The sequence below is a fragment of the Streptomyces sp. BBFR51 genome, from assembly GCF_044591655.1.
Taxonomy (GTDB): Bacteria; Actinomycetota; Actinomycetes; order Streptomycetales; family Streptomycetaceae; genus Streptomyces.
In genome coordinates, this window is record NZ_CP172448.1 from 8008652 (window position 1) to 8230608 (window position 221957).

The following is a 221957-nucleotide window of genomic DNA, read 5'->3' on the forward strand; positions in this document are numbered from 1 at the left end:
GACCACCGCCCTGGCCGCGGCGCTGGCCGCCGTGCTGCTCGCGGGCACCGCCTGCAGCTCCAAGGCGGACGGCGGGAGCACCGACGACGCCGCCGACGGCGTCAAGGCCGGCCCCGGAGTCAGCGACAAGAGCATCAGACTGGGCGCGCTGACCGACCTCACCGGCCCCTACGCCACCCTCGGCAAGAGCATCGTGCAGGCCCAGCAGATGTGGGCCGACGAGACCAACGCCGCCGGGGGGATCTGCGGTCGAAAGGTCGAGATCGTCGTCAAGGACCACGGCTACGACGTGCAGAAGGCAGTCACCGCCTACGCCGACATCTCCCCGGACGTCGTCGCCCTGCCGCAGGTCATCGGCTCCCCGGTGGTCGCGGCCCTGCTGGACGACATCGAGCGCGACCACATGCTGACCTTCCCGCAGGCCTGGGCCGCCTCCCTGCTCGGCCGGGACTCCGTCCAGGTCCTCGGCACCACCTACGACCTCGACATGATCTCCGCCGTCGACTTCCTGACCCGCACCAAGAAGATCGCCAAGGGCGACACCATCGGCCACGTGTACTTCGAGGGCGACTACGGCGCCAACGCGCTCGAGGGCTCCGAATGGGCCGCCGAGCAGGCGGGGATGAAGGTGGCGGGGCAGAAGATCAAGGCCACGGACACCGACCTGACCGCGCAGGTCTCCGCGCTGAGCAAGGCCGGGGTGAAGGCGATCCTGATCAGCGCGGGCCCCGCCCAGACCGCGTCCCTCGCCGGTGTGGCCGCCGCCCGCGGCCTGAACGTGCCGATCGTCAGCAGCGCGCCCGGCTACGCCCCGCAGCTGCTGAAGACGCCCGCGGCGGCGGCGCTGGAGGCCATGGTCCACGTGGTCAGCGCCGCACCGGCGGTCAGCTCCGACCTGCCGGGCGTCAAGAAGATGGTCGCCTCCTACAACAAGGCGTACCCCGGCGAGCCGGTCGACTCCGGTGTGCTCTCCGGCTACAACGCCGCCCAGCTGATGGGCGTCGACCTGAAGAAGGCCTGCGAGGGCGGCAGCCTCACCCGTCAGGACGTGGTCAAGGCGCACCGCTCGCAGAAGAACGCCGACACCGGCCTCGGCACCCCGCAGGACTTCACCCTCGTGACCGCGCCGGCGAGCCGGTCCACGTACGTGCTCAAGCCCGACGCCAAGGCGGTCGGCGGTCTGGTCGGCGTGGAGGAGGCCCACAAGGCGCCCGGAGTGGACGCGTACCTGGCCGCCCGCGGCTGAGGGCGCTGATCGGCCGTCAATTCGGCTGCCACGCAGTCGTCTTGACGGCCGTTCGGTCCAGGGGCTGGTTTCGCCGAACACGGGGTCCCTAGGATGTACTCTCGGTCATGCCAGTGCAGTTGGCGCGGTACGAAGCTGGGGGAACGATGCAAGCCGACAAGCAGTTGTCCACGGAGATCGACGCCAACGTGCCCACGGCCGCACGGATGTACGACTACTACCTGGGCGGCAAGGACAACTACGCGGCCGACCGGACGGCGGTCGGGGAACTCGACAAGGTCGTCCCCAGCACGCGCCGGCTGGCGCTGAACAACCGCCGCTTCCTGCAGCGGGTCGTCCGCACGCTCGCCGAGGACTACGGCATCCGGCAGTTCCTCGACCACGGATCCGGCCTCCCCACGCAGGACAACGTGCACCAGGTCGCCCAGCGCGTCGCACCCGACTCCCGCGTCGTCTACGTCGACAACGACCCGATGGTGCTCGTCCACGGCCGGGCACTGCTCGACCAGAACGACCAGACCGCCGTCATACACGCCGACATGCGTGCCACGGAGGAGATCTTCTCCCACCCGGACACCCGGCGCCTGCTCGACTTCTCGCAGCCGGTCGCCGTGCTGTTCAACTCGGTCTTCCACTGCATCCCGGACAGCGACACCGACGGCCCGATGGCGGTCGTCCGCCGGGTGACCGAGCGGCTCGCGCCCGGGAGCTACGCGGTGATGTGCCAGCTGGTCAGCGAGGACGCCGAGGTACGCAAGTTCGTCACGGACTTCATGGACCAGGCGACGCAGGGACACTGGGGCCGGGTCCGCGAGCCGAAGGACGTCGAGGCGTTCTTCGACGGCATGGACATCCTGGAACCGGGTCTGGTGGAGGTCTCCACCTGGCGCCCGGACACCGAGGTGGCGCCGCGTCAGCTGTCCGACGAGTGGATCGAGTTCGGCGGACTGGGCCGTCTGCGCTGAGCGCCGACGAGCCGGTCACCCGCACAACGCGGAGGGGCCACGCGCGATGCGCGTGGCCCCTCCGCGCTGCCGCTACTTGTCGGCGTAGCGCATGGCCGTCGTCTCGCGGAGCCGGTCCAGCGACTCGCGCGGAGTCAGCGCCTCGTCGGCCAGCCGGTCCAGCGCGACCCGGTACTCCTCGGTCTCGTCCTGGTCCTCGAGGAAGTTGGCGCTCCTGATGTGCTCCAGGTAGACCACGTCCGGCAGATCGGTGCCGCCGAAACGCAGATAGGTGACGGGGATCGCGGGCGCCGACGCGTTCGTCACGTCCAGCGGCACGATCTGCAGCGTCACATGGGGCAGCTTCGCCATCGCGACCAGGTGATCGAGCTGCTCGCGCATGACCTCACGGCTGCCCAGCACGCGCAGCAGCACGGACTCGTCGATGATCGCCCACAGCTGCGGCGCGTCGTCGCGGTCCAGCAACTGAGCCCGGCGCTTGCGCAGTTCGACTCTGCGTCCGACCTCGCCCGCCGGCGCGTTGGGCAGGCCGCGCCTGACCACGGCCTCGGTGTAGGCCCCGGTCTGGAGCAGGCCGGGGACGTACTGGATCTCGAAGGTACGGATGGTGGTCGCGGCCTCCTGGAGACCGACCAGGCGGTCGAACCACTCGGGCATCAGGCGCTTGTCGTACCGCTGCCACCAGCCCGGTTCACCCGCGCGCTGCAACAGCTTGAGCAGGACCGAGCCTTCGTAGGCATCGGTGCCGTACCGCTCGAGGAGCGCACGGACGTCGGTCTCCGTCGGGGGCCTGCGGCCCTTGCCCGACTCGATGCGCGAGAGCTTCGCCGGGCTGAACCCGAGATCGCGTGCGGCCTGGTCCTGGGAGAGGTCGGCGTCCTCGCGGAAACCCGCCAGCTGTACGCCGACGAGCATCTTGAGCAGAGTCGGAGCCGGCTCGGCCCGGTCCAGATAGGGTTCGAGACGGGAGATGCGATGCGACGCGGCGGACATCCTGGCTCCCAGCAGACCGGCAGACTTGAGGGAAAGACTATCTCATCCCCTCGGTGCCCGCCGCATCCGCCTGTAGAAATCGGGTAGTTGGACTCCGCTTACGCGTCCTCGCGCCTACAGCAGGTGGTCGAACTCGCCCTCCTTCGCCCCGGCCAGGAAGGCGGCCACCTCCGCGGAGGTGTAGACGAGGGCGGGGCCGTCCGGGTCACGGGAGTTGCGCATCGCGATGCCCCCGTCCACGAGGGCGACCTCGACGCAGTTGCCCTCGGCGTTGCTGTGCCGACTCTTCTTCCAGCAGGCGTCCAACGAGCTGGCCTGCACTCCGTTGCGCACTGATGGCACCGCGGTCTCCTTGCCGTTCGGGGGAGCGGACCGAGTCCCGTCGGTCCCCGAGCGCCCCCATCCGATTTTTTTCGCGCAATTTCTCGTGCAATTGCACGCGAGCGCTCTAAGCGTGGATAATAGCTGTGGCGTCAACCCCTCGGTCGACGCCTGGTTCTGACGTCGCATCAGGGAGATGCTGTGCCGTCACCTGCGCATTTAACGCTCCTGTCGCCCGGTGAACCCGCGTTGGAGGCGGACGCGACGAGCCGGTCCGCGGGGCTGCCGCGCGAGCGGCCGGCCTCCGCCGCGCTGCGCGTCGCGTGCAGCGCGGAGGGGTTCGCCCGGGCCCGGGTCTTCGCGCGGGAGACACTGCGCGGGTGGTCCCTCGACCACCGCGGCGACGACGCGGTCCTCGTGATCACCGAACTCGTCTCCAACGCCGTGACGCACGCGGTGCCGTCGGCGGGGGCCGGCGCACCGGAGGTCGGGCTGGGACTCGTCCTGGGCCCCGGCCGGCTGACGCTGACCGTCTCCGACCCCGGGGACAACACGCCCGTGTTCCACCCGTCCGACGGCTCCGCACTCCAGGAGCACGGACGCGGCCTGTGCATCGTCGACGCACTCTCGCAGGAGTGGGGCTGGACCCCGCGCCCGCCGGCGGGCAAGACGGTCTGGGCCACGTTGTCGACCCGCCCCCTCATCTGACCCGACTGCCGCGGAAGGGCCCCACACCATGCGCAGCGCTCCGACACCCGAGCCGAGCACCGAGCGCACCGTCCGCCGGACGCAGCCGCCCGGCGTGCCCGGCGCCACCGCACTCCTCGCCGGCCTCGACGGCGTCCCGTGGAGCGAGATCCAGGACTCCAGCGGCTCGGCGGCGGCCATTCCCCGGCTGCTGCGCAAGGTCGCCCGAGGCGACGCCGAAACCGCCCGTGCCGCCCTCGGCGACCTGCGGGGGCGCATCTGCCAGTACGGCTTCGTCGTCGAACAGGCCACCGCCGCGACCGTCCCCTTCCTGTGGGAACTGGCGCAGCGGCCCCAGGTGAGCTGCCGGGCGCAGATCATCCAGCTGCTCAAGAACATCGCCGACGCCCGCCAGTGGGAGACCACCGCCACCGCGTATCCCAAGCTGCTCAACCACCGCGAGAACCCGGTGGCGTGGGAGCGTGCCGCGCGTCAGGCGGTCCGCGACCGGCGGGGCGAACTGGACCGGCTGCTGGCCGAGGACGACAGCGAGATCACGCGGGCCACCACCGAACTCGCCCGCACCCTCGGAGACTGAGACCCGCGCCCTCCACGGGGGAGAAGGCGCGGGTCTCCTTCCAAGGCGCGGAACGGTGTGGCGAACTCCTCGCCGACGGGGTAGGAAAGCGCGGGAAGTAAGCGCTTGCCCCACTCGGTCACCAGGAGGACCACGCCGATGGCGTCGCCCGAAATGCCGCTCGATCACCGCTACCGGGGCGAACACCCGATACGCACACTCGTCTACCTGTTCCGGGCCGACCGCCGCCGACTGGCGGGCGCCGTCGCCGTCTTCACCGTCAAGCACAGCCCCATATGGCTGCTGCCCCTCATCACCGCGTCCATCATCGACACCGTCGTGCAGCACGGCCCCATCGGCAACCTGTGGACCAGCACCGGGATCATCATGTTCATCCTGGTGGTCAACTACCCGCTGCACCTGCTGTACGTCCGCCTCCTGTACGGCAGCGTGCGCCGCATGGGCACCGCCCTGCGCTCCGCGCTGTGCACACGCATGCAGCAGCTCTCGATCGGCTACCACTCGCGCGTCAGCGCGGGTGTACTCCAGGCCAAGGTCGTGCGGGACGTGGAGACGGTGGAACAGATGGTGCAGCAGACCGCCGAGACGGGGCTCGGCGCGTTCACCGTGCTCACCGGCGGCCTGGTCATCATCGCCGTGCGCACCCCGGAGTTCCTGCCCGTCTTCCTCGTCGTCGTCCCCGCCGCCTCCCTCCTCGTGGCCCGGCTCCGGTCCCGGCTGCGCGCCCACAACGAGCACTTCCGCCACGAGGTCGAGACCCTGTCCTCACGGGTCACGGAGATGACCCGGCTCATCCCGGTCACGCGCGCCCACGGCCTGGAGGGCAAGGCGCTGCGCCGCATGGACGGCACCCTGGACCGGCTGCTGACCTCCGGGATGCGCCTGGACCTGGTCAACGGCCGCTTCGGCTCGCTGTCCTGGGTCGTGCTCAACGTGGTCGGCGTGCTGGTGCTCGCGGGCGCCGCGCTGATCTCGTACTACGACGTCTGGGGGGTCACCGCCGGCGACGTCGTCATGCTCAGCGCCTTCCTGACCACCCTCACCAACTCCACGACCACGTTGGCGAACCTGGCCCCGGTCATCACCAAGGGCCTGGAGTCCGTCCGTTCGGTGGGCGAAGTGCTCCAGGCCCCCGAACTGGAGGACAACGAGGGCAAGGCGGAAGTGACCTCGCTGCGCGGAGCCGTCGCCTTCGAGGGCGTCGGGCACCTCTACGAGAGCGACGGGCGGCCCGCGGTGCAGGACTTCACCCTTGCCGTCGAACCCGGCGAGACCGTCGCGCTGGTCGGCGCGTCCGGCGCCGGCAAGTCCACCGTACTCAACCTGGTCATCGGCTTCCTGCGGCCGACCTCGGGCCGGCTGCTGCTCGACGGCACCGACATGAACACCCTCGACCTGCGCACCTACCGGCGTTTCGTCTCGGTGGTGCCGCAGGAGTCCGTCCTCTTCGACGGCACGATCCGGGAGAACGTCGCCTACGGCATGGACGACGCCGACGAGGAGACGGTGCGCAGTGCGCTGCGCGACGCCAACGCGCTGGAGTTCGTCGACCGGTTGCCGCGGGGCCTGGACACGCTGGTCGGAGAGCACGGCGCCCGGCTGTCCGGCGGGCAGCGCCAGCGCCTGGCCATCGCCCGCGCGCTGATCCGGGACCCCCGGGTGCTCATCCTCGACGAGGCCACCTCGGCGCTGGACACCCGCTCGGAGGCGCTGGTCCAGCAGGCGCTGGCCCGGCTGCTGCGCGGGCGCACCACCTTCGTCGTGGCGCACCGGCTGTCCACCGTGCGGGGCGCGGACCGGATCGTGGTCATGGGCGAGGGCCGCGTCCAGGAAATCGGCACCCACGAGGAACTGCTCGCCAGGGGAGGGGCGTACACGGCACTGCACAGCGGCCAGGTGGCCTGACGAGGTCCACGGTGGCGGTCGGACAGGGTGCGACAGTTTTCCGCCATGTGTGAGCGGGGGTGCGCACGGTGTGATTGTTTGGGCCGGGTCCGGGCATACGCAGCGAAAATCGAGAGAGGGGCGCTTCGTGCTCGAACCGGACCCGAAGGTCGTCAGGGAGTTGCTGACGCGGTACGCGTCACTGCGGATCGCTCAGGCGGAGAGGGAGCGGTCCGCGACGGCGCGGGAGCTGGCGGACGTCAGCTACACACTGTGCGTGATGATGGCGACGACCAGCGTCCACGACGCGTTGGCGAAGGCCGACGCGCTGCTGCTCGCCAGGGGGCGGCCGGTGCGGGAGGTCCGCCCGGCGGACGCCGACGGCGAGAGCGGCCTGTCGCTGGCTGTGTGAACCCGTCGGGCCGCAGGTAGCAGCCCGAGTCTCGGGCTGCTACCTGCGGCCCGACGATGACGGGGCCCGCCCCCGGAAGGCAGCGCGGTAGGCGTACGGAGTGGTGCCCACCACCCGGCGAAACCGCTCCCGGAACGCCGTGGGCGAGCCGAACCCGGCCTGCCGGGCGATCCGTTCGATCGAGTGGTCGCCGTTCTCCAGCAGGTACTGGGCCCGCCGCACCCGCGCCCGCAGCAACCACTGCAGCGGAGTGGTGCCCGTCTGCTCGCGGAACCGGCGGCTGAACGTGCGCTCACCCATCCCCGAACGCGCCGCCATCGCAGCGAGGGTGACCTCCCCGGCGAGGTTGTCCTCGATCCACTCCAGCAGCGGCTCCAGATCCGAACCCCGCGGCACCGGCGGATGCTCGTGCACGATGAACTGGGCCTGACCGCCCTCCCGTTCCAGCGGTACGACACACATCCGGGCGGCGTGCGCGGCGACGGCCGACCCCAGGTCCCGGCGGATCATGTGCAGGCACATGTCCAGGCCGGCGGCGGCGCCCGCCGAGGTGAGGATCTGCCCGTTGTCGACGTAGAGCACGTCCGGCTGCACCTCCACCCGCGGGTAGCGGCGGGCCAGTTCCGCCGCGGCGACCCAGTGGGTGGTGGCCCGCAGGCCGTCCAGCAGCCCGGCCCGGGCGAGCACGAAGGCGCCCACGCACACCGACGCGATCCGCGTACCGGCACCGGCCGCCCGGCGCAGCGCCTCCAGGACGCGGTCGGAGGGCGGGCCGGACTCCTCGGAGCGCCCCGGCACGATGATCGTGTCCGCGCTCTCCAGCGCCTCCAGGCCCCGCTCGATCCGGAGGGTGAGGCCCTCGGTGCGCACCTCGGGCGACTCCGCGCACAGACTCACCCGGTAGGGACTGCGCCCGTCGGGCAGCCGCGTCCAGTCGAACGTCTGCATGGGGGCCGCCATGTCGAACGGCACCACGTCGTCCAGGACCAGGATCGCCACCGAGTGCATGGACGCCACCATAGGCGGATTCCCGCCGGACGCAGAAGTCCTCGCCAGGCCCGGTCCCGCCGCGGACACTCCTGGTCGCGGGCCCTGGCGAGAATCCGTTGGAAGCTGTCATTTCAGCCCCTGTGAGCTTACTCGCGGGTTTCCTACCGTGGTTTTCGATCACCGCATCACCCGAACCCGCCTCCCGGAGCCCGACCGATGACCAAGATCCTGCTGTCCCTCCACGTCCTGGCCGCCATCATCGCGGTCGGACCCGTCACCGTCGCGGCCAGCATGTTCCCGGCGGCGGCCCGCCGGGTGCCGGTGGCACTGCCGGTCGGGGGAGAGGCCGGAGACGCGCCGGCTGCCGGGGACGTGGGCACCGTCCGGCTGCTGCACCGGATCTGCCGGGTCTACGCCGCTCTCGGCATCGCGGTCCCGGTCCTCGGCTTCGCCACCGCGTCCGCGATGGGTGTCCTCGGGGACGCCTGGCTCATCACGTCCATCACCCTCACCGCGGCCGCCGCCGGAATCCTGGTCGCCTTCGTCCTGCCCCGCCAGGAGGAACTCCTCGAGCAACTGACCGAGCGGCAGCCCGTCGAACGGTCCCGCACGGCCCGGCTCGCCATGTTCACCGGCCTGTTCAACCTGCTGTGGGCCACGGTGACCATCCTCATGATCGTCCGGCCCGGCTCCACGACCGGCGCCTGAGCGGACGTCACCTCCTGGGCGGAATGTGCACCACCGGGTGGACGGGCGCCTAGACTGCTCAGTCGCGCCTCCGTGCGGGGGCGGACGACACGAAAGGCACGTTGACGGGTGTTCCAGGATTCCCCCATCTACGACCGACTCGTCGCCGAACGCGGTGACGTCCCCGAGCAGGTGCGGCGGGACGCCGAGCGTGTGAGCAGGGAGCTGGAGGTGGTCATGCGTCCGTTGCACGCCCCCGGGCACCTGCCCGGCGCCGAGCGCCGGCCGTCCCCGGGCGCCGGCTGGCAGCGCACCGCCCTGCTGCCCGGCCCGCGCCCGCACTGACGGGCGGCACCGCGAGGGGCGCACCGGAACTCGCCCGAACTCACCCGACGGCCGCCGCGCCCGGACCGTCCGCGTCCACCGGATCCGCGGACCCGGGCCGCGCCAGCCACTCGGCGATGGTGCGGGCGATCGGCTGACCGGTGTCCACCTCGACGAAGCCGAACTGCCCCGACTGATTGCACTCGAGGAACCACCAGGTGCCGTCGCCGTCCTCGGCGAAATCGAGCGCGCCGTAGGCCAGCTGGGCCGCCCGGAGATAGGCGCGGACCCCCTCGGCGACGCGCGGCGGCACCTCTGCGGGCCGCCACGGCTCGCCGGACGCGGCGAAACGGACGTCCACCTCGTCGGGGTCCAGGCCCGCGAGCACCGTCTTCCGGGCGGCCAGCAACGTGTCGCCGACGACGGTCAGCCGGATGTCGGCACGCTTGGTGACCCGGCGTTGCAGCAGCGTCGGGCCGTGGGCGACGGCGGAGAAGTCGGCCTCGGGCGGGACCCGGCTGGTCGGCACCGCCAGCGGCGGATCCTGCGGGTGCGCCCCCGAAACGGGCTTGACCACCAGATCCGGATAGCGCTCGGCGAACTCGCGCGCCGCCCGTGGGAACGTCGTGATCAGCGTGGCGGGCACGGGCAGCCCGCACTGCTGGGCCAGACGCAACTGCCAGGGCTTGTACCTGGCCCGGTGCGCGGCGTCCGGCTGGTTCATCCAGCGTGCGCCCGAGCCGCGGAGCATGCCGTAGAGCGCCTGCCCGGCCTCCTCGGTCAGCCACGGGGACGGTTCGGCGGCCCGCGTGGCCGCGCCGCCGGGCCTGCGCACCCAGACGGACCGCAGCCCGCCGATGCTCACCAGGCGTCCCCCCGAGGACAGATGGCCCCTGAAGGAGCCGTGCACGAACTCGCCGGAGAGCGCGACGGAGTCGGTCAGATCGGCGGGGTCCAGGCGGACCACCGGTACTCCCGACGCGTTCAGGTGCACCACCACCATGTCCGCGGTGACGTCCTCTTCACTGGTCAGGATCAACACGGTCATATCCGACGACCCGTGTTCAGTCGTCGAAGTGAGTCTTCGACCCCGCGGTGGAGGTCGTGGTCCCCAGCTCTCTCAGCAGCGCGTGGTCACCGGCGGCCACCCGCCCGTCGAGGAGCACGTTCAACTGCAGCCCGGAGTCGTAGACGTACGGAGTGGTGGCTTCCAACTCCACTGCGGGCCGTGCGTAGTTGAGCGCGAACGGTTGCATCGTCTCTCCCTAGTCGGTGCTGCGCCGATCAGGCGACGATCCCTTTGCGCCGTCACCTGGTCCGCCGACTTCCTTCGGCTTCCAGTGACTTATACGAATCGAACGGGTGAATGGTTTCCTTACGCTGCGTAGTCACCGGGCGGGCCCGTGGCCCGTCGCCGGTCCGCGGCCCCGCGCCGGCCGCCGAGCGGACCGCGCGCGGAGCGCAGCGCGAGGAGCAGCACACCCACGTCGTCCAGGTAGACCGGATCGGGCAACAGGTCCGCCGGAAGCACCAAGTAGAGGACGGCACCCCAGAACACCCAGCGCGGTCCCGTGGGAAGCCCGGCCCGCCTGAGATCCCGTCGGGTGCGGACCAGCCGCACCAGGACGGCGACCGCCGCCGCGAGGACGAACGCCGCGAGCAGCACCGCCACGACGATCACTGTGGTCGTATCCACGGTCCCCTCCTTGTGGCGCGCGGCACGCGCCTCGTTACCCGGATGCCCGTTCGCGGCGGCGGCAAGACCGGAGCACGGGGTCTCTCATCCCTGTGGCGCACTCGAGTGGCACGGCCGGGTGGACGTGCCTAGTAATGGCAGCACACAGCGCGAGTCGCATGTCGGGGACGCAGGGCGGCCGCACCCCCATCACACGGAGAGATCATGACCACCGGATCTTCCTCACCCCGCTCGCCCGAGTACGCCATATCCGCCCTGGACCTGCCCACCGGGGAGACGACCACGACCACCGGCACGGCGCGACCGCCGGGCGCGGACCCCGATGCCCGGCCCCGTGCCGGCCGGCCCTCGCCCGACCGGGAGGGCGACGTCTGGGACGTCGACCTCGACGACCCCGACCTCCCCGAACTCGAACCCGACCCGGACGTTCCCGACCCCGGCCTCGACAGCCCCGGCCCGCACGAGCCCGGCCCGCGCGAACTCGACGGAGCCGCAGCCGCAGCCGCAGACGCCGGAGCGGCAAACGCGTACGGCGACCCGGTCGGCGACCTGGTGCGCGCCGCGGTCGCCGACCGGCCGCTGGACGACGTCGTCGACCTGATCACGACGCTGGAGCAGTCACCGAGGTACGCGCAGGCCACGATCGACGCGCTGCGCGCGGTCGGCGTGAACCGGTCCGTCGAGGACGTGACCCGGCTGGTCGGCCTGCTGACCCGGCCGCCGCGCCACTCGGACAGCGCGGACGAGGCGATCCGGGCCGCGGCGGAGTGCCGCTCCGTGGAGGACGTGACCCGGCTGATGGCACTGCTGCACCGCACGCCCCTGGAACCGCACTGCGGACAGGAGGCCGTACGGGCCGCCGCCACCGGCCGGCCCGTCGAGGAACTGGTCGAACTGATCGGCCGGCTCGCCGAGGACGGACACGTACGCGCGGAGCGCCCCGACGCACGGCAGGCGCGGGCCGCCCAGGACACGACCGGCGAGGACGAAGGGCGGGAGTCCGCCGACCGACCGGCAGGCCTCGCCGGAGCGTTCACCGGAGCGGACCGCCGCGGTCGCGGCCGCGAGCGCCGCAGGCCGCCCCGCCCCGCCCGCCTGCGGCGCGAGCGCGACAACGACCGGGCCCCGCGCGAGCGCGACCGGGCCCGCGTCGAGCGTGACCGCGACCGTGCCGCACGCCGGGCCGCCCGGGGACCGGCCTGGCCTGCCTGGCTCACCGTCGCGGTCCTGGCCGGGTGCGGCGTCGCCTACTTCCCGCTGCGCCGCGCCGACGCCTCCGCGAGCGCCTACGGGGTGGCCCTCGGCCTGTCGGCGCTCTGCCTGGTGCTGGCCCTGCTGCTGACCGTGCGCCCCGCCGTACCGCTGCTCGCCGCGGCGGTCGTGGGACCCGCGGCACTGGCCGCGGCCAAGCTCTACGGCAGCGCCACCTCCTCGGCCCGGGTGTCCCCGGTCACGGACCTCACCCTGGCCCCCACCTGGATCGCGGTCGCGGTGGCCGTGGCAGCCTCGCTCGTCGCGCTGACGGCCCTGTGCGTGCGGGTGGCGGTGGCGTCGCGGGACTCCGCCCGGCGCCGCCCGGCCCGCCGGGTGGCCGTGGCGCGCACCGCAGCGGACTGAGTGCCGCCCACCCCCGCACACCACGTGGTCCGCGTCGGAAGGACATCCGGCGCGGACCACGCGTCCGGTCTCAGGCCCCCAGCATGCCCGCGGGATGCCCGTGTTCGAGCAGGGCGGTGAGCACCCGGTCCGGAGTGAGCGGCAGTTCCCGGAAGCGGATACCCGTGGCGTGGTGGACGGCGTTGCCCACGGCCGCCGCCGAGCCCACGATCCCGATCTCGCCGATCCCCTTGCTGCCCATGGGATTGAGGCGGTCGTCCTCCTCGTCGACCCAGTGCGCTTCCACGTCCGCCACGTCGGCGTGGGCGGGCACGTGGTAGGACGCCAGGTCGCGCTCGACGAAGTCGCCGAACGCGGGGTCCATCGTGCTGTCCTCGGTCAGTGCCATGCCGAGGCCCATCGTCATGCCCCCGATGAACTGGGAGCGCGCCGTACGGGCGTTGAGGATGCGCCCCGCGGCGAAGACTCCCAGCATCCGGGTCACCCGTACCTCACCGCTGACGGTGTCGACGGTGACCTCGACGAAGTGCGCGCCGAACGCGTGCCGGGCGAAGGGGCTCTCGGCGTCGGCGGTGCCGGAGGTGTCGGCGTCGGCCGTGAGGCCGCCCTCGGGCAGCGGCCCGGAGTGCTCGGCGAGCAGACCGGTGAGCCGCTCGCACGCCGCGTGCACGGCCCACCCCCAGGAGGCGGTGCCGGAGGAACCACCGGCCATGGGGGCGAACCCGATGTCGCTGTCGGCGACTTCGACGCGGACCCGGTCCAGCGGGGCGCCGAGGGCGTCGGCCGCGATCTGCGCGAGTACCGTCCGGGCACCCGTACCGATGTCGGTGGCGTTGACCCGGACGAGGAAGCCGCCGTCGGGCAGCGCCCGCGCCGAGGCGACGCAGGGGGAGACCAGGACCGGATAGGTGGCCGAGGCCACCCCGCTGCCGACCAGCAGGGGCCCGGCACGGCGGGAGCCCGGTCGCGGATCGCGCCCCTGCCACCCGAAGCGGCGGGCGCCCTCGCGCAGACACTCCACCAGATGCCTGCTGCTGTAGGGCTTGCCGCTGTCGGGCTCGGTCTCCGGTTCGTTGCGGATCCTCAGCTCCACCGGGTCGACGCCGGCTTCGGCGGCCAGCTCGTCCATGGCGGACTCGAGGGCGTACATGCCGGGGCACTCGCCCGGGGCGCGCATCCAGGACGGCGTGGGCACGTCCAGCGCCGCCACCCGGTGCAGCGTACGCAGGGCGGGAGTGCCGTACATGACGCGCGCGGGGACCGCCGCCTGCTCCACGAACTCCTTCACCCGGGACGTCTGCGTGGTCACCTCGTGCACGAGGGAGGTGAGCCGGCCGCGGGCGTCGGAGCCCAGGCGCAGCCGGTGCAGGGTCGGCGCGCGGTGTCCGACGACGGCGGGCAGGTAGCGGCGCGGCAGCGCGACGGTGACCGGCCGGCCCGTCTCGCGTGCCGCCAGCGCGGCCAGCACCACGTCAGGACGCGGTGTGCCCTTCGAACCGAAGCCGCCCCCCACGTGCTCGGCGCGCACCTCGATCCGGTCGCCGGGCAGGCCGAACAGCCGGGCCAGTTCCGCGCGCACGGCGCTGGTGCCCTGGCTGGACGAGTACACGGTCAGCCGCTCGCCGTCCCAGTGCGCCGTGCTGCTGTGCGGTTCCATCGGGTGGTTGTGCAGCGGCGGGACCCGGTACTCGACGTCCAGCCGGGTCGCCGAGGCGGCGAAGGCGGTGTCGGGGTCGCCGTGTTCGGTGACCGCCGCAAACCCCCCGTTGGCCGTTTCGGGCACGTACGCCTCGGGATGAGAGGCGGTGAGCGTCACGTCGAAGTGCTCGGTCTCGTAGCCGACCCGGACGGCGGCGGCACCGGCGCGGGCCGCCTCCAGCGTCTCGGCCACCACCAGGCCCACGAACCAGCCCCGGTGCGGGACGTGCGGGCTCTGCAGCACGGCCAGGGTCGGGTCGTCGGGATCGCCGAGCCGGGGCGCGTTCTCGTGCGTGAGCACCGCGAGTACGCCGGGCAGGGCGAGCGCCGGTGCGGTGTCGACGCCGGTCACCCGGCCCCGCGCGACCGTCGCCGGCACGGGCCAGGCCTGGGCGCGGCCCGGAGCGTCGTACTCGGCGGCGTACCGGGCGGTGCCGGTGACCTTCTCCCGCCCCTCCCGGCGCTCGACCGGAGCGCCCAGGACGGCATCGGTGGCGGTCATGGAGTCCTCCTCGTGGACGCCGGGGTTCAGGTCGTGGCGGGCGGGGCGAGCCGGCCCAGTACGTCCAGGGCGAGCCGGCGGGCCAGCGGCACCTTGTAGGCGTTGTCCCGCAGCGGTTCGGCGGCGGCCAGCTCCAGGTCGACGGCGTGTTCGAACGCCGCCGCCGTGGGCGCCGCGCCCACCAGCGCGTCCTCGGCCCGCCGGGCCCGCCAGGGCCGGTGCGCCAGCGCCCCGAAGGCGATCTGCGCCCGGTCCACCACCCCGTCCGTCATGTGCAGCACCGCGGCGACGGAGGCCAGCGCGAAGGCGTACGACGCCCGGTCGCGGGCCTTGCGGTACGCCGAGGGCAGTCCGGCCGTGGCCGCGGGCAGGGTCACGCCGGTGATCAGCTCGCCGGGGTGGATCTCCGTGTCCCGCTCCGGGTGCAGCCCGGGGAGCCGGTGGAAGTCGGCGGCGGGCACGCTCCGGGTGCCGTCGGGGCCGTGCAGCTCCACGCGCGCGTCGAGGGCGGCGAGCGCCACCGCCATGTCGGAGGGGTGCGTCGCGATGCACTGGTCGGAGTGGCCGAGCACCGCGTGGTCGCGGTGCACGCCCTCCATCGCGCCGCAACCGGTGCCGGGCTCCCGCTTGTTGCAGGGCTTGGAGACGTCCTGGAAGTACGGGCAGCGGGTGCGCTGGAGCAGGTTGCCGCCGGTGGTGGCGGCGTTGCGCAGCTGCCCGGAGGCGCCCGCGAGCAGCGCCTGGGACAGCGCGGGGTAGCGGTCGCGCACGGCGGGGTGGGCCGCGAGGTCGCTGTTGCGGACCGTCGCGCCGACCCGGAGCCCGCCCTCGGGCAGCTCGTCCACCCCGTCCAGCGGCAGCCGGGTGACGTCGACGAGCGCGGCGGGCGTCTCCACGCCGAGCTTCATCAGGTCGACGAGGTTGGTGCCGCCGCCGAGGTAGCGGGCGCCGGGGTGGGCCGCGAACGCGTCGGTGGCCTCCTCGACGCTGTCGGCGCGTACGTAGGCGAAGGGCTTCACTCAGATCACGTCCTCAACCGCGTCGGCGATACGCGGGTACGCGCCGCACCGGCACAGGTTGCCGCTGAGCCGCTCCCGGATCTCCTCCCGGCCCAGCGCGACGGGCTCCCCGGAGGGCGTCGCCGGGTCGGTGACGTGGGACGGGTGCCCGGCCGCGGCCTCGGCGAGCACGCCGACCGCGGAGCAGATCTGGCCCGGGGTGCAGTACCCGCACTGGAAGGCGTCGCGTTCCAGGAAGGCCCGCTGCACCGGATGCAGTTCCTCGCCGTCCCCGGCGAGACCCTCGATCGTGGTGATCTCGCAGCCGTCCAGGGCGACCGCGAACAGCAGGCAGCTGTTGACGCGCCGCCCGTCGACCAGGACCGTACAGGCACCGCACTGCCCGTGGTCACAGCCCTTCTTGGCACCCGCGAGCCCGAGATCCTCCCGCAGGAGATCCAGCAGGACACGGCGGTGGTCGACGGTGAGGGTGTGCGGTTTGCCGTTGACGCGAAGCGTGGTCTGTGAACGGGAGGACTCCGGTGGGCGGGAAGCTGGGGCGCTCTGGTGCTGGCTGTCCATGGCGTCGATGACCTTCCGGGACGGGCCGCTGCTGTGCCGTCCGCGTATCCACCTCGCGTCGGATGACACGTGAGGGTGCCCTCAGTGGCATCCTCGGCCCGCGACCCCCGGCACCGGCCCGGACACGGATCGCCGCGTCGGGTCACCGCCGGTCGAAGGCCCCGTCGCAGTCAGTCGCCCTGCTGGTCCGACGGTCCGTGGGCGTCCCGGTCGGCCGGGTCCGGGCGGGACGGCCGGGCGGAGCCCCGGAAGCGGTCGAGGGTGCGGGTCAGACCTCGTCGGGGGGACGCCGGGGGCGCGGCGGGGGGCGGTGGACCGGCCGGGGCTGCCGCGGCGGACTCGCGGTACACGGCGAGGGCCTCGGCGGCGCGTTCGGCCGCCTCCCGGTAGAGGTCCCGGGACCGGGTCATGGCCTCCAGCGCCTCGGCGTACATCGCCACCAGCTTGCGCGCGCGCTCCACTTCCTCCGCCGGCGTCAGCAGCCGCCAGTCCTCCCGCAGCGAGGCGAGGGCCGCCACCGCGTCGTCGGGCAGCGGCCTGGGCAGCGCGGCGTAGGACGTCACCGCCGCGATCAGGCCGGTGGGCTCGGAGCCGTCCAGGAAGACGGTGCGCACGGAGAAGTCCCCGGCGTCGTAGCCGGCCGGGGCCGGGGCCCCGGGCAGCACCACCGCGCCGCCGCGCGGCACCTGGACGCCGAAGTCCTCCAGGGCCCAGTTCACCACCCGCAACTGCTGCGGCGCGGCGCGATGCTCGACCACCCGGTGCCGCAGGGCGGGCGGCAGACGCTGCGCCAGCGGCACCCGGCCCCGGTGGTCGGGGGTCATCGCCTCGTGCACGACGACGTGGATGTTCCACGGGCTGCGCCCGGCCGCCCTGAACAGCCGGCGCACGGCCTTGTCGTCCTCCGGCACGGTGTTGAGGCCCCGCAGCCGCAGCCCCGTGGCGGCGTCCCGGTCCCAGGTGACGTCCGGGTCGTCGGGCCAGAACATGGTGGCGGGGGAGGGCCAGGCGTCCTCCCAGGCCTCCTCGGCCTCCGCCAGCAGCGTCCACTCCTGCCCGCCGGCCGAGCCGGGCTCGAGGATCAGCCTGGCCCGGACGGTCACGGTCCCGGACGCCTTCCAGCGGGCTTCGAAGATGCGGGGCCCGGCGGTCCCGTCGGCCGGCGCCTCGGCCGTCGGCTCGTCGGGCGGCTCCAGGAAGTCGTCGAGGACGTGGCCGTCCTTGAGCCGCTGCAGGGTGTGCCGGACGGTGTCCTCGGCCGCGGAGCCGACGTGACGGCCGCGAGCGGCCCACAGCGTGGGCGGAGTCGTGGGGCGGGCGGTGGGAGAGGTCGGCATGAGTCCATCGGGCAGCAGGGGCAAGGACGTAGGCAAGTATCGTCGCCGCAGGTCAGCGGAGAGCATCCGGGGGGTCCGCCGACCGGGCGTGCCGCGGCGGGGTGCGCGGTGCGGCCGACGCGTTCCCGGGTGCGCCGTGGGCGAGGGTGGGCAGGAGCAACCCGACCGACCGTACGGCACGAGAAGGAGTGACCTGATGAACCTCGACCTCGGCGGACGCACCGCACTGGTGACGGGCTCCTCGCAGGGCATCGGGGCGGCGATCGCCGCGGGGCTGGCCCGGGCCGGCGCCACCGTGGGCGTCAACGGGCGCGACGCCGGCCGCCTGGAGGAGAGCGTCGCGAAACTGCGCGCCGAGGTGCCGGACGGCGTGTTCGTGCCGGTCGCGGCCGACCTCGGCACCGAGGAGGGCGCGGAACGTGCCCTTCGGACGCTGCCCGACGTCGACATCCTCGTGAACAACCTCGGCGTCTTCGGCGCCGTGCCCGCGCTGGAGATCAGCGACGACGAGTGGCGCCGCTACTTCGAGATCAACGTCCTGGCGGGTGTCAGGCTGACGCGCGCCCATCTCCCCCGGATGAGGGAACGCGGCTGGGGACGGGTGCTGTACATCGCGAGTGACTCGGCCGTCGTGATCCCGGCCGAGATGATCCATTACGGGGTCTCCAAGACGGCCCTGCTCGGCGTCGGCCGCGGCTTCGCCAAGGAGGCGGCGGGCAGCGGCGTCACGGTGAACTGCGTCATCGCGGGACCCACGCACACCGAGGGCGTCGAGGACTTCGTGTACCAACTGGTCGACCGCGACCTGCCCTGGGACGAGGCACAGCGCGCCTTCATGCGCGAGCACCGCCCGCAGTCCCTGCTCCAGCGGCTGATCGAGCCGGAGGAGATCGCCAACCTCGTGGTGTACCTCAGCTCGCCCCAGGCCTCCGCCACCACCGGCGCGGCCGTCCGCGTCGACGGCGGGTACGTCGACTCCATCCTCCCGTAGCGCTCCCGGCCCCACCGCTCCACCGCCTCACTCGTCCGCGGCCGCGCGGCGCCGGTCCTTCTCGTCCCAGGCCCGGGTGTCGCGCGGCTCGACGTACGGCTCGTCGTCGGGCGCGTGGCCGCCGTCGATGACCCGCTGCCGGGCCAGCTCGGCGTCGAACTCCAGGCCGAGCAGAATGGCCAGGTTCGTGACCCACAGCCACACCAGGAAGACGATGACACCGGCCAGGGTGCCGTACGTCTTGTTGTACGAGCCGAAGTTGGCCACGTAGAACGCGAACCCGGCGGAGGCGAGCAGCCAGATCAGCAGCGCCACCACGCTGCCCGGTGAGACCCACTTGAAGCCCTTGACCCGGGCGTTCGGGGTGGCCCAGTACAGGATCGCGATCATGAAGGTGACGAGCACGACCAGCACCGGCCACTTGGCGATCGACCACACCGTGAGCGCGGTGTCGCCGACCCCGAGCGCCGTGCCCGCCTGCTGGGCCAGGCTGCCGGTGAACACGACGATGAGCGCGCTGACCACCGCGAGCACGAGCAGCACCACGGTCAGGGCCACCCGCAGCGGCAGCACCTTCCACATCGGGCGCCCCTCGGGCACGTCGTAGACGGCGTTCGCCGAGCGGATGAACGCGGCCACGTAGCCGGACGCCGACCAGACGGCACCCACCAGACCGACCACCGCCAGCACGGAGCCGAGGCCCGCCTTGGCCTGCAGTTGCTCAATGGCGTTCGTGATCACGTCCCGCGCCGAACCGGGCGCGAGTTTCTGTACGTTGTCCAGGACCTCCCGGGTGGCGGACTCCCCGGCGATGCCGAGCAGCGAGACCAGCACCAGCATGGCCGGGAACAGCGACAGGATCCCGTAGTAGGTCAGGGCGGCCGCGCGGTCGGTCAGCTCGTCGTCCTTGAACTCGGCGACCACGCGCCGCAGCAGCGCGGACCACGAGCGTTTGGGCAGTTCGGTGGGGGAGTCGGGGGCGTCCTGTTCGGTGGAGGCGTCCGGGCCGTAGTCCTCGGGCACCGTCTCGTCCGCCGGATCGTCCTTCGTGTGCTTCCCGCGGTGGGGAAGATGCGGTCGGGCCATGCACAGCGGGTTGCCCGTCTCTGCATGCGCATGCCCGCCCCTGCGGGCGGGTGACGACGGGTCCCGGCACGGTCAAAATACCGCAGTATGCCGCAGCGCGGGCACGTTCCTCTGGAAAATGCCAAAGCGCTCACCGGATGCGTGCACTTTCCGTAGTGTCGTCGTCACGTTCGCGGTACTGCCGTGCAGGGGAGGGGATCCGGCGTGCCCGGAATCGACGAGAGTCTGCTGGAAGCCATGCGACTGCCCGGCGCTCGGGGCGCGTCGCTGGTCGACTGGATCAGCGGGCTCGCGCTGGGCGCCGTCGGCGAGGCGCCGGGCGGCGACTGGGAGGCGACGGCGGCGGAGACGGCGGAGCTGGGCAGGCACGTCGCGGAGAGCGGCTCCCTGGCGGCCGGCGGCGCTGCCGACCCGGGCAAGGAACCGCCGGTCGAGGACATGATCGCCACCACCGCCGACGCCTACCACCTGCTCAGGTTCGTCAGCACCCCGTTCGACAGCACCGTCTTCCTCCACCTGTGGCTGGACCGCCACGACGGAAACCTCGCCCTGGCCCGCATCCGGCTGGCCGAGATGGCCGACCGCCTGGTGCTCGGATGACCCGGGTGACGACCACCTGGACCACGCACGAGACGACGTCCGCCGCCCTCGGCGCGCTCGCGACCGAGGGGGCGACCGGTGCCCTGTCGGGCGAGCGGGGCATCGTCTACCTCTCGGCGGGCCGCGTCGTGCACGTGGAGTCGGCCTTCACCCCCGACCTCGGCGCGCTGCTCATCCGCAGCGGCGCCGTCCCGCCCGACGGCTGGTGGGACGCGGTCGACCGGGGCGGGACACAGCACCGGGTCGGCCACCGGCTCGTGGACAGCGGCCGGCTCACCGCCGGGGCGCTGGAGGTCTGCCACCTGGGCGCGCTGTTCGACGCCGCCTACTTCGTCCTCGCCCACGACGCACGCGCGCAGCGCTTCAGGCCCGGTGCGGTGCACTGGCTCGGCGCGGTCCGCTCGGTGGCGGTCGACGTGGTCGTCCGCGAGTCCGGACGGCGGCGGGCGCTGCTGGACCGCATCTGGCCGGACCCCGCCATCGACACCGTCCCCCTCACCCGGGTGCCGGGCACCGACACCGCCGAGCTGCCCGTGCGGCGCGGCCGGACCCTGACGCAGGTCGACGGCGTCCGCACCGCCGCGGAGATCGCCTCGGCGCTCGCCTGCCGCACCTACCACACCCTCGTCGAACTGCGCCGCCTGGCCGCCGACGGCCTCGTCCGGGCCGCACCACCCGCGGTCCCGCCCCCGCACCCGGGCCCGGACCCGAGCGCGGTCGTGTGGGACGACCCCGACACGACCCTGCTGCGACGGCTCCGAGACGCCCTGGAGGCCCTGTGACCCGCGCGCGCCGCCGGCGTGACGAAAGGAGACTGCTCATGGCCGTCGAGAGCGACGTCCTGGACGAACTGCACCGCATGCGCAACCGCGTGCCCCAGCTGACCGGGTCCCTCGCGGCCACCGTGGACGGGCTGGTCCTGGCCCACGACGCGCCGGGCACCGAACCGGAGGGCCTCGCCGCGCTCACCGCGGCCGCCCTCGGCGTGGCGCACCGCATGGCCGAAGCCACCGCGCGCGGCGGATTCCGCGAACTGCTGCTGCGCGGGGCCGACGGCTACGTCGCCACGTACGCCGCCGGTCCGGCCGCCGTGCTCACCCTGCTCGCCGACGGCCGGGTCAACGTGGGCCGGCTGCACCTGGAGGGCCGGCGCAGCGGTGCGCGGATCGGAGAGCTGGTCGCCACCCACGTCGGGCAGGACCGCGGCCGTCCCCCGGCCGCCGAACCCCTCGCCACGCTCGAGTCGGACACGGAACGCCGTATCGGCACCCTGCCGGTGCGCACCCCGCAGCGGCCCGCACACCAGCCCACTCCCCAGGCCGGCGGCCACCGCCGGCCGATCTGACCAACCGATCGCGTACCGATCACGTCCGGAAAGGAAACCACCATGGCCAACCTGGAGACCTCGCTCAAGGAATGCCTCAGCTCCATCGACGGAGCGACCGCCGCCGCGCTGGTCGACTACACCAGCGGGATGGCCCTCGGCACCCTCGGCGGCGGCAAGGACTTCAACCTGGAGGTCGCCGCCGCCGGCAACACCGACGTCGTGCGCTCCAAGCTGCGCACGATGGAGCACCTCGGTCTGAAGGAGGAGATCGAGGACATCCTGATCACCCTGAACACCCAGTACCACATGATCCGCCTGCTCAAGGGCCGCGGCGGCAACGGGCTGTTCCTCTACCTGGTGCTCGACGCGAGCCGCGCCAACCTGGCGATGGCCCGCCACCAACTGCGCCGGATCGAGAACGAACTGGAGGTCTGACCCCGACCGCGCGTTCGCCACTCGCGGGTCCGGCGGGGCACCTCCCCGCCGGACCCGGTCGTCGCGACCCGGGGTGTCGGTGGTGGGCGATACGGTCGCCCCATGAAAGCGACCGGAACGTTCACAGTGAAAGACTTCACCCCGGCGGACGTGACGCCGGGGGCGCCCGTGACCACCGGGCTCCCGGTGGGAGTGGCGACGATGGAGAAACGGTTCGAGGGGGCGGTCGCCGGCCGCTCGGCGACCGTGTTCACCGCCGCCTACGACCAGGAGACAGGCGTCGGCACCTATCTGGCCATGGAGTCCTTCGAGGGCACCTTGGACGGGCGGGACGGCGCGTTCAACTTCGTGCACTCGGCGACGACCACCGGCAGCGACAACACGGCGGAGTTCTTCACCGTCGTACCGGCCAGTGGAACCGGGGACCTGGCCGGCATCTCGGGCTCCGGCGGCCTCACCTCGGACGCCGACGGCACGCACCGGATCTGGTTCGAGTACGAGCTGGGCTGAAGTCCGTCACCGGCCGACCGGCGCCGGGGCCCCGCCAGGAGGCCGCCGGTGCCGGCAGCCGCGGTTCAGGCGCCGCTCTCGCGGAGCATGTCCTCGCGCTCGACGAACTTCACGCGCTCGCGCCCCTGCGGCTCGCCCAGCGCCTTCTCCGCGGCGTCGAGGCGGTACCAGCCGTCCCAGGTGGTGAAGCGGACGTCGCGCTCGGCGAGGAAGGCGTCCACGGCCTCCGGAGCGGGCGAGGCGGGCGTCTGGAGACGGCCGTTCGCGTAGTCGTCCAGCAGATGGGACACCGTCTCGTTGGCGTCGCCCTTGGTGTGGCCGATCAGACCGACCGGGCCGCGCCGGATCCAGCCCGTGACGTACGTCGACTGAAGGTGCTCGCCGGACTCCTGGACGACCCGGCCGCCCGTGTCCGGGACCGTTCCCGAGTCGAGGTCCCAGGGCAGCTTGGGGAGCTGGTCGGACAGGTAGCCGACGGCCCGGTAGACCGCCTGGACGTCCCAGTCCTTGAACTCGCCGGTGCCCTTGACGTTGCCGGTGCCGTCCAGCTCGGTGCGCTCGGTGCGCAGGCCGACGACCTTGCCGTCCTCGCCGAGGATCTCCGAGGGCGACTCGAAGAAGTGCAGGAACAGCTTGTGCGGCCGGTCGCCGACGTCGCGGATCGCCCAGTTCTCCAGGGTCTTGGCGACCATGTCGGCCTGCTTGTTGCCGCGCCGCGTCGCGATCGAGCCCTCGTCGTAGTCGATGTCCTCGGGGTCGACGATGACCTCGATGTTGGGGGAGTGGTCCAGCTCCCGCAGCTCCATCGGGCTGAACTTCGCCTGCGCCGGGCCGCGGCGGCCGAAGACGTGGACCTCCAGCGCCTTGTTGGCCTTCAGGCCCTCGTGGACGTTCGGCGGTATCTCGGTGGGCAGCAGCTCGTCCGCCGTCTTGGCCAGGACGCGGGCCACGTCGAGGGCCACGTTGCCGACGCCGAGGACCGCGACCTTCTCCGCCTCCAGGGGCCAGGTGCGCGGCACGTCGGGGTGGCCGTCGTACCAGGACACGAAGTCGGCCGCGCCGTAGGAGCCGTCCAGGTCGATGCCGGGCACGGACATGGCCCGGTCCGCCGTGGCGCCGGTGGCGAAGATCACACCGTCGTAGAAGGCGCGCAGATCGTCCAGGCTGACGTCGGTCGGGTAGTTCACGTTGCCGAAGAGACGGATCTGCGGCTTGTCGAGTACCTGGTGCAGGGCCGAGATGATGCCCTTGATCCGCGGGTGGTCGGGCGCGACGCCGTACCGGATGAGTCCGAACGGGGCGGGCATGCGCTCGAAGATGTCGATGGACACACCGGGGCCGGCGGCCACCTCGGACTTGAGCAGGGCGTCGGCGGCGTAGATCCCGGCCGGGCCGGATCCGACGATGGCTACCCGCAGAGGGCGGGGCATGTTCAGGTTCCCTTCGAGCGGCAACAGATCGACTCTGGGGGAAGCCTAAGCTAAGGCAAGCCTAAGTCGGTACGCGGGTCCGGTCTATGAGGTCATAAGGACGTCTTATGGGATCCCATGGTTCAGGTTTGGGGCACGGGTGGGCCCGGGTTTGAAGCCCCGGTCACGGGTGACGCAGGCGTGGGGCGCGGTGACGCGTCCCGTGCCGCCTCACGAGGGGAGTCCGCGTGCAGCGCCCCGACGACAGCCCGGATCCGAACCGGTGGCGGGCCCTGTGGGTGACCCTGGTCGCCGGTTTCATGACCCTGCTGGATGTGACCATCGTCGCCGTGGCCCTGCCGTCCATGCAGCGGGGACTGCACGCCTCACCGGCTTCCGTGCAGTGGGTCGTCTCCGGCTACGCGCTCGCGTTCGCCCTGACCCTGGTGACCGCGGGCCGGATCGGTGACGCGTTCGGCAGGCGCCGCGTCTTCCTCCTCGCCCTGGCCGCCTTCGTGCTCTTCAGCGCCGCCGCGGGGGCCGCGCCCGGCATCGAGCTGCTGGTGGCCGCCCGGCTCGCCCAGGGCGTCGCCGCGGGCAGCCTCGCACCGCAGAACTCGGCACTGATCCAGCAGCTGTTCCGGGGCGCGGAACGCGGGCGCGCCTTCGGGCTCTTCGGCGCCACCGTGGGGGTCTCCAGCGCCGTGGGCCCGGTCGTCGGCGGTCTCATCCTGGCGCTGGCCGGCCCCGCGGGCTGGCGGTGGATCTTCTACGTCAACGTGCCGGTCGGCGTGCTCGCGCTCCTGCTCGGCTTCCGCCTGCTGCCCCGGGTGGCGCCCGGCGGCCGCGGGCGGCTGGATCCGGTGGGGGTGGTGCTCCTGGGCGTCGGGATCCTGACCCTGATGACGCCGCTGGTGCTCGCCGAGAGCGGTGGCCTGACCAGGGTGTGGTGGCTGTTCCCGACGGGACTGCTCGTGCTGTTCGGCTTCGCGTGGTGGGAGCGCCGCGTCGCCCGGCGGGGCGGGCAGCCGCTCCTCGAACCGGGACTGCTCACCGAGACCCGTGGCTACGCCACCGGCGCGGGCCTGGCCGCCCTGTACTTCGTCGGATTCAGCGGGGTGTGGCTGGTGTTCGCGCTCTTCTTCCAGAACGGGCTGGGCTACTCACCCCTCATGTCCGGCCTGGCGGTGACCCCGTTCGCCGCGGGCTCGGCCGTCGCCGCGGCCGTGGCGGGCCGGCTGGTGGAACGGCTGGGGCGGCTGCTGACGGTCTGGGGACTGGTCGCCGTCATGGTGGGTCTGGGCACGACCGCGCTGGTGCTCTGGCTCGCGCCCTCCGGCCCGGCCGCCTGGATCGCGGCTCCGGCCCTGCTGCTCGGCGGGCTCGGCAGCGGCTGTGTGATCTCCCCGAACATCACGATGACGCTCCGTGACGTCCCGGTGCGGATGGCGGGCGCCGCCGGGGGTGCCCTGCAGACGGGGCAGCGGCTGGGCGGCGCGGTGGGCACCGCGGCGCTGCCGGGGCTGTTCTACCTGACGCTCGGCGCCACCCACGACGACTACCACGAGGCCGTGGCCGTGTCGGTGGGCACCGGCGTGGCCGCCATGCTGTGCGCGCTCACCGTCGCGGTCCGCGACTGGCGCCGGGACCGCGACGGCGACCGGCCCTGCTCGCCGGAGGTGTCCCACAGCCACACCCACGCCGGTCAGCACTGACCGGCGTGGCTCGCCACCCTGCGCGGCCTCTGTCCGCCCGCGCTCAGCGGCGCTTGCCGAACTTCCGCAGCATCTCCTGCGCCTGCGCGCGGCGACGCGGGTCCGAGGCCGCCCGGCGCACCTGCTCGGTCGCCCTGCGGCCCTGCGGGCTGCGCGCGAACCGCTTGATCCGGTCCAGTACTCCGGCCATGACGTTCCTCCGAGTCGACGACGGACCTGCCTTGTCCGTGCTCGTACCCCGAGGTGTGCCGAACACCCCGCCGGCCGTGCGGGGGTTTGGGCGCGCCGCGGCGGGCGACCCGCAGGGCAGGACATCGCAAGCGAACGCCGAGAGGTGAGCCACTGTGGCCGGCAATCAGAAGTCCAAGTCCAAGATGGAACAGGCCAAGGGGAAGGCCAAGGAAGCGGTCGGCCGCGCCGTCGGCAACGAGAGGATGACGGCCGAGGGTCGCGCCGAGCAGTCCAAGGGCGACGTCCGGCAGGCCAAGGAGAAGGGCAAGGACGCGTTCCGGCACTGACACCGGTACGAGTCCGGCGGCACACGGGCCGCGGAACCCGGCATACGGCCGGTTCCGCGGCCCGCGTCGTGCCCGGCGGCCCCGGGTGCGGGCAGCTGGTCCCGCCGGGGCCCGGGGCCCGGGGTCAGCCGATGTGGTAGCTGTCCCCGTACACGTGCCAGTCCAGCGGCGGGTCGAGGTCCAGGTTGCCCTCGTTCAGGAAGACGCGCTGCGCGGTGTCGACCCGGCTGGTGTCGCTGTGCGCCTCCTCCTGCTTCATGGCCCACACCCGCGCGTCGAGGAACGCGTGCAGGTAGGCCACCTCGTCGCCGCCCTCGGCCGGGGGCCTGGCATTGCCGAGGGCCCGCTCCCGGATGCTGCCGAAGCTCGCGGGGTCGCCGCCGTCGCCGTGCATGACGATCGCGTCGTAGTACGCGAACTGCCCCAGCGTCCGCAGCCCGTCCTCCTTGCCCCGCCGTACGGCCGGGTCGAAGTAGACGCGGTCGCGCTCGTCGTCCTGCGCCCGGCGGAACTCCGGGTCGCCCGCGGCCCGGCGCCAGTCGTCCGGGAAGCCGGGATCGAGGCCCTCGTGCGAGTCGGTGCCGTCGACCTGGCGCAGCGCCGGCAGATAGCGGGCGAGCACGTTGCCGGGGCTGCGGTCGCTGTAGAGCTCCACCAGGTCGAGCATGTCGCCGGTGCCGGAGCAGAAGCCGATGATGCCCGCGGTGTAGCCGCGACCGTCACCTATGTCCTCGATGTACTGGTACTGCGCCTTCCAGTCGAGCGAGGAGTTCTCCGCGCTCGACACCAGCTGCATGGCGATCTCCTTCTTCGCCGGGTCGTCGAGCCCCGTCGCGCGCGCGGGTGTCGCCGCGGCCCGCGAGGGGGTGAGGAGGGGGACTGTCACCAGGGACGCGCATGCCATGGCGAGCACGGTACGGCGCGAGGTGCCTGCGGGGCGCGCCGGGTCGGGGAACGGGTGCCTCACGGAATCTCCAGGTGTCGTGGGGGGATGGGAGTGCCGGGCACTGATAGGAAAGTTTCCTACCAGACAATCGGCGTCCCGGACACCCGTGCGGCACGAAATTGGTACGGACCGAGGACGCCCCCGCCTCCGTCAGGGCACCGGCTGCTCCGCCCAGATGACCTTGCCGGCCGGCGTGTAGCGGGTGCCCCAGCGCTCGGCGAGCTGCGCGACGAGGAAGAGTCCGCGCCCGCCCTCGTCCGTCATCGCCGCGTAGCGCAGATGGGGCGAGGTGCTGCTGCTGTCGAACACCTCGCAGATCAGGCTGCGATCACGCAGCACCCGGACGTGGACGGTCTCGCCCCCGTACCGGATCGCGTTGGTGACCAGCTCGCTCAGGATCAGCTCCGTGGTGAACGCCAGCTCGTCAAGACCCCACTCGGCCAGCCGCCGGGTCACTTGGGAACGCACCTCGGCGACCGCCGCCGGATCGTTGGGGACCTGCCACTCGGCGACCTGGTCCGGGCCGAGCGCCCGGGTGCGGGCGACCAGCAGGGCGATGTCGTCGCCCGGCCGGTCCGGGAGCCGGGCGTCCAGGACGGTCCGGCAGGTCTCCTCGGGTGTCTCGCCGGCCGTCTCCAGCGCCTGGCGCAGCTGTTCCAGACCGACGTCGATGTCGTGTTCCCGGTCCTCGACCAGCCCGTCGGTGTACAGCACGAGGCGGCTGCCCTCCGCCAGCCGCAGCTCCGTCGTCTCGAACGGGAGGCCGCCCAGGCCCAGCGGGGGACCCGCGGGCACCTCGGGGAAGTCGACGGTGCCGTCGGGCCGGATCAGGGCGGGCGGCGGATGGCCCGCCCGGGCGATCACACAGGTGCTGGAGACCGGGTCGTAGATCGCGTAGAGACAGGTCGCGCCGGTGACCGGGGCGGTGCTGTCGTCGGCCGTCTCGTCCTGGTCGATCCGGCCGACCAGCTCGTCCAGCAGCCCGAGCAGTTCGTCGGGCGTCAGGTCGAGGGCGGTGAAGTTGTGCACCGCCGTGCGCAGCCGCCCCATGGTCGCCGCGGCGTGCAGCCCGTGTCCGACGACGTCGCCGACCACGAGCGCGACCCTGGCCCCGGACAGCGGCAGTACGTCGAACCAGTCCCCGCCGACCCCGGCCTGCGCGGGCAGGTAACGGTAGGCGACGTCCAGGGCGTTCTGATCGGGCATCCTGCGGGGCAGCAGGCTGCGCTGGAGCGTCACCGCCATGCTGTGCTCGCGTGTGTAGCGGCGCGCGTTGTCGATGGAGACCGCTGCCCGCGCGACCAGTTCCTCGGCGAGGGCCAGCTCGTCCTCGTCGAACGGCTCGGGCTTCTCGGAACGCCAGAAGCTCACCACCCCGAGCACCAGGGTGCCCGCGCGCAGCGGGACGGTGATCAGCGAGTGGACGCCGTACTCCACCACCTGCGCCGAGCGTTCGAAGTCCTGTGCCTGCCAGCCCGGCGCCTCACCGAGGCGGGGCTCCAGGACGGGCCGGCCGGCGTGCAGGGCGCGGCCCTGCGGCGAGGAGTCCACGTAGCGGATCTGCCGGCCCACCGGGTACAGCGGGACCTCCTCGCGGATACCGCTGAGCGCGGTGCGGCACAGCGGCGTCACACCGCTCGGCTGGCCGCCGGCCAGCACGGTGTCGAACAGGTCCACGCTGACGTAGTCCGCGAACCGGGGCACGGCCAGTTCGCCCAGTTCCTCGGCGGTGCGGGTGACGTCCAGGCTGGTCCCGATGCCCACACCGGCGGCGTACAGGATGTCCAGGCGTTCCCGGGCGGTCTCGGCGCGGCCGGACAGGGCCCGCAGCTCCGTGGAGTCCCGGAGCGTGGCGACGGTGCCCGCCGGACCGCCCCGCACGTCCGTGGGCCGCTGGTTGACCGCCAGCAACCGGTCCTTGACGAGGTGCACCTCGTCGGTGGCGGCCTGTCCGGAGGCCAGCAGCTCCGCCGTGTCGGCCGGCAGCCCGAGGTCGAGGACGTGCCGGCCCTCGGCGTCGGCGGGCAGGTCGAGCAGGCGCCGCGCCTCGTCGTTGGAGAGCAGCAGCCTGCCCTCCCCGCCGACGATGAGCACGCCCTCGCGGACGCTGTGCAGGACCGCGTCGTGGTGTTCGTACATCCGGGTCATCTCGTGCGGTCCCAGGCCGTGCGTCTGCCGCAGCAGCCGGCGGCTCACGAGCGCCGTGCCCCCCGTCGCCAGGGCCAGCCCGACGGCCGCCGCGCTCAGCACCAGCGGCAGCTGCCGGTCGGCGACACCGCCCACGTTCTCCGTGGTGATGCCGGCCGAGACCAGCCCCACGACCGTGCCGTCGGGAGCCTCGACGGGCACGACGGCCTGGACCAGCGGGCCGATGGTCCCCTCGATCTCCTCGGTCACCGTCTTCCCGGCCAGCGCCGGGGCGATGTTCCCGACGAACTTCTTGCCGATGCGGTCCGGCTTGGGGTGGGTGTAGCGGATGCCCTCGGTGTTGGTGACCACCACGAAGTCCACGCCCGTGGCCTTGCGCACCGCCTCGGCCCGGGGCTGGAGCACCGCCGTGGGATCGGGACTGCGCAGCGCCTCGCGGATGCCGGGGGAGTTGGCGAACGTCTCGGCCACGGAGAGGGACCGGTTGCGGGCCTCCACCGTGCTGTCGTGCCGTACTTGGAGCACCAGTGCGACCGCCGCGGCCACCACGAGCAGCAGCACGATGACCACGTTCATGACGAAGACCTGGCCGGCCACGCTGCGTCCGGACAGCGCCGAGCGCAGCGCCGAGGCATGCCGCCCCGCGTCCACTCCCCGCCGTGACCGGTCCGCGTCCTCCCGGTGTCGGGCGTGCGGGCCGCCGGGACGACGGGGTGACCGCTCTCCCGATCGACCCATCAGTCGGACCATGTGCCCATGTCTACACTGCCGGGCTCCAGGAGGCGAGGGGCACCCCCCGGGACGGAGCGGCCCGCCGGACCCGGGCCCCGAGGCGGCCTCACCGGGGGCTGCCGGGGCGTGCGCGGCGGGTGGCGAGCAGCAGGGCGATGTCGTCAAGCCGGTCCGTGGTGTGGCGGGCGGTCACGACGATCCGGTCGGCGACGCCCGCCAGCGAACGGCTCCCCGGCCGCGCGGCGGGCGCGCCGGCCCTGGCCAGCGCGAGACGCAGGGCGGTGATGCCGTCGTCGATGTCGGTGCCTGGCCGCTCCACGAGACCGTCCGTGTAGAGGGCGAGGACGGCACCGGGCTCGACCCGGAACTCGGTCAGCGGGTAGGGCGCGCCCGGGTCCACGCCGAGGACCATCCCGCCGGGCAGGTCGAGTGTCTCGGTGCGTCCGTCCGGGTGGCGCAGCAGCGGTGGCGGGTGCCCCGCACGGGCGGCGCGGGCCCGTCCGGTGGCCGGGTCGAGCCGGATGTAGCAGCAGCTCGCGAACAGGCCCGGGTCCAGATCGGCCAGCAGGTGGTTGACGCCGCTCATCACCTCGTCGGGCGGGCGGTCGCCGAGGGCGAAGGCGCGCACGGCGCTGCGCAGTTGCCCCATGGTGGCCGCGGCCTGCACACCGTGCCCCTGCACATCCCCGATGACCAGGGCCATGCCGTCCCCGGAGGCCACCACGTCGTACCAGTCGCCGCCCACGTCCATGCCCTGGGTTCCGGGCAGGTAGCGGCCCGCGGTCTCCAGCAGCGGGTGCGCGGGCAGCCGCCGGGGCAGCAGCACCTCCTGGAGCCCGCGGGCGAGCGCGGTCTCGGACTCGTAGCGCCGGGCCTTCTCCATGGCGTGCGCGATCAGTCCGGCCAGGGCGGTGAGCACCGTGCGCTCCTCGGTGCTGAAGCCCCGGGAACGTTCGAAGCCGAGAATGCAGGAGCCGACCGGGCGTCCGGAGGCGATCAGCGGCAGGAACGCGCGGGCGCCCTCCGTGGCGTCCAGCGGGATGCCCGGGTACGCGGCGGCCAGTGCCCGCATCGAGTCGAAGAAGAGCGGCCGGCCGCTGGTCAGCGTCTCGACCCCGGGCAGCCGGGCATCCAGGGGCACTCCTTCGAAGGGCGCGAGGAAGCCGGGCGGGAAGCCCGTCTCCCAGGCCAGATGCAGGTGGCGGTCCTGGAGCAGGTAGATGGCGAGCCGACGGCCGCCGAACGCCGACAGCAGTTCCCGTACGACCACGGCGGACACCTGCCGGGCGGTGACGGCCTCCGTCAGGGCCACGGCCAGGACGATGGGGCGGTACTTCGGCGCCGTCGAGGCGATCGGCGGGGCGGGGTCGTCCGCCTCGGGCGCCGCCCGGGGCACGTCGTGCCCGGGGGCCGGGCCGGCGGAGGCGTCGGCCACCCGGTTGGCCGGGCGGAGCGTGGCCGTCAGGAAGTCGGGCCCGGGATACACGTGAACGGCGAGCCAGTCCCCCTCGAAGGGCCGCGGTGCCGTCCGGCGGCTGTCGTCGGGCGGTCGCCGGACGTGGAAGCGGACCGGCTCGGGGGAGAGCAGCGCGCCGCGGAGATGGTCCTCGTAGGCGGCCTGGTCCAGCCACGGCACGGCCTCCCACAAAGAGCGGCCGAGCAGTGCCGCTCGCGGCCGGCCCAGCAGCTGGGCGGCGCGCGGGTTCGCGTAGACGATCGTGCCGAGCCGGTCCACGCAGAAGACGCCCTCCGGCAGCAGGTCGGCGGCGGCGTCCGCCACGGTGGCGGCGAAGGGGTCGCGGACGACACCGCGCACCGGGCCGCCGACGGGCGGTGCGGACCGCGGCCGCCACAGCTCCACCAGGCGCAGCGAACCGTCCGCGGCACGCACGTACAGGGGGAGCTGCGGCGGCCGGCCGGCGGCCGTGTCGCGCAGCGCCGCGGCAAACCGGTGTCCGTCGTCGGGAGCCAGGACGCCGGTGAGCGTCTCGAGCGCGGCGGCGGCTCCGGCGACGTCGGCAGCGATGCCGAGCAGGGCGCACAGCGGCCCGTCGAGGGTGACGGCACCGGTGGCCGGATCCCAGCCGAAACTTCCGGCGCGCTGCGGGCGCCGTCCCGAGGCGGGCGGCCGCACACACAGCGGCTCGCCCTCCCAGGTGACGGGTGGCGCGCCGCGGTCGGCGGCCAGCCGTTCAAGGGCCGCGCCCAGGTCCTGCGCCGACCCCGCCATCCGGTCCGCGCCCTCCAGCATCTCGGCGGCGTCGGAGGCGGGGGGACACAGGACGGTCAGGACGCCGTACGTCCCGCTCGACCCGGCGACGGGCACGTACAGGGACCCGAAGGGGAAGGGCAGGCCCGCCGCGAACTGCGGGTAACGGCGCATGGTCTCCGCGGCGTTGGGCAGCACCACGCGCACGCCCAGCCGATAGGCGTCGGCGACCGGGAACGGGCTGTCGGTGTGCAGGCGCCACCAGGGGCGGAACAGCGGACCCGGCAGTCCGGCGAGGACGGCCAGCCGCAGCAGGCCGGGGGTCGGGGACCGCAGGTACACGCCGCCCACCCGGCCACCGGCGGCGCCGATCGCCCGGGTGGCCGCGTCGATCAGCGGCGCCGTCAGGCGTTCCGGCATCCGGGCGGTGTCCCCGGCGTTCTCGGCGCCTGTACTCATCGGCCCCACCTCGTCCGTGCGCCGCCGCGCGGGCGACACAGCAAGAATGCGCCACCACACCCGGGTCGCGCACGTGGTCGGGCCGCACGGGTGAGCGTGCCGGGCGTTGACCTCGTGGACGGGAGTCCGTAATCTCCTCCCGGCATTCGGAAATCGACCCGAAACTTTCGACGAATCCTCGGTGTTGCTCGTCGGTCCCCGGCGCTCCCGGCACTCCCGGCGCTCTCGGCGTTCCCCGACGGTCCTCGGCGGCGTTCGGCGATTTCCGCCCATCCGAACGGCCTCCGCACACCGATTCAAGGACGGGATGACATGAGCATGACTGTGAGACGCCTGTCGAGAGCGGCCACCGCCGCTCTCGTGGCCGCGGCCGCGCTGACGGCCGCCGCCCACTCCGCCGAAGCCGCCGACACACTCGGGTCCGCGGCGGCCGGCCAGGGCCGCTACTTCGGAACCGCCGTCGCGGCGAGCCACCTGGGCGAGGCGGACTACGTCTCCACGCTGGACCGCGAGTTCACCTCGGCGACGCCCGAGAACGAGATGAAGTGGGACGCCACCGAGCCCAGCCGCGGCAACTTCACCTTCGGCGCCGCCGACCAGGTCGTGAACCACGCGCAGAGCCAGGGCATGGACGTGCGCGGCCACACCCTCGTCTGGCACTCCCAACTGCCCTCCTGGGTGGGCTCCCTGGGCGCCTCGGACCTTCGCACCGCCATGAACAGCCACATCAACGGCCTGATGGGCCACTACAAGGGAGAGATCCACAGCTGGGACGTAGTCAACGAGGCGTTCCAGGACGGCGGGAGCGGCGCCCGGCGCAGCTCGCCCTTCCAGGACAAGCTGGGCGACGGCTTCATCGAGGAGGCGTTCCGCGCCGCCCGCGCCGCCGACCCGGCCGCCAAGCTCTGCTACAACGACTACAACACCGACGGCGTCAACGCGAAGAGCAACGCCGTCTACAACATGGTCAAGGACTTCAAGTCCCGCGGCGTACCCATCGACTGCGTCGGCTTCCAGTCCCACTTCAACAGCGCCTCCCCGGTCCCGTCCGACTACCGGCAGAACCTCCAGCGCTTCGCCGACCTCGGCGTCGACGTGCAGATCACGGAACTCGACATCGAGGGCTCCGGCTCGGCCCAGGCGGCCAACTACACCAAGGTCGTCGAGGCCTGCCTCGCGGTGGACCGCTGCGCCGGCATCACCGTCTGGGGCGTCACCGACAAGTACTCCTGGCGCAGCAGCGGCACCCCGCTGCTGTTCGACGGCAACTACAACGAGAAGCCGGCCTACGACGCCGTCCTGTCCGCCCTCGGCGGCTCCGCGGACCCGGGCGATCCGGGCGACCCCGGGGACCCGGGAGACCCGGGTGACGGTGCGAGCTGCACCGCCACGTACACCAGGACCGCGGACTGGAGCAGCGGCTACAACGGCCAGGTCACCATCACCGCGGGCAGCGAGCCCATCGGCTCCTGGACCGCGACGGTCACCCTGCCCGCGCAGCAGTCCGTCTCGTCCCTCTGGAACGGAACACCCGCCTGGAGCGGCAACGTCATGACGGTGCGGCCGAGTTGGAACGGCACCCTGGCGGCCGGCGCGTCGACCAGTTTCGGGTTCACCGTGGCGAAGAACGGCAGCGACGCCGCGCCCTCGGTCGGAACCTGCACCGCTTCCTGACCGGTCCGTACATCTGGCCGTCCGGAAAAGGGCGCGTCCGGCGGAAGTTGGGGCAAAGGGATCGTGCGAAGGACCCCGGTGCGTATCGTGAGAGCCGGGGACCTTCGCTTCCCCCCACTCGGCCCCGGACCGGACGGTGAGGCTCTGTATGACTCCGGCGCACGGACCCGATACCGCGGATGCCTCCGTCGTGTCCGCGGTGGTGGAGTTCAGGGGCGGATCGGCGATGATCCCGGCCTCCAGGGACGTCGTGCACGGCTTCGTCGCGCGACTCGCCGAGCGGGGCGCGGACCCGGCGGACACCTTCCTGGACGCCGCCCGCCTGGTCGCGAGCGAACTGGTGACCAACGCGCTGCGGCACGCGCCCGGCCCCTGCCGGCTGGAGCTGACGCTGGTGGACGACCAGGTGGAGATCGCGGTCTCGGACACGGGGGACGGCTTTCCGACGTTCCTGCCCCGCGATCCCCTGCGGGTCGGCCGGCACGGCCTGGAGATCGTGACGCGGCTGTGCGACGAGGTCATCACCAGGCCGCACGCGACGGGCAAGACGGTGTACGCGCGCCTGCCGCTGCGCTGACCTCCCTCAGGCGGTCAGAGCCTGCTCAACGCTCGGGTGGCAGTCAATGAGCGCGTCGACACCCACCAGCCGCAGCACCCGCTCGACCGCGTCGCGCGCCGCGGCGATCCGGAACCAGACGCCGCGGGACTCGGCGGCCCGGTGCGCCGAGATGAGCACGTTGATGCCGCTGGAGTCGAGGAAGCCCACCTCCCCGAAGTCGACCACCGTGCCCGGCGCGGACCGCACCGACGACAGCAGGACGTCGCGGAGCTGACTGCTGCCGTCGAGATCGACCTCTCCGGCGAGTATCACGATGCTGACGCCGTCGCCCGTGGTGGTACGGGTGATCAGCAGCCGCTCCGGTACTGCCGCTCCCTCGATGTCCACCACGTTGCCCTCGCTTCTCGCATGTGCCCGGCCGTCGTCGGTGGCTTGATGTTAAGGCTCTTCGCGGTCCACGTGGACCACTTGTGCGGACCCGGCCGACCGGACCCGCGGCGGCGGGCTCGACGCGCGCGACGGCGCTCCTCTGACTACGGTCGATGGTGTGGTGGCTCACACATTCGAGGAGCTCGTGCACAAGCGTCGCGCGGCGGACCTGGCACAGCACAGGGTCGAGCAACTGCGCGACTCGTACGGGCCTCCCACGCAGCATCAGTGGACCCCGCGGCAGTCGAACACGTACGAGACCGCCGTACGGGCCTGGCGCGACCTGGACCGGGACGCGCGGACCGCGATGTCGGAGTACGTCAAGGAGGGAGGCCAGTCCCGGCACAAGATCGAGGCGAAGGTCCGCAAGGCCGTCCAGGACGACGGGCGAGGCACCTGACCGGGTCCGGACCACACTTCGGCCCGGGGCCGGCCCCGCCTGCCAGCGGGGCTGACTCCGCCCGGCCGGCCTGCTGCCCCTGGCCGTTTCACCTCGGCTGCGGGCCGGGGGCATGCGTCCCGGCTCCCGGGCCGGATCGACCGGGCCGGCCGCCGGCCTGCGCCGCCTCTCGGTGCGGCTGCTGCCCCCGCCGGCCGGCGCCGTCTGTCGGCGGGGCTGACTCGCCCGGTCGGCCTGCTGCCCCTGGCCGTTTCACCTCGGCTGCGGGCCGGGGGCATGTGTCCCGGCTCCCGGGCCGGATCGACCGGGCCGGCCTGCGCCGCCTCTCGGCCGGGCCGCTGCCCCGCCGCTTTTACTCCGGCTGCTTTGACCCGGGCCGCTTTGGCCCCAGCCGTCTTCGCCCCGGATGGGGTCAGCCTGCGGGTGCCTTTCAACCCGAGCCGGTTTCAACCACGGCCGGGGTGCAGCCCCGCCGAGGTTCAGTCCCAGCCGGGTTCAGCCCTGCCCCGGCCTCGGTCCCGCCCCAGTCTCGGTCCCGCCCCGGCCTCCGTCGGTCTCAGCCCCGGTCGGCCGTGACCGCGCCGATGAGGTCGCGTACGGCGTCCAGGGCTGTCGCCCGGTCCTCGGGGACCAGGCCGATGCGGGTGCGTCGGTCGAGCAGGTCGGTCTCGTCGAGGGCGCCCTCGTGGCGCAGTGCCCACAGGAGTTCGGCCCCGGTGACGGGGTGGCCCGGCAGGACGCGTTCGGCGAGCCGGGGGTCCCGGGCGGCGAGGGCCTGGACGTCCGGTGCCTCGGTGCCGTAGTGCCGCACCAGGCGGCGCGGCGCCCGCACCTCGGCCAGGGTGTGCGGGGCGGCGGCGCCGACCAGGGGCAGCGCGGCGGTGGGGGACGGGCCCGCGGCCAGGCCGCGGGCGGCGACGGCGGCGTCCACGGCGTCCTCGGCCATGCGCCGGTACGTGGTGAGCTTGCCGCCGACCACGGTGATCACGCCCTGGGACGAGGTGAGCACGGCGTGCCGGCGCGAGACGTCCGCGGTGCGGGGCCCGCCGCCGGGCCGGCCGGCGGACGTGGTGTCCAGGAGGGGACGCAGACCCGCGAAGGTCCCCACCACGTCCTCGCGGTGGACGGGCACCTCCAGGACGGAGCCCAGCACGTCGAGCAGGAAGCCCACGTCGGTCTCCGGCACCTCGGGAACGTCCGGGATGTCCCCGTCCACGGGTTCGTCGGTCAGCCCGACGTAGACACGGCCGTCGCCCTGGGGCAGGACGAGGACGAAGCGGTTGGTCTCGCCGGGGACCGGTACGTGCAGGCCCGCGGGGAGCGGACCGAGGCGCTCGGAGCGCAGGACGAGGTGGGTGCCGCGGGAGGGGCGGACCCGGATGCCGTCCACGAGACCGCCGGCCCACACCCCGGAGGCGTTGATCACCGCGCGGGCCCGGATCACGCCCTCCTCGCCGGTCAGCTCGTCGCGTACCCGGGCGCCCGAGGAGGTCAGTTCCAGCGCCCTGACCCGGGTCAGGATCCGGGCGCCGCGCGCCGCGGCGGTCCGGGCCAGCGCGGTCACCAGACGCGCGTCGTCGGTGAGCCGGCCGTCCCAGGACAGCAGGCCGCCGCGCAGCCGGTCGGAGCGCAGCGCCGGGGCGAGGTGGCGGGTCTCCACCGCGGACAGCCGGCGCGGCGCGGGCAGCGTGGCCCGGGCGGTGCGCGCCGCCAGGCGCAGGGTGTCGCCGGCCCGGAAACCGGCCCACGCCAGCGCACCCTGGCCGCGGGAGACCAGCGGGGTCAGCGGCAGTACGAACGGCTGGGCGCGCACCAGGTGGGGCGCCGTGCGCTCCATCAGCACCCCGCGCTCCACCGCGCTCTCGTGTGCGACGTCGAGCTGCGCGGAGGCGAGGTAGCGCAGGCCGCCGTGGATGAGCTTGGAACTCCAGCGGGAGGTGCCGAAGGCCAGGTCGTGGGCGTCCACCGCGACGACGCTCAAGCCCCGGGCCGCGGCGTCCAGCGCGACGCCGGCGCCGGTCGCGCCGAGCCCGACGACCAGGACGTCCACGACGGGTCCGCCGACGGTGTCGGTCAGCTCGCGCGAGCGCCGGGCGGCGGACAGGGAGGCCCCGGCGGCGGGGCGGCTGGTGGGGCTCATGGCGTGAGGGTCCTCTCCAGGATGGTGCGCAGCTCCGCGAGGAGGGCCGCGGGGGTCAGCTCGGCGTCGTCCTCGTCGGTCATGGTGCGCAGCGACAGGGCGAAGGACTGGACGATCAGCAGCACCGACCGTGCCTGCCGCCCGGTGTGCACCCGGCGCACCGACCCGTCGGCGTGCCCCTCCTGGAGCGCCTCGGCCAGCAGCCCCAGCAGGGCCTCCTGGCTCGCCCCGCGCCGGTCGAGCACATAGGGCAGGAGCAGCTCGGGATCGACATCGACGATCTTGCGGAAGAGCGGGTGGGCCCGGAACGCCTCCACCCCCGCCACGAGGCCCTCGACGACGCGCGACCGGGTGCCCGTGTCCGCCCGGGGCTCGGGGATGGCGCCGGTGGCCACGGCGATCCACTCCCGGGTCATCAGGTCGCCGACCAGGGACCGCACGTCCGGCCAGCGTCGGTACAGGGTCATCCGCGAGACGCCGGCCCGGCGGGCGACGTCGGTCATCGTCGTGCGGCGGACCCCGACCGCCAGCACGCAGTCGCGTACGGCGTCCAGCACCGTGTCGTTGTCCGAGGGGCTCGGCCGGCTCGAGTGGTTGTGACGATTGGGCGTCATGTGTAACAGTGTAACGCCACTGGGGCCGTGCGGACGGCATCGCCCGAAGCGACCGTGAGGACGACAGGCAATGGACATGCTGTGGAACGGCTGGGGCGACCCCGCCAGGGCGACTCCGCTGCCCGACACGGTGACGGGACTGCTGCGCGAACTGCTCGGCGTCACACCCCGCGACGCCGCCCCGCTCCCGCTGGAGGACATCGACGTCCCCGCGTCGCCACTGGACGAGGCCGCCCGCCGCGCCCTGGAGGCAGCCGTCGGCGAACGTGCGGACGACGTGCGCACGGACCCGGAGAGCCGCGTCCGGCACACCCGCGGCAAGTCCACCCCCGACCTGCTGCGGATGCGGACCGGCGACGTCACCGACACCCCGGCCGTCGTCGTCCTCCCGGACAGCCACGACGAGGTGCTCGCCGTACTGGCGGCCTGTGCCGGGCACGGGCTGAGCGTCGTCCCCTTCGGCGGCGGCACCTCCGTCGTCGGCGGCCTCGCCCCGGAACGCCGCGGCTCCTTCGCCGCCCTCGACCTGCGGCGCCTCAACCGTCTGCTCGACCTCGACGAGGTCTCCCGCACCGCCACCCTCCAGCCCGGCCTGCGCGCCCCCGAGGCCGAGGCGCTGCTCGCCGAGCACGGCTACACCCTCGGCCACTTCCCCCAGTCCTACGAGTGGGCCACCATCGGCGGCTTCGCCGCGACCCGCTCCAGCGGACAGGCCTCCGCCGGCTACGGCCGCTTCGACGAGATGGTCCTCGGCCTCACCCTCGCCACCCCCGAGGGCACCCTCGACACGGGCCGCGCCCCGCGCTCGGCGGCCGGGCCCGACCTGCGCCAGCTCGTCCTGGGCTCGGAGGGCGCCTTCGGCGTCATCACGTCGGTCACCGTGCGCGTGCGGCCGGTGCCCCGGGTCCGCCGCTACGAGGGCTGGCGCTTCGCCTCCTTCGAACAGGGCACCGCGGCCCTGCGCCGGCTCGCCCAGGACGGCCCGCGTCCCACGGTGCTCCGGCTGTCCGACGAGACCGAGACCCTGATCGGCCTGGCCCAGCCCGACGCCATCGGCGCCTCCCTCGAACAGCAGGACGCCGGGTGCCTCGCGGTCGTCGGCTTCGAGGGCACCGAGGAGGACACCACGTACCGCCGCGAGGGCGCCGCAGCCGTCCTGCGCGAGAGCGGCGGCACCTTCGCCGGCGAGGACGCGGGGAAGCGCTGGGCCCACGGCCGCTACTCGGCGCCGTACCTGCGCGACTCCCTGCTCGACGCCGGCGCGCTCGCCGAGACCCTGGAGACGGCCGCCTACTGGTCCCGCCTGCCCGCCCTGTACGCCGCCGTCCGCGAGGCGCTCACCGGCACCCTCACCGAGTCCGGCACCCCGCCCCTGGTCATGTGCCACATCTCGCACGTCTACGAGAACGGCGCCTCCCTGTACTTCACGGCCGTCTCCGCCCAGGGCGAGGACGCCGTGGCGCACTGGACCCGGGCCAAGCACGCCGCCAACGAGGCGATCCTCGCCGCCGGCGGCACCATCACCCACCACCACGCGGTGGGCACCGACCACCGCGACTGGTACGTCCGGGAGGCGGGCGCCCTCGGCGTCGAGGCGCTGCGCGCCGTCAAGCGCAGCCTGGACCCCGCCGGACTGCTGAGCCCGGGCGTCCTGCTGCCCGCGGACTGACCCCGCCAGGCAGCGCACTCCCACCCCGTGAGACAACAGTCCGGCACCACACGTCAGCCCGGAGGCACATCGATGCGACAGTTCACCGCCGTCGTCAACCCCACCGCGGGCGGCGCCACCTCGGCCGCCGCGCTCCTCGGGGTGGCCCGGCTGCTGCGGGAGGCGGGGGCCGGACTCGAGACCGAGTACAGCAGCAGCCTCGCGCACGCCCGGGAACTCGCCCGCGCGGCCGGGGAGCGCGGACGGGTGGTGCTCGCCGTCGGCGGCGACGGCATGGCGGGCGGGATCGGCGGCGCCCTCAGCGGCACCGGAACCGTGCTCGGACTCGTCCCGGCCGGGCGCGGCAACGACTTCGCCCGGGCGCTGAAGCTGCCCACCGAACCGGCCGCGCTGGCCCGGGTACTGCTGCACGGTGAACCCCGCGCCGTCGACACCGTCGAGGTCACCTCCGCCGTCCACGACCGCACCGTCGTCCTCGGCAGCGTCTACGCCGGAGTCGACGCGCTCGCCAACCACCACGCCAACAACGCCCGCCTGCTGCGCGGCACCGCCTCCTACTACGCGGGCGCGCTGCGCGCCGTGGCCGCCTGGCGGGCCACCCGCTACCGGGTCACCGTCGACGGCGAGGAGCACACCTTCACCGGCTACACCGCGGTGGCCGCCAACTCCGGCTACTACGGCTCCAACCGGCTCATCGCCCCCTCCGCCCGCGTGGACGACGGACTGCTGGACGTGGTGATGATCCACGAGGCGCCGCGGCTGCTGTTCTTCGCCCTGATGAACGAACTCGCCACGGGCGCCCACATCCACCGGCCCCAGGTACGCGTCCTGCGCGGACGGGAGATCCGCATCGAGGCCGACCGGCCGGTGCCCTACGGCGCCGACGGCGAGGTCGAGGCCGTCCTCCCCGTCACGGCCAGGGTGCTGCCCGGAGCGCTGCGCGTCCTGTGCTGATCAGCCCCGGGGAGTGGTGAAGCGTTCCCACACCCGGTGCGAGCCCATCAGCTCCGTGACCTGCTCCAGGGCCGCGGTGCCGGAGTCGGCGACGATCACCCCGGGAGCGTCGGCGGGCACCCCCGACGCCGCGAGCGCCGGCTCACCGCCCGCCCAGACGCCGATCGCCTTGCCGTGCCGGAACGCCTCCGACAGCAGCAGGCTCACCCGCGGGTCGATCGCCCCCTGCCCCGCGGGCGCCGGAGCGGCCTTGTAGTCCCGCGGGGTGTAGGCGTCGCCGCCCATGTCGGGCGTCCCCGCGAGCAGTACGGCGTCGAACTCGACCGACCGTGCGGTGACATAGCTGCGCTGCACGGTCAGCGCGGCGTCACCGGAGCCCAGGGTTCCGCCGGTCGGCGCCACGACCAGCGGCACCATCCCGGCGTTCAGCACCGCCTCCCGCACGGCCGTCACGCCCTCCAGGTCCGCCCCGCCGGTCACGATGCCGACGACCCGGCCGTCGAGCGGCCAGACGCCGCCGACCTGGGACAGCGCCGGACTGGGCTCGACGTCGGCGAACGGCACGGTGGGCTGCGGTGCGGGCAGGCCGAGGCCCTCGGCGACGCCCGCGCACAGCTCCGGGTCGATGTTGGCCAGCACCTGGAGCGTCCGCTCCCTGACGGCCTGTTCGTAGCACTTGGCCAGCTCGAAGGTGTAGGCGCCGACGATGTGCTCGCGCTCCACCGGGCTCATGCTCAGCCAGAAGCGGCGCGGCTGGCTGAAGTGGTCCGCGAACGACTCCGGGGCCTCGCGGACCTTCGTCGCCTCCGGCACCCGCACCGGCGCCTCGATGAACGCGCCCGTGTCCGCGCCCGCGGTGAACGGGCAGCCACCGTCCAGGGAGTTGGGACGGTAGGGCGCCACGCCTCGGTGCACGGCGCTCTGGTGCATGCCGTCGCGCAGCATGTCGTTGACCGGCGCCTGCGGCCGGTTGATCGGCAGCTGCGGGAAGTTGGGGCCGCCCAGGCGCGTGATCTGCGTGTCCAGGTACGAGAACAGCCGCCCCGCGAGCAGCGGATCGTCGGTGACGTCGATGCCCGGCACGAGGTGGCCCACGTGGAAGGCGACCTGCTCGGTCTCGGCGAAGAAGTTGGACGGGTTGCGATCGAGGGTCAGCAGCCCCACCGGCTGCACCGGTGCCAGCTCCTCGGGCACCAGGTTGGTCGGGTCCAGCAGGTCGATGCCCTCGAAGGTCTGTTCCGGGTTGTCGGGGAAGGTCTGGATGCCCAGTTCCCACTGCGGGTACGCGCCCGCCTCGATGGCGTCGGCGAGGTCCCGGCGGTGGAAGTCCGGGTCGATGCCGTTGATCATCTGCGCCTCGTCCCACACCAGCGAGTGCACGCCCAGCCTGGGCTTCCAGTGGAACTTCACCAGCGTCGTGGCGCCCTCGGCGTTCACCAGCCGGAAGGTGTGGACGCCGAAGCCCTCCATCATCCGGTAGGAACGCGGGATGCCGCGGTCGCCCATGAAGAAGATGGTGTGGTGGGTCGCCTCGGTGTGCAGCGAGACGAAGTCCCAGAAGGTGTCGTGCGCGCTCTGCGCCTGCGGGATCTCCCGGTCGGGGTGCGGTTTCGCGGCGTGCACGACGTCCGGGAACTTGATGGCGTCCTGGATGAAGAAGACCGGGATGTTGTTGCCGACCAGGTCGAAGACGCCCTCGCTGGTGTAGAACTTCGTCGCGAAGCCGCGGGTGTCCCGCACGGTGTCCGCCGAACCGCGCGAGCCGACCACCGTGGAGAACCGGGTGAACACCGGCGTCTCCACGTCCGCGGCCAGGAAGCCGGCCTTGGTCACCGAGGCCGCCGTTCCGTAGCTCTGGAACACCCCGTGCGCGCCCGCGCCCCGGGCGTGCACCACACGCTCCGGAATCCGCTCGTGGTCGAAGTGCATGACCTTCTCGCGCAGATGATGGTCCTGCAGCAGCACGGGCCCGCGCGGCCCGGCCTTCAGCGAGTGGTCGGTGTCGTACAGCCGCGTGCCCTGAGCGTTCGTCAGGTAGCTGCCGGACTGCGCCACCCGGGCCTGGTCGGCGCCCGTGGGCTGACCGGTCGGCGACACGGTGTCCGGGCCGCTCTGGTCCGGCTTCGGGGGCAGCGGCTCCCTGGGCTCGGTGGGCTCGGCGACGGCGGGCGACTCGGGACCCGGCCGGCCGGGGATGCCGTCCGGCGGTCCGCCCGCCTCCCCGTGCAGGCCCTCGGTCACCTTGCGGACCGCTCGCTTGAGGGGGTTGGCGTCGCTCATCGGCCTTGCTCCGTTCTGGGCGGGCCGCTGCACACGCCCGGTCGTGTTCGAATACCGACTGCCGCGGTGGGCCGTGACCGCGTACCCAGCGTTCGGGACTCAAGGCATGGGCGCGGGGAACGGAGGCGGTTGGTTCAGGTGATGGTCTGCCCGTCGTGGGTGCCACCCTGGCAACGCGCTGTGAGGGAGCCCGTGCCCCGCCCGTCCGCCGCGATGACGATCATTCCGCCGCCCTGGAGGCACTCGGTCGCCGTCACGTCGCCCGGAAGGCGCGGGGTGCGGGACACGGCGGCCTGAGCCACGGGGCCGCACACGACCGACACGGCCAGGGCCGCGATCACGGTCCACGACGACTTGCGCATGGAGGGGCTCCTTCTCACCGGTGCGGTACCAGCGTCACCGGCCCGGGTGCGGCACGCCACCGGAGGCGCGCGCACGGGGGAGGACTCGCGCGGCGGGGGGCTCCGTTCGGCGGGTGCCGGCCGGAGCCCTCGAAGGGCCGTGCCGCCTAGCCCGCCGTGTGCGTCACCCGTACCGGCTCGAACGAGACCCGGGTGCGCGCGCCGTCGGCCGCCCAGACCACCTCGACGCCGCCCTCGTCCGCCACGACCTCCGTCACGGTCTCGGTCACGGCCTGCGTGGGCGCACCGGGACCGGGCTCGCCGGTGAGCGCGGCCAGGCAGACGTGCAGGGTGGTGCCGCCCGCCTCGCCGGACAGCCGGGGCAGCTCGGCCCACGGCGCGTACGCGGTGCCCTGCGGTGCGCGGACGGTCTCCGTCCCGGGGTGCCAGCCGCGCAGGCCGTGCAGTGCCGAGACCAGGGGCTCCTCGGGGCCGGTGGCCCAGCCGGTGTGGGTGAGCCGCGCCCCGGTCGGCGCCCCGACCACCCGGTGCACCCGCAGCTCGTACGGCCCCCGGGCCACCGTCACGCTCTCCACCCGCAGCCCCGGCACCATGGGAGGCCCGCCGGTGAAGACGGGCCGGTGCCAGGACGCCGCCCAGCCCCAGCCGTCGCCATGTCCCGCGCCCAGCGGACGGACCCGGCGCCGCACACTGGACCGGCCGTTCACCACGACCGACAGGTGGTTGTCCGCCACGTTCTCCCGCGCGGTGGGACCCGTCCGGGTCGAGTAGGCCTGCCGGCCGTAGTGCGGATCGTCCTCGGCCGCCGACTCGCCCTCGTGCGGCCGGACATGGTCGCTGCCGTGGTTGTGCAGCCGTACGATCCCGTCGCCGCGGGTCGCCTGCACCAGCAGCCCCGGCGCGGTCAGGGCCAGCACGCGGTCACCCTCCTCCACCGGTGCGGGCTCCTCCGGCGCCGTCCACAGCGGGTGGTCCGCCGGCGCCAGGAGCGACACGAACGCCTTCGACGCCCAGTACGGGGAGGCCGGGCCCGAGTACGGCTGCAGGGTCGCCTCGTGCGGGCCGTACCAGCCGAGACCGAGCAGCCCCTCGTCCGTCAGCGCCCCCCGGTCCGCGAAGTACCGCAGACTGCCGCTCACCAGCCGCCGCGAGGCACCCGGCGTCAGCGGGGTGTACCCGGTCAGCGCGCCCAGGCCGACGGCCGCCGACGCGGCGAAACGGTAGGTGAGCGAGCGCCCGAAGTGCAGCGGCGCCCCGTCCGCGCCGAACATCAGCGCGAAGCCCTCGAGGTGCGCGCGCAGCCGGTCCCCGTACCGGGCGAGAGCGTCGGCGTCGCCGCCGAGGTGGGCGTCGAGCACCGGGTACAGGTGCAGCGCCCAGCCGTTGTAGTGGTCGAAGGCGCGTCCGTCGCCGTCGGCGTACCAGCCCTCGCCCCGGTACCAGCCCTCCATCAGCTCCAGCGCCCGCTGCCGGGCCGCGGCCGTCTCGGCGTCACCGCGGCCGACCGACTCCAGGAACCCGGCGACCGTGTACGGGAACAGGTACCAGTTGTTGGGCGCCGGCACGTGCCGCAGCGCCCCGCGCAGCCACTCCTCCACCCGGTCCTGGACGCCGGGGTCGAGGTTCTTCCACAGCCACGGCGCGGTCAGCCGCAGCCCGAGCGCGACCGACGCCGACTCGACCATGGGCTGGCCCTGCACATCGTGGTCCAGGATCAGCGGCCAGGACTCGGTGTCGTCGCGGCCGGGGGTGCGGGTGCCCGAGGCGAGGCCCCGCGCGTAACGGTCCAGCCAGCCGTGCGGATCGGCCCCTTCGGCGCCCGCGACCCGGAAGGCGGCCGCGAGGAACGTCCGCGCGAAGCCCTCGAGACCGTCGGAGCGCACCCCCGAGCGTGAGGGCCGTCCGGGCAGGTCGAGCAGGGCGCACCCCGGGGTGCCCCACTGCCAGGCCGCGGTCAGCAGCCCGTCCGCGACGGCCTCCCAGCGGGCCCGGGTGTAACCGGTGTACGGGCTCGACACACGGTCCTCGGTGGGCAGTTCGAACGGGATGCTCATGCCAGGAACGCCAGCCTTTCGCGTCGTACGGGATGGAGGAAGCCGGCGCCGGACGCCCAGCGGGTCGTCTCGGCGAGCGCGAGGTCGGCCAGGCGGCGCCACTCGTTGCCCTCGGAGCCGGCGAGGTGCGGGGTGATCAGGGCGTGCTCGCTGTCCCACAGCGGGTGGTCCGGCGGGAGCACCTCGGGGTCGGTGACGTCCAGCACGGCCCGGATCCGGCCCGCCAGGACGGCGTCGGTCAGCGCGTCCTGGTCGACGACCGCCCCGCGGGAGGTGTTGATCAGCACTGCGCCGGCCGGCATCGCGTCGATCAGCGAACGGCCGACGAGGTGACGGGTCGTGGGCAGCAGCGGGGTGTGCACGCTGACGGTGTCGCAGCGCGCGAACAGCTCCGGCAGCCCCACGCTCTCGACCCCCAGCTCGGCGGCCTGTGCGGCACCGACGAACGGGTCGTGCAGGAGGACCTCGACGTCGTGCGGCCGCAGCAGCTCGATGACCCGGCGGCCGATCAGCGAGGCCGACAGGATGCCGACCGTACGGCGGTAGTTGCCGACGCCGCGCGAGGTGCGCAGCCAGTTGCCGCGGGTCCGGGACACCCGGAAGTCCCGGGCCCGCTCCAGTACCCGCTTGCCGGTGAGCAGGATCATGCCCAGGGTGTACTCGGCCACCGGCAGCGCGTTGGCCGCGGCAGCCGAGGAGACCTCGACGCCCCGCTCCCAGCACGCGTCCGTGACATGCCCGCGGACACTGCCCGCCGTGTGCACCACGGCCCGCAGCCGGGGCGCCGCCCGCAGCACCTCGGCGTCCAGCGGCGGACAGCCCCAGCCGGTGATCAGCAGCTCCACGTCCGCCAGTACGGATCTCGCGCGCGGCGTGGACAGGTCGTCGAGGACCGGCGGCGGCGCGAGGTCGCAGACCCGGCGGAACGCGCCGAGCGACTGGGGGTCGAGGACGGCCGAGGCGGCGTCCGCGGACATGGCCACGGCGGCACGGGGCCGGTGCCCACGTCCGGGGACGTCGGGGGCGTGCAGGGTCACTTGACGGCTCCGGCGGTCAGGCCGCTGCGCCAGAAACGCTGGAGCAGCACGAAGGCGAGGATGAGCGGCAGTACGGCGAGCAGCGAACCCATGATCACCACGGGGTAGTACTCGGGCGAGACGGACGCCGAACTGTTCCACTGGTACAGGCCGAGACTGACGGGATACAGGTCCTGGTCGGACAGCATCACCATGGGCAGGAAGAAGTTGTTCCAGATCGCGGTCAGCTGGAAGAGGAAGACGGTGATCAGCCCGGGGCCGAGCATCCTGAGCGACACCCGGGCGTACGTGGTCAGTTCGCCCGCACCGTCCACGCGTGCCGCCTCCAGCACCTCGTCGGGCACGTAGCCCCGGCTGAAGATGCGGCCGAGGTAGACACCGAACGGGTTGAACAGCACCGGGATGAACACCGCCCAGAAGGTGTTGACCAGGCCGGCCTCCGAGGCCATCAGGTACAGCGGCAGCGCGAGCACGGTCTGCGGCACCATGACCGCCGCCAGCACCAGACCGAACAGCTTCTCCTTGTGCCGGAAGCGGTACTTGTCGAAGGCGTAGCCGCACGCCACGCTCACCAGCGCGCCGACGGCGGCGCCGATCACGGCGTACAGCAGGCTGTTGACGTACCAGCGGCCGTACAGGCCGCCGTCCATGGCGAACAGGTCCTTGAGGTTCTGCAGGAAGGAGAAGTCGCTCAGGGACAGCAGGTCGCTGCTGAACAGCGCGTCCCGGTCCTTCGCCGAGGCGAGCACCAGCCACAGCACGGGCAGCAGCGTGTACAGGACGGAGACGGCGACGACCACGTTGACCGTGGCGCGGCCCAGCAGCCTCGGGCGGAGCAGGGAGCTGTCGGTGGCGCTCATCGGGCCTCCTCGGCGTCGGCGCGGCTGGTGAAGCGGGTGACGCCGTAGGACAGGGCGATGGTGCACACCAGCAGGACGACCGAGGCGGCAGCCGCGAGGCTGTAGTTGTTGCGGGTGAAGGCCGCGTCGTAGATGTACATGCTGGGCGAGAAGCGGGAGTTGATCATCGGGGAGGACTGGCTGAGCAGCATCGGCTCGGTGAACAGCTGGAGCGCCCAGATCAGGGTGAAGATGGCGACCATGACGATCGAGGCGCGCACCAGCGGCGTCTTGACCTGGAGCGCCGTGCGCACCGGCCCCGCGCCGTCCACGACGGAGGCCTCGATCACCTCGCGGGGCACGGCCTGGAGGGCGGCGTAGAAGACCACCATGTTGTAGCCGAGGTTGCTCCACAGGGCGATGTTCACGATGGACGGGATCACCGTGTGCACGCCCAGGAAGTCGATCGTGATGTCGCCCTTCGCGAACAGCTCGATGACCGGGCTGATGCCGGGCGTGTACAGGTACAGCCAGATCAGCGCGGCGATGATGCCGGGCACCGCGTGCGGCAGGAAGAGGCCGAGCTGGGCGAAGGCGCGCAGCCGGACCACGCCGGAGTCGAGCAGCAGGGCGAGGGCGAGTGCGCCGACGACCATCAGCGGGATGTAGATCAGGCAGTACAGGGCGACCGTGCCGAGCCCGCCGAGGAAGGTGGGGTCGGTCAGCACGGCCGTGTAGGAGCGCAGCCCCACGAAGATCGTGCGCTCGGGGCCGAAGCCGAGACCGGGCTGGTCGTCACTGAAGAAGCTGAGGTAGACGGCCGTGCCGACGGGGATCAGGAAGACGGTGACCAGCAGGGCGAAGAAGGGCGTCATGAGGACGCCGGCGGCGGTCAGTTGACGGCGCTTGGCCGCTCTGCGGGCGCGCAGGCCCGAGGCGGAGGGTGCCGGGGAGGCGGCGCGGGACGCGCCGGTCGGCACCCGTGAGCGGGTCGTCGTGGTCATGGGTGTGTCACCTGCCTTTCGTCGGCTCAGGTGCTGTGCTGGGTGGTGGACAGGCCCAGGGCCTTGAGGTCGGGCATGGTGCCCTCCTGGGCGGTGCGCAGCGACTCGACGAGACTGCCCTGGCCACCGCTGACGCGGGCGAAGGAGTCCTGCATGACCTTCTGGGTGGCGCTCATCCGCGGGCCCCACAGCCACTGGTCGCCGATCTTCTCGGCCTCCTTCTCGAACAGGGTGTAGATGTCCTGTCCGCCGTAGTACGACCGGTCGAAGGCGTCGCGGCCCACGGAGACCAGGCCGGGTGCGGCCGGGTACTGGCTGCTGGCGCCGCTGGAGAGCCGGGCGCGCAGAGCGTCGGGGTGGGAGACCTGCCACTCGATGAACTCCATGGCGGCCTCGGGGTGCCTGCTGTCCTCGGTGACCGCGAAGGTCGAGCCGCCGTGCGTGCCGGTCGAGGGGCTGCCGGTGTCCCACTGCGGCAGCGGCGCGATCCGCCACTGGCCCTTCTGCCCGGGCCGCGCGTTCATCTGCGCGCCGGCGTCCCAGGCCCCGCTGAGCCGGGTGAGGACCAGGCCGTTGCCGATCTGCGCGTCGGACTGCCTGCTCTCCACGGCGTTCATGAAGACGTCGTCCCGGTCGATGAGGCCCTGCCAGTAGTCCGCGACCCGCCGGGAGGGGGCGTCGGCGAAGGAGACGTTCCAGGCACCCTTCGAGGTGTCGAACCACTGGGCGCCCGCCTGCCAGGCGTAGCAGGCGAACTGCGTCATCCCGTCGGTGGGGAAGAGCACCAGTCGGCGGCCCGGCGCCTTGCGGCGCACGGTCGCGGCCTGTTCGGCGAACTCGTCCCAGGTGCGGGCGACTTCGAGCCCGTGGTGGTCGAACAGGTCGGCGCGGTAGTGCATCACCATCGGCTCGACGTCCAGCGGTACGGCGAACACCCGGCGCTCGAAGGTGGTCAGGCCGAGCGCCTGCGGCAGCAGCTTGCGGCGCAGGCCGTCGCTCACCAGGTCGGTGACGTCCCGGGCGACGCCGTCGATGGCGAACCCCGGCACCTGCGGATACTCGAGGGTGGCGACGTCCGGCGCGTTGCCGGCCCGGGCGGCGTTGCTGAGCTTGGCGTAGCCGCCCTGCCCGCCGGAGGGGATCTGCTGGAACTCGACCTGGATGCTGCGGTGCGTGCGGTTGAACGCGTCGACCACCTCCTGGCTGCCGCGCAGGGCGGACCAGAAGGTGATGCGTGTGGTGGTTCCGGTGCGGGCCGACGACGCGCCGTCCCCTCCGCTGCAGGCGCTCACGGCTCCTGTCAGGGGTAGGGCGGCCATCGCGGCGAGCACGGAACGACGGCTGGGTCGTCCGGGCATGGCGCCTCCCGCGGCTCCTGCGGGTCCGCACGGGTGCGGACACGACTGTTCGGGACACGGGAATCCTGAACGCCCTGACTCAAACGGTCAATAGATCGATCAGAAGAAAATGAAACGCTCAAACGCTCATTCGTCGAGTGGTTCGGCCAGGCGGTCCGTCGAACCCCGCACCATCAGCCGCGGCAGCAGCTCGACACGCCGGCCCGGCCGGCTGCCGGGCGCCTCGGCCAGCCGCTGGAGCAGCAACTCCGCCGCCGCGTGCCCGACCTCCGCCTTCGGCGGCGACACCGCCGTCAGCGGAGGCGAACCCAGCCCGGCCACGACGTCGTCGTACGCCACGACCGAGCAGTCCTGCGGCACCCGTACCCCGTCCTCCGCCAGCCGCTGCACCACCATCAGCGCGTCCACGTCGCCGTGCAGCACCATCGCGGTCGCGCCCACCTTGCGCATCAGCGCCGGCAACTCGGCCCTCTCGTCGGCCGAGTACGGCCCGTCGGCCCCGGCCTCCGGCGCGATCAGCGTCCACGCCCACTGCTCCACCAGGGGATGCGCCCCGGCCGTCTCTGCGAAGGCGGCCCGCAGCGAGCGTGCCGTGGGGCTGTCGTGGCGGGTGGCGAACACCATGCGCCGGTGGCCGAGGCCCACCAGGTGCTCCACCGCCAGATGCGCGCCGTACCAGTGGTCCGAGCAGACCGAGTCCAGGGCGTGCAGCGCGCTGCCGCGCCACGGGCGGCGCTCCATCAGCACCGTCGGCACCCCGATCCCGGCCAGCCACTCGTGGTCCGCCTCCTCGTCGGCCCGGCCGCGCCAGCGCGGGGCGATCAGCAGCCCGTCCGCGCCGTCCGCCAGCGCCCGCTCCACCAACGGGCGTTCGGCACCGGAGGCCTGGGGCGACAGGTGCAGGGCCATGCGCACCCCGGCCCGTTCCAGGACCGTGCGTGCCCCGTGCAGGGTCTCGTTGAGGTACGAGTGCCGTACGGGCACGACCACGGCCACCCGGTCCCCGGCCGCCGAAGTCGCGTCGACGTTCGTCTCCTGGGCCGGCACCGTCGACCGTACGACCCCGTGGCCGCGGCGCAGCCTGCCCTCCCGCGTCAGCTCCTCGACGTCCCGGCGCACCGTCACGACGGAGACCTGCAACTCGTCGGCGAGGTCACGCACCCGCGCGGTACCGCGCGCCTGGACCGCCGCCAGTATCCGCTGGCGCCTGAGATCGACCGGCTCCCGCATCAGGTCTCCCCACCCGTGAATGTTCGTTTGAGCGATTCGGTGTCATCATAACGATCGCTCGTGCGGGTGTCCGGGGTTCCCCTACGGCTCGGGGTCCGCGAGGAGTGGGCCCAGCGGGCCCAGGTCGAGGTTCAGGTCGGAGCGGCTCAGGCCGTGCTGCGCGCACAGGTCGTCCATGCGCTCGTCGAGGAGCATGAGCGCCGTGCCGAGCCGGTCCTCCTGCCGGGTGCTCAGCGTGCCCTCGTCGAAGCGGCGCACGGCCTGGCGCTCCATGAGCTGGCGCAGCAGCTCCACGACGGTGAGGACCAGGGCGGCCAGGTCGTTCGTGACCCGCTCGGGGTCCAGGTCGAGGGCATGGGCCCGGGGCGCGGTCACAGCGGTCCACTGTCCGGCCAGGGAGCGGGCACCCGCTCGTTCACCGAGGACAGCAGCGCGTGCAGGGAGATCCGCACCAGCGGCACGTCCGCGATGGCCAGGACCAGATCGCCGCTGACCACGACGCCGGTCGCCAGCACCCGGTCCAGCAGGTCGACCAGGGGCACCCCGATCGGTGCGTACGGCTCCGGTCCGCCCCAGGGCACGGGTGCCGGACCGGGCTTACGGGCGTCCGCGACGGTCATGAACGGACCTCCTGGTCCGGGCCGGCCCGCGGGTCGGGTTCCTCGTCCCAGCGGGCGAAGGAGTACGGGATCCACGGGCCCGAGGCGTCGACCCGCACGGAAGGGTGCAGGCCGTCGGCGGTGAGCCGGGCGAGGGCGCGGGTGAAATCGGTGCGCCGCGCGTTCTCCACCAGGTAGGCGACGTTGAGCAGCTGCGGGGCACGGCGGCCCGTCAGCCGCTCGCTCTGCGGGCGGTGCCGCGTCGCGGCGACGGCGTGGCTCCGCAGCTCCGCGTCGACGGCCTCCGCCTCGGCCAGGGCCTTCCCGTGCGCGTGCTGCCGGTCGCGGCGCCGTGCGCTGGCCCGGCTGAGATAGGCACGTCCACCGGCGCCGGTGGCGGTCTCGGTGGCGGTCTCGGTATCCGCGGGGGTGTCCGGCGAGGGGTCGGCGGCGTGCACCTTCACCGCCCATTCCGTACGGTCCCGCAGGCGCTCGAGCAGCGTGTCCAGCACCTGCTGCCGGGCGGCGACGGCCCGAGCGGCGGTCAGGTCGCCCCGGTACAGCGTCGCCATCGGCAGCGGCACCACGGGACCCCGGCCGGCCGCGGCCTCGACGCCCCGGTGATGGGCGCGCGCGCAGCGTTCCAGGTCGTCGGGCCGGTTGAGGCGCTCCGTCAGCGCCTCCTCGTCGAACAACGCCGCGGGGACGTCCTGGACGACCAGGCACAGGCCGCGGCCCGCGCTCATTACGCGCAGCGGCCCGCCCTCCTCGTGCCCCGTCGCCGCGGCCAGCACCGCGGGGCCCGGCGGGGTGCGGGTGACGGCGAAGGCACAGACGACGCCGGGGGCCGCCGGTGCGCCGGCGTGCGTACTCATCGCACGGCTCCCGTCGGCTCCTCGGCGGCCCCCTCCAGGGCGTCGAGGCGCTCCCGCAACCGCGCGTTCTCCTCGGCGAGCGCGTCCCGCGCGGCCCGGGACGACAACGCGGGATCGGTCTCCCACCAGTCGATGCCCGCCTTCTTCGCGGTGTCCACCGAGGCGATGAACAGCCGCAGCCGGATCGTGAGCAGCTCGATGTCGAGCAGGTCGATCTTGATGTCGCCGGCGATGACGATGCCCTTGTCGAGGACCCGTTCGAGGAGGTCGGCGAGGCTGCCGGTGGCAGGTGCGTAGGGCTCCGTCTCCGGGCCCGCGTACCGGTGGTCGAGGTCCGTCACCTCGCGCTCCCCGCGGTGTCAGCGGTGAGGGCGGGCGCGATCGTCGTCCTCATACGCCTCCTCCTCGTCTTCTTCGTCGTACTCACCGTCCTCGTCGTACTCACCGTCCTCGTACTCGTCCTCCGCGTCCTCCGCCTCGTCCTCGTCTTCCTCGTCGGCGTCGTCGGCGTGCTCCTCTTCCTCCAGCGCCTCCTCGTGGCTCTTGACGACCTCGCCGTCGCGGATCTCGCCGCGCCAGCCCTCGATCTCCTCCTCGTCGCCCACCAGGGTCACGTGCCGCGCGAAGTGCTTGAGGTCCAGGCGCAGTCGGCGGCCCTGCGCCCGCCAGAGGTTGCCGGTCTTCTCGAAGAAGCCCGCCGGGTAGTACTCGACGACCACGACCACCCGGGTCAGCCGGGGCGCCAGTTCGTGGAAACTGACCACCCCGCGGGTGCTGCCCTTGGCGCCCTCGGACGTCCAGACGATCCGCTCGTCCGGGACCTGCTCCTCCACGGTCGCCTTCCAGCTCCGGCTGGAGGGACCGACCTTGACGTTCCAGTTCGAGGTCACCTCGTCCTCGGCGTTGACGCTGCGGACGCCCTTGGTGAAGTCGCTGAATTCCTGGAGCTGGGTCCACTGGTCGTAGACGGTGCGCAGGGGGACGCCGATGTCGACGATCTCCATGATGTGCGTCGCCTTGACGCTGCCACCGCCGCTCTTGGAACTGCCGCCGCTCTTGGAGCCGCCGTCGCCCTTGGAGCCGCCGTTGCCGGAACCGCCGTTCTTGGAACCGCCGCCGTCGGAGCCTCCGCCGCCGGCCGACGTGGTCAGGCTTTCCGTCAGGCCCCCGATGCGCTTGCCCGCCTTGCCGACGAGGCTGTGGCCCGTGGCGGACAGGTACCCGCCGAGAGCGTCCTTGAGGTCGCCGAAGGGGGACGGCGCGCCCTTGTCCTGCCCCTCGGGGGTCATCCGCGCCCACCTCCGAGCCTGGCCGGGGCCGTGGCCTTCTTCGCGGGCACGGTCTTCTTCGCGGCGCGCTTCGCCGGCCTCTTCGCGGTCTTCTTGGCCGGACGGTGGGGCGGTGCGGGGGCGGGCCCGCGGGCTTCCTCCCGGTCCTCCTCGTCGCCGGCGCCTTCCTCCCGGGCCTCGTCGTCCGCGTCGTCCCGCAGGCTCTCCCCGGTGAGCGCCTCGGTGCGGTCGCGGAGGGTGTCCGCGAGGCCGGTGAGCCGGCGGTTCGCGGCGGCGGTGACGGCCGCGCGTCCGGCGGTCAGCAGCTCGCCGCGCACCTGCTCGGTCAGTTCCCGTACCTGCGGCATCCGCTGCAGGTCGCCCAGACCCTGGGACAGCACCTGGCCGGGAGACAGGCCGATGCGGCGCCCCGCGAGGTAGGAGCCGACCGCGAAGGCCAGCTTGGCCTTCTTCGTGCGCCCCAGGAGATATCCGCCCGCCACGGCGGCCGCCAGGGCCGCCTTGCTGTCGTTCATACGTGTCTTCTCCGTACTCGATCCGTGGTTGTCGTCCGGCCGGCGGGCCGGGCCGGGCGTTCGAGGAGGGTGAGCAGACGCTCCTCCTCCCGTTCGAAGGCCGCCTCGTCGATGGCGCCCTCGTCGAGGGCCCGGTTGAGTGCGGCCAGTCGCGCCTGGACGGCGCGTGGGTCGTGGACCTGACGCCGGGCCTCCTGGAGCAGGTGGTCGGCGATCCACGCCGTGCCGCGCACCGGTGCGAGGGGCAGCAGGAGGAGACCGCTCACGATGCCCACGCGCTCACCCGCCGGCCGGCGCGGGGCGCGGGTCGACGAAGCTGTAGCACGGCAGGGGCCCGGTCACGCTGAGCGCCAGCCGGTCCCCGCAGGCTCGTGCCCGGGCGGCCACCGCCTCCCGGAACCGCGTCTCGTCCGCCGAGCGCAGCAGGAACGACGCGCTGAGCACCTGCTCGTCGTCCGTCGCGCCCTGGACCGTACGCACGGCGAGCGGGGCCAGGTGGTCGACGACCTCGCGGGCCGCGCGCCGCGCCTCGCGGCGCACACCGAGGGCGATCGCCTCACCCAGCCGCACGTTGGCCTCGTAGTCCGGCCGGCGTCGGGTGCGCAGGGCCAGGGTCCGCAGATTGTCGTCCCGGCGGACCAGGTCGGCGAAGTGGCCGGGCACCACCGTGCCCTTGACGTTCAGTTCCACGCATCCACGTACGCCGTTCAGCTGCCCCGTCAAGTGGGCGGCATCCGCGCGCAGTTGGTCGGTCAGGATGTCGGTCCGGGGGCTGAGGACCGCGAACCGCATGGGCAGCAGGGGTCCCTGGGCCGCCAGTTCGTCCAGGACGGCCTGGTGGGCCAGCAGGTCACGGCGCCGGGGCCGCAGCCGTGGCGGCGCGGCCGACACCGCGGCGCACAGCCCGGACTCGGTCAGCAGCCGTACCGGGGCGCCGTCGACGCCGGGGGAGCGGGGTGTGCGGACCCCGGCGGGGGTGATGCCGTAGACGTACAGGGCCTTCTGGACGGAGGTGGTGCCGATGCCGGTGCCGGTGCCGGTGCCGGTGGTGGCGGTGGTGGTGGTGACGGGCGCGGTCATTCGTCCTCCGTCTCAGTGCGCCTGCGGGGGCGGGAGCGAGGGCGGTCGCGGTCGTCCTCGTCGCGGAGGCGTGCGGCCGACCGGCCGCGGGGTCGCTGGGCGCTCCTGCCGCGCTCCGGGCGCTCGGGGGGAAGGGGTTCTTCCTCCTCCTCCGCCTCCTGCTCGGGTGTGAGGATGCCGCGGACCTTGTCGGTCAGGGAGCGCGCGGTCCGCTTGGCGCCCGCCCTGCCCACGCTCTTGGCGACCGGACCGCCGAACAGCTCGGGAACGGTCTTGGAGCGCGCGTCGTGCTCGAGGTCCAGGCGGTTGCAGGCCTCGGCGAACCGCAGATACGTGTCGACGCTCGCGACCACGATGCGTGCGTCCACCTTGAGGATCTCGATGCCGACGAGGGAGACGCGCACGAAGACGTCGATCACCATGCCGCGGTCGAGGATGAGTTCGAGGACGTCGTAGAGGGTTCCGGCGCGAGGCGCGCAGACGACCTCGTCGTCGTAGGTGATCATGCGGTGGTCCTTCCGGGTGCGGGCCTCACGGTCCGCTCACTGGTCCTGGGCACCGCGTCGGTAGCGCGCGATCCTGCGGTACTGGATCAGGTCGCCCGCCTGGTCCAGCTCGACCTCGTAGGTGGCCAGCAGACTGGTGGTGTCGGGGATGCGGGCCACCTCCAGCACGTCCACGTTGACGATCCAGCCGTCGTTCTCGCTCCGGCACACCGCGGAGACCCCCTCCAGGTGGTGCAGGATCAGCTCGGACAGGGCGTCAGCGGCACGCCGTGCGGCGTCCTGAGCACCCTGCACGGCACGCTCGCGCGTGATCGTGGACGTCGTGCGGCGCCGTCGCTCGCCAGGTTCTGTCATGCTGCCCACTCTGACCGCGGGGTCCCGGTCCTCGCGTGCGCAGTTACCCCATCCGGGGGGGGCGCTTCGGGCGTACACCGCCCGAGGGGAGGTGGGTCAGGCGTGCGGCGCGGTGGTGGACCGGCGCCGGCAGTGCAGGAAGAGGTGCGGCTCCGGCCGGGCGTCCGGGTGGGCCGGGGTGAACATCGTCGCCTCCTGCGCCAGCACCTCCAGGCCGGTCTCCTCGGCCAGGGCGACGAGCTCCTGCGCGGGGAAGCTGGTCACGCGCACCGGCTGACCCATGAAGGTGGCGTCGACGCCCTCCACGTCCAGCGGCACGGTGGCCAGGACCAGGTAGCCCTCCGGCTTCAGCAACCGCGCCAGACGCCGTACGAGATCCGTCTGCTCCCGCCGGTCCAGCTGGAGCAGCGAGAAGTACACGCAGACGGCGTCGAACGAGGCCTCCGCGAGCGGCACGTCCCGGATGTCGGCGCACTGGAAGTCGGCGGCCGGCACCTGCCGGGCGGCCAGCTCCACCATGACGGGGGAGATGTCGACGCCCAGCACCTGGTGCCCGGCGGCCGCGAGGGCCTCGGCGGTGGGCCGGCCCGTGCCGCTGCCCACGTCCAGCACCCGGCTGCCCGGCGCGAGCCGCGCGAGCAGCCACTCCAGTGAACGGCGGTGCGTCTTCGACCCGGCGAACGCCTTCTCGTAGTCGGCGCCCAGCGCGTCGAACGCGGCGGCGGCCTCCGGCCGGTGCTGGTCGTCCTCGGTCACGGCGGTCCCTTCGTGCGGTGAGCCGGTGCCGTGGTCATCGTTCCACCGGGAGCGAGCGGCCGACAAGGGGCCCTTCGGGCGAGCGGACCCGCAAGGCAAGCGGCGACCCGACCCGGCTGATCCTGCGTCCGCCAGGTGAGGGATCGCTGAGAATTCCTGAGGCGTTTGAACACTCCGGCCCCCGGTTCCGTATGGAGCCGGGGGCATTTCATGTCCGAGTCCGTCACGACACAGGAGCACGCCTTGGGACACAACAGGCGCAGACGCCCGACCGGGGCGCGGCGCGCGACCTTCGGAGCGGTCGCGCTGATACTGGGGGGCAGCGGTCTGGTGGCCGTGAACGTCTTTGCCTCCGCGACCGAATCCGGCAACGATGCCGTCCCCCTGGGCAGTTCCGGAGTCGCGGCCACCGTCGACTGCCCCGATCTGACCGAGCGGCTCACGGCCGTTCCGGAGCAGGCGCGACCGGAAGTCGACACCGAACTCGCCCAGCTCGACGAGCAGATCGCCGCCGCCTACCGCCAACTCCAGGAAGCGGCCCGCACCGCGGACGACGGCACCCTCGACGAGGGCGCCGTCCTCGACCCGCTGCGCAAGGACCGGGCGGGCACGATCGAGCGCATCGCCGCCGCCATCGACAAGGTCGGTGACCGCCCCGAGGGTCTGGACACGCTGGCGCAGTGCACGCTGCGCCGCACCGAGATCGCGACGGCGGACGCGGCAAGCGGCAGCCCGGACCAGCAAAAGGGGCAGCAGGACGGCCAGGGCGAAGAAGCCGGCGACGGCGGGAACGGCGACGACGCCGGGAACGACGGGCAGAACGGTGACGGGCAGCAGCAGCCGGGCAACGGCGGACAGGCCGGCAACGGGCCCGTGGCGGCGGACTACGTCGACATCAAGTCCGTCCAGCCCAACGTGGTCCAGGCGGCCCGGCAGAAGAAGGCCTCGACCGGCTCCTTCGTCACCAGCTGCGGCGTCAACGCCGAGGGCCTGTTCAACTCGGACAACCTGATCGCCGCCCCCGGCGTCAGCAACGGCGCGCACCACTTCCACGACTACGTCGGCAACCAGGACAACGACGCCTTCGCCAGCGACGAGGACCTGGCCGCCGCCGGCACGAGCTGCGCGGACCAGGGCGACAAGTCCTCGTACTACTGGCCCGTGCTCCGGCTGCAGAACGGCACGGTCGAACAGGATGCCCAGGCGCCCGGCGGCGGCATCGAGGGCAACGCCGGCGAGATCGTCACACCGGCCGAGGTGACGCTGACGTTCGAGGGCAACGAACGCGCCAAGGTCACCGAGATGCCGCGGCTGCTGCGCATCATCACCGGCGACGCGAAGGCGTTCGTCAACGGCAACACCAACGCGAACGCCTCCTGGAGCTGCACCGGTTTCGAGGACCGGCAGCTGAAGGACAAGTACCCGCTCTGCCCCTCGGGCAGCGACGTGGTGCGCACCTTCACCTTCCAGAGCTGCTGGGACGGCCGCAACATCGACAGCGCCAACCACCGCACCCACATGGCCTTCGCAGCCGCCGACGGCAGCTGCCCGGAGGGGTTCGGGCCCATTCCCCGACTTGTGCAGCGGGTCGTGTACGACGTGGAGGCGCCCAGTCTCCAGGACGGAGGGACGACCGTTCCGCTGTTCGCCGTCGACTCCTTCCCGGAGCAGTTGCACAAGCCGGTCACGGACCACAGCGACTTCATCAACGTCTTCGACGAGGACCTGATGCGGGACATGGTCGACTGCATCAACTCCGGCCGCGAGTGCGGTCCCGACGCGCCCCCGGGATCGGAGCCGGGTCAGGGCGAGGACCCGCAGGAGCAGCCGTCCGAGGACCCCGGCGCGTCCGAGGCGCCGGACGACGGCAAGGGCGAGGAGCAGCCGGGCGGCAACGGCGACGGCGACGGTCAGACCGCCGAGCCCCCGGCCGAGCAGACCGCCACGGCCTCGGCACCCGCGGACAACGGCCAGGACGACCAGGCCGGCGGAAAGGACGACGGGCAGGCCGGCGGAAAGGACGACCAGGACGACGGGCAGGCCGCCGGTCAGAACGACGGGCAGGACGCCGACGCCTCCGCCAGCGCCGAGCCCAGGGCCGCGACGACGCCCGCCGACGCCCCGGACGACGTGAGCAGCGCCGTGGCCGCACCCCGGGCGACCGGGAACACCGGTGACGGCGGCAACGGCGGCGGCGCCGGGTCGGCGCCCGGACCGCAGGCGCAGGGCGGGCTCGCCGAGACGGGTTCCGGACTCGGTCTGTGGCCCGCGGCGCTCGGCGGCGTCCTCTTCGCCGGCGGCTGCGTGCTGCTGATCCGTTCCAGGCGGCGCGCGCTGTGACACCGGCATGACGAGGGGCGGGCGGGATGGTTCCCCGCCCGCCCCTCGTGTCGAAGTGTCGCAGTGTCGAACGTGTCGAACACGCCAACGCGGGGCGGGAACTGGCTCATTCGAATGTTGCCAATCCGCTCACCCGGGCGCAGCCTGGTCTCCGACGGGACCTTGGGAGCGCTCCCACTGGCAGCCCCACCCGCACCCCGGGTCCCTCGCTCCGTGTTGTCCCCCCACGTGAAAGAAGGACGTCATGACTTGTCATGATCACCTCAAAGTCAGGAGAGCTCGACGAGTGGCGACCCTCGCCCTGAGCACCCTGACCGCGGTCCTGCTCACCCTGATCCCCTGGAGCGGCACCGCCGTCGCCCACGGCTCGGTCGTCGACCCCGCGTCCCGCAACTACGGCTGCTGGGAGCGCTGGGGAGACGACTTCCAGAACCCGGCCATGGCCGACCAGGACCCCATGTGCTGGCAGGCATGGCAGGACGACCCCAACGCCATGTGGAACTGGAACGGCCTCTACCGCAACGGCTCCGCCGGCGACTTCCAGGCCGTCGTCCCCGACGGTCAGCTCTGCAGCGGCGGCCGGACCGAGAGCGGACGCTACAACTCGCTCGACACCGTGGGCGCGTGGCAGACCACGGACATCACCGACGACTTCACCGTCAAGCTCTACGACCAGGCCAGCCACGGAGCCGACTACTTCCTGGTCTACGTCACCCGGCAGGGCTTCGACCCCGCCACGCAGGCCCTGACCTGGGGTGACCTCCAGCAGGTCGCGCGCACCGGCAGCTACGGGCCCAGCCAGAACTACGAGATCCCGGTGAGTACCTCGGGCCTGAGCGGCCGGCACGTCGTCTACACGATCTGGCAGGCCTCGCACATGGACCAGACGTACTTCCTGTGCAGCGACGTCGACTTCGGCTGACCCGCGCCACCCCGTCCCCCCACCCCCGCCGGGCGCGCCGCGTCCGGCGGGGACACCGGCCGGTGCGACCGGCCGCCGAAGTGCTCCGCGACCGTCCCGGGTGCGGTATACGTCCCTTCATGGACTACTACGACCTGGACTACTACGACCTGGGCAGCCACGGCCGCCCGGTGACGACCTCGTCGCCCGAGGCCCAGCGGTGGTTCGACCGTGGGCTGGTGTGGACGTACGCCTTCCACCACGAGGAGGCCGTCGCGTGCTTCGAGGCCGCCGCCGAGGCGGACCCGGAGTGCGCCATGGCCCACTGGGGCATCGCCCACGCCCTGGGCCCCAACTACAACAAGCCGTGGGAGGCCTTCGGCACCGAGGAGCTGACCCGGACCGTCGACCGCACCCACGCCGCCGTCGAACGCGCCCACGACCTGGCCGGCCGGGCCACCCCCCTCGAGCGCGCCCTGATCGGCGCCCTGCGCGCCCGCTACCCGCAGGCGAGCGCCGTCGAGGACTGCTCGGTGTGGAACACGCCGTACGCCGACAGCATGCGCGGCGTGTACGAACTGGCCCCCGACGACCTGGACGTGGCCACCCTCTACGCCGACGCCCTGATGAACCTGACGCCCTGGCAGCTGTGGGACCTGCGCACGGGACGGCCCGCCGAGGGCGCGCGCACCCTGGCGGCTAAGGAGGTGCTGGACCGGGCCCTGACCGCCGACGGCGGCCGCGACCACCCCGGCGTCCTGCACCTCTACATCCACCTGATGGAGATGTCCCCCACTCCCGAGGCGGCCCTCACGGTCGCCGACCGGCTGCGCGGCCTGGTACCCGACGCCGGGCACCTCCTGCACATGCCGTCCCACCTCGAAGTGCTGTGCGGCGACTACCGCCGCGTGGTGTCGGACAACGACGCCGCGATCGCCGCCGACGAGAAGTACCGCGCGCGGTCGGGGGCGATGAACTTCTACACCCTCTACCGCTCGCACAACCACCACTTCAGGATCTACGGCGCGATGTTCCTGGGGCAGTACGAGGTCGCCCTCGATGCCGCGGCCCGGCTCGAGGCGTCCGTTCCCGAGGAACTGCTGCGGGTGGAGAGCCCGCCGATGGCCGACTGGCTCGAGGCCTTCTCGGCCATGCGGGTGCACGTCCTGATCCGGTTCGGCCGCTGGGCGGACATCCTCGCCCTGCCGCTGCCTGCCGACCCGCGCCTGTACTGCGTGACGACCGCGATGCTGCACTACGCCCGCGGCGTCGCCCTCTCGGCCACCGGCCGGGTCGCGGAGGCGGAGGCGGAACGCGGCCTGTTCCGCGAGGCGGTCGCCCGGGTGCCGGAGTCCCGCACCCTCTTCAACAACACCTGCGCCGACATCCTCGCCATCGCGTCCGCCATGCTCGACGGCGAGCTGGAGTACCGCAGGGGCGACCACGCCGCCGCCTTCGCCGCCCTGGAACGCTCGATCGAGCTGGACGACAACCTTCCCTACGACGAACCCTGGGGCTGGATGCAGCCCACCCGGCACGCCTACGGCGCCCTGCTCCTGGAACAGGGCCGGACCGCCGAGGCCGAGGCCGTCTACCGGGCCGACCTGGGCCTCGACGACACCCTGCCCCGCCCGCTCCAGCACCCGAACAACGTCTGGGCCCTGCACGGACTCCACGAGTGCCTGGTGCGGCTGGGCAGGGCGGCGGAGGCGCGGATCGTGGCACAGCAGTTGAAGCTCGCCGCCGCTCTGGCGGACGTACCGGTGGAGGCGTCCTGCTTCTGCCGCCTCGACACCGCCCCGGCCGCCGCCCCCGTCGCCGGTGGCGGGGCCGGCTGCTGTGCCACGGACCACTGACCCTGCCGGGCCCGGTCCGGCCCCGGCAGGGACGCGGGTCAGACGTTGACGCCGAAGTCCGCGGCGATGCCCGCGAGGCCCGAGGCGTACCCCTGGCCGACCGCCCGGAACTTCCACTCTGCGCCGTGACGGTACAGCTCGCCGAAGACCATCGCGGTCTCGGTCGAGGCGTCCTCGGAGAGGTCGTAGCGGGCGAGTTCCTGGTTGTTCGCCTGGTTGACGACCCGGATGAAGGCGTTGCGGACCTGGCCGAAGCTCTGACCGCGGTTCTCCGCGTCGTGGATGGAGACCGGGAAGACGATCCGGTCCACCTCGGCCGGGACCGCGGCGAGGTTCACCTTGACCGCCTCGTCGTCGCCCTCGCCCTCACCGGTGAGGTTGTCGCCGGTGTGCTCGACCGAGCCGTCCGGGCTGGTGAGGTTGTTGTAGAAGACGAAGTGCCCGTCCGAGAGCACCTTGCCCGCCGCGTCCAGGAGCAGCGCGGAGGCGTCGAGGTCGTAGTCGGTGCCGGTCGTGGTGCGCACGTCCCAGCCCAGACCGACCAGCACGGCGGTCAGCCCGGGCGCCTCCTTGCTGAGCGAGACGTTGCCGCCCTTGGCCAGGGAAACTCCCACTGCGTTCTCCTTCGTCGCGTCTTCTGATCACGTCTTCTGATCACGTCCGTGTGCCTGCCAGCCAATCTACAACACTGTAGAAGAAAGCCTTCTATACGATGTCGCCTCGGAAGGTGATGGGCGGCGGAAGGAGGCGGGCCGTGAGGGATGACCGGCGTCCGCGGCGGCGGGGGCAGGGCGAGCTGGAGGCACTGGTGCTGTCCGGGCTGCGCGAGGCGGACGGACCCGCGACGGCCGGCTGGGTGCAGGAGCGCCTCGGCGGCGACCTCGCCTACACCACGGTGATCACGATCCTGACCCGGCTGCTGGAGAAGGGCGCGGTCAGCCGGGAGCGCGCGGGCCGCTCCTTCGCCTGGACCCCCGCCTCGGACCAGGCGGGACTGGCCGCGCGCAAGATGCGCAAGGTCCTGGACGCCGAGAGCGACCGGGAAGCGGTACTGGCCAGCTTCGTCACCGGCCTCGACCCGGACGACGAGCGGCTGCTGCGCGACCTGCTGGGGCACGCGCGTGCCGCGGAGGACGGCTGACACCGCATGGGGGTCTTCGTCTTCCTGCCCCTGGTCCTGCCGCTCACCGCATGGCCGATCGCCAGGCTGGCCGCACAGCATCTGCACCCGCGGACCGCGACGGGGCTGCTCACCGTCGTCGCCGCCGTGATGGCCCTGTGCAGCACACTGTGCCTGGCCCTGGTGATGGTGGTCGGCACCGCGCAGCTGCCGGGCAATCCACTGCCCGACGCCTGGTCCGACCCCGAGGTGCGGGCGGCGGTGCCCTACGACGAGATCGTCGGCAAGGCGGCGATTCCCGCGCTGTGCCTGGTGGTCGCTGCCTCGGTACGAGCCCTGTGGCGGCACGGCAGGGTGCGCCGCCGCGCCCACCGCGCGCTGGCCGGACTGCCGGGCACCGGGGTGGCCGTACTGCCGGACGACGTGCCGTACGCGTACGCGCTGCCCGGCGGGCGCCGGGACCGCGTCGTGGTCAGTACGGCCCTGCTCGACTGCCTCGAACCGGGCGAACGGCGCGCGCTGTTCGCCCACGAGCGCGCCCATCTCGCCGCCCGGCACCACCGCTTCCTGCTCGCCGTTCGGCTCGCCGCGCTGGCCAACCCGTTCCTGCGCCCCCTGCGCACCGCCGTGTCCTTCACGGCGGAGCGCTGGGCCGACGAGACGGCGGCGCGGGCGGTCGGCGACCGCCGTGCGGTGGCGACCGCGATCGGCAAGGCGGCCCTCGTCTCCCGGGACGCCCCCGTCCCCACCCTCGCCGGCCTGGCCGCGCCCGGCCCGGTACCGCGCCGGGTGGCGGCCCTGCTGGGTCCCGCTCCCGCGGTCCGCACCTGGCCGCCGGTGTTCACCTCGGCGGGCCTGGCGGCGTGGGCCGCGGCGGCCGGAACCGCCGTCTCGGCGATGTCGTCCGCCAACGCCGCCGTCACGATGTTCCTCATCCTCCGGGCCGCGACGCCCTTCTGAGCGGCTTTCACCTCCGGGGAAAACCCCAGGTCACAGGAGTGCTGGCAACCGATCCTCACTCGATCGGGTGATCGGCCAATCCGGAGCCCGACCGGCTCCGGATTCCCCGTGTGAGGGAAGAAGCGAGAACACACCGACAGCGGCCCGCCCGCCGACGGTCCCTGCCGTCCATACGCGCAGGGCGGCTCGACCCCCGCACGCCGGGCTGACCCGGAGCCGGATCCGCCGGTCCGCCCCCACGGGCCGGGACCGCGCACCCGGCCGATCACCACTTCACCGTATTCCGCGCCAACGCAGTCTTCGTGCTGCCCTTTTCCCAGGAGATTCCATGAACGCCCGCATCCGCCGCTCCGCCGTCGCCGTCGTCGCGGCCGCCGTCCTGCCCCTGTCCCTGGCCGCCTGTTCCGACGACGGCGACAGCGGCTCCTCGGACTCCGCCCAGGCCGCCTCCTCGGCGCCCGCGGCCGGCGACGAGCAGTCCTCCGACACCTCCGGCGACATGGCGGGAATGGACGAGCCGTTCGGACCGGCCTGCTCCACGGTGCCGAAGGAGGGCGCCGGTTCCTTCGACGGCATGGCCAAGGACCCGGTCGCCACGGCCGCCTCGAACAACCCGGCCCTGTCCACGCTGGTGACGGCGGTGAAGAAGGCCGGCCTGGTCGACACCCTCAACAACGCCGAGAACATCACCGTGTTCGCGCCCACCAACGACGCCTTCGCCAAGATCCCGAAGGCCGACCTGGACAAGGTCCTGAACGACAAGGCGATGCTCACCGACATCCTGACCTACCACGTCGTGGGCCAGAAGCTCGCCCCCAAGGACCTCGAGAACGGTTCCTTCGACACCCTGCAGAAGTCGAAGCTGACCACTTCGGGCTCCGACGAGTCCTACACGGTCAACGACTCCGCCAAGGTCGTCTGCGGCAACGTGAAGACCGCCAACGCCAACGTCTTCATCATCGACACCGTCCTCATGCCCAAGAGCTGACGCGGGACCGGGCGCGCGGGCCGGGGGAGCGGATCGGGCAGTGGCCCGCCCCCCGGCCGCGCGGTGACGGACGCCCCGGAGCACCCCGCGTCAGTCGCCCATCAGGCCGGCGGCGAGCGCGGCCCCCAGCTCCCAGCAGGCCTCCAGGTCGCCCTTGGCGGGCTCACCGGCCACGTTCACCGCGGGTGCCGCGCGCTGCCAGCCGAGGCCGGTCGTGACCGACTCGATGCCGCGCACCGCGCCGGTGGTGTCGCTGCCGCCGTGCACGTAGTAGCCGAAGGGCCGGCCCCGGGTGCCGTCCAGGCAGGGGTAGTAGACCTGGTCGAAGAAGTGCTTGAGCGCCCCGGACATGTAGCCCAGGTTGGCCGGGGTGCCCAGCAGATACCCGTCGGCCTCCAGCACGTCGACCGCGGTAGCCGCCAGCGCCGCCCGCCGGATCACCCGCACCCCTTCGATCTCGGGAGCGGTCGCCCCGGACACGACGGCTTCCAGCATCGCCTGGCAGTTCGGCGACGGCGTGTGATGCACGATCAGCAAAGTGGCCACCCCCGAAGCCTGCCGCCCGGCACCCTCCGACCGCAAACGACACCTCCTACCCGCTCTCGCCGTGAAGGCGGATCTCCCGGCCCTGCCGGTCTCTCCGCAGCCACCGGTCGTGGCCGGCCACGACGATCGCGCCGGGCCCGCTGCCCGGCGCCTCCTCCAGTTCGTCGCACAGCGCGGGGGAGAGGTGGTTGGTGGGCTCGTCGAGCAGCAGCAACTGGGGCGGGCACGCCACCAGCAGCGCCAGGGCGAGGCGCCGTCGCTGTCCGGCCTAGAGACGGCCGACCGGCAGGCCGAGGTCCGCCTCGTGCAGCAGGCCCGGCGACCGCAGCGGAACCGCCTCGGCCCGCTCCACGCCCAGCGTCCCCTCGTAGGTGTCCCGGACCGACTCGCAGATGTCGTTCATGTGCTTTGCTCCGCTTTTCTCCTCACTTCTGATGCGTTGCCGCGAGTCGCCCGGACGGCTTTCGTGTCGGCGCCCGCAAGCCGGTCCAATCCGCGCGGCCCGCGGCTTCGGATTACCCACGCCAGCGTTGATCACAGTGGGCGGAGGAGTAACGAAATGCCGCGAGCGTCAGGGGAGGCCGTACGCCGCACGGCCGTCGTCGGCAGCGGAGTGGCGGGGCTGACCGCCGCGTACGTACTGGGCCACGAGCATCACGTCACCCTGTACGAGGCCGACGACCGCCTCGGCGGACACGCCCACACCCACGACCTGGCGTCGGCCGACGGCCGGGTCCACCGGGTCGACTCCGGGTTCATCGTGCACAACCGCCGCACCTACCCGAACCTGCTGCGCCTCTTCGACGAACTCGGTGTCGCCACACAGGAGTCGGAGATGAGCATGTCGGTACGGTGCGAGGGCTGCGGACTGGAGTACGCCGGCGCCCGCGGCCCCGCCGGACTGCTCGCCCGCCCGCGCAACGTCCTGCACGGCCCCTACCTGCGGATGCTGGCCCAGGTGCCCCGGTTCCACCGCGCGGCACGCCGGCTGCTCACCGGCGGCGCCGACCAGGCCCTGACGCTCGGCGAGTTCCTGGACCGCGAGGGCTTCTCGCCGTACTTCCGGGCCCACTTCATGACGCCCGTGGTCTCCGCGGTCTGGTCCTGCGACGCCGCCACCGCCCTGCGCTACCCGGCCGCCTACCTGTTCCGCTTCCTGCACCACCACGGCATGCTCGCCGTCGGCGGCTCGCCGGTGTGGCGCACGGTCACCGGCGGCTCCCGCTCCTACGTCGACCGGATCGCCGAGGGCTTGCCCGACGTCCGCACCGCCACCCCGGTCCGCTCGGTGGCCCGGCACACCGACGGCGTGGACGTCACCGCCGCCGACGGCACCACCGACACCTACGACCACCTCGTCGTCGCCGTCCACCCCGACCAGGCCCTGGAGTTGCTGGCCGACCCGACACCCGAGGAGAAGGAGGTCCTCGGCGCGTTCCGCTACTCCCGCAACGCCACCCTCCTGCACACCGACACGACCCTGCTGCCCCGCGCCCGGGGAGCCCGCTCCTCCTGGAACTACCTGCTGCCCTCCTGCGACGCGGGCGCCGACCGGGTCCGCGTCAGCTACGACATGAACCGCCTGCAACGCCTCGACGCGCAAGACACCTACGTCGTCACCCTCGGCGGCGAGGACCGCGTCGACCCGGACCGGGTGCTGGCCCGCATGACCTACGAACACCCCGTCTACACCCCCGAGTCGGTCGCGGCCCAGCGGCGGTTGCCCGGCCTGCGCACCCCGGTCACGGCCTACGCCGGCGCCTACCACGGCTGGGGGTTCCACGAGGACGGCTGCCGCTCCGGGGTGGAGGCCGCCGCGGCCCTCGGAGTGGCCTGGTGAACCGCACCCCGGCGGCGCGGCCCGGCCTGTACCCGTGCGAGATCGGCCACGTGCGCACCGACCCGGTCCGCCACACCCTGCGCCACCGCACCTACATGTGGCTCGTCGACGTCGACCGGCCCCCGGCACTGCCGCGCCCGTTGCGTCCCCTCGCCGGGTTCCGCGCCGCCGACCACTTCACCGGCGACGCCCCCTCGCTGCGGGCCGGCCTCGAAGGCTTCCTCGCCACGCACGGCGTCGACCTGGAAGGCGGAAGGGTCCTGGTGCTCACGCACGCCCGCGTCCTCGGGTACGTGTTCAACCCGCTGACCCTGTACTGGTGTCACAGCCCCGACGGCGCCCCGCGCTGCGTCGTCGCCGAGGTGCACAACACCTACGGCGAACGGCACGCCTACCTGCTGCACCCCGACGAGGCGGGCGTCGCGCACGTCGACAAGGACTTCTACGTCTCGCCGTTCTTCCCCGTCGACGGCGCCTACCGCATGCGGCTGCCACTGCCGGCCGACCGCCTCGACCTGACCGTACGACTGGACCGGCCCGGCGCCCGGCCGTTCACCGCGACCGTCCGGGGCACCCGCCGGGAGGCGACCCCCGCCGCCCTCCTGCGGCTCGCCCTGCGGCATCCGTTGTCGACCCTCGCGGTGTCGGCCGGCATCCGCAGGCACGGCATCCGTCTCTACCTGCGCGGACTGCCCGTCCAGCCGCGCCCGAGCCACCGCACCACGGAGAAAGCGACATGACCGCAACCCACTCCCGCCCCGCCACCGCACCCCTGGTCGCGGGAGCCCGCACCACACAGGTCGACCCGGCCCACTGGCCCGACGTGGCCGCCCCGCCCCGGGCCTCGCGGGCCCGCCGCGCCACCGCCGCGGCCGTCGTCCGCCGGGCCCTGAACCGGCTGCCGCTGCGCGTGCGATTCGCCGACGGCGACACCCTCGGCCTGGGCGGACCGCTGGTCGAGGTCCACGACCCCGACGCCTTCCACGGGCGGATCGGCGCCCACGGCCTCATCGGCTTCGGCGAGTCCTACCTGGCCGGCGAGTGGGACGCCCCGGACCTGGTCGGCGCCCTCACCGTGCTCGCCGCCCACGCCGCGGACCTGGTGCCCGCCCCGCTCCAGCGGCTGCGCGGCCTGTGGCACCAGCGGCAGCCCGCCGCCCGGCGCAACACCCCCGAAGGCGCCCGGGACAACATCAGCAGTCACTACGACCTGTCCAACGACCTGTTCGCCCTCTTCCTGGACGAGACCCTCAGTTACTCCTGCGCCGTCTTCCCCGTCTTCCCGGCCCGCCGCGAGTCGTTCGCCGCCGCCCAGCAGCGCAAGATCGACCGGCTGCTCGACCTCGCCGAGGTCGGCGAGGGCACCCGGCTCCTGGAGATCGGCACCGGCTGGGGCGAACTCGCGCTGCGCGCCGCCGCCCGCGGCGCCCACGTCACCTCCCTCACGCTCTCCCGCGAGCAGCGCGAGCGCGCCCTCGAACGCGCCCGCGAGGCCGGCCTCGCCGACCGCGTCCGCGTCGAACTGCGCGACTACCGCGAGGAGCGGGGCACCTACGACGCCGTCGTCAGCGTCGAGATGATCGAGGCCGTCGGCGCCGAGTTCTGGCCGGTCTACTTCCGCACCCTCGACGAGCGCCTCGCCCCGGGCGGCCGAGCCGCCCTCCAGGCCATCACCATGCCGCACAACCGCATGCTGGCCGCCCGCCACACCTACACCTGGATCCAGAAGTACGTCTTCCCCGGCGGTCTGATCCCCTCCACCGACGCGATGGAGGAGACCGCCCGCGACCACACCGGGCTGCGCGTCGAGCGTCGCGACGCCTTCGGCCCGCACTACGCCGAGACGCTGCGCCTGTGGCGGGAGCGGTTCACCGAGCGCGCCGCCGAGGTCGACGCCCTCGGCTTCGACGAGACCTTCCGGCGCCTGTGGACCTTCTACCTCGCCTACTCCGAGGCCGGCTTCCGCGCCGCCTACCTCGACGTCCAGCAGTACCTGTTCACCAAGGAGGGCACCGCCCGATGAGCACCGTCCGCACCACCCGGCCCGGCGCCGCCCACCGGCTCGCCGCGCTCGTCGAGGACGCGCTCGGCGGGCCGCTCCCCGTCCGGCTGCGCGCCTGGGACGGCACCGAGACCGGCCCCGCCGACGGCCCCGTGGTCGTCGTCCGCTCCCGGCGCGCCCTGCGCCGCCTGCTGTGGCAGCCCGGCGAACTGGGCCTCGCGCAGGCCTACGTCACCGGCGAACTGGACGTCGACGGCGACCTGGCCGACGGCCTGCGCCGGATGTGGGCGGCCACCCGTGAACGCCGCCTGCACCCGCCCCGCCCCGGCCTCACCGACCGGGTGCGCGCGGCGGGCACCGCCGTCCGCCTCGGCGCGGTGGGCCCCCGCCCGGCGACCCCCGCCGCCCAGGCCCGGCTGCGCGGCGGCCTGCACACCAGGTCCCGCGACCGGGCCGCCGTCAGCCACCACTACGACCTGTCCAACGACTTCTACCGCCTCCTCCTCGACGAGACCATGGCCTACTCCTGCGGGGTGTGGGCCGACGAGGACACCGACGCGGAGGGCAGTGCCGCCGACGCCCAGCGCGCCAAGCTCGAGCTGATCTGCCGCAAGCTGGGCCTCACCTCCGGTGTCCGCCTCCTCGACGTCGGCTGCGGCTGGGGCTCACTCACCCTGTACGCGGCCGAGCGGCACAAGGCACAGGTCACCGCCGTCACCCTCGCCAAGGAGCAGGCGGCGTACGTCCGCGAACAGGTGCGTGAGCGCGGACTGGAGCACCGGGTGGAGGTGATCTGCCAGGACTACCGCGACATCACGGGAGGGGACTACGACGCCGTCTCCACCGTCGAGATGGGCGAGCACGTCGGAGACGCCGAGTACCCGGCGTTCGCCGCCGCCCTGCACCGGCTGGTCCGGCCCCGGGGCCGCGTCCTCGTGCAGCAGATGTCACGCGGCCGCAACGCGCCCGGCGGCGGCGCCTTCATCGAGGCGTACATCGCCCCCGACATGCACATGCGGCCACTCGGTGAGACGGTCCAGCTCCTGGAGGACGCGGGGCTCGAAGTACGCCACACCGAGTCCCTGCGCGAGCACTACGTCCGCACGGTCACGGCCTGGGAGCACACCCTGGAGCGGCGCCGGGACGAGTTCGTCGCGCTGGTCGGCGAGGAGACGGCACGGGTGTGGCGGCTGTACCTGGTGGGCGGCGCGCTCGCCTTCGAGCAGCGGCGCATGGGCGTCGACCAGATCCTGAGCGTGCGGCCCACCGCCGGGGGCGTGAGCGGCATGCCCGCGACGCCGGGGGAGTGGTACGAGCGGACGGCCCGCCCGTGAACGGCTTCCCGTGGGGAGCGTTCGCCGCGGGTCTCGGCTGGGCGGCGGCGGCCGCGCTCGCCGTCATGCTGGCCACCTTCGCCGTCGCCCTGCGCAAGGGCGTGCACCGTGTCGTGGACGTGGCGTGGGGCCTCGGCTTCGCCGCGGTCGCCGTCGTGACCTGCGTGGGCGCGACTGCGGCCGGGGAGGGCGACCCCGTCCGCCGGGTCCTGGTGGCCGTCCTGACCGTCGGCTGGGGGCTGCGCCTGGCCGCGCACATCGCCCGGCGCGGACGGGGACACGGCGAGGACCCGCGCTACGACGCCATGCTCGCCAAGGCCCGCGGCAACCGGAACCTCTACGCCCTGCGCATGATCTATCTGCTCCAGGGCGCTCTGGTCTGGCTCGTGTCCCTGCCCGTCCAGGCCGCCTCGTACGGGCCGGGGCCGCTGACGGCCCTGGCCTGGACCGGCGCGGCCGTGTGGGCGGTGGGGCTGGCCTTCGAGGCGGTGGGGGACGCCCAGCTGGCCCGGTTCAAGGCGGACCCGGCCAACCGGGGCCGCATCATGGACCGCGGCCTGTGGAGCTGGACCCGGCACCCCAACTACTTCGGCGACTTCTGCGTCTGGTGGGGCCTGTTCCTGATCGCCTGCGACGCCGGACTCCCGGCCGCCGCGGTCTCGGTCGTCTCCCCGCTGGTCATGACGTACCTGCTGATCGGCGGCAGCGGGAAGCGGCTGCTGGAACGGCACATGGCCGACCGCCCGGGATGGGCCGCGTACGCGGCACGCACCAGCGGGTTCCTCCCGCGTCCGCCGCGCGGCTCCGCCTGAGCCGCGCGGAGCCGAGCAGCAGGGGCGAGGGCGGCTGACGGGATGAGGGCCCGATCCGGACCCTCACCCCGTTCAGGCCGGCATGCTCAGCAGGGCGACGGGGTCGGAGGTCGGTTGCTCCGACCCACCGGCCGGCTCGACCGTGATGCCCACCCCCGCCGCGCCGTCGACGGCGCCCTCCATCAGCACCGCCTGACTGGTGCTGCCGGGATCCATCAGTCCCGCCGACCGCATCGTGCCGTGGTCGTCGAACCAGAGCTGGTACACCTTGCCGCGCGGCGGTTCGGTCATGCCCGAGGCCAGAAAGACCGCCCGGTCCTGTCCCTCGGAGACGACCAGTGTCCCGCTCGCCCCGTCCGCCAGCCGCGCGGTACGTGACTCGGCGTCCGGCGCGGCCAGCACCCCCGCCAGGGTCTCGGCCCGCCGCTCGGCCTGCGTGGCCCGCTCGCCGGCGTCCTGCGCGCGTTCGTACTGCCACGCCGCGGTGCCGCCGAGGCCCGCCGCGGCGGCCAGGCAGGCGGCCAGCGCCCAGCGGGCCAGACCGCGCCCACGGGGCACGACACGGCGTGCCTTCTCCACGGTGCCGCCGCCCGGCGGGACCTGGCGCACGGTCGTGATGCGGTGCAGCACCCGGCCCTTGAGGGCCGGACCGGGCACGAGTGTCGCGGCCAGCCCCAGCCGGGCCGTCGCGGCGGCGAACTCCAGAGTCTCCTGCTCGCAGGTGCCGCAGTCCGCCAGATGGCGTTCGAAGGCGTCCCGCTCGTCGTCGGGCAGCGCGTGCAGGGCGTAGGCGCCCGTCAGGCTGTGCAGGTCCTCGGTGCGCATCACGCGCTCACCCCCAGGCAGTCACGGAGCCGGATGAGACCGTCGCGCAGCCGCGTCTTGACCGTGCCGAGCGGCAGCGCGAGCGCCTCGGCCACCTGCCGGTAGGTCAGGCCGCGGTAGTAGGCGAGGGTCACGGACTGTCGCTGGATGTCGGTCAGGGTGCGCAGACAACGCCGCACCTGCTCCCGCTCCAGCCGGGTCTCGACCTGTTCGGTCACCTCGTCGTACTCGGGCGTGCGGTCGAGCAGGGCGGCCTTGTGGTCGCGGGCCGCGGCGGCCTCCACCGACCGCACCCGGTCCACCGCCCGCCGGTGGGCCAGGGTCAGGATCCAGTTGACCACCGTGCCGCGTTCGGGCCGGTAGCGGGGCGCCGTGCGCCACACCTCCACCAGCACCTCCTGCGCGACCTCCTCCGACTGCGCCTGGTCGCGCAGCACCCCCCGGGCGACCCCGAGCACGGGCCCCGCCACCGCGTCGTACACGGCGGCGAAGGAGTCCTGATCACCCAGGGCCACCTCACGAATCAGCTGCTGCAGATCGGGCTGGGCCGATGGATTTCTGCCGATGTGTACGGCTTCCTTCACGACGGTTGCTCCAACGGTTGTTCCAAGAGAATGCGACGGGCGGGGATCTCCCCGCGTAATCCGAGGCCGCGCGGCTCGCGGATTGGTCGGGGCGCCGTCGGCGCTGCGTGTCCCTCACCTGCTGGTGCCCCGGCAGCCCGGGGTTCAGGCTCCTGACGGCGCGGGCAGCTCCACGGTGATGCGGAGCCCGCCGGCCGGGCGTGGGGTCAGCGTGAGGGTTCCGTCGTGTGCCTCGGCGATGGTCTTGACGATGGCCAGGCCCAGGCCGACGCCCGCCTGGTCGGCGTGGGTGCGCTCGGTGCCGCGCTGGAAGGGTTCGGTGAGGGTCGCGACCAACCGGGGGGTGAGCTGCTCACCCGTGTTCTCGACGGTGAGCACCACGGCCCTGGGGCGAACGCCGGTGTGCACCCGGACGGTGCCCTGTCGTGGCAGGTTGTGGACGATCGCGTTGTGGACGAGGTTCGTGACGAGCTGAAGCAGGAGCGCGGGCGAACCGGTCGTGGGGGCGATGTCGCCGCTGGTCTCGAGGGTGACACCGTGCTTGTCCGCGAGCGGGTGGAGCGTTTCGGCCGCTTCCTCCGCGACGAGGGACAGGTCGACGTGCTCTCGGGTGAAGGACCGCTGGTTGGCGCGGCTGAGCAGGAGCAGTGCCTCGGTGAGGTCGATGGCCCGGGTGTTGACGGTGTGGAGACGGTCGACGAGTTCGCCGGTGTCGTGATTCGGATCGGCGCGGGCGACGTCGATGAGCGTCTTCGAGATCGCCAGCGGGGTACGCAGCTCGTGCGAGGCGTTGGCCGCGAATCTCCGCTGTTCCGCGACGTGCGCTTCGAGCTGCGCGAGCATCATGTCGAAGGCGTCGGCGAGTTCGCGGAACTCGTCCTCGCGGCCCGGCAGCCGGATCCGGTGGGAAAGCGATCCGGCCGCGACCGTGCGGGTGGCGTGGGTGATGCGGTCCAGGGGGGCGAGCATGCGTCCGGCGAGGATCCAACCTCCCACGAGGCCGAATACCAGGAGGAACACCATTACCGCGGCTGCCGTTGGGACGAAGGCGCGCACGAATTGGATGACCGGATTTTCTCGCACCGCCCCCGATTCGTTGGTTCGCAACCACCCCGATCGCAGGAGGAAAACTCCCATGGCGACGAGCAGCAGCGTCCCCGCGAGCGTGAGGAATCCGGCGTAGCTGAGGGTGAGTTTGAGGCGGACGCTCAGGCCGGGCCGCCTAACCACGGTCACCACCCGCACGCCCGGTGCCGGACGTCGTGTCGATGCGGTAGCCGACGCCCGGCACGGTGGCGATGATCCAGGGTTCGCCGAGGCGTTTGCGCAGAGCGGAGACCGTGATGCGCACGGCGTTGGTGAACGGATCGGCGTTCTCGTCCCACGCGCGCTCCAGGAGCTGTTCGGCGCTGACGACACCGCCTTCGGCGCCGACGAGGACTTCGAGGACCGCGAACTGTTTGCGGGTGAGCCCGACGTAGCGGTCGTCGCGGTAGACCTCGCGGCGGAACGAGTCCAGACGCAGGCCGGCGATCTCTCGCACGGGAGGCCTGCTGTGGGCCCGTCTGCGGTCGAGGGCTCTGAGGCGGAGCACGAGTTCCTGGAGTGCGAAGGGCTTGGTGAGGTAGTCGTCGGCGCCGAGGTGGAACCCGGATGCCTTGTCGTCGAGACGGTCGGCGGCCGTGAGCATGAGGATCGGCATGCCGCTGCCGGAGGCGACGATGCGTTTGGCGATCTCGTCGCCGGAGGGGCCGGGGATGTCGCGGTCGAGGACGGCGATGTCGTAGGTGTTGATGCCGAGCAGTTCCAGAGCGGTGTCGCCGTCACCCGCGACATCGGCCGCGATCGCTTCCAGGCGCAGGCCGTCACGGATCGCTTCGGCCAGATAAGGCTCATCCTCGACAATCAAGACACGCATATAGGAAGGATAAGGGGCCGCATATATCGTCCGCGTATCGAAAATCGCATACGTGCCGGCAACACCCGGTTGTTTTCACTGGCGGTATGTGTCGAACCCTGCCGTCATTCTCCCTCGGCAGCGGCCGGCGTTCGCCGGAGGAATACCAAACTGAGCTTCGTCGTACGGAGCAGGAGTGAGCGAGAACACACCATGACGCAGCCCGACACGGTGGCGACCGGACAGGTGGGCCAGGCGGCCGGCGGCGAAGGAACTCGGCCCGAGAGCGGCTCCCGGCCGGGCCCCTGGAGGCGCGGGCCTGTACTCACGGCGTGTTCGCTGCTGCTCGGCCTGCTTCTGCTGCTGCACGAGAAGCTCACGGGCCGGGCCGGTCTGGGCAGTCTGGTGGAGACCTTCCTGCCGTGGTTCGGCCTGTTCGTCCCGGTGCTGTTCGCCGCGGCGCTCTGGCGCCGCTCCGCCTCGGCGGTCCTCGCGCTGCTGCTTCCGGCCGTGGCGTGGGTGAGCCTCTTCGGCGGGCTGCTCGGCAGCGAGTCCCCTGCGGGCGGTGACCTCACCGTGGTCAGCCACAACGTCGCCGCCGAGAACCGCGATCCGGCCGGCACCGCCCGTGACCTGGCCGCCTCCGGCGCGGATCTGCTGGCGCTCGAGGAGCTGAGCGACCGGGCCAGGACGACGTACGAGAAGGAGCTGGCGAAGGCGTACCCGCACCACACCGTGCAGGGCACGGTCGGGCTGTGGAGCAGGCTGCCGCTGTCGGACACCCGGCCGGTCGACGTCCTGCGGGGCATGGCCGGGCCACTGGCCGAGAAGCCGGCGCCCGAGGACCTCCCGGTGGACCCGCCCCGGGCGCTGCGCACCACGGTGGCCACCGAGAAGGGGTCGCTGGCGGTGTACGTGGCGCATCTGGGTTCCGTACGGGTGATGCCCCGGGGCGGCTTCTGGACGGACTCGCGGGACACCGGCGCGACGAAGCTCGCCAGGGCCGTCGCCGCCGAGCGCGCCGAGCGGGTGCTGGTGCTCGGTGACTTCAACGGCACCATGGACGACCGTGCGTTCGACGGTCTCACCTCGCAGCTGCGCTCGGTTCAGGACGTGGCCGGGGACGGGTTCGGGTTCAGCTGGCCGGCGAGGTTCCCGGTGGCGCGGATCGACCAGATCCTGGTCCGCGGTGTGGAGCCGGAGAGTGCGTGGCTGTTGCCGGCCACGGGCAGTGACCACCGGCCGGTGGCGGCCGGGATCAGCTGGTGAACGCCGGGTGAGCCGCAGGGTGGTGGCATATCGTCGGCGTATCGAGAACCGCATACGTCCGGGCAACACCCCGCCGCCTTCACTGGTGGCATGTCCTACAGAGAACCAGTACGAGCACCAGCCGGGAATCCGGTCGTCAGGCCGATCAGCGCCGCCGAGCATGCGGCGTTCGTGCGGGCCCAGCGGTCGGTCAGCTTTCTGCAGACCCCGGCGTGGGGCCGCGTCAAGACCGAGTGGCGCAGCGAGTCCCTCGGCTGGTTCGACGGTCGGCGCCTGATTGGTGCGGGGCTCGTCCTGCATCGCCCGGTGCCGCGGCTCGACCGCTTCACGCTGGCGTATCTGCCCGAGGGCCCGGTCATCGACTGGAGCGGCGACATCGGTGCGTGGCTCGATCCGCTGGCCGCGTATCTCAAGGCGCACGGCGCGTTCGCGATCCGGCTCGGCCCGCCCGTGGTCACCGACACCTGGAGCGCCGCCCAGGTCAAGGAGGGCGTCGCCGATCCGGACATCCGGCGGCTGACCGACCTGCCCGGCCAGTGGGGCGACCCGGTCGGCGCCCGCGTGAGCGGCGGGCTCGAGGACGCGGGCTGGCTGCCGCAGAACCCGCGGGACGGGTTCGGCGTCGGGCATCCGCAGTTCAAGTACGAGGTCCCGCTGGCAGGCAGGACCGAGGGCGAGCTGCTCAGGGGCATGAACCAGCAGTGGCGCCGCAACATCAAGAAGGCGGCCAAGGAGGGTGTCGAGGTCACGGCCTGCGACGGGGGTCCGGAAGACCTGAAGGCGTTTCACGACCTCTACGTCCACACCGCCGAGCGCGACCGCTTCACACCCCGGGGGTTGCGCTACTTCGAGACCATGTTCGCGGCGCTGAGGGCCGAGGACCCCCAGCGGATCACGCTCTACCTGGCCCGCCACCAGGGCGACCTGGTCGCCGCCACCGTCCTGGTCCGCGTCGGCGCCCACGCGGTGTACGCCTACGGCGCATCCGCCACCGACAAGCGTGAGGTGCGCGGTTCCAACGCCTGCCAGTGGGCGATGATCCGCGACGCGCTCGCGGCCGGCTGCGACGTGTACGACCTGCGCGGCATCACCCCCACCCTCGACGCCGACGACCCGCACGTCGGCCTGGTCCGGTTCAAGGTCGGCACCGGCGGCCGGGCGGTGCGGTACGTCGGCGAGTGGGACCTGCCGCTGCGGCCGATGGTCTACCGGGCCTTCGACCTCTACATGAGGCGGCGCAGGCGCTGAACTAGAGGAGCGCGGCGGCCACTTCGTCGAGGCGGGCCCCGCGGGACGCCTTGACCAGCACCACGTCGCCGGTCGTGAGGTGGCCGCGCAGCCAGTCGACGGCCGCGTCGTTGTCGGCGAGGACCACCGCCCGCTCTCCCGCGCCGTCGGCGATCGGCCGGGCCGCCTCGCCGACGGCGGCCACCACGTCGGCCCGGGCCGCGGCGTACGCCCCGACGGCGCGGTGCTCGGCCTCGCTGTCGTCGCCGAGTTCGAGCATGTCGCCGAGTACGGCGATGCGGCGCCCGCCCTCGACGGCCGCCAGCGCGTCCAGAGCGGCGCGGGTCGAGTCGGGATTGGCGTTGTAGGAGTCGTTGAGCAGCGCCGCGCCGCAGGCGAGGTCGCGCGGCTCCAGCCGCCACGGCGACAGCGAGGCGGTGGCCAGCGCCGCCGCCGCCGGGCCGAGAGGAACCCCGGCCGCGAGTGCCGCCGTCGCGGCAGCCGAAGCGTTGAGCGCCTGGTGGGCGCCGACGAGCGGCAGCGCGACGGGAGCCGAGGCGTCGGCGGTCCGCAGGGTGAAGGACGGCCGGCCGAGCCGGTCGAGGGCCAGGTCGTGTGCCCGTACGCCGGCGTGCACCGCCCGGCCGAAGGTCAGCACGGGACCGTCGGTGAGCGAGCGCATGGCGACCACCCGGGGATCGTCGGCGTTGAGGACGGCGGTGCCGCCGGGCGCGAGACCCCGCACCAGTTCGCCCTTGGTCCTGGCGATGGCGGCCCGCGACCCGAACTCGCCGAGGTGGGCCAGTCCGACGTTGAGGACGACGGCGATGTCGGGCGCGACCAGGCCGGTGAGCGCGGTGATGTCGCCGACATGGCGGGCTCCCATCTCAAGGACGAGGAACCGGGTGGCCGGCTGGGCGCGCAGCATGGTGAGCGGCACGCCGAGCTCGTTGTTGAGCGAGCCGATCGTGGCAATCGTCGGCGCGGCGCTCGAAAGAACGGCCGTCAGCAGGTCCTTGGTGCCGGTCTTGCCCTGCGAGCCGGTCAACCCGACCACGGTCAGCCCGTCGCGCAGTCGGGCCACGACATGGGCGGCGAGCATCTGCAGCGCGGCCCTGACGTCCTCGACGACAACGGTGGGCAGCGGCGTGGGCCGGGAGCCGAGCACGGCCACCGCACCGGCACGGCCGGCCTGGGCGGCGTAGTCGTGGCCGTCGGCGTGCTCGCCGGCGAAGGCGACGAAGAGGCCCCCGGGACCGGCCTGCCGGCTGTCGAGCACGGCCGGCGCGGTCACGGTCACGGAGCTGTCGCCCTCGGCCGTTCCGCCGACGATCTCGGCGATCTCGCCGAGGCCGAGCGGGATCACGCGGGCCTCCCGGGCGTCATGTCGGGTGTGGTGTCATTCATGCCTCCAGTCAAGGCAGTGGGACGTATCGCGGGCATATCGAAAACCACATACGCTCCGGCAACAGCACGCCACCTTGACTGGAGGCATGACCCACAGCGAATCGATCCGCATCACCATGTACGGGTGCGACCCGGACGAAGTCGCTCTGTTCCGTGAGCTGGCACCGGGCCTCGGTGTGCGGCCCGCCCTCACCGACGCACCGCTCTGCGAAGCCAACACCCAACTGGCCTCCGGCAGCCGGTGCGTCAGCGTCGGACACAAGACGCCCATCACCCATGCCACTCTGCGTGCGCTCGGCCGGACCGGTGTGCGCTACATCTCCACCCGGAGCATCGGCTACAACCACATCGACGTGGATTACGCGGTCAGCGTCGGCATCTTCGTCGAAAACGTCTCCTACTCTCCGGACAGCGTGGCCGACTACACGCTGATGCTCATGCTGATGGCGGTCCGGAACGCGAAAGCCGTCGTCCGGAGCACCGACATGCACGATTACCGGCTGAACGATGTGCGGGGAAAGGAGCTGCGCGATCTGACCGTCGGGGTGATCGGCACCGGCCGTATCGGCGCGGCGGTCATGGACCGGCTGCGGGGTTTCGGCAGCCGAATCGTGGCCCATGACACTCGCCCCGTCGATCGTCCCGGGACCGCTGTCGAGCACGTTCCGCTCGACGAACTGCTGCGGCGGAGCGACCTCGTCACGCTGCACGCGCCGCTCACCGCGCAGACGCACCATCTGCTGAATCGGCGGCGCCTGGCGCAGTTGAGGAACGGCGCGCTGATCGTCAATACCGGACGTGGTGCGCTCATCGACACCGAGGCACTGCTGCAGGAATTGGAAAGCGGCAGGCTGGGCGGTGCGGCGCTGGACGTCGTCGAAGGCGAGGAAGGCGTCTTCTACACCGACTGCCGGGACAGACCCATAGAAAGCAAAGCACTGTTGCGACTGCAGGAGTTGCCGAATGCGCTCATCAGTCCGCACACCGCCTACTACACGGACCACGCCCTGCGCGACGCCGTGGAGAACTCACTCACCAATTGTCTGGCATTCGAAAGCAGGAACCAGCGTGGCTAAGCTGAAGCTCGGCATCATCTTCGGTGGCCGTTCCGAGGAGCACCCCGTCTCCGTCAAGTCGGCGCGCGAGGTGGCCCGGAACCTCGACCCCGAGAAGTACGAACCCTTCTACATCGGGATCACACGGAGCGGAGCCTGGAGGCTCTGCGACGGGCCCGACACGGAGTGGGAAAACGGCCGTGGCCGTCCCGTCGCGCTGTCGCCGGACAGCAACGTGCACGGACTGCTCACTCTGGATCAGGGGCGCTACGCAACGATCCGTCTGGACGTCGTGCTCCCCGTACTGCACGGCACACTCGGCGAGGACGGTGCGATCCAGGGCCTGCTGGAACTCTCCGGCATCCCCTACGTCGGCTGCGACATCCAGAGTTCCGCCCTGTGCATGGACAAGTCCCTTGCGTACGTGGTCGCCAGAAGCGTGGGAATCGCCACGCCGGACTTCTGGACCGTCACGGCGGACGAAACCATCGATCCGGCCCTGCTCACCTATCCGGTCTTCGTGAAGCCGGCCCGTTCGGGATCGTCCTTCGGCGTCACCAAGGTGTCCCGGGAAGAGGAACTGCGGGGCGCAGTCGAAGTGGCACGGCGGTACGACTCGAAGGTGCTGATCGAAGAGGCGGTCGTCGGCAGCGAGATCGGCTGCGCCATCCTCGGAAACGCGTCGGAACCGACCGCGGGCGAGGTGGACCGGATCGCCCTCTCGCACGGGTTCTTCAGGATCCACCAGGAGGACGCCCCCGAGGCCGGTTCCGAGAACGCCACGGCAATCGTTCCCGCCGACATTCCGCAAGAGTCACGGCTCCTCGTTCAGGAGACGGCCAAGGCCGTGTACCGCGCCCTGGGATGCGGCGGCCTCTCGCGGGTGGACATGTTCCTCAAGGAGAACGGAGAAGTCGTCCTCAACGAGGTCAACACCCTCCCCGGCATGACCTCGTACAGCCGTTACCCGAGGATGATGGCGGCCGCGGGAGTGCCGCTTTCCGAGGTGATCGACCGGACCGTGTCCCTCGCCCTGACGGGAAAGATCCGATGAAGGACGACTTCGTCTTTGTGGACGAGTTGGCATCCGGCATCCGCTGGGACGCCAAGTACGCCACGTGGGACAACTTCACCGGCAAACCGGTGGACGGTTACCTGGCCAACCGGGTCGTCGGCACGAGGGCTCTGTGCGCGGCCCTGGAACGGGCGCGGGAGAAGGCCGAAACACGGGGGTTCGGCCTGCTGCTCTGGGACGGCTATCGCCCACAGCACGCCGTCGACTGCTTTCTGCGCTGGTCGCGGCAGCCGGAGGACGACCGGACCAAGTCGCGGCACTATCCGAATATCGGCAGGGCCGAGATGTTCGAGAAGGGATATGTGGCCGCCAGGTCGGGCCACAGCCGGGGCAGCACCGTCGACCTCACGCTCTACGACCTGGCCACCGGTGAACTCGTCCCCATGGGCGGAGACCATGACCTGATGGATTCCGTCTCACATCATGGGGCACGAGGAATCACACCTGCCGAAGCGCGGAACCGGCAGCACCTGCGCTCCCTCATGGAGAGTTGCGGTTTCCGTGCGTACGAGTGCGAGTGGTGGCATTACACGCTCGCCGACGAGCCCTATCCGGACACCTACTTCGATTTCCCCATCACGTAGGACGCCGGTCGTGGGCTCATCAGGTGCCGAAGGCGGAGGTGGTGGTCGGGGCGGCCGGTACCCGTACCCGCACGGGTACACTGGGGCCGCTCGCGCTCGATTCGGAGCGGGAAGACCAGGACCACAGGGAGGTGAGGTTGATGACCGCGCTCGAAGCCGCAGCTCGCGACGCCCGGGTCTCCCTCGCGTCCCGGGCCACGGCCTGACTTCCGCCGCCCCAGTCGAACGCAACCCGGAAACGGATCCTCATCCCGTCATGTCCCACACCTGGAACACCCGCGCCGAGACCGGCGCCGACATCCCGGCCATCCGCGACATCGTCCGCACCGCCTTCCCCACACCGGAGGAGGCCACCCTCGTCGACGCGCTGCGCGCCGACCCCGAGGCGTGGATCGACGGACTCTCCCTCGTCGCGGTGGACGACGACGACCGTCCCGTGGGTCACGCCCTGCTGACCCGCTGCCACATCGGGGACAGCCCCGCGCTGTGCCTGGCACCCGTCGCCGTCCGGCCCGAGCGGCAGAACAGCGGCGCCGGCGCGGCCGCCGTCCGGGCCGCGCTCGTCGCGGCCGAGGGCCTCGGCGAGCACCACGTGGTCGTCCTCGGACACCCGGAGTACTACCCGCGCTTCGGCTTCACCCGGGCCTCCGCCCACGGCATCGGCCTGACCATCGACGTCCCGGACGAGGCCCTGATGGCCCTCACCCTGGACGCCGCCCACCCGCTGCCCGCCGGCACCGTCCGGTACGCGGCGCCCTTCGGCATCTGATCCGCGCCGACCGGTATCCGCTTCGCGGCTGAACCGCCACGCCGTGTGCCGGCGGGAGCCTCTCCCGCCGGCACGCGGCGTTCCCGTGGCCGATTTCCTTGGCCGAAACCCTTGACCTGACGCCCGCGGTCCTTCACATTACTGGTTAATGCGCATTAGGTAATGCGCATTAACAGATCGAGGGGAGCAGGGGTGGCGAACGAAGCCGCAGGGCGGGCGAGGCCGGGGAGGGCCCCCGCGCCGGCCGGCCGGCGGGCCCGGCCGAGGCAGGCGGAGGTGGCCACACTCGCCGGTGTGTCCCAGGCGACGGTGTCCCTGGTGCTGTCCGGACGGGACATCGCGACCGGCCGCCCGATCTCGGCGGAGACCCGCAGAAAGGTCCTCGACGCCGCCCACAGCCTCGGCTACGTCCCCGACCCGGCCGCCAGCCGGCTCGCCGCCGCCCGCAACAACCTGCTCGGCGTCTTCAGCTTCACCGCGACCTTCCCGACCGACGTCCGGCACTCGTACTACCCGTTCCTCGTCGGCGTGGAGCAGGAGGCCGCCTCCCAGGGCTACGACCTGGTGCTGTTCACCGGGTCGAGCAGCGGGGGAGCGGGCGCGACGCACGGGGCCGGCGCACTCAACCGGGTGCGGCTGGCGGACGGCTGCCTCTTCCTGGGACGTCATGCCCCCGCCGACGAGCTGGGCCGGCTGGTGGCCGACGACTTCCCGGTGGTCCACGTCGGCCGGCGCGACGAACCTGAGGGCCTCGCCTGGGTCGGTGCCGACTACGTCAGCGCCAGCCGCGAGGTCGTGACCGCGCTCGCCGGGCTCGGCCACCGGCGCGTCCTCCTCGTCCGCGAGGACGACGACGCGCCCGCCTCCACCGACCGTGAAAGAGGCTTCCTCGACGGACTCGCGAGCAACGGCCTGCCCGCCGGCCCCGGCGCCGTGTTCCGCTCCGGCGACCCGCGCGGCGAGCTGACCGCCGACCGTGTGCGGTCCTGGCTGGACGACGGCTTCACCGCCTTCGTCGCCGAGGAGACCGACACCGGGGCCGCCTGGCGGGCGCTGCGTGCCGCCGTCGACGAGGCGGGCCTGGACTGCCCCGGCCAGGTGTCGCTCGCACTGCTCGGCAGCCCGCCCGCCGACCTGGCGGACGAACCGGCGCCGATGGGCTTCGACATCCCGCGCCCCGCGCTGGGCGCCGAGGCCGTACGACTGCTCGCCGCCCGCATCGCGGGCGGGCCGGCCGTGGGCACGCTCGTCGCCTGCACCTTCAGACCGGGCGCGACCGCGGGCCCACCGGCCACCCCCTGAACCGCACCACCCGACCAGAACCCACCGCACCACCAGAGGAGCAAGCAGCGTGATACCGGAACCCGACATCCTCGTCGTCGGCGGCGGCCTCGGCGGCGTCGCCGCGGCCCTCGCCGCCTGCCGGGCCGGCCGCAGCGTCGTCCTGACCGAGGAGACGGACTGGATCGGCGGCCAGCTCACGAGCCAGGCCGTGCCGCCCGACGAACACCCGTGGGTCGAACAGTTCGGCACCACCGCCACCTACCGGCAACTGCGCGAGGGCATCCGCGGCTACTACCGCCAGTGGTACCCCCTGCGCGCCGAGGCCCTGGCGCTCACCGACCTCAACCCGGGCGCCGGCCGGGTCAGCAAACTCTGCCACGAGCCGCGCGTCGCCCTCGCCGTCCTCGAGGGCATGCTCGCCCCGCACCGGGCGGCCGGACGGCTCACCGTCCTCACCGAGCACCGACCGGTGGCCGCCGAGGCCGACAACGATGTCGTGCGCGCCGTCACCGTCGAGGACCTCCGCGACGGCACCCGGCGCACCATCCCCGCCCGCTACGTCCTGGACGCCACCGAGACCGGCGAACTGCTCCACCTCGCCGGCGTCGAGCACGCCAATGGTGCCGAGTCCCGCGCCGAGTTCGACGAACCGCACGCCCCCGACCAGGCCCAGCCGGAGAACCAGCAGGGCATCACCGTCTGCTTCGCCGTCTCCCACCACGAGGGCGAGGACCACACCATCGAGCGCCCCGCCGACTACGACTTCTGGCGGGACTACAAGCCCGACTTCTGGCCCGGCCCGCTGCTCGGCTTCGAGGCCCCCGACCCACGCACCCTGGAACCGGTGCCGCGCACCTTCGAACCCAACCCCGACCTCGACCCACTCGCCGTCAGCGCCGACCAGAGCGCCGACGCCGGCGACAAGGAACTGTGGGGCTTCCGCCGCATCCTCGCCCGCAAGCTGCACACCGAGGGCGCCTTCGACTCGGACATCACCCTCGCCAACTGGCCGCTGAACGACTACTGGCTCAAGCCCTACATCGGCCAGGAGGCCGAAGCACTGCGCGAGGCACGGCAGTTGTCCCTCTCGGTGCTGTACTGGCTGCAGACCGAGGCGCCGCGCACGGACGGCGGCACCGGATTCCCCGGCCTGCGCCCCCGCCCCGACGTGACGGGCACCCCGGACGGCCTCGCCAAGGCGGCGTACGTCCGTGAATCCCGCCGTATCAAGGCGGTCACCACCGTCACCGAGCACGACGTCGCCATCGACCTGGTCGGCCCCTACGGCCGCACCCGCCACCGCGACTCCGTGGGCGTCGGCAACTACCGCATCGACCTGCACCCCTCCACCGGCGGCGACGGCTACGTCGACATCGGCTCCGTGCCCTTCGAGATACCGCTCGGCGCCCTCGTACCGCGCCGGGTGCGCAACCTGCTGCCGGCCGGCAAGAACCTGGGCACCACCCACATCACCAACGGCTGCTACCGACTGCACCCGGTGGAGTGGAACGTCGGCGAGGTCGCCGGCGCGCTCGCCGCACACTGCCTCGCCGAGGACGTCGAGCCGCATCAGGTGCAGGGCGAGGACAAGAGGTTCGAGGAGTTCGCCAGGGTGCTCGACCGCGACGGCGTACAGCGTCACTGGCCCGACATCAGGGGCTACTGAACGACCCCGCGCGGGACGGGAGTCGGGCGGGGCAGCACCACCTGCCCCGCCCGGTGACCGCCCGCGCGTGGACCGACCCAGCACAAGGAGGTGCCCGGACATGACCACCCACCGCATCCGCGTCGGCATCGACGTGGGCGGAACCTTCACCGACGCCGTGGCGGTCGACGCCACGACGCTCACGCTCGTGGGCCAGGTGAAGGTCCCCACGAGCCACCATCACGAGGACGGTGTCGCGCACGGCATCGTCGAGGCACTCGACCGGCTGCTGAAGCAGACCGGGCACGCACCCGCCGACGTGGCCTTCCTGGCGCACGGCACGACCCAGGCTACCAACGCCCTGCTCGAGGGCGACGTCGCCACCGTCGGCCTGCTCGGCATCGGCACCGGCGCCGGGACGTTCTTCACCCGCAAGCTCGCCTCGCTGGCCAAGCTCGAACTCACCCCCGGCAAGCGGCTGCCGCTGCACTACGCGCACGTGCCCGACCCCGAGGACGCCCCCGCCGTACGGGCCGCCGTCGAACAGCTCACGGCGGCCGGCGCGCAGGCCCTGGTGGCCAGCGAACCCTTCGGTGTCGACCGGCCCGAGGGCGAGGAGGCGGTCGCCGGGGCGGCCCGCGCCACCGGCCTGCCGACCACCGCAGCGCACGAGATCACCTCCCTGTACGGGCTGCGCAAGCGCACCCGCACCGCCGTCGTCAACGCGGCGATCCTGCCCCGGATGCTGGCCACCGCCGACCTCGTCGACGCCTCCATCACCAAGGCCGGCGTCACCTCGCCGCTGATGGTGATGCGCTGCGACGGGGGAGTGATGTCCCTGGACGAGATGCGACGCAGGCCCCTGCTGACCGTGCTGTCCGGTCCGGCCGCCGGCGTCGCCGGCGCGCTGATGCAGGAACGCGTCAGCGAGGGCGTGTTCCTGGAGACGGGCGGCACCTCCACCGACATCAGCGTCGTCAAGCGCGGCAAGGTCGCGGTACGGCACGCCGTCCTGCTCGGCCAGACCTCCTATCTCAACGCCCTGGACGTCCGCACCGTCGGCGTCGGCGGCGGCTCCATGGTGCGCGTCTGCGGAGACCGGGTCACCGGCACCGGGCCGCGCAGCGCGCACATCGCGGGCCTGCCGTACGCGTGTTACGCCGACCCGGCCGACCTGCGGGACGCGAAGCTGGCCACGATCAGCCCGCTGCCCGGCGACCCCGCCGACTACGCGGTCCTGGACGCGGCGGGCGGCCGGTTCGCGCTCACCATGACCTGCGCGGCCAACGCGCTCGGCCGGGTCCCCGAGGGCGACTTCGCCCACGCCGACCCCGAGACCGCCCGCGCCGCGCTGGCCCCGCTCGCCGCGGCCCTCGGCACCGACGTGCCCACCGCCGCCGCCCGGCTCCTGGACGCCGGCACCGACCAGGTCAAGAGCGTCGTGGACGACCTCGTCCGCGAGTACCGCCTCGACACCGACACCGCCGTCCTGGTCGGCGGAGGCGGCGGCGCGGCCTCCGTCACCCCGCACCTGGCCGCCCGTACCGACATGACCGGCCGCATCGCACAGCACAACGAGGTCATCAGCCCCATCGGCGTCGCCCTCGCCCTGGTCCGCGAGCAGGTCGAGCGGATCGTGCCCGGCGCCACGCAGGAGCAGATCCTCGCCGTGCGTGCCGAGGCCGAACGCGCCGTGGTCGAACAGGGTGCCGCCGCCGACGGCGTCGAGGTCGAGGTCACCGTCGACCCGCAGACCAACGTCGTACGCGCCATCGCCACCGGCGCGACCGAACTGCGCACCCAGGACCGGGCCCACCGGACCGACGACGCGGAGCGCCTGCGGCTGGCCGCCACCAGCCTCAAGACCGACCCGTCGAAGGTGCACGTGCTCGCGGCCACCCCCGCGCACACCGTCTACGGCGCGCAGGTCCACCGCCGTTTCAGGCCGGTCCGGCACCCGGTGCGGGTCGTGGACGCCGACGGCGTCGTACGCCACCACGCTCCCGACGCGCGGGTCGAGGCGACCACCGTGGCAGCCGCCCCCGAAGTGCTGGCCAAGCTGGTCACCGAGAACACCTCCTACGGCGACGGAGGCGTGCGCGCCCCCGCCGTGCGGCTGCTGCTCGGCGCCCGCATCGCCGACCTCTCCGGCGTCCTGGACCCGCAGCCGCTGCTCGCCCTGGCCCGCAGCGAGCTGCGCTCCCGCGCCGCCGACGAACCGGTCGTGGCCGTTCTGGAGGTGCGCGAATGACCGTCCAGGAAGCCCCCGCACCGGCGGACCTCGCCGCCACCGACGACATCGGGTGGGCCGTACGGCTGCTGGCCGCCACCCCGACCCACGAGCACCGGGACCCGGAGCTGCTGCGCCGGTGGGCGCGGGCGGCCGACGCGTTCGGCGCCGCCCTCGCGCCCGTCGCGTGCGAGGCGAGGATCGTGGAGAGCGACGGCGGTCTTGAACTCGGGCTGCTCGCGCGGTACACGTCCAGACCGCCCACGGTCGAGTTGTTCACCGACACGATCGAACGCGCCGAGGCGGTCGTCGACGCGCGCGGCTGGCGGGCCTGGTACCCGGCCGGCTCCGTACGGGCCGCCGCCCTCGCCCACGAGGCGGTGCACGTCCACCTCCACCACGGGACCGCGCGGGCCGACCTGAAGCGCGCCCTGGGCCACACCGCCCTGCGCCTGGGCCGGCTGCGCGTACCCGGCCATGTCGCCGGCGCCGAGGAGGTGGCCGCGCACGCCTACGCCCGTACCGTCTGCGGACTCGGGCGCAGCCCCCTGCTGCTGACCGCCGCCCTGGCCGCCGAGACCGAGGCCGAGACCCGGGCCGGGACGGCTCCCCGGACCACCCCACCACCCGCACGTGACGCAAGAAGAGAGAACTGACCCATGGGTGTCGTCATCCTCCTCGTCATGGCGGCCGGCGTCGCCGCGATGCTCACCCGCAAGCTGCCCACCGCCTTCGCGCTGGTGCTGCTGGCCGTGGTCATCGCCTTCCTCTCCGGTGCGCCCCTGACGGGCAAGAACAGCGTCCTGGACACGGTGCTCCAGGAGGGCGCCCCGGCGCTCGCGGCGACGATGGTCGCCATCATCCTCGGCTCCTGGCTCGGCAAGCTGCTCGACGAGACCGGCATCGCCGGCACCCTCGTCCGCAAGATCGTCGAGTTCGGCGGCGACCGGCCCACCGTCGTCGCCCTCGGCGTCCTCGCCGTCTCCGCGCTCGTCGGCACCGTCACCGGCTCCGCGCCGGCCGCGATGCTGGCCGGCATCATCGGCATCCCCGCCATGGTGGCCGTCGGCGTACCGAAGGTGACGGCAGCGGGCACCGTCCTGATGGGCATCGCGGTCGGAGTCCCCTTCGAACTGCCCGTCTGGCAGTTCTTCTCCACCGCGCTCGACCTGCCGATCGACACCGTCCGCGGTTTCATGGTGAAGCTGTTCCCGTTCGCCCTGGTCGCCGCCGTCGCCTACGTGGTGATCGAGAACCGGCGGCGCGGCACCGAGCACGCCTGGTCCCTCAAGTCGGTGGCCGCGCGCCCGGCCTCGCGCCGCGAACGCCTCGGCGACGCACCCTGGTACGCGCTGCTCGCGCCCGTGATCCCGCTGGTCCTGGCCCTCGGCCTGGAAGTGGCGATCATCCCCTCCATGCTGGCCGGCGTGCTCTACGCACTGCTCACCACCACGCGGCCGGGCGAGATGAACAAGCGGCTGCTGCGCACCCTGTACGGCGGATTCGAGGTGGCCGCGCCGCCGCTCGCCCTGTTCGTGGCGATCGGCATCCTGCTCGCGGCCGTCAAACTCCCCGGCGCCGTCGACGCGCTCGAGCCGCTGATGAAGGCGGTCAGCCCGCACAACCCGGTGCTGTTCGTCGTCGTCTTCACGCTGCTGGTGCCACTGTGCCTGTACCGGGGCCCGCTCAACGTGTTCGGTCTCGGCGCCGGCGTCGCGGGCGTCCTCATCGCCACCGGCATCTACCCGGCCGTCGCCGTCCTCGGCATGGCCACCTCGTACAACCAGGTGTTCGGCGTCGCCGACCCGACCAGCACGCAGACCGTGTGGGCCGCGCAGTACGCGGGCGTCAGTCCGCAGCAGGTCATGGTCCGCACCCTGCCCTACGTGTGGCTGGTCGCCCTGGGCGGCATGTGCGTCACCGCCGCCCTGTACCTCTGACACCCCCCCTCTCCCCAGGAGTCGACATGCACGAGCCGCACCTCGACCGCCGTCTGTTCCTGAAGGGCACGGCCGTCACGGGCGCCGCGCTCGCCCTGGGCGCCACCACCGCGCCCACCGCGTCGGCCGCCCCCGGCGGCTTTCCCGACTACACCTACGTCCGCACCCTGCTGACCCCGTCCCAGCTCGCCTACAACCCCACCGGCGAGATCATCTTCCCGACCGTCCGGGGCGTCTACGACCGGCTGCCCGCGAGCGGCCGGCTCGGGCGCTACTACCTGTACTACGCCCCGCACGACGCCCCCGGCGGCATCTGCCTGGCCTACGGGGACTCGCTGGAGGGCCCCTTCACGGAGTACCCGCACAACCCGATCGTGTCGAACAAGTGGTCGCCGCACTACTCCGTCAGCCACGTCTCCTCGCCGCACGTGATGTGGCACGCCGGCAGGAAGGAGATGTGGCTGTACTTCCACGGCGAGAACACCACGACCAGGCTCGCCCGCTCCAGCGACGGCATCCACTTCACGTACGACAAGGTGGTGCTGAACACCTCGATGCTGCCGTCCGGCACCACCGAGACCTCGTACGCGCGGGTCTTCCCGCACGAACTGACCTCGCGCGGCGCCCACTACGTCATGGTGTTCATGATCAACAACAAGAGCAACCACCGGGACATCGGCTGGGGCTGGTCCGCGGACGGCCGCGACTGGACGTTCTCCCAGGAGCCCCTGCTGCGGCACGGCGACGTCGGCGCGGTGAACGTGGGCGGCCCGCACCTGCTGCACCGGAACAACAGCACGTACGTCGTCTACAACAAGGACAAGGAGAGCGGCGGCGACCTGATGATCACCGAGGTCGGCAACGACTTCTCGCTCCGCAGGCACCTGGGCGTCTTCTACGACTCCCGCGGTTCCGCGCCGGAGAACGGCCGCGCCGCCGCGCCGTCCTTCGGCACCGACCACGGCGTCCCCTACATGATCTATGAGGCGGGGGAGCGGCTGGCCGGTTCGATCGCGATGGCCCGCGGCTGACCCCGGGGCCGCCGCACCCACGGCAGCGGGGCCGCGCGTCCGGATCGGACGGGCGGCCCCGCTGTCTTCGCGTCGGGTGCCTCAGGCGGCCGGCGCCGGGTCCTTGTCGGTCGGCGCGGCGGTGCCTTCGCCGGACTCTTCGGCCAGGCGCTCCATGCCGCTGGTGGTCTTCAGCGGCTTTTCCTTGATGAACACGACGGCGACCAGCGCGAGCACCGCGAACGGCGTGGCGACGAGGAACAGGTCGGCCGTGGCGACGGCGTAGGCGTGCTCGATGATCGACCGCAGCGGGCCGGGCAGCGTGGACATGTCCGGGACGCTGCCCTCTGCGGAGCCACCGCCACCGGGGGCGGTGATACCGGCGTTGGTGAGTCCCTTGGCCGTCTCGTCGGCGACCCGGTTGGCGAGGATCGCGCCGAGGACGCTGACGCCGATGGTCCCGCCCATGCTGCGGAAGAAGGACAGCACGGAGGTCGCGGCGCCCAGGTCGGCGGCGGCCACGTCGTTCTGGGCGGCCAGCACCAGGTTCTGCATCAGCATGCCGACGCCGACGCCCAGGATCGCCATGTAGAGGCTGAGCAGGCCGAAGTTGGTCTTCGCGTCGATCGTGGCCAGCAGCGCCAGGCCGACGGCCATGATCACCGCGCCCGCCACCAGGTACCGTTTCCACTTGCCGGTCCGGCTGATCACCTGTCCGGCGACGGTGGAGGACACCAGCAGGCCGAGGATCATCGGCAGGCTCATCAGGCCCGCGACGGTCGGCGACTTGCCCAGGGAGATCTGGAAGTACTGCGAGAGGAAGACGGTCCCGCCGAACATGGCGACACCGACCAGGAGGCTGGCGACGGTGGTCAGGGTGACCGTGCGGTTCCTGAAGATGCCGAGCGGGATGACCGGCTCGGCGGTGCGGGCCTCGACGAACACCGCCGCGACCAGCAGCAGTACGCCGCCGCCGGTGAGGACACCGGTCTGCCAGGACGCCCAGTCGAACTCGTTGCCTGCCAGTGACACCCAGATGAGCAGCGCGCAGACACCGGCCACGATCAGGAAGGCGCCGAGCCAGTCGATGCGCACCTGGCGCTTCACGGTGGGCAGCCGCAGCGTGCGCTGGAGCAGCGCGATGGCGAGCAGGGCGAACGGGACGCCGATGAAGAAGCACCAGCGCCAGCCCAGCCACGAGGTGTCCACCAGGACGCCGCCGACCAGCGGACCGGCCACGGTGCCCACGGCGAAGACGGCGCCGAAGATGCCGGCGTACTTGCCCAGCTGGCGCGGCGGGATGACGGAGGCCATCACGACCTGGGCGAGGGCGGTCAGACCGCCCGCGCCGATGCCCTGCACGACCCGGCTGAAGATCAGCAGCCCGACTCCGTGCGAGAAGCCGGCCAGCAGCGAACCGACCACGAACATGCTCAGCGACAGCTGGAGCAGGAGCTTCTTGTTGAAGAGGTCGGACAGCTTGCCCCACAGGGGCACCGTCGCCGTCATCGCCAGCAGTTCGGAGGTGACGACCCAGGTGTAGGACGACTGGCTGGCGCCCAGGTCGGCGATGATCGTGGGCAGCGCGTTGGCCACGACGGTGCCGGCCAGGATCGCGACGAACATGCCGGCCATCAGGCCGGACATGGCCTGGAGTATCTGCCGGTGGCTCATGGAGGTGGGAGGCGCGTCGGCGGGCGCCTGGGTTGCGGTCACGACATCTCTTTCGGTGGTGGTCTGGTGGGTCGCGAGCCCGGCGCGGAGGCTACGCGGAGGGTGCCGGAAGACCGGCGGCGAGGAGGGTGAACACCTCGTGGAAGACGTCGAGGAAGGCGGCTTCCTCCTGGTGTGCGGACCAGTGGTCCATGCTGGTGCGCACCGCGGCGCCCGCCACCGCGGCCAGCAGTCGCGGGTAGAGCCCCGGCCCGTCCCCGCCCGTCTCGCCGTCCCCGCGCAGGCGCAGGGCGATGGCGTCGGCCAGGTCCGCCTCCGCCGCCATGTGGGCCCCGACGCCGCGCGCCAGGAGATGCGGTGAGGCGTGCAGGACCTCGGCGTGCAGCCGCCACAGCTCGTGCTGCTGTTCCGCCTCGGCCAGCTCCGCCGCCATGGCCTCGCGCAGGGCTGCCAGCGGGGAGAGTTCGGCCGGTGCGTCCAGGACGGCGCGGCGCATACGTGCCCCCGCGTCCGCGTCGATCACGACGAAGGCGTCGTCGCGGGTGTCGAAGTAGTTGAAGAAGGTCCGCACGGACACCCCGGCCGCGGCGCTGATCGCCTCGACGGTGACCTTCTCCGCCCCGTGTTCGGCGGCGAGACGTACCGCGGCCTCGGCCAGAGCGGCACGCGTGGCCCGCTTCTTCCGCTCCCGCAGACCGCCCCCCGCGGCACCCTTCTCCGACATAAGTTGCATGGTATGCAAAGATGCACGGTATGCAAAATTGACGGACCGCGGCGGGCGCCCGCCTGGAGTCGCTCTTCCTCCCCCGTCTGGCCTGATTCGGCAACTCCTGTGTGCCGCGTCGAAGTTGGGGTACACGGTGCACCGGCACGGTCGACACCGGGGTCGGCGCCGGTGACGGCCGTGCTGTTCTCCTCACGTACCGCCGCCCGCCGCCCCGCGGCACCGGCGCTCCGTGACCCGCTCGGAACACCATGTGACCCGAACGGCCCTCTCGGGTACCCGCCCGGTCGGCGCAGGGTTGGGATGTGCACGGGCACCCCGTGCCCGCGCGCCCCGACCGGCTGTCCCGACACGGAAGGACCACCGATGTCCGTCGACCCGCAGCAGGCGCCGTCCGGGCTCACGGACGAGGAGCTCGCCGGCCTGGACGCCCACTGGCGCGCCGCGAACTACCTCTCCGTCGGCCAGATCTACCTCATGGCCAACCCCCTGCTGGCCGAGCCCCTTCGTCCCGAGCACGTCAAGCCGCGCCTGCTCGGCCACTGGGGCACCTCACCCGGCCTCAACCTGGTCCACACCCACCTCAACCGGGTGATCAAGGCGCGCGACCTCGACGCCCTGTGCGTCTGGGGACCCGGCCACGGCGGCCCCGCCGTGCTGGCCAACGCCTGGCTGGAGGGCTCGTACACCGAGACGTATCCCGACATCACCCGGGACGCGAGCGGCATGGCCCGGCTGTTCAAGCAGTTCTCGTTCCCCGGCGGTGTGCCGAGCCACGTCGCGCCCGAGACGCCGGGTTCGATCCACGAGGGCGGCGAGCTGGGCTACGCCCTCTCGCACGCCTACGGCGCCGCCTTCGACCACCCCGGCCTGGTGGTCGCCTGCGTCATCGGCGACGGCGAGGCGGAGACCGGCCCGCTGGCGACGTCGTGGCACTCCAACAAGTTCCTCGACCCGGTGAACGACGGCGCCGTGCTGCCGATCCTGCACCTCAACGGCTACAAGATCGCCAACCCGACGGTGCTCGCCCGCCTCCCCGAGAGCGAACTCGACGAACTCCTGCGCGGCTACGGTCACGACCCGATCCACGTCACCGGCGACGAACCGGCCGCCGTCCACCGCGCGACGGCCCGGGCCATGGACACCGCCCTGGACCGCATCGCCGCGATCCAGCGGGCCGCCCGCGAGGAGGGCGCCACCGACCGCCCCCGCTGGCCGATGATCGTCCTGCGCACTCCCAAGGGCTGGACCGGCCCCGCCGAGGTCGACGGACTGCCCGTGGAGAACACCTGGCGCGCCCACCAGGTCCCCCTGTCCGCCGTACGGACCAATCCGGAGCACCTCGCCCAGCTGGAGCAGTGGCTGCGCTCCTACCGGCCCGAAGAGCTGTTCGACGACGCCGGGGCCCCGCGGCCCGCCGTCCTCGCCGCCGTCCCCGAGGGCCCGCGCCGGCTGGGCGCCACCCCCTTCGCCAACGGCGGACTGCTCCTGCGCGAGCTGCCCCTGCCGCCCCTGGACAAGTACGCCGTCCCCGTCGGCGAACCCGGCGCGAGCATGCACGAACCCACCCGGGTCCTCGGCGACCTGCTCCGGGACGTCATGGACGCCACCGCCGAACGGCGCGACTTCCGGCTCGTCGGCCCCGACGAGACCGCCTCCAACCGCCTCCAGGCCGTCTACGCCGCCAGCGGCAAGGCCTGGCAGGAGAGGACGCTGCCCGTCGACGAGAACCTGGACCGGCACGGCCGCGTCATGGAGATCCTGTCCGAACACACCTGCCAGGGCTGGCTCGAGGGCTACCTCCTCACCGGCCGGCACGGACTGTTCTCCTGCTACGAGGCCTTCGTCCACATCGTCGACTCCATGGTCAACCAGCACGTCAAATGGCTGCGCGTGACCCGCCGGCTGCCCTGGCGCGCGCCCATCGCCTCCCTCAACTACCTGCTCACCTCGCACGTCTGGCGCCAGGACCACAACGGCTTCTCCCACCAGGACCCCGGCTTCGTCGACCACATCCTGAACAAGAGCCCCGAGGCCGTGCGGGTGTATCTGCCGCCGGACGCCAACACCCTGCTCTCGGTGGCCGACCACGCCCTGCGCAGCCGCGACTACGTGAACGTGATCGTCGCCGGCAAACAGCCCTGCTTCGACTGGCTGTCCATGGAGGAGGCCCGGGTGCACTGCGCACGCGGCGCGGGGGTCTGGGACTGGGCCGGCACCGAGGACGGCGCCCGCGAACCCGACGTGGTGCTCGCCTGCGCGGGCGACGTCCCCACCCAGGAGATCCTCGCCGCCGCCCAGCTCGTCCGCCGGCATCTGCCCGGACTCGCCGTACGCGTGGTCAACGTGGTGGACATCGCCCGCCTGCTGCCCAGCGGTGAACACCCGCACGGCATGAGCGACTTCGAGTACGACGGCCTGTTCACCGCCGACAAACCGGTGATCTTCGCCTACCACGGGTACCCCTGGCTGATCCACCGGCTCGCCTACCGGCGCACCGGCCACGCACATCTGCACGTGCGCGGCTACAAGGAGATCGGGACCACCACCACACCCTTCGACATGGTGGTCGGCAACGACATGGACCGCTACCGCCTCGTCATGGACGTCATCGACCGGGTGCCCGGCCTCGCCGTGCGCGCCGCGCCCGTACGGCAGCGGATGGAGGACGCCCGGCTGCGCCACCACGACTGGATCCGCGAACACGGCGTGGACCTGCCCGAGGTCGCCGACTGGACCTGGGACGGTGCGCGATGACCGTGACGCCCTCGACCTGGGACTACGACCATTACGACCCCGCCGAGGAGCGGCTGCGCGAGTCGCTGTGCACCCTCGGCAACGGCTACTTCGCCACCCGCGGCGCCCTGCCCGAGTGCGCCGCGGACGACGTGCACTACCCGGGCACCTACGTGGCCGGCTGCTACAACCGCCTCACCTCCACCGTCGCGGGACGCGAAGTCGAGAACGAGGACATGGTCAACCTCCCCAACTGGCTGCCGCTGCGCTTCAGGCCCGTAGGAGGGGACTGGCTCACGCCGGACACCGCCGAGGTGCTCGACCACCGTCAGACCGTGCACCTGGACACGGGCGTCCTGGAGCGGCGCACCAGCTTCGGGCTCGCGGGGGGACGCGTGCTCTCCGTGCGCCAGCTGCGCCTGGTGCACATGGCCGACCCGCACCTCGCCGCCCTGCGCACGGAGTTCACGATCGACTCCGGCCCCGCCGACCTCGAGGTGGAGGCGGCCCTGGACGGCGGCGTCACCAACTCCGGGGTGCCGCGCTACCGGGACCTGGACGGCCGACACCTGACCCACGTGCACACCGACGGCGCGGACGACGGCACCGTGTGGCTGCGCTGCCGCACCCGCACCTCCGACATCCGGGTCGGCATGGCGGCCCGCACGACCGCCGACGCGCCGGTCACCGCGGCGCGGGAACACCTGTGCGTCACCCAGCGCACGACCCTGCGCGCCGAACCGGGCAGGACCGTCACCGTCGACAAGGTCGTGGCCCTGCACACCTCGCGCGACCCGGCGATCAGCGATCCGCTTCAGGCCGCCGTCGACCGGGTGGCCGACGCCCCCGGATTCGACGAGCTGATGGTGTCCCACCGCAGGGCCTGGGGCCAGCTGTGGCGCCGCGCCGAGCTCGACGTACCCGGCGAGGCGGGCAGCATCCTGCGCCTGCACCTCTTCCACGTGCTCCAGACCCTCTCCCCGCACACCGCCGACCTCGACGTGGGCGTACCGGCGCGCGGGCTGCACGGGGAGGCCTACCGCGGCCACGTCTTCTGGGACGAGCTGTTCGTGCTGCCCTACCTGAACCTGCACTTCCCCGAGGTGTCGCGGGCCCTGCTCCACTACCGGCACCGCCGCCTGGAACGGGCCGTCCACGCCGCCCGCGCGATGGGCAGGCGCGGCGCGCTGTACCCCTGGCAGAGCGGCAGCGACGGCCGCGAGGAGACCCAGCAACTGCACCTCAACCCGCGCTCCGGCCGCTGGCTCCCGGACCACTCGCACCTCCAGCACCATGTGGGCTCGGCGATCGCGTACAACGTGTGGCAGTACTGCGAGGCGAGCGGCGACGCCGAGTTCCTGCACACCAAGGGCGCCGAGATGCTGCTCCAGATCGCGCGCTTCTGGGCGGACTCCGCCACCTGGGACGAGCGACTGGGGCGGTACCGCATCCGGGGCGTCGTCGGCCCCGACGAGTACCACGAGGGCTACCCCGGCGCCGAGCGGCCGGGCCTCGACGACAACGCGTACACCAACGTCACCGCCGCCTGGGTGCTCACCCGCACCCTGGAAGTCATCGGCGACCTGCCCGAACCACGGCGTCGCGAACTCGTCGAGCGCACCGCCCTGGGCGACGACGAACTCGAACAGTGGGACAGCGTCTCCCGCACCCTCCACGTCCCCTTCCACGACGGCGTCGTCAGCCAGTTCGAGGGGTACGGCGACCTCGCCGAACTCGACTGGGAGGGCTACCGCGAGCGGTACGGCGACATCCGGCGCCTCGACCGGGTCCTGGAGGCCGAGAACGACAGCGTCAACAACTACCAGGCGTCCAAGCAGGCCGACGTCCTGATGCTGGGCTACCTGTTCTCCCCGGCCGAGCTCCGCTCGCTCTTCGAGCGGCTGGGGTACCGCCTGGAGGAGAAGACCTGGCAGCGCACCGTCGACTACTACCTGGCCCGCACCAGCCACGGCTCGACCCTCAGCGGACTCGTGCACGGCTGGATCCTGGCCCGCGCCCGCCGCGCCGAGGCCTGGGCCTACTTCCAGGAGGCACTCAAGGGCGACGTCGCCGACCTCCAGGGCGGCACCACGGGCGAGGGCATCCACCTGGGGGCCATGGCGGGCACCCTCGACCTCGTCCAGCGCGGACTGACCGGTCTCGAGACCCGCGCCGGCGCCCTGTGGCTGAACCCGGTGCCGCTGCCGGAGCTGTCCTCGTACGGGTTCGCCATCCGCTACCAGGGCCACTGGGGCGTACGGCTCCGGCTGGAGCACGGGCGACTGGAGATCGCCGTGCCCTCGGCCGGTCCGCTGCCCATCGACGTCCGGCTGCCGGACCGCGAGGTGCGGCTCAGGCCGGGCGACACGTGCCGGCTGGCACTCCCGGACTGAGCGCGGGAACCGTCAGCCCGCCAGGGGATAGGTCACCGTGCGCGAGGCTCCGTCCGGCCTGCCGTCGGTGTAGGTGAGGGTGATCCGGGTGTAGTGCCGCTGTCCCGTGCCCTGCTCCCCGGCCTGCGGCCGGTCGAGCCGGACGGTCACGGGATACGAGTGGAAGGCGCCCGCCGCGCAGTAGGGGTCGCAGTCGTTGACGGCGTTGGTCCCCCGGCCCACCGCGGCGTTCGCGTCCCAGCGGTACCAGTGCATCGAGACCAGGCGGCTGTTGCCGTCCCCGCAGGCCAGTATGTACGCCTCGGGCCGTACCTGCGGCTGCCCGGCGCAGTCGGTCAGCACCGGATCCTGCGTCTGCTGGGTCGGCGCGGCGGTCGGCGCCGACGGTGCGGCGGAGGCCGTGCCCAGGGGTACTGCGAGCGCGGCGGCGGCACAGAGTGTGACCGCTGCCCTCATCGGGTTTCTGCCCATGTCTGCTCCCGGCCGTCTCGGGGTCGCTTGTCTCCGCTTCCCGTTTCCCCGTACCGACCGTACGACCGTGACCACGAACGCACCACTCGTACGGAGCAGTGATCGGCTCGCCGGGGCCCGGACCTGGCCGTACACCCGCTCACCCGGTTCGTGCGACAAGACGCCGATTGCATCCACCGTGTGGTCCTCGCGGCGGTCCGCAACCGCCCTCGCCGCCCCGGTGTCTCATGCCGTCAAGAACGGCGACCCATCAAGTGGAGGACCGCGGTATGCACACGACGACTGCTCCGACCGCCGCCGACCCGACGCGCTCGCGCTCCCGCGACACCCGGGGCGACTTCCTGCTCCAGCCGCCCAACCCCGCCGAGCGCGTCCCGTGCCGCGTCGACCCCGTCGACCTGCGCCGCCTCGACCTGCTCGCCCTGCTGACCGCCGCCGGTATCGCGCCCTCCGCCGGGGACCGCGCCGCCATCGAACGGCTCAGCGAACTCCCCGGCAGCGTCCACACGGCACTCCACCGCTGGCTGGAGCAGGCCTACGGGTTCTGCCGCTGAGATCAGAACTCGACGGGCTCACGCACCAGAGGACACGTCATGCAGTGCCCGCCGCCGCGCCCCCGGCCCAGTTCCGCGCCCACGATGGTGACCACCTCGACCCGGGCCTCGCGCAGCAGCGCGTTGGTGAGGGTGTTGCGGTCGTAGGTGAACACCACGCCGGGTTCCACCGCGACGGCGTTGTTGCCGCTGTCCCACTGCTGGCGTTCGGAGGCGTAGGCGTCACCGCCCGTCTCCACCACCCGCAGCGACGACAGCCCGAGAGCCTTGGCGACGACGTCGACGAAGGGCGTCGTGCCCTCGTCGACGATGTCGAAGCCGGGAGCCCGGTCGCCGGGGCGCAGCGAGAAGGTGTGCACCGCGTCCATGATGCGGGGGTAGAGGGTGACCACGTCGCGGTCGGCGAAGGTGAAGACCGTGTCCAGGTGCATGGCGGACCGAAGCCTCGGCATCCCGGCGACGACGACGTGTTCGGCGGCCCCCTTGCGGAACAGCGCGGCGGCGACCTGGGTGACGGCCTGCCGCGAGGTGCGCTCGCTCATGCCCATGAGGACGACTCCGTTGCCCACCGGCATGACGTCGCCGCCCTCGAGGGTGGCCTGGCCCCAGTCGAGTTCGGGGTCGCCCCACCACACCGTCGAGCCCTTGAAGTCGGGGTGGAAGGTGTAGATCGCCTTCATCAGCAGAGTCTCGTCGTGGCGTGCGGGCCAGTACAGCGGGTTGAGGGTGAGACCGCCGTACAGCCAGGAGGAGGTGTCCCGCGTGTACAGGGTGTTGGGCAGCGGCGGCATCAGGTACTCGCGCGCGCCGGTGGACTCGCGGGCCAGTGCGAAGTGCGGGGAGCGGAAGTCCTCCGGCAGGTCACTGGTGGCGAGCCCGCCGACGAGGTACTCGGCGAGTTCCCTGGGCGAGAGGGTCTCCAGGTAGGCGCGGGTGGCGTCGACGAGGCCGATGCCGACCCGGTTGGCCACGATCTTCCGGTCCAGGAGCCAAGCCTTCGCCTCCGGGACGGCCATGATCCGGGCCAGCAGGTCGTGCAGCTCTACCACCTCCACCCCGCGCCGGCGCAGTTCGCCGACGAAGGCGGCGTGGTCGCGCTGGGCGTTCTCCACCCACATGACGTCGTCGAAGAGCAGGTCGTCGGAGTTGGTCGGGGTCAGCCGCCGGTGTGCGAGTCCGGGCGAACACACCAGCACCTTGCGCAGCCTGCCGACCTCGGAATGGACGCCGAGCGCGGGCCCCACGGTGCTCTCGTTACTGGTCACAAGGCCTCCTTGACGGATGCGGGACGAGGCGGGGAAAGCGGACAGGGAAACGACTCACGGGCATGGCTCACCGGCCCGGCTCACAGGCTGATCCACCCGGCGGCCAGGGCTAGGAGACCGAGCACCGCGCCGACCACGGAGACGGCCAGGACGACGAGTTCCCCGGGCGAGAACAACCGACGGCCCTGTTCCCGGCGGGCCATCACGAACAGGACGGTCGCCGGGGCGTAGAGGATGAAGGACACCAGCACGAACTTCAGGCCCGCCGCGTACAGCAGGAAGGCGGTGTACAGCGTGGCGACCACACCGACGACCAGCTCGCGCCGGGAGGTGCGGCCGCCCTCGGTGCGCGGGTCGTCCCGGCTGCCGATCCGCACCGCGAAGCCCGCCGCCAGCAGATACGGGATCAGGGAGAGGGCGCTGGTCAGGTTGAGCGCGAAGTTGAAGGCGTCGTCCGAGAAACTGGTGGCGATCAGCACCACCTGGGTGAGCAGCGAGGTCATCAACAGCGCGGGCACGGGCACGTCCACGGCGTTGGCGCGGCGCAGGAAGCGCGGCATGTCGTCGTCCTTGGCCGCGACGAAGAGCACCTCCGCCGCCATCAGCGTCCAGGCCAGGTAGGCGCCCAGCACCGACACGATCAGACCGACGCTGATGAACACCCGGCCCCAGGTGCCGACGGCCGCCTCCAGGACGCCCGCCATGGACGGCTGGCGCAGGCCGGCGATCTCGGCCATCGGCATGATGCCGTACGACACGATGGTGACCGACGCGAAGACCGCGAACACGCTGAGGAAGCCGAGCACCGTCGCCCTGCCGACGTCGGACCGTCGCCTGGCGTGCCGGGAGTAGACGCTGGCGCCCTCGACGCCGAGGAACACGAAGACGGTGGCCAGCATGGTGCCGCGCACCTGCGAGAACAGAGAGCCCGCGTAGTCGGCGCCCCTGAAGTTGTCCGCGAAGACACCCGGTTCGAAGTACACCAGGGCCAGGACGACGAAGAAGACGATCGGGACGAGCTTGGCCACCGTGACGACCTTGTTGATGGCCGTCGCCTCCTTCACACCGCGCCGGATCAGCCAGAAGAACGCCCACAGCCCGACGGACGACAGGACCACCGCGAGGGCGGTGTCCCCGTCGCCGAGGTCCGGCCGGATCGACCCGACGGTCGACATGATCAGGACCCAGTAGGTCACGTTGCCCACACAGGTGCTGGCCCAGTAGCCGAAGGCGGCGAAGAAGCCCAGGTACTCGCCGAAGCCCGCCTTGGCGTACGCGTACACACCGGCGTCGAGGTCGGGTCTGCGCACGGCGAGGGACTGGAAGACGAACGCCAGCATCAGCATGCTCGTGCCGGCGATCGCCCAGGCGATCAGCGCGCCCGCGACGCCGGTCTCCTCGGCGAACCGCCCCGGCAGCGAGAACACACCGGCGCCCACCATCGACCCGACGACCATGGCGGTCAGGGTGAACAGCGGCAGCTTCGCGGTGGGCGGTGACGTGCCGTCGGTGTCGGAAGCAGCGGCCTGCGACATGCCGTCCCTCCGGAGGGCTGAGCGATTGTGACCACTGTGCATCACGTGGTGGCCCGGGGCATCTTGTTCGTGTTCACGGTCAGTCACCGGCACGGCCGCCGGCTGACGGTCAGCCGTGCAGGGCGAGGTACGGGGCGAGCGCGAACAGCGTCGAGATCAGGGCGTACTTGAGATGGCGTGTGGGCAGTGCGTGCGCGATCCGCCAGCCCAGCAGCACGCCAACCAGCTCGGGGACGCCGACCAGCACCGCCAGCGGCCAGTCGACGGCCCCCTGGGCCACATAACCCAGCGTTCCCACACCGGCGATGACGACGGACTGCGCCTGGGCCGAGGCGAGGGACTCCAGCACGGGCACGCCCAGAGCCACCAGCAGCGGGACCGTGAGCATCGGTCCGCCGATACCGACGACACCGGCCGCGACGGCCACCGCGAATCCCAGCCCGGCCACCACCCCCGTAGCGGGATGTGCCCGCGGCGTGGCCCCGCCGCGGCGCTCGCGGAACCACACCAGGCCCGCCACTCCCGCCACGAACACCCCGAGGACCAGCCCGAACATCCGCTGGGACACGTACGAGTTGACCATGACGCCGAGCGGGGTACCGGCGACGGCGCTCACGGCCAGGACCAGCGCCGTGCGCCGGGTCCGGGGCTCGCGCAGCTGCCCGGAGCGGGTGTAGGCGGCGGTGGCGAGGGCGCCGGTGGCGACATGGGTGACGATGGCCGTCCCGGCGACCTCCGCCGGTGTCAGGCCGGTGAGGGCGAACAGACCGATCGTGGGCAGGACCCCGCCCGGCCCGACGGCCGTGATGCCGACCCCGCCGACCAGCCCCAGCAGCCCCAGGGCGATCAGCACGGGCACACTCGAACCGGCCATCGCCGGCCTCCTCTCACGTGCCTGGACGAACGGAACGGACCGGACCGGGTCAGGCCGGCTCTCCACGGTGGAGCGTGGAGCGCAGGGTCATCCGGTCCGCGCGGATGCGGATCGACTCCACGTCCACCGGCCGACCGTCCGCCAGCCGTGTCAACCGCTCCAGGGCGAACACCGCCGCCCCCGCCTCGATCCCCAGCAGCTCAGCGGTGCCGGGGTCCGCGTTGACCGCGTGCACGGCCACCTCGGCACGCCCGAGCCGGCTGCCCGCGGCCTCCTCGATCAGGCCGAACACATCCCGGTCCGCCAGGTCGCCGGCGAGCACGGCACGGCCGATGTCCGCGGTCAGATAACTGGTGTCCAGCGACAACGGCAGCCCGTCGAGCCTGCGCAGCCGCTCCACGTACACGCCGCCCGCCTCGGCCGGCACCTCCAGCCGGGCGGCGATCGCGGCGGGCAGGACGGGCACCTCCGCTGCGGCCCGCACCTCGTTGGTCACGGTGCCGCGCCCGGTCAGCTCCTCGGCCAGGCCGGTCAGCCGGTCGAGACCGTGTCCGTACTTCGACAGCGCCACCGTCGTCCCGACCCCGCGTCGCCGGGTGATCAGCCCCTCCCGGCACAGCAGGGCCAGCGCGTCCCGTACGGCGTTGCGCGAAGCGGCGAACCGGCGGCCCAGGAGCCGCTCGTCCGGCAGCACGCCGTCGGCGAAGGCGCCGTCGGTGATCTGCTGCCGCAGCACATCGGCCAGCTGCCGGGCCCGCTCGGCGCGCGGCCGTCCCACGTGGTGGTCCATGCCGCTCACGGTAGCCCGAACCATGTTTCGCCGAAGTTACGCCACCCTCATTGACCTGCGAAAACGACTGACCTGCGGGTTCGCGGGGAGTGACGCGCACTTCGCCACCCGGGCGGCGCGACGCTCACTGCGCGGTGCGCAGATCCGCGCCGCGCCGGGCCAGGTTGAGGACCCCCACGACGATCAGCGCCACACCGAGCAGCTGCGGCACGACCAACCAGCCGCCGCGTACGTCCTCGCGGTACAGCACCACACCGAGCAGGAGGCTCACCGTCGCGTCGCCCAGGGTGAGTGCGGGCTGGGAGGCGACGAGCGGGCCGCCCTGCATGGCGTGCTCCAGCAGGAGCACGGCACACACACCGGCCGCGGCGAAGCCGTAGGTCTGCCAGGCCGTCAGGAAGCCGACCACGCCGTCGGTGGTCAGGACGCGCATGGAGTCCTTCATCAGAGCGGCCGTCAGCGCGTAGCACACCGCGGTGGCCGCGCCGATGCACCCGGCACGGGCCTTGCCGACGGGCCGCCTGAGGCCCGCCGCGGCCAGCAGCACGGCCGCCCCGGCACAGGCCGCCAGCGCGGGCACCCAGCGATCCAGGGGCACCTCCGCCTTGCCGCCTCCTGGCGCGGCGGAGGCCAGCGCGACACCGAGCCCCACGACCACCGCGCCCACGGCGAGCCACATCACCTCCGGCATCCGATTGCCGGTCAGCAGCGAGGCCAGCAGCAGGGCCAGCGGAAGCTCCAGCACGAACAGGGGCTGTACGAGTGACAGCGGCCCCGTCGCCAGCGCCACCGCCTGCCCCACGCCCGCCACGACGACGGCCAGCATGCCGCCGAGCCACACGGGCCGCCGCAGCAGGTCGAGGACGAGCCCCGGGCGGAACCCCTGGGACTGCGGCACGCTCAGCGCGGCACGCCGTTGGAGCACGGTGGCCAGCGCGTTGCTGAACGCGGCGAGGAGTGCGAAGAGCACCGGCAGTACAACACCCATCCACCGATACTCACCCCGTTCGCCCCCGGCCGCGCGCGGTGCCGCGTCCGGGGCGGGGTGTGCTCAGCTGCCGCTCTGCGCGGACGGGGCCTCGGCCGCCGCGGTGTCCTGCTTCTGCTTGGGCGCGGCGGCGTCGGTGGCGGTGTAGTAGACCGAGCTCCCCTGCTTGGTGCGCTGGGCCTGGTTCTTGGCGACGAGTCCCTCGAGCGTGGTGCGCACGACCGTGGTCTTGACGGTGCGTCCGGAGTGGGCCTCGCCCAGCGCGGTGGTGACCTCGGCGGCGGAGCGCGGCTCACTCTGCTCGGTGAGGTGGTTGCGCACCAGCTCGACCAGGGTGGGCTGGGCGGCGGCCTGGGCCGGCGCCTTCTTCGCAGCAGGCTTCTCGGCAGCCTTGGCGGCCGTCTTGGTGACTGTCTTCGCGTCCGTCTTCGCGTCTGTCGTCGCGGCCGTCTTGGCGGCCGTCTTGGCGACGGACTTGGTGGCCGTCTTCGTGGCCGTCTTCGTGGCCTTCTTGGCCGCGGGCTTCGACGCCGGCTTGGCGCCCGGCTTCGGGGCGGTGGCACGCTTGGGCGCGGCGGCGGACTTCTTGCTCCGGGTACGCCTGCCCGTCGCTTCCGCGGGGGCACTGTCGCGCGGCGCGGGCACGGTGGCCGTGTCGGTCGCGGGGGCGCGCTCCGGAGCGGTGACGGACTGGGTCGGCGGCGGGGTGATGCCGAGGGCCTGCTGCATGTTCACCAGCAGGGCGTGGTCGTGCTGGAGCGCGGCCAGCTGCTGCTGGAGCGCTGTGACCTCCGCGCTGACACGTTCCTGCTCCTTGACGTTGCGCTCCAGGTCGTCGGTCACCTGGACGCTGTACTGCGACGCCAGTTCGGTGGCGGACTGCATCGTGCTCTCGGACATGGTGTTGACTCTCCTCGATTCGCGGCCGTGAAGGCAGACGGACAGCCCCAGTTGTTGTCCTGTTCGCTGCCGAGCCGGTATACCACGTATGGCCGCCACCATGGTATGTGCCGCCGCAACCCAGTGCGTGTGTTCGGAGCACGGAGACCCGGCGGTCACCCGCCCGCGGGCACCTCCACGACCTTTCCGTCCTTGTCGACGGTGTGTGTCTGCCAGTAGGTGTCCCACTCGTCACCGACGTGCTCCGGGACCTTGCCCTCGGGGTAGCGGGTGTAACCCTCGGGCGGTTCCTCGCCGTTGGGTACACATGCGCTGCCGGTGCCGCCGATGGTCATGACCGGGTACTCGCCACCGCCGCAGCTGGCCTCCTCCATGGAACAGCCGGCCAGGACCGCCGAGGCGGCCGCACAGGCCAGGACGAGACCGCGGACGGATCGCGTGGTGCGGCCGGCGCGGACGCCCGACGGTCGGTGAACTCGCTTGCTGGTACGCACGGTTGGCTCCCTGTGGGTGGCTGGTACGGCAAGCCTCCCCCGACGGGGGGAAGCGCTTCATGAGTACGGGTACTCAATCGGACGAGCTCTACTGCCCGGCACGGGTGGCCAAACGGTCCGCCTGGCGCGCGGCCGCCCTCGCCTCGCGCTCGGCCCCGGTCACCGCGTCCGCCGTCGCACGTTCCCGCTCCCCGGCCTCCCGCCGTTCCCGCTCGGCCCGGTCGAGGTCCTCATGTGCCGTACGCAGCCGCTCCTCGGCGGCGGCCACCGCCTCACGGACCCGGCCGAGTTCACCGTCGGCCCGCCGGAGCGACTCCTGCGCGTCCGTCTGCTCCGCGTGTGCGTCCCGCAGTCGCCGCGCGGCCTGTTCGGCCTCCTGTTCGGCTCGCGCGAGTTCCTCCCGCCGCCTGCGGCGCCGCTCGGCGAGTTCGTCCTTGCTCCGGGTGCGGGACGCGGGGCGCGGGGACTTCCGGCGTGGTGCCGGCTCGGGCGGTGCCGGCTCGGGCGGTGTTGGCTCGGACGGTCCCGGTCCGGTCGGGGCGGTGCCCGAGGGAAACGCCGAGGGCGGGGTGAGGGAGACCTCCAGGCGGCCCGCGGCCCACTGTTCGGCGGCGCCCGGGTCCGCGAGGACGGCGCGCAGGGTCGACTCGACCTCCCGCTGCGCCGCCTGCGAGAGCCGGTGCCCGGACTCGTCCGCGAGCTGTGCGGCCTGCCGGGACAGGACGGAGACGATGCGCCGGCGTTGCGCCGACAGTTCCTTGAGTCCCGCGGCGTCCAGGGTGCGGTGTGCTTCGCGCAGTGCCTGCCCCAGCTCCAGGAACCCCCGGGTCTCCTCCGGTCGGGCACGCGTCAGCAGGTTCGCCGCCCAGGCCGCGAGCGTGGGCCGGCGGGCGGCGTGGATACGGCGGGCGTCGTCCTGGCGACCGGCTGTTCTGGCGGCCGCGGCCCGTTCCTCGCGGCGGGAGACGAAGCCGGACGGAGGCGTGCTGTAGAGCTCGTCCAGGACCTGCTCGACAGCCCCCTCCTCGTGCCCGCCGGTGCCCCGACGGCGCCCGCCCTTGCGCTGCATGGCATCCGCCTCCGTCCTCACCACGATTCCCACGACGGGCTACGACCGCTATGGCCGCTACGACCGCCCGGACGGCGGTGCGGCCGACTTCGCCGCCGCCGCCTCGTCGTCGTCGTAGACGAGCAGGCCGTCCGTCCGCAGCCGGGCGCCCGGCGTGGGGGAGTGGGCCGTCAGGCGGCCGTCGTGCATCAGGTGGTCCGCGGGGATGTCACGGGCCAGTACGGCGAAGTCGGCGATGAGGCGCCGGTGGCACCGCCACCACACGGCCTCGCCGCACATGACCGCGGTGCGCTCGAGTGCCGCCTGCGCCAGCAGCTCGTCCATGGCGGCGACGAACTCCGGCGAGCGGGTGTGTCCGGCGTACCCCCGAAAGGACGCGTTGCGCCAGACGACGTCGGGCGAGTCCGGCGCCGGCTTGCGGAACCCGCCCAGACGCCGCTCCCACCGGTAGGCGATGCCCTCCTCGGGCAGCCACTCCTGCAGCCGGTCCCGCAGCAGGTCGGGGTCGCGACGGCTGCCGGGGGCGGTCCTGACGTCGACCACGGAGGTGACACCGGCGTTCCGCAGCAGCCCGGCCAGCTCCGCGCGGCCCGCGGTGCCGTGCCCGAACGTGACCAGATGAGGCGGGGACATGTGCTCGGAGTCCCCTCGGTGCCTGCGCTCATGCCTCCGTGCGCCGGATCTGTGAACCGGCTTCCTATCATGATGGGTAATTTGCCTAATGAATTTAGGCTAATGCATAATCGGCAAAGGAAGACGCGACACAGCGAGACGCACCACCGCCGGAGGCGACATGAGCACCGAGGACGACTGGATCACCACCCCCATCACCCAAAACCTCCTGCGGGGCGCCCTCGACCTGGAGCGCACCGAGCACGGCCTGCTGCCCCACCGGCTGCCCGCCCGGGCCCGCGCGCAGAACACCGACGGGCAACTGGCCATGGCCGAGTCCCAGCCCTCCGGCGTACGCCTGGTCCTGCGCACCCGGGCCACCGCCCTCGAACTGGACACCCTGCCCACCAAGCGCCGCTACGTCGGCGCACCGCCGCGCCCGGACGGCGTGTACGACCTGCTCGTCGACGGCCGTCCGGCGGGCCGGGGCAGTGTCACGGGCGGCAACACCCTCACCATCGACATGGCCACCGGCACGGCGGGCGTCGAGCCCGGCCCGTCCGGCACCCTCCGCTTCGCGGACCTGCCCCAGGGCACCAAGGTCCTCGAGATCTGGCTGCCGCACACCGAGACCACCGAACTCGTCGCGCTGCGCACCAACGCCCCCGTCGAGGCCGTCCCGGACCCGGGCCGCAGGGTCTGGCTGCACCACGGCAGCTCGATCAGCCACGGCTCCGACGCGGCGAGCCCCACCACCACCTGGCCCGCGCTCGCCGCCTCCCTCGGCGGCGTCGAACTGGTCAACCTGGGCCTGGGCGGCAGCGCCCTGCTCGACCCGTTCACCGCACGGGCCATGCGCGACACCCCCGCCGACCTGATCAGCGTCAAGATCGGCATCAACGTGGTCAACGCCGACGCCATGCGCCTGCGTGCCTTCGGCCCCGCCGTGCACGGCTTCCTCGACACCATCCGCGAGGGCCACCCCACCGCCCCGCTGCTGGTCGTCTCGTCCATCCTGTGCCCCGTCCACGAGGACACCCCCGGCCCCCTCGCACCGGACTTCGCCGGGCTCGCGCAGGGGCGCGTGCGGTTCGTCGCCACGGGAGACCCGGCACAACGCGCGAGCGGGAAGCTGACCCTGAACATCATCAGGGACGAGCTGTCCCGGATCGTGACCGCGCGGGCCGCCGACGACCCGAACCTGCACTACCTGGACGGCCGCGAGCTCTACGGAGAGGCCGACGCCGCCGAACTGCCCCTGCCCGACGCCGTCCACCCGGACGCCGCGACCCACCGCCTCATGGGCGAGCGCTTCGCCAAGCTCGCCTTCTGCGACCAGGGGGCCTTCAAGGGCTGACCCTCATGCGGCGACGACCGCGGCGAAGCGCCGGGCGACCTCCCGCCAGACCGGCTCCGCCGCCGGCTCGTCGAGTTCCGCCCGGCGGGTGAGCTCCACCGGGTCCAGCCCCCGGGCCCGCATCCGACCGGCGTCCCACGACCTCACCCGGTCCGCGCCCGCCTCGGGGTGGAACTGCACGCCCCACGCCCGCTCGCCGACCCTGAACGCCTGGTACGGGCACCGTTCGCTCGCCATCAGCCAGGCGGCACCGGGCGGCAGGGCGGTGACGGCGTCCACGTGGTGCTCGACCGCCGTCACCCGCTCGGGCAGCCCCCCGAAGAGCGGATCGGTCCCGGCCTCCGACCGCAGGGTCAGCGGGGTGCTGCCGAACTCGGGTTCGCCGTGTTCACCCCGCACCGTGCCACCCGCGACCCGGGCGAGCAGCTGCCCGCCGAGGCAGATCCCGAAGACCGGGGCGCCCCGCTCCACAGCGTCGGCGACCAGAGCCCGGGTGGGCGCCAGCCACGGAGCGCGCGCGTCGTCGTCGGGCAGGTAGCCACCCCCGAGCACCATGACGCCGTCGTGCTCCGAATGCCCCGGAAGCGGCTCCCCGGCGTACGCGTGCACCACGTCCAACGACAGCCCGTCCGCGACCAGCCAGTCACCGAACCGGCCCGCCCCGCCGCCCCGATGGTTCTGCACCACCAACAGCCGCGACATCACCCACCCCCTTACCCGCGCCCCTCAGCGGCGCGACATGTACAGGGCCAGAGCCCTGTGCAGCACCTTGTTCACGGGATAGTCCCACTCGCCGAGGTACTCCACCGCCTCTCCACCCGCCCCCACCTTGAACCGCAGCAGCCCCAGCAGGTGATTGTCCTCGTCCAGGGTGTCGGTGATGCCGCGGAAGTCGTAGATGGCGGCGCCCAGTTCATGGGCGTCGCACATCATCCGCCACTGGAGGGCGTTGTTCGGCTGCACCTCACGCCTGCGGTCGGTGGACGCGCCGTAGGAGTACCAGACGTGGTCCCCGACCGTCAGCATCGTCGCCGCGGCGAGCACCTCCCCGTCGTGATGGGCGAGGTAGAGGCGCATGCGGTCCGGGTCCTCGGCGCTCAGCGCGGTCCACATGCGCCGGAAGTAGGCGAGGGGGCGCGGGACGAACCGGTCCCGTTCCGCGGTCTCCACGTACAGCTCGTAGAAGACGGACAGGTCCTCCTGGTCGCCCCGGACCACCTTGACGCCGGCCTTCTCGGCCTTCTTGATGTTGCGGCGCCACTGCTGGTTGAAGCCGCCGCGGATCTGCTCCAGCGACCTCCCGGCGAGCGGTACCTGGCACACGTGGCGCGGCTGTCCCGCGGCGAAGCCCTCCTCGTCGCCCGGCTCGGTCCGCCGCCAGCCCATCCGGCGCAGCCGCTCGGCGACGTCGTCGGCCCCGGGCTCCCGCACGGTGGCCTCCACGTCCCCCAGGCGCCGGGCCCCCGGGTCGGCGATCGCCGCCTTGACCGCGTCGGCGCTCCAACGCCTTGCCACCACCGGCGGCCCCATCTTCACCGTGAACGCGCCGCGTTCCTTGAGATACGCGAGCATCGGCTGCAGCCGGCCCTCCAGGTCCGCCGCGGACCAGTCGATGACCGGGCCCTCCGGCAGATAGGCCAGGTACCGCCTCAGCCTCGGCAGCGGCCGCAGCAGCACCAGCCCGGCCCCCACTAGCTCCCCGCCCTCGTCGAACCAGCCCAGGCTCTCCGCCCGCCAGTCCGGCTTCACGTCACCCCACGAGGGGACCTGGAGGTGACTGACGGAAGGCCGGGCCGTGACGAAGCGCAGATGCTCCTCGCGGCTGATCGGCTTCAGGTGACAGCTCATGGGGTGCGTCCCTCTGCTCGGCTCGGATCGACGGGGAGACGGCCGAGGCCCGAGGCGTGCGTGCCGTCCCGCACCTCACAGGGAACAACGACGACGGCCGATCCGCGCGCTGTCACCCGGCCGCCCACCCGTGTGCCCCGTCCGGCGCGCGGGGCCGTGGGCCGGGTGGCAGCGTGGCAGGACTGGACGGTGCGGGCAGGACGGACGGAGCGGACGGCCATGGCGCGGGCGATCTGGACAGGTGTGATCACGTTCGGGCTGGTCTCGGTGCCCGTCGGACTGTTCACGGCGACGGCGGACCACACGGTCCACTTCCACCAGTTGCAGCGCGGCACCTCGGACCGGATCCGCAACCGACGGGTCAACCAGCGCACCGGCAAGGAAGTCGACACCGGTGACATCGTCAAGGGGTACGAGGTGGGCGACGGCGAGTACGTCGTCGTGGAGCCGGAGGAACTCGAGGAGATCGCGCCGGGCCGCTCCCGCACCCTCGACATCACCGACTTCGTGGACCTGGACCGGATCGCGCCGGTCTACTTCGACCGCACCTACTACCTCGCCCCGCGCGGCAAGGAGTACCTCAAGGTCTACGAACTGCTGCGCACCGCACTCGCCGAGACCGGCAAGGTCGGTGTCGCCACCTTCGTCATGCGCAACCGGCAGTACCTGACCGCGCTGCGCGCCGAGGACGAGGTCCTGGTGCTCCAGACGCTGCACTGGGCCGACGAGGTGCGCGACCCGGTCGAGGAACTGCCCGAGCTGCCGTCGGGCCGGGTGGGCCGCGGCAAGGAACTGGACATGGCGCTGAGCCTGGTGGACGCCCTCAGCGGCGACTGGGACCCCACCCGCTATCGCGACACGTACCAGGAGAAGGTCCGCGAGCTGGTCCGCGCCAAGGCCGAGGGCGAGGAGGTCGCCGTCGCCGAGGAGGCGCCGCAGGCCACCAACGTCGTCGACCTGATGGAGGTCCTGCGCGGCAGCCTGGAGCAGGCGAAGGGCGGCGGCAAGCAGGGGGCGGCCGGGTCCGGGAGCGCCGACGGCAGTCGGACCCCCGCGTCGCGGAAGAAGGCCACGGAGAAGAAGGCTGCCGAGAAGAAGACCACCGAGAAGAAGGCAACCCGGAAGAAGGCGGCCGAGCCGAGGAAGAAGGCCACGGCCCCCTCGCGGCGGACACCGCCCAAGCGGGGCGAGTTGCGGGAGCTGAGCAAGGCCGAGCTCTACGAGCGGGCCACCGACCAGGACATCCCCGGCCGGTCGAAGATGAGCCGCGAGCAACTCGTCGACGCGCTCAGCGGCACCCGGAGCCGGCCGAAGAAGACGACGGCCGCCTGAACCGACCGCGGCTCAGGCGGCCTGCGGCCCGCGGCTCAGGCCGTGCTGAGCATGCCCTCCCGCAGGCGGGTCAGCAGTCGCGAGATCAGCCGCGACACGTGCATCTGGGAGACACCGAGCCGCTCGCCGATGTCCTTCTGGGTGAGTTCCTCGACGAACCGCCAGTGGATGATCCGACGTTCGCGCTCGTCCAGCTCGGCGATCATCGGGGCCAGGGCCTGGAAGTCGTCCACCAGTCCCAGGGCGGCGTCGTCGGCACCGATGAAGTCCGCCAGGGCCGATTCGCCGTCCTCGCTGCCGTTGATGGCCGCGTCCAGGGAGGCCGAGTTGTAGCCGTTGGCCGCCAGGCGCGCCTCGACGACCTCGTCCTCCGGGAGGCACATCAGCTCCGACAGCTCCTGGGTGGTGGGGTTGCGGCCCAGCCGGCTGCGCAGCTCCTCGGTGGCACGGGCCAGCTGGACACGGGCCTCCTGAAGACGCCGGGGCACGTGCACGGCCCACGAGGTGTCCCGGAAGAACCGCTTGATCTCCCCGACGATGTACGGCACCGCGAAGGAGGTGAACTCGACCTCGCGAGTCAGCTCGAACCGGTCGATGGCCTTGATCAGGCCGATCATGCCGACCTGGACGATGTCCTCCATCTCCTCCGGCCCGCGGCTGCGGAACCGGCCGGCCGCGAAGCGGACCAGGGACATGTTCATCTCGATCAGGGTGTTGCGCGCGTACTGGTACTCGGGCGTGCCCTCCTCCAGCACCGTCAGCTGCTGGAAGAACAGCTTCGACAACTCCCGCGCGTCCTTGGGCGCCACCTTGGACGGGTCCGCGATCTCCGGCATGTCCGTGGTGGCGTGCTCGGTGGTCTGTGCGGTCGTCGTCATGATGTGCCCTCCCGGTCGATCGGTCGTCGTTGTCACCTTGTCGGCCGACGACCGGTCGCCTACCCCGGGTCAGGCCCCGCACACATCCGGAAGCGTCGCGGTGTTCGGCGAAGGTCCCCGACAGAGCCTCAGATGCCCAGGTAGAAGCGGACGGTGGTGCCCTCGTCCGTCGTGTGCACCCGCACCAGATCGGCGACGTAATGGACGAGCAGGAGGCCGCGGCCACCGATCTGCCCGTGCTCCGGGGGCCGGCGGCCGGCCAGCGGATCCGTGAGCCGGCCCGAGTCGCGGATCTCGCACACCACCTGTCCCGCCTCGGCCCAGACCGCCAGCGTTCCGTTGCCGCCGCCGTGGACCACGCTGTTGGTGGTCAGCTCGGCCACCGCCAGTTCCGCGTCCTGCAGCCGCCGCTCGGCCAGCCCGAGCGACGCCGCCCGGCCGACCGCGAAGCGGCGCGCCTCGGGCAGCTCCCCGGCCCCGAAGGCGAGGACGACGGCGTCCGGCGCGGCCCTCAGCGGCTCGTTGTAGCGGGCGACGACCGCACGCCAGTCGTACGCCTCGCTGGCCCGCTCACTTCCCGCGGCGATGACCGTCGGGTGGGTGATCAGGGCGTCGGCCAGGACGTCGGCGTCCAGCCGGGTCTCGTCGTACGGGCACAGGATCGTCGCGGGACGTCCGGCGAAGGCCGCGTTGATCAACGCCTCGTGCTGGGCGCACGCCGGGTACTCGGCGGCGCTCCGCCCGGCCCAGACCGGCTCGCCGATGATCCGCACCCGCTCCCGCACGTGCGCGTCGGCGAACGCCCTGAGCACGCCGGGGATGATCCGCCCCGGATTGCGTCCGGCCTCGGTCATGTCCAGGAAGGTGACGTCCCGCGCCTCCGGGCCCAGCCCCGCCCTGACCAGCTCCAGGTTGGGGCCGGGAACGGCCACGGCCACCGGTTCGCCCGCGGCCAGCCCCTCCCGTACGAAGGTCACCGTTTGGTCCGCGTACTCCTGCCGCGAGCGGTAGAACAGCGCCGGATGGGTGAACGTCTCATCGGTGGTCACCGTGGTCACCGGGGTCATCGGGGCGCCACCTCGATCCGGGGCAGCGCCGGCCAGAACAGGTCCAGCACGCGAGGCAGTTGCGGCGGCGGCCGCTCCACCACGACCCGGCCGCAGGGAAGGTTCATGGCCGTGACGGCGAGCGCCGCCACCCCGGCCACGTCGACGAACCGCACGCCGGACAGCTCCACGTAGGAGACGTCCGTGTGCTGCCGGGACAGTTCAGTGAGAGCGTTCTCCCAGGACAGCCGGGTGGTCACGCCGATCTCTCCGCTGGCACGGATACCGGGACGGCCGGGCAGCGGGCCCACTTCCAGTACGGCACCACCGCGCACGCGGGCCGGGCCGCCCATGGCGCCTGTGCCATCCACACTCGATCCCCTTCGGAACTGTGCCGGGTGTCCGTCCGCGATACGGGCGCCACTTCCGGCCAGGCAGCCTACCGCGCCCGGATCCCGGACGCCGGGGAGGGGACAAACAGGCGACAGGCGGGCGAAGTGGGGAACTAGACAGTGAGCGCGTCCTCGGAAGGGAAGAGTGGGCATGTTTGAAGCCGAAAACATTCGTGACTGGCGCGGCCTCGACGTCGTGGACTACGACGGCCGCAAAATCGGGACACTGGAGTCCATCTACTTCGACACCCTCACCGACCGGCCTGCCTTCGCCACGGTCACGACCGGTCTGCCGACCCGCCGGCGTCTCGTCTTCGTTCCGGTGGACAAGGCCACCGTCGCACCGGCCCACCTGAAGGTGACCTACGACAAGTCGCTGGTCAAGGACGCTCCCGGGATCGACCCGGACGGTGAACTGGCCGCCGAGGACGAGGGCGCGGTCTTCGCCCACTACCACCTGCCCTACGAGCCGGGCAGCCGCGGCGAGCGCCGCCTGGGCCGGCGCTGACCCCGCCGGCGGGCCCCGTCGGGGGCGGGGCCGGGCCGGCCGGGCCGTCAAGGCGTCCGGTCGGCCCCGTGCCCTGTCACGGCGCGCCCCTCAGGCGACTTCCGCGCCGCGTGCCGCCGCCTCGGTCTCGGACGTCGCGCTCCCGGTCGCCAGCGTGCCGCCGGCGCTCTCCAGATGGGCCCGCACGAACCACTGGAACTGCTCCAGGTCCCTGAGCTGGCCGATCAGGAGGTCCTCCGTGGCCGTATCGATCTTGCCGGCCTCCTCGACCGCCGCGCGCATGCCCTCGACGACGCCGGTGTACACCAGGTCGAGCGCACCGAGGTGGGCGATGGCGTCGGCCCGTCCGATGGAGTAGTCGTCCCACTTCCGCTCGGCCACCAGCGCGCCGGGAGTGCCCTGGGCCACCCCGCCGAGGGCGGCGATGCGCTCCGCGACGTCGTCGGCCATCTCGCGCACCTGGTCGACCTGCGGATCGATCATCTCGTGCACGGCGATGAAGTGCGGGCCCACGACGTTCCAGTGCACGTGCTTGAGGGTCAGGTGCAGGTCGTTGAGGGCGTGCAGGCGCAGCCGCAGCACACCGATCAGCCGTCCGGCGGCCTCGCGCTCGATGCCGGGAACCGTGTACTTCGGGGTCAGGTCGTGCGTCATGGCGGACCTCAGCTCCTCATGCGTTGCGTATGTCATTGCTCGTGCACGAATGCCCCGCATCGGCCCCGGCAGACATGCGCGGGCGGCGCCGGGATCAGGACGGCGGGGCCGGCAGCGGCATCGCACCGAGGGCACGCGCCGCGTGCACGAGGTTGGACGCCATGGCCCGGCCGGTGGAGACCGACCAGTCGTGGCCGCGCTCGTCGTCGAGGAAGTCGGGACCCGGCCCGGGGCCGAGGTGCCAGTAGGTCCAGGCCTGGCCGGGGATGGTGTAGCCGATGTCCGCGAGTCCGCCGCTGATCTCGCTGATCACGTGGTGGGCGCCGTCCTCGTTCCCGGTGACCAGGACACCGGCGACGCGGTTGTACGCGACGGGACGGTCCTCGTCGTCGGTCTCACCGAGCATGGCGTCCATGCGCTCGAGAACCCGCTGGGCGACGGAGGAGGGGCGGCCGAGCCAGGTCGGCGACGCGATGATCAGGATCTGCGACGCCAGCAGCCTCTCGTGCACGTCCGGCCAGTCGTCGCCGTCGCCCATGTCGGTCTCGACCCCCGGTTTCAGGTTCAGGTCGACGGCCCGTACGACGTCCACCTCCGCCCCGTGGCCTTTCAGAGCCGCGATGACCGTGGCGGCGAGGGCCTCGGTGTTCGAAGGCTTGGGGGAGGGCTTGAGGGTGCAGTTGATGACGAGTGCGCGCATGCCTACCCGTTTTCCCCGTCAGTCCCGCCGCTATCGTCGGCCGTATGGCTGACGAGTGCTTCCGGCATCCTCGGCTCGCCGCGCTCTACGACGTGTTCGACACCGATCGCGGCGACCTCGACCCGTATCTGCGCATGGCCGAGGAGTTCGGCGCACGGAGCGTGCTGGACATCGGCTGCGGAACCGGGGTGTTCGCCCTGCTGCTGGCCGGTCGCGGCGTGGACGTCGTCGGCGTCGACCCCGCCGGGGCCAGTCTCGGCGTGGCCCGGGGCAGGACGGGCGCCGAGCGGGTGCGCTGGATCGAGGGCGACGCCACCTCGCTTCCCACGCTGAGCGTCGACCTCGCGACCATGACGGCGAACGTCGCCCAGGCGATCACCGACCGGTCCTCCTGGCAGGGGACGCTGCGCGGTGCGTACGAGGCCCTGCGGCCCGGCGGGCACCTGGTCTTCGAGACACGGGACCCGGCCCGGCGCGCCTGGGAGAAGTGGACCCGCGAGCACACGCACCAGGTCGCGGAGTTCCCCGGTACGGGCACCGTCGAGAGCTGGTGCCGGCTGCTGGACGTGAGCGGCCCGCTGGTCACCTTCCGGTGGACCTACGTCTTCCCCGCGGACGGCGAGGTGCTGACCTCCGACTCGACGCTGCGCTTTCGCGAGCGGGAGGAGGTGGAGGCGGACCTGGTCGAACAGGGTTACGCCGTACGGGAGGTGCGCGGCGCCCCCGACCGCGAGGGCCGGGAGTTCGTCTTCGTCGCCTGGCGTCCCCGGGCGTAGCGGCACCGAGGCCTCCGGGCGCCGCGCGACGAAGGACTCCGGAATCCGGCAGCCAACACCGTCCCCTCACTGCCCGGCCGCACCCGTGACCCGGTGCCCTTCGGGCGTCCATCCTGGGCCCATGGCCCGTTTCCAGCACACCGTGACTCTCGCCCCCGTGCCCCGCCGCTGGTTGGAGTCGTGCGTCGCCGCGCTGCACGACCTCGCGGAGGGCACGGACGCCGGGGGAGCGGGTCTCAGGCTGTCCGACGGACGCCCGCTGCCCGGCCTGGTGCTGGCCCAGGGGCGGCATCTGCGGCCGGGCGCGCAGTACCGGCCCGTGAACGGGAAGGACGGGGAAGCGGACGCCGACCAGAGCGTCACCGTCCTCGCCTGGGACCGCCACCGGGAGACGGCGCTGGAGGTCGTCACCCTCGACGACGACCCGGCCCACCGCGGACAACTGGTCTGCGTCCTGCGGCTCACGAGCGCCGCACGGCCACGACAGGCGTCGCTGTCGACGACACTGGGCCCGAGCGGCGGCAAGCGGGCGAAGTACCTCGGCGGCAGCGGGCAACTGCACCTCGACCTCGACAGATGGTGGTCGCGGGCGGCGAGCCACCGTCCGGCCCCTTCCCGCGCGCCCCTGAGCGGCACCCTGACGCACACACTGGCCCGCGTCACCGTGACGGTCGTGCCGCGCCGCGCGCCCGACGGGCGGTGGCAGGTGACGGTGAAGGCACGGGCGAGGGGACGCTCCTTCGCCCGCCCGCTCGTCCCCGTCGCGACGGCGGTCCTGGGGCGCCGGGCCCGGCGCGCCTTCGCCGAGGCCCTGGACCGTGCCGCGGCGGCGTGGAACGCGCAGGTCCCCGCGCTGGTCCGCAAGGAGGGTGAGCAACTGGGCGCCGAACTGGCCGACGCGCTGCTCGGTCCGTGAGACGGCCGCCCGCCGCCCGCCGAGGCCGGCCGCTCTCCCGTTAGGGTCACCGAATGAACCCGATCACCGTGCGCGGCGCCACGATCGACTACGACGACCTCGGCCCCACCACCGGGCTCCCGGTTCTCCTGATCCACGGTCACCCCTTCAACCGCACCCTGTGGGCGCCACAGGCCGCGGCGCTGACGGCGGCCGGTCACCGGGTCGTCGCCCCCGACCTGCGCGGCTACGGCCGCAGCGGCGTGAGCCCGGGCAAGGTGCTGCTCGCCGACTTCGCGGACGACCTCGCCGCGCTCCTGGACCACCTGGGCCTCGAGCGTGCGGTGGTCGGCGGCGTCTCCATGGGCGGGCAGATCGCCATGGAGTTCCAGCGCCGCCACCCCCGGCGGGTCCGCGCACTGGTCCTGTCCGACACCTCCGCGCCCGCCGAGACCGCCGAGGGCAGGGAGTTCCGCAACCGACTGGCCGACAGACTCCTCGCCGAGGGCATGGACGGATACGCGCACGAGGTCATCGACAAGATGCTCGCCGCCTACAACGTCACCGGGATGCCGGATGTGGCCGCCCGCGTGCTCGAGATGATGTGCGCCACCGACCCCCGCGGCGCGGCGGCGGCCCTGCGCGGCCGGGCCGAACGCCCCGACTACCGGGACGTCCTGGCCACCGTGGAAGCCCCCGTCCTGGTCGTCGTCGGCGCGGACGACGTCTATACCTCCGTGGCTGAGGCGGAGTCCATCCACCGCCTGGTCCCGCACTCCACCCTGACCGTCGTCGAGAAGGCAGGTCATCTCCCCGGCGCCGAGCAGACCGACCGCTTCAACGCCGCGCTGCTGGAGTTCCTCGCCGCGCTGGGATGACGGGCCGGGGCACGGTCCGGCGCGCGGAGGGCGCATACGAGAATGGTGTGAGCCCTGTACGCGCCCCCTCCGCGGTACGGACAATCCCAGTGTCCGTGATCACGCGGCGGGAGACGCGGCGTCGTCCGACCGCCGCTTCCCGGGAAGCAGGTCGAGCCATGCTGTTGCGTCTGCCCACGTCCGTGTCCGAAGCACAGGAGTGCATGGCGCAGGGGGCGGTGCCCATCGGCGGGGCCACCCTCGTGTGGGCCACCTGGCAACGCGACGGCTTCCCGGAACTGGCCATGTCGCTGCGCGACCTGCCGGAGGCGACCGCCGTCGAACCCGAGTCGATGGGCGCGGCCGTCGTGCTGCACCGCATAGACGACCGCGTGCCGGTGGTACTGCGCGAGGCCGCGGGCTCGGTGGGGACCGGAGCCGTACGCCGGACGGCCACGGTCGGCGGCAACCTCGTCGGCAGCAGCCTGCGCTGCCTGCTGCCCGCGGCGCTCGTACTGGACGCCCGCGCCACGGTGCTGGGCCCCGACCGGGCCTACGAGACCGACCTGGCCGAGGTGATGGCGAAGCGTCACCTGCTGCTCGGCCTGCGCTGGCACACCCCGTTGGCCAGTGGATACCGCAAGCAGCCCGCGGTGGCCGGCGGGCCACCACCCCTGGTCGTCGCCACCGCCGTACACGCCGACGGCGAGGGCCGGCGTCGGCTGCGCGTCGCCGTCCGCGACGGCTACGAGGTGATCAGCGAGACCACCACGTGCGACGCGGGTGCCGAGGAGGCGCTCGGCACGTTGGAGGGGACGGACATCGGCGCGCTGCCGCCCGGAGCCCGGGACGTGGTGCGTGAGCAGGTCGCCGACGTCCTGGGCCCCCTCGCCGGCCGCTGATCGGGCGGCCGGCGCTCCGCGAGCCCGCGTCAGCCGTTGGCCAGAGCCTTGACGCGGTCCAGTGCCCCGTTGAACTTGTCGTGGTCTCCGACGGTCGGTCCGGTCGAGGTGTACTGCCACATCGTGTGGAAGTCCCAGCCGGCCGGGAGGGGGCCCACCGTCGAGGCGTACCGGGCGATCCACAGCGGGGTGTCCGCGCCGAAACCGCTGTAGTTCCCGGTGCACTGCGTCCACCAGTTGGTGGAGGTGTAGATCGTGGCGTGGCGGCCGGTGCGCTCCTTGTACCGGTTCAGGAAGTTCTTGATCCAGCTCACCATCTGACTCGACGTCCGGCCGTAGCAGGTGTCACCGTACGGGTTGTACTCGATGTCGAGGACGCCCGGCAGCGTCTTGCCGTCCTTCGACCAGGCGCCTCCGTGGTCGACGAAGTAGTCGGCCTGTGCGGCGCCGCCGGCGGTGTCAGGGGTCGCGAAGTGGTACGCGCCGCGGATCATGCCGACGTCGTAGGAACCGCCGTACTGCTGGGCGAAGTAGGGGTTGCGGTAGGAGGTTCCCTCGGTGGCCTTCACATAGGCCCACTTCACTCCGCTTTTCGAGAGGGTCGACCAGGCGACGTTGCCCTGATGGCTGGAGACGTCCACCCCTTCGGTCTGGGCGACCCGGGTGCCGACGGGACGGCCCTGGATCCCTTCGTGGGCGAGAACGCCTCTGCCCATGTAGGCGGAACCGCGGACCGGAGTCCGGGTGTCGTCGGCGGGGCCCGAGGCCGAGGCCGGGACCGCGGACAGGGTCAGGAGGAGTGACTGGGCGGCGAGGAGGACGCCTGACGTGAGCAGGCGTGAGTGGCGTGATGCCACGGCTATGGGTCTGCGCATGGCACCCATATGATCCGGTGTCACGCCCCGCCGCACCTCACAGTGACCCAGACGGTGTTGCCGGTCCTTGCGACCAGAGGGCGAGCAGGCCGGCGACGGGGTCCGCCTGTCCGAAGCACAGCTCCAGGCTCGCCGCGGATCCCTCGGCCATCTCCGCGCTGCGCGGGAACAGATCCTGCTCGTACGCGGCGAGCGCCTTCTCGGTGTCGTCGCCGTGCTCGACGACGGCCCGCGCGAGCTCGGCGCCGTCGAGCATGGCCAGGTTGGCGCCCTCACCGGCGAACGGCGACATCAGGTGTGCGGCGTCGCCGAGCAGGGTCACGCCCGGGACGCGCCGCCAGCGGTGGTCCACCGGGAGGGCGTGCAGCTTCCGGGGGACCAGCGGGCCGTCGGCCTCCCTGACCAGGGCCGTCAGGCTCTCGTCCCACCCCTCGAACTGCCGTACCACGGCCGCCTTGGCCGCCTCGGAGTCGGAGAAGTCGATGGAGTCGAGCCACTCCTCACCGGTCCGCACCGCGATGTAGACGTGCAGGCTGCCATCCGTCTCGCGGTGGCCGAGGAAGCCCCGGCCGTCGCCCAGCGCGAAGAGCATGCCGCCGCCGACGACGGCCGCGCCGGCGGGGTGACGGACGTCCGCGTCCCGCAGGTCCGCCTCGACGAACGAGACACCGGTGTACCCGGGCCCGGCGGGGGAGAGCAGCGGGCGGATCCGCGACCAGGCGCCGTCGGCCCCCACGAGCAGGCCGGTGGTGAACGAGGAGCCGTCGGCCAGGGCCACCTCGTGGCGGCCGCCGTCCAGCGGCCGGGCGCCGGTGACCTTGTGGCCCCAGCGGACGGTGCCCTCGGGCAGGGAGTCGAGCAGCAGGTCGCGCAGCTGGCCCCGGTCGACCTCGGGCCGGCCGCCGGTGCCGTCGTCGGCCTCCTCCCAGCGCACCGTGCCGTGCTTGTCGAGGACCCGGACGGCCTCGCCGCCGGGGTGGACGAGTGCGCGGAACTCCTCGTACAGCCCGGCCGCGCGCAGGGCGGCCTGGCCGCTCTCGGCGTGGATGTCGAGCATGCCGCCCTGGGTGCGGACCCGGCGCGAGGCCTCCGCCTCGTGGACGACGGCCGTGATGCCGTGCGTGTGCAGCACTCGGGCCAGGGTGAGCCCCCCGAGGCCGGCTCCGATGATCGATACGGGCTGGTGGTCCTTCATGACGATCCGCCTCCTGGCGTCGCTTCCGCTCCCGCGCTTGCACCACCAGCGTAACGAACATGTTCGTAACGAACAAGTTCGTCCCTCGGGCCGGCACCTGGGCGGCCTTTGCCCCTGGCCGAACGTGTTCGCTAGCGTGAGCGCATGCCTGCTGCTCGAAACCCCCGGCCCGGTCGCCGGGAACGCCCCGCCAAACCCGCCCTCACCCGGGAGGGCATCGTCGCGACCGCGGTGCGTGTCCTGCGTGCCGAGGGCCTGCAGCGGGTGACCATGCGGCGCCTGGCCCAGGAACTCGACACCGGGCCGGCCTCGCTGTACGTGTACGTCGCCAGCACCGCGGAGCTGCACGCAGCGGTGCTGGACGAGTTCCTCGGCGAGGTCGACCTGGGCCCGGTGCGCGCGGCGGGGGACTGGCGCGAACGCGTCGAGGCTGTCCTCGGCTCCTACGAGGACGTCCTCTACCAGCACCCCGGCCTCGCCCGCAGCGCGGTCTCCGCCCGCCCGTTCGGACCGAACTTCCTCAACCTGCTCGAAGGGCTGCTGTCCCTGCTGAAGGAGGGCGGCGTCCCGGACGACCGGGCGGCCTGGGGCGTGGACGTACTGCTCCTCGTGGCCACGGCCGGCGCGGCGGAGCAGTCCACCCGCGCCCAGTCGCCGCACGCCGACGAGGAGTGGAGCGGGCTGACCGAAGCCCTGCGCGACGCCTCACCGCAGGAGCACCCCAACGTCGCCGCACGGGCCGACCAGTTGCTCTCCGGCACGCCGGAGCTGCGCCGGACCTGGGCCCTGCGCATGCTGCTCGACGGCACCCTGCACACACCGCTGCCGGAAGCGACCGGACCGACGCCCTGACGCCCCCGCAACGGGCCGACGTGCCTACGGGATGGGCACCGCCTGTCCGGTCACCCGGGTGCGCGGGTCCAGCGGGCTCACGTCGATCAGCAGCTCGCTGGGGCGGCCCATGTCCTCACCCTGGCGGATCGCGATCGTGCCCGGGCCGGTGACCAGACCCAGCTCGCGGAGGTACCCGCCGAACGCCGCGGCCGCCGCGCCCGTCGCCGGGTCCTCCACGACGCCACCCACGGGGAACGGGTTGCGGGCGTGGAAGCGCTCCGCCGACTCGCGCCACACCAGGTCCACCGTCGTCCAGCCGTGCCGCCGCATGACCTCGTCGAGTGCGTCGAAGTCGTAGTCGAGGTCCGCCAGCCGCGCCCGGGACGCCGCGGCGAGCACGAGATGGTCGTTGCCGCCGAACGCCACGTGGGCGGGCAGCGCCGGATCCAGATCGGCGGGCGTCCAGCCGAGCGCCCGGAGCGCGGGATCGAGTCCCGAGGCGAGAGCCGGACGCGAACGCGTCGGCACGCTGGTGAGGGTGGCCCGCACCGCTCCGGTCCCGTCGGCCGTCGTGGACACGGGGATCTCGCCGGCGGGCGTGTCGAGGACGATCTCGCCGGGTCCCAGCCGCTCGGCGAGGGCGACGGCCAGCGCGACCGTCGCGTGCCCGCAGAACGCCACCTCGGCGAGCGGACTGAAGTAGCGGACCCCGAACCGCCGACTCTCCACGTCGCCGCCGGTGACGAAGGCGGTCTCGGAGTAGCCCACCTCGGCGGCGATCGCCCGCATCCGCGCGGCGTCGAGTGCGGAGGCGTCCAGGACCACCCCGGCCGGATTCCCGCCCGCGGGGACGTGGGTGAAGGCCGAGTAGCGCAGGATCTCGATGCCGCTCCCGGTCCCGCTCCCGGTCCCGCTCCCGGTTCCGGTCGTCGGCCCGGATCGCTCTTCCCGGTCGTCCACAGGGCTCGTTCCCGTCGCGTCGCTGGTCATGGCGGACACGCTGCCACCCGGTACCGATCGTGTCCAACGATCGATTTCGATGCTGCCCATCGAGTTTACGAATAGGCTGGCCGCGTGGACACCCGACTGCTGACGACCTTCACCGTGCTCGCCCGCACGGGCAGCTTCACCGCCGCCGCGGCCGAACTGCACCTGGCCCAGTCCACGGTCACCGTGCACATCCGCACCCTGGAACGGGACCTCGGCGTCCGGCTCTTCGACCGCCTGCCCACCGGCGCGCTGCTCACCGACACCGGCGGCCGCCTCCTGGAGCAGGCCGAGGAGGTGCTCGACGCCATGGCACGGCTGCGGGCCGGGAGCGACGACACCGGCGTCGTGTCGGGACGGGTGGTGGTCGGCAGCCCGGAATCCCTGTGCGCGAGCCGGCTGCCCGGTGTCGTCGCCGCGCTGCGCGCCGACCACCCCGAGGTGGACGTCCACCTCTACGCGGCCGGGACCGAGGAGTGCGTGGGGGGACTGCGGTCCGGACGCCTCGACCTGGCACTGCTGCTGGAGGAGGAGGCGGAGTTCCCCGACGTGACGGCCGCACCGGTCGGCCGCGAGCCGCTCGCCCTCGTCTCCGCTCCCGAACACCCCCTGGCCGCCCGGGAGCGGGCGGTGAGCTGGCCGGACCTCGCGCCGGAGAGCTTCTTCCTGCTGGAGGAGGGCTGCTCCTACAGCGACGCGCTGGCCCGCCGGCTGCTCGAGGTGCCGGACGGGCGGCCGAGGCTGACCAGGTTCGGCAGCGTGGACGCCGCGCGCAACTGCGTGGCGGCCGGTCTGGGACTGGCCCTGCTGCCGCTGACCACGGTGGCGGAGGAACTGCGGCGGGGCCGACTGGTGAAGCTCGACGGACCCGGCTTCCCCGACGTGCCGGTTCGGCTCGCCCGCCACCGTCGGCGATGGACCGCCCCGGCCGCGCGGGAGGTCGCGCAGACACTCGCGCGGCATCTGGCCGACTGAACCGCCGCCGCACCGGAACACCCGTCTCACCCAGAACGCCCGTACCACATCGGTGCGTTCGAATGGCGAGATGTCGGTGAAGTTCGCTCCTCGGTGGGGTCTGTGGCCGGTCCGGCATGCGCGCCCAACCCGATGACTAGCATGAGCCGCAAGCCCGCCGGAGTGATCACCACGCACTCGGTGGGACGGCTCCGGCCCGTGGCCGACCCAAGTCGACCGGCCTTTTCCCCGCTCTCAAGGACCCGAGGGACCGCGGAATGTCAGTGTCTGCACCCCCCACCCCGCCCAGGACGCAGAAACCCCGCCGCTCCACCCCAGCCATCCCCCTGCTCGTGCTGCCGGCCGCCGCCGCGGCGGTGGGCGCCGCCTGGGCGGCGGCTCCCGAGGCCGCCCGGAGCTGGACCGCGACCCTCGCGGTGACGTCCTGGCTGTGCGTCGCCGTGTCCGTCGTCCTCGGCTCCCACCTGGTCGGGCGGGCACGCCGGACCGCGGCGGACCGGCGCACCGAGATCAGCGCCCTCAAGGCACGGCTCGCGCAGGAGAACGCCGCCCTCGCGCACCTGGTCAACGTCGCACTGCCGGGCATCGCGCAGCAGGTGCGTGACGGCACCGGCGCGGACGAGGCCGTCGCCAACACCGCGCCCGCCTCCGGTCCACACCTGCGTCAGGTCGCACAGGGCTTCGCCCTCCTGGTGGAGGACGCCGTACGGCACGCCGCGGACGCCGAGTCCCGGCGTCGGCAGGTGCTTCAGGAGACCCGCCGCAGCGCCGCCGAACTGGAACACCTGACGGGCAGCACCCTGCCCGCCGCGGTGGAGAAGCTGCGGGACGGAACCTCGGCGGACATCGTCCTCGCCGAGCTGGAATGGCCACGAGAACCGCAACCGCGCGCCTGCGCCGAGCTGTTCGTCCGGGAACTGGCCCACAGCGAACGGCGCACCGCCGCCGCGCAGGCCGCCTCCGCCAAGTCCCTCAGCCGCGTCCAGGCCAAGGCCGTCAGCATGCTCGCCGACCTGAGGGACATGCAGGATCGTCACGGCGAGGACGTCCTGGGCGATCTGCTGCGGCTCGACCACGGCACCTCGCAGCTCGGCCTCATCACCGACCGCCTGGCCCTCCTGATGGGCGGACGCTCCAGCCGGGCCTGGAACAAGCCCATCGTGATGGAAAGCATCCTGCGCGGTGCCGTCGGCCGGATCGCCGCCTACCAGCGGGTCCGGATGCACTGCTCCACCGGCGCCGCGATCTCCGGCCACGCGGCGGAGGGCGTCATGCACCTGCTCGCCGAACTCATGGACAACGCTGCCAACTTCTCGCCGCCCATCGACGAGGTCCACGTCTACGTGGAGGAACGTACCGCCGGAATCGTCATCACGATCGAGGACAGCGGACTGAAGATGGCCGACGCGGCCATGCGCCACGCCGAAGAGGCCGTGTCGGGGCGGACGACCGACCTGGCTTCGCTGCAGGGCACGCGCCTCGGCCTCGCCGTGGTCGGACGGCTGGCCGCCAAGTACGGCGTCGGCGTCAGCTACCGGCCCTCCTCACGCGGCGGGACCGGCGTCGTCGTCCTCGTACCACCCCAACTCCTGGCACAGCAGCGGGAACCCGGACCGGCCCTGACCGGTCGCACGTTCGGCGGAGGCTCCGTCATGCCCGGCCCCGCACCCGCGGCGGAGGCCCCGGCGTCCGCGCGTCGCGTCCCGGACGCGCGACAGGCGGAACGGGCCGAGCCGCCCGAGCAGACGGCGCGGCCGGCACCCGCTGCCGCCACACCGGGCGGCCTGCCCGTGCGCTCTCCGGGCCGCACGATGGCCGAGGCCGAGCGCGAGCGCCGCGACCCGCCCCGGCAGCCCGACGACCGGGCGGCGACCGCGTCCCGGGACGCCGGGGCCAGCTTCGGCGCCTTCCACCGCGGCCGCCGGGCCGGGGCGGGCGGTGGGCCGCAGGCGCCCGAACCGCCCGCCCCGGGCTAGGCCGCCCCCGCACCGCACGGCGCGCAAGGCGCCCCTCGCCCCCATTTGCTCGTGTCGCTCGTGAGATTGGAGGAACGGGCCGGTGACCGCACAACCAGGAACCACCGTCCCCTCACCCATCATGCAGACCACCGACAACAGCCTCACCTGGCTCCTGCAGAACCTCCTGGACCGTACCCCCGGCACCCGCCACGCCCTCGTCCTCTCCCGGGACGGCCTCAAGCTCTGCTGGACCGAACACCTCACCCTGGACCGGGCCGACCAGCTCGCCGCGATCTGCTCGGGCATCCAGGCCCTCGCCCAGGGCGCCTCCGTCGAGTTCGGCAACGGGACCGGCGGCGTGCGGCACTCCATGACCGAGTTCCACGGCGGACTGCTGTTCATCGTGGAGGCCGGCCAGGGCGCGCACCTCGCCGTCGTCGCGGTGGAGGACGCCGACCCGGGCGTGGTCGGCCACCAGATGACCGAGATGGTCGACCAGATCGGTGAGCACCTGCGGGCCGAGCCGCGCCACGCCGTCCCCGGGAGCAGTACGTCGTGACACGCAGGCCCGTGGACACCGGCGCACCCGACCGGCTCTACACGGTCACGGGCGGACGCAGCCGCGCCGACGACTCGTTCGACCTCGTCACCCTGGTGGTCGCCGAGTGCCGGCCGTCGGCCGGCATGCAGTCGGAACACGTCCGCATCCTCGACCTGTGCCGCCACCCCACGGCCGTGGTGGAACTCGCCGCCGAGCTGGCCCTGCCGATCACGGTGGTCCGCATCCTGCTCGGCGACCTGCTCGCCACCGGAACGATCACCGCCCGCCACCCGCGCCTGGGGCAGTCCGCCGCGTCGCACCCCGATACCGCCCTTCTCCAGGAGGTGCTCCATGGGCTCCGCAACCTCTGACCCGACGGCCTCCGAAGCCGCCACGGCCTCCGAGGTCACCACGGCATCCGGCCGCAAGCCCCTGACCGACGCCGCGGAGACCGGGCTGAAGATCGTCGTCGTGGGCGGCTTCGGGGTCGGCAAGACCACCCTCGTCCGCTCCGTCAGCGAGATCCGGCCGCTCAACACCGAAGAGGTGATGACCCAGGCCGGAGTCGGCGTCGACGAGACCGGCGAGGTCACCGCGAAGACCACCACGACCGTGGCCTTCGACTTCGGCCGGATCAGCCTCAACGACCGCATGGTGCTGTACCTGTTCGGCGCCCCCGGACAGGAACGCTTCTGGTTCCTGTGGGACCGGCTGTTCTCCGGCACCCTGGGCGCGGTCGTCCTCGTCGACACCCGCCGGATGGACGACTCCTGGTACGCGATAGACCGGCTGGAACACCACCGGACCCCGTTCGTGGTCGCCGTCAACCGCTTCGACGACGACTCCGCCCGGCACTCCCTGGACGAGATCCGACTGGCACTCGCGCTGCCCGACCGCGTGCCACTGATCGACTGCGACGCGCGGGTGCGGACGTCGGGCAAGAACGTGCTGGTCACCCTCGTGGACCACCTCTACCAACTGGCCCTGGCCCAGGAGAGCGCATCGTGACCGACATCGACCCCGCACCCCACCGCACCGCCGTGCCGGCCTGCCCCGCGCACCCGGACGCCGTACCGCTGGCCGGACTGGAGTACCAGCAGACGCCGTCGGAGCTGTACCGCGGGCTGCGGGGCGAGCACGGTGCCGTCGCGCCCGTACTCCTGGACGGGGGCGTCCCCGCCTGGCTGGTCCTCGGCTACCCCGAGGTCAGCTATGTGACCAGCCACGACGAGCTGTTCGCCCGCGACTCGCGCCGCTGGAACCAGTGGGACCGCATCCCGCCCGACTGGCCACTGATGCCCTACGTCGGCCACCAGCCGTCGGTCCTGTTCACCGAGGGCGAGGAACACCGGCGACGGGCCGGCGTCATCACCCAGGCACTGTCGGGCATCGACCAGTTCGAGCTGGCCCGGGACTGCCGACAGCTCGCCGACCGGCTCATCGCCTCCTTCGCCGGCAGCGGCCGGGCCGAGCTGATGAGCTGCTACGCGCACCCCCTGCCGATGCGTGCCGCCGTGCGCATGTGCGGGATGCCGCACAGCGGCGCCGAGACGCAAGCGCTCGTCGAGGACCTGCGCATCTCCCTCGACGCGGCCGAGGGGGACGACCCGGTCGCGGCGTACACGCGCGTGGGCGAGCGCATCCACCGGCTGGTCCGGCACAAGCGCGAACGGCCGGGACCCGACGTCACCTCACGGATGCTCACCCACCCGGCCGGGCTGAGTGACGAGGAGACCGTCCAGGACCTGATCTCCGTCATCGCCGCCGCCCAGCAGCCCACCGCCAACTGGATCGGCAACACGCTCAGGCTGCTGCTCACCGACGAACGCTTCGCCCTGAACGTCTCGGGCGGCCGGCTCAGCGTGGGCGAGGCACTCAACGAGGTCCTGTGGCTGGACACCCCCACGCAGAACTTCATCGGCCGCTGGGCCGTCAACGACATCCAGCTGGGCGGCCGGCAGATCCGGGCCGGCGACTGCCTCGTCCTCGGCCTGGCCGCGGCCAACACCGACCCGCAGCTGTGGCCCGAGGCGCACGTCGGTGCCGAGAACTCCGCGCACCTGTCCTTCAGCAACGGCGAGCACCGGTGCCCCTACCCCGCCCCGCTGCTCGCCGACGTCGTCGCCCGCACCGCGGTCGAGACCCTGCTGGAACGCCTCCCCGACCTCGTACTCGAGGTCGAACCGGGGGAGTTGACCTGGCGTCCGTCCATCTGGATGCGCGGACTGACAACCCTGCCCGCCCTCTTCACGCCCGTCGTGCCCTGACGGGCCGCGCCGGCCGTCAGGCCGTGGGCGTGAACCGCACCGGCAGCGACTGCGGGCCCCGGGTGAACACGCCCTGCTCCACCACGTCGAATCCGTCGTCCGGCCGCAGGTCGGGCAGGGCGTCCAGGAGCTGTCCCACCCCGGTCTCCACCTCGGCCTTCGCCAGCAGCGCCCCGACACAGAAGTGCCGGCCGAGCGCGAAGGCGAGGTGGTCGGCGGCGGCCGAGAAGGCGGTCGTCGTGGTCAGGTCGTCGCGGAGGATGTCGAAACGGTCCGGGTCGCGGTAGCGGCTCTCGTCCCGGTTGGCCGCGCCTATCAGACACGTGACCGTGGCACCGGACGGTATGGTGCCGCCGCTGAGCGTGACCTCGGTCGCCGTCTGCCGCATGATCATGTGGACGGGCGGGGTGTAGCGGAGCGTCTCCGCGAAGGCACGGGGAATCAGGCTCCGGTCCGCACGGACGGCCGCCAACTGCTCGGGGTGGGCCAGCAGGTTGGCGAAGATGCTCGCGATCGCCTTGTCCGTGGTCTCGCCGCCCGCCGCGAGCAGCAGACTGCAGAACGCCTTGATGTCCTCGTCGCTCATCCGGACCCCGTCGACCTCCGCGGCGCACAGGGTGGACAGCAGGTCCTCGCCCGGGTTCTCGCGGCGCTCCTGGATGATCGGGAACATGTACTCGGCGAACTCCACCCGGGTGCGCGCACCGGCCTCCGCGACCGCGGCGTCACCGGAGAGGTTGCCCAGGAAGGCGATGACCGACGTGTACCAGCCGTGGAACCGGTCGTGGTCGGCCTTGTCCAGGCCCAGCATGTCCGCGATGACGTTGACCGGGAACCGGGTCGCGTAGTCGGCGACCAGGTCGGCGCGGCCGGTGTGCCGGAACGCGTCGATCAGCTCACGGGAGTTGCGTTCGATCACCGGCAGGAACCGGTCCTGGAGATCGGCCCCGCGGAAGGCCGGAGCGACCAGCGCGCGCCGGACCGCGTGCTCGCGGCCGCTCAGCTGAAGGATCGTCCGGCCGTGCACGGGCTCGATCTGCCAGTCGTAGTTCTCGGTGGTGAACTGCCCGCCCCGGTCCTTGAAGACGCGTTCCACGTCCTCGTAGCGCGAGACGATCCAGCTCTGCGTGGCCTCGTGGCGGATGAGGGGTGCGCTGTCCCGCATCATCCGGTAGACGGGATACGGGTTCGCCGCGAACTCGGGTGAGAGGATGTCGGGGACCTGCTGCGCGGTGGACATGGGACTCCTCGGTCGACAACGGCCTTGCACCACCAGGCTATTGAGGAGGTCGCGCCCGCGACAGACCGCGCGACGTCATCGCCGCCCGGAACCGGCGCCGCCGAGGATGCGGGTGATGCCGTCCTCGAAGCGGGCGTCGAAGGTGTGGCTGGTCAGGGTGTCGAGCGTCGCGGCGAGCGCGGGATACGGGCCGGACGCGACCGCCTCGCGCAGGCGGTGCTCCTCCGCTTGGCCCGCGGCCTGCTCCTCCTGGGTGAGGCCCAGGGTGAAGTAGACGAGGGCGTACAGGGTCCAGGCCGCCGTCTCCCCGGTGGCCTCGTGGTCCGCCAGGGTGCCCACGAGGGTGTCGGCGAAGCGCAGCGTGTGCGGATCCGGGGCATAGGTGCCGGCCACGAGCGCGGCGCCGTCGCGGTGGGCGAGCAGGGAGCGGCGGTAGCGGCGCATCAGCTCGCGGGCCCGCTCGCCCGCGTCCTCGGGCAGCCCCTCGTAGCCGATCGTGCCGGCGACGGCGTCGGCCATGAGTTCCAGCAGCCGTGTCTTGGTCTTCACGTGCCACAGCACCGTGTTCATGCGTACGCCGATCCGGTCGGCGACGGCGCGCGTGGTGACGGCCTCCAGACCCGACTCGTCGAGCAGGCGCAGGGCCGCGTCCACGACGGCGGCCGGGGTCAGGCGGGTGCGGGGGGTGGGATGCGTTTGCTTTTTGGTCACTGACCTAGTTTAGTTCGAGGAGTCGCGTTGGTCAGTGACCAAGAAGAGGCGTCGTGGAGGAGAGGGAGAGCATGGACAAGACCGAAGAGGTCGTCGTGGTCGGAGCCGGGCCCACCGGGCTGTGGCTGGCGGCGGAACTGAGGCTGCAGGGCGTCCCGGTGACCGTGCTGGAGGCCCGTACGGAACGCGACCCGCACTCCAAGGCGCTCACCCTCCATCCCCGGACCCTGGAGATCCTGGGCATGCGAGGCCTCGCGGACACCTTCGTCGACGAGGGTGTGCCGGTGCCCACGGGGCACTTCGGCTCCCTGGAATCGCGTATGGACTTCAAGGTCCTGGACACCCCCTACCCCTTCACCCTGTTCCTGCCGCAGGCGCGCACCGAGGCCCTCCTCGAGGGCCACGCGCTGTCCCTGGGCGCCCGCGTCCTGCGCGGGCACCGGGTGACGGACCTGGAGCAGACGCCGGACGCCGTACGGGTGCGGGCGGAGGGGCCGGAGGGGGCGTACGTCCTGCGGGCGCGCTACGTCGTGGGCTGCGACGGCACCCGCAGCCGGGTCCGCCGGGCCGCGGGCATCGACTTCCCCGGCACGGACGCGACCGTCTGGGGCTGGCTCGGCGACGTCGTCCTCGACCGGTCCCCGGCGCTGCCGCTCAGCGCCTCGGGGCCGGACGGGGGAATCATGGCGGTGCCCATGCCGGGCGGGGTCACCCGCTTCGTGGGCCACACCCCGCAGGACCGAGGCGTCGACCACCCGGGAGAGCTGACCCTGGAGGAGCTGCGCGAGCGGACCCGACGCGTCCTGGGCGACGACTTCGGCATGCGCGACCCCCGCTGGCTCTCCCGGTTCGGAAACGCCACGCGCCAGGCCGCCGCCTACCGCAAGGGTCGTGTCCTGCTCGCCGGCGACGCGGCGCACATGCACTTCCCCGCCGGAGGCGTGGGACTCAACGTCGGCTTCCAGGACGCCACCAACCTCGCCTGGAAGCTGGCCGCGACGGTGCTCGGCACCGCCCCCGAAGGGCTGCTGGACACCTACCACGCCGAACGCCACCCCGTCGGCGCGGACCTGCTCGCCTCCACCCGGGCGCAGACCGCCCTCATGACCGGCTACTCACCCGAGGGCCAGGCACTGCGCGACGTCCTGTCCGAACTGATCGGCACCGTCCCGGACTTCTCGCGCGCTCTCGCCGAACGCCTCAGCGCCCTCGCCGTCCACTACCCGCCGGCCGATCCGGGCGCCGCCCACCCGCTGAGCGGCAGCCGGGCTCCGGACCTGGCCTTCGCGGACGGGACCGGTCTCTTCGCACTGCTGCGGGACGGCAGGCACCTGCTGCTCGAACTCGACGGCCACGAAGGCGCCGACGCGGTGCCTGCCGGCCGGCCGCTGCCGCCCGGCACCCGCCGCCACACCGTGCGCCTGGTGGACGCCGGCCCGGGGTGGAGCGCCGTACGCAGGGTGCTGGTGCGCCCCGACGGCCACGTCGCCTGACGCGCGGGGCGCACGGGCCTCAGTCGAACGGGGTGAGGAAGTCCCGGGGTCGCAGCGGCCGGTCGACGATGCGGGTGTCGCCGATCCAGCCGTAGAAGCCCTGTCCGAAGGCCTCGTCGAACTGGGTGCCACCGAGGACGAAGGGTTTGCCGAGCGTGGCGATGCCGGTGGAGGGCGCCGTCGGATTGCGGGCGATCTTCGAGCCGTCCACGTACATGACGGTGCGGCGGCCGTCGTTGACCACGGCGATGTGCATCCAGCGCCCCACCGGCACGGCGTGGCTCCACGAGGTGGGGTCCGCGTCCTGGCGGTGGGGGTAGACGACGAACTGCAGGAACCGCTCCGGGGACAGGTTGAGGCTGCACGTCGGTTCCAGCGGGGACCAGCCGGTGGTCTTGCCCGCGTCCCCGTTGCGCCCCTCCCAGCTGAGGATGCCCATCCAGCTGTGATCGCCCTCGAACGGCTCGGGGAGCCGCACGAAGGTCTCGATGGTGTACCCGCGAGGGAACTTCTCGCTGTTCAGCGGCGCCCTCGCCCCGGTACGCAGGACGGCCCCGCGATCCGGCGCCTTGCCGCCGTCGAAGCGCAGGCCGGCGTGTGCGGGCTGCCCGGGATGGTGATCCGCCGACCAGGTGAGCGCCGCCGGACCGCTGGAGTGCAGGCGGCGGACGGTGAGGTCGTTGCCGTGGCCGGACAGGTCGCGCACGACGGAGCCGTCCGCGACCGGGTCGCCGTCCGGGACGGTCGTCATGCCGGAGGCGTCGAACCGCCAGTAGGCGACCGTGCCGCGCGGCATCACCGCGGAGGCGGGCCGGGGCCTGGGCGGCACGACGGGCGCGAAGCCCGAGAAGCGCTCGTCGAAGTCGATGCCCAGACTGAACCGGTCGGCGGGGCCGGTCAGCTCGACGGTCTCCGCCTCGAGCGGCGTGCGCCGCGCCGGGTCGCGGGCCAGGAACCACGGTGCGAACGTCTCCACGTCGATCACCCCGCGCACGGTGTCGAAACCGTAGGTGCGGATCATTCCGGCGCCGCCGTAGTAGCGGTCCTGGTAGTTGGTGATGTGGATGTGGACATCGTTGTCGGCGTCGTTGGCGAGCACCGTCCGGCCGGGCGGCCAGTAGTGCCCGCCCAGCGCCAGGAAGATCTGGTCGTTGGCCCGGATCAGGCCGTCCCACAGGCGCTGCCCGTTGTCGGAGAGCCGCGCCGAGCCGTCCTCGCCGGCGAAGGCCAGGTCGTGCGTGGTGAGCACGGCGGGCAGGGTCGGGTGGGCGTCGAGCACGCCCTGCGCCCAGTTCAGGCCCTTGTCGGAGGTCCGCCAGTCCAGGGCGAGGACCAGCCAGTCGCGGCCGGCGGCCCGCAGGACGTGGTAGCTGTTGTAGCCGTCGGGCGAGGCACCCCCGAAGGTCGGCATCGAGGCGTAGCGCCGGGGTCCGAACTCCCGCAGGTACGCGGTCTCGCCCCGCTGGTCGTCCGTCGACGACGCGATGTCGTGGTTGCCGGCCAGCACGCTGTAGGGCACCTTGCCGTGCAGCGTGCGGAAGGTCTGGGCGGCCCGCCGGATCTCGTCCTCGGTGCCGTGTTCGGTGACGTCGCCGAGGTGGGTCATGAAGGCGATGTTCGACGCCGACCGGTCGGCCACGAGATGACGGAAGGTCTCCCGCAGTGGAGCCGGGTCGGCGCTGTCGGCGTCGAAGAGGTACTGGGTGTCCGGCAGGACGGCCAGCGTGAAACGCGGGCTGTCGGTGTCGAAGCGCCCGCCGCCCGGCGCGGCGGCCTGTGCGGGTGCCCCCGTCGCGTTCCCGACCGGGGCTCCGACCGCGGCCGTGGCCGCCCCGCCGGCCACGGCCGCTCTCAGCAGCGTGCGTCTGCCCGGGCCGTCGTGCTGTTCCGCCGTGCTCATCTGCCCTCCAGGAGCGGGAAGTCCACCATGCCCGGCTCACGCTGGTCAGCGGCCGTGGCCATGAGACGACGGACAGCTGAACGCGGCATGGTGCGCGGCGGGCGACTGGAGGGGACGGCACGTGCGGAGGGTCGGCGGGGGGCGATGCGGCTCGGGATCAGCCGCGGATGAGGACCCGGCCGTGGCAGGGTGCCGAGCGGGGCCGGGTCCGGCGGGCGTCGCGGGAATGCGCCGGCGGGGGACGGTGTTGAGCCCCATGACTGACATGCGCGGGTCAGAACAGGTGCCGCGCGGGAGGTCGGAAGGAGCACCCATGGCACGCAGTACCGCACGCCCGGTCGTCAGGCTGAAGTCGACGTCCGGGACCGGCGTCACCTACGTGACGCGCAAGAACCGGCTCAACGACCCCGACCGGCTCGTCCTGCGCAAGTACGACCCGGTGGCGGGGGAGCACGTGCCGTTCCGTGAGGAACGCTGAACGGCGCCACGCAGCGAGGAGAGACCCATGAAGACGCGTAATTCCCTGCGCTCACTGAAGGCCAGGCCCGGCGCGCAGGTGGTGCGTCGCCGGGGCGTGACCTACGTGATCAACAAGAAGGACCCGCGCTTCAAGGCCCGCCAGGGCTGAGCGGCGCGCGTCCCCCGCACGGCCCGGCCCCGCGATCGGCGGGGCCGGGCCGTGCCGCGTGCGCGGGGCGGCGGTCAGTCGGCGACGTCGACACCGTAGCCCCGGGCGAGAGCGCCGAGGCCGTGGTCGTAGCCCTGGCCGACGGCCCGCAGCCGCCAGCTCTGTCCGCGCCGGTAGATCTCCGCCAGGAGCATCGTGCGCTCGGTGGTGGCGGCGTCGAGCGTGGCCTGGGCGAGCGCCGCCGCGCTGCTGCCGGGGCCGGAGACGATGTGCAGGGCGCCGACGTCGCCGAACGTGGGGGAGCCGTCGATCGCGGCGGCGACGACGACCTTGCGGGCCGCGGGCGGCAGCCCGGCGAGATCCACGCCGACGGTCTGCTCGGTCGGGCCGTCGCTCAGCAGCCGCACCGTCCCACCCGGGTTCTCCGGGGCGCCGTAGAAGACGAAGTCCTCGTCGAAGGAGACCTGGCCGTCCTCGTCCAGCACGAACGCCACCACGTCGATCTCGCACGCCGTCTGCTGCGCCCACGACGCGGTCACCGTCCAGCGGTGCGCCGGTTCCCGTCCGTCGCGCAGGGGCAGGTCGACGACGCCACCGCGCGGCAGCACATGCGCGGCCGCGCGCCGGTGGCCCGTCCCGGGTGCCTCCGTGACCACCGGGGCGACCAGCCATGCGGCGTCGTACGTCGGCAGGAGCAGCGCGGTGATCCTGGGCAGCCTGCGGTCGGCGTGGCCGCCGTCGAGGACGACCACGTCGGTGACGCCGGCGGACAGGTTGATGGCCGCGGCCCCGCCCAGCTCGACGACGCGGGTACGGGCCGCCACCGCGTCGGGGTGGGTGCCGCCCAGCACGAGGACCCGCCGTCCGGAGAGCGGCCCACGCGGCTTCGCGGGGCGTTTGCCCGGCTTCGGGCCCGGTGCCGCCGGGGCCGGTTCCGCCCGTACGTCAGGGACGGCGGCCTCGGACGCCCCGGGTCCGCGCGGCGTCGGCACGGCCGGCAGCGAGGGGGCGGGGGAGGACGGGGAGGGTGTGGTCGCGGTCGCGGGTGCCGGGGCCGTGCCCTCGTGCGAGGTGCCGGGGCGCACGTCGCCGAGCAGCCGCAGGAAGGCCGATTCGTCGATCACCGCGACGCCTTCGGCGCGGGCCCGGCGCGCCTTGGCCGAGTCCCCGGAGGGGTCGTTGGTGACCAGGGCACTGGTGTGCCCGCTGACCGAGCCCACCATGTTGAGCCCCGCCGCCACGCCCCGCAGCACCAGGTCCGCCCGGGCGGTACGGGTCTCCCCGGTGACGGCGATCTTCATGCCCTGCACCAGGGGCCCGCCTGCGGTGAGCCGTCCCGGGTTTCGGAAGGCGCACGGCGTCTTCGGCGGCTTCGGCGCGAACCGGGGGTCCTGCCGGGGCGGGCACGCCACCAGGGGCAGCGGCAGGTCGAGTTGGGCGGCCTCCCGCAGCGAGGCCCGCAGCACCCCCGCCAGTACCCGCGTGTCGTCCAGCGCGTCGTGCGCCTGCACCTGCGGCACGCCGTAGTGAGCGGCGAGGGTGCCGAGCCTCAGGTCGTCGGTGGGCGGGTCGACGCGGCGGTTCAGCGCCAGGGTGCACAGCCGCCTGGCGACGGGCAGTCGGAGCCGCGCCCGCGCGAACTCGTGGGCGAGGAAGTCGTAGTCGAACTGGGCGTTGTGGGCGACCAGCACCCGGCCCTCCAGCAGGGCGCCGATCCGCTCGGCCACCTGCCCGAAGTCCGGCGCCCCGCGCAGCCGCTCGGCCGTCAGGCCGTGCACATGCACCGGCCCGGGATCGCAGCCCGGGTTCAGCAGGGTCGAGAACTCCCCGGTCTGTCCGCCGTCCGGGCCCAGTGTCACCACGGCCACGGACAGCACCCGGTCGCGGCGCGGTACGAGCCCGGAGGTCTCCACGTCGACCAACGCCCATTCGAAGGCGTAGTCGCGCAGGTCGGACAGATCGGAGGCGGTGGACGCGAGAGACATGGAGAAATAATGGAGGTATATCCACGACTCCTTCAACTCGAATGCCCATTGATCCCGTTTTGTTGTCGTCTCGACCCGCGCCGTGCGACGTCGGAACTTCACGCCGAATCCTCCTGACACACTGCTGAGCGCGCCACCCGCCCCGCCCTCAGGAGGACTTCGCCATGACCGAGCAGCCGCTGAACCGCGTCGCCGGCTACGAGCACCGGTTCAACACCCTCTTCGCGGAGTACTTCGACACGCTGGGTACGACGCTGGACGCCCCGTCCTTCAGCCGCTTCACCCCGGACTGCATCGAGCTGCTGCGCGACCTGTCGCTGCGCGGCGGCAAGCGGATGAGGGTCGTGCTGCTGCACGAGGCCGCGCGGCTGGTGACCCCCGAGCCCGTCGAAGGGCTGGACGCCGCCGCCCTGAGCGTCGAACTCCTGCAGACCCACGGCCTGGTGCACGACGACCTCATCGACGACAGCGCCACCCGCCGCGGCGGCCCCACCACCTACTACGCCTACCGGGAGAGGTTTCCCGGGCACCCTCGGGCGGCACTCGGCCTGACCGTACTCGCGGGCGACCTCGCGCTGGCCCTCTCGCTGCGCGTGCTCCTGGACGCCGCGCTGCCCGTTGAGGTGCGGCAGGCCATGGTCGAGGTCCAGACGCGGGCCGCGGCCGACACGTTCGTGGGTCAGATCGTCGATCTGGAGCGCGATTTCGCCGCCGAGGTTCCGGACGTAGACGTCCTGCACGATGTCGCCGACCACAAGTCGGCCCGCTACTCGGTGCTCGCGCCGATGTGTCTCGGACTCCTGGCGGCCGGCGAACAACCGGCGGCCCACGAGAACGAGTTGCGTCGCTACGCGCGACTGGTGGGTGTCTGCGGGCAGATGCGCGACGACTACCTCGACCTGTTCGGCGACGCGGCCACCATGGGCAAGCCGACGGGTGCGGACATCCGCGAGGGCCGGCGCAGTTACGCCGTCGCCGGGCTGCTGTCCGCCGTGACCGGCTCGGAGCGCAGGACGGTCGAGCGAGCACTCGGGGACCGCTCCTGCACCCCGGACACGATCGCCGCGATCCGCGGCATCGGCGAACGCCACGGTGTGGCCACCCTGATGGAGGCGGACATGCGGCGGTACGCGGAGCAGGCCCGCCTCGTGGCGGAGGGCTGGCACGGGCGCTGGCGTGCGGAGGCGGTCGACTTCTTCGCGGCGGTGCCGTCGTGGAGCGTGCGGCGGGCCGGCTGAACGGGGCCGCGCCGGCGGACGGGGCACACCGGGCGGACCGTACGCGCGGCCGTGCCCCGGGGAGGTTCGTGGCCCGGGGCGCGGCGTCACACTGTCAGGCTGTCACCGTGTCACATCTGTCACGGCGTCCGTACGGGGTCAGGGTACGAGCCTCAGAAGGCGGTTGGCCGAGCCCGTGCCGGGGCTGGTCACCTTGCCGGTGGTCGCGCCGTTCACCAGGGCGGTGGCCACCTGGGCGGGAGTGGCCGAGGAGTGGCCGGCCAGGTAGACCGCCGCCGCCCCGGCCACGTGCGGGGTCGCCATCGACGTGCCGGAGATGGTGTTGGTCGCCGTGTCGCTGGTGTTCCAGCCCGCCGTGATGGAGGAGCCGGGCGCGAAGAGGTCGACCACCGAACCGTAGTTGGAGTAGCTCGCCCTGGCGTCGGTGCTGGTGGTGGCGCCGACGGTGAGGGCCTCGGTGACCCGGGCGGGGGAGTAGGAGGAGGCGTTGGCGCCGCTGTTGCCCGCCGCCACGGCATAGGTCACACCGCTGGCTATCGAGGTGCGCACGGCGTTGTCCAGGGTGGTGGAGGCGCCGCCGCCGAGCGACAGGTTGGCGACCGAGGGACCCGAGTGGTGGGCGGTCACCCAGTCGATGCCGGCGATCACCCCGGCCGTGGTGCCGGACCCGTTGTCGTCCAGCACCCGCACGGCCACGACCTTCGCCTTCTTCGCGACGCCGTAGGTGGTGCCCGCGATCGTGGTGGCCACATGGGTGCCGTGGCCGTTGCCGTCGGAGGCGGTGGTGTCGCCGTCGACGGCGTCGTAGCCGTAGGAGGCGCGGCCGCTGATCTGCTGGTGGGTGATGCGGACGCCGGTGTCGACGACGTAGGCCGTGACGCCGCCGCCCGCGCTGTCCGGGTAGGTGTAGGTGCCGGACAGCGGGAGGGAGGTCTGGTCGATGCGGTCCAGGCCCCAGGGGGCGTTGGACTGGGTGGTGTCGGCGAGGCGGACGCGCTGGTCCTGCTCGACGGAGGCCACGGCGGGGTCGGCGGCCAGCCGCCCGGCCTCGGTGGCGGAGAGTGTGGCGGTGTAGCCGTTCAGCGCGCTGCCGAACGTCCTGCGCACCGTGCCGCCGTACTCCTCGACGAGGTCCCTTCCGGCGATCGAGGACGCCTTGAGCCCGGCATCCTTCCTGAGGGTGACGATGTAGCTGTCCTTGACGGCCATGGGTGAACCGGCGGCCAGGACGGTGCCCTCGGCCTGGGCGGCCTGGGCGGCCTCGGCGGCCTGGGCGGGCAGGGCGGTGAGCGTGCCGGTGAGGGCGAGGGCGGCCGCACCGGTCAGAGCGGCGAACCGGAGTCTTGTGCTACGCAGTCGTGCCATGACGAGCAAGTCCTCCTCCAGGCGGCGCGCGCCCGGGTGGGGGCGCGCGACTGTGGGGGCGTGCGCGGGATCGCGCACCCGGCCGGGAGCGTCGCGTTCCGCTCCCGGTCGTTGATCAGCCTCGGTCGTCCGTCGGTACCGGACAAGCGAGTTGACGGGCTGTCAACAAACATGACATGTACGCGCAATGAGGGGGCGATGGTGGGCCCGGGGCCGTTGTCAGTGGCCCCCTCTACTGTTCAGACAGTGGGAGCCGCGGAAACGCCGCGGGTACCGACCGGGGAGAGGTCTGCCATGTCGAGGACGTACCTGGAGCTGTCGCAGGACGACGGGAGTGCGCACAAGTTCTACGAAGTCACCGTCCAGGGACAGGTCGTGTCGGTGCGCTACGGCAGGATCGGCGCCGCCGGACAGACCCAGACCTCGACCTTCCCGACCGTCCAGAAGGCCGAGGCCGCGGCCGCCAAGAAGATAGGCGAGAAGGTGCGCAAGGGCTACGAGCCCGCCGTGCAGGGGCAGCGCGCGCCCCGCGCGGTCACCCGCCGGCAGGTGGCCTCCGCGCCGTCCACGGCACGCGCCGTCGCACCGGTCCTGTGGCGCTTTCGCACCGGCTCCGCGGCGTTCGGCATCCACATCGACGAGGACCGCTGCTGGGTGGGGAACCAGGCGGGCGACGTCTACACCCTCGCGCACGGCGGCGAGGTCCTCGCCCGCTATCAGCTGCCGGACGGCGTCAAGTGCCTGGTCGCCGACGACTTCTGGATCTACGCCGGCTGCGACGACGGCCGTGTGTACGACCTGTCGTCCAAACTGCCCTTCGCCGCCTACGACATCGCGGCCGACGTCGACATCTTCTGGCTCGACATCCACGAGGGCGTGCTCAACGTCGCGGACCGCGCCGGGCGGCTCACCGTCATCGACCACGAGGACGAGCACCAGTGGGCGCGCGGCGGGCGCGGTGAGCACGCCTGGATGGTGCGCGCCGACGACCGGGCCGTCTACCACGGGCACACGCGCGGCGTGACGGCCCACTCCCCGGACGGCGGCACCGAGTTGTGGCACACGCCCACCCAGGGTGCCGTGCTCTTCGGCTGGCAGGAGGACGACGCGGTGTACGCGGGGACCGCGCGTCACACCGTCCAGCGGCTGTCCAAGGCGACCGGCGCCGTCGAGGCGACGTACCGGTGCGACAGCCCGGTGTACTCGTGCGCCACCTCGCCCGGCGGCCGGTTCGTCTTCGCCGGGGACTCCGCCTCCTCGGTGTACTGCTTCGACCGGGACGGCACCAGGCTGTGGAAGCTGGGCACGGGTGGCGGCTCCGCGCTGTCCATGCAGTACCGCGACGAGCGGCTCTTCCTGGTCACCACCGACGGCTCCCTGGTGTGCGTGGACGCGAGCGACATGGCGGTCACCGCCGCGCAGCAGGGCTCGGTGCCCGTCGCCCGTGACGTCAAGCTCGCGGCCACCCTGCCGACGTACGCGCCGGCCACCGCGGTCGCCGCCGTGACGACCGTGACCGCGGCGCCCGCGGGCTCCGTCGTCGTCGAGTGTGTCCAGGACAACGGCCGCACCCGGATCCACGTGGTGTCGGAAGGGTACGACCACTCGTGGAACGTCCAGTTCCCGAGGGCGATCCGGGAACCCGGCGCGCGGTACGTGGTCGACGCGCTGCACGCCGCGTCGGGCGGCTTCTACCGGGTGCGCGGGGACATCAGGCGCCTGCGGTGACGCGGCGGCGGTGTCAGGCGATGGAGGCCGAGATGACGGCGGAAACCGCGAGATTGCAGGACGCCGTCACCCACACGGCCGGGTGCGGCTCCTGCTCCACCAGCGTCGCGCCCAGCCGCCCCGGGGTGATCAGGTCGACCACCAGGAAGGCCAGAGCCATCATCACGAGCCCGAGCAGCCCGAACACCGCCGTGGACACCAGGCCCTTGCCGAAGTCCTCGTACGTCGTCCATATGGAGGTGAAGACGATGCCGCCGATGCCGAGCAGCGCGGAGCTGAGCACCATGGCGGCGTTGCGATTGCGCTGCTCCCAGATCTGCCGGCCGAGCTTTCCGGGTGTCAGCAGGTCCACGAGGACGATGCCGAGGACCAGGAGGACCAGACCCAGGCCGCCGTAGGCGGCGGCCCGGCCGAGTCCGTTGACGATGTCGCTCATGGCGTTGCCGGCTCCGTAGCGTGAGGGATCGCGGGTGATCGTGGTCAAGGCGCTGCAAAATCTAGCGCACCGGGCCGGGCTCTCAAGAGGCGGTCCGCAGTGCGCGGTTGCGGCGCACGGAGGACCAGAAGGAGGCACCGATCAGGACGACGCCGACGAGGCCGGTGATGATCTCGTTGATCTGGTACTGGATGGTGACCAGCAGGATGACCGACAGGGCGCCGATGGCGTAGTGGGCGCCGTGTTCCAGGTAGACGTAGTCGTCGAGGGTGCCCTGGCGGACCAGGTAGACCGTGAGCGACCGGACGTACATGGCGCCGATGCCGAGGCCGAGGGCCATCAGGACGATGTCGTTGGTGATGGCGAAGGCGCCGATGACACCGTCGAAGGAGAAGGACGCGTCCAGGACCTCCAGGTAGAGGAACATGAAGAACGCGGCCTTGCCCGCCAGTTTGACGGGGGACCCCGGCCTCCCGGCGCGTTCCGCCTCCTGCTCCGCCTCGTGTTCGCGCTCCTCCTCGTTCTCGAGCCGCTGCTCGAAGAAGCCGGAGAGGCCGCCGACGATCATGTAGGTGATCAGACCGGCGATGCCCGCGAGCAGAACGGTTTCCGCCTTGTCGGCGTGCGTGCCGCCGTGCTGGTGGGCGTGGGCGCCGAAGGTGATCGCGGAGACCAGCAGCACGATCAGGGCGATGCAGACCGACAGCATGTCGACGCTGCCGAGCTTGGCCAGCGGGCGCTCCAGCCACCCCAGCCACTTGATCTCCCGGTCTTGGAAGACGAAGTCGAGGAAGATCATCATCAGGAACATGCCACCGAACGCGGCGATCGACGGATGAGCGTCCGTCACCAGCTCCTGATAGCGGTCCTTGTCCGTGAGGGCGAGGTGCACCGCGCTCCAGGGACTCAGCCGGGCACTGACCGCCACGATCACCACCGGGAACACCAGTCGCATCCCGAAGACGGCGATCACGATGCCGACGGTGAGGAAGATCCGCTGCCAGAAGGCGTTCATCTTCTTCAGGATCCCGGCGTTGATCACCGCGTTGTCGAAGGACAGGGAGATCTCCAGGACGGAGAGGATCGCCACGATGCCGAGGGCGGTCCAGCCGTCGTACAGCACGCCCGCGGCGAGGCCGAGGGCGGTGACGGCGAAAGCCCAGCGGAACGTCTTCAGTAGCACCGGTCACTCATTCCTGTCGTCGCACCGTGCGGGGTTCGGCTTCCCGCACCGGCGCCCGCCACGCATGTTGTCTACCACGGCCGTCCGCCCCCACCGGACAGGGCGTGTTCCGCACGGCGGTCAAGAGTGGAAGGGTTCGTTTCCTTGAGTCGTTCGTGCCACAGGGAATAAGGTCGCCGCCATGACGGCATCCCGGAACGTCCGGAACCCGGCCACCGCCGCGGAGCTGCGTCGGGCGGGGCTGCGTGTGACGGCAGCCCGTGTCGCGCTGCTCGAGACCGTCCGGGAGGGCGACCACCTCGACGCGGACGCCCTCGCCTCCGGGGTGCGCCTACGCGTCGGGCACGTCTCCCTCCAGGCCGTGTACGAGGCCCTGCACGCGCTCACCGCGGCACACCTCGTGCGACGGATCGAACCGCCCGGCAGCCCGGCGAGGTTCGAGGGACGGGTGGGGGACAACCACCACCACGTCCTGTGCCGGTCCTGCGGTGCCCTCGCCGACGTCGACTGCTCCGTCGGCGAGGCGCCCTGCCTGACCGCCTCCGACGACCACGGCTTCTCGATAGACGAGGCCGAGGTCATCTACCGGGGCCTGTGCCCCGACTGCTCCACCCCCGGCAGTTCCCCAGCACCTTGATCCGCCCCGTTCGGAAGGATTCCCCTCCCATGTCCGAGAACCACGACGCCATCGTGACCGACGCGAAGACCGAGGAGTCGGGCGGCTGCCCGGTCGCCCACGGACGCGCCCCGCACCCCACGCAGGGCGGCGGAAACCGTCAGTGGTGGCCGGAGCGGCTCAACCTGAAGATCCTCGCCAAGAACCCCGCGGTCGCCAACCCGCTGGGTGAGGAGTTCGACTACGCCGCCGCCTTCGAGGCCCTCGACCTGGCGGCCGTGAAACAGGACATCGCCGAGGTGCTGACCACCTCGCAGGACTGGTGGCCCGCCGACTTCGGCAACTACGGCCCACTCATGATCCGTATGGCCTGGCACAGCGCCGGCACCTACCGCATCAGCGACGGCCGCGGTGGCGCCGGAGCCGGACAGCAGCGCTTCGCCCCCCTCAACAGCTGGCCGGACAACGGCAACCTCGACAAGGCCCGCCGCCTGCTGTGGCCGGTCAAGAAGAAGTACGGCCAGAACATCTCCTGGGCCGACCTGCTGGTCCTCACCGGCAACGTCGCCCTGGAGACCATGGGCTTCGAGACCTTCGGCTTCGCCGGTGGCCGCGCCGACGTCTGGGAGGCCGAGGAGGACGTCTACTGGGGCCCCGAGACCACCTGGCTCGACGACCGGCGCTACACCGGCGACCGCGAGCTGGAGAACCCGCTCGGCGCCGTCCAGATGGGCCTGATCTACGTCAACCCGGAGGGCCCGGGCGGCAACCCGGACCCGATCGCCGCAGCCCGCGACATCCGGGAGACGTTCCGCCGCATGGCGATGAACGACGAGGAGACCGTCGCGCTGATCGCCGGCGGCCACACCTTCGGCAAGACCCACGGCGCGGGCCCCGCCGACGCGGTCGGCGACGACCCCGAGGCCGCCTCCATGGAGCAGCAGGGCCTGGGCTGGAAGAGCACCCACGGCACGGGCAAGGGCGGGGACGCCATCACCTCCGGCCTGGAGGTCACCTGGACCAGCACGCCGACGCAGTGGGGCAACGGGTTCTTCAAGAACCTCTTCGAGTTCGAGTACGAGCTGGAGCAGAGCCCGGCCGGCGCCAACCAGTGGGTGGCCAAGGACGCCCCGGAGATCATCCCCGACGCGCACGACCCGTCGAAGAGGCACCGCCCGAGGATGCTCACCACCGACCTGTCGCTGCGCCTCGACCCGATCTACGGGCCGATCTCCCGCCGGTTCTACGAGAACCCCGAGGAATTCGCCGACGCCTTCGCCCGTGCCTGGTACAAGCTGACCCACCGTGACATGGGCCCGAAGTCCCTGTACCTCGGCCCGGAGGTCCCCGAGGAGACCCTCATCTGGCAGGACCCGCTGCCCGAGGCCGAGGGCGAGGGCATCGACGCCGAGGACGTCGCGACCCTGAAGACCAAGCTCCTCGAGTCCGGCCTGTCCGTCTCGCAGCTGGTCTCCACCGCGTGGGCCTCGGCGTCCACCTTCCGCGGCAGCGACAAGCGCGGCGGCGCCAACGGTGCCCGTATCCGCCTGCAGCCGCAGCGCGGCTGGGAGGTCAACGAGCCCGACGAGCTGGCGCAGGTCCTGCGGGTCCTGGAGGGCGTCCAGCAGGAGTTCAACTCCGGCGCCGGCGCCAAGAAGGTCTCCCTGGCCGACCTGATCGTCCTCGGCGGCTCGGCCGCCGTCGAGAAGGCCGCCAAGGAAGCCAGCTTCCAGGTGCAGGTCCCGTTCGCCGCGGGCCGCGTGGACGCGACGGAGGAGCACACCGACGCCGAGTCGTTCGAGGCGCTGGAGCCGACCGCCGACGGGTTCCGCAACTACCACGGCAAGGGCAACCGGCTGCCGGCCGAGTTCCTGCTGCTCGACCGGGCGAACCTGCTCACCCTGAGCGCACCCGAGACGACCGCCCTGGTCGGCGGCCTGCGGGTGCTGGGCGCGGGACACCAGCAGTCCCAGCTCGGCGTGTTCACCCGGACGCCCGGCGTGCTGACCAACGACTTCTTCGTCAACCTGCTCGACCTGGGCACCACGTGGAAGTCGACGTCCGAGGACCAGACCACGTTCGAGGGCCGCGACGCCGCCACCGGCGAGGTCAAGTGGGCCGGCAGCCGCGCCGACCTGGTCTTCGGCTCCAACTCCGAGCTGCGGGCGCTCGCCGAGGTCTACGCGAGCGACGACGCGAAGGAGAAGTTCGTGCACGACTTCGTCGCCGCCTGGGTCAAGGTCATGAACCTGGACCGCTTCGACCTGGCCTGAGCCGGTGACCTCCGGGCCGGCCGGCACCGGCCGGCCCGGAGGGACGAAATCCGGTGGCCACGCGTGGCGCACGGTGCTGGGATGGCGTGATGCTCAGCGATGTGCCCGCGGTCGTGGACCGGGGCCGCCACCAGGACACGGTGACTCCCTGGGACGAGGCCGCCTGGCGGACCGCCGCCCTCGGCTGGATCGAGGCCGGGCTGGCCGCACGGGGCCTGCGGCCGACGGGGGAGTGGCGGGTGCGGCTGCGGCCGTGGTCCGTCCTGCTGCGGCTGGGCGTCGAGGGCCGCGACCCGGTCTGGTTCAAGGCCAACCCCCCGGCCAGTGCCTTCGAGGGCGCGCTGACCGCGGCGCTGGCCCGCTGGGTCCCCCGGCACGTGCTGGAGCCGCTGGCGGTGGACACCGGCCGGGGCTGGTCCCTGCTGCCCGACGGGGGACCGCTCCTGCGGGACGTACTCGCGCGGAAGACGGTCGGACCCGGTGTGTGGGAAGAGCTCCTGCGCCAGTACGCGGCCATGCAGCACGCCCTGACCGCGCGCGCCCCCGAGATCGCACGGCTGGGCGTTCCCGCCGTGCCCGCCGCCGCGCTGCCCGACGTCTTCGACCGGCTCGACGCCACCCCGCTGCGGCCGGAGGAAAGAAGGAGACTCGGAAGACTCCGCCCCCGTCTCGTGGACTGGTGCGCCGAACTCGCGGCCGTGGGCGTCCCGGACACCCTCGACCACGCGGACCTGCACGACGGCCAGCTGTTCCACCCCGGGCCCGGCAGGTTCACCTTCTTCGACTGGGGCGACGCCGTCGTCTCCCACCCCTTCTGCAGCCTGCCGGTCCCCGCCCGCCGGGCCGTCGAGCGGTACGGAGCCCACGTACTGCCACGTCTGCGCGACGCCTACCTGGAGCCGTGGACGGGCGCCGGCCGGACGACGGCGGAACTGCGGCGCGCGGTGCGCCTCGCCTGGCGGCTCAGCGCCCTGAGCCGGGCCGCCGCCTACGGCAGGCTCTTCCCCACCGCGACCGGCACCGCCGGCGCGGCCACGGCCGCGGCAGGCGCGCGCTGCCTGCTGGAACTGCTGGACGACCCACCGCTGTAGAGGCGGCCCGTCCCCGGCGCACGGGCCGTTGTCAGTGGCGGATGCGAGGCTTCGAGTCATGGATGAGGTGGAATTCATGCGGGGTAGGGTCTACGGCGCAGACCACGACAATCCCGGACCGCGCGCCGGACGCGTCTACGCCCATCTGGTGGGCGGCCCCCTGGACGGCCTGCTCCTGGACGTCACGGACCTCACGGAACACGAACGCGTCCGCGGGGTGTCACTGGCGACGGAGATAGGCCGCTACGGCCCGGGCGGCCGCACCGCCTACGGTCCGAGGCCGGGTGATCCACGCCGCTACGACTGGCGGGGCGACGTGCCCTGATCCCACCCGGTCGCACCCGTCTGCCCGACCAGCGCCGCGAGCAGCCAGTCGTGCGCGGAGCCGGGGGTCGGCTCCGGCCGCCCGCCGGGCACGGTGATCACCTCGGTCACCAGCTCCCAGTAGCCGTCCAGCCGAGGGTCGACGGCGAGCTGCCCGGCCAGCCGGCGGCGGAAGTCCGGGGTGTCCCGGACCCCGTACGCGCCCGTGTACGCGGCCACGAAACCGTCCAGCGCCTCACCCGGGTGGGGATCCCGGTCCCGGCGCAGGTGTACGCCGGCCAGCTCGTACGCCTCCGCCAGCCCGGCGTACAGCACGGCCGCCCCCCGGGCCCCGGCCGCCCGGTGCGCCTCCGGCTGGGGCTGAGCCGTGCCGGGGCGGCACGGGGCGAGTGTCAGGGCGTTCAGCCGGGCGAAGGCGAGGACCTGGGAGGGGGCGGGGTCGTCGGGCGGCTGCGGAACCGCCACGTCCAGGAAGGCCCCGGCCGACCGGGCCGGCATCCGCGCCGGCAGCCAGCCGCGCCAGAACCGGACCAGTGGGGCCGTGCTGGGCGGCAGGGGCACGGCACCGATGAGCCGCAGCCGGCCCGCCCGTTCCCCGGGCGGACACTCCTGCACCAGCCGCAGGGCGGCCTCCCGCCAGCGCAACGCCCGCAGTTCGGAGCCGAGTTCGCGCAGCCGCTCCGCCACCGCCGACTCCAGCACGGCACTCGCTCCGCCCCCGCCCCCGTGGCCGGTCCCGTTCCCGTCATCGGCCTCGTCATCGGCCTCGAGAATCCGCCGTACCTCGGGCACGGACAGGTCGAGAGCGCGCAGGGAGCGGATCAGTCGCAGCCGGCCGAGCGCCTCGGGGCCGTACCTGCGGTGCCCGCCGGCGCTGCGGGAGACCTCCGGCAGCAGACCGCGATCGGAGTAGAAGCGCACGGTCTTGACGGTGACGCCCGCGAGCTCGGCCAGTTCCCCGATGCCGCACAGACCGTCGTACGACGTGAACACTTGAACCTCCCTCAGGGGGAGTTTCTACCGTACCGGCGAGAGCGGGCCGGCGACCGGGCCGGACCACGGACCGAGGAGAGACCATGACCGCGTTCATCCTGGTGTCGGGCATGTTCACCGGCACACACGTGTGGCAGGAGACGGCCGCCCGCCTGACCGCCGCCGGTGCGCGGGCGCACACCGTCGCCCTCACCGGGCTCGACGGACCGCGCGCGGCGACGGGGACCGGCGGCATCGACCTGGAGACACACATCGCGGACGTACTCGCCGCGATCGACGCGCTCGACACGGCGGCCGACGAGAAGATCGTGCTGGTCGGCCACGACTACGGCATCCACCCGGCGGTCGCGGCCGCCGACCGGCGTGCGCGGCGCGTCGAAAGGATCGTCCACCTGGATTCCGGCCTGCCGCGGAACGGCGTCCCGGCCCTGGCCGCCCTGCCCGACCAGTCCCTGCGCGAGAAGTACGCCGGATGGGACGCGACGGGCGGCGACGCAGACGGGGACGGGGACGAGGGCAAGGGCGAGGCGTCCGACGGGGTGCTGCCTCCCCCGGCCCACGACGAGTGGCCGCGCTGGGGCAGCATCGCGGGCGTTCCGGGCGCGGCCCTTGACCGGCTCACCGCCCTCGCCGCCCCGCAGCCGCTGGGCACCCTGCTCCAGCCGCTGCGGCTGACCGGCGCCGTGGACCCGGTGCCCACCACCGGCGTGCTGTGCACGGGCAACGGCTCGAGCATCGAGCTGGTCCAGATGCTGGTGGGCCTCGGCGACCCCGCGCTGCGGGCCCTGACCGACCCCCGGGTGACCTTCTTCGAACTCTCCACCGGACACTGGCCGATGCTGTCCTGCCCCGCCGAACTCACGGACGTGCTGCTGCGTGCCGCGGCCGGGGAGGGACACCGGCTGGAGCCCGTGGACGCCGAGGCGCCGCCCGCACACCTCGGGCCGTTCCTGCTGGACGTCCCCGAAGTCCCCCGGGAGCGGCACGGGAACGTCGATCTGTACCTCCCGGACGCCGAGGAGCCGCGCCCGGCGGTCGTGTTCGTGCACGGCGGCCCGGTGCCCGCCGACGCCCGGCCGACCCCGCGGGACTGGCCGACCCTGACGGGATACGCCCGGTACGCGGCCGGGGACGGGGCGGTGGGCGTGGTCCTCGACCACCGCCTGCACGACCTGGCCGACTACGGGCGCGCCGCCGCCGACGTGGCCGCCGCCGTGGAACTGGTCCGGGCCGACCCCCGGGTGGACGCGGACCGGATCGCGCTGTGGTTCTTCTCGGGCGGCGGCCTGCTCGCGGCCGACTGGCTGGACACGCCCCCGGCGTGGCTGCGCTGCCTGGCGGCGACGTACCCGATCCTCGCCCCACTGCCGAACTGGGGCCTGTCCGGCACCCGGTTCCACCCGGCGCGTGCGCTGGCCCAGGCGGGGGCCCTGCCCGTCGTACTCACCCGGGTGGGGCTGGAGATGCCCGAGATCGCCGCCACCGTCGAGGAGTTCCTGGCCGCTGCCAAGGACTGCGGGGCGAACGTGGAGGTGATCGACGTGCCGCGCGGCCACCACGCCTTCGAGACGGTCGACCGGACCGACGAGTCGCGCGAGGCGGTGCGCCGCGCCATGCGTACGGTGCTCGGCCGCACCGGCCCGGGCCGGGCGCCGTGACGCCGTGCGGCCGGGCGCGCCGGTCACCAATCCGCGCGCCGCCCGGCCCCGGATTACCGACGTGAGCGACGCAGACAAGACCCCACGCAAACCGTCGGCCAGGACATGGACCCGCCTCGCGCTGGGCGCGCTGAGCGGTCTCCTGGCCGGCGGCGCCGCGCTCGCCGTCGCGGAGCTGGTGGCGGCGGCGGTACGTCCGCAGGCCGGACCGGTCGTCGCGGTCGGCGGGGCCGCCATCGACCGCACGCCGACGGGTGTGAAGGACTGGGCGATCCGCTCCTTCGGCACCAACGACAAGCTGGTGCTCCAGCTCGGCATCCTCGCCGTCCTGGCGTTGCTGGCCCTGGCCCTCGGCGTGCTCGCCGCCCGCCACCGGCGCACCGGCGCCGCGGGCGTCCTGGTCTTCGGCGTCGTCGGCGCGGCAGCCGCCCTCGGCAGGCCCGACTCCACCGGCGTCACGGACGCCTTCCCCTCCGTCCTCGGGGCGGTCGCCGGCGCCGTGCTCCTGTACGTCCTCGTCGGCCTCCTCCCGGCACCACGCTGGGACCTGCCACCGGCGGCGACACCGAGCGAGGGCTGGGACCGGCGCCGCTTCGTGATCGCGGCGGGCGCCGCTGCCGCCGCCTCGGCCGGGGCCGGCGTCCTCGGCCGGGCCCTGAACGGTGCGGACGGCCGGGAAGCGGTCGCCTCCCGCAAGAACGTCACCCTGCCACCGCCCGCCTCGCGCGCCCCCGCGGTGCCCCGGCGCGCACAGGTCCGGGTGGACGGGATCAGCTCCTTCGTCACCCCCAACAGCGACTTCTACCGGGTCGACACCGCCCTGGTCGTCCCCAAGGTGGACGCCACCACCTGGCGGCTGCGCCTCCACGGCGAGGGGGTCGCCCGGGAGAAGACCCTGACCTTCGACGACCTGCTGCGGCGGAAGCTGATCGAGCGCGACATCACCCTCACCTGCGTGTCCAACGAGGTCGGCGGCCCCTACGTCGGCAACGCCCGCTGGATCGGCGTCCGGTTGGCCGACCTGCTCGAGGAGTGCGGCGTCCGCCCGCCGTCGGCGGGCGGCCCGGCGGATCAGCTGGTGGCCCGCTCCGTGGACGGCATGACCATCGGCAGCCCCGTCGAGGACGTCATGGACGGCCGTGACGCGATGCTCGCCGTCGGCATGAACGGCCACCCCCTGCCGTTCGACCACGGCTTCCCCGTCCGCATGCTCGTGCCCGGTCTCTACGGCTACGTCTCCGCCTGCAAGTGGATCGAGGACATCGAGCTGACCACGTTCGACGCCTACGACTCCTACTGGGTCAAGCGGGACTGGGCCCGCGAGGCCCCGATCAAGACCCAGTCCCGGATCGACACGCCGAAGCCCTTCGCCCGGCCGACGGCGGGCAACGTGATGATCGCCGGTGTCGCCTGGGCCCAGCACCGCGGCATCGACAAGGTCGAGGTCCGCGTGGACGACGGTCCCTGGCAGGAGGCCACACTGGCGGCCGAGGACTCGCGCGACACCTGGCGCCAGTGGTCCTACGCCTGGCGGGCCACCAAGGGCGGCCACACCCTCACCGTGCGGGCGACCGACCGGACGGGCGAGGTGCAGACCGAGAAGCGGACCCGCACCGTTCCTGACGGTGCGAGTGGTTGGCACTCCGTCGTGGTGACGGTGGACTGACGATCCCGGGGAACGGGAGGCCTCAGTGCGCGAACCGTGTCAGCAGGTCGAGGAACTGGTCGGCTTCGCCGGGCGCAAGTCCGGCGACCAGGCCCTCGGCCGGAGGTTCCGCCGCCGCACAGGCGGCGTGGAAGAGGTCGACGCCCGCAGGCGTGATCTCCACCTGCCGCACCCGCCGGTCGCCGGGAACCGGCTTGCGCACGGCCAGCCCACGGCCCTCCAGGTCGTCCACGACCCGCATGATTGAGGCCTTGTCCACCCCCGTCTCCGTCGCCAGGTCCCGCTGCACCGTGGGTCCGCGATCGACCAGCACGATCAGTACGGCCAGATGCCGAAGCTCGACGCCGAGCGGTCGCAGCGCCTCCGTCATCGCGGTGGCCGCGCGCCAGTGCGCCCGGCGCAGCAACAGGCCGAGGGCGAAGGGATGAGCAGCTTCAGGGGCCATGCGGGCACATTACCTGTCACATGGGCGGGCTCTGTCTTGTCTACCTGCTGACGAAGACGAGAACAGAGGGAACCATGCGTGAGATCCTGATCGTTGGTGGCGGCTACGCGGGCTTCTACACTGCGTGGGGCCTCGAGAAGACGTTGCGGCGGGACGAGGCGAGGGTCACCGTCGTCGACCCGCGTCCGTACATGACCTACCAGCCCTTTCTGCCCGAGGTGACAGCCGGTTCGGTCGAGGCACGCCATGCCGCCGTGTCGCTGCGACGGCACCTGCGGACCACCCGGCTGATCGCGGGAAGCGTCACCGAGATCCGGCACGCGGACCGGAGCGTCACCGTACGTCCGGTGCACGGGCCGGAGTACGAACTCCCCTACGACACCCTCGTGGTCACGGCAGGCGCCGTGACCCGTACCTTTCCCATACCCGGACTTGCGCAGCAGGCCATCGGTCTGAAGCACGTGGAGGAGGCGGTGGCCATCCGTGACCGCCTGCTGACGGCGTTCGACCAGGCGGCCTCGATGCCGCCCGGTGCCGAGCGGCGAAAGCTGCTCACGGTCACCTTCGTGGGCGGCGGCTTCTCCGGGGTCGAGGGCTTCGGCGAGTTGCTGTCGCTGGCCACCGCGATACTCAAGGCCTACCCGGAACTGAGCCCGGACGAGTTGTCCTTCCACCTCGTGGAGGCCCGCGACCGGATTCTGCCCGAGGTGAGCGACAAGCCGGGGGCCTGGGTGGTGCGTTCCCTGGAACGCCGCCGGGCGCACGTCCACCTGAACACCCAGCTGGTCTCCGTCGAGGACGGGCACGTCGTGCTCTCCAGCGGTGCGGAGTTCGACTCGGCCCTGATCGTCTGGACCGCGGGCAACGCCTCGAACCCGGTCGTGCACCGGCACACGGACCTGCCGATCGACGACCGCGGTCTGCTGCGGGTCCGGGCCGACCTGCGCGCGGGCACGGCCGACGAGCCGCTACCACACGTGTGGGCGGCCGGCGACGACGCGGCGGTCCCCGATCTGGCCTCGCCCGTGGCGGGGGCACACACGGTGCCGAACGCCCAGCACGCCGTACGACAGGGCAGGCACCTGGCGAAGAACATCGTGGCCGACCTGCGCGGAGGCAAGGTCCGCGACTACCGCCACAGCAGCCTCGGAGTCGTGGCCACACTGGGACTGGGGCGGGGGATCTTCCAGTACAAGGGCATCGTCGTCAAGGGCTTCCCCGCATGGCTGATGCACCGGGGCTACCACGTACTGGCCGTGCCCACCTGGGAGCGCAAGGTGCGCGTCCTCACCGTCTGGCTCACCGCCGCGCTCTTCGGCCGGGACCTCGTCTCGCTCGCGTCCGTGCAGCACCCGCGGGACGCCTTCGTCGACGGCGGTCGCACCGGCGCGGCACGCTGACCGAGTCCGGAGGGCACACGACAGTGCGATATAGTGTGCACAGTGTTCCCGACACTGTGAGACACGATCCCCGTGGCAGCAGTCCGGAACATGTTTGAGCACCTGCCGTCAGAGCCGGGCAGGTGCGTCGCTCCGGACGCCACTCGATCCCCCGCGAGTGGGCGTCCGGAGCTTGTCGTCAGGGCTGCTGGGCGCGGTAGAGTCCCCGGCCCGCCCGGCGGATGCGGGAGCTGCCGACGAGCCGGTCGAGTGTGCTGCGCACCGCGTTGATGCTTCCGCTGTCGCTGTCGCGGCCCAGTGCCGCCGCGACATCGCGGGCGCGCACGTCCGCGTCGCCGACACCGGCGAAGTACTCCAGGATCTGCTCGGTGAGCCTGCCGTAGTTCCGCTGCTCCTCCTCCGCACGAGGTGCGCGCGAGGTCCGCTTCGCCGCCTGCCGGCGCTTGGGCTGCTCCGCGCGCAACTCCGCCCGCGGGCGGGCACCGGCGGGTTCGGCGGAGGCGTCGACCTGCGCCTTCGAGGGCTCCGGGGACCGGGGCGCGGAGCCCGCGGGGGCGGCGGCAGCCGCTGCCGGGGCCTTGGTGGCAGTGGGGGCGAGCATCAGGACTTCGAGGGCACTGAGGGCCCGCTGGACGGAGCCGAGGTGGGCCACGACCGCCGCCAGTTCCCGCTCCAGGGCCTGCTTCTGGACCTCAAGGCGGGCCAGGTCCTCCTGAAGGCTCTCTGCGGTGATCTCAACATTGTGCGCCGCACGAGTTCCCGAGACCATGTGTTCCTCTCATCCTCAGCCGTTGTGGACATCATAAGCGGGAGCGCACTCCGCACAAAGATGAACCAATTGTTGCCACTGTCCCACAGAGAGTGCAACGGGTTGTCCGACGCGGGTTCGTCCGGGCTCGGGCGAGGAGGGCGACTCGACCGCCGAAGCCGGTGTCACACATACGGACAGCGCTCGGTCTGAGAGGCCAGACACTTCGTCACCGAGGAGGTTCAGCCGTGGACTGGCGTGAACTGGCGAGTTGCCGAGAGGGAGATCCCGACCTCTTCTTCCCCATCGGAAGCGGCAGCAGCGGTCCGTCACTGATACAGATCGACGAGGCGAAGGCCGTGTGCCAACGATGCCCCGTCATGGACAAGTGCCTGAACTGGGCGATCGGGGCCGAACCCGTCGAGGGCATCTGGGGCGGCACCACGGAGAGCGAGCGCCGCGCCATCAGGCGCCGGTCGGCCCGCCGGGCCCGGACCACCGTGGGAGCCGGCGCGTGACGGCTCCCGGAGCGGTCGGGACGCCACCACGACAGCGTTATGTCACATCTTCACACGGTGTTCGGTCTTATGGGAGACGGAACTTCACAAACCCTGCTTCAGGAGTACCACCGTGAATGAGTCGGGTGAAAGGGTCGCCGCATGGGCGGGCGCGCGACTGGGCTACCGCGGCCGGGCGCGGGAAGCACTGCGGAAGGCCTTCCCGGATCACTGGTCGTTCCTGCTGGGGGAGATCTGCCTCTACAGCTTCGTCGTCCTCGTCCTCACGGGCGTGTACCTGACCTTCTACTTCCACCCGTCGTCGGAGTTGGTGACGTACCGGGGGAGCTACGCTCCGCTGCGGGGTCAGTTGGTGTCGGAGGCGTTCGACTCGACCATGCACCTCTCCTTCGACGTCCGAGGCGGCCTCCTCATCCGGCAGGCCCACCACTGGGCGGCGCTGATCTTCGTCGCCGCCCTCTTCGTGCACATGATGCGGATCTTCTTCACCGGTGCGTTCCGCAAGCCGCGCGAGCTGAACTGGGTCCTCGGGTTCTCCCTGCTGGTCCTGGCCATGTTCGGTGGACTCACCGGCTACGACCTGCCGGGCGACCTGCTGTCCGGAACCGGGCTCGCCGTCGTGAACGGAACGATTCTGTCCGTGCCGATCGTCGGCACCTACCTGTCGATGTTCCTCTTCGGCGGGCAGTTCCCGGGGGACGATCTGGTGGCCCGCTTCAACGCCATCCACACGCTGGTGATCCCCGCCCTCATGGCGGCGCTGATCATCGCTCTCGTGGTCCTGTCCCTGCGTCACCGGCCCGCCCAGTACCCCGGGCCGGGACGCACGAACAAGAACGTCGTCGGGATACCCGCCCAGGTGTATCTCGTGAAGTCGGCGGGCTTCTTCTTCCTGGTCTGCGGCGTGATCTTCTTCGTCGCGGCCGTCGCGCAGATCAATCCCGTCTGGGAGTACGGCCCCTACCGGCCCGACCAGGTCTCGGCCGGTTCGCAGCCCGACTGGTACATGGGCGTGGCCGACGGTCTCCTGCGCGTCATGCCCGGCTGGGAGGTCAGTGCCTGGGGTCATACGCTCGCCCTCGACAACCTCGTTCCGCTGCTGGCGGGCGTCGGCCTGTTCCTCGTGATGGGCGCGTACCCGTTCATCGAGGCATGGGTCACCGGCGACGACCGGGAGCAGCACCTGCTCGACCGGCCGCGCAACCGGCCCGTACGCACCGCACTGGGCGCAGCTTGGCTGAGTGTGTACCTCGTGGCGTTGACCGGAGCCGCGAACGACGTGATCGCCATCCGGCTCCATGTCTCCGTGAACGCCGTGACATGGGCCGTCCGCATCGGCCTGTTCGTCGTCCCACTCGTCGTCTACCGCGTCGCGAAACGCTGGGCCCTCGGCCTGCAGCGGCGCGACCGCGACAAGGCGCTCCACGGCCGCGAGACGGGCGTCGTCAAACGCCTGCCCCACGGAGAGTACGTCGAGGTGCACGAACCCCTGGGCCGGGAGAAGCTGTACGCGCTCACCGCGCACGAGCAGTACACGCCCCTCGCCCCGCCGGCCGGCGACGACCACCCCGACGGCAGGCCCACGCGCGCGCAGCGGCTTCGGGTCAGACTCAGCCGGGGTTTCTACGGGGAGAATTCGCAGATTCGGAAGCCAACCGAAGAGGAATACAAGGAAATTACCCGTTCGTAAATGTCACGCCGTGAACGGGTGCCCTGTCCTAAGAGTGAAAGTGCCACACCAATTCATCCCTGAGAGGACCACTCGATGAATGCTCGTACCGTTTACCGCCGTGTCCGCACACCGCTCACCCTGACGGCCACGGCGACCGCCGCCGCCGCTCTCCTCGCCACCTCGGTCGCCCCGGCCAGCGCCGGCAAGGGATCGCCCTCGCACGACCCCAAGCCGACGGTGGTGCTCGTCCACGGCGCGTTCGCCGATTCGACCAGTTGGAACGGCGTCATCAAGAAGCTGCAGCGCGACGGCTACCCGGTCGTGGCCGCGGCCAACCCGCTGCGCGGGCTGAGCAGCGACGCCGCCTACGTCAAGGAACTCCTGGCCGGGATCGACGGGCCCGTCGTGCTCGCCGGACACTCCTACGGCGGATCGGTTATCAGCAACGCGGCCCGCGGCGCCGACAACGTGAAGGCGCTGGTCTACATCGCGGCGTTCCTCCCCGACAAGGGCGAGAGCGCGCTCGAGCTGTCCGGCAAGTTCCCGGGGAGCACCCTCGGCGAGGCCCTCCACCCGGTGCCGATCACCCAGCCCGACGGCTCCCAGGGCACCGACCTCTACATCGAACAGGACAAGTTCCACCACCAGTTCGCCGCGGACGTCCCGAAGGGCACCGCCGACCTCATGGCGGTCACCCAGCGCCCCGTGACCAGCGCGGCGCTGGAGGAAGGGTCCGGCGAGCCGGCCTGGAAGACCATCCCGTCCTGGGTCCTGGTGACCGAGCAGGACCTCAACATCCCCCCGAGGGTCCAGACCTTCATGGCCGAGCGGGCCGAGGCCCACACCAAGGAGATCCGTGCCTCGCACGCGGTGAGCGTCTCCCGGCCGGGCGACGTCTCCCGGATCATCGAGGACGCCGCGCGAACGGTCCGCTGACCGGCCGAGCGCGACAAGGGCGGGGTGGCGATTCGACGCCACCCCGCCCTTCTGTCGTGCCCCGCGCCGGGTCTCGCGGTGGGGCGGAAGCCGTGTCAGGCGGCGGCCTCCGCCGGCTCCTGCCGCACCGCGGAGACGTCGAGTATCAGCGTCACCTTGTCGCCGATGAGAACGCCTCCGGTTTCCAGAGCGGCGTTCCAGGTGAGCCCCCAGTCGGACCGCTGCAGGGTGGCCCTGCCCTCGAAACCGACCCGGTGCTGGCCGTAGGAGTCCTGTCCCGAACCCCCGAACGTGACCTCGATGTCGACGGGCAGCTCGATGTCCTTGATCTTGAGGCCGCCGACCAGGCGGAAGACGTCCTCCCCGACGGGAACGACTCCCGTGGAGCGGAAGGTCATCAGCGGAAAGGTCGCGGAGTCGAAGAACTCGGGGCCCGTGAGATGGGCGTCCCGGTCACGGATGCCCGTGTCCAGGCTCTGCGTCTGGACACTCACGTAGGCCTCGGACCGGTCGGGCCGGGACCCGTCGAGTTTGAGGAGCCCTTCGAACGAGTCGAACTTCCCCCGGACATTCGAAATCATGGCGTGCCGGACGGAGAAGCCGACCGTGCTGTGCACCGGGTCGATGGTGTAGGCGCCGGTCAGTCCCTGGTACGGGCCGGCGGCGGAGAGCGTGTTGCGCGTGCGGTTCCTGAGCATGACGATCCTCTTCCTGCGTGCTGGGGAGGTGGATTTCGGCGTCCGGGTGCCGAAAGACAACGGGGTGGCCCCCGAAACAGGGGCCACCCCGGCTGAACGGTTCAGCGTTGCTGCGCGGACCAGTCGGCGATGCGCGTCTCGGCGAGGTGCGCGCCGGGGCCGGGAAGGAGCGTGGTCTCCTGGAGCTGCGCGCCGAAGTACGGGGCCTTCGGGTCCGCCACGACCTTGCGGGGGTCGTTCTTGGCGGCCAGGGCCCTGCGGACGAGCTCGTCCAGCTGGAACGCCTCGGGCCCGGCCACCTCCACCACGCCGCCCACGGGCGTGCCGACGGCCGTGCGGCCCACCGCGGCGGCCACGTCGTCGGAGTAGACGGGCTGGATCTTGACGGGGGCGAGGTGCACGGTGTCGCCCTCGGTCGCGGAGTCCGTGATGCCCTTCATGAACTCGAAGAACTGCGTCGCGTGGACGATGGAGAACGGGATTCCCGATTCCCTGATCAGCTCCTCCTGCGCCTGCTTGGCACGGAAGTAGCCGCTCTCCTGGAGCCGCTCGGTGCCGACGACGGAGAGCGCGACATGGTGGGTCACCCCGGCCTCCGCCTCCGCCTTGAGGAGGTTGGTGGTCGACGTGCGGAAGAACTCCATCACGGCGTCGTCCGCGAACGAGGGGGAGTTCGAGACGTCGACCACGACGGAGGCGCCCTGCAGAACCTCGGCCAGACCCTCACCCGTCAGCGTGTTGACGCCGGTGTTGGGCGCGGCCGGAACGGCCTCGTGGCCGTGCTCATTGAGCTTGGCGACCAGCTTCGAGCCGATCAGACCGGTCCCGCCGATGACTACGACCTTCATGATTTCGGATCCTCTCCGATATTCTCCGTGCACGGCGGCGGCCGTGAATCACTGAAACGCCGTCCGGCCGTGCCGGTCAATGGGTGCCTTCACTGGGAAAGACAGGGCGGTCACCGCATTTGTGACACGGCTACTCCGCCAGCTTTCCCTCGGTCGAGACCTCTTCCATGAGAGCGGCGATCTCGTCCGGAACGGGGCCGATGCTCTCGTGGGTGATTCCCGTCGTCGGGGACCACACGAGGTTGACCCGCAGTGCCGGATCCATCGCCGGGTAGTCGCTGCGGTTGTGGCAGCCCCGGGTCTCCCGGCGTTCGAGCGCGGCCTCCAGCGTGGCGCGCGCCGAGAGGGCGGCGGACTTGAGATCGAACGCGTGCGCGAGGTCCTGGAAGCCGGCGATGTCGGGGTGGACGCCGACGTCCTCCATCCGCTTCTCGATCGCGGTGAGTTCGACGAGCCCGGCGCTGAGCCCCTCCTCGTCGCGTACGACGCCCGCGTGCTCGGTCATGGTGTTGCGGATCGCGCGCTGGAGGGCCCGCACGTTCTCCGGTCCGTCGGCCGCGAGCAGCGCGTCGATCTCCGCCCGGGCCTCGGCCACCGCCGCCGCCGAGCGCGGCTGCGCGGTGAGGCCCTGGGAGTAGGCGGCGGCCGCCTGCCCCGTGATGCGGCCGAAGACCAGCAGCTCGATCAGGCTGTTGCCCCCCAGACGGTTGGCACCGTGCAGGCCGCTGGACGCCTCGCCGATGGCGTACAGGCCGCGGACGTCGGTGCTGTGGTCCTCGTGCCTGACCCACACCCCGCCCATCGAGTAGTGCGCCGTCGGCGCGATCTCGATCGGCTCGCGGGTGATGTCCAGCATCTGCAGGTCCAGCAGCGTCTGGTAGACGCGGGGCAGCCGGTTCATGATCGTCTGGCGGGGCAGGTGGGACACGTCGAGCCAGACGCCGCCCTTGGGCGTGCCGCGGCCCTCCTTGATCTCCGTGTAGGAGGCCAGGGCCACGCGGTCGCGGGTGGAGAGCTCCATGCGCTCGGGGTCGTAGCGGTTCATGAACCGCTCGCCGAGGGCGTTGCGCAGGATGCCGCCCTCGCCCCGGGCCGCCTCGCTGACGAGGGTGCCGGCCGCGTTCTCCGGCTCGATGATGCCCGAGGGGTGGAACTGCACCAGCTCCGGGTCGCGCAGCCGGGCCCCGGCCTCCACCGCCAGCCGGAAGGAGTCGCCGGTGTTCTCGTCGCGCCGCGAGGAGGTGCGCCGCCAGATGCGGGTGTGACCGCCCGCCGCGAGGATGACGGCGTCCGCGTGGATGACGTAACGCTGTCCGGTGCCCAGGTCGAAGCCGTAGGCCCCGAACACGGCCCCGTCGTGCACCAGGAGCCGGGTGATGTAGACGCTGTCGAGCATGGGGATCTTGAGCTGGTCTGCCCGCCGGATCAGCGTGCGCTGGATCTCCAGACCCGTGTAGTCGCCGGCGAAGGCGGTGCGCCGGAACTTGTGCGCGCCGAAGAAGCGCTGGGAGATACGGCCGTCGTCCTCCCGTGCGAAGGCCATGCCGTAGCGCTCCAGGTCGTCGATGCCCAGGGCGGCGCCCTGGGTGACGATCTCGACGGTGCGCGGATCGGCGAGGAGGTAGCTCTCCTTCAGCGTGTCCGCCGCGTGCTGCTGCCAGCTGTCCTCGGGGTCCATGGTGGCCAGGGCGGCGTTGATGCCGCCGGCCGCGAGAGCCGTGTGGGCGTCCTCCTTGGGACGCTTGCCGACGGCGAGGACGTCCATTCCGGCCTCGGCGAGTTCGATGGAGGCCCGCAGGCCGGCCCCGCCCGTACCGATCACCAGCACCATGGTGGACAGACGTTGTTCGGTGATAGCCACGATTGCTCCGATCGCTTGGGTCGTCAGTGAGTACGACCGGCTGATCCGGCGGTTTGTGACACGGCACGGGAGGTCAGGGCACCAGGCTGTCGAGGGGAACACCGGAATCGGCCAGGAGCGTGTCGTCGACGTCGGCGCGGGACCGGACCAGGGCACGGATCGGATCGACGACGTCCCACACGTTGACGTTCATGCCCGCGAGCACACGGTTGCCCGACATCCAGAAGGCGACGAAGCGCCGCTCGCCCGGGTCGCCGCGGAAGACGACACGGTCGTACCCGCCGGGCTCCGTGTAACCCGTGTACTCCATGCCCAGGTCGTACTGGTCCGTGTAGAAGTACGGCAGCCGGTCGTGGACGGCGTCCTCACCGAGCATGCCCAGCGCGGCCGTCTCCGGCTGGTTCAGGGCGTTGGCCCAGTGCTCGACGCGCACATGGCGTTCCAGGAACGGGTGGTAGGCGTTGGCGACGTCGCCCGCCGCGTAGACGTCGGGCACCGAGGTGCGCAGGTGCTCGTCGGTGACGATGCCGTTGCGCACCTCGAGGCCCGCCTCCTCGGCGAGCCGCACGTTGGGGGTGATGCCGACGCCCACGACGACGGCGTCCGCCTCCAGACGTGTCCCGTCGGCGAGCAGCACCCCGTCCGCGCGGCCCCCCGTTCCGGTGATGCGCTCGACCTCCACCCCGGGGCGCAGCTGAACGCCGTGGTCCTTGTGGAGGCCGGCGAACACCTCGGCCGCCTCCCGGCCGAGCACCTTCAGCAGAGGCAGCTCCGCGTGCCCGAGCACGGTCACCTCCGCCCCGGCCGTCCGGGCGGCGGCCGCGGTCTCCAGGCCGATCCAGCCGTCGCCGACCACCACGATCCGAGCGCCCTCGGTGAAGGCGGCCTTGAGCCGCTCGCTGTCGCCCACCCGCCGCAGGTACAGCACGTTCTCGAGATCCGCGCCCGGAACGCGCAGGCGGCGCGGGGACGAGCCGGTGGCGAGCAGCAGCCTGGCGTAGGGCACGCGGCGCCCGTCGTCCAGTGCCACCTCCTTGGCCCGCGCGTCGACGGCCCGCACGGCAGTGCCCAACAGCAGCTCCACGTCGTTGTCGGCGTACCAGTCGGCGGGGTGCACGAAGATCGAGTCGCGTTCCTCCTTGCCCAGCAGATAGCCCTTGGACAGGGGCGGGCGGATGTAGGGCCGCTCCGGCTCGTCGCCGATGACGAGGAGTGGGCCGGTGTGGCCGTGTTCCCGCAGCGCCTGCGCTGCCCGGCCCGCGGCCAGGCCGCCTCCGACGATCACGAAAGTACTCGCTGGTGACACGGTGTTCCCCTTCTCGGAAATCCTGCGCGGCGTGGCAGGTCGCCCCCGACCGACAGACCGGGCACCCGCGCCCGGTGTGACAGGCGCCCGGCGTCCCGGCGACGGTCGTGGCGATGTCACAACACCACTGTCCGTCCGGTCTTAACGGCTGGCCGGGAGCGCCGCGCCGACGGTGAAGGAGGACAGGTTGACGTACGTCATCGCGCAGCCCTGCGTCGACATCAAGGACCGGGCCTGCGTCACGGAATGCCCCGTGGACTGCATCTACGAGGGTGAGCGGACGCTCTACATTCACCCGTCCGAGTGCGTCGACTGCCACGCGTGCGAGCCGGTGTGTCCGGTGGAGGCGATCTTCCACGAGGACGAGCTGCCGGAGCGATGGGCGCACTACCGGTCCGTCAACGCCGAGTACTTCCAGGCCGCGGAGGGGCTGGACGAGCCGCGGGTCGGTGGTGGCGACCACCGATTCGTCGCCGGGCTGCCCCCGCAGACTTCGCAGAAGAGGGAGATCGCCGCGTTCACCATCCGTAAGGAGGAGGCCGCCGACGCCGATCTGTGGTTTCCCGACTGACCGCGCGCACGCCGGCCGCCGCCCGGCGTGCGCGCCCGGTCAGGCCCTAGGAGGCCAGCGTGACGGTCGCCGGTGTTCCCTCGCCGGCCATCCTCGCGTAGGGGCACAACGAGTCGGCCTTCTCGATCAGGGGCGCGGCGACCTCCGGCGCGACACCGGGCCACCGGACGATCAGATCGACGCGGAGCAGGTACCCGCCGTCTCCCGGGTCCCGCCCGAAGGCCACGGTCGCCGCTACCGAGATCGCGGCCGGATCGAGCGCCGCCTGCCGGGCGACCAGGCTCAGCGCCCCGTGGAAACAGGCCGCGAAACCGGCGGCGAAGAGCTGCTCGGGGTTGGTTCCGTGCCCGTCGCCGCCGAGTTCGGCCGGCATGCGCAGGTCGAGGTCGAGAACGCCGTCGTCCGAACGCGCCCTCCCGGAGGCCCTCCCGTGAGCCGCGGCGCCGCCGCTGACGGTCACCGTGGTCGTGTAGATGGCGGAGAAGGAGGCACCGTCGAAGTCCTTGTCCGTGGACAGGTCGGGCAACTTGATGTGCTCGGTCATCTCACGACTCCCGCGCTCCGCGTCTTCCCTGTCCGGGCACAGCCGTCCACACCGCCGAGGGCGGGGCCGGCCGCGCCACTCATGACTGTCGTCACGTCGTCTGTCCTTCTGGTCTTGAGGAAACCGCAGGTTTCCGGGTAACCAGCTGACCGACAAGTGGCCGTGCTTGTGACACCGGGGCCCCGGGACGCCGTTCCTGCCGGTCCGCAGGGCGTGTTCAGCCGCTCAACGACTCGACGTAGGGCGACAGCTTGGCCGGGTTCATCACCCACATGATCCGGTCGATGCCTTCCGCCGAGACGTCCACGGACAGCAGGGCCACGGCGTCCCCGCCGGCCTCGACGAGCACCGCCGGCCGGCCGTTGGCCTCGACCCAGCGGACCTGCGAATCCGGCCAGAAGCGGGGCGCGAAGGCGGCCAGGTACTTGGCGACACGAAGACGTCCGACGACCGGAATCCGGGACGCGCCGCGTACTCCTCCGCCGTCGGAGTAGCTGACGACGTCCGCGGCCAGGACGTTCTCCAGCGCCCTGAGATCACCGGTCTGCGCCGCGGTGAGGAACACCTCCAGCAGGCGCCGGTGCTCGGACCGGCTGACCCGCTCGCCGCGCTCGGCTGCCAGATGCTTGCGGGCCCGGCTCACCAGCTGACGGGTGTTGGCCTGGCTCGTCTCCAGGATCTCGGCGATCTGCCCGTAGGGGTAGTCGAACGCCTCGCGCAGGACGTAGGCGGCCCGCTCCACCGGGTTGAGCCTCTCCAGGAGGTGCAGGACGGCCAGCTCGACCGCCTCGGCCCGTTCGGCGCCCATCTGGGGATCCGCGCTCGTGTCGACCGGTTCGGGCAGCCACGGCCCGACGTACGCCTCCCGCCGGACCCGGGCGGACTGAGCGGTGTTGATGGCGAGCCGCGTGGTCACGGTTGCCAGGAAGGCCGCGGGCTCCAGGACCTTGGCGCGGTCGGCGTTCTGCCACCGCACCCAGGCCTCCTGGAGGATGTCCTCGGCCTCCGCCGTGCTGCCCAGTACGCGGTAGGCGATGCCGAAGAGCCGCGGGCGCGCTGCGACGAAGTCGTCTGTCGCCTTCTCGAGTGAGTCGGCACCGTCCCCAGCGTGCATGGTCGTCCCTTTCCGGCCCGTAGATCACCCATGCTACAACCGGGGCAGGTGGGACGCGTGGGCAGCCCGGGGTGGATCCACACTGTGCCCGGAAAACCGTGTCACTCGCTGTGGGCCATCGCGAGGACGGCCGGGTCGTCGCGCGAGGGCAGCGGGGTGAAGCCGTGCCGGGTCAGGTCCTCGAGCATCTCGGCGCGAGTGGCGGGCCACATCCAGAACGTCTCCGTGTGCTCCCTGAGCAAGCCCTCCGCCCCCCGCACCCAGTAGTGGCACCGGGTGCGGATGCGGCCCTCGACGGCCGACATCACCATGTGCCCCCCGTATTCGTGTTGCCCGATCCGCTGCCGGGGGAAGACGCGCACGACGTCCGTGCGGGGGAGACGGTCGGGCGGGAGCTGGAAGAGGAGTGAACCGCCGGGAACGAGCGCCCGGGCGATCGCCGGCCACAGCGCCTGTCGTGCGTCGGGCGCCAGGCAGGCGACGGTGTTGTGGCAGATCGCCACGTCCGCGACCCCGCGCAGACCGGTCTCCCCGAGGCAATGGGGGTGCACGGTGACACGCTCTCTCAGCCCCCGGGGCAGCGCGGCCAGACGCGTCATGAACGGTGCGCGCATCGCCCGTGAGGGCTCCACGGCGTGTACGCCGACCCGGGACTCACGCAGACTCATCATCGTGACGCGTCCCGTACCGGCACCGATGTCGAGCACTCCGACGCGCGCGCCGGCCGCGGCGCGGCCGTAGAGGTGCCGGACGCGTGCCTCGTCCTGTTCGGCCTGGAGCACGTCGTAGAACTCCGCGGTGACCGCGTAGTCGTCGTCCGGCAGCGGCCGGACCACCGACGCTCTCGAAATGACGGAGTGCATGTCCAGCAAGACAAACCAGACGCCGGCCGTGTGACAGCGGGGCCCCGTGTCACACATGGCCGCGCCGCTCGGTCCTAGAAGGCGCATCGTCACGACGCGTCGCCCAGGGTGGAGAAGGTGGAACATGCGGGTCACTCACCGCCAGGAACCGGTTCCGTCGCCACGGTTCGACGGGGCACGCTCCCCGTCACCGGGCCGGCCGCCCGGCGCCTCCTCGACGACGGGCCTGCACACCCTGCCCCGGCCCGTTGCCGCGGTCGTGGGCGCCGGGGGTGTGCTGGGCGCGGCCCACGTCGGTATCGGGCACGCTCTGGAACAGCGCGGATTCGTCCCGGACATGATCATCGGGACCTCGGTGGGGGCACTGAACGGGGCCATCGCGGCCGCCCACCCCGACCGGGCCGCGCCGTGGCTGGACCATGTCTGGAGCGAGCTGCGCCGCCGTGACGTGTACCGGCTCGGCCCTCTCTCCTCACGGTCCAGTCTCTTCACCGACCGGGGCCTGCGCCGGCTGATCGCCCGGGCAGGGCTGCCGTCGCGTGTCGAGCAACTGGGGATCCCGTTCACCGCGGTGGCCATGGACCTGGTCACCGGCACCTCGGTCCTGCTCGATTACGGCGATCTCGAATCCGCGCTGCTTGCCAGCGCGGCCATTCCCGGGATCCTCCCCCCGGTGGAACGCGGTGGCCGGATGCTCGTCGACGGCGGGGTGACCGCCTACGTCCCGGTGCTGGCGGCCCTGAAAGCGGGGGCGTCCAGCGTGGTGGTGGTGCCGACCGGGCCGGAAAGCTCCCCGCTGCCCACGACCACCCCGCCCCGGCGGGCCGGCGCGATCGCCGCCAGGGCAGGGGTCCTGCTGCTGCACCACCAGATCGAACGCGACCTGCGGGAAGTGGCGCGGAGCATCCCGACCGTGGTGCTGCCCACCGGTACCGAGGACTGGCCCGCCCCCTGGGACTTCGGCCATTCCCGGCGGCTGATCAGCACCGCAACCCGGACCGCCGGGCACTTCATCGACGGGCTGCGCGTCGACGGGCCGGGCCTGTACCGGCTCGAGGACGCCGCGTCGGCCTCGCCGGGTTCGCCCAAGGCGTCGCACTCCCGCGACACATCGAATTCCGACGTACTGGAGGTTGGCCTGTGAGCACCGTCGCGTTCCTCAACATCGGCATGCACGGGCACGTCAATCCGACCCTGCCGGTCGTGTCCGAGCTGGTGAGGCGTGGCCACACGGTCACATATCACACGTGGCCGGCGTTCCGTGAAGCGATCGAGGGCACCGGTGCCGCCGTGCACCTCTACCCCGGCGGCGCCCCGCCGCTGCCCGACCCGGTGACCCCGCTCACGCTCCTCGAAGCGCTCGCCGGTACCGCCGTGCGCCTGCTGCCCACCGTGCTCGCCGACCTCCGCCGCATCGACCCGGACCTGATCGTCCACGACAACGCCTGTCCCTGGGGCGCGGTCGCCGCGCGTGAACTCGGGGTGCCGGCGGCGTCGTCGTTCACGACCTTCGCCTACAACCGGCACGTGCCCAGCCCCACGAGCGCCTCCTGGGACCTGCTGAGCGCGGCGCGGGCCCGGCCCCGCAGCCTCCAGGGCTACGTACGCTCGCGCCGGGAGCTGCACCGGCGGTTCGACACGCACGACGTGCCGCTGGTCGACCTCTCGGGCATCCGGCAGCCGCTCAACCTGGTGTACACCTCACGGGCGTTCCAGCCCGATGCCGACGACTTCGACGGGTCCTACCGGTTCGTCGGCCCCAGCCTCGGCGCCCGTCCGCACGATCCGTCCTTCCCGATCCGGCAACTGCGCGACCCCGTGCTGTACGCCTCCCTGGGCACGGTGTTCGACGCCGACCCACAGCTGCTGCGCCGCTTCGCCACCGGGCTCGCCCCGCTCGGCGGCACGGTGGTCCTGTCCACCGGGAAGACCGATCCCGCCGCGCTGGACCCGTTGCCCGCCAACGTGATCGCCCGCCCCTTCGTGCCGCAGACGGAGGTGCTGGCCCGCACGGCGCTGCTCGTCACCCACGGCGGGATGAACAGTGTGAACGAGGCCATGTACGCCGGCGTCCCGATGCTGGTGATTCCGCAGGGCGCCGACCAGCCACTGGTGGCCGGGCGCGTCGCCGAACTCGGCGTGGGCCTGTCGATGCGCACCGAGGACGTCTCCGAGGAGTCGGTCCGCTCCCTCGCCCGGCGCCTGCTCGAGGAGCCGCGCTTCCGGGAGGCCGCGCACACCATGCGGGACGCCCAGCGCGAGGCGGGTGGGTTCCACCGTGCCGCCGACGAGCTGGAGTGGTATCTGCGTACGGCCGGTCCGGTCCGGCCGGACGCCGCCGGCTCCGCACACCAGGGGTGAGACAGCCATGTCATCTGCCGTCGTCGCGCTGCTCCTGCTCGCCGGGTTGTCGGAGGCCGCCGGGCGCATCATGCCGCTCCTGGTGCGCCGGCCCGGCGTGTCCCGCAGGAACGTCGCCGGACTGATGCTGACCGGTGCCGTCGTCGAGGGCGCCGTGTTCGCGCTGTGGCCGCTGACCGCGCTGACCGTCGCCGAACTGCTGCTGTCCACCCCGCCCCCGGGCGGCGAACTGGTGTGGACTCCCGCTCTGGTCGCCCCGCTGACGCTCGCCGCCGTACTCGCGTTCCCGCTGCTCGGGCCCCTGCTCCATCTGCTGCTGTACGTCGGAGTCGGCGCCGGACTGACCGGCCCGCTGGCATCGGTGACCGGGCTGGGCTGGTGGACCGCCGCCGGCTGTGTGGCCACGGCCGGCGTGGCGCTCGGGGGGACGGTGGAGGGCGTGCGGCGACTGGTCGTACGGCTCAGTGCGACCAGGACTCCGGAGGCCGTCGTATGAACGACTTCCTGCTCTGGGCCGCCGCGTTGGGCCCGGCACTGCTCGCCGAGGGACTGCTGGCCCGCTACGAGGTGCTGGCCTACGGGGCCGGCTGGCGCAGACCCGTCACCACACTCCCCGAAGGCGTGCCCTACGCCCGGGGCGCCGCCCCCGACGATCCCCCGGAGGCCTATCTGGTCTACCTGGACGGCATCGGCAAACGCCGTGTCCGCGACAGCCGGGACGGCGGCCAGCTGGTCAAGGCCGTGATCGCGGGAGCACCGGAACTGCGGGTGCTGGGGCAGGTCCAGCCCTACTCGCCGCTCGCCGACCCGCTCGCCGACCGACCGGTGTGGGCGTGGCTGCGCCGCCGCGTCGGGCTGCTGCTGTTCCTGCACAACGTCATGCAGATCTTCGTCGCCGCCGACCGCCGGTACCGGCCCCTGTACAACCGGGCCGTCGGCTCCCAGATCGCCACGCAGCTCCGGCTGGCCGGCTACCGGCCCGGCAGCGGCATACCCGTGGTGCTGCTCAGCTACAGCGGTGGGGCCCAGGTCGCCACCGGCGCGGTCGACGAACTGCGCACACGGCTGGGGGCCCCGCTCGTACTCATCATGTTCGGGGCGTTCCACAACGGAGCCAACGACCTCACGCGCGTCGAGCACGTGCATGAGCTGACGAGTGCGAGCGACCGGGTCGAACGGGTCGGCACCTGGATGTTCCCGCGCCGCTGGCGGCTGCTGCGCCGCAGCGCGTGGAACCGGGCCGCCCGCGCCGGGAAGATCACCGTCCACCGGCTCGACCCGGCCACTCACGTCGGACCGCGCAGTTACATCAGCCCGAGCGCCTCGCTGCCCGACGGCCGCAGCCACCTCGACCGCACCACCGACACCGTGATCGCCATCATCCGCGACCGCCGCGGTGCGACGGTCGCGGCGCAGGACCCGTTGTCGTGACCGACCTACACCGTCTGTCCGTTCGTCGAAGCCGGGGTCGGCTCAAGGCTCACATGCCGGTTCCGGAAGCCGGGTCGTTGTCGCCCGCGCCCTTGATGACCGGTGTCATCAAGGGCGCGCTCGGTGTCCACACGTCCACAGGGCGCCGCGGCGCCCCTCGCTCGTCGTACACGGCCCGTACCGCGCGGGCCCGGTTCATCCCTGCGGGCCGTAGCGTTCGCGGGCCTCGGCGACCGTCGCGGGGTCGACCTCGCCGGCCCGGGCGAGCTGGTCCAGGGCGGCCACCACGATCGATCCGGCGTCCACCCGGAAGTAGCGGCGCACCGCGTCCCGGGTGTCCGACAGGCCGAAGCCGTCCGTCCCCAGGGACGAGTAGTCCTGCTCGACCCACTGGCTGATCTGGTCGGGTACCTGACGCATCCAGTCGCTGACCGCCAGCACCGGCCCCCGCACACCCGACAGCGCGCTCGTCACGTACGGCGTGCGCTCCTCGCCGTTCAGCCGTGCCCGGTCCGCGCACAGCGCGTCGCGGCGCAGTTCCGTCCAGGACGTCACCGACCAGACGTCGGCGTGCACGTTCCACCGCGACCGCAGGAGTTCCTGGGCCTCCAGCGCCCAGTGGATGGCCGTACCCGAGGCCAGCAGCTGGATCCGCGGACCGGCGTCGGGGACGTCCGCCTGCCGGAAGCGGTAGATGCCCCGGACGATGCCCTCCTCGACCGACGGCCCGGAAGGCATGGCGGGCTGCCGCTTCGGCTCGTTGTACACCGTCAGGTAGTAGAAGACGTTCTCGGGCCGCTCGCCGTACATGCGGCGCAGGCCGTCCCTGACGACGACCGCGATCTCGTAGGCGAAGGCGGGGTCGTAGCTGATCGCCGCCGGATTGGTGGAGGCCAGCAGGTGGGAGTGGCCGTCGGCGTGCTGAAGGCCCTCACCGGTCATCGTCGTACGCCCCGCCGTCGCCCCGACGACGAACCCCCGCCCCATCTGGTCGGCGAGCGCCCAGAACTGGTCGCCGGTCCGCTGGAACCCGAACATGGCGTAGAAGATGTAGAAGGGGATCATGGGTTCGCCGTGCGTGGCGTACGAGGTCGCCGCGGCGGTGAACTCGGCCATGGAACCGGCCTCGGTGATGCCCTCGTCGATGAGCTGGCCGTTCTTGGACTCCCGGTAGTACAGCAACTGGTCCGCGTCGACCGGCTCGTAGGTCTGTCCGTCCGGCGAGTAGATCCCGGCCGTCGGGAACAGGGACTCCATGCCGAAGGTGCGGGCTTCGTCGGGGATGATCGGCACCCAGCGCCGCCCCGTCTCCTCGCCCTTCATCAGATCCCGGACCAGGCGGACCAGAGCCATGGTGGTGGCCACCTCCTGGGTGCCGAAGCCCTTCTCCAGCGCCTCGAAGGGCCGGGCCGGCGGCTGCTCCAGCGGCTTGGCCACCACCCGGCGGACCGGGGCGGGCCCGCCCAGCGCGGCACGCCGCTCACGCAGGTAGCGGACCTCGGGCGAGTTCTCGCCGGGATGCCAGTACGGCACCAGGTCGCCGCTCAACGCGCTGTCCGGGATGGGCAGTTCCAGCAGGTCGCGCATCTGCCGGAACTGGCCCATGGTGAGCTTCTTCATCTGGTGGTTGGCGTTGCGCGATTCGAAACCCGACCCCAGCGTGTGCCCCTTCACCGTCTGGGCCAGGACGACGGTCGGCGCCCCCCGGTGCTCGACCGCCGCCCGGTAGGCGGCGTAGACCTTCAACGGCTCGTGACCACCGCGTGAGTTCTCGAACAGCTCGGTCACCTGCGCGTCGCTGAGCCCGGCGGCGATGCCGGAGAGCGCGTCGCCGGTGAAGAAGTCCTTGCGGATGTAGGCGGCGTCGCGCACGGCGTACGTCTGCATCTGGGCATCGGGCACCTCGCCGAGACGGTGGACGAGCGCGCCGGTGGTGTCCTGCCCGATCACCGGGTCCCACGCCTGACCCCACAGGGACTTCACCACGTTCCAGCCCGCGCCCCGGAACCGCCCCTCCAACTCCTGCACGATCTTCGAGTTGGACCGTACGGGGCCGTCCAGGCGCTGGAGGTTGCAGTTGACGACGAAGGTGAGATTGTCGAGCCGCTCGCGTGCGGCGAGTGACAACGCGGCCATGGCCTCGGGCTCGTCCATCTCCCCGTCCCCGAGGAAGGCCCACACCCGCGACCCCGAGGTGTCCTTGATGCCCCGGGCGTGCAGGTAACGGTTGAAGCGGGCCTGGTGGATGGCGGCGAGCGGGCCGAGCCCCATGGACACGGTCGGGAACTCCCACAGCCAGGGCAGCCGCCGCGGGTGCGGGTAGGACGGCAGCCCGTGACCGTCCGCCTCACGCCGGAAGGCGTCCAACTGCTGCTCGCTCAGGCGTCCTTCGAGGAACACGCGGGCGTAGATGCCCGGCGACGCGTGCCCCTGCACGTACAGCTGGTCGCCGGAGCCGTCCCCGTCCTTGCCCTTGAAGAAGTGGTTGAACCCGATCTCGTAGAGCCACGCCGCCGAGGCGTACGTGGATATGTGGCCGCCGAGCCCCAGACGGGAACCGCGTGTCACCATCGCGGCCGCGTTCCACCGGTTGAGGGCGGTGATCCTGGACTCCATGTCGAGGTCACCGTCGAAGGGCGGCTGGGAGGAAGCGGGAATCGTGTTGATGTAGTCCGAGGACAGCAGCCCGGGCAGCCGCACCCCGGACCTGGCCGCGTGCTCGTGGACCCGGCGGAGCAGATAACTCGCCCGGTCCGGACCGGCGTTGCGCACTACGGCGTCGAGTGACGCCTGCCACTCGGCGGTCTCTTCGAGGTCGCGGTCGGGCAGCTGGTCGAGCTCACTCGTCGGGGCGGGCTCGGCGGGCTGGGCCGGATCACTCATGGCGGTCTTCCTGTCGCAAAGTAGGGAGGGGGAGGAGCGGGCGGGACGCGGGCCGGCATCGCCGGGAGGTGTCACCGCCGGGCGAGCCACTGGTCGAGGGTGCCGTGGCCCAGGTGGGCGTCCGTCCCGGGGAGCAGGGTCCGCTCGCCGAGCACCGCGCCGAAGAAGGGAGCGTGCGGATCGGTGACCACGCCACGCGGATCACCGTGCGCCGCCTGCACCTTCGCGGTGAGTTCGTCCAGCCGGTACTGCTCGGGACCGGCGACCTCGAGGACGCCGAACAGCGGTACCCCCACGGCGGTGTGGGCGACCACCGCGGCGACGTCGTCCGTCGACACCGGACGCACCAGCGACGGCGCCACGTGCACACCGTCCGCGTGCTTGGCGGAGCGCGACAGCGCGTCCACGGACTCGAAGAACGGCGTGGCACGCACGACGGAGTGGGGGACCGGGGAGCGCCGGACCCGCTGCTCCTGGAGCGCCTTCGCCCGGAAGTAGCCACCCTGCACCCGGTCGGCGCCCACCACCGACAGGGCCACGAAGTGCTCGGCGCCCGCCGCGGCGGCGGCCCGCAGCAGATTGGCGGTCGCGGTGTCGAAGAACTCCGCGCTCGCCCGCTCCCCACGCGAGGGCGCGTCCGTGACGTCCACGACGACCTCGACGCCGCGCAGGGCATCCGTGAGCCCTTCCCCGGTGGTGAGGTCGACACCCTCACCCCGTGACACGGGAACGGCCTCCACACCGTGGTCCCGGAGCCTGGCGACGGTCCTGGAGCCGATCAGCCCGGTGGCTCCTGCAACGACGACTCTCATTTCGGGTCTCTTCCCGTCGGGGGGCCGGTGACCCCGCTGGTACCTCAGTGGCGGTGACGGCGGAATCGACCGCTCACCACAGGTACGACCGTGCTCGCACCGTTGTTGTGACACTGCGCGACGACACTCGCCCGTGTCACAGAACCGCCCGGCGTCCGGTCATCACGGGGAAGCGGTTGTGGAACTGACGGAAGGTGCAACACAGTGTCCGAGAACCATGCAGCGCACACGCACACGCACGGAGGCGGCGACGGTGAGGAGACGGCGGGCTGGATGACCGCGGCCAAGATGCTGCAGGACGCCGCGCCGATCACCGTCCCCGAGGGCGCCTCGGCGATGACCATCCAGGTCGACTGGGAGCCCGGAGACCCGGGCACCCCTCCGCACCGGCACTCGGGCCCGGCCTTCGGGTACGTCATCGAGGGCGCGGTCCGGTTCGAACTCGAGGGCGAGCCCGAGCGCGTCGTCGAGGCCGGCGGGACGTTCTGGGAGCCGGGCGGCGACGCCATCCACTACCAGGACGGCAACGCGCTGACGGACGCGCCGACCCGGTTCGTGGTGACCATGATGTGCGCGCCGGGCAAGCCCATGCTCGAACTGGTCGACGAGGAGGAACTGGCCCGGCGCAAGCACCTGCGCGCCCCCCGGCCCACCGCCTGACCCCGGCCCGCCCGCACAGGTCGGCCGAGACGCGAGAGTCCGCGAAAGTCATGAGTGCCACCGACACCGTGTACGGCATGCTGACCGCCCTGTTCGCGGGCGCGGCCGTCCACGGGCTCCGGCAGGGCGTCCTGTCCCGGAGCCCGGGTTGGCGCGGGCGCGTCGACCACCTCCTGCACACCGCCATGGCCCTGGCCATGGCGGTGATGCCGTGGAGCTGGGGCCGGGCGCTGCCCGAGTCGCCGCAGACGGTCTTCTTCGCGGCCGCCGCGCTGTGGTTCCCCGTGACCGCGACGGCCGGCCGCTCCCGCACGTACCGGCCGGCCGCTGTCGTCGAGAGGCTGCCCCACGCGGCCGGCATGGCCGCGATGGCCTGGATGACCCACTCCATGGCGGGTTCGTCCCACGAGACACTGGCAGACGGGCCCCCGGCGGCGCACCACGCCGCCCACCCGGGCCATCTCGCCGGGCAACCGGAGAGCGGCGAGGCGCTCGGCGCGGTACTGGCCCTGTTCCTGCTGGCGTGCGCCCTGTGGTCGTTGACCCGCGACCTGCCCGTGCTGCGCCCGGCGCGGCACGCGACGGCGGACGACACCGGCGTCCTTGCCGCCGCCGGACAGCCCTACGGCCACTTCTGGGACGGCACGACGGCCCTGGGGACGGCTCTCATGCTCCTGATGCCCCACTGAGCGCGCCCGGCAAGGCCGTCACGGGGAGCCGACGACGGCCTTGCCGCGCATCGCATCAGGAAGTCCGACAGATAGCTGTCGTGGGGCACACCCGGCGCCATCCACCAGGTCGGGTGGTCACCGCGGTACACGTTGGCGACCCCTCACCACCGAGCCGGGCGAGCGTCCCCTGGGCCACCTCGCGCAGGTAGGAGGCCAGGGCCCGAGCCCTGGCCCTGGCCCGGTCCAGCGGTTGCACGGCCGCGGTGGCGTTGACGCACGCGGTGCTCCCTTCGTCGGCGACCGAGCCGACGATCACGTCGAGATGCTCACGCCGGTCCGTGTCCGCGGTGACGAGGATCCTGCTGCGGCCCGGCCCCGGGCCTTCGATCCGTACCCACCGGGGACCGGGTCCGTCACCCGCACGTCCCGCAGTTCGTCCGTCAGATCGGGGAAGAGCGCCAGGTCCTCCACTCCCTTGACGTCCCGCCGCGGGTCGAAGCCGAGCCGCCCGGCCCGGCTCAGCCAGTACGGCGACCCGGTCGCGGCGTCCAGAACGGTCGAAGTCCCGTACGGCACGGGGGTGTCCTTTCCGCGGAACGAGTGGTCGACGCACGGATTACGAGGCGTGCCCGTTGTCGTCGCGGGTCTCCGGACGGCCGTTCTGCGCCCAGTGGGTGTGGAACGTGCCCGGTCGGTCGGCGCGCTCGTAGGTGTGGGCGCCGAAGTAGTCGCGCTGCCCCTGGACGAGGGCGGTCGGCAGACGCCCGGCACGCAGGGTGTCGTACGCGGCCAGTGCCGCCGCGAAGGCGGGGACGGGTATGCCGCGGCGGGTGGCGGACGCGATCGTCTCCCGCCACGGCACCTGCGCGTCGGCGATCTCCCCGGCGAAGTCCTTCTCGAGGAGCAGACTGCTCAGCTCCGGATCGGCGGCGTAGGCGGCGCGGACGCGGTCCAGGAAGGCGGCACGGATGATGCAGCCGGCCCGCCAGATCCGGGCGACCGAGGCGAGGTCGATGTCCCAGCCGTACTCGGTGGCGGCGCTCTGGATCATCGTCAGGCCCTGGTCGTAGGCGATGACCTTGGACGCGTACAGGGCGTTCTCGACCCGGGAGACGAACCGGGCGGCCTCCGTACGGCTCAGCGGCACGGTGACGCCGCCCGGCATGCCGTGGTAGGCGGCGCGCAGCGCCCGCTGCCCCGACGCGGCGCGGGCGAAGGTGGCCTGCGCGATGGCGGTGACGGGCGCGCCCAGGTCCAGCGCGGTCTGCACGGTCCAGCGGCCGGTGCCCTTCTGGCCCGCGACATCGGCGACCACGTCCACGAACGGACCGCCGGTGTGCGCGTCGGTGTGGTCGAGCACCTCCGTGCTGATACCGACCAGGTAGGAGTCGAGCCGGCCGCGGTTCCAGGCGCGGAAGACGTCCGCGATCTCGCCGGGGGTGTAGTCGGCCACCTGACGGAGCAGGTCGTAGGCCTCGGCCAGCAGCTGCATGTCGGCGTACTCGATGCCGTTGTGCACCATCTTCACGAAGTGCCCGGCGCCGTCGCTGCCGATGTGCGCGCAGCACGGCTCGCCGTCGACCTTGGCGCTGATGTCCTCCAGCATCGGACCGAGGACGGCGTACGCCTCGGCCGAGCCGCCGACCATGATCGAGGGTCCGTTGAGGGCGCCCTCCTCGCCCCCCGAGATGCCGGTGCCCACGAAGTGGATACCGCGCTCGCGCAGGGCGGCTTCGCGGCGGCGGGTGTCGCCGAAGTGCGCGTTGCCCCCGTCGATGATCATGTCGCCCGGCTCCAGGAGCGGGGCGAACTCCTCGATGACGGCGTCGGTGGCCGCACCCGCCTGGACCATGATCATCAGTCGGCGGGGGCGTTCCAGTGCCGCGACGAACTCCTCGGCGGTCGGCGCGGGGACGAAGGTGCCCTCGTGGCCGAACTCCTCGACGAGCGCCCGGGTTCGGAACACGGTGCGGTTGTGGACGGCGACGGTGTAGCCGTGACGGGCGAAGTTGCGGGCCAGGCTGCGGCCCATTACTCCGAGCCCGGTCACACCGATGTGTGCGGTTGCCTGCATGGTCGTGGATGTCCTCGTGTGTGTGCGTGAGGACGGTGCGGGGCGCGCCGGGTGGTGGCGGCCCGCACCGTCGCGGTTCAGATGAGTTCGAGCCCGCCGTCGACCGTGAGCACCTGACCGGTGACGTGCGAGCTGTGCGGGTCGGCGATGCGCACGATCCAGTGCGCGATGTCACCGGGGTCGCCGATCCGGCCGTTGGGGATGCGCTCGCGCTCGTAGGAGTACATCTCGTCGGCGGCCTCGTCGGTGAGTCCCGCTGCCAGCATGACGTCGGTCTGGGTGGGGCCGGGGGCGACGGCGTTCACCCGCACGCCCTCCGGGGCCAGTTCGAGCGCCCAGCTCCGGGTGAGCTGCTCCATCGCGCTCTTGGTGGCCGCGTAGTGCGCGCCGCCGGCCATGGGACGGTGGCCGTAGGTACTCGAGACGTTGACGATGGAGCCGGAGGACTCCCGCAGGTGGGGCAGGGCCGCGTGGGCCAGCAGGCTGGGGGCCGTCACGTTCAGCTCGAAGAGACCGGTGATGACCGCGCGGTCCGTCTCGGCCAGCGGCATGACGGCGGTGGCGCCGGCGTTGTTCACCAGCAGGTCGAGCCGGCCCCACCGTTCGACGGCCGTGTCGACGGCCTGCTCAGGGGCGCCGTCGGCGCAGAGGTCGAGGGGCAGGACGTCGATGCTGTCGTGCGCGCGAGCCGTCTGCTCCAGCGCGTCCTTTCGGCGGCCCACTCCGAGGACGCGGGCGCCCGCCTCGGCCAGGGCGACCGCTGTGGCTCTGCCGATGCCCGATCCCGCTCCCGTGACGATCGCGACGTGGTCCGAGAAGTGCGGGGCGGTGGTGCTGGACATGAAAATGCTCCATCCCGTTGTTCGATGTTCGTTGGACATCGAACAACGTAGCAGACGTTGGCATGGCACCGCGCCAACGGGATGGACACACCGTTGACGCGGCGAAGAGGGGTTGTGACACAGTGGGAATCCGGCCCGGTGGCGCACACGCGCGGGGGACGGACCGTCCCGTGTCCGGCTACCGTCAGCCGAACTGGCCCGGCTGGTAGCTCCCGGCGGGCTGCTGGTTGATCACGTTGATCCGGTTGTAGGCGTTGATGACGGCGATGAGTGAGATGAGCGCGACGAGCTGGTCCTCGTCGTAGTGCTTGACAGCGTTCGCCCAGGCCTCGTCGGTGACGCCACCGGACGCGTCGGCCAGCCGCGTGCCCTGCTCGGACAGCTCCAGCGCGGCACGCTCCGCCTCGGTGTACACCGTGGCCTCACGCCAGGCGGCGACCAGGTTCAGCCGTATCTGGGTCTCTCCGGCGGCGGCCGCGTCCTTGGTGTGCATGTCGGTGCAGAAGCCGCAGCCGTTGATCTGGCTGGCGCGGATCTTCACCAGTTCCTGCGTCGCGACGGGCACGCCCGCCTCCGACGCGACCTTCGCGGCCGAGTTGATGTGCTTGAGGATCTTGCCCGCGAGCGGGTTGCCGAAGTAGTTGAGACGCGAGTTCATGGGGGTTCTCCTGCGCGGTTGCGGATATGTGGTGCGGATACGCAGTACTGACAGGACAGGCCGGGGATGTGTGACACCCGGAGGGGTGACACGGGGATGTTCGCCCGTATTCGAACAGGCGGTAACCTGGCCGCCATGCCGGACCACTCCTCGCCCGCCCTCGCCGAGATCACCCTGCCGCGCCTGCTGGGCGCGCTCAGCGACCCGACACGGCTCGGCATCGTCCGGGTGCTGTCCGACGGCACCGAACGCGGCTGGGGCGAGCTGCGCGCCCCCATCGCCAAGTCCACCCTCAGCCACCACCTCAAGGTGCTGCGCGAGGCCGGGATCACCGAGACCCGGCAGGAGGGCACGCGCTGCTACGTGACGCTGCGCCGCGGGACCCTGGACGCCCGCTTCCCGGGACTGCTGCCCGCGCTGCTGTCCGCGGCCGTCGCCGACCACGTGGGCGAACACGTGACCCTGGGCGACGACGGCTAGACGCCGACGGCCGACAGCGACCGGAGACTCGTGTGGCTCCCACCGGCGGACGCCGAGAACGCTTCCGCGCGCAGGGCGGGCCGATCCATGTGACGTCGGCCCATGGATCCGCGGTACCCGGCCCCCACGAGGCGGATCCCCGCGCTCAGGCTGTGTCCGAGCGTCATCCGTCGCAACACAGTGTGACAAAGTGTTGTTCCCCGCTGTAGGGTTCACGGCGGGCGTTCTGCCACCTGGTTCCGCGATGCTTCCGTAACTCATCCTGCGTGAAGGACCTCATCTCATGCCCGCAGTTCTCATCCATGGCGTTCCCGACACCCACCGTCTGTGGGACGGAGTCCGCCGGCATCTGTCCCGGGCCGACGTGGAGGCGTGGGACCTGCCCGGTTTCGGTGCGCCGAGGCCGAGTGGCTTCGGCTCCACCAAGGAGGAGTACGTCGACTGGCTCGTCGAGCGGCTGGAGCGGGTCGGCGAGCCGGTGGACCTGGTCGGTCACGACTGGGGCTGCATCCTCACCGCCCGCGTGGCCTCCCTGCGGCCGGATCTGGTCCGCACCTGGGCCGGGGGCAATGGTCCCGTCAGTGCCGAGTACGTCTGGCATCCGCTCGCGAGAATCTGGCAGGACCCGGTCGAAGGCGGCCGGTACATGCGGCAACTGGGCGCGGCGTCCTTCGCCCGTGACCTGGCGGAAGGCTTCGACGTGCCCGCCGGGCCGGCCGGTGAGGCGGCCGAGCGGGTCGATGCCTCGATGAAGGACAGCATTCTCAGGCTCTACCGTTCCGCCCTGACCGTGGGGGCAGAGTGGGAACCCGCGCTGGCCCGGGTGTCAGCGCCGTGCATGGTGTTCTGGGGTGCGCTCGACCCGGCGTGCCAGGTCGAGTTCGGCAGGAAACTCGGCGAGGCCCTGCACGCGTCCAAGGTCCTCGAACTCGACTGCAACCACTGGACCGTGCTCCAGCGGCCCGCCGAGGTGGCGGCGGCCCTCGAGGCGCACTGGGGAGCGTACGCGGGCGTCTGAGACGAGTGGCGGCCCCCGCCCGCACGCGGGCGACGGGGCCGGCTCAGCCGAACGCGGACCGGACGATCCGGCGGGTCGACGGGGTGCCGTCCAGGTCCGTGCGGATCTCGGCGAGGGTCTGCGCGGCCAGGGCCTGGTGCCACGCCTGCTCGGCACGGCGCATCGCCGCGTTCACGGCGCAGGTCTCCGTGGGCGGCGGTGACAGTTCGCCGATCCGGCCGCAGCACCGGATCTCCTCGCAGTGGAAGAGGCGTGCGGTGCCCTCGATGGCCTGCACCACCTCCAGCAACGTGACGTCCTCGAGCGGCTTGGCCAGGCTGAAGCCGCCCCGGGGCCCGGGCACGGAGATCAGCAGTCCGGCTTTCGCGAGCAGCTGCAACTGCTTGTTGAGGTAGGAGGGGGACAGGCCGTGGGCCTCGGCGAGCTGCCCGCTGCCCGCAGGGCCCCCGCCGATCATGTCCAGGTTGAGGAGCGTGTGCAGGGCCCACTCGACCCCTTTGGCCATTCGCATATTACGGACATTACATGTCCGGGATCCCCGGTGGACTTCCGGCCGGCCTTCAGCGGGACTCCGGGCCTGTGCGAGCGGAGATCTTGACAGATAAGATCCTGGATATCTAGTGTCCAGAAATACGGGTGCAAGGCCGCCCGGCCCGGTGACGACCGTCCCGGCCGGCGGGCCCCGGGTTCGCGCGGAGCGCCGGACAGCACCGGCTCATCGCTCCGGATTTCTGAGGGAGACGTTCATGAAGGACATCGTGATCATCGGCGGAGGATTCGCCGGCGTGTGGAGTGCGGCGGGTGCCGTGCGGGCCGCCCGCGAGGCCGGCGGCGCCGGCGGGCAGGTGAGGGTGACGCTGGTGAGCGGCGGTGACGACCTCGTCGTCCGCCCGCGTCTGTACGAGGACGCGCCGGAGACGATGCGGGTGCCGCTGGACCGCGTCCTCGGCCCGATCGGTGTGCGCCGTGTAGTGGCGACCGTGACCGAGGTCGACACCGAGGCCCACACCGTCCGCGCCGTCGACCGGACGGGGGAGCGCCTCGACCTGGGATACGACCGCCTCGTGCTGGCGACCGGCAGTCAGCTCGTCCGCCCCGACTTCCCCGGCTCCGAGGGCCTCTTCGACATCGACACGCTGCCCGCGGCGGCACGGCTCGACGGCCATCTGCGCCGGCTGTCCGAAGAGACCCCCGCACCGGGCCGGTACACGGCCGTCGTGGTCGGTGCCGGATTCACCGGTCTGGAGATCGGCACCGCGCTGGTCGAGCGCCTGCGCACCCTCGCCGACGCGCAGGGTGACGCGGCACAGGACGTCCGCGTCGTGCTGGTCGACCGCGCCGACGTGGTCGGTCCGGAACTCGGCGCCGGTCCCCGTCCGCAGATCGACAGCGCCCTCGACGAGCTGAAGATCGAGCGGCGACTGGGACGCACCGTGGCATCGATCACACCCGAGAACGCCACACTGTCGGACGGCGAAGTGATCCCCGCGGCGACCGTGGTGTGGACGGCGGGCATGGCCGCCAGCCCCCTCACGGCGCAGATTCCCGGCGAGCGGGACCGGGCGGGTCGGCTGACCGTGGACGAGTACCTGAGGGTCACCGGCGTCGCCGACGTCTACGCCGCCGGCGACACGGCGCGCGGCCCGGCCGACGAAGGCCGGAGCACGATCCAGAGCTGCCAGCACGCTCTGCCGATGGGGAAGTTCGCGGGGCACAACGTCGTGGCCGAACTGCTCGGCAGGACCCTGCTCCCGTTCACCCCGGATCCCTACTCCAACTCCCTGGACCTGGGCCCGGCCGGCGCCCTGGCCACGACGGGCTGGGAGCGCGGGGTGGTGTCGACCGGTGCCGAGGCGAAGACCCTCAAGGAGAACATCAACACGTTGTGGATCTATCCGCCGGTCGACGACCCGGAGCTGATCCTCGCCCAGGCCGGCCGCTTCTCCAACGGCTGACCCATAACAGTGTTGGGGGTCGGTGACAGGTGCATCGACAATGGTATCGGCTGATACAGTTTCGTGCGCAATGAAGCTCCAGCAGTCAAGTAAGTGAGGAGCAGGCGACCTTGGACGTCTACGAAGCGGTCACCAGCCGACGAGCGGTGCGTGGATTCACCGGCCGGAACGTCCCGAGGGAGACCCTCGAGCGCGTCGTGTCCACCGCGGCCTGGGCGCCGTCGGCGTCGAACCTCCAGCCCTGGCACGCCTATGTGCTGAGCGGCGAGCCGCTGACCGAACTGAAGATGCGTGTGGGGGAGCGCCTCGCCTCGGGAGAGCCGTGGGACGACCCCGAGTACGTGCAGTACCCGCCCACGCTCAAGTCTCCCTACCATGAACGCCGTTCCGACTTCGGCGCCCAGCGCTACGGCTCCCTCGGGATCGCACGCGACGACTGGGAGGCGCGCCAGAGGGCCGCGACCGCGAACTGGGACTGCTTCGGCGCCCCCGCCGCACTGTTCTGCTACATCGACCGCGATCTCGGCCCGGCCCAGTGGTCCGACGTCGGGATGTACCTGCAGACCGTCATGCTGCTGCTGCGTGCCGAAGGGCTGCACAGCTGCGCACAGATGGCATGGGCGAAGTACCGCAGGTCCGTCGCGGAGATTCTCTCGCCTCCGGACGACCTTCTCCTTTTCTGCGGCATGTCCATCGGGTACGAGGACCCCACGGTCCCGCAGCCGCGTACCGGACGGGCACCGCTCGAGGAGACGGTCACGTTCGTCGGCGGAGGCTGACACGTCGGTGTGTCACGGGGCCCGAGGCGTCCCGGCTATCGGGCAGGTGTCACAGCCGGGCGGGTTGCCCGGTCCTTGTGATGTGCGGGCGGCACCGGCCGAGACCGGGCACCACCGCCACCGGCACTTCCCGCTTCCCCTGGAGCACACCATGGACGCGAGCAAGGAGGCCGCACGCGGCCTGAGCGACATCGAGACGTTCCTGTACCGGGACGCTCACCTTCGGGCAGCACGCCGGCGGGTGGCCGAGTTCACCGCCCGGGCGCCGGGGCTGACCGAGGAACAGAAGACGGGTATCGAGCAGTGGTACCTCGACGAGCAGGTACGCGTGGCACGTATGGTCACCGACCACATCGCCGACAGCATCGGCGTCCTGGAGGAGCAGCACCGTGGGCGGTTCGGACGGTGGCTGCGAGGCACGATGATCGCGATGGCGCTGATCACCGTGGCGATGGGGCTGTGCGTCACGGTGATCCTGGGCACGTCGGGCTGATCCGAGCCCGCGGCCGGAACCCCGTCCCGCGGCCGCCCCCCGGCCCTCGACAGCTCCGCCTCCACCCACGTGTGACAACGAGCCGCCTCCGGACGAGACGCGCGCGGATGGGGTTGGTAGCGTCGATGCGCGCCGTGCCGGCCGGCACGGCGCGCCCATCCACCGGGAGAGACGTGATGTCCCCGACCATCCGCAGGGCCGTGATCCCCGCCGCCGGACTCGGATCCCGTTTGCTGCCGCTGACCAAGGCGATCCCGAAGGAGATGCTCCCGGTCGGGGACAAGCCGGTCGTGGAGCACACCGTGCGCGAACTGGTGAACTCCGGCATCACTGACATCACCATTGTCGTGAGCGGCGGCAAGTCACTGATCCAGGACCACTTCCGGCCGAACCCGGCTCTCGTGGAGCAGTTGCGCTCGGACGGCAGAACGGCGTACGCGGACGCCGTGGAGGAAGTCGCCGAACTGGCGCTCAGGGGTCACATCACCTACCTCGACCAGCACGGCCCGTACGGCAACGGAACCCCGGTCCTGAACGCGGCCCGCAGCTTCGGCGACGAACCCGTCCTCGTCCTGTGGCCCGACGACGTCTTCGTGGCCGAGGTGCCGCGCGCACAACAGCTCGTCCGTGCCTACGAACAGACCGGCTGCCCGGTACTGGCCCTGCTGCCCATGGACCCCGCCGAGTCCCAGCGGTACGGCGTACCCGTCGTCAAGGAGGACCTGGGCGACGGGCAACTGCGGATCACCGGGCTGGTCGAGAAGCCCCACCCCGACAAGGCACCCTCGGCCTATGCGGCCATCGGGGGCTACGTCATCACGCCGGGCATCGTCGACGAACTGCGCGAGCAGACCCGCCGCTGGCACGAGGCCGCCAGGAAGGGCAGGCCGGTGGGCGAGATCTACCTGACCGACGCCATCAACGCCTACGCCGCCGGCCGCGCCGTCTACGGGCAGGTCATCCAGGGCACCTGGTACGACACCGGCAACCCGGCCGACTACCTCGTGGCCCAGGTGGCCCACGCTCTGGCCCATCCCGAGTACGGCCCCGTCCTGCGTGACCTGGTCCGCCGGCTCGACGGCCCCGCCCCCACCGGTCACACTGTCGGGGGCGAGTCCTGATCCGCACAGCCGCGGCGCGCACCTGACGCGGCCCACCTCACTGCGGCAGTGGTTGCTCCCCGGCCCTGCGGGGCGCCGGTACGACGGTGGGCACGGTGACGACCGAGACCTCATTGTTGAGGAGCCGCTGCACCGGGCAACGACCGGCGACCGCGATCAGCCGGTCCGCCTGTGCGGTGTCCAGAGCGCCGGCCAGCTTGACGTGCTTGACGATCTGTCCCGCCGAGTCGAAGCGGGCGACCACATCGACATCGTCCAGCTGCCAGGCGTGTCTGTCCGCGAACGCCCGTACGGTCATGGAGGTGCACGCCGCCAGCGCGGCCAGGAGCAGCTCGCCGGGGGTGGGCCCGGTGTCGGTGCTGATGGGCTGGGGCTCGTCTGCCGTCAAGGTGTGCGGCCCGACCGCGATCGAGCGGGCGAGGCGCCGACCCTCACGTACTGACACGGCACGTCCGTTCATCGGTCTTCCTCCCGGGGCGGTGGCTCGTCGTTCATGAGTAAGACAGGAGGACGCGCGCACTTGTGACGCTCACGCTTCACGTAGCCTTCACCGGCGATCACCCGGTGGTGCCCGTCCGGCCGTGCTCCTCCCCGTCCGTGACGGCCGGCGAGTGGCGCAGCTTGTGCAGACTGTCCGAAACCACCCTGATGCGCACGTCGATCTCGTGGAGCGCCTCGCTCAGCATGCCCAGGCGGGCCTCGAGCAGGGCCGCCTCGGCCGCCAGGGAGACCTTTACGCCGGCGGGATCGGTGTGGACGATCCCGCGATCGCGAGCTGTTGACATGCCTGTTCCCTTCCTCGTAGGACAGGTGCACGCTGGCGTCACGCACACCACCGACGAACTGACCGGGCAGCCATAGGGTTTGTGACAGCTGCGCGGGAGCGCAGACCGGTTGAAAGGCGTTCACCATGGCTGAGCTGTTCTACGACTCCGACGCCGACCGAGGCCGGTTACCAGATGGAGATCGCTTGGGTCGACGAGGAGGCGTAGGCCCGTTCACCGGTGCCCCGCGAGGGGGATGTCACAACATCTTCGTCAGTCCGGTCTAGCTGTCGAGTCGACAGACCATCCGGGATGTCTGCCACGGCGGCCGTGTGACGCGGTGCCGGGCGAGAGGAGGGAGGGCGCATGGACCGTGCCGATGACGCGGTGCCGATTTCGGAGCTGCTCGACGAGCGGAAGCACCTGCTGGACGTCGCCTACTGGATGCTGGGCAGCGGCGGTGCGGCCGAGAACGTGATCGACGAGGCCTACCGTCAGTGGTACGAGCTGTCCGACGCGGAACGCGCGCGGATCGACTCGCCGCGGTCCTGGCTCGCCAAAGTGGCCGGCGGCATCTGCCTGGCCCGGTTGGCGCTGCCCGACCGGGAGACGGGCGGCGCGGACGGCGGCGGGGCGCCGGGGGAACGCAGCCCGCTGGAGGAGGAGATCAGCGAGGTACTGCTCAGTGCTTTGGACTCCCTCACGCCGACCGAGCGTGCGGCGTTCGTGCTCAACGATGTCTTCGGGATGGCGCCGGACGCGGTCGCCGACGTCGTGGGGCAGCCGGAGCCGGAGGTCGCCGAACTGACCGACCGGGCCCGCGACAGCCTGCGGGCCCGCAGCGCACGACCCACGACCGCCGCCGAACATGACGCGGTGGCCCGCAGGATCCGCCGCGCCTGCGCGACGGAGGACGAGGCGCTCCTGACATCCCTGATGGCACCCGATGTCACGGCGTTCTTCGACGGTGGTGGCAAGATCCGCGCGCTGATCAAACCGGTGCACGGCAGCGAACAGGTCGCTCGCAGCCTGCTGGGGCTGCTGGACGGGCGCTCGCGCACCACGCTGCGGGCTCAGTCCGTCAACGGGCGGACCGGTCTCGTCGTGCGGCACGACCAGCAGGTGGTGGCCGTCATCGGTCTCGACATCGCCGACCACCGGGTCGTACAGATCTGGGTCGTCCTCAACCCCGACAAGCTCCGCTCCTGGAACCAGCCCAACACCGCACACCCGTGATGCGTCACGCGGCACCGCGTGGTACCGGTGAGCCGACCGCCCGGCGGAGAACCCCCGCGGGCGGTCGAAGCGATCCGGGGTGTCCGACGATCGCCGGTGTGAGGGCGACCTCCAGTGAGGTGGTGTTTCCCGTCCGGGCCGCCGAGAGGAAGGCGTCGAGGAGCCGGCGGTGCTCCGCCCTCTCCACGGGCGCCCGCTGTTCGGCGAGAAGATGCCTGCGGGCCCTGCTCACGATCTTCCGGACGTTGACCACGCTGAGCTGAAGCATGTTCGCGATGTCGGCATAGGCGTAGTCGAACGCCTCTCGCAGCACGTATGCCGCCCGTTCCACGGGAGTCAGTTTCTCCAGGACCAGGAGCAGAGCGAGCTCCAGTTCCTGAGCACGTTCCGCGCCCAGCTCGGGGTCGTTGCTCGTGTCGACCGGTTCGGGCAGCCACGGGCCGATGTAGGTCTCGCGGCGGACCCGGGCGGACTGCGCCACATTGAGAGCCAGCCGGGTGGTGGTGCTCGACAGGAAGGCCGCCGGGCTGCGCACCACCGAGCGGTCGGTCCGCTGCCACCGCAGCCAGACTTCCTGAACCACGTCTTCGGCCTCCACCACGCTGCCGAGCACACGGTATGCGATGCCGAAGAGACGCGGACGGAGTTCCACGAAGACAGAAACGGCCTCGTCCAGAGTGCCTGTCGCGGGGGGCGTCTTGAGGTGCATGTCCTGCTGTCTCCGTTTCCTCCGGGGTGGTCGTCCGGCAGGAGTGATCACACGGTGGCTCCGCGGGCAGCGCTCTGCCACGGATGGGATGTACGGAGCCTTTGCCACTGACGACGCGGTTGCTTCGATCGCTTCCGCTTCATAGACACCGCAGCTCGCCGTTCTGTGACAGGTTTGTCCCACCGAGTTTTTGAGCCACCCAAGTAACAACGTTGTGATCGTTTGTTATATCGTCGGCTGCGTTCGAGGCGCGTCTCCCAGGATCGGGAAGTTGATGACAAGAGACACGAACCCCCGCCGCAAGCACGCTCTGAGGCGGCGCCCCGTCGCGCTCGGCGCGGCGGCAGTGGCGGTGGCGGGAGCCATCGCCGTACCGGTGGTGGCACAGGCGACGCAGGGGGACCCCGCGACCGACACCGCGCTGCAGCGGGACTTCGCGGCCGCGGCCGCCGAGTACGACGTGCCCCGGCAGGTGTTGCTGGCGGTCGCCTACCAGCAGTCGGCATGGGACACCCACGAGGGGCAGCACAGCGCCTCGGGCGGCTTCGGGCCCATGCACCTGACCGACGTCACCCCGGAGATGATCGACGGCGGTGCCGCGGGCATGGCCGGGCGCGCGGAGGCAGAGGCGCTCGCGAAGGGCGAGGCCAAGCACACGCTGCGGACCGCGGCGCAGCTGACGGGTCTGCCGGCCGAGGAGCTGCGTACCGACTCCTCGGCGAACATCCGTGGTGGCGCGGCGCTACTCGCCTCGTACCAGAAGGAGTTGACCGGCGAGATCTCCGACGATCCCGACGACTGGTACGCGGCGGTGGCCCGCTACAGCCAGGCCTCGGTGCGTCAGGGCGCGACCGCGTTCGCCGACCGCGTGTTCGCCACCATGAAGAAGGGCGTCGCCCGCAAGACGTCCGACGGCCAGAGCGTGAAGCTCACCGCCGACGGCGGGCTCTCCCCGGCCACCTCGCAGGTGAACAAGCTCGAGCTGCCCGTCGCCCCGGTGTCGGACACCGAGTGCCCGCCGGCACTGGACTGCACGTTCGTCCCGGCTGCCCCGGGCAACGGTCAGGTGTCGGACCGGCCCGCGAACGGCGTCCGGATCGACCAAATCGTCATTCACGACACCGAGTCGCCCTACGAGTCGGCCATCGCGACGTTCCAGAACCCGGCGAGCAGCACCGCCGCCCATTACGTGGTGCGGTCCTCGGACGGCGCGGTGACCCAGATGGTGCCCACCAGGAACCTCGGCTTCCACGCGGGCAACTACTCCACCAATTTGCACTCGATCGGCATCGAGAACGAGGGCTACGCCGCGCACGGCGCGACCTGGTACACCGAGTCCCAGTACCACGCGACCGCGGAGTTGGTGAAGTACCTGGCCGCTCGGTACGACGTCCCGCTCGACCGCCGGCACGTCATCGGCCACGACAACATCCCGGCCCCGGCGGACCGGTTCATCCACGACCAGCACTGGGACCCGGGCCCGTCGTGGAACTGGGAGCGCTTCATGGCCATGGTGGGCGCGCCGCTCAAGGGACGGCACGGCGTCGGCCCCGTCGGCTCCGCGGTGACGATCGTGCCGGGCTTCACCGGGAACAGGCAGACGATGGAGCTCTGCCCGCAGGACGACGGCAGCGGCGACACCGAGGAATGCGCCACCGTGCGCCAGGCGTCGAACTTCGTGTATCTGCGCACCGAGCCGCGGGCCGACGCCCCGCTCTTCGGCGAGCAGACGATCCACCCGGACGCCCCCGGCACCAACCGGATCAGTGACTGGGGCGCCGCCGCCCAGGCCGGGCAGCAGTTCGTCGTCGCCGGCAAGAAGGGCGACTGGACGGCGATCTGGTACAGCGGCAGCAAGCTGTGGTTCCACAACCCGCACGGCGGCAACACGATCCCGGCCCCCGGCGTCACGATCGTCGAGCCCGCCGGCACCCAGGCACCGAAGGTCTACGGCACCAACTACCCGGACGCCGCCGAGTATCCCGCAGGTCTCTCACCGTCGACCCAGGCTCCGCTGAGCATGTACGGCGTCCCCGCCGGCCAGGCGTACGTGGCCACGTCGGCACCGGCCCCGACCGACGACTTCTTCCCGTCCAGCGGCAAGGTCGTCTTCGGCGCCAAGAAGATGTACACCATCCAGTACAGCCACAAGACGGCCTTGATCTACGCCGACGAGGTGGCCGCCAAGCAACGTCCGTCCCACCACGACCACGGCTGACACGTCTCGGACAGCTTGCCCCGCGCCGGCCGTCGGCGCGACCCTCGAATGGGCCGTCCACCTCTGGACGGCCCATTCGTTTCGTCTGGATCCCATAAGGTGTCACACTCTGACTCACCGAAGTGTCGTCGGCAGTTGGCATCGGCACAACCTAGATGACCTGCGTAAATGTTCCCGATCGGGATGCAGATGGTGTGCATGTTGTGCCGTTTGTGTTCCCTCCTCGTTGAAAGTGTGTAGGGTGGGTCGCACAGCCGCGCGTCCCGGTCCTCGAAGACCGAGACATGCGCACACGGACTCCGGTGGCTCCCTGCTGCTGTCCGGAGAGCCCGGCGTGGGCAAGACGGCGCTCCTGGACGCCGTCGGCAAGTCCGCGGCGGACGCCGGCACCCGCGTGCTGCGTGCCGCGGGCGTCCAGTTCGAGGCGGACGTCAGCTATTCGGCACTGAACCAGGCCCTGCTTCCGCTCCGGGACACCTTCGACACGCTCGACGGCACGCACCGGGACGCCATTCGCGTCGCCCTGGGGTTCGGCGTCGCCGGCCTCCGGAGCGCCTCGTCGTCTCCAACGCCGCCCTGGCCGCACTTCGGGCCGCGGCCGGCGGAAGCGAGGAGAGCGCCGGAAGCGACACGGGCGACGTGCTGGTGGTCGTCGACGACCTCCCGTGGGTCGACCGGGCGAGTGCCGCGGTCTTCGCCTTCGTCGCCCGCAGGCTCGCCGGCTCCCGCGTCAGGTTCCTGGCTGCCATGCGCTCAGGGGCGGACGGCTTCTTCGAACGGGGCGGCCTGCCGACGTACGAACTGCCCCCTCTGGACACCGAGTCGGCCACCCGCCTGGTCGACGACCGATTCCCGAACCTGGCCCGCCAGGTCCGGCAGCGCCTGCTCGGCGCCGCGCGGGGCAACCCCCTCGCTCTCCTGGAGCTGCTGGGCGCCCGTCCATGGGCGGAGCGCGCGGCGAAGGAACTGCGGGCCGCCGGCCAGGCCGTGCCGAGCGACGAACGGAGCGGGGCGGAGGAACTCACCCCGCAGGAACGCGAGATCGCCGAACTGGCCGCCTCGGGGCTGACGAACAAGCAGATCGCCGAGCGGCTCTACATCTCGCACCACACCGTCGGCGCGTACCTGTACCGCCTCTGCCCCAAACTCGGCATCAACTCGCGGTCGGCCCTGCGGGACGCACTGGTCGCCCACGACACGGAGCCGGGTGACCCGGGCCCATGACACTCATCCACCTGGGGCCGCGCGCGGCGCGAGGAGAGCCTCCAGCGTGAGCGTGTTCCCCGACCGGGCCGCGGAGATGAAGGTCGCAACGAGCCGCCGATGCTCCGTCGTGTCCACCGTCCCCCGTTGCCCGGCGCAGAGATGCCTGCGCGCGCGACTGACGAGCTTGCGTACGTTGACGAGGCTGATACGGAGGATCCTCGCGATGTCGGTGTAGGCGTACTCGAAGGCCTCTCGGAGGACGTACGCGGCCCGCTCCATGGGAGTCAGCCTTTCCAGCACCACGTGCAGCGCGATCTCCAGGTCCTGTGCCTCGTGGGCACGGGCCTCCGGGCCGCTGCGCGTGTCGACCGGTTCCGGCAGCCACGGGCCGACGCAGGTCTCACGGCGGACCCGGGCGGAGCGAGCCACGTTGAGGGCCAGCCTGGTGGTCGTGCGGGAGAGAAAGGCCGCGGGGCTGAGCACCACCGAGCGATCGGTGCGCTGCCAGCGCAGCCAGACCTCCTGGACCACGTCCTCGGCCTCGACCGCGCTGCCCAGAACCCGGTAGGCGATGGCATAGAGACGGGGACGGAGTTCGACGAAGACGAGAACGGCCTCGTGCAGGGTGTCTTCCGCGGGCGAGGGGTCAAGGTGCATGGTCCTGCTGTCTCCGTTCCTGCGGGTGTCGCGGCGAAGCGGGCTTCCGACGGGAAGTGCCAAGGTGCGTGGCTGCGGGTGGAACCGGTGCGACGACGCCGTCCCCGAGCTCGTTGGCGTAGACGCGGAGGAGACCGTGGCACGCGTAGCGGCCGGGGGCCTCCTCGGTGAGGAGGTGGTGGTCGACGAGTTCGGCGAGGTGCTGCCGAGTGCTGTGCGCTGCCGTGCCGGTGAGGCCGGACGCGGTGTCGACGGTGATGTCCGCGGCGGCGTGGACGCCGACGAGCCGGAAGAGGGCGGCGGCGCCGGGGGAGAGGTTCTGACAGGTCCGGCTGAACCGCTGCCGCAGGTCGGTGCGGGGATCCGGTCCTGCGAACGGCGCCAGCGTGTCCGAGTCGGCGCGCAGGCCGGCGGCGAGGGCGGCCAGGGAGAAGGTGGGGTTGACGGCCGCACGGGCGGCGGTGAGCGCGAGCGCGAGGGGGAGCCCCGCGCACAGGTCGACGATCTCCCGGGCGGCGACGGGCTCGGCGTGCGTGCGGCGGGAGCCGAGGCGCCGGTCGAGGAGTTCGAGGCCCTCCTCCCGGCTCATGGGACCGAGCGGGACGACCTGGGCGTCGTCGGTGACGGCGAGGCCCTCGAGGCGTCGCCGGCTGGTGACGACGGTCAGGGCGCCGGGGGTGGCGGGCAACAGGCCGCGGACCTGCTCGCAGTCACGCGCGTCGTCGAGGAGGACGAGCAGGCGCAGGCCCGCCAGCGCGCTCCGGTACAGGCTCGTGAGTGAGGCGGTACTCAGGCGGGGGTGGGAGATGTCCAGCGCGTAGAGGACCTCACGCATGGCCTGTTGGGTACTCAGCGGCGGACGGACCGGATCGTGACCGCGGAGGTCCAGATGGACCTGGCCGTCGGGAAAACGGTCGGCGATCTCGTGTGCCCAGCGCACCGCCAGGGCGGTCTTGCCGACGCCCGGCATGCCGCAGATGACCGCGGTGGTGGCGTACGGGTGACGGTGACCGGGCGGCGGCAGCAGCGCCATGCACCGCTCGACGGCCGGCCGCCGTCCGGCGAACGCCACGGAATCGGGGGGAAGTTGACCCGGTAGGGCGATGCCCTCGCCCCGCAGTTCCGAGACGGCCCGTGCCACCGGGCGGCCGGGTGGTGAGCCGGCGGCCGGGCCGCCCGAGTCGAGGGGCGCACCGTGCCCCAGCAGGTCCTGCCGGGCGGCGCGCAGGACGGGACCCGGTTCGACGCCCGGTTTTGTGGCCAGGGTGTGCCGGACGACCTCGTAGTGGCTGAGGGCCTCGGCCTGCCGGCCCGTGGCGGCGAGCGCGGCCATGACGCGCGAGTGCAGTGCCTCGTCGAGGGGGTGGCCGTCCACCGCCCGGCGCAGCGCGGTCAGCAACTCCTCCGCCGACGCCGGCGCCGCCGACAGGATCAGATCGGCCGCCTCCTTGACCGTGGCCACGAACTCGTGCCCCACCGACGTGAACAGCGGGTGCCGCGCCACGCGTGTGCCCGCCGCCACCACCGGACCACGCCACAGGCCTGTCGCCTCCAGGAAGAGCCGTGCCGCCCGGGCGGGCTCGCCCGCCTCCGCCGCCTGCCGCGCCTCGGTGCGCAGGCCACGGAAACGCAGCAGGTCGGACGTGGACGCGTCGACCAGCAGTCGGTAGCCGTCGGCGGCACGGACCAGGTGCTCGGCGTGCGTCCGGCTGCGCAGCCCCGGCTCCAGGGCCCGCCGCAGCTCGCCGATGTGCCGGTGCACCACGTTGACGGCACTGGCCGGAGGAGCGTCGGCCCACAGGACCTCCACCGCCTCGCTCAGCGCCACCGGCCCCGGTGCGCGCAACAGCAGCAGGGCGAGCAACGCCACCCGCTTCGGAGGTCCGGCCTCCAGTTCCCTTCCCTCACGTACGGCGCGCACCGTACCGAGGATCGAGTAACGCACCGCCGCGTCCATGTCGTCGCTGTCCCTGCCTTCCTCGCGCACCTGCCTGAACCGACGCCTTCACACTCGCCGGTGGGGTCCGTCCGGCGCATCGGTCACATGACCATCGATTGCGGAGCCGCCGTAGGTAACCGGACCGGGCCGGCGCCCGCACCGGCGGCTCGGCCGGACGGCCGTTCCTCAGTCGCCGAGCACACCCGCGAGGAAGGCGTCCGTACCCAGCCGGAACGTCTCCGCACCGGCCGGGACGAGCTGATACGTGCAGGCCAGCCACTTAGCCAGCGGCGGGACGGGCAGCTCGAAGAGCGCGGTGGCGCCGTACGAGGAGATCTGAAGCCATGCCGACGCCCGCTCGGCCCCGTACTCGGGCCACACCTGGATGTCGCCCATGCCACTCATGGTGTGGAGTCCCTCGTGCAGCAGATCCCGGCCGACGTGCCAGGTGATCCGGGGACCGTCCTCGAGGACGAACGTGATGGTGACCACCAGCGGAGCGTCCGGATCGTACTGGAACTCGGCCCGGACGTCCGCCCACTCGAGTATGCCCACCACCCGGTTGAGGTCCAGGCAGAGAAGGGGGAGAACGTGCGAGTCCGGGTGGGGCGTCCGCACACCTTGGTGTTCGCCACTCATGACGGAGGTTCCTTCCGTGGGACTGGAGGGGGGGCGGCACCCACCTTCGTCCCGAACGCCCCCGGCGCACATCAGTCGGTTGACCCTGTCACGGGACCGCGGCCGTTGAGTCGTCCGACCTGACCGTGCGTGCCGTCGACTCTGTGCGCCGGCCCGTTCACACCGCCGGCAGCCGGGCCGCGGTGTGGTCCAGCAGCATCTCCGGAGCGCAGCGGATCACTGCTCCCTGGCGACGAAGGCGATGGTTCCACGTCGACGGGCCGATGCGGCACGACGCCGGACTGCTCACTGACGGTCCGCCACCGCGGCCCCGGCGGAGGCGGATCGTCCGAACCGGGCCGCACTTCGACCAATCCGGCCGCCCGCGCGCTCCGGATTCCCCGTACCAGCGGCCGCCCGGCCCCGTGCCGGGCATCGCCCCCAGAGGCCCGCCCCCGGGTGGGCCGTGAGGAAGGAAGTGATCGCGTGAGGAACCGACGCATCGCACGGACAGCCGCATTCGCCGCCCTGCCCGCAGCCGTGGCCCTGGGAGCCGCGGCTCCCGCACTCGCCGCCGACAGCCAGGCGTACCAGATCAACCTCGAGCAGCTGAACGACTCCGGCGCCGGCGGCACCGCCATGGTGAGCCTGGAGGGCACGAAGCTCACGGTGAAGATACAGGCCGAGGGGCTCACCCCGGGAGCGCCGCACGCCCAGCACATCCACGGCTCCACCAAGGGCATGGACTTCCACTGTCCCGACGCGAGCGCCGACAAGGACGGCGACGGCATCGTCTCCACCGTGGAAGGGCTGCCCGCCTACGGAGACATCAACATCTCGCTGACCACCAGCGGAGACACCAGCAAGGACAGCGGCCTCGCGGTCGACCGGATGCCCACCGCGGACAAGGACGGCAAGCTGTCCTACGAACGCACCATCACCGTCTCGCAGGACGTCGCCGACCACTTCAAGGACCTGCACATCGTGCAGCACGGCATCGACGTCAACGACAACGGCACCTACGACACGGACGCCGGCAAGAGCCAACTCGACCCGAAGCTCCCCCTGGAGGCGACCGCCCCCGCGAGCTGCGGCATGGTGCACGGAGCCTCCATCGGCGAGATGCCCGAGGGCGGAGTGGAGACCGGTACCGCCGCGGCCGACGGCGGCGACTCGGGTCAGATGGCGGCCCTCGGCGGAGCCGGCCTGATGGCGGCCGCCGTCGGAGCTGTGGCCGTGTGGCGGCGTACCGGTGAGCGCTGACCGGGCCGCCCGATGAACCGCGGGCCTTCCCGGCGGCGCCTGCTGCTGGTCCTCTGCGCGGTGATCGCGGTGCTCTCCGGCGCCGCCCTGGCCGCGGGCCTGTGGCGCGGCGCCGGAGAGTCCCGCACGGCACCTCCGGCCCCGTCGGTCGGCGCACCGGCCGGGCCGGGGACCGGCGCCCCCACCGCCTCCCCGTCGCAAGGGCACCGGCACGACACCGGGCACGGCCCGGCGGCCGCCGCCCTTCCCCGGTCCGCGCCGACCAAGGTGAGCGTCCCCGCCATCGGCGTCTCCTCCGCACTGGAGGATCTCGGACGGAACGGCGACGGCGAGATGCGGACCCCGCGCGATCCCGACCTGGCCGGCTGGTACACGCCCGGTCCCGCGCCCGGGCAGCGCGGCCCCGCCGTCATCGCCGGGCACGTCACCTGGAACGGCGACCACTCGGTGTTCTACCGCCTGGGCGAACTCGCCCCCGGCGACACCGTCACCGTGGACCGGGAGGACGGGCGCACGGCGACCTTCACCGTGGAGCGGGTCGAGCAGTACCCGAAGGACGAGTTCCCCACCGTCGAGGTCTACCGCGACCTGGACCACGCGGGGCTCCGGCTCATCACCTGTGCCGGCGACTACTCCACGGCCGAGCGCCGGTACGCCGACAACATCGTCGTGTACGCCACGCTCACCGACACCGCGTAGAGCACTTTGTCCCCTTGACGGAAAAAGAATCGAGATCTTGCGCGAAAGGGGTTACAGGTGCGGACCAAGGCCGCTAACTTCCTTGAAATGAACCGGTCATAGTCCTTCTCTCGACCGGGGCTCGACGGCGCGACGGCGCGCGCCCGTACTCCCTTCACGGCGGGCTACGCACGCCTGCCGCCACCCCACACTCTCCGGGAGACCCTGTGCGCACGAGACCGCTCGGACGCAGACGTGTCCGCACCTTACTGCCGGCCCTGGCGTGTGCCCTCGGCCTGGCACTGCCGATGGGCCCGGCCACCGCCGCCCCGGCGGACCCCGGCGCAGGTGCCGCCGGGGCGGCGGCCGAGGACTTCCAACAGGTCACCCTCGCCAAGGGCGTGGCCGAGACCGGCGAACCGATGACGCTGGCGGTCCTGCCGGACCGATCGGTGCTGCACACCTCGCGGGACGGCACCCTCCGGCTGACGGACGCGGCGGGCGCCACCACGGTGGCGGGCAGGCTCGACGTCTACAGTCACGACGAGGAGGGCCTCCAGGGCGTCGCCGCGGACCCGGGCTTCTCCACCAACCGGTTCGTCTATCTCTACTACGCCCCCAAGCTCGACACACCGGCCGGTGACGCGCCGGCGGACGGTTCGGCAGCCGACTTCGCCCCGTTCGACGGAGTCAACCGGCTGTCCCGGTTCGTCCTGAAGACCGACGGCACCCTGGATCCGGGCAGCGAGAAGAAGATCCTCGACGTGCCCGCCTCCCGCGGTCTGTGCTGCCACGTCGGCGGCGACATCGACTTCGACGCGGCGGGCAACCTGTACCTGTCCACGGGCGACGACACCAACCCGTTCGCCTCGGACGGCTACACCCCCATCGACGAGCGCGCCTCGCGCAACCCCGCCTACGACGCCCAGCGTTCGGCGGGCAACACCAACGACCTGCGCGGCAAGGTCCTGCGCATCAAGGTGAACGCCGACGGATCGTACGGCATCCCGTCGGGCAACCTCTTCCCGCCCGGCACCGCCGGGACCCGGCCCGAGATCTACGCCATGGGCTTCCGCAACCCCTTCCGGATGAGCGTCGACAAGGCCACGGGCACCGTCTACGTCGGTGACTACGGCCCCGACGCGGGCACCGCCAACGCCTCCCGGGGCCCCGCCGGGCAGGTCGAGTTCAACCGGATCACCAAGGCCGGCAACTTCGGCTGGCCGTACTGCACCGGCGACAACGACGCCTACGTCGACCACGACTTCGCCACCGGCGGCCAGGGCGCCGCGTTCGACTGCGCCGCGCCCAGGAACACCTCGCCGCGCAACACCGGCCTGACCGAACTGCCGCCGGTCCAGCCCGCCTGGATTCCCTACGACGGCGGCTCCGTACCGGAGTTCGGCAACGGCTCCGAGTCGCCCATGGGCGGGCCCGTCTACCGCTACGACGCGGACTCCACCTCCGAGGTGAAGTTCCCCGAGGAGTACGACGGCGACTTCTTCGCCGGCGAGTTCGGCCGCCGCTGGATCAAACGCATCGAGGCCGGCGGCGACGGCACCGTGCAGTCCATCAACGCCTTCCCCTGGAGCGGGACCCAGGTGATGGACATGGCCTTCGGCCCGGACGGCGCCCTCTACGTCCTCGACTACGGCACCGGCTACTTCAACGGCGACGCCAACTCCGCCCTTTACCGCATCGAGCACGTCACCGGCGGCCGCGCCCCGGTCGCCCAGGCCAAGGCGAACAAGACCTCCGGCGCGGCGCCCCTCGCGGTGACCTTCTCCTCCGCGGGCAGCTCCGACGCGGACGGCGACGCCCTCACCCACGCCTGGGACTTCGGCGACGGCGCCACCTCCACCGCCGCCGACCCCTCCCACACCTACACCGCCAACGGCCAGTACACGGCCACCCTGAAGGTCACCGACGCGACCGGCAAGTCCGCCACCGCCTCCGTCCAGATCACCGTCGGCAACACCGCGCCCACCGTGCGGATCGACCTGCCCACCGACGGGCGCGTCTACGACTTCGGCGCCGCGATCCCCTTCAAGGTGACGGTGACCGACCCCGAGGACGGCGCCGTCGACTGCGCCAAGGTGAAGGTCACCTTCATCATCGGCCACGACAGCCACGGGCACCCGCAGACCTCTGCCGCCGGCTGCACGGGCACCCTCCAGACCCTGGCGGACGGCGAACACGACCCCAACGCCAACATCTTCGGCGTCATCGACGCCGAGTACACGGACAACGGCGCGAACGGCCAGCCCGCACTCACCACCCACGACCAGCACATCACCCAGCCGAGCCACCGGCAGGCCGAGCACTACGGCGACTCCTCGGGCGTCCAGGTCATCACCCACACCCCCGCGCACGGCGGCAGGACGGTGGGCAACATCGAGAACGGCGACTGGATCTCCTTCCAGCCGTACGCCCTCGACAACACCACCGCCCTCACCGCCCGGGTCTCCTCGGCGGGCACCGGCGGGACCATCGAGGTCCGCTCCGGATCCCCGGCCGGCCCGCTGCTCGGCACCGCGACCGTGCCGGTGACCGGCGACTGGGAGACCTTCCAGGACGTGACGGCCGCACTGAGCAACCAACCCGCCGGCTCCACGACCCTCTACCTGGTCTTCAAGGGCGGCACCGGCTCGCTGTTCGACGTGGACGAGTTCTCGTTCAGTACGACGGCGGGCGGCACCCGTACGGGCCCGGTCACCGGGGTCGGCGGCAAGTGTCTGGACGTGGACAACGCGGGTACGGCGGACGGTACCGAGGTGCAGATCTGGACGTGCAACGGCAGTGGGGCCCAGGACTGGACGGTCGGTGGCGACGGCACGTTCAGGGCGCTGGGCAAGTGTCTGGACATCTCGGGTGGTGGGAGCGCGGACGGTACGCGGGTGCAGTTGTGGACGTGCAACGGCACGGGTGCGCAGATGTGGGCGGCGCAGTCGGACGGTACGGTGCGCAATCCGCAGTCGGGCAAGTGCCTGGACGCGTCGGGCGGTACCTGGAACGACGGGACGCCGGTCCATCTGTGGACCTGCCACACCGGCCCCAACCAGAAGTGGACCCTGCCGTAGCAAGCTGGAAGGAGGCGACCTCACATGCGCAACCACCTCAAGGCGGCCCTCGGCCTGTTCGCCGGCGCCATGCTGTGCGTGGCACCCCAGGCCACCGCACTGCCCGGCGCCGCCGCAACCGGCGACACCGTCCGCACCACCGCACAGGCGGGCCCGGACACCGCGGCACAGGCCGCGGCCGACCCCGCGTACAAGATCCTCGTCTTCTCCCGTACGGCGGGCTTCCGCCACTCCTCGATCGACGACGGCATTACGGCGCTGCGCGACCTCGGCGCGGCGAACAACTTCACCGTGGACGCCACCGAGGACCCGGGCACGTTCACCACCGGCAACCTCGCCCAGTACAAGGCGGTCGTCTTCCTGTCGACGACGGGCGACGTACTCGGTGCCGCCCAGCAGACGGCGTTCGAGCAGTACCTCAACGCCGGCGGCGGATACGTCGGCATCCACGCGGCGGCCGACACCGAGTACGACTGGCCCTTCTACGAAGGTCTGGCCGGCGCCCTCTTCCACTCCCACCCGGCCGTCCAGTCCGCCACCGTCGAGATCGAGGACCGGGCGCACGACGCCACCGCGCACCTCGGCGGTACCTGGCAGCGGACCGACGAGTGGTACAACTACCGCACCAACCCGCGCACCACCGCCCATGTCCTGGCCTCGCTCGACGAGTCCAGCTACGCGGGCGGGAACATGAACGGTGACCACCCGATCGCCTGGTGCAAGGAGTACGAGGGCGGCCGGGCCTTCTACACCGGCGGCGGCCACACCGACGAGTCCTACACCGACCCCGCCTTCCGCCGGCACCTGCTCGGCGGCATCCGCTGGGCGGCGGGAACGACCAACGCCGACTGCCGCCCGGAGAGCGGCTACACGTCCCTCTTCGACGGCTCCGGCACCACCGGCTGGCAGCAGGCGGGCCCCGGCGGCTTCACCCTCGCGGACGGCACCCTCACCTCGCACGGCGGACTGGGGATGCTCTGGTACGCGGCCGAGGAGTTCACCGGTGACTACTCCCTCAAGCTGGACTGGAGGGCGACCGGCGACGACAACTCCGGTGTCTTCGTGGGCTTCCCGGCCTCGGACGACCCCTGGTCGGCGGTGGACCACGGCTACGAGATCCAGATCGACGCCACCGACGCGGCCGACCGCACCACGGGCGCCGTGTACGGCTTCCAGTCGGCGGACCTGCCCGCCCGCGACGCGGCGCTGAACCCGCCGGGGGAGTGGAACACGTACGAGATCCGTGTCACGGGAGAGCGACTGGAGGTCTTCCTCAACGGCGTGAAGATCAACGACTTCACCAACACCGACCCGGCACGGAGCCTGGCGCAGGGACACATCGGTCTCCAGAACCACGGTGACGGCGACGAGGTCGCGTTCCGCGACATCCGCGTCAAGCAGGCCGGGACGCCGCCGACCGGCCCGCGATCGGGCCCGGTCACCGGGGTCGGCGGCAAGTGTCTGGACGTGGACAACGCGGGCACGGCGGACGGTACCGAGGTGCAGATCTGGACGTGCAACGGCAGTGCGGCCCAGGACTGGACGGTCGGTGGCGACGGCACGTTCAGGGCGCTGGGCAAGTGTCTGGACATCTCGGGTGGTGGGAGCGCGGACGGTACGCGGGTGCAGTTGTGGACGTGCAACGGCACGGGTGCGCAGATGTGGGCGGCGCAGTCGGACGGTACGGTGCGCAATCCGCAGTCGGGCAAGTGCCTGGACGCGTCGGGCGGTACCTGGAACGACGGGACGCCGGTCCATCTGTGGACCTGCCACACCGGCCCCAACCAGAAGTGGACCCTGCCCTGAGGAGCGCCGACAGGTGAGCGACGTCAGGTGAGCGACGTCAGGTGAGCGACGTCAGGTGAGCGACGCCGACCGACCGGCCGTCCGTTTCGGGGCGGTCGGTCGGCCCGGCACCGATGGCAAGCGTTTTCTGCTCGACGTCTTGACGTGTACGCGGCGTGGTGCGTTTCATGGGAGCGCTCCCACGCCCTCACGCCCCTCGTGTCCGCACTACTCACCCCTGGAGTCGCCGTGCGCACAGCAAGACGCGACACACCGAAGTCCCCCTTGGCCCGCCTGCTGACCGGCCTGGCCGCACTCATCGGGCTGGTCGTCGTCGGCGCCCTCTGCCCGGCCGCCGCCGTGGCCCAGGCGCCCGGTGCCGAGTCGCCCGGTGCCCAGGCGGCCGGCCTGCACATCAGTGACGGCCGGCTGCTGGAAGGCAACGGCAACGACTTCGTCATGCGCGGGGTCAACCACGCCCACACCTGGTACCCCGGCGAGACGCAGTCGCTGGCGGACGTGAAGGCGCTGGGCGCGAACAGTGTCCGGGTCGTCCTGTCCGACGGGTACCGCTGGAGCGAGAACGGACCCGATGACGTGGCCGCCGTCATCGACCAGTGCAAGGCCAACCGGCTGATCTGCGTACTGGAGGTGCACGACACCACCGGGTACGGCGAGGACACCGCGGCCGGCACGCTCGACCACGCGGCCGACTACTGGATCGGCCTCAAGGACGTGCTGGCCGGTGAAGAGGACTACGTCGTCGTCAACATCGGCAACGAGCCCTGGGGCAACACCGACCCCGCCGGCTGGACCGAGCCGACCGTCGCGGCCGTCAAGAAGCTGCGCGACGCCGGCCTCCAGCACACGATCATGGTGGACGCGCCCAACTGGGGCCAGGACTGGCAGGGCGTCATGCGGGCCAACGCGCAGTCCGTCTACGACGCCGACCCCGCCGGCAACCTCATCTTCTCGATCCACATGTACAGCGTCTTCGACACCGCCCAGGAGATCACCGACTACCTCAACGCCTTCGTCGACGCGGAACTGCCCATCCTCATCGGCGAGTTCGGCGGCCCCGCCGACCAGTACGGAGACCCGGACGAGGACACCATGATGGCCACCGCCGAGCAGCTCCGCCTCGGCTACCTGGCCTGGTCCTGGAGCGGCAACACCGACCCGATCCTCGACCTGGCGATCGACTTCGACCCCAGCAGGCTCAGCTCCTGGGGCGAACGCATCTTCCACGGAACCAACGGCATCGCCCAGACCTCCGAGGAGGCCACCGTCTTCGGCGACGGCACCCCGGACGACACCCGGGCCCCGACGGCCCCCGGCACCCCGACCGCCTCCGCCGTCACGGACACCTCCGTCACCCTTGGCTGGGCCGCCGCCACCGACGACACCGCGGTCACCGGCTACGACGTCGTCCGGGTGGGCGACGGCACCGAGACCCAGGTCGCCGCGACGACAGCCACCACCGCCACCGTGACGGGCCTGACCGCCGACACCCCGTACACCTTCGCCGTCTACGCCCGTGACGCGGCCGGCAACCGGTCCGCCCGCTCCGCCACCGTCGACGTGACCACCGACGAGGGCGGCGGCACCCCCGGCGGCACCTGCTCCGTCGGCTACCGCGTCGTGGGCGAGTGGCCGGGCGGCTTCCAGGGCGAGATCACCGTGCGCAACACCGGGAGCGTCTCCATCGGCCCGTGGGCGCTCGCCTTCGCCTTCGCGGACGGCCAGACCGTCACGAACATGTGGGGAGGCACCGCCACCCAGAACGCGGGCGCGGTGAGCGTCGCCCCGGCCGCCTACACCGCCACCATCCCGGCCGGCGGCACGGTCACCCTCGGCTTCACCGGCGGGAAGGGCGCCACCAACACCGCCCCCACCGCGTTCAGCCTCAACGGGGCATCCTGCACCACGACGTGAACGCGGTGAGGGACCTCACCACGACACCTCGCGGACGTCGGCCCGGCTCTGCGGCCGCGTCGTCGCGGTGATCTCCGAGCGGTGCCGGCTCGCCGCGAACGTGACCGTCAGCGTCTGCGGCGAGCTCTGCTCCGTACTCACCGTGAATCCCTGGTTCGGCACCGCCGAGATCAGGCACACCCCGCTGCCGCCGAACCGCACGGTCACCTTGCCGCCCTCGGACGGCACCGTGTACACACCGGCCCCGCCCTCCTCGCACCCCGTCTCGCCCCCGCCCGTGGGCTGCGCGGAGGGCGTGGTGCGGGCGCTCGGCGTCGGTGTCGGGGTCGGCTCGGGCGGCTTCGCGCTCGTACGGGACGGCGACGGGCTGGGCTTCCGGCTGGTCGGCGACGGGCTGGGGGAGGGGTGCTCGGTCTTGGTCACGGTGGGGCGGGGGGACGGCGGCAGCTCCTTCGGCGCCGTCTGCGCTACCGGCGCGGTCGGCCGGGTCGAGCCCACCACGAAGTGGATCGTGATGATGACAGCCGTGACACTGGCCGCCGTGCAGGACAGCCAGATGATCAGGTAGCGCAGGAGGCGGGACACGACACCATAGTGACGGACCGGCTAACGTGCCTGCCCATGGCCTCCGTACTTGTCGTCGAGGACGACCCCGTGATCCGGGCCGCGCTGATCGAGGTCCTCACCGGACACGGCTACGCGGTGAAGACCGCACACCAGGGTTTCGAGGCGCTGCGCGACATCACCCAGAGCCCGCCGGACATCGTGGTGCTCGACCTCGGGCTGCCCGACCTCGACGGCCTCGACGTGCTGCGGATGATCCGGGGCATCTCCCGGGTCCCGGTGCTCGTCGCCACCGCCCGCGACGACGACACCGAGATCATCCGGCTGCTCAACGCGGGCGCCGACGACTACATGGTCAAACCGTTCTCCGGCGGCCAGCTCGCGGCCCGCCTCGCCGCCGTGCTGCGCCGCTCCGTGCCCGCCGACCTGCGGGCCACGCGACGGCCCGTTCTCCAGGTCGCCGACCTCCGAATCGACCCCACCGCGCGCACCGCGCATCTCGCCGGCCGGGAACTCCCCCTCACCCGCCGCGAGTTCGACCTGCTCGCCTACCTGGCCGCCAACGCCGACCATGTCATATCGCGACAGCGGATACTCGCCGAGGTGTGGCAGCAGCCCTATGTGGAGGACCAGACGGTGGACGTCCACCTCTCCGCACTTCGCCGCAAAATGGGCGAGAAGGCGCGAAAGCCCCGCTACCTCCACACCGTACGAGGTATCGGTATCAAGCTGGTCAGCTCGCCATGAGACGTGCGCTCGCCGGGATCGCCCTGGCCGTCACCTCGATGGTGGCCCTGTCGTTCCTCATCCCGCTCGCCCTCCTCGTGCGCGAACAGGCCCGGGACCGGGTCACCACCGCCGCCGAGCAGCGTGCCTCGGCCCTCTCCCCGGTGCTCGCCCTCACCACCCGGCGCGCCGACGTGCAGCAGGCCGTCGCGGAGCTCGGCTCCTCCGACCAGCTGGTCGTACGGCTGCCCGACGGCGGCTTCGTCGGGACCCCGCACGCGCCCGAGGAGGCGCTCGACCGGGCCGTACGGGGCCGCGAGACACTCGCCGTCGACACCCCGGACGGCTGGGCCTACCTCCAGCCCGTCGTCCTGCGGGGCGAGAGGGTCGCGGTCGTCGAGGCCTACGTGCCCGCCGCGGACCTCACCCGGGGCGTGACGGCCTCGTGGGGCGTGATGGCGCTGCTCGCGCTGGGCCTCGTGGGCGGCTCGGTGCTGGTCGCCGACCGGCTCGGCGCCCGCGTGGTCCGCTCCTCCCGGGGCCTCAAGCGTGCCTCGCTCGCCCTCGGCTCCGGCGACCTCGACGTACGGGTGGAACCGGACGGCCCGCCCGAGCTCCAGGAGGCCGGCGTGGCGTTCAACACCATGGCCGACCGGGTCGTCGACCTGCTCGCCGTCGAACGCGAACTCGTCGCGGACCTCTCGCACCGGCTGCGCACCCCGCTGACCGCCCTGTATCTGGAGGCCGACCGGATGGGCGCGACACCGAGCGCCCGGCGGGTCACGGAAGCGGCCGGCCAGCTCGAGAACGAGCTCGACTCGATCATCGCGGCGGCGCGTACGCCCCTGGCGTCGGTACAGCTCGGCGGGGCCGGGGCGGGCACGGGAAAGCCGTGCGACGTCGCCGAGGTGGTCGCCATGCGCCTGGACTTCTGGTCGGTCCTCGCCACCCAGCAGGAGCGGCCGTGCGAGCGCTACCTCACGCCGCGTCCGACGCCCGTGGCCTTCCCCGAGGACGACCTCGCGGCCGTCGTCGACGCCCTGATCGGCAACGTCTTCCGGCACACCCCGCAGGGCACGGCCTTCGCCGTCCGCGTCGAGCGGCAGGACCGGTACGTCCACCTCACCGTCGACGACGCCGGACCCGGCGTGGCGGACCCCGAGGCGGCGCTCACCCGGGGCGTCAGCGTCGGCGGCTCCACCGGGCTCGGCCTGGACATCGTGGCCCGGGCGGCCCGCACGGCGGACGGCGAGCTGACGATCGGCCGCGCGCCGCTGGGAGGCGCGCGGGTGCGGGTGTCGTTCGCGCTGGCCGACGCCGCCCGGGGGGCGCAGCGGTGACGGGCGTCAGCGGCCCGCGCCGAAGTCCTGGGTCCACCAGGGACCGCCGTCGCCGAAGTGGACGCCGACGCCCAGCTCCTTGAAGGAGCAGTTGAGTATGTTCGCGCGGTGGCCCTCGCTGTTCATCCACGAGTCCATCACCGAGGCGGCGTCCGCCTGGCCCCGGGCTATGTTCTCACCCAGCGTCGACCACTGATAACCGGCGGCCTCCACCCGGCCCGCCATGGTGGAGCCGTCGGGGCCCGTGTGGGACATCACACCGCTGCTCGCCATGACATCGCTGTAGTCGTCCGCGGCCCGGGTCAGCCGGTCGTTCGCGGTGACCGGCGAGCAGCCCGCCGCGGCCCGCTCCTCGTTCACCAGCGCGAGGACCTGCGCCTCGGCCCCGCCGGACCCACCAGAGCCCGAACCCGAACCCGAGCCCGACCCGGTGTCCGATCCCGAGTCGCCGCCCCCGCCCGCCGGACGGTCGCTGCCGCTCTTCGCGGTCGCCTTCACGGGAGCGCTCGACGCGGGCGCGGGCGCCTTCGGGGCGCTGGTGGTGGGGCGCGCCGTCTTCTTCGGCTTCTTCGTCGGCTCGGCGCTCCTGCTCGGCGAGCCGCTCGCCGACGTGCTGGGACTCGCCGACGCGGACGTCAGCGGTGACGCACCGCCCGCCGCGTCCTCGGCGTTCGGCGTCAGGTCCGCGGAGTTCGCGGTGACCCGGTCCGAGGCGCCGCCGTCGTCACCGTCGGCGACGGCCAGCGTGATCCCGACGCCCGCCGTCACGGTGACGGCGCCGAGCACCAGCGCGGTACCGCGGCTCCTGAGCCCGCTGCGGGGGCGGGCGTGGGAGCGGGACGGGCGAGCGGCTCGGCGGGAACCCATACGCAGGACACCTCGGCTTGTCGGTCGGCTGACGGAAGCCCCCGTACCCGGTGGACGCGACCGCGCCCACCGGGACTGTGGGGGGTGTCCGAGAGCCTAGGACGCCTTCGGCGTTGAAACGGCCGTTCGAAGGTCGTCTTCAGAAAGCCTTAAAAGAGCCGCCAAAGTCCGCTGAGGTGAGGAGCCGGTCGCGGGGTAGGGGGAAGGGACACCGAAGGAGGAGTGCCATGACCACGTACGTCATCTCGGTGCCGGGAACATTCACCGGCGCCGTACCGGACGTCACCAGGGACGAGCTGGCCCGGGCGCTGCGCCCCGCGGACTCGCACCGCACCCACCTGGGAGACGAGGAGGACCTCGACGCCCTCTCGGTCAACGAGGACGGCACCTTCACCATCCGGCTCACCGTCGAGGCGGACACCGCCAAGCATGCGGAGAGCCACGCCCAGGAGGTCGCGGACTCCGCACTGCGCACCGCGGGCCTGGACCGCGACCGCGCGCCGCTCGGACCGTCGGTGGTCACCGGGATCGACTCCGACGTGTGAAACCGGCCGGAAGAGCCGGGCCGTGAGTGGCCCGGCTCACATGGCGTACAGGAGGTGGCACCGACACCATGGTCTCGTCACCCGGCAGGCTGAAGGGATCAAGAATGTTCCGCAAGGTGCTGGTCGCCAACCGCGGTGAGATCGCGATCCGTGCGTTTCGGGCGGGCTACGAGCTCGGCGCGCGCACCGTCGCCGTCTTCCCGCACGAGGACCGCAACTCGCTGCACCGGCTGAAGGCCGACGAGGCCTACGAGATCGGAGAGCCGGGGCATCCGGTGCGCGCGTATCTCTCCGTGGAGGAGATCGTCCGCGCGGCCCGCCGGGCGGGAGCCGACGCCGTCTACCCGGGTTACGGATTCCTGTCCGAGAACCCCGAACTTTCCCGTGCCTGCGCAGAGGCCGGCATCACCTTCGTCGGACCCAGCGCCCAGATCCTCGAACTGACCGGCAACAAGGCCCGGGCCGTGGCCGCCGCCCGCGAGGCGGGCGTGCCGGTCCTCGGCTCCAGCGCGCCCTCCACCGACGTGGACGAACTCGTCCGCGCCGCGGACGACGTCGGCTTCCCCGTCTTCGTCAAGGCGGTCGCGGGCGGCGGCGGGCGCGGCATGCGCCGCGTCGAGGAACCCGCCCAGCTGCGCGAGGCCATCGAGGCCGCGTCCCGGGAGGCCGCCTCCGCCTTCGGCGACTCGACGGTCTTCCTGGAGAAGGCCGTCGTCGAGCCCCGCCACATCGAGGTGCAGATCCTCGCCGACGGGCAGGGCAACGTCATCCACCTCTTCGAGCGCGACTGTTCGGTGCAGCGCCGCCACCAGAAGGTCATCGAACTCGCCCCCGCGCCCAACCTCGACCCGGCCCTGCGGGAGCGGATCTGCGCCGACGCCGTGAACTTCGCCCGGCAGATCGGCTACCGCAACGCCGGCACCGTGGAGTTCCTCGTCGACCGCGAGGGCAACCACGTCTTCATCGAGATGAACCCCCGCATCCAGGTCGAGCACACGGTGACCGAGGAGGTCACCGACGTCGACCTCGTCCAGGCCCAGCTGCGCATCGCCGCCGGCGAGACGCTGGCCGACCTCGGCCTCGCCCAGGAGAACATCACCCTGCGCGGCGCCGCGCTGCAGTGCCGTATCACCACCGAGGACCCGGCCAACGGCTTCCGGCCCGACACCGGGCAGATCAGCGCCTACCGCTCGCCCGGCGGCTCCGGCATCCGCCTGGACGGCGGCACCACGCACGCCGGTACGGAGATCAGCGCGCACTTCGACTCGATGCTGGTCAAACTCTCCTGCCGGGGGCGCGACTTCACCACCGCCGTGAACCGGGCCCGGCGCGCGGTCGCCGAGTTCCGCATCCGCGGCGTCGCCACCAACATCCCCTTCCTCCAGGCGGTGCTCGACGACCCGGACTTCCAGGCCGGCCGGGTCACGACCTCGTTCATCGAGCAGCGCCCGCACCTGCTCACCGCCCGTCACTCCGCCGACCGCGGCACCAAGCTGCTGACCTACCTCGCCGACGTCACCGTGAACAAGCCGCACGGCGAGCGCCCCGAACTCGTCGACCCGCTGACCAAGCTGCCGCCGGTGCCCGCCGGTGAACCCCCGGCCGGCTCCCGGCAGCGGCTCGCGGAGCTGGGCCCCGAGGGCTTCGCCCGGTGGCTGCGAGCCTCGCCCACCATCGGCGTCACCGACACCACGTTCCGCGACGCCCACCAGTCGCTGCTGGCCACCCGGGTGCGCACCAAGGACATGCTCGCCGTCGCCCCGCAGGTCGCGCACACCCTGCCCGAGCTGCTGTCCCTGGAGTGCTGGGGCGGCGCCACCTACGACGTCGCCCTGCGCTTCCTCGCCGAGGACCCGTGGGAGCGGCTGGCCGCGCTGCGCGAGGCCGTGCCCAACATCTGCCTCCAGATGCTGCTGCGCGGGCGCAACACCGTGGGCTACACCCCGTATCCGACCGAGGTGACCGACGCCTTCGTGCAGGAGGCCGCGGCCACCGGCATCGACGTCTTCCGCATCTTCGACGCCCTCAACGACGTCGAGCAGATGCGGCCCGCCATCGAGGCCGTACGCCAGACCGGCACCTCCGTCGCCGAGGTCGCGCTGTGCTACACCGCCGACCTGTCCGACCCGTCCGAGCGGCTCTACACGCTCGACTACTACCTCCGGCTCGCCGAGCAGATCGTGAACGCCGGCGCGCACGTGCTGGCCGTCAAGGACATGGCCGGCCTGCTGCGGGCCCCGGCCGCCGCGACGCTGGTCTCCGCGCTGCGCCGCGAGTTCGACCTGCCGGTGCACCTGCACACCCACGACACCACGGGCGGCCAGCTCGCCACCTACCTCGCCGCCGTCCAGGCCGGCGCGGACGCCGTCGACGGAGCGGTGGCGTCCATGGCCGGGACCACCTCGCAGCCGTCGCTGTCGGCGATCGTGGCCGCCACCGACCACACCGAGCGGCCCACCGGCCTCGACCTCCAGGCCGTCGGCGACCTCGAGCCGTACTGGGAGAGCGTCCGCAAGGTGTACGCCCCCTTCGAGGCGGGCCTGGCCTCCCCGACCGGCCGCGTCTACCACCACGAGATCCCCGGCGGCCAGCTCTCCAACCTGCGCACCCAGGCCGTCGCGCTCGGCCTCGGCGACCGCTTCGAGGACATCGAGGCGATGTACGCCGCCGCCGACCGGATGCTGGGCCGCCTGGTGAAGGTCACCCCGTCCTCCAAGGTGGTCGGCGACCTCGCCCTGCACCTGGTGGGTGCTGGAGTCCTGCCGGCGGACTTCGAGGCCGAGCCCGACCGGTTCGACATCCCCGACTCCGTCGTCGGCTTCCTGCGCGGCGAACTGGGCACCCCGCCCGGCGGCTGGCCCGAGCCCTTCCGCAGCAAGGCGCTGCGCGGCCGCGCCGGTGCCAAGCCCCTGCCGGAACTGTCCGCGGACGACCGCACCGGTCTCGACAAGGACCGCAGGGCGACGCTCAACCGGCTGCTGTTCCCGGGGCCGGCGCGCGAGTTCGACACCCACCGAGCCTCGTTCGGCGACACCAGCGTCCTCGACAGCAAGGACTACTTCTACGGGCTGCGCCCCGGCAAGGAGTACACGGTCGACCTCGACCCCGGCGTCCGGCTGCTCATCGAGTTGCAGGCGGTCGGCGACGCCGACGAGCGCGGCATGCGCACCGTGATGTCCTCCCTGAACGGCCAGCTCCGCCCCATCCAGGTCCGCGACCGGTCGGCCGCCTCCGACGTCCCGGTGACGGAGAAGGCCGACCGGGCGAACCCCGGCCATGTCGCGGCGCCGTTCGCCGGCGTGGTGACCCTCGCCGTCGCCGAGGGCGACGCGGTGGAGGCCGGTGCCACCGTGGCGACCATCGAGGCGATGAAGATGGAGGCCTCGATCACCGCACCGAAGTCCGGCACGGTGTCCCGGCTCGCCATCAACCGCATCCAGCAGGTCGAGGGCGGCGACCTCCTCGTGCAACTCGCCTGACCCGCCGGTGAACCCGCGCGCCCGGGGTGACCCCCGGACGCGCGGGTTCCCGTCCACTAGCCGCCGGTCACGGGAACTGGACGACCTTGGACGGCACGGTGTCCGTCCCCGACGTGGCCGCGCCGGTGTCGTTGACGACGTGGCGGTACTGACCCATGCCGCCGAGCGAGATCACCTGGAGGTTGCGCATCCTGACGCCCGGCTTGACCGGCACCTGGAACCCGTGGTGCTGGACGATGCTCGGGTCGGTGGTGAAGTTGCAGTAGCTTCCCAGCGCCACCGCGTCGTGCACGTTCACCGAGTCGGCGACCTTGTAGGCCGCGTAGCCGACGATGCCGTCGTGGGTGATGGCGGCCTCGTTCGGGGCGTCGTACGCCTTCTCGTTCTGGAAGAAGATGGTCCGGCCGCGCTCACCGCTCCAGTACACGTCGTACTTGTTGAAGTGCTCGACGAACAGACCCGTCGCCAGGACGTCGTCACCGTTGACCCGCAGACCGTAGTCCGCGCGGTTGGTCTCCCAGCCGACGCCTTCGCCGTGGTCGGCCCGCCAGATCCAGGTGTGGTCGATGACGACGTCGTCGCTCTCGACCACGACGGAGTCGGTGGCCTTGCCCGGTCCCGCGCCGCCGACGCGGATGAACACGTCCTGCATGGTGGTGGGGTTGGCCGAGTGGTCGGCGTTCCCGCCCGGCGTCCCGATCCGCAACAGCGTGTCGGAGTTCACCGGACCGGCGTCGATCAGGAAGCCCGCGAGCCGCACGCCGTCGACGTCGGCCACGTGCATGGCGTCCACACCGCCGTCCGGGATGATCGTGGCCAGCCCGAGTCCCAGCACGACGGTGTTGGCGCGGTCGACCTCGATGGTCTGGTCGATGTGGTAAACACCCGGCGTGAACAGCAGGTTGAGGCCCTGGTCGAGGGCGGCGTTGATGGTCGCGGCCGTGGCGCCGGGCTTGACGACGTAGAACTGGCTGAGCGGCAGGGACGTGCCCCCGGCGTTGGCGGGCCAGGAGACGCCGCGGGCGTTGGTGCGCTTGGCGGGCACGCGCACCTTGTACTCGTTCCCGTCGAGATAGAGGAAGGGCTTCTCGCGGGAGACGGGCGTGGTGTCCAGCGTCGTGTACGGACCGGTCTCGAAGTTGCTCGCCGGCGCGCCCTCGACACCCGTGAACGTCATGTTCCAGACGCCGTTGGTCCAGCCGCCGACCGAGCTGTCCCGGGTGTACCACTGCTGCTGGGAGTAGGGGCCGACCGTGCCGTCGATCTTCGAGTCGGCGATGTAGCCGCCGGAGGCCCAGCCGTAGCCGTTGGGAGCGAGGTTGAGGCCGCCCTTGACGTGGATGCGCCGGAACGGGGCGGCCTGGGCGACGGCCCAGCGGTCGGTGCCGTTGGACGGCGTGATGGCGAGGTTCTCGGCCGAACGCCAGAAGTTCTGCGTCGCGTTGCCGTTGAACCAGCCGGCGTCCACGGTGATGTCACCGTTGATCTGCGTGTCGTCCGGGTTGAGCCCGAGACCGGAGATGGAGGTGTAGAAGCCGAGTTGGGCGTTGATGCCGTTGTAGGTGCCCGGCTTCAGCAGGAACTGGTAGCGCCCGCTGCCGAACTGGTTCGATTCCTGCTGGGCGAAGACCTGGTCGAACTTCTGCTGGAGGTTCGGCGTGGAGGGGTCCACGACGATGACGTTCGGCCCGAGGTCGCCGCCGCCCTCGACCGGGGGAGTGCCGGTCGTGCCGGTGTGCACCGCGACCTCCCACAGCGAGTAGCCGTAGCCGGTGGCGCGGGCCGTGCCGTGGACGCGGACGTAGCGGCCCGAGCCGCTGACGTCGTAGGAGGCCTTGCCCCCGGTGGCGCCCGCGACGCTCTTCAGCGTCTGCCAGTTCTGCCCGTCCGAGGAGGCCTCGATCCGGAAGTCCTTGGCGTAGGCGGCCTCCCAGTCGAGGTCCACCTTGCACAGGTCGCGTACGGCGCCGAGGTCGACCCGCACCCACTGCGGGTCGGAGGCCTGACTCGACCAGCGGGTGCCGGTGTCACCGTCGAAGGCCGCGGCGGCCGGTGTCCCGGCGTTCTCCACGGACGAGGCGGAGGCGGGCTTGCCCCGGGCGGCGTTGGCGGTGTCGCACGAGCCGCCGGGTGTGGTGCCGCCGGTGGTGCCGAAGACCTGGAACTCCCACAGGGAGTAGCCCCAGGGGGTGGCCCGGTGCACCCCCTGCATCCGGACGTACCGGGCCTGGCCCGAGACGTCCAGCGTGTCGGTGCCGCCGTCGCCGCCGGTGACCGTCTTCGCGTCGGACCAGGTGCTCCCGTCCTGGGAGAGCTGGATCTTGTAGTCCTTGCCGTAGGCGGCCTCCCAGTCGAGTTCGACCCGGGTGACGGAGGCCGTGGCGCCGAGGTCGACCTGGAGCCACTGGTCGTCGCTCGCGGCCGACGACCAGCGGGTGTTCGTGTCGCCGTCGACGGCGTTGGCGGCGGGCGTTCCGGCGTTCTCGGCCGACGACGACGCCGCCGTCCGGCCCTGGGAGAGGGGAGTGTCGGCCGCGGTGGCCGTCATGGGAGTGGGCAGGGTGACGAGCGCCGCCGTGGCGACGAGCGCGACACCCAAGGATCTGAGTCTCATACGTGGGCTTTCTGCGGGTGCGGACAGGGGAGCACCCGGCCTGCCTGGCCGGGCACCGGTGCCGGACGTGCGCGCAGGAGACGAACAGGCCTGCGCGGCAGCTTAGTTCAAGGTGTGATTTAAGTGGTGAGGCATCGATCGGGCAAGAGTTCGGGCAAGACTTCCGACGGGACTTTGCGGGGGAGGGGAGCCGGACGGCGGCCGAAGACTCCCGCCCGTGCCGCCGCCACCGCGCCGCCTGCTGGTCCCTGACGGAGGACCAGGTCGCCGGGTCAACCCCCACCCCCTGCGCCGTATGGGCGCTGATGTGGGTGTCTGGCGCGACTGACCCGGCGTGGTCCGGCGCCGGGGAGCACGGGATTGTCAGTGTCGTGCTGAAGAATGCGGGCAAGCGAGATCAACACCGGCCGGACCGGGTAGGCGGTCTCGAGTCACCGACCTGGAAAGGCCACAGCCGATGCCGCCCACCGTCGTCCGCCCGCAGACCGCCGACCGCCGTGTGACCGGGCGCCGCGCCGACTCCGCCACGCCTCTGCCCACCGGCGACCCGTCCGCCGTCGTCCGCCGGCCACCCCGCCCGGGCACCCCGCTCGGCGCGGGCGAGGCCGAAATCCTGCGGATCGTCGCCGACGCGCGTACCCCCGTCTTCGTCACCGTGCGCGAGGGCGGCCGGCGCAGATACAGCTACTGGCGGCCGCTGGACTCCGCCACCGGCAGAGGAGGCTGCTACGTCGCGCTGCCCACCGCCCAGTGCGACCTGCTGCACGCCGCCGGCCGGATCACGCTGGGCGAACCCCTCGCCGATCCGGCCCGGACGACCTACCGCGTCCGCGCCGCCCGCACCCCGGCGGCACCCGTACGCCCGGAGGCGGAGCGGGCGCGCGCCGCGTGAGAGGGGACCGAGCGGCCGGACGAAGTGCGGCCGGCCCGGGAGCGGTGCCGGCGCCGGTGGAAGGACGGGAGTGCCGGTGAAACCCGAGCGCGAGGACGCGGCGAAGAAACACGACGACTCCGAGGCGGCCCGGGCCGGAGCTGCGGCCGGCGCCGCGGCCGGGGAGCCGCCCGAGGGCGATCTCCTCGACGGCCTGCGGATCGACGAGCGCAGACCCGAGAAGCCGATCCTCCTCAACGCCGAGGGGGCGCCCATCGACACGTGGCGGGAGAACCACCCCTACGACCGCAAGGTGCGCAGGGCCGACTACGAGCGGCAGAAACGGGTCCTGCAGATCGAGTTGCTCAAGATGCAGCGCTGGGTCAAGGAGTCCGGGCAGCGGGTCGTCGTCCTGTGCGAGGGCCGCGACGCGGCCGGCAAGGGCGGCACCATCCAGCGGTTCACCGAACGCCTCAACCCCCGCGGCGCCCGCGTGGTCGCACTGGACAAGCCGACCGAACGGGAGGCGGGACAGTGGTACTTCCAGCGCTACGTGGCCCACCTGCCCGCCCGCGGCGAGATCGTCTTCTTCGACCGCTCCTGGTACAACCGGGCGGGCGTCGAGCGCGTGATGGGATTCTGCACCGAGCCCGAATACCGCTCGTTCCTCCAGCAGGCACCGGCCTTCGAGCGGCTGCTGACCGACGACGGCATCCTGCTGGTGAAGTTCTGGTTCTCCGTCTCCCGGGCCGAGCAGCGGACCCGTTTCGCGATCCGCCGGGTCGACCCGGTGCGCCGCTGGAAGCTGTCGCCGACGGACCTCGCCTCGCTGGATCTCTGGGACGACTACACCGCGGCCAAGGTCGACATGTTCCGCGCCACCGACACACCGCACGCGCCCTGGACGGTGGTCAAGAACAACGACAAACGCCGCGGCCGCCTCGAGGCCATGCGCAGCCTGCTGGACCGCTGCGACTACCCGGCCAAGGACCACCGGGCCGTGGGCAGTCCCGATCCGCTGATCGTGGGCGCCGCCGACACCCTGCTCGAGGCCGACGAGGAACCCGTCGACCTCTCGCCGACACCGCTGGCCGGACAGGGCGGCGGCCCCGGGACCCACCCGGACGAGTCGCCCTGAGACCGCCGGTCCGGGCGCCCGCGTAGGCGCGCCGACGGGGCCCCGCCCGGATCAGTGCCTCAGCGGCGCACGCAGCGCGGGATCCGACGCCGCCCGCCACACCGCGGGCAGCTCCCGTTGGCGGGCGTCGGCCCCGGCCCGTTCCCGGCCGTGCAGCAGTCCCCACGTGAACGCGGACTCCCCCGCCCCGTGGGCGGCCACCGCCAGCCCCCGCAGTGTGTCCTGGGCGACCACGGCGTCCTGGTGCTCGCCGAGCAACTGCTGCACCGCCTTGGCACGCTTGCCGAGCCGGGCGACGGGCTTGCCCAGCGCGGGACGCGCGACCTCCGCCGCGTAGCGGAGCTTCTTGGCCGCCTTGCGCGTCTCGTGCAGTGCCGTCTCCCGCGACCGGCCCGCAGGCCGCGCGAGCGCGTGCTCCATGCGCCCGGCGAGACGGTCGTACTCCTTGAGCACCGCCCGGGCCATCGTCCGGGCCGGCTTCCCCGCGGCCTTGGGACGCAGGGGCGGCCGCCCGACCAGGGAGTCCAGCGCGTCCAGGAGACGCAGATAGCGGGGCGTGTCCAGGGCCTCCCGCGTCCGGGACCGCACGTCGCCGCCCCGGGAGACGTCCCACACCCGCAGCCGGGCGGCGACCGGGCCCAGCACCAGATCGTCGGGCAGCTCGTCCAGCGCGGTCCCGATGCGCTCCCGCAGCACCTCCTGGTCGCGCGCCACCCCCAGCTCGCCCGCCAGCCACTGGAGTTCCGCCCGCACCGGATCGGTGACCCGCCGGTCCAGCACCGACCGGTACGAGCGCAGACAACTGCGCAGCCGACGGCACGTGACACGCATCTGATGCACCCCGTCGGGCAGGTCACGGCGGACCGCCGGATCCAACGCCACCAGGATCCCGACCTGCTCGCGCAGGTACGCGAGCACGTACGAGCCCGGGGACCCGGGGACCACCCCCGCGGGCCGTGACCGCTCGGCCGCCGATCCGGTGTCCCGCAGGGCCCGCGCGAGCTTGGACGGGCTGTCGGCGCGGACGATCCCCTTCTTGCGGAGCCTCTTCTCGACCAGGTCCAGCAGCCCGGCGTGGACGCCGTCGGCGAGTTCGACCTCCAGCTCACCCCACTCGGCACGGCCGCCGCCGACCGCCGTCGACTCCGCCCGCACCTCGTCGAGGCTGAGCTCGGCGAGCACCCCGCCCTCGGCGTCCCGCAGCTGACGCACGGCCCGGGTGGACCGGATCCGTACGACCGGACGCAGCTCGGCGCCCCGCGTGCGCGACAGGACCAGCTCGCGCAGCGCCTCGGGCACCTCGTCCGACAGCGGCGCCCCCACCTCCTCCCGGGTGTCCCCGGCGAGCGGCAGCTTCAGGTGCCAGCCCGCGTCCGGACCGCCCGTACGGCGGCGCAACGTGGCCGAGGCCCCGGCGAGCCGCAGATCCGCGGTGTCGTGGTACACCGCGTCCAGCTCCACGGGCCCGGCCGCGGTGACCGAGGCGACGGGCCCGACGCCGGTGAGGTCCGGCAGCCCGGCGACGCCGCCGGCGGGCGGCTCGTACTTTCGCTCTGTCTCGCGCTTCGACTGGGTCATGTTGTGTCCTTCGACCCGATCCGCCGGATCAAACCCCTTTTCCGCGTGCCACCGTCGCGGGCGTCTAACCGCCGGCGACGACCCAGGGCCGCGGATCGGTGTAGTACCCGTCGAGGATCACTTCGAAGTGCAGGTGGGGGCCGGTGGACAGGCCGGTGGAGCCGACCCGTCCGATCGGCGTGCCGGCCTCCACGGTCTGTCCCACGGCCGCCCCCAGGGAGGACAGGTGACTGTAGGTCGTCTGTACCCCCTTGCCCTGGATGGTTCCGTGGTCGATCACGATGCGGTTGCCGTACGCGCTGGTGAGCGCCGCGAACACGACGCGGCCCTTGCGCGCCGCCACGACCTGCGCGCCCTGGGGCGCGGCGAAGTCCACACCGGTGTGCAGCTTGGTCACACCGGTCAGCGGGTGCTCGCGCGACCCGAAGGGCGAGGTGATGGTGAGCGGGCTCACCGGCGCGGTCAAAAGGGTGCCGGCCGCCCCGCCCGCGCCGCCGCCGGAGTCGTCCCGGTCGAGTGCCTCGTAGCGCGGGATCAGTGCCTGGACCTCGGCGAGGTACGTCTTCGCCTCCGCGGGAACCCGGCCCGCCTTCGTCACGGCGTCCTCTCCCGCGGCGTACGCGGCGAGGGTCAGCTCCACGAGGTCGCCGTTGACCCTGCCCTCGGTGCGCAGTTCGGTCACCTTCCCGGCCAGGGAGCAGTCCCGCCGGCCGAGCGCCATGATCGCGTCCGCGGGATCGCGGGGCGAGGAGTGCCCGTTGCCGTCGTCGTCCTTGCCCCAGTTCCGCCACTCGCCGTCGGTGAATCCGGCGATGCCCTTCTGGCCCGAGAGCGCGTCCGTGTCGTCGCTCCAGCCCGAGAGCTGGTCGATCTGGGCGGCGAGCACGGACGGCTCGAGAACGGTGCAGGCCGAGGCCGCCTCGCGCAGCCAGGGGACGTACGAGGGGTCGATGTCGACCGAGGCGGACGGGTTGGCCTCGGAGTCGTCGGGCCAGGGGTTCGGCAGCCCGCCCAGCGCGAGGAAGGCGGCCACGCCGGTGACCGTCACCAGTGCGGGCAGCACCAGCAGGGTGACGGGGCCCGGCCCCCGCCGCTTTCGCTTCCGGGGCTGTTCCGGTTGCTCCGGCCGCTCGTCCGCCTCGTCGGCCGGCTCCGCCACGCTCACTTGTTCGTCGTTCACCTGGGCGCTCGCCGGGACGTGTTGCTCACGAAGGGACGGTATCGCCGCCCTTGGCGGGCGTCAGGAGTCCCCGAGGCACAAGGAGCTGCCCGAACGGGCAGCGGGGGCGGCGCCCGGCGGCCCCGACGGGGCGCGTACGGACGACCTGTCCCGATCCGCGCCGTCCGCGGGTCTGGCAGGCGGCCGCTTACTCCGATAGCTTGCTGGTGCGGCCCCGCGTTCTCCCCCGTACGCGGGGCCGCACCAGTGCGCGAGCCGGGTCCGGCCCACTCAGAGGGCCAGTACGGCCCGCAGCGCCGGTTGCAGCCGGTCCCCGTGGGCGCGGACCATGTCGTCGCACAACTGCCAGATCTCCTCGACCCGCAGGGTCGCCGCCGTCGCCGGGTCGGCCATCGCGGCGTGCCTGATGTGCCGCGGGTCGTCCTCCGTCGCCGCCCGCACCACCAGGTCGGTGGTGCTGAGATAGGCCCGGTTGAGGGCGGCCAGCTGCGGGGGCAGCGCGCCGACGCGGGTGGGCTGGATGCCCGAGGAGTCGACCAGGCACGGCACTTCGACGGTGCCGCGGGCGGGGAGGTTCTCGATCAGACCGTGGTTGGGCACGTTGCCGTAGACCGTGCGGGGCGTGCCGGTGACGATGCTGTGGATGATCTGCGGCGCGTACTCCATGGTGCCCTCGACGGTGAGGGGCGCGCCGCAGGCCAGCGCGTCGCGGGTGCGCTCGTACTCGGCCACGTTCTCGTCCACGATGCCCAGGTAGGCGCCGACGGGCAGCCGCAGCCGGTCGATCTCGCTGTCGTGGTGCAGGTACCAGGGGACGTACTCGGAGGAGTGCTCGCTGGTCTCCGTCGGGTAGTGCCCCAGGCGCCGGTACATGTCCATGCGGACCCGGCGGCGCAGCTGCGCGTCCTCGGCGATCAGGGCGTCGAGGCGTGGGTGGAGGTCCTCGCCCCGGTGCTCCAGGCGCAGCACCCACGCCTGGTGGTTGACGCCCGCGGCCCGGTAGGTGACCTCCTCGTAGGGGACCTTGAGCAACTCGCACAGGCCCTGGACCGTCCAGTAGACGGAGTGGCACAGTCCCACCACCCGCGTCAGACCGGTCGCCTCGGCGAGGTACTGGACGTTCATCGCCATCGGGTTGGTGTAGTTGAGCAGCCAGGCGTCCGGGCACACCTCGGCGATGTCCTGCCCGAGTGCCTTGAGCAGCGGGAAGGTGCGCAGCGCGCGGAAGATGCCGCCGACGCCGAGGGTGTCGCCGATGGTCTGGCGCAGCCCGTACCGGGCCGGCACCTCGAAGTCGGTGCGGGTCGCCTCGCCCATGCCGACCTGCACGATGTTGATGACGAAGTCGGCGCCGACGAGGGCCTCACGGCGGTCGGCGTGCGCGGTGACGCGCGGGCGGGCGCCGCGTTCGGCGGCGATGTACTCGGCGGCCGCCTGCGCGGTGGCCAGGCGCTCGGCGTCGATGTCGTGCAGCGCGATGTGCGCGGACTTCAGCTCGTCGAACGCGAAGAGGTCGGCGAGCAGCCCCTGGGTGAAGACGACGCTGCCGGCTCCGACAAAGGTGATCTTGGGCGCGGTCGGGTGGGCGGTGCTCATGCGGGGTTCTTTCCGTTGCGGGTGACCTGGGCGAACGCTTCGTCCCAGGTGGGCTGGGCGGCGGTGCCGCCGTGGGCGCGGGTGGACAGGGCGCCGCACACGGCGGCGAGTTCGAGGGCCTCGGCGAGAGCGGCGGTCAGCCCTTGAGCCCGCTCGAGGTGATCGACTGGATGAAGGTCTTCTGCGCGCCGAGGAAGGCGAGCAGCACCGGAAGCACGGTGATGACGTTGCCGGCCATCACCGCGGCCCACTGGGTGTGGTGCTGCCCCTGGAACGTGGTCAGACCCAGCTGCAGCGTGTACTGCGTGTCGTGGTTGATGGCGATCAGCGGCCAGGTCAGATCGTTCCACGTGGTCAGGAAGGTGAGCACCGCCACCGTGCTCAGCGCCGGCCGGGACAGCGGCAGCACGATGCGCCACAGCACCCGCAGCCGTGAACAGCCGTCGATCCAGGCGGCCTCCTCCAGCTCACGGGGCAGCGAGAGGAAGAACTGCCGCAGCAGGAACACCGCGAACGGCGTGACCAGCGACGGCACGATCAGCGCGCCCAGGGTGTCGATGAGGCCGAGCTTCTTCATCACCAGGAACGTCGGGATCATGGTCAGCTGGAACGGCACCGCCATGGTGGCCAGCATCAGCCCCATCAGCACCCGCGAGCCCGCGAACCGCATCCGGGCGAAGGCGTACCCGGCCAGCGACCCGAAGACGAGGTTCGCGCTGACCGTGACGGCGGAGACGATCAGCGAGTTGACGAACCAGCGGGGGAACATCGCGTTGCCCAGCACGTACCGGTAGCCGCCGAGGTCGATCCCCGACGGCCACAGGGCCGGCGGGAACCGGTTGATCTCCGCGTTGCTCATCACCGAGCTGAGCACCAGCCAGACCAGCGGCACGGCGAACACGAGGGCCAGCGGCGCGAGCAGCAGGTGCCAGGGACTGAACGGGAGCCGCGGGCGGCGCCGTTCGCCGGCGGCGGGCGCCTTCACGAGGGCGTCGGCGGTGCCGGCGGTGCCCGGCGGGGTGGAGGTCGCCGTCATGATCGGGCCCCTTCGAGACGGTGGCGTCCCCGACGCCGGACGATGCGGACGGCCCCCGCGACCAGAGCGAGGGCGACGGCCAGGACGTACGCGGCCGAGGCCCCGTATCCGGCGGTGGCGTCCTTGAAGGCCTTCTCCCAGATGAAGTAGACGATCACCGTGGTCGAACCGAGCGGGCCGCCCTTGGTGGTGACGTAGACGAGGTCGAAGACCTGGAGGGACTGGATGGCCTGCCACAGCACGAGGAAGACGGTGACCGGCGTGAGCGTGGGCAGGGTGACGTGGCGCAGCAGGTGCCGGCGGCCGGCGCCGTCGAGCCGGGCCGCCTCGATCAGGGACTGCGGCACGTCCTGGAGGGCGGCGAGGTAGACGACGACGCAGAAACCGGTGCCGCTCCACAGGGTGATCGCCACCAGGACCAGCAGCGCCTGGGATGGATCGGACAGGAAGCCCTGCGAGGAGACGCCGAGGTGGTGCAGCACCGAGTTGGCGGCGCCGAACTCCGGGTCCAGGATGAAGGAGAACAGCACGCCCTGCGCCGTCGCCGACAGCACGAACGGCACGAAGATCAGGGTGCGGTAGAGGCCGACCAGGCGGATGCGCCGGTTCAGCACCAGGGCGAGGGCCAGGCCGAACAGCAGGCTCAACGGCACGTACAGGACCGTGTAGAGCAGCGTGTTGCGGACCGCCTGACTGAAGTTGGGGTCCTGGGCGAGGGCGCGGTAGTTGTCCAGGCCGACCCAGCGGCTGGGCGTCACGAGGTCACTGGCCTGGAAGGACAGCAGCAGCGACCAGATGACCGGGACGATGCTCAGACCGAGGACGATCAGGACCGCCGGTGAGACGAACGCCCAGGCGGCGGTGGTCTCGCGCCGGCGCTTGCGGCGAAGTGGCCGTGGGTCCGGCGGCGGACCCTCGACGGTGATGGGGCGGGGGAGGCGCGGCATGGCGGTGTGGCTCCTCAACGCGGTATGAGCAGGGCGGCGTTGGCGTCGTCGGCGCAGGCACGCAACGCCTTCTCGGGAGTACTGCGCCCCAGGAGCACGGCGACGATCGCCTGCCCCAGCGCCTGCGAGACCTCCGGGTACGCCGCGTGGACGGGGCGCACGCGCGCCGTCTCCAGCGCGGTGGTGAACACGTTCAGGCCCTCGGTGCGGGCTACCTTGTCCTGCCACTCGGGCAGCGCCTCGGTGCGGCGGCTGAGCGGGAGGCTGCCGGCCTCGATGTCCCAGCGCACGTCCTGTTCGGGCCGGGCCAGCCAGCTCAGGAAGGTACGGGCGGCCTCGGACCGTGCCTCGCCGTTGTCGAAGACGGTCCAGGTGTCGGGCCCCGAGATGGTGACCGGGCGTCCGCTGAAGGAGGGCAGCGCGGTGACGTGGTAGTCGACTCCGGCGGTCTCGATGTCGGGCAGCTGCCACGGACCGGTGACCACCATGCCCATCCGGCCGGACTGGAACACCTGGTACATCTGCTCGCTGCCGGGCTTGGGATCGACGTAGACGCTCTTGTCCCGGGCCAGGCCGGCCACCACCTCAAGCGCCCGGGCGCCGGTGTCGGCGAAGCCGATGCCCTTGCCGCTGTCGTCGACGACGTCGCCGCCCAGGTCCCAGATCAGCGGCCACAGGCGCCACACGGTGTCCTCGTCGCCGGTGCCCGGCCAGCCCGTGCCGAACCGGCCCCGGCCGGACTCGGTGAGCGTGCGCGCGCAGGAGACGAAGTCCTCCCAGGTCCAGCCGGCCTTCGGCAGCGGCAGACCGGCCTCGCGGAACAGCTTCTTGTTGCAGACGACGGCGAGCGAGTCGAGCACCGCGGGGGCGGCCCTGACCCGGTCGTTGAGCGTGACGGCGTCGCGGGCCGCGGCCCAGTAGTTCTTCCACGGAACGGGACCGTCGGCGACCAGGTCGGTGAGGTCGACGACCTGCGGGCTGCGGGCCACCCGCGCCAGGTCCGACCCGAAGATGTACGCGATGTCGGGGTAGGAGCCGGCGGCGAGGGCCGCCGTCACCTTCTGCAGCATCACGTCCGACAGCACTCCGCCGCCCAGTTTCACCCTGATCTTCGGGTGGGCCCGCTCGAAGTCGGCGACGAGACCTTCCAGGACCTTCTTCGCCGTGTCCGCCTGGCCGTGCCACATCTCGACGGTGACCGTGCCGTCGGGCCCGACGCCGTCATCGGTGCCGGCCCCGCAGCCGGTCACCGCGGTGCCCGCGACGGCCGCGAGCGCGGCACCCCCGCCGGCCCGCAGCACACCCCTGCGTGAGGGAGCCGCGGCACGTCGGACCGCATTCATCTGTACCTCCAAGGACTGGACTGGCCGTCGGGTGTCAGCAGGTCTCACGGACGTAGCCGCTGCTGCCCTTCGGGGACACGTCCAGGTCGCGCCGGACGACGCTCAGCGTGTCGCCGAACCCCGAGCACGCCTTCGACAGGCCCTTGGCGGTGTACTCGATGACGATCACGTTGTCGCCGAACTCGGCCGTGTAGTCACCG

The 221957-nt window shown here is 72.3% G+C and carries 212 protein-coding genes and 3 pseudogenes (2 of these 215 running past the window's edge); 106 read left to right on the forward strand and 109 right to left on the reverse strand.

Annotation, left to right across the window (positions count from 1 at the left end; genetic code table 11):
• On the forward strand, window positions 1-1246 hold the 3' portion of the coding sequence (locus ACGH7X_RS36350; protein ID WP_399893933.1) for an ABC transporter substrate-binding protein. Its footprint begins 44 nt before the window's first position; the window shows 1246 of its 1290 coding nt (coding positions 45-1290); its start codon lies beyond the left edge, outside the window; its stop codon occupies window positions 1244-1246.
• A gap of 146 nt (window positions 1247-1392) precedes the next feature.
• A complete protein-coding gene (locus tag ACGH7X_RS36355) occupies window positions 1393-2211 on the forward strand; it encodes an SAM-dependent methyltransferase (RefSeq protein ID WP_399893936.1) in 819 nt (272 codons plus the stop codon).
• Window positions 2212-2283: 72 nt separating this feature from the next.
• Here ACGH7X_RS36355 and ACGH7X_RS36360 read toward each other — a convergent pair whose 3' ends face one another.
• Both ACGH7X_RS36360 and ACGH7X_RS36365 read right to left on the reverse strand, forming a co-directional pair.
• Window positions 2284-3204, reverse strand: a complete 921-nt coding sequence (locus ACGH7X_RS36360; protein WP_399893939.1) for a helix-turn-helix domain-containing protein — start codon at window positions 3202-3204, stop codon at window positions 2284-2286.
• Between the two features lie 114 nt (window positions 3205-3318).
• Complete coding sequence (locus tag ACGH7X_RS36365; RefSeq protein ID WP_217168253.1) at window positions 3319-3546, reverse strand: DUF397 domain-containing protein; 228 nt, start codon at window positions 3544-3546, stop codon at window positions 3319-3321.
• A 228-nt stretch (window positions 3547-3774) separates the two neighbouring features.
• Here ACGH7X_RS36365 and ACGH7X_RS36370 point away from each other — a divergent pair, with 228 nt between their 5' ends.
• The 4 genes from ACGH7X_RS36370 (at window position 3775) to ACGH7X_RS36385 (ending at window position 7106) form a co-directional block, all read left to right on the forward strand.
• Window positions 3775-4233, forward strand: coding sequence for an ATP-binding protein (locus ACGH7X_RS36370; protein WP_399893942.1), 459 nt, complete (start codon window positions 3775-3777; stop codon window positions 4231-4233).
• Between the two features lie 28 nt (window positions 4234-4261).
• Entirely contained in the window at window positions 4262-4810 is a 549-nt protein-coding gene (locus ACGH7X_RS36375; protein ID WP_399893945.1) for a hypothetical protein, read from the forward strand.
• Window positions 4811-4948: 138 nt separating this feature from the next.
• Complete coding sequence (locus ACGH7X_RS36380; RefSeq protein ID WP_399893948.1) at window positions 4949-6715, forward strand: ABC transporter ATP-binding protein; 1767 nt, start codon at window positions 4949-4951, stop codon at window positions 6713-6715.
• 127 nt (window positions 6716-6842) lie between these two features.
• On the forward strand, window positions 6843-7106 hold the full coding sequence (locus ACGH7X_RS36385) for a DUF5133 domain-containing protein (RefSeq protein WP_399893951.1): 264 nt from the start codon (window positions 6843-6845) through the stop codon (window positions 7104-7106).
• 39 nt (window positions 7107-7145) lie between these two features.
• Here ACGH7X_RS36385 and ACGH7X_RS36390 read toward each other — a convergent pair whose 3' ends face one another.
• On the reverse strand, window positions 7146-8114 hold the full coding sequence (locus tag ACGH7X_RS36390; protein WP_399893954.1) for a GlxA family transcriptional regulator: 969 nt from the start codon (window positions 8112-8114) through the stop codon (window positions 7146-7148).
• A 198-nt stretch (window positions 8115-8312) separates the two neighbouring features.
• On the opposite strand from ACGH7X_RS36390, the gene ACGH7X_RS36395 reads away from it, so the two are divergent.
• Together ACGH7X_RS36395 and ACGH7X_RS36400 are read left to right on the forward strand one after the other, a co-directional pair.
• Window positions 8313-8804 (forward strand): hypothetical protein, encoded by a 492-nt coding sequence (locus ACGH7X_RS36395; RefSeq protein WP_399893957.1) that lies wholly within the window; start codon window positions 8313-8315, stop codon window positions 8802-8804.
• A 108-nt stretch (window positions 8805-8912) separates the two neighbouring features.
• Window positions 8913-9128 carry a hypothetical protein gene (locus tag ACGH7X_RS36400; protein ID WP_393806709.1) on the forward strand — a complete coding sequence of 72 codons (216 nt, stop codon included), beginning with the start codon at window positions 8913-8915 and terminating at the stop codon, window positions 9126-9128.
• A gap of 40 nt (window positions 9129-9168) precedes the next feature.
• Here ACGH7X_RS36400 and tgmB read toward each other — a convergent pair whose 3' ends face one another.
• From tgmB to ACGH7X_RS36415, 3 genes are all read right to left on the reverse strand, one after another.
• Window positions 9169-10155, reverse strand: a complete 987-nt coding sequence (tgmB, locus tag ACGH7X_RS36405; RefSeq protein ID WP_399893961.1) for an ATP-grasp ribosomal peptide maturase — start codon at window positions 10153-10155, stop codon at window positions 9169-9171.
• A gap of 16 nt (window positions 10156-10171) precedes the next feature.
• Window positions 10172-10363, reverse strand: a complete 192-nt coding sequence (gene tgmA / locus ACGH7X_RS36410; protein ID WP_073728776.1) for a putative ATP-grasp-modified RiPP — start codon at window positions 10361-10363, stop codon at window positions 10172-10174.
• Between the two features lie 119 nt (window positions 10364-10482).
• On the reverse strand, window positions 10483-10803 hold the full coding sequence (locus ACGH7X_RS36415) for a DUF1232 domain-containing protein (protein ID WP_399893964.1): 321 nt from the start codon (window positions 10801-10803) through the stop codon (window positions 10483-10485).
• 204 nt (window positions 10804-11007) lie between these two features.
• Between ACGH7X_RS36415 and ACGH7X_RS36420 the strand changes: the two genes are divergently transcribed.
• Window positions 11008-12420 carry a hypothetical protein gene (locus tag ACGH7X_RS36420; RefSeq protein ID WP_399893967.1) on the forward strand — a complete coding sequence of 471 codons (1413 nt, stop codon included), beginning with the start codon at window positions 11008-11010 and terminating at the stop codon, window positions 12418-12420.
• 70 nt (window positions 12421-12490) lie between these two features.
• Here the strand turns inward: ACGH7X_RS36420 and ACGH7X_RS36425 are convergent, their stop codons facing one another.
• The 4 genes from ACGH7X_RS36425 to ACGH7X_RS36440 form a co-directional block, all read right to left on the reverse strand.
• Window positions 12491-14620 carry a xanthine dehydrogenase family protein molybdopterin-binding subunit gene (locus ACGH7X_RS36425; protein ID WP_399893970.1) on the reverse strand — a complete coding sequence of 710 codons (2130 nt, stop codon included), beginning with the start codon at window positions 14618-14620 and terminating at the stop codon, window positions 12491-12493.
• 26 nt (window positions 14621-14646) lie between these two features.
• Entirely contained in the window at window positions 14647-15639 is a 993-nt protein-coding gene (locus ACGH7X_RS36430; RefSeq protein WP_399893973.1) for an FAD binding domain-containing protein, read from the reverse strand.
• On the reverse strand, window positions 15640-16200 hold the full coding sequence (locus tag ACGH7X_RS36435; RefSeq protein WP_399893976.1) for a (2Fe-2S)-binding protein: 561 nt from the start codon (window positions 16198-16200) through the stop codon (window positions 15640-15642).
• Between the two features lie 170 nt (window positions 16201-16370).
• Window positions 16371-17537 carry a hypothetical protein gene (locus ACGH7X_RS36440; protein WP_399893979.1) on the reverse strand — a complete coding sequence of 389 codons (1167 nt, stop codon included), beginning with the start codon at window positions 17535-17537 and terminating at the stop codon, window positions 16371-16373.
• Window positions 17538-17733: 196 nt separating this feature from the next.
• Between ACGH7X_RS36440 and ACGH7X_RS36445 the strand changes: the two genes are divergently transcribed.
• Window positions 17734-18528: an SDR family NAD(P)-dependent oxidoreductase gene (locus ACGH7X_RS36445; RefSeq protein ID WP_399893982.1), complete on the forward strand. Its 795-nt coding sequence runs from the start codon at window positions 17734-17736 to the stop codon at window positions 18526-18528.
• Window positions 18529-18555: 27 nt separating this feature from the next.
• On the opposite strand, the gene ACGH7X_RS36450 is transcribed toward ACGH7X_RS36445, so the two are convergent.
• Entirely contained in the window at window positions 18556-19614 is a 1059-nt protein-coding gene (locus ACGH7X_RS36450; RefSeq protein ID WP_399893985.1) for a YihY/virulence factor BrkB family protein, read from the reverse strand.
• A gap of 204 nt (window positions 19615-19818) precedes the next feature.
• On the opposite strand from ACGH7X_RS36450, the gene ACGH7X_RS36455 reads away from it, so the two are divergent.
• From ACGH7X_RS36455 to ACGH7X_RS36475, 5 genes are all read left to right on the forward strand, one after another.
• Window positions 19819-20214: a hypothetical protein gene (locus ACGH7X_RS36455; RefSeq protein WP_399893988.1), complete on the forward strand. Its 396-nt coding sequence runs from the start codon at window positions 19819-19821 to the stop codon at window positions 20212-20214.
• On the forward strand, window positions 20211-20996 hold the full coding sequence (locus ACGH7X_RS36460; protein ID WP_399893991.1) for a hypothetical protein: 786 nt from the start codon (window positions 20211-20213) through the stop codon (window positions 20994-20996). Before ACGH7X_RS36455 ends, ACGH7X_RS36460 begins: the two co-directional genes overlap by 4 nt.
• A gap of 38 nt (window positions 20997-21034) precedes the next feature.
• Window positions 21035-21559, forward strand: coding sequence for a roadblock/LC7 domain-containing protein (locus tag ACGH7X_RS36465; RefSeq protein ID WP_399893994.1), 525 nt, complete (start codon window positions 21035-21037; stop codon window positions 21557-21559).
• 42 nt (window positions 21560-21601) lie between these two features.
• Window positions 21602-21976, forward strand: coding sequence for a hypothetical protein (locus tag ACGH7X_RS36470; protein ID WP_351401801.1), 375 nt, complete (start codon window positions 21602-21604; stop codon window positions 21974-21976).
• Window positions 21977-22078: 102 nt separating this feature from the next.
• On the forward strand, window positions 22079-22486 hold the full coding sequence (locus ACGH7X_RS36475; protein ID WP_399893997.1) for a DUF3224 domain-containing protein: 408 nt from the start codon (window positions 22079-22081) through the stop codon (window positions 22484-22486).
• Window positions 22487-22551: 65 nt separating this feature from the next.
• Here the strand turns inward: ACGH7X_RS36475 and ACGH7X_RS36480 are convergent, their stop codons facing one another.
• Entirely contained in the window at window positions 22552-23916 is a 1365-nt protein-coding gene (locus ACGH7X_RS36480; protein ID WP_399893998.1) for an FAD-dependent oxidoreductase, read from the reverse strand.
• A 227-nt stretch (window positions 23917-24143) separates the two neighbouring features.
• On the opposite strand from ACGH7X_RS36480, the gene ACGH7X_RS36485 reads away from it, so the two are divergent.
• On the forward strand, window positions 24144-25610 hold the full coding sequence (locus tag ACGH7X_RS36485) for an MFS transporter (RefSeq protein WP_399894001.1): 1467 nt from the start codon (window positions 24144-24146) through the stop codon (window positions 25608-25610).
• 43 nt (window positions 25611-25653) lie between these two features.
• Here the strand turns inward: ACGH7X_RS36485 and ACGH7X_RS36490 are convergent, their stop codons facing one another.
• On the reverse strand, window positions 25654-25800 hold the full coding sequence (locus ACGH7X_RS36490; RefSeq protein ID WP_279561145.1) for a hypothetical protein: 147 nt from the start codon (window positions 25798-25800) through the stop codon (window positions 25654-25656).
• 154 nt (window positions 25801-25954) lie between these two features.
• Here ACGH7X_RS36490 and ACGH7X_RS36495 point away from each other — a divergent pair, with 154 nt between their 5' ends.
• Window positions 25955-26128, forward strand: coding sequence for a CsbD family protein (locus ACGH7X_RS36495; RefSeq protein WP_399894004.1), 174 nt, complete (start codon window positions 25955-25957; stop codon window positions 26126-26128).
• A gap of 124 nt (window positions 26129-26252) precedes the next feature.
• Here the strand turns inward: ACGH7X_RS36495 and ACGH7X_RS36500 are convergent, their stop codons facing one another.
• The 3 genes from ACGH7X_RS36500 to ACGH7X_RS36510 form a co-directional block, all read right to left on the reverse strand.
• Window positions 26253-27095: a chitosanase gene (locus ACGH7X_RS36500; protein ID WP_399894006.1), complete on the reverse strand. Its 843-nt coding sequence runs from the start codon at window positions 27093-27095 to the stop codon at window positions 26253-26255.
• A 129-nt stretch (window positions 27096-27224) separates the two neighbouring features.
• On the reverse strand, window positions 27225-29960 hold the full coding sequence (locus ACGH7X_RS36505) for a SpoIIE family protein phosphatase (RefSeq protein ID WP_399894009.1): 2736 nt from the start codon (window positions 29958-29960) through the stop codon (window positions 27225-27227).
• 100 nt (window positions 29961-30060) lie between these two features.
• Window positions 30061-32622 carry a SpoIIE family protein phosphatase gene (locus ACGH7X_RS36510; protein WP_399894012.1) on the reverse strand — a complete coding sequence of 854 codons (2562 nt, stop codon included), beginning with the start codon at window positions 32620-32622 and terminating at the stop codon, window positions 30061-30063.
• Between the two features lie 312 nt (window positions 32623-32934).
• Here ACGH7X_RS36510 and ACGH7X_RS36515 point away from each other — a divergent pair, with 312 nt between their 5' ends.
• The gene (locus ACGH7X_RS36515; RefSeq protein WP_399894015.1) at window positions 32935-34296 is read left to right on the forward strand and encodes an endo-1,4-beta-xylanase; all 1362 of its coding nucleotides are present in this window, start codon (window positions 32935-32937) and stop codon (window positions 34294-34296) included.
• Window positions 34297-34486: 190 nt separating this feature from the next.
• Window positions 34487-34873 (forward strand): ATP-binding protein, encoded by a 387-nt coding sequence (locus ACGH7X_RS36520; RefSeq protein WP_399894018.1) that lies wholly within the window; start codon window positions 34487-34489, stop codon window positions 34871-34873.
• Window positions 34874-34879: 6 nt separating this feature from the next.
• Here ACGH7X_RS36520 and ACGH7X_RS36525 read toward each other — a convergent pair whose 3' ends face one another.
• Entirely contained in the window at window positions 34880-35245 is a 366-nt protein-coding gene (locus tag ACGH7X_RS36525; protein WP_399894021.1) for an STAS domain-containing protein, read from the reverse strand.
• 160 nt (window positions 35246-35405) lie between these two features.
• On the opposite strand from ACGH7X_RS36525, the gene ACGH7X_RS36530 reads away from it, so the two are divergent.
• Window positions 35406-35684, forward strand: coding sequence for a hypothetical protein (locus ACGH7X_RS36530; protein WP_399897590.1), 279 nt, complete (start codon window positions 35406-35408; stop codon window positions 35682-35684).
• Between the two features lie 556 nt (window positions 35685-36240).
• Here ACGH7X_RS36530 and ACGH7X_RS36535 read toward each other — a convergent pair.
• Window positions 36241-37824, reverse strand: a complete 1584-nt coding sequence (locus tag ACGH7X_RS36535) for a glycerol-3-phosphate dehydrogenase/oxidase (RefSeq protein ID WP_399894024.1) — start codon at window positions 37822-37824, stop codon at window positions 36241-36243.
• The gene (locus ACGH7X_RS36540) at window positions 37821-38438 is read right to left on the reverse strand and encodes a TetR/AcrR family transcriptional regulator (protein ID WP_399894027.1); all 618 of its coding nucleotides are present in this window, start codon (window positions 38436-38438) and stop codon (window positions 37821-37823) included. The genes ACGH7X_RS36535 and ACGH7X_RS36540 overlap by 4 nt, the downstream gene beginning before the upstream one ends.
• Window positions 38439-38508: 70 nt before the next feature.
• Between ACGH7X_RS36540 and ACGH7X_RS36545 the strand changes: the two genes are divergently transcribed.
• A complete protein-coding gene (locus ACGH7X_RS36545; protein WP_399894029.1) occupies window positions 38509-40107 on the forward strand; it encodes an FAD-binding oxidoreductase in 1599 nt (532 codons plus the stop codon).
• A 72-nt stretch (window positions 40108-40179) separates the two neighbouring features.
• A complete protein-coding gene (locus ACGH7X_RS36550) occupies window positions 40180-41061 on the forward strand; it encodes a YegS/Rv2252/BmrU family lipid kinase (RefSeq protein WP_399894032.1) in 882 nt (293 codons plus the stop codon).
• Here ACGH7X_RS36550 and catB read toward each other — a convergent pair whose 3' ends face one another.
• The 19 genes from catB to ACGH7X_RS36645 all read right to left on the reverse strand — a co-directional run bounded on the left by catB (window position 41062) and on the right by ACGH7X_RS36645 (window position 57199).
• Entirely contained in the window at window positions 41062-43341 is a 2280-nt protein-coding gene (gene catB, locus ACGH7X_RS36555; protein ID WP_399894034.1) for a catalase CatB, read from the reverse strand.
• A 134-nt stretch (window positions 43342-43475) separates the two neighbouring features.
• Window positions 43476-43703: a hypothetical protein gene (locus ACGH7X_RS36560; RefSeq protein ID WP_399894037.1), complete on the reverse strand. Its 228-nt coding sequence runs from the start codon at window positions 43701-43703 to the stop codon at window positions 43476-43478.
• Window positions 43704-43849: 146 nt separating this feature from the next.
• Window positions 43850-45757 (reverse strand): DUF2264 domain-containing protein, encoded by a 1908-nt coding sequence (locus ACGH7X_RS36565; RefSeq protein WP_399894039.1) that lies wholly within the window; start codon window positions 45755-45757, stop codon window positions 43850-43852.
• Window positions 45754-46734, reverse strand: a complete 981-nt coding sequence (locus ACGH7X_RS36570) for a hydroxyacid dehydrogenase (RefSeq protein ID WP_399897593.1) — start codon at window positions 46732-46734, stop codon at window positions 45754-45756. Before ACGH7X_RS36570 ends, ACGH7X_RS36565 begins: the two co-directional genes overlap by 4 nt.
• Window positions 46735-46790: 56 nt before the next feature.
• Complete coding sequence (locus ACGH7X_RS36575) at window positions 46791-47654, reverse strand: carbohydrate ABC transporter permease (protein ID WP_399894042.1); 864 nt, start codon at window positions 47652-47654, stop codon at window positions 46791-46793.
• Window positions 47651-48637 carry a carbohydrate ABC transporter permease gene (locus tag ACGH7X_RS36580; RefSeq protein WP_399894045.1) on the reverse strand — a complete coding sequence of 329 codons (987 nt, stop codon included), beginning with the start codon at window positions 48635-48637 and terminating at the stop codon, window positions 47651-47653. Before ACGH7X_RS36580 ends, ACGH7X_RS36575 begins: the two co-directional genes overlap by 4 nt.
• 26 nt (window positions 48638-48663) lie before the next feature.
• Window positions 48664-49995, reverse strand: a complete 1332-nt coding sequence (locus ACGH7X_RS36585; RefSeq protein ID WP_399894048.1) for an ABC transporter substrate-binding protein — start codon at window positions 49993-49995, stop codon at window positions 48664-48666.
• Window positions 49996-50121: 126 nt separating this feature from the next.
• Complete coding sequence (locus tag ACGH7X_RS36590) at window positions 50122-51225, reverse strand: substrate-binding domain-containing protein (protein WP_399894051.1); 1104 nt, start codon at window positions 51223-51225, stop codon at window positions 50122-50124.
• 81 nt (window positions 51226-51306) lie between these two features.
• Complete coding sequence (locus ACGH7X_RS36595) at window positions 51307-51600, reverse strand: gas vesicle protein K (protein ID WP_399894054.1); 294 nt, start codon at window positions 51598-51600, stop codon at window positions 51307-51309.
• Window positions 51597-51845: a gas vesicle protein gene (locus ACGH7X_RS36600; RefSeq protein ID WP_399894057.1), complete on the reverse strand. Its 249-nt coding sequence runs from the start codon at window positions 51843-51845 to the stop codon at window positions 51597-51599. The genes ACGH7X_RS36595 and ACGH7X_RS36600 overlap by 4 nt, the downstream gene beginning before the upstream one ends.
• Window positions 51842-52699, reverse strand: coding sequence for a GvpL/GvpF family gas vesicle protein (locus tag ACGH7X_RS36605; RefSeq protein ID WP_399894060.1), 858 nt, complete (start codon window positions 52697-52699; stop codon window positions 51842-51844). The genes ACGH7X_RS36600 and ACGH7X_RS36605 overlap by 4 nt, the downstream gene beginning before the upstream one ends.
• Window positions 52696-53040, reverse strand: coding sequence for a gas vesicle protein (locus ACGH7X_RS36610; RefSeq protein ID WP_399894063.1), 345 nt, complete (start codon window positions 53038-53040; stop codon window positions 52696-52698). The genes ACGH7X_RS36605 and ACGH7X_RS36610 overlap by 4 nt, the downstream gene beginning before the upstream one ends.
• Before the next feature lie 18 nt (window positions 53041-53058).
• Window positions 53059-53988: an SRPBCC family protein gene (locus tag ACGH7X_RS36615; protein ID WP_399894065.1), complete on the reverse strand. Its 930-nt coding sequence runs from the start codon at window positions 53986-53988 to the stop codon at window positions 53059-53061.
• On the reverse strand, window positions 53985-54503 hold the full coding sequence (locus ACGH7X_RS36620) for a hypothetical protein (RefSeq protein WP_399894068.1): 519 nt from the start codon (window positions 54501-54503) through the stop codon (window positions 53985-53987). The genes ACGH7X_RS36615 and ACGH7X_RS36620 overlap by 4 nt, the downstream gene beginning before the upstream one ends.
• Window positions 54500-54778: a gas vesicle protein GvpG gene (locus tag ACGH7X_RS36625; protein ID WP_399894071.1), complete on the reverse strand. Its 279-nt coding sequence runs from the start codon at window positions 54776-54778 to the stop codon at window positions 54500-54502. Before ACGH7X_RS36625 ends, ACGH7X_RS36620 begins: the two co-directional genes overlap by 4 nt.
• Window positions 54779-54782: 4 nt before the next feature.
• Window positions 54783-55583 (reverse strand): GvpL/GvpF family gas vesicle protein, encoded by an 801-nt coding sequence (locus ACGH7X_RS36630; RefSeq protein WP_399894073.1) that lies wholly within the window; start codon window positions 55581-55583, stop codon window positions 54783-54785.
• Window positions 55580-56089: a gas vesicle structural protein GvpA gene (locus ACGH7X_RS36635; protein ID WP_399894076.1), complete on the reverse strand. Its 510-nt coding sequence runs from the start codon at window positions 56087-56089 to the stop codon at window positions 55580-55582. Before ACGH7X_RS36635 ends, ACGH7X_RS36630 begins: the two co-directional genes overlap by 4 nt.
• 36 nt (window positions 56090-56125) lie before the next feature.
• A complete protein-coding gene (locus ACGH7X_RS36640; protein WP_399894078.1) occupies window positions 56126-56443 on the reverse strand; it encodes a gas vesicle protein in 318 nt (105 codons plus the stop codon).
• Between the two features lie 96 nt (window positions 56444-56539).
• On the reverse strand, window positions 56540-57199 hold the full coding sequence (locus ACGH7X_RS36645; protein ID WP_399894081.1) for a class I SAM-dependent methyltransferase: 660 nt from the start codon (window positions 57197-57199) through the stop codon (window positions 56540-56542).
• A gap of 243 nt (window positions 57200-57442) precedes the next feature.
• On the opposite strand from ACGH7X_RS36645, the gene ACGH7X_RS36650 reads away from it, so the two are divergent.
• The 3 genes from ACGH7X_RS36650 (at window position 57443) to ACGH7X_RS36660 (ending at window position 62296) form a co-directional block, all read left to right on the forward strand.
• Window positions 57443-59539 carry a DUF1996 domain-containing protein gene (locus tag ACGH7X_RS36650; protein WP_399894084.1) on the forward strand — a complete coding sequence of 699 codons (2097 nt, stop codon included), beginning with the start codon at window positions 57443-57445 and terminating at the stop codon, window positions 59537-59539.
• A gap of 244 nt (window positions 59540-59783) precedes the next feature.
• Window positions 59784-60461: a lytic polysaccharide monooxygenase gene (locus ACGH7X_RS36655; protein ID WP_399894087.1), complete on the forward strand. Its 678-nt coding sequence runs from the start codon at window positions 59784-59786 to the stop codon at window positions 60459-60461.
• A gap of 119 nt (window positions 60462-60580) precedes the next feature.
• Window positions 60581-62296 carry a hypothetical protein gene (locus ACGH7X_RS36660; RefSeq protein WP_399894090.1) on the forward strand — a complete coding sequence of 572 codons (1716 nt, stop codon included), beginning with the start codon at window positions 60581-60583 and terminating at the stop codon, window positions 62294-62296.
• 38 nt (window positions 62297-62334) lie between these two features.
• Here ACGH7X_RS36660 and ACGH7X_RS36665 read toward each other — a convergent pair whose 3' ends face one another.
• Complete coding sequence (locus ACGH7X_RS36665) at window positions 62335-62910, reverse strand: TerD family protein (protein ID WP_381569813.1); 576 nt, start codon at window positions 62908-62910, stop codon at window positions 62335-62337.
• A gap of 98 nt (window positions 62911-63008) precedes the next feature.
• Here ACGH7X_RS36665 and ACGH7X_RS36670 point away from each other — a divergent pair, with 98 nt between their 5' ends.
• The 3 genes from ACGH7X_RS36670 (at window position 63009) to ACGH7X_RS36680 (ending at window position 65364) form a co-directional block, all read left to right on the forward strand.
• A complete protein-coding gene (locus ACGH7X_RS36670) occupies window positions 63009-63437 on the forward strand; it encodes a BlaI/MecI/CopY family transcriptional regulator (RefSeq protein WP_399894093.1) in 429 nt (142 codons plus the stop codon).
• Window positions 63438-63443: 6 nt separating this feature from the next.
• Complete coding sequence (locus ACGH7X_RS36675) at window positions 63444-64376, forward strand: M56 family metallopeptidase (protein WP_399894096.1); 933 nt, start codon at window positions 63444-63446, stop codon at window positions 64374-64376.
• Window positions 64377-64704: 328 nt separating this feature from the next.
• A complete protein-coding gene (locus ACGH7X_RS36680; protein ID WP_399894099.1) occupies window positions 64705-65364 on the forward strand; it encodes a fasciclin domain-containing protein in 660 nt (219 codons plus the stop codon).
• Between the two features lie 90 nt (window positions 65365-65454).
• On the opposite strand, the gene ACGH7X_RS36685 is transcribed toward ACGH7X_RS36680, so the two are convergent.
• Complete coding sequence (locus ACGH7X_RS36685; protein WP_399894102.1) at window positions 65455-65910, reverse strand: flavodoxin family protein; 456 nt, start codon at window positions 65908-65910, stop codon at window positions 65455-65457.
• Between the two features lie 46 nt (window positions 65911-65956).
• A pseudogene (locus ACGH7X_RS36690) lies at window positions 65957-66295 on the reverse strand (ATP-binding cassette domain-containing protein); the annotation flags it as partial.
• 174 nt (window positions 66296-66469) lie between these two features.
• Between ACGH7X_RS36690 and ACGH7X_RS36695 the strand changes: the two are divergent.
• The 5 genes from ACGH7X_RS36695 to ACGH7X_RS36715 are packed head-to-tail and all read left to right on the forward strand — an operon-like array spanning window position 66470 to window position 71898.
• Window positions 66470-67750, forward strand: a complete 1281-nt coding sequence (locus ACGH7X_RS36695) for an NAD(P)/FAD-dependent oxidoreductase (protein ID WP_399894105.1) — start codon at window positions 66470-66472, stop codon at window positions 67748-67750.
• Window positions 67747-68490: a DUF1365 domain-containing protein gene (locus tag ACGH7X_RS36700; RefSeq protein ID WP_399894107.1), complete on the forward strand. Its 744-nt coding sequence runs from the start codon at window positions 67747-67749 to the stop codon at window positions 68488-68490. The genes ACGH7X_RS36695 and ACGH7X_RS36700 overlap by 4 nt, the downstream gene beginning before the upstream one ends.
• Window positions 68487-69773, forward strand: a complete 1287-nt coding sequence (locus ACGH7X_RS36705; protein WP_399894110.1) for a class I SAM-dependent methyltransferase — start codon at window positions 68487-68489, stop codon at window positions 69771-69773. The genes ACGH7X_RS36700 and ACGH7X_RS36705 overlap by 4 nt, the downstream gene beginning before the upstream one ends.
• Complete coding sequence (locus ACGH7X_RS36710) at window positions 69770-71086, forward strand: class I SAM-dependent methyltransferase (protein WP_399894113.1); 1317 nt, start codon at window positions 69770-69772, stop codon at window positions 71084-71086. Before ACGH7X_RS36705 ends, ACGH7X_RS36710 begins: the two co-directional genes overlap by 4 nt.
• The gene (locus ACGH7X_RS36715) at window positions 71083-71898 is read left to right on the forward strand and encodes a DUF1295 domain-containing protein (RefSeq protein WP_399894116.1); all 816 of its coding nucleotides are present in this window, start codon (window positions 71083-71085) and stop codon (window positions 71896-71898) included. Before ACGH7X_RS36710 ends, ACGH7X_RS36715 begins: the two co-directional genes overlap by 4 nt.
• Before the next feature lie 72 nt (window positions 71899-71970).
• On the opposite strand, the gene ACGH7X_RS36720 is transcribed toward ACGH7X_RS36715, so the two are convergent.
• The 4 genes from ACGH7X_RS36720 to ACGH7X_RS36735 form a co-directional block, all read right to left on the reverse strand.
• On the reverse strand, window positions 71971-72723 hold the full coding sequence (locus ACGH7X_RS36720; protein WP_399894119.1) for an anti-sigma factor domain-containing protein: 753 nt from the start codon (window positions 72721-72723) through the stop codon (window positions 71971-71973).
• Window positions 72723-73307: a sigma-70 family RNA polymerase sigma factor gene (locus ACGH7X_RS36725; RefSeq protein WP_399894121.1), complete on the reverse strand. Its 585-nt coding sequence runs from the start codon at window positions 73305-73307 to the stop codon at window positions 72723-72725. The genes ACGH7X_RS36720 and ACGH7X_RS36725 overlap by 1 nt, the downstream gene beginning before the upstream one ends.
• 144 nt (window positions 73308-73451) lie before the next feature.
• Window positions 73452-74537 carry a sensor histidine kinase gene (locus ACGH7X_RS36730; RefSeq protein WP_399894124.1) on the reverse strand — a complete coding sequence of 362 codons (1086 nt, stop codon included), beginning with the start codon at window positions 74535-74537 and terminating at the stop codon, window positions 73452-73454.
• Window positions 74530-75225, reverse strand: coding sequence for a response regulator transcription factor (locus tag ACGH7X_RS36735; RefSeq protein ID WP_399894127.1), 696 nt, complete (start codon window positions 75223-75225; stop codon window positions 74530-74532). The genes ACGH7X_RS36730 and ACGH7X_RS36735 overlap by 8 nt, the downstream gene beginning before the upstream one ends.
• A 192-nt stretch (window positions 75226-75417) precedes the next feature.
• Between ACGH7X_RS36735 and ACGH7X_RS36740 the strand changes: the two genes are divergently transcribed.
• Window positions 75418-76473, forward strand: coding sequence for an endonuclease/exonuclease/phosphatase family protein (locus ACGH7X_RS36740; RefSeq protein ID WP_399894130.1), 1056 nt, complete (start codon window positions 75418-75420; stop codon window positions 76471-76473).
• A gap of 90 nt (window positions 76474-76563) precedes the next feature.
• On the forward strand, window positions 76564-77721 hold the full coding sequence (locus ACGH7X_RS36745; protein WP_399894133.1) for a lipid II:glycine glycyltransferase FemX: 1158 nt from the start codon (window positions 76564-76566) through the stop codon (window positions 77719-77721).
• A 1-nt stretch (window position 77722) separates the two neighbouring features.
• Here the strand turns inward: ACGH7X_RS36745 and murF are convergent, their stop codons facing one another.
• A complete protein-coding gene (gene murF, locus ACGH7X_RS36750) occupies window positions 77723-79066 on the reverse strand; it encodes a UDP-N-acetylmuramoyl-tripeptide--D-alanyl-D-alanine ligase (RefSeq protein ID WP_399894135.1) in 1344 nt (447 codons plus the stop codon).
• Window positions 79067-79193: 127 nt separating this feature from the next.
• Here murF and ACGH7X_RS36755 point away from each other — a divergent pair, with 127 nt between their 5' ends.
• The 10 genes from ACGH7X_RS36755 (at window position 79194) to ACGH7X_RS36800 (ending at window position 90720) form a co-directional block, all read left to right on the forward strand.
• Complete coding sequence (locus ACGH7X_RS36755) at window positions 79194-80183, forward strand: D-isomer specific 2-hydroxyacid dehydrogenase family protein (RefSeq protein ID WP_399894138.1); 990 nt, start codon at window positions 79194-79196, stop codon at window positions 80181-80183.
• Window positions 80176-81216 carry a D-alanine--(R)-lactate ligase VanA-Sc gene (gene vanA-Sc / locus ACGH7X_RS36760; protein WP_399894141.1) on the forward strand — a complete coding sequence of 347 codons (1041 nt, stop codon included), beginning with the start codon at window positions 80176-80178 and terminating at the stop codon, window positions 81214-81216. Before ACGH7X_RS36755 ends, vanA-Sc begins: the two co-directional genes overlap by 8 nt.
• Complete coding sequence (gene vanX / locus ACGH7X_RS36765; RefSeq protein WP_399894144.1) at window positions 81213-81821, forward strand: D-Ala-D-Ala dipeptidase VanX; 609 nt, start codon at window positions 81213-81215, stop codon at window positions 81819-81821. Before vanA-Sc ends, vanX begins: the two co-directional genes overlap by 4 nt.
• A 256-nt stretch (window positions 81822-82077) precedes the next feature.
• Window positions 82078-82590 (forward strand): GNAT family N-acetyltransferase, encoded by a 513-nt coding sequence (locus tag ACGH7X_RS36770; protein WP_399894147.1) that lies wholly within the window; start codon window positions 82078-82080, stop codon window positions 82588-82590.
• A gap of 276 nt (window positions 82591-82866) precedes the next feature.
• Window positions 82867-83892: a LacI family DNA-binding transcriptional regulator gene (locus tag ACGH7X_RS36775; protein ID WP_399894149.1), complete on the forward strand. Its 1026-nt coding sequence runs from the start codon at window positions 82867-82869 to the stop codon at window positions 83890-83892.
• A gap of 49 nt (window positions 83893-83941) precedes the next feature.
• Window positions 83942-85540: an FAD-dependent oxidoreductase gene (locus ACGH7X_RS36780; protein WP_399894152.1), complete on the forward strand. Its 1599-nt coding sequence runs from the start codon at window positions 83942-83944 to the stop codon at window positions 85538-85540.
• A 100-nt stretch (window positions 85541-85640) separates the two neighbouring features.
• Entirely contained in the window at window positions 85641-87770 is a 2130-nt protein-coding gene (locus tag ACGH7X_RS36785; RefSeq protein ID WP_399894155.1) for a hydantoinase/oxoprolinase family protein, read from the forward strand.
• Entirely contained in the window at window positions 87767-88405 is a 639-nt protein-coding gene (locus ACGH7X_RS36790) for a hypothetical protein (RefSeq protein ID WP_399894158.1), read from the forward strand. The genes ACGH7X_RS36785 and ACGH7X_RS36790 overlap by 4 nt, the downstream gene beginning before the upstream one ends.
• Before the next feature lie 3 nt (window positions 88406-88408).
• Window positions 88409-89689, forward strand: coding sequence for a transporter (locus tag ACGH7X_RS36795; protein WP_399894161.1), 1281 nt, complete (start codon window positions 88409-88411; stop codon window positions 89687-89689).
• A gap of 26 nt (window positions 89690-89715) precedes the next feature.
• Window positions 89716-90720 carry a twin-arginine translocation signal domain-containing protein gene (locus tag ACGH7X_RS36800; protein ID WP_399894164.1) on the forward strand — a complete coding sequence of 335 codons (1005 nt, stop codon included), beginning with the start codon at window positions 89716-89718 and terminating at the stop codon, window positions 90718-90720.
• Between the two features lie 81 nt (window positions 90721-90801).
• Here the strand turns inward: ACGH7X_RS36800 and ACGH7X_RS36805 are convergent, their stop codons facing one another.
• Window positions 90802-92373 (reverse strand): MDR family MFS transporter, encoded by a 1572-nt coding sequence (locus ACGH7X_RS36805; protein ID WP_399897596.1) that lies wholly within the window; start codon window positions 92371-92373, stop codon window positions 90802-90804.
• Between the two features lie 91 nt (window positions 92374-92464).
• Window positions 92465-93106, reverse strand: a complete 642-nt coding sequence (locus tag ACGH7X_RS36810; protein WP_399894167.1) for a TetR/AcrR family transcriptional regulator — start codon at window positions 93104-93106, stop codon at window positions 92465-92467.
• A gap of 357 nt (window positions 93107-93463) precedes the next feature.
• Between ACGH7X_RS36810 and ACGH7X_RS36815 the strand changes: the two genes are divergently transcribed.
• Both ACGH7X_RS36815 and ACGH7X_RS36820 read left to right on the forward strand, forming a co-directional pair.
• On the forward strand, window positions 93464-95854 hold the full coding sequence (locus tag ACGH7X_RS36815) for a phosphoketolase (RefSeq protein ID WP_399894169.1): 2391 nt from the start codon (window positions 93464-93466) through the stop codon (window positions 95852-95854).
• Entirely contained in the window at window positions 95851-98226 is a 2376-nt protein-coding gene (locus ACGH7X_RS36820) for a glycoside hydrolase family 65 protein (protein ID WP_399894171.1), read from the forward strand. The genes ACGH7X_RS36815 and ACGH7X_RS36820 overlap by 4 nt, the downstream gene beginning before the upstream one ends.
• Window positions 98227-98238: 12 nt before the next feature.
• Here the strand turns inward: ACGH7X_RS36820 and ACGH7X_RS36825 are convergent, their stop codons facing one another.
• Window positions 98239-98697 carry a hypothetical protein gene (locus ACGH7X_RS36825; RefSeq protein ID WP_399894174.1) on the reverse strand — a complete coding sequence of 153 codons (459 nt, stop codon included), beginning with the start codon at window positions 98695-98697 and terminating at the stop codon, window positions 98239-98241.
• Window positions 98698-98966: 269 nt separating this feature from the next.
• Here ACGH7X_RS36825 and ACGH7X_RS36830 point away from each other — a divergent pair, with 269 nt between their 5' ends.
• A complete protein-coding gene (locus ACGH7X_RS36830; protein ID WP_399894177.1) occupies window positions 98967-99251 on the forward strand; it encodes a hypothetical protein in 285 nt (94 codons plus the stop codon).
• 2 nt (window positions 99252-99253) lie between these two features.
• On the opposite strand, the gene ACGH7X_RS36835 is transcribed toward ACGH7X_RS36830, so the two are convergent.
• The 9 genes from ACGH7X_RS36835 to ACGH7X_RS36875 all read right to left on the reverse strand — a co-directional run bounded on the left by ACGH7X_RS36835 (window position 99254) and on the right by ACGH7X_RS36875 (window position 107799).
• Window positions 99254-100516 carry an arginine deiminase gene (locus ACGH7X_RS36835; RefSeq protein ID WP_399894180.1) on the reverse strand — a complete coding sequence of 421 codons (1263 nt, stop codon included), beginning with the start codon at window positions 100514-100516 and terminating at the stop codon, window positions 99254-99256.
• Window positions 100517-100596: 80 nt separating this feature from the next.
• Entirely contained in the window at window positions 100597-102051 is a 1455-nt protein-coding gene (locus ACGH7X_RS36840) for a basic amino acid/polyamine antiporter (RefSeq protein ID WP_399894183.1), read from the reverse strand.
• Window positions 102052-102160: 109 nt separating this feature from the next.
• Window positions 102161-102925, reverse strand: a complete 765-nt coding sequence (locus tag ACGH7X_RS36845) for a sulfite exporter TauE/SafE family protein (protein ID WP_399894186.1) — start codon at window positions 102923-102925, stop codon at window positions 102161-102163.
• A gap of 49 nt (window positions 102926-102974) precedes the next feature.
• Window positions 102975-103715, reverse strand: coding sequence for a GntR family transcriptional regulator (locus ACGH7X_RS36850; RefSeq protein ID WP_399894189.1), 741 nt, complete (start codon window positions 103713-103715; stop codon window positions 102975-102977).
• Between the two features lie 124 nt (window positions 103716-103839).
• Window positions 103840-104703 carry a DMT family transporter gene (locus ACGH7X_RS36855; protein ID WP_399894192.1) on the reverse strand — a complete coding sequence of 288 codons (864 nt, stop codon included), beginning with the start codon at window positions 104701-104703 and terminating at the stop codon, window positions 103840-103842.
• A gap of 63 nt (window positions 104704-104766) precedes the next feature.
• A complete protein-coding gene (locus tag ACGH7X_RS36860) occupies window positions 104767-105603 on the reverse strand; it encodes a hypothetical protein (RefSeq protein ID WP_399894195.1) in 837 nt (278 codons plus the stop codon).
• Window positions 105604-105758: 155 nt separating this feature from the next.
• A complete protein-coding gene (locus ACGH7X_RS36865; protein ID WP_399894198.1) occupies window positions 105759-106097 on the reverse strand; it encodes an SCO0607 family lipoprotein in 339 nt (112 codons plus the stop codon).
• Window positions 106098-106185: 88 nt separating this feature from the next.
• Entirely contained in the window at window positions 106186-107166 is a 981-nt protein-coding gene (locus ACGH7X_RS36870) for a hypothetical protein (RefSeq protein WP_399894201.1), read from the reverse strand.
• 57 nt (window positions 107167-107223) lie between these two features.
• Window positions 107224-107799, reverse strand: coding sequence for a DUF488 family protein (locus tag ACGH7X_RS36875; RefSeq protein ID WP_399894204.1), 576 nt, complete (start codon window positions 107797-107799; stop codon window positions 107224-107226).
• Window positions 107800-107959: 160 nt separating this feature from the next.
• Between ACGH7X_RS36875 and ACGH7X_RS36880 the strand changes: the two genes are divergently transcribed.
• Window positions 107960-109135, forward strand: a complete 1176-nt coding sequence (locus ACGH7X_RS36880) for a GDSL-type esterase/lipase family protein (protein WP_399894207.1) — start codon at window positions 107960-107962, stop codon at window positions 109133-109135.
• 3 nt (window positions 109136-109138) lie between these two features.
• On the opposite strand, the gene ACGH7X_RS36885 is transcribed toward ACGH7X_RS36880, so the two are convergent.
• Entirely contained in the window at window positions 109139-109837 is a 699-nt protein-coding gene (locus ACGH7X_RS36885) for a type 1 glutamine amidotransferase (RefSeq protein ID WP_399894210.1), read from the reverse strand.
• Between the two features lie 24 nt (window positions 109838-109861).
• Window positions 109862-110983 carry a lipid II:glycine glycyltransferase FemX gene (locus ACGH7X_RS36890; protein ID WP_399894213.1) on the reverse strand — a complete coding sequence of 374 codons (1122 nt, stop codon included), beginning with the start codon at window positions 110981-110983 and terminating at the stop codon, window positions 109862-109864.
• Between the two features lie 219 nt (window positions 110984-111202).
• Here ACGH7X_RS36890 and ACGH7X_RS36895 point away from each other — a divergent pair, with 219 nt between their 5' ends.
• Entirely contained in the window at window positions 111203-112315 is a 1113-nt protein-coding gene (locus ACGH7X_RS36895; protein WP_399897599.1) for a Ku protein, read from the forward strand.
• Window positions 112316-112350: 35 nt separating this feature from the next.
• Here ACGH7X_RS36895 and ACGH7X_RS36900 read toward each other — a convergent pair whose 3' ends face one another.
• From ACGH7X_RS36900 to ACGH7X_RS36910, 3 genes are all read right to left on the reverse strand, one after another.
• A complete protein-coding gene (locus tag ACGH7X_RS36900) occupies window positions 112351-113196 on the reverse strand; it encodes an RNA polymerase sigma factor SigF (RefSeq protein ID WP_399897602.1) in 846 nt (281 codons plus the stop codon).
• A gap of 125 nt (window positions 113197-113321) precedes the next feature.
• On the reverse strand, window positions 113322-114251 hold the full coding sequence (locus ACGH7X_RS36905) for an anti-sigma factor RsbA family regulatory protein (RefSeq protein ID WP_399897605.1): 930 nt from the start codon (window positions 114249-114251) through the stop codon (window positions 113322-113324).
• A 5-nt stretch (window positions 114252-114256) separates the two neighbouring features.
• Window positions 114257-114610 (reverse strand): hypothetical protein, encoded by a 354-nt coding sequence (locus tag ACGH7X_RS36910; protein ID WP_399894216.1) that lies wholly within the window; start codon window positions 114608-114610, stop codon window positions 114257-114259.
• 172 nt (window positions 114611-114782) lie between these two features.
• Between ACGH7X_RS36910 and ACGH7X_RS36915 the strand changes: the two genes are divergently transcribed.
• Window positions 114783-115139 carry a PRC-barrel domain-containing protein gene (locus ACGH7X_RS36915; protein ID WP_399894219.1) on the forward strand — a complete coding sequence of 119 codons (357 nt, stop codon included), beginning with the start codon at window positions 114783-114785 and terminating at the stop codon, window positions 115137-115139.
• Between the two features lie 90 nt (window positions 115140-115229).
• On the opposite strand, the gene ACGH7X_RS36920 is transcribed toward ACGH7X_RS36915, so the two are convergent.
• The gene (locus ACGH7X_RS36920; protein WP_399894222.1) at window positions 115230-115793 is read right to left on the reverse strand and encodes a Dps family protein; all 564 of its coding nucleotides are present in this window, start codon (window positions 115791-115793) and stop codon (window positions 115230-115232) included.
• Between the two features lie 94 nt (window positions 115794-115887).
• Complete coding sequence (locus tag ACGH7X_RS36925) at window positions 115888-116493, reverse strand: flavodoxin family protein (protein WP_399894225.1); 606 nt, start codon at window positions 116491-116493, stop codon at window positions 115888-115890.
• Window positions 116494-116537: 44 nt separating this feature from the next.
• On the opposite strand from ACGH7X_RS36925, the gene ACGH7X_RS36930 reads away from it, so the two are divergent.
• From ACGH7X_RS36930 to ACGH7X_RS36945, 4 genes are all read left to right on the forward strand, one after another.
• Window positions 116538-117269 carry a class I SAM-dependent methyltransferase gene (locus tag ACGH7X_RS36930; RefSeq protein ID WP_399894228.1) on the forward strand — a complete coding sequence of 244 codons (732 nt, stop codon included), beginning with the start codon at window positions 116538-116540 and terminating at the stop codon, window positions 117267-117269.
• 121 nt (window positions 117270-117390) lie between these two features.
• Window positions 117391-118185 carry a hypothetical protein gene (locus tag ACGH7X_RS36935; protein ID WP_399894231.1) on the forward strand — a complete coding sequence of 265 codons (795 nt, stop codon included), beginning with the start codon at window positions 117391-117393 and terminating at the stop codon, window positions 118183-118185.
• 53 nt (window positions 118186-118238) lie between these two features.
• The gene (locus ACGH7X_RS36940) at window positions 118239-119042 is read left to right on the forward strand and encodes an alpha/beta fold hydrolase (RefSeq protein WP_399894234.1); all 804 of its coding nucleotides are present in this window, start codon (window positions 118239-118241) and stop codon (window positions 119040-119042) included.
• Window positions 119043-119200: 158 nt separating this feature from the next.
• Window positions 119201-119923: an FAD binding domain-containing protein gene (locus ACGH7X_RS36945; protein WP_399894236.1), complete on the forward strand. Its 723-nt coding sequence runs from the start codon at window positions 119201-119203 to the stop codon at window positions 119921-119923.
• A 29-nt stretch (window positions 119924-119952) separates the two neighbouring features.
• Here ACGH7X_RS36945 and ACGH7X_RS36950 read toward each other — a convergent pair whose 3' ends face one another.
• Together ACGH7X_RS36950 and ACGH7X_RS36955 are read right to left on the reverse strand one after the other, a co-directional pair.
• A complete protein-coding gene (locus tag ACGH7X_RS36950; protein ID WP_399894239.1) occupies window positions 119953-120798 on the reverse strand; it encodes a lysozyme in 846 nt (281 codons plus the stop codon).
• Window positions 120799-120835: 37 nt separating this feature from the next.
• Window positions 120836-121993 carry an FAD-dependent oxidoreductase gene (locus tag ACGH7X_RS36955; RefSeq protein ID WP_399894242.1) on the reverse strand — a complete coding sequence of 386 codons (1158 nt, stop codon included), beginning with the start codon at window positions 121991-121993 and terminating at the stop codon, window positions 120836-120838.
• A gap of 144 nt (window positions 121994-122137) precedes the next feature.
• Here ACGH7X_RS36955 and ACGH7X_RS36960 point away from each other — a divergent pair, with 144 nt between their 5' ends.
• Window positions 122138-122845: a TetR/AcrR family transcriptional regulator gene (locus ACGH7X_RS36960; RefSeq protein ID WP_399894245.1), complete on the forward strand. Its 708-nt coding sequence runs from the start codon at window positions 122138-122140 to the stop codon at window positions 122843-122845.
• 24 nt (window positions 122846-122869) lie between these two features.
• Here the strand turns inward: ACGH7X_RS36960 and ACGH7X_RS36965 are convergent, their stop codons facing one another.
• Window positions 122870-123817, reverse strand: a complete 948-nt coding sequence (locus ACGH7X_RS36965; protein ID WP_399894248.1) for a PhzF family phenazine biosynthesis isomerase — start codon at window positions 123815-123817, stop codon at window positions 122870-122872.
• Between the two features lie 84 nt (window positions 123818-123901).
• On the opposite strand from ACGH7X_RS36965, the gene ACGH7X_RS36970 reads away from it, so the two are divergent.
• From ACGH7X_RS36970 to ACGH7X_RS36995, 6 genes are all read left to right on the forward strand, one after another.
• Window positions 123902-124789 (forward strand): LysR family transcriptional regulator, encoded by an 888-nt coding sequence (locus ACGH7X_RS36970; protein ID WP_399894251.1) that lies wholly within the window; start codon window positions 123902-123904, stop codon window positions 124787-124789.
• 257 nt (window positions 124790-125046) lie between these two features.
• A complete protein-coding gene (locus ACGH7X_RS36975; RefSeq protein ID WP_399894254.1) occupies window positions 125047-126765 on the forward strand; it encodes an ATP-binding protein in 1719 nt (572 codons plus the stop codon).
• A 121-nt stretch (window positions 126766-126886) separates the two neighbouring features.
• Window positions 126887-127306: a roadblock/LC7 domain-containing protein gene (locus ACGH7X_RS36980; RefSeq protein ID WP_399897608.1), complete on the forward strand. Its 420-nt coding sequence runs from the start codon at window positions 126887-126889 to the stop codon at window positions 127304-127306.
• Window positions 127303-127659 (forward strand): DUF742 domain-containing protein, encoded by a 357-nt coding sequence (locus ACGH7X_RS36985; protein WP_399894257.1) that lies wholly within the window; start codon window positions 127303-127305, stop codon window positions 127657-127659. The genes ACGH7X_RS36980 and ACGH7X_RS36985 overlap by 4 nt, the downstream gene beginning before the upstream one ends.
• Window positions 127640-128296 (forward strand): GTP-binding protein, encoded by a 657-nt coding sequence (locus ACGH7X_RS36990; protein WP_399894260.1) that lies wholly within the window; start codon window positions 127640-127642, stop codon window positions 128294-128296. Before ACGH7X_RS36985 ends, ACGH7X_RS36990 begins: the two co-directional genes overlap by 20 nt.
• Window positions 128293-129555 (forward strand): cytochrome P450, encoded by a 1263-nt coding sequence (locus tag ACGH7X_RS36995; RefSeq protein ID WP_399894263.1) that lies wholly within the window; start codon window positions 128293-128295, stop codon window positions 129553-129555. The genes ACGH7X_RS36990 and ACGH7X_RS36995 overlap by 4 nt, the downstream gene beginning before the upstream one ends.
• A gap of 16 nt (window positions 129556-129571) precedes the next feature.
• Here ACGH7X_RS36995 and ACGH7X_RS37000 read toward each other — a convergent pair whose 3' ends face one another.
• Both ACGH7X_RS37000 and ACGH7X_RS37005 read right to left on the reverse strand, forming a co-directional pair.
• On the reverse strand, window positions 129572-130795 hold the full coding sequence (locus ACGH7X_RS37000) for a cytochrome P450 (RefSeq protein ID WP_399894266.1): 1224 nt from the start codon (window positions 130793-130795) through the stop codon (window positions 129572-129574).
• A gap of 75 nt (window positions 130796-130870) precedes the next feature.
• The gene (locus ACGH7X_RS37005) at window positions 130871-131506 is read right to left on the reverse strand and encodes a TetR/AcrR family transcriptional regulator C-terminal domain-containing protein (RefSeq protein ID WP_399894269.1); all 636 of its coding nucleotides are present in this window, start codon (window positions 131504-131506) and stop codon (window positions 130871-130873) included.
• 71 nt (window positions 131507-131577) lie between these two features.
• Here ACGH7X_RS37005 and ACGH7X_RS37010 point away from each other — a divergent pair, with 71 nt between their 5' ends.
• Entirely contained in the window at window positions 131578-132999 is a 1422-nt protein-coding gene (locus tag ACGH7X_RS37010) for an FAD-dependent monooxygenase (protein ID WP_399894272.1), read from the forward strand.
• Window positions 133000-133018: 19 nt separating this feature from the next.
• On the opposite strand, the gene ACGH7X_RS37015 is transcribed toward ACGH7X_RS37010, so the two are convergent.
• Window positions 133019-134899: a LamG-like jellyroll fold domain-containing protein gene (locus ACGH7X_RS37015; protein WP_399894276.1), complete on the reverse strand. Its 1881-nt coding sequence runs from the start codon at window positions 134897-134899 to the stop codon at window positions 133019-133021.
• Window positions 134900-135212: 313 nt separating this feature from the next.
• Here ACGH7X_RS37015 and rpmG point away from each other — a divergent pair, with 313 nt between their 5' ends.
• Both rpmG and ykgO read left to right on the forward strand, forming a co-directional pair.
• Window positions 135213-135377: a 50S ribosomal protein L33 gene (rpmG, locus tag ACGH7X_RS37020; protein WP_399894278.1), complete on the forward strand. Its 165-nt coding sequence runs from the start codon at window positions 135213-135215 to the stop codon at window positions 135375-135377.
• A 27-nt stretch (window positions 135378-135404) separates the two neighbouring features.
• Window positions 135405-135527 (forward strand): type B 50S ribosomal protein L36, encoded by a 123-nt coding sequence (gene ykgO, locus ACGH7X_RS37025; RefSeq protein WP_399894281.1) that lies wholly within the window; start codon window positions 135405-135407, stop codon window positions 135525-135527.
• A gap of 74 nt (window positions 135528-135601) precedes the next feature.
• On the opposite strand, the gene ACGH7X_RS37030 is transcribed toward ykgO, so the two are convergent.
• A complete protein-coding gene (locus tag ACGH7X_RS37030; RefSeq protein WP_399894284.1) occupies window positions 135602-137512 on the reverse strand; it encodes a TerD family protein in 1911 nt (636 codons plus the stop codon).
• 164 nt (window positions 137513-137676) lie between these two features.
• Here ACGH7X_RS37030 and ACGH7X_RS37035 point away from each other — a divergent pair, with 164 nt between their 5' ends.
• Window positions 137677-138750 (forward strand): polyprenyl synthetase family protein, encoded by a 1074-nt coding sequence (locus tag ACGH7X_RS37035; protein WP_399894287.1) that lies wholly within the window; start codon window positions 137677-137679, stop codon window positions 138748-138750.
• A 138-nt stretch (window positions 138751-138888) separates the two neighbouring features.
• On the opposite strand, the gene ACGH7X_RS37040 is transcribed toward ACGH7X_RS37035, so the two are convergent.
• The gene (locus ACGH7X_RS37040) at window positions 138889-140115 is read right to left on the reverse strand and encodes a S8 family peptidase (protein WP_399894290.1); all 1227 of its coding nucleotides are present in this window, start codon (window positions 140113-140115) and stop codon (window positions 138889-138891) included.
• A 294-nt stretch (window positions 140116-140409) separates the two neighbouring features.
• Here ACGH7X_RS37040 and ACGH7X_RS37045 point away from each other — a divergent pair, with 294 nt between their 5' ends.
• Window positions 140410-141843 carry a WGR domain-containing protein gene (locus ACGH7X_RS37045; protein WP_399894293.1) on the forward strand — a complete coding sequence of 478 codons (1434 nt, stop codon included), beginning with the start codon at window positions 140410-140412 and terminating at the stop codon, window positions 141841-141843.
• Between the two features lie 13 nt (window positions 141844-141856).
• Here ACGH7X_RS37045 and ACGH7X_RS37050 read toward each other — a convergent pair whose 3' ends face one another.
• Complete coding sequence (locus tag ACGH7X_RS37050) at window positions 141857-142279, reverse strand: DUF350 domain-containing protein (protein ID WP_399894294.1); 423 nt, start codon at window positions 142277-142279, stop codon at window positions 141857-141859.
• 82 nt (window positions 142280-142361) lie between these two features.
• A complete protein-coding gene (locus ACGH7X_RS37055; RefSeq protein ID WP_399894297.1) occupies window positions 142362-143462 on the reverse strand; it encodes a DUF475 domain-containing protein in 1101 nt (366 codons plus the stop codon).
• A 181-nt stretch (window positions 143463-143643) separates the two neighbouring features.
• On the opposite strand from ACGH7X_RS37055, the gene ACGH7X_RS37060 reads away from it, so the two are divergent.
• The 4 genes from ACGH7X_RS37060 (at window position 143644) to ACGH7X_RS37075 (ending at window position 147767) form a co-directional block, all read left to right on the forward strand.
• Window positions 143644-144099 (forward strand): Fur family transcriptional regulator, encoded by a 456-nt coding sequence (locus ACGH7X_RS37060; RefSeq protein WP_399894300.1) that lies wholly within the window; start codon window positions 143644-143646, stop codon window positions 144097-144099.
• A 29-nt stretch (window positions 144100-144128) separates the two neighbouring features.
• Window positions 144129-146351, forward strand: coding sequence for a catalase/peroxidase HPI (katG, locus tag ACGH7X_RS37065; protein ID WP_399894303.1), 2223 nt, complete (start codon window positions 144129-144131; stop codon window positions 146349-146351).
• Window positions 146352-146440: 89 nt separating this feature from the next.
• Window positions 146441-147442, forward strand: coding sequence for a phosphotransferase (locus tag ACGH7X_RS37070; protein WP_399894306.1), 1002 nt, complete (start codon window positions 146441-146443; stop codon window positions 147440-147442).
• Window positions 147443-147500: 58 nt separating this feature from the next.
• Complete coding sequence (locus tag ACGH7X_RS37075; protein WP_399894309.1) at window positions 147501-147767, forward strand: hypothetical protein; 267 nt, start codon at window positions 147501-147503, stop codon at window positions 147765-147767.
• On the opposite strand, the gene ACGH7X_RS37080 is transcribed toward ACGH7X_RS37075, so the two are convergent.
• Window positions 147740-148759 (reverse strand): MerR family transcriptional regulator, encoded by a 1020-nt coding sequence (locus ACGH7X_RS37080; protein WP_399894312.1) that lies wholly within the window; start codon window positions 148757-148759, stop codon window positions 147740-147742. The genes ACGH7X_RS37075 and ACGH7X_RS37080 overlap by 28 nt on opposite strands.
• Before the next feature lie 83 nt (window positions 148760-148842).
• On the opposite strand from ACGH7X_RS37080, the gene ACGH7X_RS37085 reads away from it, so the two are divergent.
• Together ACGH7X_RS37085 and ACGH7X_RS37090 are read left to right on the forward strand one after the other, a co-directional pair.
• A complete protein-coding gene (locus ACGH7X_RS37085) occupies window positions 148843-150417 on the forward strand; it encodes an alpha/beta hydrolase (RefSeq protein ID WP_399894314.1) in 1575 nt (524 codons plus the stop codon).
• A gap of 61 nt (window positions 150418-150478) precedes the next feature.
• The gene (locus ACGH7X_RS37090) at window positions 150479-152083 is read left to right on the forward strand and encodes a sulfite oxidase (protein ID WP_399894316.1); all 1605 of its coding nucleotides are present in this window, start codon (window positions 150479-150481) and stop codon (window positions 152081-152083) included.
• A 22-nt stretch (window positions 152084-152105) separates the two neighbouring features.
• Here ACGH7X_RS37090 and ACGH7X_RS37095 read toward each other — a convergent pair whose 3' ends face one another.
• Window positions 152106-152528, reverse strand: a complete 423-nt coding sequence (locus ACGH7X_RS37095; protein ID WP_399894318.1) for a MarR family winged helix-turn-helix transcriptional regulator — start codon at window positions 152526-152528, stop codon at window positions 152106-152108.
• Between the two features lie 74 nt (window positions 152529-152602).
• Between ACGH7X_RS37095 and ACGH7X_RS37100 the strand changes: the two genes are divergently transcribed.
• On the forward strand, window positions 152603-153928 hold the full coding sequence (locus tag ACGH7X_RS37100) for an NAD(P)/FAD-dependent oxidoreductase (protein ID WP_399894321.1): 1326 nt from the start codon (window positions 152603-152605) through the stop codon (window positions 153926-153928).
• A gap of 178 nt (window positions 153929-154106) precedes the next feature.
• On the opposite strand, the gene ACGH7X_RS37105 is transcribed toward ACGH7X_RS37100, so the two are convergent.
• Window positions 154107-154697, reverse strand: a complete 591-nt coding sequence (locus ACGH7X_RS37105; protein WP_399894324.1) for a hypothetical protein — start codon at window positions 154695-154697, stop codon at window positions 154107-154109.
• A gap of 227 nt (window positions 154698-154924) precedes the next feature.
• Between ACGH7X_RS37105 and ACGH7X_RS37110 the strand changes: the two genes are divergently transcribed.
• The 3 genes from ACGH7X_RS37110 to ACGH7X_RS37120 all read left to right on the forward strand — a co-directional run bounded on the left by ACGH7X_RS37110 (window position 154925) and on the right by ACGH7X_RS37120 (window position 157802).
• Entirely contained in the window at window positions 154925-155194 is a 270-nt protein-coding gene (locus ACGH7X_RS37110) for a WhiB family transcriptional regulator (RefSeq protein WP_399894327.1), read from the forward strand.
• A gap of 112 nt (window positions 155195-155306) precedes the next feature.
• The gene (locus ACGH7X_RS37115) at window positions 155307-156884 is read left to right on the forward strand and encodes a cytochrome bc complex cytochrome b subunit (protein WP_399894329.1); all 1578 of its coding nucleotides are present in this window, start codon (window positions 155307-155309) and stop codon (window positions 156882-156884) included.
• Window positions 156885-156959: 75 nt separating this feature from the next.
• Window positions 156960-157802: an alpha/beta fold hydrolase gene (locus tag ACGH7X_RS37120; RefSeq protein WP_399894331.1), complete on the forward strand. Its 843-nt coding sequence runs from the start codon at window positions 156960-156962 to the stop codon at window positions 157800-157802.
• 95 nt (window positions 157803-157897) lie between these two features.
• Here ACGH7X_RS37120 and ACGH7X_RS37125 read toward each other — a convergent pair whose 3' ends face one another.
• The 4 genes from ACGH7X_RS37125 to ACGH7X_RS37140 form a co-directional block, all read right to left on the reverse strand.
• Window positions 157898-158500, reverse strand: coding sequence for a YceI family protein (locus ACGH7X_RS37125; protein ID WP_399894334.1), 603 nt, complete (start codon window positions 158498-158500; stop codon window positions 157898-157900).
• Between the two features lie 101 nt (window positions 158501-158601).
• Window positions 158602-159348 carry an SDR family oxidoreductase gene (locus tag ACGH7X_RS37130; RefSeq protein ID WP_399894336.1) on the reverse strand — a complete coding sequence of 249 codons (747 nt, stop codon included), beginning with the start codon at window positions 159346-159348 and terminating at the stop codon, window positions 158602-158604.
• A gap of 130 nt (window positions 159349-159478) precedes the next feature.
• Complete coding sequence (locus tag ACGH7X_RS37135; protein ID WP_399897611.1) at window positions 159479-161179, reverse strand: L-aspartate oxidase; 1701 nt, start codon at window positions 161177-161179, stop codon at window positions 159479-159481.
• 103 nt (window positions 161180-161282) lie between these two features.
• A complete protein-coding gene (locus ACGH7X_RS37140; RefSeq protein ID WP_399894339.1) occupies window positions 161283-162515 on the reverse strand; it encodes an NAD(P)/FAD-dependent oxidoreductase in 1233 nt (410 codons plus the stop codon).
• Between the two features lie 187 nt (window positions 162516-162702).
• Here ACGH7X_RS37140 and fdxA point away from each other — a divergent pair, with 187 nt between their 5' ends.
• Window positions 162703-163086 carry a ferredoxin gene (gene fdxA, locus ACGH7X_RS37145; RefSeq protein ID WP_399894342.1) on the forward strand — a complete coding sequence of 128 codons (384 nt, stop codon included), beginning with the start codon at window positions 162703-162705 and terminating at the stop codon, window positions 163084-163086.
• A gap of 46 nt (window positions 163087-163132) precedes the next feature.
• On the opposite strand, the gene ACGH7X_RS37150 is transcribed toward fdxA, so the two are convergent.
• The 3 genes from ACGH7X_RS37150 to ACGH7X_RS37160 form a co-directional block, all read right to left on the reverse strand.
• Window positions 163133-163630 (reverse strand): Ohr family peroxiredoxin, encoded by a 498-nt coding sequence (locus ACGH7X_RS37150; protein ID WP_399894345.1) that lies wholly within the window; start codon window positions 163628-163630, stop codon window positions 163133-163135.
• A 217-nt stretch (window positions 163631-163847) separates the two neighbouring features.
• On the reverse strand, window positions 163848-164744 hold the full coding sequence (locus ACGH7X_RS37155) for an RNA polymerase sigma-70 factor (protein WP_399894348.1): 897 nt from the start codon (window positions 164742-164744) through the stop codon (window positions 163848-163850).
• A 101-nt stretch (window positions 164745-164845) separates the two neighbouring features.
• Window positions 164846-165607: a class I SAM-dependent methyltransferase gene (locus ACGH7X_RS37160; protein ID WP_399894351.1), complete on the reverse strand. Its 762-nt coding sequence runs from the start codon at window positions 165605-165607 to the stop codon at window positions 164846-164848.
• Window positions 165608-165731: 124 nt separating this feature from the next.
• On the opposite strand from ACGH7X_RS37160, the gene ACGH7X_RS37165 reads away from it, so the two are divergent.
• From ACGH7X_RS37165 to ACGH7X_RS37180, 4 genes are read left to right on the forward strand one after another with little or no spacing between them, the layout of a single operon-like run.
• Window positions 165732-166751 carry a patatin-like phospholipase family protein gene (locus ACGH7X_RS37165; protein ID WP_399894354.1) on the forward strand — a complete coding sequence of 340 codons (1020 nt, stop codon included), beginning with the start codon at window positions 165732-165734 and terminating at the stop codon, window positions 166749-166751.
• Entirely contained in the window at window positions 166748-167968 is a 1221-nt protein-coding gene (locus ACGH7X_RS37170; RefSeq protein WP_399894356.1) for a macrolide family glycosyltransferase, read from the forward strand. The genes ACGH7X_RS37165 and ACGH7X_RS37170 overlap by 4 nt, the downstream gene beginning before the upstream one ends.
• A 7-nt stretch (window positions 167969-167975) precedes the next feature.
• Entirely contained in the window at window positions 167976-168464 is a 489-nt protein-coding gene (locus ACGH7X_RS37175; protein WP_399894359.1) for a hypothetical protein, read from the forward strand.
• The gene (locus ACGH7X_RS37180) at window positions 168461-169399 is read left to right on the forward strand and encodes a hypothetical protein (protein WP_399894362.1); all 939 of its coding nucleotides are present in this window, start codon (window positions 168461-168463) and stop codon (window positions 169397-169399) included. Before ACGH7X_RS37175 ends, ACGH7X_RS37180 begins: the two co-directional genes overlap by 4 nt.
• 195 nt (window positions 169400-169594) lie before the next feature.
• Here ACGH7X_RS37180 and aceE read toward each other — a convergent pair whose 3' ends face one another.
• On the reverse strand, window positions 169595-172282 hold the full coding sequence (aceE, locus tag ACGH7X_RS37185; protein ID WP_399894364.1) for a pyruvate dehydrogenase (acetyl-transferring), homodimeric type: 2688 nt from the start codon (window positions 172280-172282) through the stop codon (window positions 169595-169597).
• A 71-nt stretch (window positions 172283-172353) separates the two neighbouring features.
• Window positions 172354-173094 carry an SDR family oxidoreductase gene (locus tag ACGH7X_RS37190; protein ID WP_399894367.1) on the reverse strand — a complete coding sequence of 247 codons (741 nt, stop codon included), beginning with the start codon at window positions 173092-173094 and terminating at the stop codon, window positions 172354-172356.
• 204 nt (window positions 173095-173298) lie between these two features.
• Between ACGH7X_RS37190 and ACGH7X_RS37195 the strand changes: the two genes are divergently transcribed.
• Both ACGH7X_RS37195 and ACGH7X_RS37200 read left to right on the forward strand, forming a co-directional pair.
• Window positions 173299-173754 carry a cupin domain-containing protein gene (locus ACGH7X_RS37195; RefSeq protein ID WP_399894370.1) on the forward strand — a complete coding sequence of 152 codons (456 nt, stop codon included), beginning with the start codon at window positions 173299-173301 and terminating at the stop codon, window positions 173752-173754.
• A 50-nt stretch (window positions 173755-173804) separates the two neighbouring features.
• On the forward strand, window positions 173805-174443 hold the full coding sequence (locus ACGH7X_RS37200; protein WP_399894373.1) for a DUF5134 domain-containing protein: 639 nt from the start codon (window positions 173805-173807) through the stop codon (window positions 174441-174443).
• Window positions 174444-174737: 294 nt separating this feature from the next.
• Here the strand turns inward: ACGH7X_RS37200 and ACGH7X_RS37205 are convergent, their stop codons facing one another.
• The 4 genes from ACGH7X_RS37205 to ACGH7X_RS37220 form a co-directional block, all read right to left on the reverse strand.
• Window positions 174738-175001 (reverse strand): hypothetical protein, encoded by a 264-nt coding sequence (locus ACGH7X_RS37205; RefSeq protein WP_399894376.1) that lies wholly within the window; start codon window positions 174999-175001, stop codon window positions 174738-174740.
• 40 nt (window positions 175002-175041) lie between these two features.
• Window positions 175042-176499, reverse strand: coding sequence for an NADP-dependent phosphogluconate dehydrogenase (gndA, locus tag ACGH7X_RS37210; RefSeq protein ID WP_399894378.1), 1458 nt, complete (start codon window positions 176497-176499; stop codon window positions 175042-175044).
• Between the two features lie 77 nt (window positions 176500-176576).
• Window positions 176577-177341, reverse strand: coding sequence for an SDR family NAD(P)-dependent oxidoreductase (locus ACGH7X_RS37215; protein WP_399894381.1), 765 nt, complete (start codon window positions 177339-177341; stop codon window positions 176577-176579).
• 184 nt (window positions 177342-177525) lie between these two features.
• Window positions 177526-177999, reverse strand: coding sequence for a carboxymuconolactone decarboxylase family protein (locus ACGH7X_RS37220; protein WP_399894384.1), 474 nt, complete (start codon window positions 177997-177999; stop codon window positions 177526-177528).
• Window positions 178000-178134: 135 nt separating this feature from the next.
• Here ACGH7X_RS37220 and ACGH7X_RS37225 point away from each other — a divergent pair, with 135 nt between their 5' ends.
• Window positions 178135-178479 (forward strand): ArsR/SmtB family transcription factor, encoded by a 345-nt coding sequence (locus ACGH7X_RS37225; protein WP_399894386.1) that lies wholly within the window; start codon window positions 178135-178137, stop codon window positions 178477-178479.
• Window positions 178480-178762: 283 nt separating this feature from the next.
• Window positions 178763-179497: an alpha/beta fold hydrolase gene (locus ACGH7X_RS37230; RefSeq protein WP_399894389.1), complete on the forward strand. Its 735-nt coding sequence runs from the start codon at window positions 178763-178765 to the stop codon at window positions 179495-179497.
• 43 nt (window positions 179498-179540) lie between these two features.
• Here the strand turns inward: ACGH7X_RS37230 and ACGH7X_RS37235 are convergent, their stop codons facing one another.
• Complete coding sequence (locus ACGH7X_RS37235; RefSeq protein ID WP_399894392.1) at window positions 179541-180008, reverse strand: Rrf2 family transcriptional regulator; 468 nt, start codon at window positions 180006-180008, stop codon at window positions 179541-179543.
• Between the two features lie 235 nt (window positions 180009-180243).
• On the opposite strand from ACGH7X_RS37235, the gene ACGH7X_RS37240 reads away from it, so the two are divergent.
• The 4 genes from ACGH7X_RS37240 (at window position 180244) to ACGH7X_RS37255 (ending at window position 183845) form a co-directional block, all read left to right on the forward strand.
• Complete coding sequence (locus ACGH7X_RS37240; protein ID WP_399894395.1) at window positions 180244-181452, forward strand: NAD(P)/FAD-dependent oxidoreductase; 1209 nt, start codon at window positions 180244-180246, stop codon at window positions 181450-181452.
• 110 nt (window positions 181453-181562) lie between these two features.
• On the forward strand, window positions 181563-182231 hold the full coding sequence (locus ACGH7X_RS37245) for a nitroreductase (protein ID WP_399894398.1): 669 nt from the start codon (window positions 181563-181565) through the stop codon (window positions 182229-182231).
• Between the two features lie 151 nt (window positions 182232-182382).
• Window positions 182383-182724 (forward strand): hypothetical protein, encoded by a 342-nt coding sequence (locus tag ACGH7X_RS37250; protein ID WP_399894401.1) that lies wholly within the window; start codon window positions 182383-182385, stop codon window positions 182722-182724.
• A 176-nt stretch (window positions 182725-182900) separates the two neighbouring features.
• Window positions 182901-183845 carry a UTP--glucose-1-phosphate uridylyltransferase gene (locus tag ACGH7X_RS37255; RefSeq protein ID WP_399894404.1) on the forward strand — a complete coding sequence of 315 codons (945 nt, stop codon included), beginning with the start codon at window positions 182901-182903 and terminating at the stop codon, window positions 183843-183845.
• 37 nt (window positions 183846-183882) lie between these two features.
• Here the strand turns inward: ACGH7X_RS37255 and ACGH7X_RS37260 are convergent, their stop codons facing one another.
• Together ACGH7X_RS37260 and ACGH7X_RS37265 are read right to left on the reverse strand one after the other, a co-directional pair.
• Window positions 183883-184290 (reverse strand): OsmC family protein, encoded by a 408-nt coding sequence (locus ACGH7X_RS37260; RefSeq protein ID WP_399894407.1) that lies wholly within the window; start codon window positions 184288-184290, stop codon window positions 183883-183885.
• A gap of 112 nt (window positions 184291-184402) precedes the next feature.
• Window positions 184403-184630: a hypothetical protein gene (locus ACGH7X_RS37265; protein ID WP_399894410.1), complete on the reverse strand. Its 228-nt coding sequence runs from the start codon at window positions 184628-184630 to the stop codon at window positions 184403-184405.
• Window positions 184631-184975: 345 nt separating this feature from the next.
• Here ACGH7X_RS37265 and ACGH7X_RS37270 point away from each other — a divergent pair, with 345 nt between their 5' ends.
• The gene (locus tag ACGH7X_RS37270) at window positions 184976-185845 is read left to right on the forward strand and encodes an RNA polymerase subunit sigma (RefSeq protein WP_399894413.1); all 870 of its coding nucleotides are present in this window, start codon (window positions 184976-184978) and stop codon (window positions 185843-185845) included.
• Window positions 185846-185882: 37 nt separating this feature from the next.
• Here ACGH7X_RS37270 and ACGH7X_RS37275 read toward each other — a convergent pair.
• Window positions 185883-186554: pseudogene (locus ACGH7X_RS37275) on the reverse strand (sigma-70 family RNA polymerase sigma factor); the annotation flags it as partial.
• 274 nt (window positions 186555-186828) lie between these two features.
• Between ACGH7X_RS37275 and ACGH7X_RS37280 the strand changes: the two are divergent.
• From ACGH7X_RS37280 to ACGH7X_RS37290, 3 genes and pseudogenes are all read left to right on the forward strand, one after another.
• Complete coding sequence (locus ACGH7X_RS37280) at window positions 186829-188772, forward strand: N-acetylmuramoyl-L-alanine amidase (RefSeq protein ID WP_399894416.1); 1944 nt, start codon at window positions 186829-186831, stop codon at window positions 188770-188772.
• A 334-nt stretch (window positions 188773-189106) separates the two neighbouring features.
• Window positions 189107-189241, forward strand: a pseudogene (locus tag ACGH7X_RS37285) (hypothetical protein); the annotation flags it as partial.
• A gap of 170 nt (window positions 189242-189411) precedes the next feature.
• Entirely contained in the window at window positions 189412-189996 is a 585-nt protein-coding gene (locus ACGH7X_RS37290) for a LuxR C-terminal-related transcriptional regulator (protein ID WP_399894419.1), read from the forward strand.
• A 3-nt stretch (window positions 189997-189999) separates the two neighbouring features.
• Here the strand turns inward: ACGH7X_RS37290 and ACGH7X_RS37295 are convergent, their stop codons facing one another.
• The 3 genes from ACGH7X_RS37295 to ACGH7X_RS37305 form a co-directional block, all read right to left on the reverse strand.
• Window positions 190000-190635, reverse strand: coding sequence for a sigma-70 family RNA polymerase sigma factor (locus ACGH7X_RS37295; RefSeq protein ID WP_399894421.1), 636 nt, complete (start codon window positions 190633-190635; stop codon window positions 190000-190002).
• Window positions 190625-192622, reverse strand: coding sequence for a BTAD domain-containing putative transcriptional regulator (locus ACGH7X_RS37300; RefSeq protein ID WP_399894424.1), 1998 nt, complete (start codon window positions 192620-192622; stop codon window positions 190625-190627). The genes ACGH7X_RS37295 and ACGH7X_RS37300 overlap by 11 nt, the downstream gene beginning before the upstream one ends.
• Window positions 192623-192760: 138 nt before the next feature.
• The gene (locus ACGH7X_RS37305; RefSeq protein WP_399894427.1) at window positions 192761-193213 is read right to left on the reverse strand and encodes an SsgA family sporulation/cell division regulator; all 453 of its coding nucleotides are present in this window, start codon (window positions 193211-193213) and stop codon (window positions 192761-192763) included.
• A gap of 465 nt (window positions 193214-193678) precedes the next feature.
• Here ACGH7X_RS37305 and ACGH7X_RS37310 point away from each other — a divergent pair, with 465 nt between their 5' ends.
• The 4 genes from ACGH7X_RS37310 to ACGH7X_RS37325 all read left to right on the forward strand — a co-directional run bounded on the left by ACGH7X_RS37310 (window position 193679) and on the right by ACGH7X_RS37325 (window position 200019).
• On the forward strand, window positions 193679-194455 hold the full coding sequence (locus ACGH7X_RS37310; protein ID WP_399894430.1) for a CHRD domain-containing protein: 777 nt from the start codon (window positions 193679-193681) through the stop codon (window positions 194453-194455).
• 12 nt (window positions 194456-194467) lie between these two features.
• A complete protein-coding gene (locus ACGH7X_RS37315) occupies window positions 194468-195154 on the forward strand; it encodes a class F sortase (RefSeq protein ID WP_399894433.1) in 687 nt (228 codons plus the stop codon).
• Between the two features lie 206 nt (window positions 195155-195360).
• The gene (locus ACGH7X_RS37320; RefSeq protein ID WP_399894436.1) at window positions 195361-198213 is read left to right on the forward strand and encodes a PQQ-dependent sugar dehydrogenase; all 2853 of its coding nucleotides are present in this window, start codon (window positions 195361-195363) and stop codon (window positions 198211-198213) included.
• Window positions 198214-198237: 24 nt separating this feature from the next.
• Window positions 198238-200019, forward strand: coding sequence for a ThuA domain-containing protein (locus tag ACGH7X_RS37325; protein ID WP_399894439.1), 1782 nt, complete (start codon window positions 198238-198240; stop codon window positions 200017-200019).
• Window positions 200020-200056: 37 nt separating this feature from the next.
• Here ACGH7X_RS37325 and ACGH7X_RS37330 read toward each other — a convergent pair whose 3' ends face one another.
• Entirely contained in the window at window positions 200057-200188 is a 132-nt protein-coding gene (locus tag ACGH7X_RS37330) for a hypothetical protein (RefSeq protein ID WP_399894442.1), read from the reverse strand.
• A gap of 59 nt (window positions 200189-200247) precedes the next feature.
• Between ACGH7X_RS37330 and ACGH7X_RS37335 the strand changes: the two genes are divergently transcribed.
• Complete coding sequence (locus ACGH7X_RS37335; protein ID WP_399894444.1) at window positions 200248-201933, forward strand: cellulase family glycosylhydrolase; 1686 nt, start codon at window positions 200248-200250, stop codon at window positions 201931-201933.
• 15 nt (window positions 201934-201948) lie between these two features.
• Here ACGH7X_RS37335 and ACGH7X_RS37340 read toward each other — a convergent pair whose 3' ends face one another.
• On the reverse strand, window positions 201949-202074 hold the full coding sequence (locus ACGH7X_RS37340) for a hypothetical protein (protein WP_399894447.1): 126 nt from the start codon (window positions 202072-202074) through the stop codon (window positions 201949-201951).
• A 1-nt stretch (window position 202075) separates the two neighbouring features.
• Between ACGH7X_RS37340 and ACGH7X_RS37345 the strand changes: the two genes are divergently transcribed.
• From ACGH7X_RS37345 to ACGH7X_RS37355, 3 genes are read left to right on the forward strand one after another with little or no spacing between them, the layout of a single operon-like run.
• Window positions 202076-202501 (forward strand): hypothetical protein, encoded by a 426-nt coding sequence (locus ACGH7X_RS37345; RefSeq protein WP_399894449.1) that lies wholly within the window; start codon window positions 202076-202078, stop codon window positions 202499-202501.
• Window positions 202502-202554: 53 nt separating this feature from the next.
• Entirely contained in the window at window positions 202555-203244 is a 690-nt protein-coding gene (locus ACGH7X_RS37350; protein WP_399894452.1) for a response regulator transcription factor, read from the forward strand.
• Window positions 203241-204563 (forward strand): ATP-binding protein, encoded by a 1323-nt coding sequence (locus ACGH7X_RS37355; protein WP_399894455.1) that lies wholly within the window; start codon window positions 203241-203243, stop codon window positions 204561-204563. The genes ACGH7X_RS37350 and ACGH7X_RS37355 overlap by 4 nt, the downstream gene beginning before the upstream one ends.
• A gap of 6 nt (window positions 204564-204569) precedes the next feature.
• On the opposite strand, the gene ACGH7X_RS37360 is transcribed toward ACGH7X_RS37355, so the two are convergent.
• Window positions 204570-205430 carry a CAP domain-containing protein gene (locus ACGH7X_RS37360; RefSeq protein ID WP_399894457.1) on the reverse strand — a complete coding sequence of 287 codons (861 nt, stop codon included), beginning with the start codon at window positions 205428-205430 and terminating at the stop codon, window positions 204570-204572.
• Window positions 205431-205657: 227 nt separating this feature from the next.
• Here ACGH7X_RS37360 and ACGH7X_RS37365 point away from each other — a divergent pair, with 227 nt between their 5' ends.
• Both ACGH7X_RS37365 and ACGH7X_RS37370 read left to right on the forward strand, forming a co-directional pair.
• On the forward strand, window positions 205658-205975 hold the full coding sequence (locus tag ACGH7X_RS37365; protein WP_399894460.1) for a hypothetical protein: 318 nt from the start codon (window positions 205658-205660) through the stop codon (window positions 205973-205975).
• A gap of 104 nt (window positions 205976-206079) precedes the next feature.
• On the forward strand, window positions 206080-209454 hold the full coding sequence (locus ACGH7X_RS37370; protein WP_399894463.1) for a pyruvate carboxylase: 3375 nt from the start codon (window positions 206080-206082) through the stop codon (window positions 209452-209454).
• Window positions 209455-209521: 67 nt separating this feature from the next.
• Here ACGH7X_RS37370 and ACGH7X_RS37375 read toward each other — a convergent pair whose 3' ends face one another.
• Complete coding sequence (locus ACGH7X_RS37375; RefSeq protein ID WP_399894466.1) at window positions 209522-212068, reverse strand: discoidin domain-containing protein; 2547 nt, start codon at window positions 212066-212068, stop codon at window positions 209522-209524.
• A gap of 457 nt (window positions 212069-212525) precedes the next feature.
• On the opposite strand from ACGH7X_RS37375, the gene ACGH7X_RS37380 reads away from it, so the two are divergent.
• Entirely contained in the window at window positions 212526-212960 is a 435-nt protein-coding gene (locus ACGH7X_RS37380; RefSeq protein ID WP_399894468.1) for a hypothetical protein, read from the forward strand.
• Between the two features lie 76 nt (window positions 212961-213036).
• Entirely contained in the window at window positions 213037-214077 is a 1041-nt protein-coding gene (gene ppk2 / locus ACGH7X_RS37385) for a polyphosphate kinase 2 (RefSeq protein WP_399894471.1), read from the forward strand.
• Between the two features lie 51 nt (window positions 214078-214128).
• Here ppk2 and ACGH7X_RS37390 read toward each other — a convergent pair whose 3' ends face one another.
• The 7 genes from ACGH7X_RS37390 to ACGH7X_RS37420 form a co-directional block, all read right to left on the reverse strand.
• Window positions 214129-215655 (reverse strand): CHAD domain-containing protein, encoded by a 1527-nt coding sequence (locus ACGH7X_RS37390; RefSeq protein ID WP_399894474.1) that lies wholly within the window; start codon window positions 215653-215655, stop codon window positions 214129-214131.
• Between the two features lie 64 nt (window positions 215656-215719).
• Window positions 215720-216835 carry a M23 family metallopeptidase gene (locus ACGH7X_RS37395; protein ID WP_399894476.1) on the reverse strand — a complete coding sequence of 372 codons (1116 nt, stop codon included), beginning with the start codon at window positions 216833-216835 and terminating at the stop codon, window positions 215720-215722.
• Window positions 216836-217105: 270 nt separating this feature from the next.
• Complete coding sequence (locus ACGH7X_RS37400) at window positions 217106-218431, reverse strand: alpha-glucosidase/alpha-galactosidase (protein WP_399894479.1); 1326 nt, start codon at window positions 218429-218431, stop codon at window positions 217106-217108.
• Between the two features lie 136 nt (window positions 218432-218567).
• Window positions 218568-219467, reverse strand: a complete 900-nt coding sequence (locus ACGH7X_RS37405) for a carbohydrate ABC transporter permease (protein ID WP_399894482.1) — start codon at window positions 219465-219467, stop codon at window positions 218568-218570.
• Window positions 219464-220414, reverse strand: a complete 951-nt coding sequence (locus ACGH7X_RS37410; protein WP_399894485.1) for a carbohydrate ABC transporter permease — start codon at window positions 220412-220414, stop codon at window positions 219464-219466. Before ACGH7X_RS37410 ends, ACGH7X_RS37405 begins: the two co-directional genes overlap by 4 nt.
• Window positions 220415-220428: 14 nt before the next feature.
• Entirely contained in the window at window positions 220429-221757 is a 1329-nt protein-coding gene (locus ACGH7X_RS37415; RefSeq protein ID WP_399894488.1) for an ABC transporter substrate-binding protein, read from the reverse strand.
• Between the two features lie 34 nt (window positions 221758-221791).
• A protein-coding gene (locus ACGH7X_RS37420; protein WP_399894491.1) for an endo alpha-1,4 polygalactosaminidase crosses the window boundary here: on the reverse strand, window positions 221792-221957 show its final stretch. It continues 662 nt past the right edge of the window; only the last 166 of its 828 coding nucleotides appear in the window; its start codon lies beyond the right edge, outside the window; its stop codon occupies window positions 221792-221794.

Excerpts from the sequence above, each read along its gene's own strand:
- ACGH7X_RS36440 (WP_399893979.1), bottom strand. The coding sequence starts at position 17,537 with ATGCCGACCTCTCCCACCGCCCGCCCCACGACTCCGCCCACGCTGTGG.
- ACGH7X_RS37360 (WP_399894457.1), bottom strand. The coding sequence starts at position 205,430 with ATGGGTTCCCGCCGAGCCGCTCGCCCGTCCCGCTCCCACGCCCGCCCC.
- ACGH7X_RS37160 (WP_399894351.1), bottom strand. The coding sequence starts at position 165,607 with ATGCACTCCGTCATTTCGAGAGCGTCGGTGGTCCGGCCGCTGCCGGAC.
- ACGH7X_RS36945 (WP_399894236.1), top strand. The coding sequence starts at position 119,201 with ATGCTGTTGCGTCTGCCCACGTCCGTGTCCGAAGCACAGGAGTGCATG.
- ACGH7X_RS37180 (WP_399894362.1), top strand. The coding sequence starts at position 168,461 with ATGAACGACTTCCTGCTCTGGGCCGCCGCGTTGGGCCCGGCACTGCTC.
- ACGH7X_RS37330 (WP_399894442.1), bottom strand. The coding sequence starts at position 200,188 with ATGAAACGCACCACGCCGCGTACACGTCAAGACGTCGAGCAGAAAACG.
- ACGH7X_RS36380 (WP_399893948.1), top strand. The coding sequence starts at position 4,949 with ATGGCGTCGCCCGAAATGCCGCTCGATCACCGCTACCGGGGCGAACAC.
- ACGH7X_RS36615 (WP_399894065.1), bottom strand. The coding sequence starts at position 53,988 with ATGACCCCCGAGGGGCAGGACAAGGGCGCGCCGTCCCCCTTCGGCGAC.
- ACGH7X_RS36755 (WP_399894138.1), top strand. The coding sequence starts at position 79,194 with ATGACCCACAGCGAATCGATCCGCATCACCATGTACGGGTGCGACCCG.
- ACGH7X_RS36815 (WP_399894169.1), top strand. The coding sequence starts at position 93,464 with ATGTCCGTCGACCCGCAGCAGGCGCCGTCCGGGCTCACGGACGAGGAG.
- ACGH7X_RS37085 (WP_399894314.1), top strand. The coding sequence starts at position 148,843 with ATGACCGCGTTCATCCTGGTGTCGGGCATGTTCACCGGCACACACGTG.
- ACGH7X_RS37010 (WP_399894272.1), top strand. The coding sequence starts at position 131,578 with ATGGACAAGACCGAAGAGGTCGTCGTGGTCGGAGCCGGGCCCACCGGG.
- ACGH7X_RS37035 (WP_399894287.1), top strand. The coding sequence starts at position 137,677 with ATGACCGAGCAGCCGCTGAACCGCGTCGCCGGCTACGAGCACCGGTTC.
- ACGH7X_RS36885 (WP_399894210.1), bottom strand. The coding sequence starts at position 109,837 with ATGTCGCGGCTGTTGGTGGTGCAGAACCATCGGGGCGGCGGGGCGGGC.
- ACGH7X_RS37060 (WP_399894300.1), top strand. The coding sequence starts at position 143,644 with ATGACGGCATCCCGGAACGTCCGGAACCCGGCCACCGCCGCGGAGCTG.
- vanX (WP_399894144.1), top strand. The coding sequence starts at position 81,213 with ATGAAGGACGACTTCGTCTTTGTGGACGAGTTGGCATCCGGCATCCGC.
- ACGH7X_RS36880 (WP_399894207.1), top strand. The coding sequence starts at position 107,960 with ATGAGCACCGAGGACGACTGGATCACCACCCCCATCACCCAAAACCTC.
- ACGH7X_RS36800 (WP_399894164.1), top strand. The coding sequence starts at position 89,716 with ATGCACGAGCCGCACCTCGACCGCCGTCTGTTCCTGAAGGGCACGGCC.
- ACGH7X_RS36600 (WP_399894057.1), bottom strand. The coding sequence starts at position 51,845 with ATGACCGTCGCGGACGCCCGTAAGCCCGGTCCGGCACCCGTGCCCTGG.
- ACGH7X_RS36620 (WP_399894068.1), bottom strand. The coding sequence starts at position 54,503 with ATGAACGACAGCAAGGCGGCCCTGGCGGCCGCCGTGGCGGGCGGATAT.
- ACGH7X_RS37200 (WP_399894373.1), top strand. The coding sequence starts at position 173,805 with ATGAGTGCCACCGACACCGTGTACGGCATGCTGACCGCCCTGTTCGCG.
- ACGH7X_RS37230 (WP_399894389.1), top strand. The coding sequence starts at position 178,763 with ATGCCCGCAGTTCTCATCCATGGCGTTCCCGACACCCACCGTCTGTGG.
- ACGH7X_RS36920 (WP_399894222.1), bottom strand. The coding sequence starts at position 115,793 with ATGACGCACGACCTGACCCCGAAGTACACGGTTCCCGGCATCGAGCGC.
- ACGH7X_RS36480 (WP_399893998.1), bottom strand. The coding sequence starts at position 23,916 with ATGCCCCGCCCTCTGCGGGTAGCCATCGTCGGATCCGGCCCGGCCGGG.
- ACGH7X_RS37175 (WP_399894359.1), top strand. The coding sequence starts at position 167,976 with ATGTCATCTGCCGTCGTCGCGCTGCTCCTGCTCGCCGGGTTGTCGGAG.
- ACGH7X_RS37050 (WP_399894294.1), bottom strand. The coding sequence starts at position 142,279 with ATGAGCGACATCGTCAACGGACTCGGCCGGGCCGCCGCCTACGGCGGC.
- ACGH7X_RS36710 (WP_399894113.1), top strand. The coding sequence starts at position 69,770 with ATGAGCACCGTCCGCACCACCCGGCCCGGCGCCGCCCACCGGCTCGCC.
- ACGH7X_RS36870 (WP_399894201.1), bottom strand. The coding sequence starts at position 107,166 with ATGCAGCGCAAGGGCGGGCGCCGTCGGGGCACCGGCGGGCACGAGGAG.
- ACGH7X_RS36925 (WP_399894225.1), bottom strand. The coding sequence starts at position 116,493 with ATGCGCGCACTCGTCATCAACTGCACCCTCAAGCCCTCCCCCAAGCCT.
- ACGH7X_RS36585 (WP_399894048.1), bottom strand. The coding sequence starts at position 49,995 with ATGCCCGGACGACCCAGCCGTCGTTCCGTGCTCGCCGCGATGGCCGCC.
- ACGH7X_RS36510 (WP_399894012.1), bottom strand. The coding sequence starts at position 32,622 with ATGAGTACAGGCGCCGAGAACGCCGGGGACACCGCCCGGATGCCGGAA.
- ACGH7X_RS36355 (WP_399893936.1), top strand. The coding sequence starts at position 1,393 with ATGCAAGCCGACAAGCAGTTGTCCACGGAGATCGACGCCAACGTGCCC.
- ACGH7X_RS36560 (WP_399894037.1), bottom strand. The coding sequence starts at position 43,703 with ATGCGCAAGTCGTCGTGGACCGTGATCGCGGCCCTGGCCGTGTCGGTC.
- ACGH7X_RS36670 (WP_399894093.1), top strand. The coding sequence starts at position 63,009 with ATGTCGCCTCGGAAGGTGATGGGCGGCGGAAGGAGGCGGGCCGTGAGG.
- ACGH7X_RS37380 (WP_399894468.1), top strand. The coding sequence starts at position 212,526 with ATGCCGCCCACCGTCGTCCGCCCGCAGACCGCCGACCGCCGTGTGACC.
- ACGH7X_RS36745 (WP_399894133.1), top strand. The coding sequence starts at position 76,564 with ATGTCCTACAGAGAACCAGTACGAGCACCAGCCGGGAATCCGGTCGTC.
- ACGH7X_RS36735 (WP_399894127.1), bottom strand. The coding sequence starts at position 75,225 with ATGCGTGTCTTGATTGTCGAGGATGAGCCTTATCTGGCCGAAGCGATC.
- ACGH7X_RS37240 (WP_399894395.1), top strand. The coding sequence starts at position 180,244 with ATGAAGGACATCGTGATCATCGGCGGAGGATTCGCCGGCGTGTGGAGT.
- ACGH7X_RS36675 (WP_399894096.1), top strand. The coding sequence starts at position 63,444 with ATGGGGGTCTTCGTCTTCCTGCCCCTGGTCCTGCCGCTCACCGCATGG.
- ACGH7X_RS37410 (WP_399894485.1), bottom strand. The coding sequence starts at position 220,414 with ATGCCGCGCCTCCCCCGCCCCATCACCGTCGAGGGTCCGCCGCCGGAC.
- ACGH7X_RS37120 (WP_399894331.1), top strand. The coding sequence starts at position 156,960 with ATGAATGCTCGTACCGTTTACCGCCGTGTCCGCACACCGCTCACCCTG.
- ACGH7X_RS36545 (WP_399894029.1), top strand. The coding sequence starts at position 38,509 with ATGGACATGCTGTGGAACGGCTGGGGCGACCCCGCCAGGGCGACTCCG.
- ACGH7X_RS37235 (WP_399894392.1), bottom strand. The coding sequence starts at position 180,008 with ATGCGAATGGCCAAAGGGGTCGAGTGGGCCCTGCACACGCTCCTCAAC.
- ACGH7X_RS36470 (WP_351401801.1), top strand. The coding sequence starts at position 21,602 with ATGGCCAACCTGGAGACCTCGCTCAAGGAATGCCTCAGCTCCATCGAC.
- ACGH7X_RS37215 (WP_399894381.1), bottom strand. The coding sequence starts at position 177,341 with ATGTCCAGCACCACCGCCCCGCACTTCTCGGACCACGTCGCGATCGTC.
- ACGH7X_RS37255 (WP_399894404.1), top strand. The coding sequence starts at position 182,901 with ATGTCCCCGACCATCCGCAGGGCCGTGATCCCCGCCGCCGGACTCGGA.
- ACGH7X_RS36360 (WP_399893939.1), bottom strand. The coding sequence starts at position 3,204 with ATGTCCGCCGCGTCGCATCGCATCTCCCGTCTCGAACCCTATCTGGAC.
- ACGH7X_RS37040 (WP_399894290.1), bottom strand. The coding sequence starts at position 140,115 with ATGGCACGACTGCGTAGCACAAGACTCCGGTTCGCCGCTCTGACCGGT.
- ACGH7X_RS36390 (WP_399893954.1), bottom strand. The coding sequence starts at position 8,114 with ATGCACTCGGTGGCGATCCTGGTCCTGGACGACGTGGTGCCGTTCGAC.
- ACGH7X_RS36855 (WP_399894192.1), bottom strand. The coding sequence starts at position 104,703 with ATGGGTGTTGTACTGCCGGTGCTCTTCGCACTCCTCGCCGCGTTCAGC.
- ACGH7X_RS37280 (WP_399894416.1), top strand. The coding sequence starts at position 186,829 with ATGACAAGAGACACGAACCCCCGCCGCAAGCACGCTCTGAGGCGGCGC.
- ACGH7X_RS36420 (WP_399893967.1), top strand. The coding sequence starts at position 11,008 with ATGACCACCGGATCTTCCTCACCCCGCTCGCCCGAGTACGCCATATCC.
- ACGH7X_RS36895 (WP_399897599.1), top strand. The coding sequence starts at position 111,203 with ATGGCGCGGGCGATCTGGACAGGTGTGATCACGTTCGGGCTGGTCTCG.
- ACGH7X_RS36875 (WP_399894204.1), bottom strand. The coding sequence starts at position 107,799 with ATGTCCCCGCCTCATCTGGTCACGTTCGGGCACGGCACCGCGGGCCGC.
- ACGH7X_RS36930 (WP_399894228.1), top strand. The coding sequence starts at position 116,538 with ATGGCTGACGAGTGCTTCCGGCATCCTCGGCTCGCCGCGCTCTACGAC.
- ACGH7X_RS37355 (WP_399894455.1), top strand. The coding sequence starts at position 203,241 with ATGAGACGTGCGCTCGCCGGGATCGCCCTGGCCGTCACCTCGATGGTG.
- ACGH7X_RS36790 (WP_399894158.1), top strand. The coding sequence starts at position 87,767 with ATGACCGTCCAGGAAGCCCCCGCACCGGCGGACCTCGCCGCCACCGAC.
- rpmG (WP_399894278.1), top strand. The coding sequence starts at position 135,213 with ATGGCACGCAGTACCGCACGCCCGGTCGTCAGGCTGAAGTCGACGTCC.
- ACGH7X_RS37250 (WP_399894401.1), top strand. The coding sequence starts at position 182,383 with ATGGACGCGAGCAAGGAGGCCGCACGCGGCCTGAGCGACATCGAGACG.
- ACGH7X_RS36465 (WP_399893994.1), top strand. The coding sequence starts at position 21,035 with ATGGCCGTCGAGAGCGACGTCCTGGACGAACTGCACCGCATGCGCAAC.
- ACGH7X_RS36655 (WP_399894087.1), top strand. The coding sequence starts at position 59,784 with ATGACTTGTCATGATCACCTCAAAGTCAGGAGAGCTCGACGAGTGGCG.
- katG (WP_399894303.1), top strand. The coding sequence starts at position 144,129 with ATGTCCGAGAACCACGACGCCATCGTGACCGACGCGAAGACCGAGGAG.
- ACGH7X_RS37365 (WP_399894460.1), top strand. The coding sequence starts at position 205,658 with ATGACCACGTACGTCATCTCGGTGCCGGGAACATTCACCGGCGCCGTA.
- ACGH7X_RS37150 (WP_399894345.1), bottom strand. The coding sequence starts at position 163,630 with ATGACCGAGCACATCAAGTTGCCCGACCTGTCCACGGACAAGGACTTC.
- ACGH7X_RS36980 (WP_399897608.1), top strand. The coding sequence starts at position 126,887 with ATGCAGACCACCGACAACAGCCTCACCTGGCTCCTGCAGAACCTCCTG.
- tgmA (WP_073728776.1), bottom strand. The coding sequence starts at position 10,363 with ATGCAACCGTTCGCGCTCAACTACGCACGGCCCGCAGTGGAGTTGGAA.
- ykgO (WP_399894281.1), top strand. The coding sequence starts at position 135,405 with ATGAAGACGCGTAATTCCCTGCGCTCACTGAAGGCCAGGCCCGGCGCG.
- ACGH7X_RS36705 (WP_399894110.1), top strand. The coding sequence starts at position 68,487 with ATGACCGCAACCCACTCCCGCCCCGCCACCGCACCCCTGGTCGCGGGA.
- ACGH7X_RS36590 (WP_399894051.1), bottom strand. The coding sequence starts at position 51,225 with ATGCGGGAGCCGGTCGATCTCAGGCGCCAGCGGATACTGGCGGCGGTC.
- ACGH7X_RS36820 (WP_399894171.1), top strand. The coding sequence starts at position 95,851 with ATGACCGTGACGCCCTCGACCTGGGACTACGACCATTACGACCCCGCC.
- ACGH7X_RS36950 (WP_399894239.1), bottom strand. The coding sequence starts at position 120,798 with ATGCGCAGACCCATAGCCGTGGCATCACGCCACTCACGCCTGCTCACG.
- ACGH7X_RS36825 (WP_399894174.1), bottom strand. The coding sequence starts at position 98,697 with ATGGGCAGAAACCCGATGAGGGCAGCGGTCACACTCTGTGCCGCCGCC.
- ACGH7X_RS36635 (WP_399894076.1), bottom strand. The coding sequence starts at position 56,089 with ATGATCACCTACGACGACGAGGTCGTCTGCGCGCCTCGCGCCGGAACC.
- ACGH7X_RS37390 (WP_399894474.1), bottom strand. The coding sequence starts at position 215,655 with ATGACCCAGTCGAAGCGCGAGACAGAGCGAAAGTACGAGCCGCCCGCC.
- ACGH7X_RS37075 (WP_399894309.1), top strand. The coding sequence starts at position 147,501 with ATGGATGAGGTGGAATTCATGCGGGGTAGGGTCTACGGCGCAGACCAC.
- ACGH7X_RS37070 (WP_399894306.1), top strand. The coding sequence starts at position 146,441 with ATGCTCAGCGATGTGCCCGCGGTCGTGGACCGGGGCCGCCACCAGGAC.
- ACGH7X_RS37400 (WP_399894479.1), bottom strand. The coding sequence starts at position 218,431 with ATGAGCACCGCCCACCCGACCGCGCCCAAGATCACCTTTGTCGGAGCC.
- ACGH7X_RS37220 (WP_399894384.1), bottom strand. The coding sequence starts at position 177,999 with ATGAACTCGCGTCTCAACTACTTCGGCAACCCGCTCGCGGGCAAGATC.
- ACGH7X_RS36960 (WP_399894245.1), top strand. The coding sequence starts at position 122,138 with ATGCCTGCTGCTCGAAACCCCCGGCCCGGTCGCCGGGAACGCCCCGCC.
- ACGH7X_RS37315 (WP_399894433.1), top strand. The coding sequence starts at position 194,468 with ATGAACCGCGGGCCTTCCCGGCGGCGCCTGCTGCTGGTCCTCTGCGCG.
- ACGH7X_RS36850 (WP_399894189.1), bottom strand. The coding sequence starts at position 103,715 with ATGGACCACCACGTGGGACGGCCGCGCGCCGAGCGGGCCCGGCAGCTG.
- ACGH7X_RS37270 (WP_399894413.1), top strand. The coding sequence starts at position 184,976 with ATGGACCGTGCCGATGACGCGGTGCCGATTTCGGAGCTGCTCGACGAG.
- ACGH7X_RS36605 (WP_399894060.1), bottom strand. The coding sequence starts at position 52,699 with ATGAGTACGCACGCCGGCGCACCGGCGGCCCCCGGCGTCGTCTGTGCC.
- ACGH7X_RS36570 (WP_399897593.1), bottom strand. The coding sequence starts at position 46,734 with ATGTCCGCGGACGCCGCCTCGGCCGTCCTCGACCCCCAGTCGCTCGGC.
- ACGH7X_RS36975 (WP_399894254.1), top strand. The coding sequence starts at position 125,047 with ATGTCAGTGTCTGCACCCCCCACCCCGCCCAGGACGCAGAAACCCCGC.
- ACGH7X_RS36445 (WP_399893982.1), top strand. The coding sequence starts at position 17,734 with ATGAACCTCGACCTCGGCGGACGCACCGCACTGGTGACGGGCTCCTCG.
- ACGH7X_RS37165 (WP_399894354.1), top strand. The coding sequence starts at position 165,732 with ATGCGGGTCACTCACCGCCAGGAACCGGTTCCGTCGCCACGGTTCGAC.
- ACGH7X_RS36720 (WP_399894119.1), bottom strand. The coding sequence starts at position 72,723 with ATGCGCACCGAGGACCTGCACAGCCTGACGGGCGCCTACGCCCTGCAC.
- ACGH7X_RS36505 (WP_399894009.1), bottom strand. The coding sequence starts at position 29,960 with ATGGGTCGATCGGGAGAGCGGTCACCCCGTCGTCCCGGCGGCCCGCAC.
- ACGH7X_RS36770 (WP_399894147.1), top strand. The coding sequence starts at position 82,078 with ATGTCCCACACCTGGAACACCCGCGCCGAGACCGGCGCCGACATCCCG.
- ACGH7X_RS36450 (WP_399893985.1), bottom strand. The coding sequence starts at position 19,614 with ATGGCCCGACCGCATCTTCCCCACCGCGGGAAGCACACGAAGGACGAT.
- ACGH7X_RS36965 (WP_399894248.1), bottom strand. The coding sequence starts at position 123,817 with ATGACCAGCGACGCGACGGGAACGAGCCCTGTGGACGACCGGGAAGAG.
- ACGH7X_RS37375 (WP_399894466.1), bottom strand. The coding sequence starts at position 212,068 with ATGAGACTCAGATCCTTGGGTGTCGCGCTCGTCGCCACGGCGGCGCTC.
- ACGH7X_RS36630 (WP_399894073.1), bottom strand. The coding sequence starts at position 55,583 with ATGACCGCGCCCGTCACCACCACCACCGCCACCACCGGCACCGGCACC.
- ACGH7X_RS36535 (WP_399894024.1), bottom strand. The coding sequence starts at position 37,824 with ATGAGCCCCACCAGCCGCCCCGCCGCCGGGGCCTCCCTGTCCGCCGCC.
- ACGH7X_RS36795 (WP_399894161.1), top strand. The coding sequence starts at position 88,409 with ATGGGTGTCGTCATCCTCCTCGTCATGGCGGCCGGCGTCGCCGCGATG.
- ACGH7X_RS37190 (WP_399894367.1), bottom strand. The coding sequence starts at position 173,094 with ATGAGAGTCGTCGTTGCAGGAGCCACCGGGCTGATCGGCTCCAGGACC.
- ACGH7X_RS37000 (WP_399894266.1), bottom strand. The coding sequence starts at position 130,795 with ATGTCCACCGCGCAGCAGGTCCCCGACATCCTCTCACCCGAGTTCGCG.
- ACGH7X_RS36395 (WP_399893957.1), top strand. The coding sequence starts at position 8,313 with ATGACCAAGATCCTGCTGTCCCTCCACGTCCTGGCCGCCATCATCGCG.
- ACGH7X_RS37015 (WP_399894276.1), bottom strand. The coding sequence starts at position 134,899 with ATGAGCACGGCGGAACAGCACGACGGCCCGGGCAGACGCACGCTGCTG.
- ACGH7X_RS36660 (WP_399894090.1), top strand. The coding sequence starts at position 60,581 with ATGGACTACTACGACCTGGACTACTACGACCTGGGCAGCCACGGCCGC.
- ACGH7X_RS37405 (WP_399894482.1), bottom strand. The coding sequence starts at position 219,467 with ATGACGGCGACCTCCACCCCGCCGGGCACCGCCGGCACCGCCGACGCC.
- ACGH7X_RS37125 (WP_399894334.1), bottom strand. The coding sequence starts at position 158,500 with ATGCTCAGGAACCGCACGCGCAACACGCTCTCCGCCGCCGGCCCGTAC.
- ACGH7X_RS37295 (WP_399894421.1), bottom strand. The coding sequence starts at position 190,635 with ATGCACCTTGACCCCTCGCCCGCGGAAGACACCCTGCACGAGGCCGTT.
- ACGH7X_RS36565 (WP_399894039.1), bottom strand. The coding sequence starts at position 45,757 with ATGAGCATCCCGTTCGAACTGCCCACCGAGGACCGTGTGTCGAGCCCG.
- ACGH7X_RS36740 (WP_399894130.1), top strand. The coding sequence starts at position 75,418 with ATGACGCAGCCCGACACGGTGGCGACCGGACAGGTGGGCCAGGCGGCC.
- ACGH7X_RS36860 (WP_399894195.1), bottom strand. The coding sequence starts at position 105,603 with ATGTCCGAGAGCACGATGCAGTCCGCCACCGAACTGGCGTCGCAGTAC.
- ACGH7X_RS36810 (WP_399894167.1), bottom strand. The coding sequence starts at position 93,106 with ATGCAACTTATGTCGGAGAAGGGTGCCGCGGGGGGCGGTCTGCGGGAG.
- ACGH7X_RS37305 (WP_399894427.1), bottom strand. The coding sequence starts at position 193,213 with ATGAGTGGCGAACACCAAGGTGTGCGGACGCCCCACCCGGACTCGCAC.
- ACGH7X_RS36785 (WP_399894155.1), top strand. The coding sequence starts at position 85,641 with ATGACCACCCACCGCATCCGCGTCGGCATCGACGTGGGCGGAACCTTC.
- ACGH7X_RS36540 (WP_399894027.1), bottom strand. The coding sequence starts at position 38,438 with ATGACGCCCAATCGTCACAACCACTCGAGCCGGCCGAGCCCCTCGGAC.
- ACGH7X_RS36475 (WP_399893997.1), top strand. The coding sequence starts at position 22,079 with ATGAAAGCGACCGGAACGTTCACAGTGAAAGACTTCACCCCGGCGGAC.
- ACGH7X_RS37370 (WP_399894463.1), top strand. The coding sequence starts at position 206,080 with ATGTTCCGCAAGGTGCTGGTCGCCAACCGCGGTGAGATCGCGATCCGT.
- ACGH7X_RS36845 (WP_399894186.1), bottom strand. The coding sequence starts at position 102,925 with ATGGCCGGTTCGAGTGTGCCCGTGCTGATCGCCCTGGGGCTGCTGGGG.
- ACGH7X_RS36830 (WP_399894177.1), top strand. The coding sequence starts at position 98,967 with ATGCACACGACGACTGCTCCGACCGCCGCCGACCCGACGCGCTCGCGC.
- ACGH7X_RS36550 (WP_399894032.1), top strand. The coding sequence starts at position 40,180 with ATGCGACAGTTCACCGCCGTCGTCAACCCCACCGCGGGCGGCGCCACC.
- tgmB (WP_399893961.1), bottom strand. The coding sequence starts at position 10,155 with ATGACCGTGTTGATCCTGACCAGTGAAGAGGACGTCACCGCGGACATG.
- ACGH7X_RS37105 (WP_399894324.1), bottom strand. The coding sequence starts at position 154,697 with ATGGTCTCGGGAACTCGTGCGGCGCACAATGTTGAGATCACCGCAGAG.
- ACGH7X_RS37045 (WP_399894293.1), top strand. The coding sequence starts at position 140,410 with ATGTCGAGGACGTACCTGGAGCTGTCGCAGGACGACGGGAGTGCGCAC.
- aceE (WP_399894364.1), bottom strand. The coding sequence starts at position 172,282 with ATGAGTGATCCGGCCCAGCCCGCCGAGCCCGCCCCGACGAGTGAGCTC.
- ACGH7X_RS37225 (WP_399894386.1), top strand. The coding sequence starts at position 178,135 with ATGCCGGACCACTCCTCGCCCGCCCTCGCCGAGATCACCCTGCCGCGC.
- ACGH7X_RS37135 (WP_399897611.1), bottom strand. The coding sequence starts at position 161,179 with ATGGTGCTGGTGATCGGTACGGGCGGGGCCGGCCTGCGGGCCTCCATC.
- ACGH7X_RS36990 (WP_399894260.1), top strand. The coding sequence starts at position 127,640 with ATGGGCTCCGCAACCTCTGACCCGACGGCCTCCGAAGCCGCCACGGCC.
- ACGH7X_RS36435 (WP_399893976.1), bottom strand. The coding sequence starts at position 16,200 with ATGGACAGCCAGCACCAGAGCGCCCCAGCTTCCCGCCCACCGGAGTCC.
- ACGH7X_RS37265 (WP_399894410.1), bottom strand. The coding sequence starts at position 184,630 with ATGTCAACAGCTCGCGATCGCGGGATCGTCCACACCGATCCCGCCGGC.
- ACGH7X_RS37350 (WP_399894452.1), top strand. The coding sequence starts at position 202,555 with ATGGCCTCCGTACTTGTCGTCGAGGACGACCCCGTGATCCGGGCCGCG.
- ACGH7X_RS37095 (WP_399894318.1), bottom strand. The coding sequence starts at position 152,528 with ATGGCCCCTGAAGCTGCTCATCCCTTCGCCCTCGGCCTGTTGCTGCGC.
- ACGH7X_RS36840 (WP_399894183.1), bottom strand. The coding sequence starts at position 102,051 with ATGTCGCAGGCCGCTGCTTCCGACACCGACGGCACGTCACCGCCCACC.
- ACGH7X_RS37100 (WP_399894321.1), top strand. The coding sequence starts at position 152,603 with ATGCGTGAGATCCTGATCGTTGGTGGCGGCTACGCGGGCTTCTACACT.
- ACGH7X_RS36890 (WP_399894213.1), bottom strand. The coding sequence starts at position 110,983 with ATGAGCTGTCACCTGAAGCCGATCAGCCGCGAGGAGCATCTGCGCTTC.
- ACGH7X_RS36575 (WP_399894042.1), bottom strand. The coding sequence starts at position 47,654 with ATGAGCGCCACCGACAGCTCCCTGCTCCGCCCGAGGCTGCTGGGCCGC.
- ACGH7X_RS36460 (WP_399893991.1), top strand. The coding sequence starts at position 20,211 with ATGACCCGGGTGACGACCACCTGGACCACGCACGAGACGACGTCCGCC.
- ACGH7X_RS36375 (WP_399893945.1), top strand. The coding sequence starts at position 4,262 with ATGCGCAGCGCTCCGACACCCGAGCCGAGCACCGAGCGCACCGTCCGC.
- ACGH7X_RS36425 (WP_399893970.1), bottom strand. The coding sequence starts at position 14,620 with ATGACCGCCACCGATGCCGTCCTGGGCGCTCCGGTCGAGCGCCGGGAG.
- ACGH7X_RS37415 (WP_399894488.1), bottom strand. The coding sequence starts at position 221,757 with ATGAATGCGGTCCGACGTGCCGCGGCTCCCTCACGCAGGGGTGTGCTG.
- ACGH7X_RS37155 (WP_399894348.1), bottom strand. The coding sequence starts at position 164,744 with ATGCACGCTGGGGACGGTGCCGACTCACTCGAGAAGGCGACAGACGAC.
- ACGH7X_RS37325 (WP_399894439.1), top strand. The coding sequence starts at position 198,238 with ATGCGCAACCACCTCAAGGCGGCCCTCGGCCTGTTCGCCGGCGCCATG.
- ACGH7X_RS36640 (WP_399894078.1), bottom strand. The coding sequence starts at position 56,443 with ATGACAGAACCTGGCGAGCGACGGCGCCGCACGACGTCCACGATCACG.
- ACGH7X_RS36940 (WP_399894234.1), top strand. The coding sequence starts at position 118,239 with ATGAACCCGATCACCGTGCGCGGCGCCACGATCGACTACGACGACCTC.
- ACGH7X_RS36805 (WP_399897596.1), bottom strand. The coding sequence starts at position 92,373 with ATGAGCCACCGGCAGATACTCCAGGCCATGTCCGGCCTGATGGCCGGC.
- ACGH7X_RS36915 (WP_399894219.1), top strand. The coding sequence starts at position 114,783 with ATGTTTGAAGCCGAAAACATTCGTGACTGGCGCGGCCTCGACGTCGTG.
- ACGH7X_RS36680 (WP_399894099.1), top strand. The coding sequence starts at position 64,705 with ATGAACGCCCGCATCCGCCGCTCCGCCGTCGCCGTCGTCGCGGCCGCC.
- ACGH7X_RS36695 (WP_399894105.1), top strand. The coding sequence starts at position 66,470 with ATGCCGCGAGCGTCAGGGGAGGCCGTACGCCGCACGGCCGTCGTCGGC.
- ACGH7X_RS36515 (WP_399894015.1), top strand. The coding sequence starts at position 32,935 with ATGAGCATGACTGTGAGACGCCTGTCGAGAGCGGCCACCGCCGCTCTC.
- ACGH7X_RS37030 (WP_399894284.1), bottom strand. The coding sequence starts at position 137,512 with ATGTCTCTCGCGTCCACCGCCTCCGATCTGTCCGACCTGCGCGACTAC.
- ACGH7X_RS36935 (WP_399894231.1), top strand. The coding sequence starts at position 117,391 with ATGGCCCGTTTCCAGCACACCGTGACTCTCGCCCCCGTGCCCCGCCGC.
- catB (WP_399894034.1), bottom strand. The coding sequence starts at position 43,341 with ATGAGCGACGCCAACCCCCTCAAGCGAGCGGTCCGCAAGGTGACCGAG.
- ACGH7X_RS36490 (WP_279561145.1), bottom strand. The coding sequence starts at position 25,800 with ATGGCCGGAGTACTGGACCGGATCAAGCGGTTCGCGCGCAGCCCGCAG.
- gndA (WP_399894378.1), bottom strand. The coding sequence starts at position 176,499 with ATGCAGGCAACCGCACACATCGGTGTGACCGGGCTCGGAGTAATGGGC.
- ACGH7X_RS36955 (WP_399894242.1), bottom strand. The coding sequence starts at position 121,993 with ATGAAGGACCACCAGCCCGTATCGATCATCGGAGCCGGCCTCGGGGGG.
- ACGH7X_RS36580 (WP_399894045.1), bottom strand. The coding sequence starts at position 48,637 with ATGACCACGACGACCCGCTCACGGGTGCCGACCGGCGCGTCCCGCGCC.
- ACGH7X_RS37130 (WP_399894336.1), bottom strand. The coding sequence starts at position 159,348 with ATGAAGGTCGTAGTCATCGGCGGGACCGGTCTGATCGGCTCGAAGCTG.